Below are 230686 nucleotides of genomic sequence, written 5' to 3'. Positions count from 1 at the left end.
ATAAGCTGACGAAAGTAAACGGTATTAACGGCAGCCTACAAGCGCTGATCATGTTCGTAGCGCCCATCGTCAGCGCGGGATTGCTCACTGTAGCAACGATCGAGGCGATTTTTTTTATCGACGTAGTTACGGCTGCGATCGCGATCTTTACATTGTTTGTCTTTCTCAAAATTCCGCTGCACAAAAAGGCGTCGGACACCCAAAGCACGGGTTATCTGGACGACTTCAAAGAGGGCTTGGTCTACATTAAACAGCATGCTTTTCTCAAGTCGTTTTTTATCTTCTTCGCCTTTTTCTTCGTGCTTATGGCGCCTGCTGCCTTTCTGACTCCGCTGCAGGTTACCCGCAGCTTCGGGGACGATGTATGGCGCTTGACGGCAATCGAGATCGCGTTTTCCGTCGGCATGATGGCTGGAGGGGGGATCATTGCTTCCTGGGGCGGCTTTAAAAATAAAGTGTACACGATGGCTATAGCCAGCTTCGTCATGGCCGTGTCCACGTTTGCGCTCGGCATTGTGCCTGTATTCTGGATTTACTTGGCCATCATGGCTGTATTCGGAGTAGCGATGCCCATATTTAATACGCCAACGACCGTCATGCTGCAGGAGAAGGTGGATGAAAATTATCTGGGCCGTATATTCGGTGTCTTCGGGATGATTTCGACTTCCATGATGCCCATCGGGATGCTGATATTCGGTCCGCTTGCCGACGTGGTCAAAATCGAATGGCTGCTGATCGGTACGGGGCTGTTGATGCTAATACTTACTGTTTTCTTCATGCGCAATAAGCGATTGGTTGAAGCGGGCATGCCGCTGCCGCAGGAAGAAGCCTCACCGAATTAGTTTACCGGATCTCATCTCAGTAACATATAAAGCCGCATGACATATGCGGTTTTTTTGTTCTTTACGCATGATTAAGCCGTTTTGTATACCAGGTAAAGTAGTATATCATAGGGATAACATAGATTAAGATGAAACATGTGTGCAGGGGGGCTTATGAAAAAAGCAAACGCTAACTTAATGAAAGAAATCAATTTAAATATTGTCCGCAAAGCCATGAAGCGAGTAGAAACGGCGACGAAGCCCCAATTGGCCTCATTGACCAAGCTGAGTGTGGTTACGGTGAATTCGTTGGTCAAGGAGCTGTATGAGCTTGGGGAATTGTTTGAAGACGATATCGTTCCGTCCAACGGCGGGAGGCCCGCGCTAACCTATAGATATAATTATAATTTCAGCCTGGCTCTTGTCGTTTATTTGAAGGAGAAACAGGGAGAAGAGCTGATCTCGGCAACCGTCGTGAATTTGGAAAATGATCAGTTGGCCAAAGAAGAATACACCATGCCTGTATTTGATCGACAGCGCTTCTATGAAATCATTGAGCATTACATTGGGCTTTATCCCTCCATCAAGGTGATTGGTATCGGCATTCCGGGACAGGCCGTCAATGGAGAAATTACGGTAAGCAGTCATCGAGAATTAACCGGGTTTCGCATGATTGAAGAGATCGAATCTCAATTTGGGCTGCCCGTAATGGTCGAGAATGATGTGAATGCTGCCATTAGCGGTTATTCGATGAAGGAGGATTTGGAAGGTGACCAGTGCGTGCTAGGCATGTACTTCCCTATGAAATATCCGCCTGGCCTAGCTATTTATCTCGATGGGAGGATCGTTAAAGGGAAGAACGGCATGTCGGGCGAGATCAAATTTCTGCCCATTGGCCTGGATTGGAGTCAAGACATGACAACGGAGAAGTTTGTGCATGCTGTGTGTAAAATCATACATACTGTTAATGCCGTCCTGGCACCTGACAAAATCGTGATATATCAATACCGAATGGAGGCGGAAGCCTGGTCTCAGGCTTGGGAAACTTATCGGCTTCAACATCCCATGCCTTCTTATCCTGAAGTGGTGTTGAAGCAGACGTTTCAAGAGGACTTTGAAGCAGGCATGCGCTGGCTAACCCTGCAAGAATTGGAACCGACCCTTGATCTTGCAGTTGACCGGAACCCTCGGAATTGATATTCCGAGGGTTTTTTGAGTTTTGAATCTTGACAAAAAAAAGATGCTGCTGCATATTAAATAAATACACTTTATAAAGAAGATTTATTTAGTGAAACAAAGATGTATTTACATGGGGAGAAGGTGTACGCTTGGCAACTTGGTTTTTGATTATCATTTATCTGGCTTTTATTAGTTTGGGACTACCCGATTCTTTACTAGGATCCGCCTGGCCGGTGATATGGCCCGACATTGGGTCTTCCGTCGGCTCTGCAGGCATCGTGTCCATGGTTATTGCAGGAGGAACCATTGTTTCGAGTCTGGCAAGCGGCTCTATGATAAAGCGGTTAGGAACAGGGAGAATCACCCTGTTCAGCTGCTTCCTGACTGCAGGAGCTCTGCTTGGTTTCTCCTTGGCTCCCTCTATGGCTTGGCTTGTCGTTTTGGCCATTCCACTGGGTTTAGGGGCGGGTGCTGTGGATGCTGCTTTGAATCATTATGTTGCTGAGAATTATAAGGCGCATCATATGAACTGGTTACATTGCTTTTGGGGTGTCGGGGCAACAATGGGGCCCATTATTATGTCCTCTTACATTGCAGATCATAACTCCTGGAGAAGCGGATATACAACTGTATCCATAATCCAGTTCTCGCTTGTAATCATTTTGCTCATTACGCTCCCGTTATGGAAACGCGTCGCAGCAATGCGGGAGATTGACCGGCCGCAAGCCGAAAGCGTAGTCGATAATGAAAAGCGCCAACAGGAGCAGATCGTAAAAACAGGCATATTTCGAATCAGAGGCGTTAAACCAACACTTACGGCATTTTTATTCTATTGTGGAGTCGAAACCACGGTGGGGTTGTGGGGAGCTAGTTACCTTGTCGGTGCTAAACATATTTCAGCCGATACGGCTGCCATATGGATTTCTTTATATTACGGAGGTATTACGCTAGGAAGACTGATTACCGGCTTTATCACGCTGAAGGTTGCCAATCGTCTGTTGATCCGCTATGGACAGCTCATCACCATTCTAGGTGGGATTATCCTTGTGCTACCTCTTAGTGCTTCCTTTTCTCTGACGGGATTTATGCTGATTGGACTTGGCCTTGCGCCCATTTATCCTGGACTTCTTCATGAAACGCCTTCTCGGTTCGGAAAAGAACATTCGGCCAAGCTGATGGGTTATCAAATGGCCGTCGCCTATACGGGGACCACGCTGCTTCCCCCCATGTTTGGATTGGTCGCTTCGCAGACAAGCATCGGATTGTTCCCATCCGTTGTCCTTGCCTTCCTCATCTTCATGTGGCTGAGCGCCGAGAAAGTGAACCGAATTTTGAGCAGTGAAGCGAAACAAGTGCCGTAATTGTTGGCGTCCTCCACATGATAATTTAAAGTTTACCCAATTAATATTATGTCAACTAATCGAAAAGACAGAAGGCTGCCGAAGAGGCAGCCTTCTGTTCATTGTCGTATGGAAAATAACTTTACGCACCATGATTCGCGAATTTCTGACACTAGCCAGTCTTTGCATTTGGGTTATCCAAAATATTGAGACCTTACCCTAAATATGGAACCTATTCATCAGATTAGGAATTCGATAGAATGAAGACGTCCTCAGCTGTAAGCGTTTTCCTGCAGGTGCTATTGCTGAGAGCACACAATATGAACAAGGGAGGGTATTCATGAAGAGATCTTACACGACGGAAAGGCGGTACTTGCAAAAGGGATTGAGTTTGTTCTTCGCGGTTGTCATGCTGGCTAGTGTCGGATTATGGCCAGCTTCGAAGGTCGAGGCAGCAGATACTTCGGTGACCTCGATGGATTACTTTTCGGCGGCTGACGGACCGGTCATCTCCAAATCAGGAGTCGGACAGGCCAGCTATGGCTTTGTTATGCCCATATTCAACGGAGGCGCAGCTACTTGGAATGATGTAGCCCAAGACGTGGGCGTCAAAGTGAAAGTGGGCGGCAGCTGGGTCGATATCGATAGTGTGAGCAGCTTTATTTATAATCAGAATTGGGGACATTGGAGCGACGGAGGATTTACAGGTTATTGGTTCACGCTTTCTGCAACGACGGAGATTCAGCTGTACTCGAAAGCGAATGGGGTTACCCTGGATTACAGGCTGGTGTTTCAGAACATTAACAAAACCACGATCACGGCCATGACGCCGACCCAAGGGCCGCAGATTACTGCTAGCTTTACGGGGGGCGCCGGTTTTACCTACCCTACGTTCAATAACGATCCGGCCGTGACCTATGCAGCCGTCGCTGATGATTTGAAGGTGTATGTGAAGCCTGTTAACAGCAGTGCTTGGATTGACATCGACAACAACGCTGCAAGCGGCTGGATCTATGACCAAAACTTCGGACAATTCACGGACGGAGGCGGCGGGTATTGGTTTACCGTAACGGAGTCGATCCACGTCAAATTGGAATCGAAAACGTCCGGAGTTAACGTCGTGTATACCATCACTTTTAATGAAGCCGTACGAAATTCGTATGTCATTACGCCTTATGAGGGAACGACCTTTACGGCAGATGCTAACGGTTCTATCGGCATTCCGCTGCCTAAGATTGACGGGGGAGCGCCGATAGGTAAGGAGCTTGATAATTTCGTTTACCAGATTAACGTCAACGGGCAGTGGGTTGAGCTGGGGAATTCCGGCCAGAGCGGATTTACATACGCTGCCAATGGCTACAACAACATGTCCGATGCGAATCAGTGGGGATACTGGGCCGATTATATTTACGGCCTGTGGTTTCAGCCCATCCAAGAAGATATGCAGATCCGGATCGGCTATCCCTTGAACGGGCTAAAGGGAGGCAGCGTGGGCAGCAATTACGTTAACTACACATTGATCGGCAATCCCGATGCTCCTCGTCCGGATGTAAGCGACCAAGAGGATATTGCTATCGGGACACCAAGCGACCCGGCCATCCAAGGCATGAATCTCATTTGGCAGGATGAATTTAACGGCACGACATTGGACACAAGCAAATGGAACTATGAACAAGGTTACTATCTCAATGATGATCCAAACACCTGGGGCTGGGGCAACGCGGAGCTGCAGCATTATACCGATAGTGCGCAAAATGTGTTCGTGCAGGACGGGAAGCTGAACATCCGCGCATTGAACGATCCCAAGTCTTTCCCACAAGATCCAAACCGGTATGCCCAATATTCCTCCGGTAAGATTAACACGAAGAATCATTTTACCCTGAAGTACGGACGAGTCGACTTCCGTGCGAAACTGCCGACTGGCAATGGCGTATGGCCGGCACTATGGATGTTGCCGCAAGACAGCCCTTACGGAACATGGGCAGCATCCGGCGAAATCGACGTGATGGAAGCAAGAGGGAGATTGCCAGGCTCGACGAGCGGTGCCGTGCACTTCGGTGGAACATGGCCGGCGAACCAACATATTTCTGGCGAATATCATTTCCCGGAAGGGCAGAACATCAACAATGATTATCATGTCTATTCCGTCGTATGGGAAGAGGACAACATCAAATGGTATGTGGATGGCAAGTTTTTCTTCAAAGTGACGAATGAACAATGGTACTCCTTGGCCGCGCCAAACAATCCGAACGCACCTTTCGATCAGCCTTTCTACCTCATCATGAATCTGGCGCTCGGCGGAAATTTTGACGGCGGCATTTCCCCGAATCCGTCCGATATTCCTGCTACGATGCAGGTCGATTATGTGCGGGTTTATAAAGAAAACGGCAGCGGTAATCCTGGAAATGTGCCGGTTACCGGCGTCACGCTGAATCCAACCACCGCACAGGTGGAAGTGGGTCAGAGTCTTCAGTTAAACGCCGGCATAGCGCCCTCCAATGCAACGAATAAGCAGGTGACTTGGACCGTTTCGGGTGCGAGTGCTGCCTCTGTGAGCCAGGAAGGCGTCGTGACGGGGCTCGCTCCGGGTACGGCAACCGTTACGGCTACGACCGTCGACGGCCAGAAAACCGCTTCTTCCACGATCACGGTGGTACCGGCGCCATCCACCGTGATTGTCATCGGCGATGAGGTGAGGGGACTGAAAAAAATCGGCAATGACCTGCTGTTCTATATTAACGGCGCTACCTTTGCCGATCTGCATTACAAGATCAATAACGGCGGGCAGCTGAACGTAGCCATGACCCCAACGGGGAACGGCAACTATACTTACCCTGTAAACAATCTGAAGCAAGGGGACACCGTCGAGTACTTTTTCACCTATAACCCGGGACAAGGAGCCTTGGATACCCCTTGGCTCACCTATATCCATGGCGTGACCCAAGGAACGCCGGAGTAAATTGATACTTCGACAGATCATGCTTTTAACTGGAGATACGGTTATTTATTTCGGTTGCAGGAGTGCAATTCACATCCTCTAACAGGCGGGGGCGAAGTCTTACGACTTCCCTCCGTCTGTTATTTTGTTTTTTCTATAAAGCATTGCACTGGTACCGGAACTCGGCATGATGCATCGTGACGAAAAGCACAGGTTCAATAACTGCTTGTCATGAGCCATTTTTTCAGTCGTTTTACCTAACGATAAGCCTTGTATTTTGGTATAGTTATGGAAGAAGCTGCCGTGAACACTCGAAAACATTCTTGAACTTTTATGATCAACCACGAGGGAGGAGATGCGGGTGAGCAAGCGCTTTTGGTATGTCTTTTTGGCAATCTGCGTCCTGCTCCTGCTTAGCGCGACGGTATATTCGGCAAGTCAAAACCGCACCTCGTTCAAGGAGCTGGTTCTTGATCAGTTGAAGGAGTCCGGCGCGATCCGTGAGCTGGACATTGTAAGAAACCGGAACCGCCCGAACGAGCAGCGGCTGAAAATGACGGATCAAGCGGAGATTGACCGCATCGTGAACAGCTTCTCGGATCTCAAACTGCGTAAGAACAGCGTAAGGGATCACAGCGGCGACGAATATGAGATCCTGTTGAGTACCGAAAACGGGCCGACCTTCACGCTAGTCGTTTATAGTCCGGACCATATACGGATTTATAACCATTCGAGCAAGCATAAAAGATACGGCAAGGAGTATAAAATCGTAAGCGATTTCGCTCCAGGTAACCTTGAATCCTTGTTCCGGTGACATTTTATGGATGAAAGCATTCTTCGTAATGAAGAATGCTTTTTTTCAATTTCAGAATAAAAAGTATAATCAATTAACAGTAATAATATAATAAAAAACAATAATAAATTATTGTAAAACGATAAATTATGTGATAAAGTCAACAATGAAAATATCGAAGTGAGGTGCTTTTGATGAAACAAGTTTCAACGCTCTTTTTAAAGGTGGCTGTTATTCTTATCGGTATTCCGATTCTTGCTTTGTGCATCTTTTTGGTGCCGGAGATCGCGAATTTTGCTGCCGAGCTGTATCCGGATATGAGTTATATTAAATATCTCGTATTCATCGATTTTTATGCCGCGGCGATCCCGTTTTACTATGCGCTGTATCAAGCCTTTAAGCTTTTAAGTTATATTGATAAGAACAAGGCGTTCTCGGAATGGTCCGTACGAGCTTTAAAGAGTATAAAATACTGTGCAATCACAATCAGCAGCTTGTTCGTGGTTGGCCTGCCGCTGTTCTATCTTGTCGCGGAGAAAGACGATGCCCCGGGCATCATCTTGATCGGATTGATCTTGATTTTCGCCTCCATGGTGATTGCCGTTTTTGCCGCCGTCCTTCAAAGGCTGTTACAAGAAGCGATCGATATCAAATCGGAAAACGACTTAATAATCTGAGGTGAACGACATGGCCATAATAATCAATATCGATGTGATGCTGGCTAAACGAAAAATGAGCGTTACGGAGCTTTCTGAGAAGGTTGGAATCACGATGGCCAATCTCTCCATATTGAAGAACGGAAAGGCAAAGGCGATACGATTATCGACTTTAGAGGCGATTTGCAAGGCTTTGGAATGTCAGCCCGGAGATATTTTAGAATATCGAATGGACGAAGACCGTCTTGAATAAAAATGGAGCAACCTAGTTTAACGCGAAAAGGCTTAGGACCCGCCATAAAGGCTGTCCTAAGCCAAACTTTTTACCCGGCGAAACACCATTTCCTATCCTCCGCTTAAAGACTCGAACGATACTTATACCCTCTGAATGATTTTTTTGTCCTTGATTTCATATACGGTATCGGCTACATTGTCGATCAAACGGACATCATGCGATACGAATATGATGGTTCCCGCATAGTTCTTCATTAATTGTTCCAGCGCTTCCACCGCAGGAAGATCCAGAAAATTGCTGGGTTCATCCATCAGCAGTATGTTGTACCGTCCTAACAGCATTTTGGCAAGCTGCAATTTCATGATTTCTCCGCCGCTCAACACGGATAAAGCCTTGCGTACATCCTGTTGAGAAAATCCCATCGATGCCAGAACGGCGCGAATGTCCGACACTTCATAATCACTGTCTTCCTTCATGAACTCCATAACCCCTTGATCACGGTCAAGCTTGTAACCCGTTTGGGCAAAATAGCCGATTTCCGCTTTAGGGGATACGGAAATACCATGCTCACGATGGAGTATCATCTTGAAAAGCGTCGTTTTGCCAGATCCATTCGCACCGGTGACCGCGATCTTGGCACCCAATGGAAATTGGAAGGAGGCCTCCTCGAAAATCGCCTTGCCTTCAAACTGTTTGCAAATGTCTATTCCAGTAATTGGAAACGGATGATGAAGCTCCAAGGCTTTGCTTTGCCAGAAACGAATGGATCGCATGGCTTCAGGAGGCTTTACCTCACCAAGTGCCTCGATTCGATGCTCCATATTTTTAGCGGCATTATGGAGCTTTTTCTGTTTGCTGCCCGTCGATTTTTGATGAGCCAGGCGGCCGCCGCCATCGGAGCTGTTTTTTCTTGGAGCGCCTTTAGCCTTTTGATCCACTTTTTGAGCCTGGCTAAGCTTTTCGGTAATGGCTTTCTCCAGCCGCTCCCGTTCCGCAGTAAACTGCTTATATTTTGCAGCCTGACTATGCCGCTCCTCTTCCTTAAGGCGCAGGTAATCGGAATAACCGCCCCAGTACTCCGTGATTTTCCCCTCATTCAACTCCCAGATCTTGTCGACGACCTGGTCAAGGAAATAACGGTCGTGACTGATGATGAGTAAGGCGCCGGAGTAATATTTAAGCTGGTGGACCAGAAAGTCTATGCCATCCCGATCCAGGTGGCTCGTCGGTTCATCGGCAAAAATTCCGTGCACCTCTCCGGAGAGCGCCTGGGCTATTTTTAGCCGTGTTTCTTCACCGCCGCTCATATGTTCCGCGTCACAGTGCTCGATTCCCAGCTTGCCGATTAAAGCGTAATCTTGAATCTCCTGCACAATGACATCATCCAACTGGGGAATATAATGGAAGCTGCCTTCCCGAATAACTTTACCATGGGACAAAGGAATTTCCCCCAGCAGCGCTTTTAGCAGTGTGCTTTTGCCTGCTCCGTTCACGCCAACCAGTCCGATGCGATCATAGCTGTAAAGCTCCAGTTCATCAATGTCCAGAACATCTCGTCCCGAATATTCCACTACCATATCTTTTGCTTTGATCAAGAATTCCATATTGATTTCCTCCTTCAAAAATCGCAGTTTCTGTTCGCAGGATCGCCTGCGATTGAAGAAGAGAGGTTTAAATAAAGAAGTACCAATGCATGGATCTCATAAGATTTGCCTCATTTCATATTGATTTGTCTAAATTTCGGATAGATGGAAGCAGCACGCTTCTTTTTTGGCAATAAAAAATACAGATCCGAGTCCACAATGGGGCTTAAATCTGCATGGATCACGAGAGAAGATGGCGATATAAAGGCATAGCTAAAAAAAGCTAACCGTGTCGCAATCCATGTCTACATACGCAGGAAATAAGCAACTCAAAAAAAGCCCACATTCGTGGTTGGAAAATCCGCTTTTTTATGGCCGGCTTATCTTATACGCATGGAATGTAACATAGATCACGAGCCTCCTCATCAATGATACGTTGAATTCTAGCATTGACGGCTATACCTGTCAATGAAGATCGGCTCAGTCCACCATAAGGAGAAGCGGGGTGTTTTCAAAGAGAAAGGACGATCATGGTTAACTTTGGTTGTAAGGCTGCACAAGCCGACTTATGATATAATTTTTCGTAATTAATATATTTCCATCCTTACCCGGATATCTACGTGATTTATGAATGAATACTGTACAAAAAAGGAAGTGGATTATATTGGAATTCGGCGTGGTTATGCAGGAACTGGAGGCACTCGGCAAGGAACGGATTAAGAAAACCTATATGAGCAATGGTGCACACGAGCCGCTTTTTGGGGTTGCTACTGGTGCCATGAAGCCGTTAGCAAAGAAAATCAAGAAAAATCAACCTTTAGCAGAGCAGCTTTACACCACCGGCAACTATGATGCGATGTATTTTGCCGGCATTATTGCAGACCCCATGATCATGACGGAAGCAGATTTCGATCGTTGGATGGATCGTGCCTATTTTTATATGCTGTCAGATTATGTGGTTGCCGTGACTTTGGCCGAAACGGAAATTGCTCAAACAGTTGCCGATAAGTGGATCGCTAGCGGTGAAGAGCTTAAAATGTCGGCAGGCTGGAGCTGCTACTGCTGGCTTTTGGGTAATCGTGCGGACGCTGCATTTGATACCGTCAAGATCGAGAGCATGCTCGAACAGGTGAAAAACACGATCCACGACTCCCCTGAACGAACGAAATCCGCTATGAACAATTTTGTATACACCGTAGGGGTTTCTTATTTGCCAAGCCATGATAAGGCGGTAGAAATCGCGAAGGCCGTCGGCCCAGTCGAAATCAAAAGGGACAAGAAGAAGAGCAGCATCCTGCTGGCTTCCGACAATATTCAAAAAGAGATCGAGAGAGGGAAGATCGGATTTAAACGCAAATATGTAAGGTGTTAGGCAAGTCTGCAATAAGAAGAATCGTAATCGAATAGGGGCAAAATATAAGCATGCATAAGTCGCGGGAAACGCGGCTTTTTTTGTTTATGGTATCGGCAAGGTTAGCGGCAAGTTATCACCGAATATCCGGAGTGTCCCATTACTTACTATAATTACCAAGAAAATCAATACATCATATTTAATTTGTTAATATTTATGTAACCGCTATCATCCTATAATTTGTTTAGAAAGGAGGTAAAAGTAAAAAACAGAGAATCATTCGACATTCGGTTGTACAGAGCAAACACAAAAGAGGAGGTAGATTATGATTAAGTTTAGTAAAAAGGTAATGACGCTGGTGCTGGCAGCTTCCATGAGTTTTGGTTTGTTTGCAACAACCTCAAACGCAGCGACGGACTACTGGCAGAATTGGACCGATGGCGGCGGAACGGTCAATGCCGTTAACGGCTCCGGAGGCAATTACAGCGTAACGTGGCAAAATACCGGGAATTTCGTTGTCGGCAAAGGCTGGAATACAGGATCGCCGAACCGGACGATTAACTACAATGCCGGCGTCTGGGCGCCGTCCGGCAACGGGTATTTGACGCTCTACGGCTGGACGAGAAACTCGCTGATCGAATATTACGTCGTTGACAGCTGGGGTACTTACCGGCCTACCGGAACGCATAAAGGCACCGTGACCAGCGATGGGGGCACCTATGACATCTATACAACGATGCGATACAACGCGCCCTCGATTGACGGCACACAAACATTTGCCCAGTATTGGAGCGTTCGGCAATCGAAGAGAGCTACAGGCGTAAACTCCAGCATCACGTTCAGCAACCACGTGAACGCATGGGCAAGCAAAGGAATGAATCTGGGAAGCAGCTGGTCTTACCAGGTATTAGCGACAGAGGGCTATCAAAGCAGCGGGAGCTCCAACGTAACGGTGTGGTAACTTCCCAACCATCAATCATAAGTAAGCCGTCATCCTAACCAATCCGTTATCCGGATGCGTTGCAGGCCGTTCTCTGTTTGAGCAGCGGCCTTCGACGTTGCCGGAGGCGAGCTGCAGACCGGGGCATGACTTATCGATTCTTCTATCAGCTTAAAGGAGATCTATCCATGAGAAAGCTATGCTTGTTTCTTTTTATAGCAGCAATGCTTGTGATCGGCGCTTGTTCGCAGGATAAACTTGATAAGAAGGAAGATCTTGTGTTCGTAGAAGGCGGGCCTATTAAGAACAACAAGTCCAACTACGCTGGACAAAGCGTGTCGTTATCAAGCTTCTATATCGGCAAATATGAGGTCACTCAAAAAGAGTGGGAAGAAGTCATGGGGAGCAATCCATCGGAATTCGTTGGAGATCAACTGCCGGTTGAAATGGTGAGTTGGTATGACGTTGTGGAATACTGCAATCGAAGAAGCATACAGGAAGGATTCGAACCGTATTACAACATCCACAAGAATAAGAAAGACGCAAATAATAAGAATGATAATGATCATATAAAATGGACCGTCGCGATCAATGAGGGAGCTGACGGCTATCGGTTGCCTACTGAAGCGGAGTGGGAATATGCTGCTAGCGGAGGGCAGGCGAGCAAAGGCTACGCATACAGCGGAAGCCATAATGCCGACGAGGTTGCATGGTATTGGAGAAACGCCGGAGATCAATACTTATCCGGAGATTGGAACTGGCCCGTCATCGAGAACAACCATAATCAAACCAAACCGATCGGCACCCAGAAGCCCAACGAGTTAGGCATTTACGATATGTCAGGCAACGTTAGGGAGTGGTGCTGGGACTGGTATGGCGACTCGAACAGCCAAAGCGGCACCTTTCGGGTGGTGAAGGGCGGCGGCTGGATCGGCGACGTCAGCAACAACGAGATCTCGTTCCGAGGCAAATTCGATGCCAATGGCTTTGGTCCGGATCAAGGTTTTCGGGTCGTTCGCGGAGCGTAGTCGGGGAGCCAGCCGTTCCGATTTTAATCGTATTGATTCTTTACTCCCCACTCGCATAACCCTTCCAAAACGGGTAATAGCGTTACCGCTTTATCCGTGAGGCTATACTCGACTTTAGGGGGGACTTGAGGGTATTCTTTCCGTTTCACGAGTCCATCCGCCTCCAATTCCTTAAGCTGCGAACTCAATGTTTTGTAAGTAATGGCGCCGATCTGTCTCTTCAGATCATTGAAGCGAACCGTTTGGTTTTCTGCAAGAAGGTAGATAATGACCATTTTCCATTTGCCGCCGATCACGGACACCGTATAACCAAAAGGCGTATCTTGAATATTCTTAACTTTACCTTTAAATTCAGCCATGCTCATATTTACACTATCCTTTCGGGTAGTACCTTTCAAATAAGTGCGTACTACTTTTTTATTTGTGCTCAGTCTATACTAACCTTACTTTGAAGTAAAGGAGACAACAGCATGACTAAAAAAACGAAAACGATACGCCTGTTAATGCCGCAATGGCAAGGGGGGAACAACCCCAACTACTCTTTTGGAGCCGAACTGCTTGCTTGGCTGGCTCCGGATAATGATCAACCCCTTATCCATGTTCCCGTCCAAGCCTATGATGGAACGCCTCTTGAAAACGAGAACGGTATGAATGGCAGAACACAGCTGCTCGAACAGTTAAAGGCGGCTCATCATCTGATCCATGCCCATAAACCGGATCGCATTGTCATGTTTGGCGGCGACTGCTTGGTCGAACAAGCTCCTTTTGCTTATTTGAACGAACGATACGACGGGGAGTTAGGTTTAATCTGGATCGATGCTCACAGTGATTTGGTGAGATATGTAGGCTATGATAACGGGCATACGGTACCCCTGGGGAATCTGTTGGGAGAAGGGGATGAGGAGTTTGCCAAACATGTGAACATCCCTCTAAAACCCGAGAACGTCTTTATTGCAGGATTAGCAGCGCCTACCGAACAAGAAGCCAAGGTGATCTCGGAAGGATTCCAAAAGCTAGGCATCGGTTTTGCGGAGCAGGACACAGACATGATTCAAAGGCTGGGCATTCGAACTGCTGGCACCGAGGAGTTGAAGAACAGTACTGCGCCTATTAAAGCGTGGATTAAAGAACGCGGCATTAAGCACCTGGCGATTCACCTCGATCTGGACGTGCTTGATCCCAAGGCATTCCGGTCTTTGCTGTTCGCGAACCCTGAAGAACCCTTCAATTTATCTCCTCAGGGAACCATGCAATTGCCGCAGCTGCTTCATCTGCTGAAGGAACTGTCTGAAGAGACTGATGTCGTGGGTTTAGGGATCACGGAGCATCTGCCATGGGATTCTATCTATTTGAAGAAACTACTGGCTGAAATGCCTATTTTAAATAACTAAAAGCCACAAACCGTTTTATCATAGATGAATCATACGGGACAGAAGTCGCACTGATCAAAAAAGAGGTTTCCTGCAGCGCTTATTAGGAAACCTCCTGTATCGACATTCAAACCCAATCGCCGAAAATCGCGCGGGCCTTGTTCCAATCGACGCCCAAGCTGCCTTGCCAGCCTGCCCAAGGCATCTCCATGTCGGAACGGCCCTTGGTGTTGTCCAGTTCAAACTCGGCATGGATGATTGTTGCCGTGTCCGTCCAGCGGTCCGGAGAGAGCTCCAGGATGCGGTTGGGGAGCACGCCGACCCTGGCTAGCGCCTGGAGCATGCCACGGCGAATGCCGGCGTGACCCTTCAAGATTTTTTCGCCGGTTAACCGCTTCTCATACTGCCCTGGCGTTTCGCCAGCCTCGGCCCGGTCCAAGCTCTGCAGCAGCTGTCTGAAGGCGTGCTTGTCATTGTCCGTTGCCTCAACGGGCTCTTGCTCCAGCAGTTCGACCATTTCGGCCATATCCACGTATGCGCCGAAGCTTGATCCGCTGTAATTGTTGCCTAAATGCATCGCGTAACGTATGTAAGACAGATTGTCCCAGCCTTCATGGCTGTGGCTGAAGCCACAGACCTTGCAAGCCCGAAGCCATTCGGGTTCCTCGTAAGCGTGGGGGCGTGCATGAATCATGGCGTGATAACTGGCCAGCGTGGATATGCCTCGGGGCCAGCTTCCACCCACCCCTGCAACAAAGGCATTGCCAATGCTGGACCAGGTCAAGCGAACGTTCGAACGCAGCTCGACCAGTCGGCCTATGATTTCGTCATGCCGAATATACTGCAGATCGTTTACGACCCATCCGCTGGCTTGCAGCAGCTCCTGCTCTGCCGCAGTAAGTGTTTCTGTATTATATACGCTTACCTCACGCTCCCGGTCATAGTTGTAATTGGTATGGTGATACAGCTTTTTCAACATGCGCATTTGTTTGTTGTCCATGATTGCTCCTTTCATTCGACGTGGTTGCATCCGCTTTTCCGGTAACGGCGGGTTGTCATTATTACATTATAAACGGATCAAGCAGCGTAGGACATGCGCTTAAAGGACCAAGCAGGAAATGAGCGAGAGATGAGCGATCCAATGAGCTTCTTATTGCCTTGAAGGTCCTGGGTTTCACGCGAGTAGAACGCGTGGTGTTGTGCATCCTATTTTCATGAATGAACCAAGCCGGGGAATGACAATATAAGATGGTAGTATACATCTCTGTTTCCAAAGGAGGATATCTGTCATGGCTCACCAGAAGAGAAGGAAAGAAGCTGCCTGGAAGTCGCGTAAGCAAGAACAGCATCCCCATGGTAAAATCAAATCGCTCAAGGAACTGTCCAGCGAATAGGTTGGAGAGCATACTACTTGGAAATCAAAAGACTGCCCGGTGAAAGGTACCGGCAGTCTTTTTTTATCCTCAACAATCCTATTCGCGACGTTTGTTTGTTCTTCTAATCATGGTGGCACTAGTAGGTCTGAATGAGATATGACATAAGGTAATGGTGATCTCGTAAAAAAGTGACTTGACACTGGAGTTTACTCCAATGTTATTTTGAATGCATGAAACAATTATACTCAATACAAGAAGTTTCGCAGATCCTTGGAATTCCCAAGGATACACTTCGCTACTATGACCGAATTGGAATCGTATCGCCGGCCCGGGAAGACAATCGGTACCGCAGGTATTCGAGGAGTGACCTCATGGATTTAATGAATATTCAAATCCTGCAGTTTGCTGACTTGTCGCTTAACGAAATCAAGGGGAAGTTTGGATTCCACAGAATGGAGGATGTTGACCCAGCAGAATGCCTGAAGGTAGCTTCGTTCCTTGATGCCAAGAATGCGGAAACGCGCGAGAAGATTGCTCATCTGGAAAAGGTCAGTCAATTGCTTGAGTTAGCAGCCGAAACGCTAAGGGACCTTAATCATGAAAGCGACCGGCGGCTGGCATCGTTCGTTCGGGAGATTTACCAAACGATTCGCAGGAAGGAGAATGGAATATCCGAGGAGGGATGTCTTGGACATGAAGATTAAGAATCTATATTATTTAATTGCCGGTATTCTTGCCGTACTTTTTGCCATTACGCATGCTTGGAACGGGCAATCCGCTGTACTGCCGATCCTTCACGCGAGCGAGATCCCCTTGGATTCCGAGATCATATTCACGTATGTCTGGCATATCATCACAGCGGAGAATCTGGTCTTCGGTATCGCGTTCATTTGCATGGCATTCCAAGGCGAACGATCGAAAATCCGGGCCGTTGCATGGATGATCGTATCTCTGTTGATCGTACGACTGATGGTCATTTTAGGCATAACGGCAGTTCAAGATGTTTCGGCATTAACGGACACGGTAGTCGATTCGGTTGCCATCGTAATTTATGTCATCTTCATCCTATTGGGCATTAGAATGAAACCAAAAGGGCTCAAGGATTCAACGCTAATGACAAGTAAGCGATCCCGGCCCTGATTTGGCCCCGAGCATATCGATCTATGTTCGATCAAGAGATGTTACCTTCAGCCCCCAAAATGTGGTTTGGTGTTTTAGGACCGCCGAATAATGCGAAGCGTTTTGTTTCAAAATAGCATAATCTATAAAATTTTTTTCATTATGATGCCTAATGAATGAAACGAGACATTACTTGACAACGTAATAACGACAGGGAGCAGCGGTGCAATCAAAATTCATTAGCTGAAACGTGGAGCTTGAAGCAACAAATGGGTCCTGAACATTCTAAAATAAGAGAGGGGAAGTACCGTTGGAATCACTTTGGTTGGAGTATGCCTGGGCATTACTGATTCTTATCGGTTTGGAAGGTTTGTTATCGGCGGATAATGCCCTTGTGCTGGCGGTTATCGCGAAGCACTTACCGGAGGAACAAAAGAAGAAAGCCATCAATTACGGAATCATCATGGCCTTTGTATTTCGCTTCGCCGCCCTGTTTGCGATATCGTTTATCGCGAACGTCTGGCAAATACAGGCGATTGGAGCGGCTTATCTCCTATACCTCGGATTAAAGCACATCATCAAAGCCCGTTTTGGCAAGGAAAACAAAAATATTCGCGAGGACATAAAGAAAGATGCCGCGGGAAAAGGCTTCTGGCCGACCGTTGGAAAGATTGCGGTTGCGGATCTCGCTTTTGCGATTGATTCCATTCTTGCTGCTGTGGCTCTGGCACTGGGCCTCCCGGATTCGCCGCTACCGGATTTCGGCGGGATGGACGGAGGACAATTCCTGGTTGTCGTGCTTGGCGGGATCGCAGGGCTTGTCCTGATCAAATTCGCGGCCACATGGTTTGTGAAGCTGCTTGCTCAACGGCCGGCACTGGAGACCACGGCATATGCCATCGTGGCATGGGTCGGCGTCAAGCTCGCTGTGATCACCCTGGCCCATGAAGATATTGGCGTGTTGGCTCATCATTTCCCGCACAGCACAGGCTGGACCGTCGTTTTCTACGGGGTCTTGGTCGCGATAGCCCTTCTCGGTTGGTTTGCCCCCTCGAATAAAAGGCACACTCAACCTGATCCGCTTTAGGTTGACCTAAGTAGACGAGGCAGTGGAATCGAATTCCACTGCCTCGTTTTATACTTTTCCGATCATAAAAATCCCGAGCGCGATGGATTGACATGACACCAAATGGTGACCTATAATCGAAATGTCACTAAATGGTGTCCGATTATTGAAAATATCGAAAGAGTAGAAATTCAACACCGAGGACCAGCTTATCAATGATAGGGTTACACTTTGACCAGACGGACACAGCTCCATTTCATGGACGCGTGTCAGGATACGGGGCTTTAGGTTTGCCGTTTATTTGCTGCTTCAATTCGCAAGGAATCGCCCCGCGAACGCTCGTCCGAAGGGCCGCACTCTATAGGGATGGAAAATGAACGGCTGTCCCTCGGCAGTAATATGGAGGAGAGGGTGTTGTGAACGAGAACTACCAGTCTCGCGATGTGTTTAACGCCATTGCAGACCCGACCAGGCGCCAACTGATCCATCTGTTGGCGGAAGCCGATGAGCTGCCGCTGCATGAGTTAACGGCACAGTTTCCAATGGGCCGTACTGCGGTGTCCAAACATTTAACCATACTTAAGGAAGCCGATCTGGTACATGACCGAAAAGTCGGCAGAGAAACGCGTTTCAGGCTTAACGCCTCGCCGCTCCGAGAGGTTCAAGATTGGGTGGCTTTTTACAACAAGTACTGGAATGCCAACATGCTGCGTTTAAGCCAGCTATTAGAGGAGGAAGATGAATGAGCTTAACATTGTCTATGGATTTTCCGTTCAAGACATCGATCGAGAAGCTGTGGTTAGCCATCACTGATTCAAACCAGCTTGCCAAGTGGATCACGGAAAATGATTTTAAACCCGTCGTAGGGCACCGATTTCAGTTTCGCCATGAGCCGTCCGAATGGTGGGATGGGATTGTTGAGGGCGAAGTGCTTATCGTGGATGAGCCGAATCTTCTATCCTATACCTGGGCCACCGGTGAGGAAAGACATACGGTAACCTTGACGCTGCAGGATTTAGGAAGCGGAAAGGTTAACCTTCATCTCGAACAAATCGGATTTTCCAACGTTCACGGGCTTGAGGGGGCTAAGCATGGATGGAGTGCATGGGTCGTCAAGCTTGAAAAGGCATTGGCAGATTAACCACATCCATATTAACGTTCCGCACCCAAGCGCTAAATGAATAGAGGACGTTGATTGAACCTGCCGGCCGCGTCGATATCACCGGCTGCATGCTGCTTGCAGCCGGTTTAAGTCATGGACGATTCATTCGAAAAAATGCTTAAATTACCCATTTCGGAAGGATGTTATGCATGAGCGAAACAAATCAGGAGTATATCGTGCTCTCGGGTGCGAGGGAAAACAATCTTAAGAACGTATCCCTGCGCATTCCCAAGCGGAAGATCACGATTTTCACCGGTGTATCCGGATCCGGCAAATCGTCGATTGTCTTCGATACGATCGCCGCAGAATCCACGCGACTGCTGAATGAGAACTTCAGCATGTTCGTTCGTACGTTCCTGCCCCGCGTTCCCCAGCCGGATACGGACGCAATCGAGAATCTGAGCATGGCCGTTATCGTGGATCAGAAGCGGCTTGGCGGCGGTTCCCATTCCACGATGGGCACCATTACCGATATTTCTCCCATTCTCCGTCTTTTATTCTCCCGAGTGGGTCAGCCCCATATCGGACCCGCGCATCTATTCTCCTTCAACGATCCGCAAGGCATGTGCCCGGAGTGCAACGGAATCGGTCGCAAGCTTGGCGTCGACATGAGCAAGGCGGTGGACATGACCAAGTCGCTAAATGAAGGCGCTCTGATGCTGCCGGACTATTCGGTAAACGGCTGGGAGTGGAACATGATACTGCAATCGGGCGATTTTGATCCGGACAAAAAGCTGAGCGATTATTCCGATGAGGAATTGGAGCATCTCCTGTATGCCAAGGCAAGAAAAGTAAAGATGGATTTCGCCGGTAAGGCAACGAACATTACGGTGGAAGGCGTCATGGAGAAGTTCACCAACAAATACATCAAGCAGGATGTAAAAACGAAGTCCGAACGCACGCAGAAAGCGGTGATGCCATTTATCACGGAGGGTCCGTGCCCCAGCTGCCGCGGCGCAAGACTCAGCCAAGCGACGCTGAGCTGCAAAATCAATGGACTCCACATTGCGGAGATGTCCGCCATGGAAGTGGGCCAGCTGATTCGCGTTATACGCGAGATCGATGATCCGATCGCGGCACCGATCATCAAATCGTTAACGGAACGTCTGCAGCATCTGGTGGATATCGGCTTGGATTACTTGACGCTGGACCGCGAGACGGATACCTTGTCGGGCGGCGAGTCGCAGCGCGTCAAAATGGTCAAGCATCTGAGCGGCAGCCTCGTGGATGTCACTTACATCTTCGATGAGCCCAGCGTTGGCTTGCATCCCCGCGATGTGCACAGGTTAAATGAACTGCTTCAGAAGCTGCGCGACAAGGGCAACACCGTGATTGTCGTTGAGCATGATCCCGATGTGATCAAGGTGGCGGACCATATCGTCGACGTTGGGCCCTACGCCGGCAGCCGCGGCGGTACCATCGTATATGAGGGAAGCTACTCCGGACTTCTGGAGTCTGCTACTTTAACAGGGACCCATATGAAGCGGCCGCTCCAGCTGAAGCACGACTGCAGGCAGCCATCCGGCAAGCTGCCCATCAAGGATGCTACGCTGCACAATCTAATGAACGTGAGCGTTGATATCCCGACCGGAGTGCTGACCGTTGTTACGGGTGTCGCCGGCTCGGGTAAAAGCACCCTGATCAACCAAGTATTTCTCAGCCAGCATCCGGATGCAATCGTCATCGATCAATCGGCGGTAGGCGTATCCACGCGCTCGAATCCAGCCACGTATACGGGCATAATGGATGATGTTCGTAAAGCATTTGCTTCGGCAAACAAGGTGAACCAGGGTTTGTTCAGCTTCAACTCGAAGGGAGCATGCGAGAACTGCCAAGGGCTTGGCGTATTGTATACGGACCTTTCTTTCCTCGACAGCGTAAAGCTGCCATGCGATGTATGCGGAGGAAGACGCTTTAAGGATGAGGTGCTTGAGTACAAACTGAACGGCAAATCGATTGCCGAAGTGCTGGAGATGACGGTCGAGCAGGCTCTGGACTTTTTTGAACTCAAAGAGGTTGTTCGCAAGCTTCAGGCCATGAGCGATGTAGGATTGAACTATATTACGCTCGGCCAGCCGCTCAGCACGCTCTCGGGCGGGGAGTGCCAGCGCATCAAGCTGGCAAGCGAGCTGCATAAGAAAGGCAGCATTTACGTGATGGACGAGCCGACCACCGGTCTGCATATGTCGGATATCGGCCACCTGCTGGAGATCATGAACCGCCTTGTGGATGCCGGCAATACGGTGATTGTCATCGAGCATAACCTCGAGGTGATCAGCCAAGCGGACTGGATCATCGACATGGGACCGGACGGAGGCAGCAAGGGCGGGCAAGTGGTGTTCGAGGGCACGCCGGCGCAGATTGCTCAAGCGGAGCAGTCGATTACGGGAAGATACTTGATGTAACGAGGGGTGAGATCATGGGTTTTATTAAAGATTTTCTATCCATATTCCAAAAGCGGGAATTGATATTTATAGAGAGCAGCAAAGAATCGGAAGATGTGTACACTTTTTCATTCGAAAAAGGACACGATTTAACATGGAAAGCAGGGCAATACGGTTTATTCAGCATTACGCATAAAACCATGAAGAATGCTACAAAGCCATTCAGCATCAGTTCTGTTCCCACAGAGAACGTTGTTAACATAACAACGCGCATCGGGGACAACCCAAGCGATTTCAAAAGGGCGCTGCTGGAATTAAAACCAGGCATGCATTTGAAAATGGGCGGTCCTGTAGGTTCCTTTCATTTGGATCCTGAGAGCCCCTCGCTCCTGATCGCGGCCGGAATCGGAATAACGCCTTTTCGGTCCATCTTAAAGCAGGCGGCAGCCGGGAATGGTGAGTTGAAACCCATCCACCTTCTCTATTTAGATAGCAAGAAGTCCTATCTGTATAAAGATGAACTTGATGCAATCGCCAATCATCCTTCGATCCAGGGATCTTATCTTGATTCAAGAAATGATTTAGATCAGGAAATCGACAAGTTCATCGCCCGGCATAAGGGACATGGCAAATATTTGGTTGCGGGACCGAAGTCCATGGTAGAGTCGGTTACTGCGTACTTGCAAAGTAAGAATGTGTCCAAGCGGAATATCAAAAAGGATGCTTTTTTTGGATATTAGCAATGGAATGTACTGATCGTAGAGAGCGGAATCCATGAATAACAGAGAAATCGTGAGATAGTGAATAGCTTGAGCATGATCGCCACATAAGCTGGCGTCATTTATAGAAGGAGGATACAACATGGAGGTTTTTGCAGATTTTTTAGCGAAAATCGATAACCCGCAGCATCGGGCGAGAACCGAAGAAGTTTTGGGGTGGGTCGCTGAGAAATTTCCGAATCTGATGCCGAAAATTGCGTGGAATCAGCCAATGTTCACTGACCACGACACATTTATCATTGGCTTTAGCGTTGCCAAACCTCACTTGGCGGTTGCCCCTGAAAAGGCAGGGATACATCAATTTTCGGATGAAATCGTCCAGGCCGGCTATGATCACACCAAGGAGCTTGTCCGCATTCGGTGGGATCGTCCGGTTGATTACTCATTGCTAGAGAGAATGATCGAGTTTAATATGCTGGATAAGGCAAACTGTACGACGTTTTGGCGCTGAGAAAAAAGCGTCTGCCCGTAGAAACGGGTAGACGAAACTTTACTGAGCACAAATAGTTGCGCTGCGATGCCATAGCAAAACTATACTTTGGTTGAAAGGAGGGAACCAGATGGATTGGCTTATGAGGATGAATCGGGCATTGGATTACATCGAGATGAATTTATCCGAAGAAATTGAATTGGGTGAAGTGGCTCGTAAAGCTTGCTGTTCGTCACATCAGTTTCAGAGAATGTTCTCGTTCATAACGAATGTGACACTCGCGGAATATATACGGCGAAGACGTCTCACCCTTGCGGCTTTTGAATTGCAGAATAGCGACGCCAAAGTCATTGATATTGCCCTGAAATACGGGTATGAATCACCGGTTTCTTTTGCGCGGGCTTTTCAAATGCTGCATGGTGTCAATCCAGCAATAGCTCGTCAAGAAGGGACCGCTCTAAAGGCGTATCCTCGGATTTCCTTCCTCATTTCAATCAAAGGGGCAGAGGCTATGAATTATCGTATTGAAACGAAGGAAGCCTTACAGATCTTTGGAATCGAAAGAGTGTTTCCAATAAACGGAGATGGCGAAGCGGTGGCTTCGCCCGCAGAATTCTGGAAGGAAAGCCATGCTAATGGCGAGGTTGAAAGACTTGCTGTCCATGCAGGCGACTTGCCTTCTTTTTTAAGCAAGGATTTATATAAAGTACATGCGGTTTGCAGTTACAGAAAAACGGAAAATGACTCTTATCCGTACATGTTGTGCGCATTTAAAAGTGACTCCAGTGATACAAACGGATACACGAACATAACGATACCCGCGCATACTTGGGTTGTTTTTTCATCGGATCCATTCACGTGGGACAGCTTTGATGAGATCATCGAGACGTTATATCGACGATTCTTCTCAGAGTGGCTTCCTACGGCGGGTTATGAACAAGTCGATGGAATGGAATTTGAAATCTACGGCGGTAGAGACGGTCTTAATTACGTTGAACTATGGATCGCTGTAAGGAAGATAGCTTAAATTTAATTTCTAAGCTGTCATTAAGGAAATAATGGATCGAGAAGAGACAACATATTATGACTCAAAAAAAGTCGCGTAATACGCGGCTTTTTCGATTCAAGAACAATAAAGCTATCATTTCATGGCGGCCGGTCTTTGTGATCGACCGCCTTTGCCATGCGATAGGGCAGGTGTAAATTGGATGGCTCTTTATAGCTATTCTTAATATTCGAACACCTTCATACAATTTATGGACGAGCGATCCCATGAACGAGCGCCGGAGGTGAGCGAATATGAAACTGGAGCAATTACAAGTAAGTGGTATGACATGCGCGGCTTGCGCAACCCGAATCGAAAAAGCGCTTCGCAAGGAGAAGGGGGTTCAAGCTGTTCATGTCAGTTTGGCTTTGTCTCGGGCTACCGTTCACTATGAACCGAGGGAAATTGGAATGCAGGCGATCACCGCCAAAATTGCAAAGCTCGGCTATAAAGCAACGGGCAAGCTCTCGCATCCCCAAGCAGGAATAGAAGCCGAAACTCGCGCCTATCGCACCCGGTTCGCGATCGCTGCGTGTTTGTCCATTCCGCTTTTGTGGGCGATGCTGGCCCATATTTTCATGTGGTTTCAACCATGGACGCCGAATTTATTCATGGAGCCCATGTTTCAATTCCTGATTGCGACGTTACTTCAGTTTGGCGTGGGCTATCCATTTTATTACGGCGCTTATCAAGCCTTCATCCATCGCAGCGCTAACATGGATACCTTGGTTGCCATCAGCACGTCCGTTGCTTACTTCTACAGCCACTACGCGATGTTTCATGCCGCACACGATTCCTCTCACCCCACCCTGTATTTCGATACGATTGCCATGATTATGACCGTGGTTTTGTTAGGCAAGTGGCTGGAGACCATGGCCAAGGGAAAAGCGCTGAAACAACTGAGTGCCTTGTATTCGCTTCAGGTGAAGCTGGTTCGGGTGTTGCGACAGCATGGCGAAGAATGGATTACGGCAGATCAGGTACAAACAGGGGACTGCATTGTGGTGAAGAGCGGAGAATGGATATCCGTTGACGGTGTGGTTCATTCGGGAACGGCGGATGCGGATGAATCGATGATGACAGGCGAAAGCAGGGCGGTGACCAAATGCAGCGGAAACCGCGTATATGCCGGAACCCGTTGTTTGGTCGGGAGTCTGCATATCATGGTCGATAAGAAGCATAAGGAAACCCGACTTTCCCAGATGATTACACTGATCGAAGCCGCGCAGCAGAGCAAACCGGCCATTCAAAGAACGGTTGACCGTATTGCGGCGGTTTTTGTACCGGTTATGCTGGGCTGTGCGGCGGTAACATTTGCAGGATGGCTATTGTTTTCCCATGGCCCTGATCTCTCTGAAACCGCAATGCGTCACGCGTTATCTGTTTTACTGGTCGCCTGCCCCTGTGCGCTTGGACTGGCAACCCCGATTTCCATCCTGATTGCAACCGGATCATCTGCCCAAAAGGGCATTCTGTTCAAAGAGGCGCGCTCCCTGGAAAGGTTGCGGCAAATCGATGTCGTATTGCTGGATAAGACGGGAACGCTGACCGAAGGCTTGCCGCAGCTTGTTGCCATCCAAGCGGCCGGACAACGTGACGCCGATGTACTTCGTTTGACCTCGGCTCTAGCTTCTCTGTCCATGCATCCACTGGCGCAAGCCATTGTGAAAGCGGCGAAAGACCAACAGGTCCTCATTCCGGAAGCAGCCTCGTTCCACGAACGGCCGGGAAAGGGAATGGAAGGCGATGTGGAAGGAAACAACGTATGCGTGGGGAACCGGAAATGGCTGGAGGAAATGGGCATTCGCTTTTCGGAGGATAAAAGGTTTGGATTACATCAGGAAGCGGCCTCCGGTCATATAAGACTTTATATAGCCATGAACGGGACATGTATCGGTACGTTTGATATGGCTGACAAACTCAGACGGGATGCGCGAGGCGTCGTGCAAGAGCTGAAGCAAAAAGCCGAAGTGTGGATGGTAACTGGCGATGAGGAGCGAACGGCGCTGACCGTGGCTGCCGCGACAGGCATTGAGCTGGTACGCGCCGGCATGCTTCCTGAACAGAAGCTTGCGTTCATACGCGAGCTCCAGCAGCAAGGTCGTTCCGTGGCCATGGTCGGCGACGGCATCAATGATGCGGCTGCGCTGGCCGCGGCCGATGTCGGCATCGCCATGGGCGGCGGAACGGATGCAGCCAAACAGGCAGGAGACGTCGTCCTGATCGGAAGCAGGCTGTCCCTAATTCCGGAAGCCTACACCTGGAGTCGTTATACGATGCGGAATGTTCATCAGAATCTACTCTTTGCACTATTGTATAACGTCCTGACCGTACCTTTGGCTGCATTCGGATATTTGGACCCGCGCATCGCATGCATTGGAATGGCGGCAAGCTCGCTGCTGGTTGTCGGTAACTCGCTGCGGCTCCAGCTGTGGGGAAAACGGGGGGCGAGAGCATGGCCTTGACCGGAAGCGGATTACCGTTAGTGGCATTGGCAGGATTAATGGGGGCGCCGCATTGTCTGGTCATGTGCGGGGGAATCGTTTCTTCTCTGGCACTTGGAAACCAAAGCTCTCCGCTGAAATCCGTGTTGGCTTACAATGCGGGCAGAGTTATCACCTACATGGCCATTGGCGGTTTTATGGGAGTGGTGGGCTCCTTCCTGGATGTGGCCGGCAGCTTTGTCGGCTTCCAAGGAGCAGCCAGCATCATTGGAGGAATGCTCATTCTGCTGTGGACCTTTCGCCGCTACACATTGCCCATATATAACGCTCATCTGCCGAGACATCCATTTTTTCAGAATAAATTGGCACGGCTTGGTCAGCGTTATGAGATGCTTGCGACTTTTTTAACCGGCATTCTGCTTGGCTTTCTTCCATGCGGCTTAACCTATGCGATGCAGATGAATGCAGCGGCATCCGGATCCGGCCTGGAAGGTATTATGATTATGCTGGTGTTTGGACTTGCGACATTTCCGATCCTGTTCGTGGTGGCGATGTCTGCCGGCAGCCTGACGAAAAAATGGCGCAGGGGCATGCGCAAATTCGGCGGATTTTTAGCTTTCCTGATGGGAATCCTGTCTATTTTAAAAGGACTAAGCGCCAATGGCTGGATACCGGGCATTCACCCGTGGCTATGGTAAGAGGAGCTTAGCGAACTTTGAACAGCGTCCTTACTTTGACATGGCGATCTTCCCAACGCAGAACGGCTTCGGCCTCCCAGAGGCCTTGCATCACAGGGATTGCCGTCGCGCTGTAAACGCCTGGCTTGGATTCGACGATCTCTGCGGGGAACACCCCGCAAAACATATCCGGCATCGCGATGTGGAGTTCAATGTCAGCATCGGTAATCGGCTTCTCGGGAAGCTCGGTCACGAAGAGCTCGAAAACGGTTTCCTGCATGGGTTCAGCAGCAGACGAAACGGTTTGTATTTCCATACGCAGCTGTCCATCGGCATAAAGATCCTCCGTTGGAGTACGATCCTGAACCTGTCGAAACATTAGGATGGCCGCGATCGTGCAGATCAGCAGCAGAGCAATCCCCCATCTGGTCTTCATTCTATCCCTTCCTTCACCTGAAAGCATAAGTTTCCCTCATAGGTATGTAACAAATGCATAGAACATGCAAAGTGGGTATTCATCAATGGAGTGTACAAACTAAAAAAGATTTTGTCCCAATTAGCGGCAAAATCTTTTTTTTATTCGCTGGTTTACTTGATACGTTAACATGATGTGTCCATTCACAGAACAAGCTGGCCAGAGCAGCTTATAGCCCAAAGGAGCCATTTTATTATATTTATAATTAAGCGAAAATGAGAAATGTCATCACGTTCATTTCGATATGATGTCGAAACACCAATAGAAGGGACGAAGTTTGAAACCATGAACAAAACCGGAGTTTGGTTGTTTTTTGCATGGACGGTCGCCACAGTGGCCACTACCGGAAGTTTGTTTCTAAGTGAAGTTTGGCATTTTACGCCTTGCGTCTTATGCTGGTACCAAAGAATTTTCATGTATCCATTAGTCATTGTGCTGGGAATCGCAGCTTACCGGCAAAAAACAGATATCGTGCCGTACGTCCTGCCACTGATTCTCATTGGGGGAGGGATATCGACATACCATATCGTCATCCAAAAACTTCCGCACGATCTGAGCGCGGCAGCATGCGGGCCGGTGTCCTGTATGGACGACTACTTGAATTGGTTCGGTTGGTTGACCATACCGATGCTGGCACTCGCAGCATTTATACTCATAACCTTTGCATTGCTACAGGCTAAGCGCTCACAGAAACAAGAAGCCGTTCAAGGATGAATTTGCAATACCAACAGATGGATGTTTATCCGTCATCTCGAATAAAATTGCACCTGTAAGAACCCGGTTTCTTGACCCGCTCATGTGGGCTAGAAATTGGGTTCTTTTTCGGTTGTATACCACTGCCGCGAATACCATGTATCGTCTGACAATGCAATGGCTCGAACGAGTGGTTTTCTTGTTTTTCACCGAGATGTCAGAAAGATTCGATCCTTTCATGAACGGAGCGCAGTCGTGATTCATTTGTGATCATGCTTCGTTATAATAGCCTTTGAATATCGGGTAAGTATAGGTTAGGGTCTGACCCGATTCGAATGAATTGCGTTTGAAAGGAGACATTCTGGCATGGTCGTAGATACGGTGCTGTGGAGCAGATGGTTAACAGGGTTGACCTTGGCATTTCATGTCATATTCGCCACGGTCGGCGTCGGTGTTCCATTAATGATTGCAATTGCCGAATTCGTCGGCATACGAAAGAAGGATTCACACTACATTCTTATGGCCAAGAGATGGACGAGAGGATTTGTCATTTCCGTGGCCGTCGGCGTCGTAACCGGAACGGCGATTGCCCTGCAGCTGGCATTGGTATGGCCGAACTTTATGCAGTTGGCAGGAAACGTGATCGCTCTTCCGTTATTCATGGAGGTTTTTGCGTTCTTTTTTGAAGCTATTTTCCTCGGCATTTATTTATACACGTGGGACCGCTTCCGCAATCCGTATATTCACTGGCTGCTAACGTTACCCATTGTGGCAGGCGCAAGCATGTCCGCTTTTTTTATCACGTCGGTGAACGGTTTTATGAATCAGCCTGACGGCTTCGTTATGGAAGCCGGTCACTTTACGGCGGTTGATCCGCTGCAGGCGATGTTTAATGCGGCAACGCCCTCCAAGGTGTTCCATGTATTATCCTCGGCCTACCTGACGGGGGCAGCCCTGCTGGCGGGCATTGCGGCTTATATTATCCTCAGAAAAGGCGCGTCGGCGTATTACAAAAAAGCGTTGAAGCTGATGATGGGCGTGGTGCTGGTCTTCAGTTTGCTGACCACTATTGCCGGCGATATGTCCGCAAAGTTTTTGGCGGAGCATCAACCGGAGAAGCTGGCGGCCGCAGAGTGGCATTTTGAAACGGAACGCGGCGCGGATCTGATCCTGTTGGGCTGGCTGAACGCCGAGCAGAAGGTCATGGGGGCTCTTCACATTCCGAAGGCGCTCAGCTTCCTGGCCTTTGGCGACTTTAATGCCGAGGTGAAGGGGCTGGAGGAGTTTCCGCTCGATGAGCGCCCTCCGCTGCTCGTGCACTATTTGTTTGATTTGATGGCCGGCATCGGCTTTGTGATGCTCGGCGTTGCGTTCTTGTATTTCTTGTTCGTGATGTGGAAGAAACGAAACGAGCTCAACAAGTGGCTGCTTCGGGCCATTGTTCTTAGCGCGCCGCTGGCGTTCTTAGGGGTAGAGCTGGGCTGGTTCTATGCCGAAGTCGGTAGACAGCCGTGGATTATCCGCGGATACATGCGGGTTGAGGAAGCTGCCACCTCCTCGCCGAATGTGAGGATTCTCTTTTTCCTTTTCCTCCTTCTGTATATCGTGCTGGGCGTCATGTGTATTTTTGTACTGCGGCGCTTATTCCGTAACAAGCCGGCAGAAGCCGAGCTTGAAGAACTGTCCAAAGAGAAGCAAATTCATTCCATGGAAAAAGGGTGAGCCGTTATGATCAGTTACGAGTTGATAGGCATTTCCGTGCTTTGGCTGTTTTTGTACGGCTATTTGATTGTGGCCTCCATCGATTACGGCGCCGGATTTTTTGCCTTCTATGCCCGCTTGACGAAGCAGGACCATCTGCTCAATCGTTTGATCTCTCGTTATTTGTCCCCGGTTTGGGAGATCACGAATGTGTTCTTTGTCTTTTTCTTCGTTGGCATCGTCGGTTTTTTTCCAGATACGGCCTATTATTATGGTTCCGCGCTGCTTGTGCCGGGAAGCATCGCCGTCATTCTGCTGGCCATCCGCGGGTCCTTCTACGCGTTTGAGAACTACGGCTCTAAAGAAAACATCGTGTATCTGTTTTTATACGGGGCCACGGGATTGCTGATCCCGGCATCGTTGTCGGTGGCACTGACCCTTTCCGAGGGCGGCTTTATCGTGGAGGAAGGCGGGGCCGTTTCTTTAGAGTACTTGTCGCTGATGACAAGCCCGTTGTCGTGGAGCATCGTTGCATTGGCCATTGTATCGGTGCTGTTTATCAGTGGTTCGTTCTTGTCTTATTACGCTTCCCGGGCGGACGACCAGCCTGCGCTCAAGCTGATGCGGACCTATGCCCTGTTCTGGAGCATGCCAACCATCATTGCCGCGCTAACGGCATTCATTTATCTCTCTCAACATAATGAGCGGCATTTTCAAAACATGATGGACTTATGGTGGCTGCTGGCGCTTTCCGTTGGTTTTTTCATGATATCCGTATGGCTTCTATACAGCGGGCGGCGCTACGGACTGGCCTTTATTTGCGTGATGCTTCAGTTTTTCTGTGCCTTTTTTGCTTATGGCATTGGACAATATCCGTATATTCTGGATCCGTATATTACCATTCAAAGCGGTGCCACGCATGAGTCGATGGGCGTTGCGCTGGTGATCGCCTTTATCGGCGGACTGTGTCTGCTGATTCCGTCCCTTATACTGGTCTTCAGGCTATTCCTGTTTGATGCGGATTATGTAAAAGGCAAAAAATAAACCGATGCGTTGTGAAATTATATACAGAGGTCGGCATGAAGGAGGGGCGTCATCATGAAGAAAAAAACGGGACTGATCTCCCAGCAAATGTCCGCGCAAAGAAAACCCCTTGTTCTCCTGGGGGGCGTGTCGCTTGCGCTCGGTGCCGCCATCGTGGGCCAGGCCGTGCTGCTCGCGGAATCGGTGGAGAAGATATTTGTGCAGCGTGCTTCGTTGTCGTCGGTTGCCTTCATTCTTGTTATTCTGCTGGGCGTCATGGCTGCGCGTACGCTGCTGTCGTACGGCAATGGACGAATCGGTATGCAGATGGCTGCCCGGGCCAAAACGGATATGCGGGCGGCCGTGCTGCGAAAGCTGACCAAGGCTTCCATGCCGACGGCGCTTCGCGGGCAAACAGGCGGAAAGGTGAGCGTGGCGCTGGATGCCGTGGATGAGGCGGACAGTTATTTCAGCCAGTATGTGCCGCGAATGATGGAAGCTGCCATCATTCCTATTTTAATCTTAGCCGTTGTATTTACGCAGCATATGAATTCCGGGTTCATTATGCTGGTTACCGCTCCCTTTATCCCGATATTCATGGTATTGGTGGGGCTCAAAACGAAGAACAAATCGGAGGAGAAATTCGCGCAGCTGGCCGAATTTTCCGGCACGTTTCTCGACTCTCTGCAAGGACTCGTTTCGCTGAAGCTCTTCGGCCGTGCTCGTCATCATCAGCAGGACATCGAACGCAGCAGCCTGGGGTACCGGGATGCGACGATGGACATTTTGCGAATTGCGTTCACCAACACCTTCATGCTGGAATCCATCGTCATGCTCGGCATTGGCATCGTTGCGCTTGAGCTGGCGCTTCAGCTCCTGGTCTTCAAATCGCTTTCCTTCCACACCGCCTTTTTGATCCTGCTGCTGGTGCCCGAGTTTTATAGTTTGTTAAAAAACACGGGAACCGCCTTTCACGGGGGCCGCACCAGTATGGGGGCGATCCGTAAGGTGGAAGAGATGCTTGAGGAAACTCAGGATGAAGAAGCGGCAACCTCTCGACGTGAGGGTACTGATCATAGGGAGGGAACAGGCGAGTTAGATTGGACGACTGCAGTGGACAAGCCAGGGACAGCCGGTGGGGGGTTCATTCAAATGCCCCCGACCATCGAGCTGAGGGACATCCGGTTTCAGTATGCGCCGGATTCCTTCGAGCTTGCGGTGGGTTCCGCATCGTTTGGACCAGGGGAGCATATTGCGATTGTCGGTAAAAGCGGATCCGGCAAAACAACCTTGCTGCATCTCGTGGCCGGGCTGCTGAAGCCGGTATCAGGTGAAGTGCTGGTGAACGGAAGGGCGCTTAATTCAGACGATGAGGCTTCATGGTTTGATCATGTCAGCTACATTACCCAGCATCCATATATCTTTGCCGGCACGTTTGGCGAGAATATTGCGATTGGCGCGGGCAGGGATGTCTCTAGAAATGACGTCGAGCAGGCGGCTGAAGCTGCCGGACTTGCTGCGGTTGCAGCCGAGCTCGAGCAGGGCTATGACACCTTCGTTGGCGAAGGGGGCAGGGGGTTGTCAGGCGGCGAGAAGCAGCGGCTTGCGCTGGCGCGCGCTTTTTTGAAGCGGCCAGCCGTCATTTTGTTTGATGAGCCTACGGTGGGATTGGATCTCCACACCGAACGCGTGCTGCAGCTGTCCATTGCCGAGCTTGCAAGCAAAGCGACCATGATTACCGTGGCGCACCGCTTGTATACGATAAAAGATGCCGACAAGATCCTGTTTATGGACAACGGAGCCCTGCTTGGCTGCGGGCGCCATGAAGAGCTTCTTGTTCGGCTGCCGCAATATGCCGAAATGGTGGATGCCCATCGGAAAGGGAGGTTCGCATGAATGAGCTGGCAATTCTAACAAAAGCGATGATTGAGGAACGAAAGGATATTGCCATGGCGATCATCGGCGGATTCATAGCCGGCATCGCAGGAGTATGTCTCTTTTCACTTAGCGGATACCTCATTTCGCAGACGGTTTTTGCCCCGCCGCTCTATACCTTGATTGTGCTGACGTCTCTGGTGAAAATCCTGGGTCTGCTGCGGGCGGGCAGCCGTTATGCAGAACGCTTGTATTCCCATCGGGCGACGTTTTCACTGCTCAGCCGTTTGCGCACATCTTTTTTTGCCAAGCTTGTTCCGTTAACGCCAGGGATACTGGGCAAGAAGCGGAGCGGTGAGCTGCTCGCGCGGATCGTAGGGGATGTGGAAAGCCTGCAGCATTATTTTTTGCGCGTTGCTTATCCGCCTATCATCGTTGTTATGGTGTTTTTGGCGACGGTGTTGTTTACTTCCGCTTTCTCGATCTGGATTGCCTGTTTGTTTGTGGCGGGGATGCTGGCAACGGCTTTTGTGGTTCCAGCGCTGGTATTGCTTGGACAGAGAAGAATTCATGGTCGCGTTCGCCGGCAGCGGGCGGCATTTTCCACGGAAGTGACCGAACTGCTCTACGGGTTCCGTGATTTAAAAGTATATGGGCAGCTGAAGCAGCGAGAGAAGCTGCTGCAGCATGCCTCGGCAGTTTTATCAGCGGAGCAGCAGGCATCTGCCGTGCACCTGCTGCGAGGGCAATCGCTGCATACTTTTGTGACGTATCTCATTTCTTGGGGCGTGCTGATTCTCGGTGCTTATCTGATTATGGACGGCTCCCTTGCCGGCGTGTTTCTCGCCATGCTGGTCATGGCTTCGCTTACGGTGTTCGAAGAGGCGGCGCCAATGGCCACGCTGCCGGCTTATAAGCAGGACAGCGAGCACGCGGCCAAGCGGCTGGCGGAAATCGTTCATGCTGCCGATGTGATGTCGCCGCAGCCGAGCGGCTTTCTATCCGGCAACGAAGCCGTTTCGGTGGAGCTGCGCGGGGTTTCGTTCCAATATGAAGATGAATGGCGTCCTGCACTCCAAAACGTGTCCCTCCATTTTCCCGCTGGTTCCAAAACGGCCATTGTCGGACCGAGCGGGTCAGGGAAAACAACGATCGTCGAATTGCTGCTCAAGCTGCGTACCCCTACAGAAGGCGAGATTCGTTTGCATGATGTTTCGATTCAGGAATTGGATGAAGCGAGCATTTGGCAAGCGTCGAATGTAGTGCTGCAGCACAGTCATTTCTTCCGGGGAACCATTCGAGACAACCTGCTGCTGGATGCCGAACATCACGACGACCATGAGTTGTCCACTATACTGGATAAAGTCCAACTGCCGAATCAATCTCTGGACGCTGCGGTATATGAGAAGGGCGAGAACTTGTCCGACGGAGAAAAGCAACGGCTGGCCTTGGCGCGGGCCATGCTCCGGAAAGGGCGTTTGTGGCTTTTGGACGAACCGACGTCTTCATTGGATTACATCACCGAGCAGCGCGTTTTCAGACAATTGCTGGCGCAAGCGCAGGATGATACGCTTATTCTCATATGCCATCGGCTGACCGGCTTGGAAGAAATGGACCGGATCGTGGTTATGGATCAAGGCAGAATCATGGAAGCAGGCTCGTATTCGGAGCTGATGGAGCAAAAGGGCTACTTCTATGAAATGAAGCAAATTGAGCGGCAAATGATAGGCGAAGCCTGATCTTGCCATTGAAGTGTCGGGGGAATCTCTTCGCGTCACCGACATGTAAGGCTAGCAAAGTAGAACAACGCAAGATCCCTAAGTAAATATCAGAAGCACAGCCGATTTTCCTCCGGAGGAAGATCGGCTGTATAACCTTAACGGAGATATTGATTTCAGACGATTGGTGGAATAGGCGACCGTTTTTTTATATGTGGGCTATGCTCAATTTTTGCCAGCGGCAGTGTGCCAACCGCAGATAGATCAAAAAAAGGGCATTGCATATGGGGAATGAATCATATATTATGGATAACGTAGATCTGTGATTAAAATTTTTGTCAGTATAATGAAACGGGAAGTAATATACTTCACATGCGTGACAATTATGGATATCAAATATCCACAATTGTCATACTATGCACCATAAACCATAACGGAAAGCGAGAGGGATGTCTTGAACGATTTTTTTAATGAAGCCCTATGGGAACAAGCTTGGAAGGAACATGGCGACACCGTCATCAACAAAATGAAAAAAGCTGGAATTGAACCGGCCCGAGCGTTTGATCATAAGGCCCGGATCTTCAATGAGCAATCATTTAATGAAGAAGGGAGAAAAAGGACTTCGCGCATCATGAACTGGCTTGAAGGGCAAGGCATCCGATTCGATAATGCCTCCGTTCTGGATATCGGGGCCGCTTCGGGCGTGTTTTCGGTTCCGTTTGCGGAGCGCGGGGCGGATGTAACGGCCGTGGAGTCTTCGCTGCCATTGATCGATCTGCTGAAAGAGAATATAACAAATTTTCCACAGGATCAGGTGAAGATCGTTCCCGAACGTTTTGAAGATATTGACGTACAGGCCAAAGGATGGAGCCAGGCGTTCGATCTCGTTTTTCTCTCGATGTGCCCGGTCATCGTGGATTGGCAGAGCGTGGAGAAGGTACTGCAATGCGCCCGGGAGTTTTGTTATATCAGTATGCCCGCAGGTTCCACCGAGATCAGTCTAATGAATGAAATCTGGCCGCTCATCACCGATCAGCCTTACCGATCGAAACATATGGAATTCGGGTATTTGCTTCACCTGCTGTATCTCAAAGGGTATTCCTACGAGTCCCTTGTAACGCGGGAAACGAAAACGACGGAAGTCTCAAGCGAAACTGCGCTGCAGGAAATCATGAACTGGCTTCGCGGTCATGGTGAAGCCCTAGATGATCAGAAGCGGAAATTGATCACTGATTATTTGGAGCAAGCGTATCCGTCCGGCAAAGTCACCATCCGGCAGAGTGGGCGTTACGGCAAGGTATTGGTTCGATTGCAGGATGAACGCATGTACTCGGGAGAACGGACTTAAGCATTATCCTGATAAGTATTCCAATGACAATCTTTCCCGGCTCAACCAACCATTCTTGAACCTGCCGGGGATCAGATGATATGGTAGTAGAGCGTGAACCAACGATCCGGGAGAGGCGGGAAGATGTATGAAACTGAAATTTACGCACGTAAAAACGGTGGAAGCAATCGCTGAGGTTGCCCGACTGGCGGCAAAAATTTGGCGCGAATATTACGTATCCATCATTTCAATGGAGCAGATCGAATACATGATCGGCAAATATCAAGCAGTCCCGGCGATTACGGATCAGATCCGGCATCAGGACTACGAATATTACTTGATCCATTCGACTGACTCCTCCACCGTCGGTTATATGTCGGTCAGACAAGAAGAGGACAAGCTCTTCCTGAGCAAGTTTTACATTAGCAAGGAGCACCGCGGACGCGGCTATGCCAGTCAAGCGATGACATTCCTGGAAAAGCTGTGTAAAGACCGAAGCTTGAGCCATATTTGGCTGACGGTTAATCGACATAATGAATCCAGTATCACCGTATATGAGAAAAAAGGCTATCGAACCGTGCGGGAACAAATCGCGGATATCGGGAATGGATTTGTAATGGACGATTACATTATGGAAAAGGAAATTTCGGTTTCATAAGGTGCACGGCTTAAAACCCATGTTGAAATAAACGAAGCAACCCAAGCCCATTCGCTTGGGTTGCTTTTACTTTTATAAAGGGGATGGCTAGCCGGATTTTCAAGATAGCAATCCATAAGAAATCCGTTCTTGGTTGTTTTGCTATGATTGAAAAAAAGGAGTTGAATGAGGATGACAGTCAAACTTACCCCTTATTTAAATATGGAAGGGAATGCAAGGGAAGCTATCCGCTTCTATGAACAAGCATTAGATGCCGAAGTCCTTTCCATCATTACATACGGAGACATGCCGGAAATGCCGAACACATACACGGATGCATTAAATCAGCTAGTCGCACATGCGAAGCTGCGGATTGGCAAAGCTGAACTGATGTTCTCGGATGCACCGATCGGCACCTCGATTCCGAAAGGCAAACAGGTCACCATCTGCATTTCAACGAACAGCGTGGAGACATCCAAACGATTTTTTGAAGCCTTGGAGCAAGAGGGTCAAGTGAATATGCCGTTCGAGGAAGCCCCTTTTAGCCCAGGCTTTGGCGATGTAACCGATAAATTCGGCGTGACCTTTCAGATTTATACTGAGGTTTAATGTCTTTTCATGAACGGCGAAACTGACTTTAAGTACTAAACCTAGTCCGTTACCAAGGCTGGGTTTACTGCTTTTTACAGAGTATCGCTTGAGTGGGAAGACATTCCTCGGCGATAAATTTGATATAATGCTGCGAGGGGTTTTACATGGACAGAATGTGAGGTGTTTGCATGGACAACAAATATTTCGACCGCATCAAGGGTGGACTATACGGGGTGGCCGTGGGCGACGCTTTGGGCGGGACGACGGAGTTTATGAGTACGCGGGAGATCGAAGCAAAGTATGGTTATTTGACGGAAATCATCGGCGGCGGGGTCTGGAATCTGGAACCGGGAGAAGTGACCGACGATACGATGATGACGCTTTGCGTCGCGGCAGGCATTATCGAGAATCCTGCAGAGCCGATGGAAGCGATCGGGCGTTTCTTTATGGAATGGTATCAATCGCGGCCCAAAGACATCGGGAATATCATCCGGCATGTTTTTCAAACCTACGACGGGGATTGGCTCGAAGCGGCTTTTGTTGCGCATATGGATATGGGGCAAAGCGGCGGGAATGGATCCCTCATGCGCTGCCTGCCGGCGGCACTGGCCTATAATGATCTGGCGGATATGGAACGAGTGACGATTCTGCAGTCGAGGATGACGCATTACGATCCAAGGTGCACCGATGCCTGCCTCATGTACAACCGAATCGCGCGGCGCCTTTTACAGGGTGAAAACTTAAGGGCTGCCGTCATGGGCGAGGTGGCGGGAAGCGAATACGAACACAGGATTGAAGCCGAGCCCGATTGTCCGGCGAGCGGTTTTGTGGTGCATACCTTCCGCTGGGTACTGCATATTTTGCTCAACACATCCGATTTTGCAGGAGTCGTACAGAAGGCGGCCAATCTAGGGAATGATTCCGATACGATCGGCGCCATCGCCGGCGGGCTGGCAGGTATTTACTACGGGTATGAAGGCATACCAGCCCGATATGCGGAAGCGATCCTCATTAAAGATCGGCTCGACGGGACGGTTTCGCAGCTGTATACGTTGAAAACGTCTTAATATGTCTGTCTCGAAGCGACGATTGCTGAACAGTTACCGAATGAAGGGCATTCGATATCACGCGCCATGCTTTTTATAATCTCGGATAATGACATCCATCACGTGCTTCCCCCAATTCGAGGCTTCCGAGCCACGCTCATTCCAATCGAAGGTGATGAGTGCTTTCCACAAGGCCCATCCTCGTGCGCGATGAACGGTGTTATCATCAAAATTCATGCGGTTTAGGAAAATCCGGCGACTGTCGTCGTCAAAAAAGTTCCATGCCATCACGAGGTCGCTTGAAGGATCGCCGACACCCATAGTCCCGAAGTCGATAACGCCGCACAGCCGTCCATCCTTTACGAGCAGATTGCCTACAGCAACATCGCCGTGCAGCCACATCGGTGCGGATTGATATTTTGTCGTAAGGGAGAGTTCCCAAATTTCCGTCAAAAGCGCTTGATCGTATTCGTCGGATAGAGTTTCGATTATGGATCTGGTCTCATTGTCATAGACGGCAAGGTTTCCTCCGCGATGAAAATTTTGGGTGCCTGCCGGCACGCCGCCGCTTGCGTCGATCGCCTCCAACTCCTTCAAAAATGCAGCGAGGTCTTCGGCAAATTCGTTAACATCCCGAATGTTGGCATGCGTTACGGTTTCGCCTTCAATCCATCGATTGATCGACCATGGAAGAGGATACTCTTCCGTAGGCTCTCCTTTTGCAACCGGAGCCGGAATGGGCAAGGACAATTGGGGTTTGAAGACCGGGAGCCATGTCAGCTCTTTCTCGACAGCTGAAGCGTAGCGTTCGTGACTTGGCAGACGAACGGTCATATCGTTACCCAGCCGATAGGTACGATTATCGTGTCCGCTTTTTTCCACTGGTTTGATGGTTAAATCCTTCCATTGGGGGAATTGACTATGGATTAACCGGCGTACAAGTTCGGTGGTAATTTCAATCATACGTTCAACGCCTCCTGGGGTGAATTTTTTATAAAAGTCAGCAGTTGGTTTATTCAATACACACCGTTTCAGTTTCTGGATTCCGTTGGCATCCATTCACCGAAACTGCCGGTTGATGCAAGCAAGCTTACGGAGTTTATTCAACGAACTGGCGTGGTACCATCATTATAATTCCCGATTCCGAACAGATACAAGGGAGAGAATGGATATAAAAGAAACTGTAATTGAACGGAATTTAGCGGAACTACATAAGTGAAAATTCAGTCTTAAGTAGGAGGTGAACGATGATGCGGTCCGTATAATTAGATCATGAAAGGAGAGTCATTCCATTACACAAGAAATGCATTTTCATTGACAAATTGGAGGTAGAAAAGATTGACTAGGCACGATAAAAGCACCCAAGCACCAAGCCTGCTTCGCAATCGGTTCCTGCAGACGATTTTATTATCCAGCGTGCTCCTGCAGATCGGGATATGGGTACGTAATTTTGCTATTCTCCTGTACGTTGCGGATCGAACGAATAATGATCCATATGCGATCTCGTTAATCAGCGTAGCAGAATTCGCTCCTATTTTTGTTTTTTCGTTCATCGGGGGTACATTTGCCGACCGCTGGCGGCCTAAGCGAACAATGATCTGGTGCGACTTGTTATCCGCGGTATCGGTATTCGTTGTCCTTCTGACCTTACATTACGGTTCTTGGCATTCCGTCTACCTCGTTGCGTTTATCTCGGCTATCCTTTCACAATTCTCGCAGCCGTCAAGCATGCGTTTATTTAAGTATCATGTGGCTGAAGAACAACTGCAGCAAGGGATGGCGTTATTCCAATCGCTGATGGCCATCTTCATGGTGCTTGGCCCTATGCTTGGTACCTTCGTTTACAGCACGTTCGGCCTTGAAACATCGATTGCGATCATGGGCGCGGTTTTTCTGCTGTCCGCACTCGTCCTTGTTCGTCTGCCCGAGGATAATATGAAGCCGCAGACCATCGCCGCCAAAGGCCAGTTCCGTAAAGATTTCGTTGAGGGCTTCCGCTATGTTTGGCAAAGCCAGGTGCTGCGAATGCTTGGACTCGCGTTTGTTCTCGCAGGACTTGCGGTCGGCGTTGCTCAAGCCCTCAACCTGTTTATCGTAACCGAGCGGCTGGGCAGGAGCGAGGAGTTCCTGCAATACCTGCTGATGGTGAATGGTGCAGCCATGCTGATCGGCGGCGGGATCGTAGCCGTCTTTGCGAAGCGGGTACCGCCGCAATTACTTCTTGCCATAGGCATGCTGTCTGGCGCCGTCTGCACGACAATTGTCGGGTATTCGACGAGCATTCCGTTGACACTGACCGTTCAATTTCTAAATGGGCTTGTGTTCCCTTGCATTCATATCGGGATCAGCACGATGATTCTGAAATGGTCCAATGCTTCCATCGTCGGACGGGTGAACGGGGTTTTGAATCCGATGTTCGTTGGCATGATGGTCATTTCGATGTCTTTCGCCGGCGCGTTAAAGGATGCCTTCACACTGAGCACGATCTATAGCGGGGCAGGACTATTATTCCTTCTTGGCTCACTGGTCATGGTGCCGATCATGAATCAAAAAGCGCCGGATCACGGACATCTTGCACATCAAACCTAAGCCTTAACAGTTTCATGCGGAAGAACCGGCCAGGATTATGGCCGGTTTTTTTTCGACATCTGATGTTCAGAAAATACAAATCAAGCTTATTCCATAATCATGTAATTGTGGAAAACCTATCATGAAGATGTTAAGCTGATAATGACTGCTACTTTTTGAAAGGGGGACCTCATGAATGTTCCTCATGACACTCATGTTGTATGCGATCATCTTCATTTGCGGCTACGTTTGGATCAAAAAAAAGCTGAAGGTCTCCTCCACGTCAGACGGACTGCTATATAAGCATATCAATCGATTTCATTTGATTGGAGAGATCATCCTAGTAGTCGCTTCCCTCATTGCTATCTTCGTTATGAGATATGTATTGGAATGGAGAGTGTGGGCTCATCAGGATGTTATTCTTGTTGTTGCAATTCTGCATGCGTTCCGTTCCCTTGTAGAAAGACACTATATGAAGGACACCAAACAACATTTCCTCAGTGCTTATGCAAGTGTTAGCGGTTTACTGCTCTTTCTTGGCCTGGAGCTATTTGCATAACAAGACAAGAAGAACGGAATCCGATAACCTACTATGGTCGCCCTGTTTGATAGGATAAGATTAAACATGCATAAAAAGCCGTGGAAACCGCGGCTTTTTTTGTTTTAACGATGGACGTTAGCAAATTTGCTTTAACCATATCTATGTATGTTATCATAGTAATAATTAATATAAAGCTGAGTCTGATACTTGGAGGGAATACTCATTAGTAACGTTACCCTGAATGAAGCGATGATCATGTTAAAGAAGACGAGCCGGACTTTTTATATTCCCATAAGTTATTTGGAATTGGGATTAAAGGAGGCTGTTACATCTGCCTATCTATGCATGAGGGCAATTGACGAAATCGAGGACCATAAAGAACTCACGGACGAAGTGAAAGTGAAACTGCTGCTGGGCATTCATGATATATTCAAATCCGAGGATACGATGGTAACCCGAACACAGCATTTGCTTTCACCTTACCAAGAAATACTACCGGCCGTTACGATGCAGATCGATGACTGGGCGCATCTTTGTCCGTCGTCATGTGCCCCAATCGTATATCGCTACATCGCCAAGATGTCGTTGCATATGGCGCAGTGGGTTCAAAGCGGGTGGAATATCCATACGGAAGAGGATTTGGACAGATATACCTATAGCGTGGCTGGGATGGTTGGAGAATTGTTATCCGAGCTTTGGCTCTGGCATGACGGGACGCAGTCTGATTCAACCAAAGCAATTGCCTTCGGAAGAGGACTACAAGCGGTAAATATCCTTCGCAATAGAGAAGAGGATCTTCATCGTGGCGTCGACTTCTATCCGGATGGTTGGGGATTTAAGGAGATGCAGCAATACACACGCCGCAATTTACAAATTGCCGATTCTTATATTGCCGATTTGAAGGATGGTCCAGCATTGAAATTTTGCAAAATTCCATTATCTTTAGCTCATGCCACAGTAAATCTTATATCTGCTGGCGGAAGCAAATTAACGAGGGATGCCGTACTGAAAATCGTGAATCGCGTAACCGGTTAATCGCATTGTTCGAATGTATACCGGGAGTGATAATAACTTAGTGACAGGCAAGTGAATGAACTGCAAGAAATCCGATAGATCCATATTGAGTAGGCAGCCGACACGTAATCGGCTGCTTTTTTGTTAAGTACTAATAAATTCCCTCCATGAAACGGACGGATGGACCGATGGTGAGAAGTGGATACGCGAAGGGACAAGGATTTATGAGGGAGAGCGGAGAAGTTCATCATATGCAGAAATAAAAAAAGCTTGGCCATAAGCCAAGCGACAATAAAAAAATAATTGAACATGAAAAAGACGCTATGTTATAATCAATAGCGCAATTGAAAAAAATCAAGTTAACTGGCATTATCATTACTATTCCTAATTTGATTGTACACCAGTGACCTCTGATTTGTCAATGCTCTTTTTTATCCCCATAAAATGGTAAAGGGAGTGTGTCAGCACATCATGGAAGCAAAAGAATGGCAGACAGAACAAGAACGGCTGGAACAGGTCAGGGAAAAGCTGAAAGCAAGGATTGGCGAGTTGGAACCTGTGGTTACCGGGCTAAGCGACCAGGCCGCTGAGATACGCAGACGATTCTGGGAAGAAGTAACGGTGAACACAAGCACGGATGAAGAATTCGAAGAAACATTCTATACGATCAAACAACAGGCCGCGATATTATCCGAACGGGAACGCCGGCAGCGGCTTCTGACCCAGCAATGGAAGAACTTCAATCAGTTGTTGCCTTCTCCCTATTTCGGGCGCGTCGATTTTCTGGAAGACGGCATGAACCTGAGCGAGCAGATTTATATCGGCGTATCATCCTTCATCGATGAAGATGGAATGAACTTTCTGGTGTATGATTGGCGTACTCCCATCGCAAGTCTTTACTACGACCACTCCCCAGGCGCGGCCTCATACATCACGCCGATGGGGCAGATTTCGGGTAGGATGGAGCTGAAACGGCAGTATCAGATTCACAATGGTCAAATTCGAAATATGTTTGATGCGAACCTGACGATCGGCGACGAGCTGCTCCAGCAAATGCTTGCCAAAGGCGCAGATTCACAGATGAAAAGCATCGTATCCACCATTCAACGGGAGCAAAACGCCATCATCCGAAACGATCGCAGCCGGCTTCTGATCGTACAGGGCGCGGCCGGCAGCGGGAAGACCTCTGCGGCCTTGCAGCGCGTGGCGTACTTGCTGTATAAAAACCGCGATTCGCTGAAGGCTGACCAGATCGTTCTTTTCTCGCCGAATCCGATTTTTAATAGCTATGTATCCTCTGTTCTTCCCGAGCTCGGAGAGGAGAACATGCAGCAGACGACGCTGCAGGAATATCTCGAATACTGGCTGGGTCCATCCTTGCGACTGGAGGATCCCTTTGATCAGATCGAATATGTGCTGACCGCACAATCAACCCCGAATTACGAGACACGTCTTCAGGGAATTCAATACAAGGCATCGGAGTCTTTCATGAAAGCCTTGCAGAATTATGCGCAGTGGCTGGGCCGGGAAGGGATGCTATTCAAAGGCATTCGATTCCGGGAGCGTGATCTGATTACGGCGGAGCAAATGAGGACCCAATTTTACAGCTACGAGCCTTCCTTGAGCTTGGCCAATCGGGTCGAGCAGCTACAGAAATGGCTGATGAAGGAGTTATCACTACTGGAACGCAAGGAGCTTAAGGCGTCCTGGGTAGTCGAGGAGCTGAGTTACCTCGATACGGAGCTCTATGCGGAGGTGTTCGACGAGCTGCACAAGGATCGGGAAGTCTTTGACATTGCCGAGCATTACGCCGTAGTGAACGAGATAAAAAGCAAAAAACGCCGGGGAGATGAAGGCGACTTTGACTTCGCCGGACGGGAAGAGGAATTGCTCAGCCAGCGGATCGTGAAGAAGAGCTTCAAACCGCTGAGGCAAACCGTGAGGAAATTATCGTTTATCGATGCCCATGGCATATACGTCCAGTTGTTCGGCGATGTAGCTGCATATCGGGAAAAAACGAAGGAGTCCGATGTCCCTGCAATGTGGCCTGAAATCTGCAAGCAAACCAAAGAAAAGCTGGATCGGCTCGAATTATTCTATGAGGATGCGACTCCTTATTTGTATTTAAAAGAATTGATCGAAGGCGTTCGGACGAACACCGAGATTCGGCATATCTTCGTCGATGAGGGACAGGATTACTCGCCGTTTCAATACGAGTATCTCAAAAAACTATTCCCTCGTGCCCGCATGACGGTACTCGGCGATTTCGGGCAGGCGATTTTCATGCAGTCCACAAAGCTGCAAGGGGACGATTCGCCTCTGCTTCGGCTTTATGGTGAAGCCGATACAAGCTTGATTCGTCTAGTGCGCAGTTATCGTTCTACACGGGAGATCGTGGAATTCACGAAAGAACTGCTTATCGATGAGTCGGACATCGTACCCTTTGAGAGGAGCGGACCGAAGCCTGTTCTTGCTAGGTTTGAAGGCAGAGAGAGACGTGATGCGCAGTTGCTGAAAGACATCGCGGCACTTAAAGCCGAAGGCATCGACTCTATTGCCATCATTACGAAGACTGCGGCCGAAAGCCGGCAAGCATTGGAATCATTACAGTTGCAGGGATGCGAAGCCTTGCAGCTCATTACGAAGGAGACCGTCACCTATCAAAACGGGGTGATGGTTATCCCCGTATATCTGGCAAAGGGCATCGAGTTCGATGCGGTCTTAGTCTATGATGCTTCGTCTGAAGCCTACGGCAGGGAAAATGAACGCAAGCTTCTTTATACGGCCTGTACGCGGGCCATGCACCGCTTGCATCTTTACGCGACGGGCGAGTGGTCTCCGTTCGTGCAGGCAGTGCCTGAGCGTTTGTATGAGAAAACAACATAATTTGCTCGTATGTCAATAACCTTGGCCATTAAATCGACCAAGGTTATTATTTAGTTGATTTTGTTAGTCTGTCCAATACATCTTTAGACGGGGCGGGACTGTTCCTCCCTGGCTTGGCGCTGAGTGACTTGTCACAGGACAAGCTACGGCTTAAGGAGCTCTCGGTGCATCCTGGGGATTAATTACCTCCGTTGACACGACACTTAACGGTGTCATACAATGAATTCGTCACCGAATGGTGTCGTATAGTAGGAGGCCGTGGCCAGATGCCGTTTTTGAACTACCAAACGCAGAGGAGGCACCTTGATGACAAAAGGTGAAAGGAATACAAAGATTGATCCGTATTTTAATAAGCTTAAAAAGTGGAAGGAAGAGTTCGGGCTATTGAGAGAAATTGCGCTGGACTGCGGGCTGACCGAGGATTTTAAGTGGATGCATCCTTGTTACACGTTCGACGGTAAAAATATCGTGTTGATCCACGGTTTTAAGGATTATTGTGCGCTTCTGTTTCACAAAGGCGCATTGTTAAAAGATCCCCATGGGATCCTGATCCAGCAAACGGAGAACGTTCAGGCCGCGCGCCAGATTCGGTTTACCAATGCTCAAGATATAGATGAAATGCAACTGATCGTGAGAGCCTATATTACGGAAGCCATTGAAGTGGAGAAAGCCGGTCTGCAAGTAAATTTTAAAAAGAATACGGATTACACCATACCTGTAGAGCTGGAGAATAAGTTCGAGGAAATGACTAACCTAAAAGAGGCTTTTGAAGCATTGACGCCAGGTCGGCAGAGAGCGTACATTCTGCATTTCTCTGCACCCAAGCAAGCCAAAACACGAGAGTCAAGGGTTGAAAAATATATCCCGCATATCCTGAATGGTAAGGGATTAAACGATTAGTTATTTTTACATATTGGGGATTAAACACTGCGCTAAGCGCAGAGTTCTTCCAAACAAGAATACACGCCGAGGTAACAGGCTGCTGGTTCATCCAACCGGCAGCCTGTTTTTTTATTATTAGAATATTGACGCAAACCAGAATGCCACTTAAACTATTCAATATATCAATTGAATAGTTTATTGCAGGAGTGTTGAATCCATGAACGAAAGAGAGCTTAAAGACGAATTATACAGGGAATTTACACGAATTGGAAAATGCCTTTCCAGTCCAAAACGTTTAGAAATTCTGGATGTTTTGACACAAGGACCAAAATCCGTAGAAGCTATATCGAAAATTACATCCATGTCTATAGCGAATGTCTCTCAACACTTGCAGACACTCCATTATGCCAAACTAGTCGATTATAAGAAACGAGGGAATTTCGTTATTTATGAAATCGCTGATCCTGCAGTCTTGCACTTTTTAGACTCTCTGTATGGTTTATCTGAAAAACAACTAATTGAAGTCCAGCATATTAAAAACGAATTCCTGGGTCAGCTATCGGATATAGAAGAAGTATCGTTTGAAGAACTCATGAGCCGCATGGAAGCAGGGGAAGTGACGCTGATCGATGTTCGTCCACAGGACGAATATGAAGCTGCTCATATTCCTGGCGCTATCTCGATACCTATAGAAGAGCTGGCCGAACAGCTACATGTATTGCCTGAGAAGGCCAAAGTCGTAGCCTATTGCCGAGGTCCTCACTGTTTAATGTCTGTCAAAGCCATCGAGATACTAAAGTCCAAAGGAATCGATGCGGCTCGCTTAAGCAAGAGGGTTCAGGACTGGGAAGCATTTACGAATAAGCGAAACAGCGAAGAGCAGGCCATTTCGTGAAACAAGCTTCCTTCAATTTATCAATTCACTCAATCATGAAGGTATACGACGACGAATTGGAAAGCTTAAGGTCTGTGGAACCGGCCTCGATTCAAGGTAATCAGAGGGGCAACTTCATATCGCATTTCTACGGAAGGATGTCATTTGAATGTATTCGAAAAAAGACATGACGAAGCTGCCGGCTTCGCTGCAAGGCTATGTGGATTCACCCGAAAAACAACGTAAATTGTACCGGCGGACACTAAACATCGTTGTTGTTTCACAAATTTTCGGGGGCGCTGGTCTTGCGGCAGGCATTACCGTAGGGGCGCTTTTGGCTCAGGATATGCTGGGAACCGACAACTTTACGGGTATACCAACGGCACTGTTTACGTTAGGCTCAGCTGGTGCGGCCTTGCTGGTTGGCCGTCTTTCCCAACGATATGGACGCAGTTTGGGATTGGGACTCGGTTTTCTGACGGGAGGCATAGGAGCGATTGGAGTCGTATTAGCAGCCATGTTGAATAGCCTGACTCTGCTCTTAATCTCATTATTGATATATGGCGCAGGCACCGCAACGAATTTGCAGGCACGTTATGCCGGGACGGACCTGGCTAACTCTAAGCAACGAGCAACCGCAGCTAGTACGGCCATGGTATTCACTACCTTTGGTGCAGTAGCAGGCCCGAATCTAGTGAATGTCACTGGCGATTTCGCCCTGTCGGTGGGGATACCGAGTTTGGCCGGGCCCTTTTTATTGGCAGCTGCAGCATATATCCTTGCGGGCATCGTTTTGCTAATTTTTCTACGTCCCGATCCTTTGTTGGTAGCAAATGCTATAGCACTGCAGGGAAAATCGGATAAGCATGCCGCTTCGGCAAAAGAAATGGGTACTGCAGGATCAGGAAAGCGTGGAATCGCAATCGGCGCTGTGGTTATGATCTTAACGCAAATTATCATGGTAGCAATTATGACTATGACGCCCGTACATATGAGACATCATGGTCATGGACTAAGCGAAGTGGGTCTTGTCATTGGTTTTCATATCGGATCGATGTATCTTCCATCCCTGATTACCGGTATCCTGGTCGATAAAATCGGACGTAAGGCAATGGCTATGGCTTCTGGAGTTACGCTACTGCTTGCAGGGGTCATTGCCGCCATAGCACCGGCTGATTCCATGACCGTATTGATTGTCGCCCTATCTCTTCTAGGGTTGGGATGGAATTTTGGCTTGATCAGCGGAACGGCATTGATCGTAGATGCAACAACCTCAACAAACCGTGCGAAAGTGCAAGGGTCTGTTGACGTATTGATTGCCCTTGCGGGGGCATCAGGTGGTGCCCTTTCAGGTATGGTGGTTGCTCATTCCAGTTATGCCACACTTTCATTTGCCGGGAGCATACTCGCCCTGCTTCTGATCCCGGTTATGCTATGGCAAGGTCAGGATAAAAACGAAAAATCCATCTCTTTCTAACGCGAACCCGACGTTGCAGACTAACCCGTAAGAAGCTCTCCTTGTGAAAAAGGCGGAGCTTCTTTTCGTTGATTCTTCACCTTTTAAATGTCCGCATGTTTCTGACGTAGGGGGCCGTCTTCACAATCCAAAAGGCGAGGAGGCTTCGGATTTTGCCAGTCCTGTCCTCGTTTCGTTATCTACGGTTCAAAGCGATTCGTAAGCTAGCAATACACAATCATGCAAAGGAAACTCCGTGATTAATACGGTGTTTCTTTTGTTTATGTGGTTTAGAGTCAAGGGGAGCATCATGAGCGTTTATTGCGTATTGACTTAGAGTTAACTCCAAGTGATAGACTTAAGTCAGAGGAGGGATAATTATGGAGTATGTGAAACTAGGGAACACCGGTCTCGACGTATCCCGGATCTGTCTTGGATGCATGGGATTTGGCGTAGCCGAGCGCTGGATGCATCAATGGGTGTTGAATGAAGAGAGCAGCCGTCCTATTATTAAAAAGGCACTGGAGCTTGGCATCAATTTCTTTGATACGGCGAATGTCTACTCGGACGGTACAAGCGAGGAAATTGTCGGCCGCGCCTTGAAAGAATATGCGAATCGCGACGAAATCGTCCTGGCGACAAAGGTTCATTTCCGTATGCACGAGGGACCCAATGGGATGGGGCTGTCCCGGAAGGCAATCATGAGCGAAATCGACAAGAGCCTCAAGCGGCTGGGTACCGATTATGTTGATCTGTACCAGATTCATCGATGGGATTATGATACGCCTATCGAAGAAACGATGGAGGCGCTTCATGATGTGGTGAAAGCCGGAAAGGTTCGCTACATCGGAGCTTCAGCCATGTATGCATGGCAGTTTCTCAAGGCCCAGCATACCGCTGAAAAGAATGGCTGGACCCGTTTCGTTTCGATGCAGAACCATTACAACCTCATTTACCGCGAAGAAGAGCGCGAAATGCTGCCGCTGTGCAAATCCGAAAAAATCGGCGTGATCCCGTACAGCCCTCTCGCATCGGGACGATTGACGCGCGATTGGTCAGAGACGACGCATCGCTCCGAAACCGACATGACTCAGAAAGCCAAGTATGATGCCACGGCGGATGCCGATCGGGCCATTGTGGAACGGCTTGCAGGCATTGCGGAAGAGCGTGGCATTCCCCGTGTTCAAGTTGCGCTCGCCTGGCTGCTGCAGAAAGAACCGATCACGGCTCCCATTGTCGGCGCGACCAAAATATCTCACCTGGAGGATGCCGCAGCCGCGCTTACGGTCAAACTCACGCCGGAGGAGATGGCTTCCCTGGAAGAGCCGTACATACCTCACCGGGTTGTGGGTGCCTTATAGCTTTAACAACTGACTAATTCAGGAAAAGGTATTGAACTAAAAGTAGGTGAATCAAGACATGGCGGTGACGATTAAAGAAATCAGCGAAAGGTTCGGGCTTTCCCAGGATACCCTGCGCTATTATGAGCGCATTGGGTTGATTCCTCCTGTAAACCGGAACAAAAACGGTATCAGGGATTACACGGTGGAAGACATCAAGTGGGTCGATTTTGTTAAATGCATGCGTCAAAGCGCGGGGCTTCCGGTCGAGGTGCTGATCGAGTATGTTTCGCTTTTTCAACAAGGGGACGACACACTCGAAACGCGAAAGGGATTGTTGATGGAACAGCGTAATCGACTTGGGGAGAAGATCGAAGAAATGACAAACACACTGACGCGTCTGAACGATAAAATCGCAAGATATGAACAGACCATCATGACAAAAGAAAATGCGCTCAGGAAGCAGGCAGACTAACTTATACAAAACCGGGTTTCGGGAGGGTTCCCGACCCGGTTTTCTTAGCGTTTAGAATACTGTTGACCTGGTTTCTTGATTATAAATAAATGATCGTTTATTATAGTTTCATGAGACATAGAGATGATAACAAAGTGGAAGCCATTTTTGATGCAACAATTCAATTAGTGAATGAGATTGGTTTTGCGGAAACGTCGATTTCCAAAATAGCTAAAAAAGCTAATGTATCGGCTGCAACGATCTATATTTATCATGAGAATAAGGAGGATCTGCTGCTTAAAACTTACTTAAAAGTGAAGGGCAAAATGAGTAAGAGCATGTTACAGGGATTCGATGATACGCGATCCGTTAAAGAACGCTTTGAATCGATCATCCGCAAGTATGTTGAGTTTATACATACGCACAAAGACTATTTTTTATTTTTAGAGCAAATCAAGGCTTCTCCATTACCCCAGAAATGGTGTTTGGACGATACCGCAAGCCTATTCCAGCCTATTTTCGAGATGTTTGAAACGGGAAAGAAGCAGAACATATTGAAAGCGGAAGATGTGGATATGTTGATCGTATATTCGATCTTACCCGTAGCCGAATTGGCGAAATCACATCTGAAGAACGGAGCCCGATTGGGTAATCGGGAATTGGAAGCAGCTATAGTTATGAGCTGGGATGCAGTGAAAGCTTAAACGTAAGAAGTAGCATTAAAATTAATGTAATCCGATTCTTTTCTTACACCGGATTGGACAAATCGAGGTAGAACCTTATGACCATTTTCCTGATATGCGCAGCTTTAATTTTATCCATTGCATTGTTTCTGAGATATTATCTGCCATTCGGCCAAAGAGTATCTAGGGAGAAACGAAACGAATTTCGCAATCTCCCGAATTTTGACCGCAAACGTTTTGTGAATCCAATCCATACCTCCATGAGGATGGGAGCAGCGGACTTCAAGTCACTATTACGCGATTACATGAAACGTAATCCCAATCGGAAGCCGACTTCTCCATTACCGATTAAGCGAGTAGATCCCGCAAGTATACAACAACAAGCCCTAACACGTGTGACGTGGTTTGGACATTCGGCATTCATGCTGGAAATCGAGGGGAAAACGCTGCTGTTCGACCCTATGTTAGGAACGTCGCCATCCCCAATCCCTGTTTTTGGGAATCAACGTTATAGCAGGGATATTCCTATTGATCTGGACAAGCTTCCTCCCATTGACGCCGTCGTTTTGTCTCATGATCATTATGATCATCTGGATTTCAGTTCCATCCAGAAGCTAAAGAAGAAGGTTAAGCATTTTTATGTGCCGCTTGGCCTTGGTGGTCACTTGGAGCGCTGGGGGATCCCAAAATCGAGTATTACCGAACATAATTGGTGGGATGCATCCGGGTTGGACGGTCTACAACTCATCTGCACGCCAGCGAGACACTTTTCAGGGCGAAGCCTGTTTGACCGCGATTCGACCTTGTGGTCGTCTTGGGTCATTATCAGCAACAAGAGCCGAGTGTATTTCAGCGGGGATAGCGGGTATGGTCCTCATTTTCAAGAGATCGGTGAAAAATACGGACCATTTGATGTGACGCTCATGGAATGCGGTCAATATGACAAGCGTTGGGCGAACATTCATATGATGCCTGAAGAGACGGTGCAGGCTCATCTGGACGTGAAAGGGCAATTGTTGATTCCGATCCATTGGGCAGGGTTCACGTTGGCCTTGCATGACTGGAATGAACCAATCGAACGCGTGACTACGGCTGCTAAACAAAAGCACGTGCACATACTTACTCCTCTAATTGGGGAGTCGTTAGTAATAGCTCCATCGGAATATTCAACGGAGCCTGATCATGCTGTCGTTTGGTGGAGATAACAAAAACAGCGGCGATTTATCAACGTACATGCATTATTAATCCGCGGAATCCGCGGATTTTTTTGTTTCACCGATGAAGCCGCACCCGATTGCTGCGAAAGATTTTTCTGTAATTGCCTCATCCATATTGATCACTAGATTATGCCAATTTGTGTTAAAATCGAAAAAACTACTGTTCCGGATCGGAACCGTGGAATGGATCAGAGCATGCTCAGGAGGACATAGGATATGCAAAAACGCATTCTGCTCGTTGAAGACGACAACGACATCAATCAGTTGATTGAAAGCCAGCTGAAACAGGATCATTACAGCGTTGCATCTGCACGCGACGGCGAGGAAGCACTCGCGCTTTTTCAAAAAGAGAAGTTCGATCTGATCTTGCTCGATTTGATGCTCCCTAAGGTAAACGGCATGGAGCTGCTCAAACATATTCGAGAGACCAGCAAAGTTCCTGTTTTAATTATTTCTGCGAAAGGCAGCGACCTCGACAAGGCCATGGGCCTTGGGTTTGGCGCGGATGATTATATAAGCAAGCCTTTCTCCATGATCGAATTAACAGCCAGGGTTCAAGCTGCCATTCGGAGGGCAACGTTATACGCGGAAACGGAAAGCAAACCTGCCGAACCCCCCGTCATTGCATTTAAGGATCTCGTCCTGGACTTGCATTCGTTCTCCGTAAAAGTCAAAGGGAAAAGCGTGCCGCTCACCGCGAAGGAATTCCATATTTTGAAGCTGCTCCTAACCAATCACAGCAGGGTATTCACCAAGGAGCAAATCTATCAGCTCATTTGGGAAGAAGATTATTATGGGAATGAGAACGTGATTAATGTACATATTCGGAGACTCCGGGAAAAAATCGAAGAGGATCCGTCAGGTCCGCAATACATTCGGACGATTTGGGGAATCGGATATAAAATGGGGGATTAGCACATGGTCCTTCTTTTATCCGTCATCATTGCGCTATTGGTTGCAATCATCGCATGGCTATTTGTTTCAAAGAAGAAACAAAATCAAAGCATCCTCGAGACAGCGAATAAAATCTCCGATATTCTGGACCAGGACACAGCAGAGAAAGTGTTGGTGCCCACGGGCGACGATGCCGTCAGGCAGCTGCTCACACAGATTAACCGTCTGCTGGATAACAAACAGAAGGTATTTGCGGATTATGCCAGAACGAAGGACAGCCAAAAGAAAATGATCTCAAACATGTCCCATGATTTGAAGACGCCGCTGACGGTCATTCTCGGCTACACGGAAAAACTGAATCAGAAGAATACGTTGACCGCGCAAGACGAGGAGCAAGTCATTCAACGTTTGAATGAAAAAGTAAACAGTCTGATCGCCTTGCTTAATCAATTCTTCGACCTTGTCAAAATCGAGTCGGAGGATTATGATATTCCGCTTAGCAAAATATCATTGAGCGAGGTTTGCCGGAACAGTGTTCTTGAGTTTTACGACCTGCTGGCTTCGAGAAATCTTCGAGTTGAGATCGACATTCCGGAGCTGCCCTTTTATTTCCTTGGCAACAAGGATGCGCTGCATCGAATATTGAGCAACCTCATATCGAATTCCATCCGCTATGGAAGCGACGGAGGCGTGTTCGGGGTGACGGTTCGGGAAGAAGGAGAATACGTGGCCGTAGACGTGTGGGACCGTGGCAAAGGGATCGCTGAGGTTCATCACGAACGCGTATTCGAAAGGCTCTATACCCTGGACGATGCCCGGAACCCGCAATTTCAAGGAAGCGGGCTGGGACTCAGTATCTCCAAGCGCCTAACGGAAGAAATGAACGGACGAATCAGTCTAAGCAGCTCGGAGGCTGACAAAAAGACCATTTTCACATGCAAATTTAAGCAATTAACCTACTAATCTTAATCCATGAGATGTTGTCCTCTTGTTCAACGTCTCTTTTTTATTTCAGCCGCACGTTTCGATTCATTCTTAAGAAACATGTAAGGAACGGGAAAGGAATAAGTCCATTTTCAGGTCTATGATAAAGATAACAAAGGAAATCAAATTGTGAACACGGTGGTGGTCTTCGTGAATTACGTTATTCAAACTTCGGATCTGAGCAAAACCATAAAAGGGATGTCCATTGTATCGCGTGTCAATCTCAATGTGAGAAAGGATGAGATTTATGGCTTGCTGGGTCCAAACGGCGCGGGTAAAACAACCATCATGAAAATGCTGACGGGACTCATTCTTCCGACCTCCGGCGCGATCATGCTGTTTGGCAAGAATTTTTCAGAAACCTCCAAAGAAGGCCTCAAGCGGGTCGGGAGCATTATTGAATACCCGATATTCTTCGAGCACATGACGGCCATGGAGAATCTCCAAATTCATTGCGAATACTTGGGCTATTATGATAAGAGAGCTATACATCAAGCCCTGGACCTGGTCCAATTGGAAGGAATCGAAGATAAAAAAGTGAAGGATTTCTCGCTCGGCATGAAGCAGCGTCTTGGCATCGCCAGGGCCGCCATCACCAAGCCGGAATTGATCGTGCTGGATGAACCCACGAACGGACTGGATCCGATCGGCATTAAAAACATGAGGGATTTGATCCGAACACTGAACCAGGAATATGGGATTACATTTGTCCTGTCCAGCCATATCTTAGGGGAAATTGAGCAGGTTGCCGATAGGATCGGCGTCATTCAACGCGGTCAATTGGTCGACGAAGTCACGTTGTCCGATATTCGAAAGCAGCGTACCGATTATATTGAACTTATGACCTCGAATGTGCAGAAAGCCGCCTTTTTACTTGAGCATGAGCTTCGTATATCCAATATCAAAATCGTACAAGATCAGCGAATCCGAGTCTATGATAAGGACGTATCGACCAGTCAAATTACCAAACTGCTGATTGCGCATGAAATTGAAATCGAGGAGATCCAAAAATATAACAGTACATTGGAAGACTATTTCTATCATCAAATTCAGGGAAAGGAATGAATCCAATATGTTGAAATTAATCGAGCTGGAATGGAAGAAGCTGGATCGTAAGAAAGTGATCGGTGAAGCGATTACGTATTGGATCATTCTTATGTTCTTGCCGGTATTTTTTCTCAAGGTCGTTTTTGCCGATATGCCGATGATTCGTTTTGGAGAAAGTTATGCTGCCGCTCTGGAACTGATGATACCCATTCAGATGGGGTTTATATTGTTCGGAGCGTCCCTGATCAATCATGTATTCATTGAAGAATATAAGAATAAGACGATGGCTCTTTCATACGGATATCCGCTCAGCCGAAAAAGGCTCGTGATGGCCAAGGTGCTGTTCATTGTGTTGGCGGTTTTCTTCGGTACGCTGGTGTCCTTCGTACTTGGCGGTGTTACGACTTATGCGCTCAACCAAGTGATGGATGTCATCCCGGGAACGCCGACGGCAACTGACCTGGCGAATTATGCGATCCGAATGACCTTACACTCCATCGTTGTCGCGCTTGCCTCATTGATTCCGCTATTTTGGTTCGGGATATGGAAAAGAGCTGTCATCCCTACGGTCATTTGCGCCGTCTTCCTGATGCAGTTCCCTAATTTTCTCGGATTGCTGCGGATTACGCTGCATCCTGACTTTTTATATGCCATTTTCAGCGTATTGGGTGTGGCAAGCGTCATTTTATCGGTTAAATTCGTGAATAAACTAGGGGATTTGTAAGGAGGGGATGGCATCATGACACTTGAAGTGAAAACTGCTTTGTTACCTAATGGAGAAACGCTGAGTTATAGAGAAAGAACAGGTACGGAACCCTGCATGCTGTTGATTCACGGGAATATGGCTTCTTCGGAGCTGTGGGAACCCTTGTTGACGCATGCCGATATGACCCAACGCTTCATCGCTGTAGACTTGCGTGGTTACGGCGAGTCCAGCTATCAGAATCCCATTGGTGACATGAAAGACTTTTCCTCGGATCTGCATCAATTCGTAGAACAGCTTGGTCTGCGCCATGTTATGGTTATGGGCTGGTCGAATGGTGGAGGCATCGCCATGCAGTTTGCGGCAGATTATCCAGATCGCGTAAGAAAGTTGATTCTGCTTGCCTCTATCTCGACTAGAGGATATGCAGCCGTGAATTCCGATGGAGATCGTCTGAAGACTAAAGAGGAAATAGTCAAGGACCCAGGACTTGCCATGACGTTTCAAGCAAATCAGAGGCAGGACCGGGCTTACTTTGCTCAGGCGATGGACTACCTTTTGTTTCATGAACGTGAGTCTGATGCTGCCACCCGTGTGAAGTACATCGATGCCTGCATGAAGCAGCGTAACATGGTGGATGCTGCCGATGCCGCAAACCGATTCAATATCAGTTCCGTATCCAACGGACTCGCGGATGGAACAGGAGAGTTGGAGCGTATTCAATGTCCGGTCCTCGTCATTTGGGGCGTTAAGGATTTGATTACCACGCAGCAGATGACGGAAGAAATCAAAGAAGACTTTGCAAGTCATGGAAAGCCAGTTCAGTATGTATCCTTGGATGCAGGGCACTCCCCGCTAATCGATGATTTACATGGATTGGCCGCTGCCGTCCAAGCATTCATTGCTCAGCCATAGAAGGCTGAGCAATGATCTTGTCATACTGCTCGAAATCTTAAAACAAATACAGGGTCCTGACGATCTATTCGTCAGGACCCTATTACCATATTATGTCCGGTGGCATGAATCTCCAATCTTTATTCTGTATCTCTAAAGTTGTAAGGTAATCAATCAGATGTGACGCAAATTCTTTATTAATTATTCAAGATCTTCATCTTCTCCAATGTTGTCAGCGTTAATTGCTTTGCGAATGTACCGCTGCCGGCTGCATTCGTTGCGAACACCCAGGTCTCTTTCTCCGTTTCGATATATCCGACATACCAGCCAAGCCCCATATCGGACAGCCTCGAACCGGTTTTTCCATGAATTGTATATTCATCCTGTTCATCGTCGATCATCATCCGCTTGACCGTTTTCATCGTTTTCTTCTGAAAGGGCAAATTCTCTTCAACGAGCTTTTCGATAAATTCCGCTTGTTCTACGGCAGAGATCTTCAAACTGCTGTTCAGCCAGAATGTATCGATGCCTCCGGTTATGTCGCGATTACCATAATGGATTCGATTCACGTATTTCTGCATCAGCTCTTGGCCGATATCGCGAGCCATCGCCTGGTAATACCAAATCGCTGATTCCCTCATAGCCGAAGCGAGTGAGTGATCCCGATTCCAAACCGGAAACTCTCTTACGATACCGTCCCATCTTTTGACTTCGTATTCGTCAGCAACAGACTTGACTTCCAAACCGATGAGGGCATTTGCCACTTTAAAGCTGGATTCCGGAGTAAACCGCTGTTTACTTCTTTCAGAATTGAATGTGTATACTTGATCGGTCTTCAAATTCTTGAGGACCAGTGTCGCGTGGGACTTCCGGAAGATTTGTTCCAGTTCAAGCCCATGGGAGCTTGGCTTTGCATCGGCACTTGGCGAGTATGCGAACAAGCAAACGACTGCAAGAAATATAAAGATAAAAGCGGATAGGCGGTTTTTCTTATTCATCTGTAACATGGCTGCATCACTCCTAGAACATCTTATTTCGGGAATGGTCTCGATGGCCATCGAACAGAACAAATTCCCCATATCAAATGCATTTTGATACTATTAGTCTATGGTTACAGGTGCCGCAAGTAAATCTGATTATTTAACGTTTGTACCTATACAGATTGAGGAGAGGAAGAGGAGGCCATATGATCTATGCCGAGGTCATGAAGAGCATCGAGCAGCAAATCGATAATGGAGGGTTGAAACCCGGGAAGAGGCTGCCATCCATACGGGCGTTAGCCAAGCAGTTCGACTGCAGTGTGAATACCATCATCAAAGCATATTCAGAATTGGAAAAAAAACATAAAATCTATTCCGTCTCGAAAAGCGGTTACTATGTTGTAGAGCGGGTGCCTTTCGGACATTCAGGTTCAGCTAACACGGGAGTCATAGATTTTCTGTCAGCTGGCCCCGACAAGAATGCCATGCCTTACCGGGACTTTCAGCACTGCATCAATCAAGCTATCGAAGGTTATAAAGAGGAGATGTTTACCTATTCGGAGATCCAAGGGCTGCCTTCGTTAAGAGAGGAGCTGGCCCGGCATCTGCGAGAACTGCAAGTGTTTACGGTTCCTGACCGAATCTGCGTGGTATCCGGGTCACAGCAAGCGATTCATCTATTGATTTCGCTTCCCTTTCCTAATGGCAAAAAAAATATCTGCGTAGAACAGCCTACTCATGTCAGTATGATCGAGTCGATCAAGGTTCAGCAGGCCACGACTTACGGAATCGAAATAACGGAGAGAGGAATCGACATGGAACGGCTGGAGCATCTGTTCAAATGCAACGACATTAAATGTTTCTACACCGTGACCAGGTTTCATAACCCGACAGGCTGCAGCTATTCCAATAAGGAACGACGAAAAATCGTGGAGCTGGCCCAAAAATACGACGTTTACATTATCGAGGACGATTATCTAGGCGATCTCGATCCTGACAAGAACCAGGATCCGATGTTTGCTTACGATCCATCCGGAAGGGTCATATATATCAAAAGCTTTTCCAAAGTAATGCTGCCCGGCTTAAGATTGGGGCTTGCTGTTATTCCGAACTTCCTGCGTGAATCATTCCTTAGCGCCAAATTCGCTACCGATCTCCATACCCCGGTCCTTATGCAAGGGGCTTTGGAAATTTACTTGAAGAGCGGCATGTTCAAGGCTCATATCCAGCGCATGAGATCCGTCTACAGCAGGAAAGCGGCCTTATTGCAAAAGGCTTATCAAGAGAAGCTGCCGTCAAGCGCCGCATATTCGGTTTCTCAATCGGGATTCTATTCAACGATCCGGTTACCTGGTCTGCTTAAGGCCGGGATGTTGATTGAGGATTTGAAGAAGGAAAACGTATACGTAGACGATGCCCGAAAAATGTATCTTCCCGAGTTTGCCCAGGATTCGGTGATTCGCTTAAGCGTTTCGCAGGTAGAGGAGGAGCACATCGTAATCGGAGTCCAAACCATAGCTCGCGTTATAAAAGAGCAACTTAACAAAATGCCGCAAGTGAAATTTATATGATATGAAGAAACAATGAGATATTCATAGGAATGACATAGCAAATAAAAAGAAATATCAATTCCTTAATTCTATTATGATGAATATGAGTTGATTTGAGTGTGAAGGGGTGTATGTATGAGGTCTTTAGGGTCGTTGAATGTTGATGTAATTACATTGTTTGTGGAGGATTTGCACAATGTGAAGGTGTTCTATCAAGAAGTCTTTGGTTTTTCCGCTGTTTATGAGGACGATGTTTCTGCGGTGTTCAATTTCGGAAATATGAGCATTAACCTCCTGAATATCTCCGAAGCCCACGGTCTGATCCATCCTGGAACAGTCGCGAGCCGAGAATCCGGATCTCGGTTCCAGTTTACTATCCGGTTGGATGATGTAGATGCAGTATGCAGCGAATTGAAAACACGCGGCGTTACCCTGCTTAACGGTCCAATGGATCGGCCATGGGGTGTCCGAACCGCTGCCTTCACAGATCCGGCAGGGCATGTATGGGAGATTGCTCAGCAAATAATTTGAAAAAGTTAGTGAGTTTAATTTTAGGGGCAGCATTTGACACAAAAATGCTGTATTTATTCGTTAAGAAAAGCCTGATAACTCAGGCTTTTTGATTTCTTATCCAGCATATGAACAACTGAAAACGGAAAGATCCCTATCTATGAAGACTTCGAATGACGGATGGCTGCCTCGATGTAAGCCCTCAAATTTTTGATGAATGTGCGCATGGCATATCCCATAAATCTGTCGCTGCGGTAGATCAGACAAATGTCCTGAGAAGGCGTAGGATTCCTTAGATGCACGACTTTGATTTCTGTATTCCGAAGATTATCCAGTAAAAGTCGCGGCAGAACGCACGCGCCAACTCCGCTCTGTACCATCTGGAGGAGGGAGGATAATGTTGTTGTCACCATATGAGGCTGCACTGCAAAGCCGTTGTCCATGCAGAAGCGGTCGATCAGCTTGCGGCATTGATGATCGGGTGGAAACATGACCATATTCATGGAGCGCAGCCTGTTCAAGGGGATGAAGTTCTCCCCGGCAAGAGGATCGTCCCTATGCACAGCCAATGAGAATTCCTCGTGAAACAGGGGAATTGAAGTGAGACGTTCATCGATAACGGGTCCGATGGTTACGCCGATATCGATGCTTCGGTCCAAAACTTGTTCCGTTACCTTCATGGTTTCCAGAAGGGACAGCGAGATGGTGGGATAGGTCTGATGGAAATCCAGCAGCAAGGCATTAAACATGAGATCCGCGTCACCGGGCAAGACCCCAATCGATAGCGATCCACCTTGCATCTGCTTCAGATCGGCAATGGCATCGCCCGCTTGCTGCAGATGCCCGAACACGGCGGCAGCATGTTCATGAAGAATAGCTCCAGCGTCCGTAAGAATAATGGTTTTTCCCACGCGATCAAACAACAGAACCCCTAATTCCTCTTCCAATCTCCTGATCTGTTGGCTTACGTTGGGAGCACTGACTCCCATTTTTTCTGCTGCTCTCGAGAAGTGAAGCTCTTCGCATATAGCCATAAAATATTGCAGTTGTTTTAACTCCATCCTGCACACCTTGCCTTCCCTTGCATCCTTGAATGGATGTTTCACGAATATTGTGGCGTTATCTTCCTGATCTGTCAATTCATTATCGTTAACTTATACTTAACGTTCCGGTAATGTCCACTGCATTGATGTAACGTTCCGTGCGACCTATACTTGGGAGCATAACAAACGTTTTTTATGACAAAGGAGGAAATGAACATGTCCGAAGCGATAATCAATACGGCGAAGATTGGACGTCAAGTGGTGCTGCAGCAGGTGCAGGCTATACCGGAGGAGCGGTTCGACATACAAACTTCAGGATTTAACAACACCATCCGTTGGAATGTCGGCCATATCATTTATTGGATGGATACGTATACTACCCTGAGCTTTGGTTCCCCATCAGCCATACCGGACTCGTATGCTTTACTGTTTAACTCCGGGACCAAGCCCTCGGAATGGAAGGTGGCTCCTCCATCGAAAAAAGAGCTGGTCGAGATGTTAACAGCTCAGCTTTCACGCCTATCTGTGCTGAATTCGGATATGCTGGACGAGAAGCTTTCAACTCCGTACGTCATGGGACCGTTCCAATTCAGTACGGCTGGGGAGCTGTTCAACTTCGCGCTGCTTCACGAAGCCATTCACCTCGGAACGATATCAAGCCAGCTAAAGGTTCAGACGCGCTAATCAAAGCTTGGAAAGCGTAAACAAAGGCGAATGATCGACAGCTCCATGAATGGAGCTGTCATTTAAACCATAAGGAGGAAGCCTACATGAAAAAATCTGTAGAATCCGTATCAACCCGAACAACTGAAAGTTTTGAAGCTTTTAAGCAGGCATTAGAAACAGGGCATACAGCGGATTTTCTTGATAAGGTTACAGATGGTTTTCATTTCTTTGTTCCGCTCCCGCTAGATGGGTGGGATCACAAGCAGCAAGGCAAAGAGCGGTTCGAGGAATTGGTCAGGTTCGAGCGCTCCGTATTTCAGATGCAGCTGATTCCGCTCGTCTTGATTGAGAATGCGGATCACGGGATGGTGGTATTTCGCTCAGAAGGTTTGTTGAATGGCCGGTCTTTTAGTAATGAGCTTGCCATCGTATTCGAGTTCGAGGGAGAGCGGATCGCCTCCTTCCGCGAGTATGTAGGTATGCCGTTAAAAAACTATGAGGCCCCCTAAAACGCATGAAAAGCCGCCAAAATCGCGGCTTTTTTGGGCTAAAGATGATAAATAAAGCGAGTAGACAATTTGCAATATCAGTCACTCAGGTATCATGGGAGATTTACCACCCGATACGGATGATCAGGCCTTTCGGGTCGCCAACTTCAAGGTAAGCGGCCTGGCCGTTGACATCGTCATACGGAAAACCGTAGGCCAAGCGGTTAATGCTGTGGTCGTGCCAGAATTTTGCGTAATAATTGGCCGGGGCGGCTTGATAGTAATTCGAAACGTCATTCCAGTCGTTGGCCGTGTATACATGACGTTGAATGGCGGCACAAGTTGCCGCATCCGTTAAAGCGCCGTCGCACCGGAAAATATCCTGCGTGCTGTATGGAGCGTACCCGCCGAAATAGTTGCCATTCGCGCCACCCTGGGCAAAAGAACCGTGAATCGGCGCGACAATGCGATACGGTGCTTGAATCGTGGCCAACGATATGAAGGCGGCAGGAACTTCCGCCTGGAATTTGGCGAAGATACCGTTTCGGGTTTCGGATTCCAGCTCGCCTACAGTCTGGTCGAAGGAGCCGGATTTATTGACCAGACGATGCTGAAGGGGGAACCCGAATCCATCCGACGCGTGTCGTATTGCCGTGGTAGCCGGCGGCGTCAATCGTGAATTCAACGAAATCAAAATAAATATCGCGGTTTGGGTCGGTCGGATTGTTCAGATCGGGGCCGGCGAATCCATCGTTAAAGGTCTTCAAGTACAGAGGAGTGCCGACGCTAAGGAACATTCGGCCCGATGTGATCTGGGGCAATGTGACCCAAGAAGCATCGCTGACCTTATGATAAATGTTGGCGTAGTTGATGCCGTTCTTGGTTAAATGTCCTGGCGCATCATTCAAGGCGCTGGAGATCGGGATCAGATTGCCGTTAAGGTCCAAATAGCTCCACTGGTTGTTGACGGGATTGATGCCGAGAACGCCCCAGTATATTTGCTGGTCGGTATAAGCGCCATGGGTCCCGTTCAAGATCTTGACCGAGACGGCACCGTTTGGCGGCATGGGGATAGTGGATGGAAGAATGTCATATATGGAGCCGGAAGAAGAGGGAGGCGGCGTGGAACCGGCAGTGTGAGAAAATACACCGGTGTCATAGGCAGGGATCCCGTTATTGTAAGTAAACGAATACGTAATCACGTGGCCGGCGGCAATGCCTGTGATGGCCTGCTCATATCGGGATTTTCCGGCATGGTAAGACATTCTGAAATTTTGCTGTTCGCCGCCGTTCACTCGATAATGGACATCGACCCAGCTAGTGTTGACGGCGGATTTGAACCATACGGTGGCTGCGCCGCCGGATAATTCAACGCCCTGTGTATAGTCCGCAGCTTCGGCTCTCGTACCGAAAACGGACCAACTGGTCAGCAGCAGCGACAGAACCAACAGGTAACGCATTCCCTTCTGCATCATCAAAATTCCTCCTTTGAACTTAGGATTAAAACAACTTCGCAATTGGGACTGAAACGGCATCCCTCCTTTATTTTGGCTGATAGTTGGCTGACTGTAAGTGTCAATCCATGCGATGACAAAAAGATTATAATTCCGTTTTCCAAAATTTAGTAGTAGCGGAATTTCGGGATGGGGTTCGCCATTTCGGAAATGGAAATATGCGCGTGGTAATGACAATGGAAACATACCAAAAAGCAGCTTATCCTATGGATGAGCTGCTTTTTGGTATGCTTCGTTCATGTTTCTAAGATGTATAGGATAGGGTTAACCCAATCCCTCGAAATCGTGCAATCTGCGCACGCGGTAAGCGTTCATGGCGAATTGGCGCAGCTCCTCAAGTATGGTGTAATTCGCCCATGCGCCTGCGAAAGCGCCGATCCCGGGCACCATCTGCAGCATTTTCCGGAAATCCATGGCATCTCGATACTCGATCTGAAAGGTTTCCCAGTCCATATTCCGGGCATATTCGGTATCGGAGCGCCATTGTTCCTTTTCAATATGCCAACGCTTGACGGAATCGAGCAGTCTGGCACGGTTTTCGGGCCCCGAAAACGTCATTTGAAATACCTTGAGGATGAATACCCGCTCGGAGAAGTGTTTGGTGTCATAACCGTAAACATGCGCCAGCTCGAACAAAAATTTCATTTTGATCGCGATTAAAGCCGGAAAGTCTACCATGCTGAACATGATGCCGCCGGCTCCGGTACCCGCTCCTTCGGCAACCGCGATTTTTTGGTACAGAGCAAACAACTCTTTCGCTTCTTGATCGGCAGCTTCCAGTTCCAGAGTACGCTGGACCGACCGGCTAGGCGTATATTCCGCACCGAACAGTGCCGTACGCACGATCGATCGTATGGTGGTCGTGATGATGGTGTGCACCTTCGGGGGAATCCAATGATTAATCCGGCTGCCAATGGTTTTCGATGTTTTTTCCAGCCAACCCGGCGGTTTGAACATCTGGCGTTCCCAGTCGGCTATCTCCCTCTGTACTTTATGCTCGTAATTCATGATCAATCGCTCCTCTAAACGTCTTCGCTATATTGTAACGAATATCTCCGCGATTCGGAACAGACCACGGCAGGTAACAGACCTCGACTAAAGTCCAGTATCGGATTAAGGGTACAAGTCATGTTCACAGCTTTCTAATAACTTATAAATGGTTGTTAAAGCGGTTTTTAAGTCAGAAGTTTTGCATTCGTATCTGCGGTGTATCCATAATTTCAGTATCTTGTGCTCTTACTCGATATTCCCCAGAACATCTCTAAATTTGTGATACATTACCCTAGAAGCTTATTATCGAGGAGAGTGAATCTGTTATGCATAAAGTAATTGAACCCAAAATCCTTTACTTCGGGACTTCGGTTGTGCTCATCAGCACAATGAACGAAGACGGTACGTCCAACCTGTCTCCGATGTCGTCAGCCTGGTGGCTCAACCAATCGTGTATGCTGGGTATGAGCAGAAAATCGAAGACGGTTCAAAATTTGATCCGTGAACGGGAGTGCGTACTTAGTCTTCCGTCGGTTGACTTGATTCCTGCTGTGGATCGGCTGACGCTGTTGACGGGGAGCAACCCAGTCCCTGATTCTAAAGCAAAAAGGGGCTACAGGCATGAGGCGGATAAATTCGGAGTCGCTGGCTTAACACCACTTCCATCCCTAATCGTTCAGGCTCCGCGCGTCAAAGAATGCCCTGTGCAGCTGGAAGCCAAGCTTGTGAAGCTCCATGCATTTGAAGAACCAAGCTCGCTGGTTGCCATAGAAGTTCGAATTGAAAAAATCCATATCGAAGAAGAACTTCTTGTGACTGGTAACCCCAATTATATTGATCCTGCGAAATGGAATCCGATGATTATGAATTTCTGCGAATATTTCGGTCTGAGCGAGCAATTGTCTGCATCAAAATTGGCGCCGGTATTCGGACCGGATCCCGTAAAATAGTTGTTTATGGACAGTATAAGCTGAATCTTTCTTTCAAACCTTCTACGACTTGTTCAGGTATCTCCCTAACCTTGATATCCCCACCTAGAAATAGCAGCCAATTTGTGATTTCGGTCAATTCTTCCACCTTGTTCACATCGATAAAAGCCTTAAGAACGGCTGTGGTTTGGTAAGGATTCGTATATGCAATGGAAAACTTTACGGGATGGTACTTTTTGAACTGGGCTATCGCCTTTGGACCAAGATCAAGGACAAGGTTGATGAACTCTTCCTGCTTACTCAGCTGCTCTAAGATCTTTTTCTTGCCAACCCTTTTTTTCGTATGGAATCGTTTTATGTCAGAGAGATTGTCGACAGGAATAATCCGTCTCTTTTCTTCCGCTAAGTCAAAGCCTTCAATTAACCATAAGCTTTTTTCACGATAAAGGTGCAGGAGATAAATGGGATAAGACTTTATTTCCTTCTCTTCCTGGACGGAAACCAATAAATAGTTGTCCAGCAGAAGGAGTTGGATGAGTTTTTCTAACATCGGATGGGGCAGGTCGGACAGATCAAGCAAGTCGGGATTATGAGGATTGGTTCCTTCAAACAGCAATATTTGATTTAGTAGAACAAGATCGTCTTGCTGGTTCTCCGAGATGAGGCCGAGTAATTTTTCAGCCAAAGAATGGCGACTCTTTAGATAAGGGAGCTGTTGATTTCGAGTGGCCATAAAGGCGATAAACAAGGCTTTGATTTCAGTGTCGGTAAAGCGGACCGTGGGCAGGACGGAGTTGTTCATGACAAAATAACCCCCATCCCTGCCAACTTCAGCGACAAGCGGCATCCCCATGGCTTCGATTTCTCGAATATCTCGAATCGCCGTCGAGCGAGAAATGTTAAATTCGCGCATAATTTCAGAAATGGTAAAGTGGGCGCGGTTGTTGATATACCGCATGATGGTATTAATCCGCTCAACTTTTTTCATCGGACTCTCCTAAACAGTATCATTTTTTGACATGATTTAAGGTTATTATAAACCTATCAAGTGAAAAGACAAATCATTTGAAAAATTTTAAAAAAGGAAGGTTTTGAATATGGGGAATTATACGCTTGAGGAAAAAGACAGCTTTATCGTATTAGGTATTGGAACCGAACTTAAAAGCGATTACACGGATTATGCCGGCATCAACAAGGAAAAAACGGAATTTTGGGAGTCGGTGAAGCAAGACGGAAGACTGGACACCTTAAAGGCCGTAGCTGCTAATGATTACATTTTTGCCGTGAACGAGGCAGTCAATAACAAGATGATGTATTATGCCGGCGTCATGACGGAGGAGTCGTTACCAGAAGCTACTAGGGTAATTCAATTTCCTAAAGGCGAATACCTCGTTGTAAAAGGGGAAGGGAAAACCGCGGATGAGCTGGGCCATAAACTTACCGGCATTGCCTTTGGTCAAGTATTGCCGTCTGCCAAGGATTTTGCCTATGTCGGCGGGCCGAATGCAACGGTGGAGATGGAAGAGCGGGACGGCTTCGTATGTGGCGAATTGTGGATTCCCGTCGTAAGGAAATAAATAAGATCAAAGGAGAAGCGGCATGGCTTATATCGTTGATTTTAAAAATGTATCTACGGTTGGTTTGGAGTCTTCGCCCGCAGCGGAAGCGCTTGCTGGTTTACGAGCGAATGAGGCGCGTTACTTCATGAACAAATATAAGCATGAATTTACGGTTGTACCAGCCGGCGATAGCCAGGAGACTTTGGATTATGTGAACCGGATATTGAAAGAAGAACGAGATCTTGAGTTTGCGGCCAAACCTTTGGAGACGTCGCGTTTTCAAGTGGAAAACATCCAATGGGCTTTCGTCTTTTATGAGGATGGCCTCGCGGTCAATGTCATGTATACGGTTGATGATCCTAAGAAGCGGGCTGTCGGTTTTAAGCTTTCGGAGGGGATGGAGGTACCGCAGGAGTTGGAAGGGAAGTTTAAGTTTGCAAGGCAGAAGTCCAAATTAGCCGGAACCATTCGGGGCTCGTTCTTTGTAATTAAAAAGGAATACTAAGCGGTGAGCAGTCAAATAAATAACGAAAACCCAAAAAAGAACCTGAATCCTCTGATTTCAGGTTCTTTATTATTGCAATTACATAGACACGATGATACAATCGGAATGCGACACATTCGTGTATAAGGGTATAAATATCTCATCTTACAATTTAATTGTACCACGCTAAAAATACCCTTGTCAAATGTTTTTTTTCTCAATTTAATGGTTAGGAGAGATGTTGAATGCGTTCTTTGGTTCTCGATTTTCAAGACATGGAACAAAACCAGCTGTTGCTCGTTGGCGGAAAAGGAATGAATCTAGGGGAATTAGCAAAAATCGAAGGAATACACGTACCGGAAGGATTTTGCGTTACAACCGCGGGATATCAAAAAGCCATCGAACAAAACGAAACCTATCATGATTTGCTGGGACAGCTAGCCATGCTAAAAGCAGAGGATCGGGAGCGAATTGGTGAAGTCAGCAGGAAGATCAGGCAAATCATTATGGACGCAGAGATTCCTGCCGACGTCGTGAAAGCCGTAACTCATTATCTCTCTCGGTATGGCGAGGAACATGCTTATGCCGTTCGTTCCAGTGCGACAGCTGAAGATTTACCTCATGCCTCCTTTGCCGGTCAACAGGACACCTATTTAAATATCATCGGGACAGAGGCCGTCTTGCAGCATATCAGTAAATGCTGGGCATCCCTATTCACGGATCGCGCCGTGATCTACCGGATGCAAAATGGATTTGACCACAGTCAAGTTTATTTATCCGTTATCGTTCAAAGGATGGTTTTCCCGCAGGCTTCAGGGATACTATTCACAGCAGACCCGATGACATCCAATCGAAAGCTGCTCTCCATCGATGCCAGCTTTGGACTTGGAGAAGCGCTGGTCTCCGGTTTGGTATCTGCCGATTGTTACAAAGTACAGGATGAGGTCATCGTCGATAAGAGGATAGCCGCCAAAACATTGGCGATCTATGGACGACAGGAGGGCGGAACGGAGACCCGGTCGATTGCCCCCGATCAGCAAAAGATCCAAACCCTTACCGAACAACAAATTTTACGGCTGGCACGCATCGGAAGACAGATTGAAGCTTATTTCGGCCGGCCGCAAGATATCGAATGGTGCCTGGCCGATGACGTGTTTTATATCGTTCAGAGCCGGCCGATCACGACGTTATACCCGATCCCTGAAGCGAGTGATCAAGAAAATCGCGTCTATATCTCTGTTGGTCATCAACAAATGATGACGGATCCCATGAAACCGCTGGGATTGTCTTTTTTCCTGCTAACGACTCCTGCACCCATGCGCAAAGCTGGCGGAAGATTGTTTGTTGATGTCACACATCATCTGGCATCGCCTAACAGCAGAGAATTTTTATTAAATAGCATGGAACAACACGATCCGCTCATGAAAGACGCACTTATGACCATCATAGATCGAGGAGATTTTATAAAATCGTTACCCGATGATAAAAAAGAAGCGAGCCCCGTTAAAAGCAGTAATGCTATGCCGCCTGCCGGTGCTCCCCCACAATTCGAAAACGAGCCGACAATCGTTAATGATCTGATTCAACGAAGTCAAACATCGATCGAAGAGTTAAAACATAACATCGAGACGAAATCTGGGACGGATTTATTTGATTTCATTGTGGAAGATATCCAGCAATTGAAGAAGATTCTGTTCGACCCGCAAAGTTCGGCTGTCTTTATGGCTGCCATGAATGCTTCATCATGGATCAATGAAAAAATGAACGAGTGGCTAGGTGAAAAAAACGCAGCAGACACGCTTTCTCAGTCTGTACCCCATAATATTACTTCGGAAATGGGTCTGGCGCTGCTCGATGTCGCAGATGCGATTCGTCCTTATCCGGAAGTCATTGATTATTTGCAGCAAGTCAAACACGATGACTTTTTGGATGAGCTGGTTACGTTTGATGGCGGGCGAGAAGCCCGAGACGCGATCCGTGATTTTCTCAGCAAATACGGGATGCGATGTGCCGGAGAAATCGATATCACTAGAACACGTTGGAGCGAGAAACCCACTACGCTCATCCCATTGATTATGGGTAACATCAAAAACTTTGAGCCTAATGCCAGCCATCGAAAGTTTGAGCAAGGGCGACAGGAAGCGCTGAACAAAGAACAAGAACTCCTGGAACGATTAAGCCGATTACCGGATGGTGAACGAAAAGCCGCAGAAACCAAACGAATGATCGACCTTATCCGGAATTTCATTGGTTATCGGGAGTATCCGAAATACGGCATGGTTAATCGCTACTTCGTATATAAGCAGGCTTTACTGAAAGAAGCCGAACAACTTGTAGAAGCGGGCGTTATTCATGACAGAGAAGATATATATTATCTCTCTTTTGAAGAGCTTCACGATGTCGTACGCACAAATAAACTGGATTACCGAATGATCAACAAACGAAAAGACGAATACAAATTATATGAAAAACTGACTCCTCCGCGTGTGATCACATCGGATGGCGAGATCATTGTTGGTGAGTACAAACGGGAAAATATTCCTGCTGAAGCCATTGTAGGGCTGCCAGTTTCTTCGGGCGTTATTGAGGGAAGAGCACGTGTCATCTTAAACATGGAAGACGCTGATCTGGAGGAAGGAGACATCTTAATCACTGCCTTTACGGACCCTAGCTGGACGCCATTGTTTGTATCCATTAAAGGATTGATCACCGAAGTGGGCGGACTGATGACCCACGGGGCCGTTATTGCGCGTGAATATGGATTGCCTGCCGTAGTCGGCGTCGAGAATGCAACCAAAAGGATCAAGGATGGACAGCGCATTCGCGTGAATGGAACAGAGGGGTATGTGGAAATATTATAATAAACACCAACATGAAGCCGCGATTTTCGCGGCTTTTTCAATTATTGAACAACATCTAGGAAGCAGATGCCTTCCATGGATACTAATCGGCTGGGGTGATTGGCGGACTTAGGAAGCATATTATAAGTTACGTTTTATTCATGCAACTCTAAGGTTGCTTATTGACAAGCAACCCTGGGGTTGCTTATAATTGGACTATGAAGTGGGACAAAGACGCAATATTCAAAGCACTTGGTGATCCAACTCGGCGGCTTATGTTAGACGAATTATCCGAACGTAATGAGCTGACGTTGTATGAACTTACGGTACGTCTCATCATGAAGCACAACCTTTCCATTTCGCGGCAAGCGATAGCTAAACATCTTGCTGCATTGGAGGATGCCGGACTGGTCATAACAAAGCGTAAGGGGAAATATCGAGTCATTATCTTTAACAACGAACCACTGAAGAATTTGCTGAAAGGATGGATAGAGTAATTTTTAATTTTATAATGCTGGAGGAGGCCATAAAATCATGAAAATCATTGTAACCAGTATATTCGTGCAGGATCAAGACAGGGCAGTGGAGTTTTATTCAGAGAAGCTCGGATTTGTTATAAAGGAGGATGTTCCTGTCGGAGAATTCAGGTGGATAACGCTTGTTTCGCCCGATGTTCAAGACGGTACTGAGCTTTTGCTCGAACCGAATGAACATCCTGCTGCAAAGGAGTATCAAAAGAAGATCTTTGCCGAAGGCATCCCGGCAACCATGTTTGGCGTTGAAGATATTCGCAAAGAGTACGAGCGGTTAAGGGGAAAAGGCGTGAAGTTTACGATGGAACCGACAAAAATGGGCGAACTCACAATAGCTGTCTTTGACGATACCTGCGGGAACCTTATTCAGATCGTGCAGAAGTAACTTACGGATTTGTTAGATAACCCTGACTCTTCTGAATCGTGTAGGACAACAAGAACATGAAGACGATAAAAGCCGCATCGTATGCGGCTTTTTATTTATTTAGCATGCAAATTGCTGCCGTAACTCCTTGAGAAGAACTTGTCTACTCCCGCGCGGCGAGGTTCCATGAGCGAAGCATGCGGCAAACGAGCTGATCGCTCGGCCCCGGTGGTGACAGCTACGAAACTTTTTCTCGGTAGTCTTAATACCTTGCCAAGAATTCATGCTCAAGTCTCAAACAGGACCTCTCCTGTACGGGATACATCAAACCCCGGAATCGAACGCAGCTCCTTTTGGAAGGTGCCCGATTGCAGAATTTGCAAAAGGGCGGGAATCCAGGTCTGACTCCACGTGGTTTTAAGTATCACAAGATCATAACGCTCCTGAATCAAAGGAATAAAATCAATTTGACCGATTATCGAGGCTGCTTTCTCAATTCCAACGCCAACATCGGCTTCACCGGTAGCAACTTTCGTCGCCACACCGAGATGATTAGTCTGTATATGATCATAGCCGGAAAGCTGCTCCGGATTGATTCCGTGAAGGCGGAGCTGTTCGTCGAGCAATACGCGGGCGCCTGATCCCTTCTCGCGATTCACGAATCGCAGCCCGGAACGGTCTAAATCAGACCACCCTTTAAGACCGAAGGGGTTCCCCGGCTGGACATATAACCCTGCGCTTCTAGAAAGAAGATTGACGACCACATAGGAAGAACCAACGAGCAGCTTTCGAATATACGGAAGATTGTACTCACCGGTATCTCCGTCCAAGAGGTGCGTGCTGACGATATCAGACTCGCCTCTGTACATAGAGATTAAGCTGTCGAGGCTGCCGACAAATGAACGCAAGGGCCGAATGGCGGGGATTGTTTGTTCCATATGTTTGGCCAAGATATCTAGGCTAATGTCATGTCCGGTAATGACGATCGGGCGATTCCCACTGGTGAATGTAGGCGGTTGAATAGGTGAAGGCGAAAGCGCCTCAACAGGTTGGTTGGATACCGGAACCGTTCTCGTCCTTTGTTTGTAGGCCTCCAGGTCAGCAGCATCCACCCGCATTTGTTTGCCGACCCGATAAGAGGGCAGCTCCCCTTTTTTGATCAGATCATACACGGTAAGTTTGGATATTTTTAAGAGCTTGGCAATTTCCTCCGTTGTATAAGACATGTCATTGGACATATCATGTTCCTCCCGGTTAACTGTTTAAGTTGTTTAACATTTGAGGCTAATTATAACACAATTGAATGAATTCAAACGATTCTCCTGATTTCTTCCCTTTCCAGATTATATAGATATCATTAATTAGATATAAATAGATATATTTGGTTTACAAATAATTGCGCCTGAAAGTATAATGTTTATGCTTGATTATAACTAAATATAGTTTTTGGAGGAGGACCCATGATTAAACCGGCAAAGATTAGCGTGGTTTTATCTCTTGTATTAACCATGATATTAGTAATAGCGGGTTGCGGTACGGCAGCAAAAGACCATACCGATTCTCAAGCTGCGGATAAGAGTACGCCAACTTCGGCAGCAGCAAAAACGGTTGAATTGACCGTATCTGCGGCAGCAAGCATGACAGATGCTCTAAAGGAAATCCAGGAGGATTATAAAACAAAGAATCCAAATATCACATTGAATTTTAATTTTGGCGCATCCGGCGCATTGCAGCAGCAGATTGAGCAGGGAGCACCAGCCGACTTGTTCCTGTCAGCCGCAGCCAAGAACATGGAAGTGCTCGTGGATAAACAACTGATAGATGCAAATCAACAAAAAAATGTACTTAACAACGAGTTGGTGGCTGTCGTGTCTGCGGATGGAGAAGTACCGGTTGCAAGCTTTGCCGACTTGTCCAAGTCCGAAATAAAGAATATTGCCATTGGCATTCCTGAAAGTGTGCCTGCGGGAAGTTACGCTAAAGAGGCACTTACAAAAACGAACTTCTGGGATTCGCTCCAATCCAAGATCGTACAAGGTAAAGACGTACGTCAAGTTCTTCAATATGTAGCAACGGGTAATGCAGATGTCGGGTTTGTGTATAAAACGGACGCATTAACCTCTGACAAAGTGAAGATTGCTTTTGCTGTGGATCCCGCAACATACACGCCTGTTGAATATCCGATTGGAATCGTAAAGGCAACGAAACATCGAAAAGAGGCTGAGGATTTCTACACTTATTTGCAGACTCAAGAAGCGCTGGACGTCTTTGTGAAGTACGGATTCTCCGTTCTGAATTGATTAGGGCCAATATGAATTGGAACGAATTCTGGTTACCGATTAAACTGTCACTACAGGTTTCCGTACTGTCCAGCCTAACGGTTGTCCTGATTGGAGTGGCTGCTGCCTGTTGGATGTCACGCAAATCCTTTAAAGGCAAAACGATTCTTGAGACCGCCTTTATGCTCCCGTTAGTTCTTCCGCCAACCGTGGTTGGTTTTGTGCTATTAGTCATACTAGGTCGAAAAAGCTGGTTTGGACAATGGATAGAATGGCTCTTTGCCGCGCCCGTCATTTTTTCTTGGTGGGCTGGCGTGATCGCTTCGGTCGTCGTAGCCTTCCCGCTGGTCTACCAAACGATGAAGGTAGGATTTTCTTCTGTCCATCGGGATGTCGAGGAAGCAGCTCGATCAAACGGAGCTAATGAGTGGCAGGTCTTCAGGTATATAACGCTTCCTTTGACTTATCGCTCGTTGGTAACTGCCTATATTCTTGGATTTGCTCGTGGACTTGGTGAATTCGGAGCAACGTTAATGATAGCAGGCAATATTCCGGGCAAAACGCAGACCATTCCTACGGCCATATTCGTTGCAGTTGATGCGGGCAATACGACGATGGCATGGGCTTGGACAGGATCCATGATCATGATTTCCTTTATAATGTTGCTTCTTACGAGGCGAAGTGATCAATAAAAGTCGCTAAACTGGTCATAACCCTGTCAAGTAGACAGTACAAAAAAGACAAGATTTAAGCTGCGGCCGTTTCCCGGTATTCTACCGGGGAACGGTCGTTTAATTTTTTCTGGAATCGGTTCTGGTTATAGAACAGAATGTATTCACTCACTTGCTGTTCAACCTCAGCTTTGTTTGCTGCCTCATTCAAGTATATTTTCTCGCTCTTCAAATGAGAGAAGAAAGACTCGATACAGGCATTGTCCAGGCAATTTCCTCGCCTAGAGTGACTGCCTAGCATGCCGAGTTGTTTCAGTTTACGGTTAAATGGTTTTGACGTGTATTGAAATCCTTGATCTGAGTGTAGGATTACCCCACTCACATCCACGTGCTGACGGAGTCTATCCAGCGTTTCATGAACCAAAGCGAGGTCATTTCGTTCCGATAAATGCCAAGCTACAATCTCGTTATTGTATAAATCCTGAATCACAGACAGGTACACAAATTGTTCTCCAGCACGAATATAGGTAATATCTGTGACCAGTTTAGTTCGTGGCGTATCCGCCTTAAACTGGCGTTGAAGCCGATTCGGATTCACCACGGAAGCTTGTTTTCCAAAGAATCGACGCTTCTTCCGAATGACAGAACAGATTTCTAATTGTTTCATTAATCGATACACCTTTTTGTGGTTGACCCTAATGCCTTCCCTCCGTAAAGCTACCGTCATTCGAAGATAACCAAAGTAGGGATGAATGCGATGGATGGCAAGCAGATGGGATTCCAATTCATGCTGCTTTTGTCTACGTTCTTTTGCCGCTTGCAAGCTCTTTCTCCACTTGTAATAGCCTGAACGGGAAACCGCGGCTAACTTCAAGAGCCAAACAAGACGATGGCGTACTCGCAAGTCCTCTATGATCTGAAATCTAGCAGCTTTACTCGTCACTCCTTGTGCAGATTTGGATACTGCTTTTTTAAATATTCAATCTCCGCTCGCAAGTATGCCATCTCTTCTTCCATACTGGAAAACTTCGTTCTGGGGCGTCCCCGTTTGGATGTGGCAGGTTCTAGGCTCATTCCACGTTTCGTTTTCGCCGCCCATACTTGTACTTGAGATTTATTTTGAATACCTAAACGTTTTGCTACTTCACGAATACTCATATGTTCTTCATTGACCAGTCGGGCCGCCTCCAATTTTAATTCCAAGGAGTACCGTTGGTAAGTTTGTCCTTTTTTAGCCATGAAAAAATCCCCTTCGTTAGGCAAGATTAAGTCCATCTTAACAGATGTCTTTTTTCTCTTGTCTACTAAAAGGGGATAATACCAAACACAGCGGCTTTTTTTCATGTCTCGGAACTTCATGAATATTGATTTCTTTCAAAAAAAGGGTAATTATTAGTTAAAGCACTTTATTTATCCATCACATCAGGTTAAAAAAGTGCTGAATACGTGCAAAGCGAAAGGAGGATTGTGATTAGCTGTCGTCAGCCATTTATTCCTGTTTCATATCCACCCCGGTGAGTCATCATGCCAAAGGAGGTATCTTAATGTTTCATGAGCGCTTTGCTCTCAGCGGTAGGAATTTGAAGATTTTTACGTCTTTCATTCTCGCCATTCTTTTACTTATCATGCCGGTCCTGCCGGCTGCAGCTGCATCACCAGGCAAAACCGTGAATGCTTCGGCTAAACTCGCCTATAATCTTAAAGGGCTTAAGCACAATGTGGCCGTACAAAAAGCATATATTGCAGACAAGTATGTTTACGTTACGCAGCGGTCTAAGGGTACATGCTATCTTTCCAGGCTCCTTATTAGCGGGAAAGACGCGAAGTACGTAGACCAAATGACCGTCACAAATACCGGCCATTGCCAAACGCTTGATATGTATACGTACAAAGGGGAGAATTATTTCTACTTCAGTTCCAAGGCCGATCCTTCTACTAAGCAATTCTGGTCCCTCCAAGTGGCAAGACTAAAATACAAGGCGGGATCAAAGGTCGATTATACGAAGCTGGACCGGTTCGTCTATATGAATTATGCAAACAAGACCGGCAAACGATTAGGCACAACCTATAGGGTCGACGGGGGCGGCAACAGCAAATATACGTTCTTCCGCGTACAAACCAAGGAAAAGACCGTTACCTGGTCCATTTACAGCACAGCGTCCCTGAACAAGCTTCTGGACAGCAAAAAGCAGGTTCGAATGGACAGTGCCGCCGCGGTAAAAGCGAGCATAGCGAGTTTCACTCAATCCGGCAGCCGTATTATTAGACCGAATGGATCGTTTCAGGGTGCAGATATGCTGGGGAACTCCAAAATTTACACCTCGGGAGGCGCCGAAGGCCAAACCCCGCAGATCGCCATGATGACCAGCTCGGGAGCCTACAAGAGCCTTGTAAAAATTACGAATGTGGGAAAGCATGAAATCGAAGGCGTTCAGACCAAGAACGGGAAGGTTTATTTTACGATCGTGACGGATCCCAAGAACAAGAAAAACACACAGAAAATTTACTATGTGCCGGATACGATTTTTTAAATGTTTTACGAAAAAGTCGCCATGTAATGGCGGCTTTTTTCGAGATTGTAACTAGTATGTCCGGTCCCCAGCAAGTATAAATCGTTTCTTATCACCGTCTTAAAATCAGAGAACAATGTGAGATTGTGTGTTTTTGTGGTATTCTGTACTAGTAATTCAAACACGGTAGTCGTTTATTGGAGGAATATTGAATGCTTGCACATGATCGGCATCAACAAATCATGAAACTGCTTCACGAAATCCAATCGGTCAAGACAACGGATTTAATTGCGCAATTCGGAGTTTCTTTCGAGACGATTCGAAGAGACCTGGAATATCTGGAACAAGAGGGCTTCTTAAAAAGGGTTCATGGCGGGGCAACCTTGCCGGCAACGGACTATCAGAAAGAACTGCCTTTTACCGTGCGGGAAATGAAGAGGCTTCAAGAGAAACGGGAGTTGGCCCAGATTGCCCTCCGCTACGTGGAAGAAGGGCAATCCTTGTTCATGGATGTAAGCACCACCAATACCGAATTCGCCAAGGCATTGATGACCCGCTTTGATCGATTGACGATACTGACCAATTCCTTTCAGATCGCATCGATACTTATGGAGAAACCTCATTTCACGATCATCTTTGTCGGTGGGGTGGTACGTAACTCGGAACATTGCGTGGTCGGCGATTTTGCCGAATCCTTTGTCACTCAGTTTCATGCCGACCTTTTCTTTATGAGCGTGAGCGGCATATCCCTGACCGAAGGCTTGACGGATTATGGGTTAAGCGAGATTCAGTTGAAGAAGAAAATGCTGGCCCGGGCACACAAGGTCATCGTGCTTGCAGACAGCAGTAAGTTTAACGCGGTTTCGCTCACACCGGTCTGCGGATTGGATCAGATTGAACGGATTGTGACGGACTCCGGGCTAGGGCAAGATGTCCTTAAACTATATCAGGAGGCAGGAGTCAACATCGATTTCCAATAAATTCAAAGGAACAAGAAGAGCCTTCCGACGAGGTTCTTTTTTTTTGCTCATCATATCAATTGACAGTAAGAATTCCCCATGATACGATCAATCTCGAATTGTATATATGTGTATTTATAAGCATAATATTGTGTAAAACAGTGTTTTCGAGGGGGTGCAATAATTTCAATTGCAGTTTTATTGGTTATAGGCTCTGGCATGGCGCATGCGGTATGGAATATGTTGGCAAAGTCGAGTGGGAATAAGCAGTTGTTTTTATTTATGATATATATCCCCACCACGCTTATGCTGCTCCCGGGCTTTATGATCGAAATCGTCACAGCGAATCCACCCATGTCAGGTTATCTATTGTTATTCCTATCCGTGCTCATTCAAGGGGGATATGCCTATTTCTTGTCCAAGTCCTTAACCTATGGCGACCTATCCCAGGTCTACCCGATGATGAGAGGCATTTCCACATTCTTGTTGCCTCTTTGCGGAGTCATTCTCCTGAACGAGCGGTTATCCGTCTGGGGATGGCTGGGACTCGGATTGATTGCATTTGGCTTCTTTCTATCAAGCGGCATCTTTATGAGGAAGCAAAGATTTCATGCCCCTCACAGGGTTCTTTTCTATACTGCAGCCGTGGGGTTTTGCACGATGGCATATGTGATGGTAGACAAAGTGAATCTGCAGCATTTTTCGCCAACGCTGCTTTTGGAAATATCCAATATCGGATTTATGCTTGGGCTGGCCCCGTTTATCCGTTTTGGCGAAATCGGCTGGGTAAGAGAGATAAGAGAACATGGAAAATGGCTTGCGGTTGGCGCGATTCTTTCTCCAGGCTCATATTTGTTGTTCTTGTTTGCCATGAGTATGTCCCCATTAATATACATAGCGCCTCTTCGGGAAATTGGAACCGTATTCGGCACTTTGCTGGGCGTATTGCTGCTGAAGGAAGGTCAAGGAGGGCTGCGGCTCATATCGGCCGGCATTATCTTTATCGGAATCTTACTCGTAGGCATGCTGGGCATATGATTAGCAGACGGCATTTACCGTTGCGGTGAACATGGGGATAACGCGTCGGCCATATTCGACATCATTTTGAAGGAGGATTGAGTAGTTTGAACAAGCGGAATCAAGAAGGAGGAAACCGGAACGAGGACGTGCTGCTCCGATTTCAGGTTATCACCGATACGCACGTGAAGGCGGACCCCGGACATACCTACAATTGTAATTTGGCGAGGGCACTAGAAGATATTAAACGAATGGTGCCGGACAGTGACGGCGTTATGCACGCAGGCGATTTAACCGACCAAGGGAGTACGGAGGAATATGCGGAGTTTCACAGAATATGGCGGGAGCATGGCGCAGGATTGCCGGTCAGTTATTTTGCTACAGGCAATCACGATGTCGGTCTGGGGCATTGGCCTTCACGTTTGGGAGCTTATCTGGATGCCACGGGGATGAGCGGACCCTATCACGATCATTGGGTTAACGGGTACCACTTTATCTTCCTCGGAACCGAGGAGGGGCTGGAGCTGTTTGCTTCCTTGTCCGAAGCTCAGCTGACATGGCTCGACACTAAGCTAACGGAGAGCAAGAACCCGGCTCAACCGGCTTTCGTCTTCCTGCATCAGCCGCTTAAAGACACGGTTGCAGGATCTTATGAGTCGCAGCGGTGGTACGGCGTTGCTCAGGACGAAGCGCTCAAGAAAGTTCTGGCTAAGCACCGGCATGCCATTCTGTTCACGGGGCATACTCACTGGGAGCTGGAAGCGCAGCATACGATGTTCGATGGACAGGAACAACTGCCTTATATGTTTAACGGATCCTCTGTCGCTTACCTATGGACGGATAAAGACGAGCATAAAGATGGGAGTCAGGGGCTGTTCGTCGAGGTTTATGCAGATCGTGTAATCGTCAGAGGCCGGGATTTCGCTGCAGGCAAGTGGCTGGAGAATGTCCGGTTTGAATGTAACATCCCTGAGCAATCCGAATAATTGAAAACGCCTACAACAGAACCCTCCATTCAACGACATCGGTTCATTATGATTGAACTCGGCTGTCGGGTAAATGGAGGGTTTTTCCGTCTCCGTTGCAGGATTACCAAATGAATATAATTGTTTTCACAGGAAAAAGATACTACAACTGGATCGAGGCTTACATATCTGTGTTTAGATTTTGCTCTTGTTCAAATTGACAGCTAAGAGAGTAACAGAGGGGGAAACTTGGAATGAAAAACAATGAACTAAAGAGGGGGCTCGAAGCTCGCCACATTCAGATGATTGCTTTGGGCGGCACCATCGGTGTCGGGTTATTTATGGGTTCGGCAAGCACGATCAAATGGACAGGACCATCGGTGATGCTTGCGTATGCTATTGTAGGGATTTTTATATTCTTCATTATGCGCGCAATGGGGGAAATGCAGTACATAGAACCGAGCACGGGATCGTTTGCGACCTTTGGCCATAAGTACATTCATCCCTTGGCGGGCTATGTGACGGCCTGGAGCAACTGGTTCCAATGGGTGATCGTCGGGATGGCGGAGATCATTGCCGTTGGGACCTACATGAAGTACTGGTTTCCGGATTTGCCCGCTTGGATACCAGGGCTCGTCGCCATGGCGATTCTCGGTGCAGCCAACCTGTTCTCCGTGAAATCGTTTGGTGAATTTGAGTTTTGGTTTGCCATGATTAAAATCGTAACCATCGTCTTGATGATTGTTGCCGGGCTCGGTCTGATTTTGTTCGGATTAGGCAATGGCGGAAATGCGATCGGATTTTCCAACTTGTGGCAGCATGGGGGCTTTTTTACCGGCGGATGGTCAGGCTTTTTCTTTGCTCTCTCGTTAGTGATCGGAGCCTATCAAGGCGTCGAGCTGATAGGGATTACGGCAGGTGAGGCCAAGAACCCGCAAAAAACGTTAAAGAGCGCGACGCAAAGCATTATCTGGCGCATTTTGATCTTCTATATCGGCGCGATTTTTGTGATTGTTACGGTCTATCCTTGGAATCAGCTGCAAGCCCTCGGCAGTCCGTTCGTTGCCACGTTTGCGAAAGTCGGCATTACTGCGGCAGCCGGAATCATCAACTTTGTTGTCATCACCGCCGCCATGTCGGGCTGCAACAGCGGGATATTTAGCGCAGGACGCATGCTTTATACATTAGGAGTCAATGGACAGGCACCGATAATATTTACGAAGCTGTCCCGTAACGGCGTGCCCCTGCTGGGAACGATCGGCGTACTCGCGGGGTTGGGCCTTGGCGTGTTATTAAGTTATATCGCACCGGAAAATCTGTTTGTGCATGTGTACAGCGCAAGCGTGCTTCCCGGCATGGTGCCGTGGTTCGTCATTTTGATCAGTCAAATCAATTTCAGAAGAACCAAGGGGAGTGCCTTGGATGATCATCCGTTCAAAATGCCTTTCGCACCGGTGACCAACTATGTGACGATTGCCTTTTTGCTTATGGTGCTGGTCGGTATGTGGATCAACGATGAAACTCGGATTTCCCTGATTACAGGCATTGTTTTCTTGGGTATTGTCGTGATCAGTTATTATGCTTCCGGGGTTAACAAGGCACAAAAAAACCATGAGTCAAGCAACAAATGAATTGGCAAAACATCCAATAATGAAACAAATCAACATCCCATTCTCACCAAAGTGGAAATGGGATGTTTTCATTTTGAGGTACGAGCTCGAGTGATTTTATGTAGGATTCAAACAGGATAACCAATCTATACGTCGAAATTGAAAAGGTAAGTTTGTCTCCCGGTATCGGACCTCATGGATAGGAATACGACGCTGAACAACTCATGATTGATATAAAACGAAGGTGGGATTCTATATGCAATATGGGCCAGACCCTAACGCAATCTACCCGAATGAGGCGATTAAAAGTATTTGCTATATTAAAAACGTAGTGACACGCCCCAATATTATTGTCGGCGACTATACCTATTATGACGATCTAAACGGCGCCGAAAAATTCGAAGAGCATGTCACGCATCACTATGAATTTATTGGAGACAAGCTGATTATCGGGAAGTTTTGCGCTATCGCAAAGGGGATTGAATTCGTCATGAATGGCGCCAACCATAGAATGGGCAGTGTTACTACCTATCCATTTAACATCATGGGCAACGGTTGGGAGAAATCGACTCCGGCACTGGCCGACTTACCCCTTAAAGGCGACACCGTCATTGGCAACGATGTCTGGATTGGTCAAAACGTCACCGTTATGCCCGGTGTACACATCGGCGACGGAGCTATCATAGCAGCCAATTCGGTTGTTGTAAAAGATGTCCCCCCTTATCATATTGCAGGCGGGAACCCTTGCAGGGTTATTAAGAAAAGATTTGATGACGAACTCATTGACCATCTCCTTGCCATCCAATGGTGGGATTGGCCTGCTCGGAAAATTTTTGACCATCTTGAAACGTTATGCAGCGGAGATCTGACTGAAATCAAGGAAATATAAATTGCTCAATATAGCATTTCATGGGTGAACCTACTTATCGAGCGGCTTTGCAGAATACCAGGGCACCGTGAATATGATCCTCTGCATAAAAATTGGAACCTTACATCATAATAATACAGCCTATTTTATTCCAACATCTCAGAGGAGCAGATACGTGTGAAAAACAAATGGTTGCTAGCGTTAACCCTAGCGTTCGTAATTAGCATGACTCAGGCTGTAGCGCCCGTACAAGCCATGGTGGGCGAGAATCCGGATTGCATAAGTCCCAAAGTAGTCCAATTGAAAGGCGAAATGGAGAAGGTTTGGATCGACCATACGATATGGACAAGAAGCTATATCGTGAGTGCCATATCTAATCGTCCTGATCAGAAGGACGTTCTGGACCGGCTTATGCGAAACCAGCAGGACATTGGCAACGTGATCAAACCTTACTATGGGGAAGCCGCCGGGAATAAGCTTGCCGATCTAATGAGAGAACATATTCGGATTGCAGTGAAAATCGTGGCTGCGGCCAAGGCCGGCAATCAGTCGGAAGTGGACAAATTAGAGGCGGATTGGCACAGAAACGCTGACGATATCGCCAAATTCTTAAGCGCAGCGAATCCGAACTGGCAGTTTAAGGAGCTCCAGGATATGTTGTATACGCATCTCCAATTGATTACGGAAATCGTCGTTAGCTGTATCAAGGGAGATTGGAAAGCGGATATTGCTGCAACCGACAAAAACGAGATCCACATGATTCATTTAGCGGATATTCTGACAGAAGGCATTGTCAAGCAATTCCCTGAGAAATTCTAAGGATTACTCGAGTGTGAAAATCACATTAATGAAGATTATACAATTACACTAGCCGCATCCTTGCGGCTTTTTGTAATTGCCAAAGCAGGAGCTTATGATCATTAACGGTAGGATATGATCTATTAGCCGTTTTTCGCTTTCCGCAAGAGGGAACCCAAAACATTATCGTATACATCCCTCTCCCAACGGGTAATAACTAACAGCACAGCAAAAACGTGACGATCAGTGGGAAAGGGGCTTGAAACGAATGAAACGCAAACTATTGATAACCGGAGCGGCAGGCACCATAGGGAACGTAATCTACATGGGGCTGCAAAAAGACAGCCGGTATGACATCATCGGTGCGGATATAGAGGCGGACGATAGGCAGGGTATCGTGCAGCTGGACATCGTGGACGAGGCGCGGCTGGCAGAGCTTACGCAAGGAGTTGATACGGTGCTCCATTTTGCCTGGATTAAGGACAACGGGGATTTCCTCGGTAAGGTACTGGAAGGAAATGTGACCGGCGCGTACAAGTTGTTTGAGGCAGCAGTGCAGAATGGCGTTCGCCGTATGATATTTGCCAGCTCCAATCATGCGACCGGTTATTACAAGGTTTACGAAAAGGTAGAGCCGGACGATCCGTACCGCCCGGATAGCTTTTACGGACTCAGCAAATGCTATATCGAATTGCTGGGGCGGCTTTATTCCGATCAGGGCAAAATCTCTTCCATTAATATTCGAATCGGCAACTTCCCCGGAGACGATCGACCTCATTCAGAGCGTGCGGGGCATATCTGGATATCGGAACGCGATATGCTTCAACTGATCGTTTGCTGCATTGAAGCAGATGACAAACTACCGTATTTGAACTTGTACGGCACCTCCGCCAATACGGATAACTATTATAACATCGATTATCTGGAAGGATTAATCGGATACAAACCTCAGGACGACGCGGCAAAGCTGCTTGAGTTAGCCAAGGCGGCGGGAAGCAAAGTACGTCAGGACGAGACGGTCTATCAGGGAGGCCAGCAACAATAACAGCTTCGATGAAGGGCCTGTAAACCTGCGTTTCCGTAGATTGGTGATGCCTGATAGAGATTTGCATGCGTACAAAGCCATGAGGATAGGATGAACGATGAGAGGCTTGTCTTCTGAAAGTCGCGTTAATAATGCGGCTTTTTTTATTTTTCAGGATTATCGTTCGTGTCATTCCCACTTGACGTACGTTTCGATTACTTGATCAGCTGCCCCGGCGGCACGTACGCCGATTAAAGGCTTCTATCTAACAAAGTACCCACTTGTTTGGCCATGACTTGCGGCGAGTAGGGCATTCCATTTCGGATCCACCATTCAATGACCCCGACATAAGCAGTCCCGGCATATTGCAGCATCACATCTTCGTGTAATTCCGCATTTTTTCCGCTCTGGTTGTCGATCTCACCTTTGAATCCTTCCATGAAAGACGTAAGCAGCCGCGTTCTGAAAGAGGAAGGGGCGCCTTTGGACGCTAACATGGTTGAAAAAAGCACATAATTCTTTTCAAAATATTCGAAATACGGTACGAGAGCATCCGCCCATTCCATTTCACACGCCCATGTATCCATCTCTTTTAATTCCTGAATGTGCGCCTCCATGATTTGATTCAATAAATCATACTTGTCTTGATAATGCAAATAAATCGTGCCGCGATTCAAATTTGCCTGGTCTGCGATGTCTTGAATGGTTATGTCATCGAAGTTTTTTTCGGCCATCAATTCAATGACGGCTTTTCTTAAGGCTTCCTGCGTTTTTAGGATTCTACGATCCACTTTTGCCATCTTGTATTATCCTCCTGACCTTACCAACATAATGAACACTTTTGATGATCTTGTTGATATCTCAACAAATCGCGCTGATTTAACCATTGAACTTCAACTTCTATCTCCTATAATAATAGACATGAGTTGATTAAACAACTTAATTTGTTTATTCGCTTTTCGTGGATTGGGTCGGCTAAGGAATTCCCTATTTTACGCCAACTCGACTATTTTCTAAAAGAGACTAGTTGAGAAAATTGATACTACCTGGAGGTTATACATGATGAATGCTAATGCACGTGCTGTATTCGGTCCGCAAGGTCCGTTCCAACTAACAACAATTGAGCGCAGGGATCTTAAGCCGCATGATGTGCTCATTGAAATCAAATATGCAGGAATTTGCCACTCGGATATCCATACCGCTCGCGGAGATTGGGGGCCGGTCCAATATCCTCTCGTACCGGGACATGAAATCGCCGGCATTGTCGCCCGGGTTGGCTCGGATGTCACAAAGTATACGGTTGGTGACCGAGTAGGCGTCGGCTGCATGGTTGATTCCTGCGGAGAGTGCGAGAGCTGCCGCAGAGGAGAGGAGCAATATTGTCTGAATGGACATACGGGTACTTACGCAGCTACCGACAGATATGGTCAGTATACACAAGGAGGCTATTCCTCCCATATCGTCGTAACGGAGGATTTCGTCGTACGCATTCCTGACGGCATTGCTCTTGATGCCGCTGCACCGCTCTTATGTGCCGGAATCACAACCTACTCGCCGCTTCGCCATTGGGGTGCCGCTCCTGGCAAGAAGATCGCAGTTGTTGGATTTGGCGGGCTCGGCCACATGGCTGTAAAGCTGGCTCATGCCATGGGAGCCGAAGTCACGGTTTTATCACAGACCTTGAAGAAGAAAGAAGACGGTTTGAAGTTAGGCGCAGACCATTATTATGCTACCAACGATCCAGAGACATTTAACAAGTTGGCCGTCACGTTTGATCTCATCGTGAATACGGTGAGCGCGAAGATTGATTTGAATGCTTATCTCTCGCTGCTGGCAGTGGACGGTACCTTGGTCAACGTCGGTGCACCGCCGGAGGCATTGCCTGTTCAAGTATTTTCTCTAATCCCGCATCGTCGGTCGTTTGCTGGATCGGCAATCGGCGGCATTCGAGAAACGCAGGAAATGCTGGATTTCTGCGCTGAACACCACATAACGCCTGAGATCGAGGTCATTTCCGCAAATCGGATTGATGAGGCTTGGGAACGCGTGCTGGCTTCGGACGTCCGGTATCGATTTGTCATTGATATCAGCACGATGGAGAACGAATAAGAATTCATTGCATCCTTTGAATCATGAAGGGCACGCCGAGTGGTGTGCCCTTTAGTTAAATGAGGAACCGGTCGAACGAACGGTTACCTGCGCAATTGTCTTAAGCAGATACGTTATCTTATAAGAAAATATCTCATCAGTCATAGGAGTTAGAGAAATGAAATATAAAGCTCAACAAAGTTCTCTCGGTTTTGCCCTAATCTTGGCGACATTTTCGGCATTGGGGCCGTTTACGGTCGATATGTACCTGGCATCGCTTCCGCAAATCGCTGTATTTTTTGGAACAAGCGCAGCCGCGGTTCAAGCGAGTTTAACCACCAGCCTGTTAGGATTAGGATTGGGACAGTTGATTATGGGGCCTTTAAGCGACATGTATGGAAGACGTCCGCCTTTGCTGACCTCCATGATCTTGTACATCTTTTCCTCGATTGGATGCGCTTTTGCGCCAAGCATTGAGTGGTTCATATGTTTAAGATTCATTCAAGGGGTTGCGGCGTCGGCCGGACTCGTGATTTCGCGAGCTATTGTCCGCGATCGGTTTCGCGGCGTAGAAATGACGAAGTTTATCGCGCTCTTAACGATGATCAGCAATGTGGCACCGTTAATTTCGCCAACGCTCGGAAGCGCGGTCATGTCATACAGCTCATGGGGAAGCGTATTTCTGTTCTTGGGGGCGCTAGGCATAGCACTGACCGCGATAACCTTAGGAGGGTTAAAGGAAAGCTTACCTGTACAGCAGCGAGTTCCAAGCAGTTTCAGCACGTTGATAAAAAATTATAACAGCTTGTTCCGGGAGCGGTCGTTTATGGGATATGCACTAGTTAACGGCATACTGTTCGCAGGCGTCTTCGCTTATGTGGCGGGTACCCCGTTTATTTATCAGAACATGTACGGCGTGTCGCCACAAATGTTCTCGATCCTCTTTGCGTTGAATGGCCTTGCGATCATTGCGGGATCACAATTCGTTAAATTGTTTGCAGGCCGGGTACCGGAAAACCGGCTATTCAGGATCGGATTAATCATTGCATTCATATCTTCTGCAGCGGTCTTGTTCGTCGTATTGGTACATGGAGCATTGTCTGCCATGTTTATCTCGATCTTCTTATTCGCTTTTTCCATTGGGATCATTGGGCCGATCTCCTTTACGTTAGCCATGGAGTCGCAGGGGCATATTGCAGGCAGCGCTTCCGCCGTGCTCGGCTCCTTACAATTCGCATTAGGCGCCGTTACGTCTCCGCTTGTGGGAATGGCGGGCGAAAATTCCGCGATTCCTTTTGGAGTTGTCATCTTTTCCACCAGTGTGTTATCTATTGCCGCCTATCTCATCCTGATTCAAGGGGGACAAAGATTAACCGGCGGTGAAACCAGCTCTGAATCCAGCATGTGAATGATGTGTTGAGCTTGTGGCATTATGGGTTGTTAGCCATGGATTGGCTATTCTTAACGTAACGAGCATAGACGTTATAATAGCAAGCCACATGCACGAGATTGACAAGCGACCATACAACAAGCCAGATGATCGGTGACGATAGGGTAGTCCAAAGACCGGACCATGGCAGCACGCGCCCTCCGCCGATAAACGTCAGCAATGGGGGGAGAGACAAGAGGATGAGGACCGGAATCAGCCTAATGACCGTTATGAGAATGAACATGCCGATCGTAAGGCGTTTTTTCTTCCGACGAATACGAATAGAAGCATAGGCGCCCCATACAAGCGTTGCGAGAATCAACGCCATCATGATCATAGACATGTTTCGATCGTTAAGAAAAGAGATATTGGGCTGTTCTCCCCTCATCATAGCCGCGACCCCATCGATGATTCCCGAGTAATTCACAAATGCGTTCAATCCCGAATTAAACATCACCGCGATCCCCATCTGCTCGTCCAAATAAACCGTTTCTTCCGATTTGTACGTCCAGAAAATGCCGCTGTGGGAGATCGTTCGGCCGCGCGATGGATCATGGTCTGCGAGCCAACCCATGCCGTACGGCGAAGCTTCTCCGGCTGAATGAAATTGATTCATCAGCGCCGGGGGAAGAAGGTTGCCGCTATATTGGGCAATCATCCACCTGGACATGTCTTCCGCGGTTGAAACGATCCCTGCGGGACCGTCAATAAACCACAGCGGCTCCGAGCGACTCACGGAGCGGCCCAGAATCGAGTAATGACCCGGCGGGATAGCTTCATTCTCATTGATTTGATGTGTCGTGCTGACACTGTAGGTATGGTTCATACCCAGGGGTTTAAAAATATGACGATTCAGGTAATCCGAAAATCGCTCTCCACTGATGCTTTCCACGAGGTTCGCCAACAGCACGTAATTGGGATTGTGGTAGCTGTAAGTTGTTCCAGGTTTATGGGCGAGTTCAACCTCGTTTAATAACCGGTTCGCCTCTTGCAGTGCTTGGAATTGCGGAGTCCTCGTCATATCGGGATTGGTTCCATCCGTCAGGCCGCTGGTTTGATTCAATAAATGCCGGACCGTTATGTCATGAACTCGGGGATCCTGTGGCGTCAGTTCGGGAAAATAGGAAAGGTAAGCCTCATCCAGATCAATCCGGCCTTTATCCACCAACTGCAGTACGGCTAATGCGGTAAAGGACTTGCTAAGCGAAGCAATGGGTAGAGGGGTTTCGTCCGTTATGCTTTGGTTTTCACCAAACGTACCATAACCTTTGGCATAGAAGGTCTTATCGTTTAAGGAAATCGACAAGGACGCACCTTCGATATGGTTGGCCTTCATGCTCCGGCTCATGTATTCGTCAATGTCCCGCCAAAGTTCCGTGCGGTCTTGGACCTCCCATGCAGATACGGACTCCGCCATCACGGTCCAAGATAGCAGCAGGCAGGTAATTACGGTAAACATTCTTTGTATTGTTTTCGCCATCATAGCACTCCTTCATTCAAGATAAGGATATGCTATCGGATAATTTTCAACTATTTATCAACTATGATCCAAAACTTGCGGTAACGCACCCGCCGCCTTGAGGTCCGTTTTCGACCTGCAAGCTCCCGCCATGTATTTCGCAAAGCACCTTGCAAACATACAATCCTAGTCCGCGATGTTCGGTTGCATCCCACATATCCCCGCGGTAAAAAGGAAGAGCTGCCTTGTCTAGGGCTTCGTTCGAGAAACCGGGTCCGTCGTCCGTGACGGCAATATCCATAGAGGCTTCCCGAATGATAAAACGAGCGTTCACCTGACTGGTTGCGTAACGCGCCGCATTGGCTACCAGGTTCTCGAATACCTGCATGACGACATTAGCATCCAGGCTGATTTCACAATCAGCGTTATCAATGGAAGAGGCAAAGTTAATGCCGAATTGACTAGCTATTTGTTTGGCGCTGTCGTTCAACAAAGCCGTGAAAGGGATGATATTCACGGGATCGCGATGCACCGGGGTATCCTCCAGCTTCTGAATCGAGCTCATGGCCTCCGCATAGTTCTCCAAGCGAACGATGTGAAGGTTCATGGTATGGATCAGATCCAGAATCTTCTCTTCCGACAATTTCTTCTCGGGAACATAGGTGGCGAGAAACTCGGCGTATCCTTTCAGCACAGACAGTGGCGTCCTCAGATCATGGGCAAAAATTGCATTGAGCTGCTTGCGCTCCTCGACCGAACGCCAGAGCGACTTTAAATTGATTTCCAATTGTGAGCGCATGTTTTCAAATACGGCGATCAGCTCGCCCATCTCGTCCCGGCTGCCATAGGAGATACTGAAGCTTAGATCGTTGGCCGAGATCTTCTTGGATGCTTGCATTAGAATCGTCAGCGGTCGTTTTAGCTTCCAACTGTAAAATAGAACGGCCATGGCGACAATTCCTGCGGCTACCGTCAACAGCACCGCCGCGACGAGGGAGGGCAGCAACCAATCGGGCTCTCCAAAACGCTCCCGCAGGATCTCCGCCCAGGCAAATTCCAAGGTGATCATGGCCAGTACGGCCAAGAGCGTGAGAATGCATAACAGGATGAACGATTGCAGCAAATTAAGTCTTTCTAGCAGCAGCCTATTTACGAGTTTAGCCATTTGTATCCTACTCCCCACACCGTCTCGATTCGATCGGTGCTGCCTTATTCCTTGAATTTGTTGCGAATTCGCCGAATATGCTCCGCGATGACGCTGCTATCGCCTTCTTCGTCCAGGCCCCAAATTTTCTCGTACATTCGCTCCTTCTCGAATACCATGCCGGGATTCATGGACAGCAATTCGATAATGTCGAACTCTTTTTTGGCCAAAGGGATTCGTATATCCTGGAAATAAAGCTCCCGGGCCGTATAATTAATGACCAAATCAAGGTTAAACCTCACCGAGGCTTTGGTTAGGATTCGCTGTTCCCTTCGCAAATGCGCTTCCACCCTGGCGCCAAGCTCGCGAATACTGAAAGGTTTCAGGATATAGTCATCGCCTCCTGCCCGAAAGCCGGCTATTTTATCGGCATCTTCGATTCGAGCGGTCAAAAATAAGATAGGGCACGAAACAAAACCTCTAATTCTTTCGCATATTTCAAGGCCGTTCTCCTCAGGCATGTTGATATCGAGCAACACGATATCGGGTCCTTGTTCCACTTTTTGCATAGCTTCCCGGCTGTTCTTGGCCGTCATGACAAAATATCCATTAATTTCAAAGTAATCAGTCAGCAGCTTTCGAAGATCCGCCTCATCGTCCACGATTAGTATCTTATGCATACATGCTTCATCTCCAGTTTCATGTGTTTAATTTCAGCATATCAAAGAAATTTTCGCATACCAATCGGATTTTAATTGAACGGCATGAAAAGTCTAAGGCAGAGTAGACGAGGTTCACCAATCGTGGTATGAATAGTATTGGCTGAGTCGGTGGCGCTTCGACACCACCACCGTTAGAGAAGGGATGAACAAGGAAAGTAATCGATGGTACACGTTATTTTATTTTGGAGGATCAATCATGAATCAACGTTTTCGGATCACGAGATCCATGCAACCCAACGCTGGCGATCAGGAGATTTCATTGGAAGAATGCCAACTATATTTTTCAACCAAAGCTGATTTTATTTATCAGACGGAGCTCACTGTGAGAGGGGAAGAGAGCACCATGTCGGTAGAGGGCGATTTCTTTATGTGGAAACATGGGGAAGCCTTGATTCCATTCAGGCACTACATGGGAGAGCTGTATGTCGCCGTTTCCCATCAAGACCTTGTGCCTCTCATGATCGAAATTGCAACTGATTTGCGGGCGGATATCGTAGAAGGGTAACCGAATGGATCCTGTAAGAGCTTCGTAAGATCTTATTATTAGATATGTTAGGCTGTCGGGATTAGAAAGCAAAATAAAAAGCGCTGATGAGCTTGGTTAGAGATCTTACCGAGCCCATCGGCGCTTTTTTTGCGAAGTCCATTTTAAATGGGTGCAGGATGGTTTGGTGTAGGATGCGATGCCTGCGGACTATCCGCGAATTTTTGCCCCAATCCACCAAGTAGATGGCGGCCGTTAAAGCAAACGCAAGCGGGCAACGGCGATGCCCAAGCGGATAGGGAAGGGCTGAAAGAGAGGGGCGGTAAGAGAATGCAGTGGAGGAAGGGTGGCTTGCTTCATATCATGGACTCTGCACGCCGTCCCTCATTTTTTGTGGAACTTTTTTACCAGGAGATCTACTTTTTGGTGTAAGTGCCGCAGTTCTTTATTGTAATGTCTGTAAGTTAATACACCGAGAATGGATTTGATGCCCAAAAAGACGATGGCAGCAATGACAATCAGCAAATAATTGTGAGCCAGTTGTCCAAGCCAGCTGTTGATGTTAACCATGATGACCCTCCTTCATGAATAGTATTTGTTTTTCGACCAGGAAGTTATGCCAGAACATGTAAAGTAACGGCAACCCGATGATTTCTGACGGCCGGTCATTACAGGAGAATATAACCATATGATCGTTCCATTTGTTTGCCTTATCTTTGGTTGATGGTTATCCCGTAGGGCTTGATGTTTGATGAGGATCTACGAGCGCTTATTATTGTTGTAAATGCAACAAAAATAGTGTACTATTTTCTTACTGCTTCATTAGAATAAATTCGAGAAGAGTGGAGTTGCAGATATGAAGGACGTTCTCCGTGAGATTGGTATGATCGCCAGGTCATTGGATTCGATAAGCAATATTGAGTTTAAGCAATACGACCTGACAAAAGGACAGTATTTGTACCTCGTGCGAATATGTGAACACCCAGGAATTATTCAAGAAAAGTTATCTGAAATGATAAAGGTCGACCGAACAACAACGGCTCGGGCTATAAAGAAGCTTGAGATGAATGGGTTTATTGATAGAAGAGAAGATCAATATAACAAAAAAATCAAAAAACTGTTTCCAACGGAGAAAGGGAGCAATGTGTATCCTTTAATAAAAAGGGAGAACGATTATTCCAATTTGGTTGCACTATCCGGATTCTCTGCAAGTGAAGTAGAAGTCATGTTTGAGTTTATCCAAAGAGTCCGACACAATGTGGAAAAAGACTGGGAGTTTGTTAAAAAGGGTAACAAGCGACACTATTGATGTATTCAAAGGAGGACGAAGCAAAGTGACCACAACTATAGAAAAGTGCACGATTGAAGATCTGGGCTTGCTTCAAGAAATAAGCATTAAAACATTTAACGAGACTTTTAAGGATCAAAATTCGCCTGAAAATATGAAAGCCTACTTAGATAGAGCTTTCCATTTGAATCAATTGGAAAAAGAATTATCGAATATCTTTTCGGATTTCTATTTTATTTACGCTAATGGGGAAATTGCAGGATATTTAAAAATAAACACCCATCATGCTCAGTCCGAAGCAATGGGCGATGATTGCCTAGAGATCGAGCGGATCTATATCAAGCAAAGCTTTCATAAACAGGGGCTTGGCAAATATCTAATGAATAAAGCCGTAGAGATCGCGTTGGAACGGAATCTAAGGAAGATCTGGCTAGGGGTTTGGGAAAAAAATGAGAATGCCATTACCTTTTATAATAAAATGGGGTTTGTTCAGACGGGGACCCATACTTTCTATATGGGGGATGAAGAGCAAATCGATCTTATCATGACCCAAGCACTCAAATAATAGGAAGCACAGCGGATCGAACTTAGGACTCATGGGCAGGGCGAGGGTCAGTGTTCTTATAATCAGGACTACAATGTGACTGAGTGGAATCGATCGCCTCCAACGAATAGATCATCCTTCGTCTAACGCTTCTCTGCCCGCCGCTGTTCTTGAAGTTTTCATGCGTGGGGTTGCCAATGGTCATGCCGACGATAGCTTCACCAGCTTAATTGAAATGTTTAAAAAGCCTTCATAATCGCATAGTCCGACCGCATTCCATTCGTGGTATGCGGTTTTTTGTTTATGCCCAAGAGTAACGAAACGGTTTTTTCAGTATTGAGCCGAGAGTTGACAGAATTGATTTTATATTTTAATATTCATCCATGACGTTAATCGTAAGGATTACGAATAAAAATAATACAGAGTCGATTGGCTCGGAAAGAAGAGAACATTACCATGCAAAAAGGGATACATCCAACATTTCAAAAAGTCATATTCCTAGACGCGAGCGTTGGCTTTTCATTTCTTAGTGCCTCCACGAAGACTTCGACAGAAACGATGGAGTGGGAAGACGGTCATACCTATCCCGTGATTCGCGTAGATTCCAGTTCGGCTTCACACCCTTTCTTCACGGGCAAGCAGAAAAATACCGAAATCGGCGGGCGTGTCGATAAGTTCAAGAAACGATTAAGTTATAAACGGTAGAGAGGATAACGTACCGAATCAGAAAAAGAACGGTCACGCCATGATACTCGATTTATGCAGTGAAGGAGCAGCAGTTGATCATGAGCAAAAGCAATGCAAGCCAGCGTATTCCGCGTGCCAAAGGGATCGATATGGCAACCGTGTATTCACCTAAGGAGTGCGGCAAAAAAGCGAGGCACCTGATATTGCCGGATTTCAATCAGAGAATTGTGGATGAGTTTATAGCCATTTTAGGGATGAGGGAGGAATTCGAGGAGCATCACGTACCGATTCCTAACAAGATCGTCATGTACGGTCCTCCGGGAACAGGAAAAACCTTAACGGCCTTTTATATGGCCAGCCTACTGGAGCTTCCACTCGTCCTGGCTCGTCTGGATGCTATCATTCATAGTCATCTGGGCGAAACGGGGAGCAATATTCGCAAAATCTTCGATTATGCAGACACATTTCCCTGCGTTCTTTTCCTTGATGAGTTCGATGCCATTGCCAGGACGAGGGACAGCAACGATGAAGTGAAGGAGATGGCCCGTGCTGTTAATACATTGCTGCAGTGTTTGGATGATTTTGGGGACAAGAGCATCATGATGGCGGCCACCAATTTGGAGAAGGAATTGGACCAGGCAATATGGCGCAGGTTCGATACTAAGATGACGTATTCCCTGCCGGACTTTGGCAGAAGGCAGCATTATATCGAAATTCTTCTCGGAGATTTCCGGTGTGAGGCGTCAGCGTTGACGGGGGCATGTGACCTGCTTGCAGGGTGCAGCTTTGCCGACATGGAGCAAATAGTATTGAAAGCAAAGCGAAAAGCCATTATTGAACGGCAACCGCTGCTGAAAAGCCATATAAAAGATTCCTATGATGAATATAAACCTGATCTGGCGAAGCTTTAAGGGGGATGGCTGTCCTGCTGCCGGGTTGGAAAAGGGATTGCAATAGGATACACCGGGTTTCATGCTGAATAAAACAGTTTTTCTGTCACAAGGAAGGAAGAGATGGGGAAATGTTATTGTCTTCCATGCGCGACGTTATGTTTGGATACGGGGATCAAGCTGTCGTTGAGAATTTGTCGCTCGACATTCATAGCGGACAATTCATCGGTATATCCGGTCCAAATGGCGCCGCAAAATCAACTTTGCTGAAATTGATGCTTGGTTTGATAAAGCCCTGGAGCGGGTCCATCGTTTTCAAGCGAGTATTGGAGGACGGATCCAGGATATCTGTCGGATATGTTCCGCAGCAAGTGACCTCGTTCAACGCAGGCTTTCCCAGTAAAGTGATTGAGCTTGTACGATCGGGCCGTTACGGACGACTCGGATTGTTCAAGCGTTTCACATCCGTAGATTATGAGATCGTTGAGCGAAGCCTGAAGGAAGTGGGGATGTGGGAATATCGTCATCGGAGGATCGGCGAGTTATCGGGAGGGCAGAAGCAGCGAATATGCGTTGCCAGAGCATTGGCCCAGCAGCCGCAGGTATTGATCCTTGACGAGCCTACGACAGGGATGGATGTGTCGAGTCGTACGGATCTGTACCGACTATTAAACGATTATGTCAAGGACAAAGGCAACACGGTCATTATGGTTACCCATTCGCTTGATGAAATCGGTCCATATCTGGACCAGGTCGTCCAGTTGGAGCGAAAGGAGAATGAGGGATGGCGATGCTCGGTTACGAATTCATGCAGCGCGCGTTTTGGGCAGGAGGCCTGATCGGCGTGATCGGTCCCGTTCTGGGCGTGTTTTTAATGCTCAGGCGCCAGGTTCTCATGGCGGACACACTCTCTCATGTATCCTTGGCGGGAGTCGCATTGGGTTCTTTTTTGAAACTGAATCCCGCACTCAGCGGTTTTGCAATGGCTATTGTCGGGGCACTTGTGATTGAACAGCTTAGGAGAGCGTATCGTACATACACCGAGGTTCCGGTTGCCATAATTATGACGTCCGGGCTTGCTCTGTCGGTGGTCCTGATGAGCTTGAATCAAAATCTGAGCAAGAGCTTCAGCTCCTATTTGTTCGGGTCGATTGTTGCGGTTAGCGATACGCAGCTTCGGCTTATTGCGGTGGTAGCAGCAGTAGGGATCATCTTTTTTGTTGGTTTGCGCCGGCCGCTTTATAACTTTGCTTTTGATGAGGAGACCGCTGCGGTATCCGGTATGCGTGTCTCTCTCCTGTCTTTTTTATTCGCCGTGTTTACGGGAATGACGGTTGCCGCCGCAATGCCGGTAGTCGGCGTGTTGTTGGTTTCGGCGTTAATTGTGCTGCCGGCCTCGATCGCACTGCGGATGGCAACAGGTTTTTTAGCAGCCATGGGGATCGCCGTCGTTGTTGGGCTGAGCGGTGTTTTTTCGGGCCTTGCTGCTTCATACTATCTCAATACGCCGCCAGGAGGTACCATTGCCCTGATTCTATTAGGATTTCTAATCATGGCCGTAATCTTTCAAAAATTGCTTCGGTTACAAAATCGAAGATTGATACAAAAAATAAATAGAAATAGGAGTCATAAGAATTATGAAGAGATTTAAGCGAGTATTAACCCTACTATCCCTATCCGCAGTATTGGCTATTGCAGGCTGCGGCTCGGGTAAACCGACGGTTTCTCATGATGGAAACGGGTCTTCCGCCAGTAACCAGACGTCTGATGCTTCCACAACGGAAGCTACAAAGCTGAAAGTTAAAACCAGCTTCTATCCCATGTATGAATTTACTAGACAGGTAGCGGGCGATCTGGCAGATGTGGAGAATTTAGTTCCTCCAGGAATTGAAGCGCATGATTGGGAGCCGACACCCCAGGACATGGCGGGGATTTCCGATGCCGATGTGCTGGTGTATAATGGCGCCGGCATGGAAGGCTGGGTCGATCAGGTTCTGGAGAGCACCGGGGTATCGGCAATTGAGGCCAGTAAGGGAATAGAGATCATGGAAGGTACCGGTCATTCTCATGATCATGGTGAAGAGGGGGATCACGGCCACGATGATCATGCCCATGATCATGCTGAAGAGGGCGATCACAGCCACGATGATCATGCCCATGATCATGCTGAAGAGGGCGATCACAGCCATGATGAGCATGCCCATGATCAAGAGGAAGAGGGGCATCACCATGACCACGGTGGACTGGATCCGCATGTATGGCTCTCGCCGGCCATGGCTGTCAAACAAGTGCGCAACATCGAGGCAGGTTTGGCCGAAGCAGCTCCGGAACATCAAGAGGCATTCAAAGCAAACGCAGATGCTTATGTTAGTAAACTGGAGGCATTGGACAAGGAGTTTCGAGACGGACTGAAAAATGCCAAACGAAAAGACTTCATTACGCAGCATGCTGCGTTCGGGTATCTAGCCAGAGAATACGGTTTGACTCAAGTGCCGATTGCAGGCTTATCTCCGGACCAAGAGCCCTCGGCTGCTCAAATGGCTGAAGTGATCGAATTTGCCAAGGAGCACAATGTAAAAACGATATTCTTTGAAACGCTTGTGTCGTCAAACGTTGCAGAGACGATAGCCTCTGAGATCGGCGCTTCGACTTCCGTACTTAATCCAATCGAAGGATTAACCGAGGAAGATATCGCGGATAACCTTGATTACATTGCCATTATGCGTCAAAACCTCGACGCTTTAACAAAGGCATTGAATGAATAATCGCGAATAGGAAAGGGAGGTGTGTTCCAAGTGGCGAAAAAATCGAAAGTCTTGAAAGAACTGAAAAGACAACAGATGGTTGCTAAATACGCGCAGAGGCGTAAGGAACTGAAAGAGAAGAGGGACTACGGAGCTCTCCAAAAACTGCCCCGCGACTCCTCCGCGACCAGGCTTCATCATCGCTGCGCGGTCAGCGGCAGGCCAAGAGGTTATATCAGTAAATTTGGCGTTTCTCGCATTGTTTTTCGGGAGTTGGCCCATAAGGGGCAAATTCCTGGTATAACGAAGTCCAGCTGGTAACTACCTTGTCAACTGCTATTGTTGGACGACAAGAACAGATAAACATGGATAAGCCGCATAAACTGCGGCTTTTTTCATATATTCGCAGCTTGGATTTCATTTGATTGACACGCGTATTGCTTCAATGTTACTTTTTAATAATACCCATTTTATGGGTCATCATTTAAGGAGTGTTTTGTATGAGGTTACCCGTACATGAACGATTCATTGAACAGGCAATAGCGTATTTTCGCCAAGATCAACGATTTGCTGGTTTGCTCGCAGGCGGTTCTATGGTGTACGGCGCGATGGATGAGTACAGTGATTTAGATTTAATTGTGGTTTATCGTAATGAATTCCGAAGTGAGATCATGGAACAACGGCTTCAAATTGCTGAAGGGCTGGGTAACCTGCTGTCGGCATTCACGGGGGAGCATGTTGGTGAGCCTCGTTTGGTTATTTGCCTATACGGCCCCGATCCGCTTCATGTCGACCTCAAATTTGTACACCCGCAAGAACTCGAATCTCGAATCGAAGATCCGAGAATTCTATGGGAGAGAGGTTCTGACATTACAACGATACTGAACAAAACGACGATGTCTTTTCCTAACCCTGATCCGCAATGGATTGAAGACCGCTTTTGGGTATGGGTTCATTACGGTGCAACTAAATTAGGGAGAGGCGAATGGTTTGAAGTAATAGATCTTTTAACATTTATGCGAAGCGCCGTCTTGGGGCCGCTCATTCTCATGCGTAACGGCCAGCAACCGCGAGGGGTTCGAAAATTAGAGAAATACGGTGTCCAGGAATTAGAGGAGCTGAAAGGAACGATTTCCCTCCACAACTTTGATAGCTGCTACCAGGCTTTAAAGAATACGATAGCGTTGTACCAAAGCTTACGCCAGGCATCGGAAATTGTAACCAAAACGGAAGCAGAACGTATCTCTATCAAGTTTCTTGACCATGTCTATTCAGCCAAATCTCAATAAAAAAGGTCGGACGACAATAAAGGTAAATTCATTTTACTAGGAGTACTATATATAAAATTTAACAGATGGGATATGGTGTAATGTCGAACTCCGTTGAGTTGGTGAAACCTACAGCTGCATATAAGAGGGAGTATCTGTCTTTTTACGAAGATTGGATGTCGGATGAACAGGATATTACCCCGTGGGTAGTGAGGAAAGATCCTTCTGATTTTGATACCATGATCGAATTTTTATATGCGGAAGATACAGAAGAGAAGCTACAGAACAAGAGCTTTGTCCCTCATTCTACGTACTGGCTTATCGACAGCTATTCAAAAAAAGTAATGGGTGCAGTCAATATTAGACACAGACTTAATGAAAAACTCTTGAATAGCGGCGGGCATATCGGTTACGGAATACGTCCGTCGGAAAGAAGAAAGGGCTATGCTTCCGTACTCTTAGCATTAACCCTTGAAATCACGAGAGATATGGGACTAAACAAAGTGCTGCTGGTTTGTGATAAAGGAAATTTGGCATCGGAAAAAACGATTTTGAAGAATGGTGGTCAGTTTGAGTCGGAGTATGTGGAGGAGAATGGGAACGTTGTAAGACGATTTTGGATATTCTTATAGACTTTATGCATTGAGGATTTTACCCATCATATCCGGACTCCAGGGCGATGGATAAAAAGAGGTCGACCAGCAAGCTCTGGTGACCTCAGCTATTGATGTTCTATTCGTTAGTACGAAGCGCTAACAAGCGTTTTAAGTTATCATCTATAAATTGATTATCGGCGCTGTTGATTCCGCGTCCGGCAAAATGACCCCAGATCGACTCAATGGGCTTAAATAGAGCATGAGGTATAAGATTAGCCTCGTATTCATTGTCGTCCGCCGGGCAGAAGAGATCCGTGCTACCCGGCATGATGCAGGCAAGCGCCGAAATGCTTTTGAGCGCTTTATCGAAATCTCCGTCATAGGAGGGGTTCGCACTTATGTCTGCATGTTGACCTGTCCATAACATGGCCAGGACATTGTGCGGATCCATCTTCATAAAGCTGTCTTCCCAGACGCCTGCCATAAAATCTGCCAAAGAGTCAAAACCCATCTCACGATAAAGTTCCTCCCTATAAAACGCCTGCGATACGCCCCACCCAGCATAGACGCGACCGACGGCGCGCATGTCTTCTGTAGTCAACTTGTTTAGTTTGCTCGAATCGAAGCCGACTGCAGCCATGAGCGGAGCTTTCATTCCTTCCAGGACCACGTATGTTTGGGGCCAAGTCTTGGCAACGCCGGCAAAAGGGGCGATTCGCTCCACCATGTCGGGATAACTTGCACCCCATTGGAATGCTTGAATGCCTCCCATGGACCACCCAACGACAAGAGCGATCTTGTGAATGCCGAATTTTTCGGTCACCAGCCGATGCTGAAATATAACGTTATCATAGATGGTTACCTGCGGAAATTGAGCCCGGTCGAATGGGGGAGGCGTGTTGCTGGGGGAGGAAGATAATCCGTTACCCAACAGGTTTGGAACGATGATGAAATATTCTCGCGGATCCAATGCCATTCCGTCTCCAATCAACCATTCATTCTGTATATGCTGGTCTCCAAAAGCAGTTGGATAGACGATGACATTATCTTTCTTCTCATTTAATCGTCCATATGTCTTATAAGCAAGAAAAGCATCCGGTAACGTCACTCCGGATTGCAAGGTTACGTCACCCAAATCAAAAATTTCATAATCCATCCTATCGTTTGCTCCCTTCAAAATGAATCCATATATTTAGATTGTCGTTCTTGTACTCAGTATAGGGTCATGGTACTCTCAATAAAAGTGAATAGAATTCAAAACAGTATTCAATAAAATTGAAAGTAAGAGGGGCATCGTATATGGAATTACGCCAACTGATTACGTTCCGCACGGTGGCGTCCACATTAAATTTCAGTCGTGCTGCGGAAGTGCTGAGCTACGTCCCTTCCAACGTCACGATGCAAATGAAGGCATTGGAGGATGAGCTGGGGGTTCGCCTGTTTGACCGTTTGGGCAAGCAGCTCGTACTCACAACGGCGGGTAAACGCTTTTTAACACATGTCCAGAGTGTTCTTGACCAATTGGAAGAAGCTAAAACCGTCGTTCATGACAACGAAGTTCTAAGCGGCACCCTAACGATAAGTGCCAATGAGGTGATTTGCGCCTATCGGCTTCCGGCTGTGTTTCAGTTATTTCGTTCGCGCCATCCGGGCGTGCGTCTCATCTTCCGCTCCGTTCCCAATCAAGAGCTCAAACAAACACTCTTTGAAGGAAGCGCGGACGTCGTCTTTATGCTGGACGAACCCATTCGCTCAAGCGGACTTGCCGTGGAACCCTTGCTGGAAGAAACGTTCCGCTTATTCGCCGCTCCAGACCACCCGCTCGCAAAACGGACTGTGCTGCGGCTCGAAGATTTTCACGAAGAAGTGTTCTTGACGAATGAAAAGGGTTGTCCCTATCGAACCATGTTTGACCGGTCCTTTGAAAAAGAGGGCATTGACAGTATTACGTATTTAGAGTTTCAAAGTGCCGAAGCCATTAAACAATGTGCCATTTCGGGAATCGGCATTGCCTTTCTTCCTGAAATCGTAGCGGAAGCCGAAGTTGAACGAGGCGAACTGGTTGCCCTTCCATGGCAAATTCCGGATTTGCACGTGTATACACAAATGCTGTGGCATAAGGACAAGTGGCTTTCACCCATCATGATGTCGTTCATAGAAGCGGCAAGGGAACTTCTTGCTTCAGAGGAGGATAATAGGTCATAGGAAAAAGGTGAGGAATGTCCTCTGCGCCGGTAGGAGGCCACTCTTCACCTTTAATTGTACCCACCCACTTTATTACAAAAAAATCCCAACATGTTGAGTTGGGATTTCTTTTAATTAAGAATGTAATGGGAGCTGCACCGGAATTTGAAAAGAAACCGTAGTGCCTTGATTCATCGTGCTCTTGATGACCAGCCCGCTGCCAAAGGTTTGGAGCAGACGACGATTCGTGTTGTAGAGACCGATGCCGCCTGTTCGATGGTCGGGTGCATTCAGGAGTTGGGCAACCTGGTCGGGTTCCATCCCAAGCCCGTTATCCGTCACTTCAACGACGATAATGTCCTCTTGCATCGCAATTCTGATCCGTATCGTGCCGCCACTGGCCCTCTTCATAATGCCGTGCCGAACCGCATTCTCCAATAATGGCTGGATCGCCAGCGGCGGGATGAGGACGTTGAGATCCCAATCAACTTCCCAGATTACGTTCAGGCGTTCCCCGTACCGTTCCTTCTCTACGTATAAATAGGCTTGGATAAGCTCAAGCTCCTGCTGCAGCGGTACCAGCCGATCCTGATTCCGATAATGGAAGCTGATCTGCAGATAGGAGCTGAAAGCCTCGCCAAGGCTTCGCATGCGATCGATGTCCAATTCGCTAAGCGCCATAATCGAATTCAAGGTGTTGAACAAAAAGTGAGGGTGGATCTGTGCCTGCAAATAGGCTGCTTCCATGCGCAGACGATCATCCACCGTATGCTTCAGCGTGATCAGGGAATGGATGCGGTATCTCAATTCTACAGGATCAACCGGCTTCGTCACATAATCATTTGCGCCGGATTGGAAGCCGGCATACACATCGGCCGATTCGCCTCGAGCCGTCAGCAGCAGTACGGGCAGCTCCGAGGAGTTAAAGCGCTCCCTTACGGTGCGGGTGAGCTCGTAGCCGGACATCTCCGGCATCATGACATCCGCTATGAGGAGATCCCACGGCTGCGAGCCGAGAAGCTCAAGCGCTTCGGCAGCCGAGGCAACGACATTCAGGTTGTACGGCTCTGCCGAAAGAATGCCGGCAAGGATGCGCAGGTTTACAGGATCGTCATCCACGGCCAGGATACGGACGGGATGCTCTTTCGACCATAACTTCGTTGGTACCTGCATAGGGGTACCTTCTGTTGCGACGTCCCAGCTGGCCGCGATTTCATTGTATACAGCTGTGTCTACAACGGGTACGGGAACCTGCTGCGAAGCAGAATACTCTGCGTTTGTGTCCGCAAGCGGGAGTGTGAATGCAAAAGTCGTTCCTTTCCCTAATTCCGATTCGACCGTCAGCTGGCCGTCATGCAGCTCAACGAGCTCCTTGCTGATGCTAAGCCCTAGGCCGATCCCCTTCGCGTCATTTAACCCTTGATTCCCCTGTTCGTACGGAAGAAAAATACGGTTTAGCGTTTGAGGGTCCATCCCGATCCCGGTATCCGTTACCGTGATCGTCATTTTACTGCCCTTGGTAGAGGCGGAGACGGTAACGGAGCCCTTCTCCGTGTATTTGATGGCGTTGTGAATCAGATTGAGCAAAATTTGAACGAGTCGTTTTTCATCCGCCTGTACGGCAGGAAGGGTTTCGGGGATATTCATCTTGAACTGAACGGGCGCGCCGTCCGTCATAAATTTTACGATATCGAATACCCCGTTCACGACGGAAACCAGGGAAACCCGGCTCGGCTGCAGCTGAATTTGCTTCTCCTGAAGACGGACGGCATCCAGCAGATCATTTAATAAATGCGACATTCGACGGCTGACCGTAATCAACAGGTTCAAATCCTCGCTGCTCTGTTTGCCGAGGGTTTCTTTCTCCCGTTCAGCAAGGCTTATGGCGATATTCAAGATTCCGTGCAGCGGCGTGCGCAGCTCGTGAGACGTGTTGGCCAAGAACCGGTCCTTCATTTGATCCGCGTGCTTCAACTTATCGTTGAGTTTGCTGATTTGATGAAGGTTGCGGAAGTATCGCTTAAACCAATAGGCCGAAAATCCGATGATGGCCGCGAGCACGTCAACCGGATAATACACGGCTGGGAGCTCCCAATATTTATTAAGCGCTCCCCATAGGGCGCTTGCCAGCACGCCGCTGGCCGACAGCAACAGGAATATGGAATCATCCTGGCTGTTAAAGACCATTCGGGTAAACAGGAACAGCGACAGCAGCATCGGCAGCAGGTAAAAGGCGCCGAACACCCGGTATTCTACGAGCCAGTGAACCCAAGACACAGGAGCGGCAAAGACCACGACCGTATATAGAGCCAGAAGCGTGCTGAATGTGATAAACCATACGTTACGTTTCCGGTCGGTAAAGGTGCGGCTCAGCTTCCATATGAAATACGACAGCCACGAATAGGAGAGAAAGGTTGCTTTGACCTCCCATTCATAGTTTAAAGGCACCCATTTCAACAGGAGACTGTCGTGGGATGTTACGACGGTTAAAGCGGCCGATACTAGCAGCAGGAAAAAATCGAGCAGCGACCTTTCCCGCGGATTGAATATGTATAGAATGAAGGCGTACAGTCCGTGCAGCATCAGGACGACAAACATAATCAGCTGAAGATCAACGGAAACGCCGTGCTCATCCTGGATTGCCTGGTGCGATCCCAGCTTGATCGGCTTTGCGATTCCGCCTAGGTAAGGATGCTCATAATTCGCCACGCGTATGATCAGATCGAGCTCTCTAGCGTCCCGGTCGGGAACATAATCGACAACGAAAGAGGTACGGTTCGGCAGATAGGAGGCTTGGCCGGGCTCGCCCGTCCTTCCCATGGAAGCTACCGTTTCGCCGTTGATGTCCACGGTAGCCGCGGATTGAATCTCCTGGATCCAGAACGAAATAGGGGCCGAAAGCGGGCGATCCAGCAATATGCGAAGCCGGTACGTTCCGCTGCCAAACGAAGTGTTTGCCTTATTCGTACGATCATTATTCCAGTCCCCAGGTACATTTACGTAGGAAAACTCATGAGAAGGCTCCATTTCCTGCTCTTTAGCCAGGATGTCGGCGTAGAACTGCCACTCTCCGTCCAAGTTGATGGATTTTGAGCCCAACAGATCCCAGCCTCTCAAATCGAGTATGCCATTGGAGACTTTCGGTTGATCTGCAGGAGGGGCATAGGTTTCAAGCCAGAGCCAACGGATCCCCAGCAGCATGCTCAAAAAAACGACAAATGCCGCAAAATGCGGGAGTATTTTGATAATTTGAAATCGTTTGTGGTTCTTAGCGGGTATGGTTGTCACCGTTCACGTTCCTTTTTAAAAGTCTTACCTTTCAATATACGCAAAAATAGGATAGCCGTACAGCACTTAATGTTAGGTTGATAAGGACTTGGACTTATATCCTTTGCCGAAAATGATTGGTGTGAATGAACTCGGAAGAGCTCTCGCGGCTAGCAATGTCTCAATCATGCTAATCCATGACAGAATAATCAAGGTCCGGTCATTTCGATCTCCTTATAATTGTAGATTGGACAGTTCATAACATCATGGAATGTGAGGAGTTTGATCATGCAAGCAAGAGGAGATTTGGGGAACGGCACTTATAGAAACCCGATTTTGGCCGGTGATTATGCGGATCCTAGCGTGGTCAGAGTCGGAAACGATTATTATATGACGCACTCCAGCTTTAAGTTTGCGCCGGGATTATTGATTTGGCACTCTGAAGACTTGGTGAACTGGGAACCCATCGCCAAAGCGTTAACCGATTATGCCGGCGATATTTGGGCGCCTGATTTGACGTACTACAAAGACCGGTTTTATATCTATGCTCCCATCAATGAAGAGATCATGGTGCTGACGGCGATGCATCCACACGGACCTTGGAGCGATCCGCAAAAGGTGGGGGTGCAAGGAATTGACCCGGGACATGTCGCGGATTCCAATGGAAACCGGTATTTGTTTTTTAGCGATGGTTATATGGTAGAACTGGCTGAGGACGGTTTGTCGGCTGTGGGCACTCCGCGCAAAGTGTACGACGGCTGGGCGTTTCCGAAGGAATGGGTCGTGGAAGGAAACTTTATGGAGTCTCCCAAGCTAACGTTTCATAACGGATATTTCTATCTTACCGTGGCGCAAGGAGGTACCTCGGGGCCTTCGACCAGCCATATGGTCGCTTCTGCGCGATCCAAGGAGCCATGGGGGCCATATGAACACTCCCCCCACAATCCGATTATCCGAACGCAAAGCCGGAATGAACGATGGTGCTCCAAAGGGCACGGTTCCTTGGTTGACACCCCGGACGGCGGCTGGTGGATCGTTTATCATGCGTACGAAAAAGGATACTACACACTCGGCAGGCAAACGCTGCTCGAACCGCTGGAATGGACGGAGGACGGATGGTTCCGCGTCCCGCTTCATTGCAAGACAGATGAGCCTATTCCAAAACCGCCGGGAGATGCCGTTCCGCATGGCATGACTTACGGTGAATTTCAAGAAGCGTCCGGCGGGCTGGGGTATCCGTGGAGCTGGTATCAATCCAGCAATGATATTCAATATACTCTGCAGAAGCAAGCGATAACGATCCAAGCTGCTCCCGAGGTGGCGCCCCTGGTTATGATGCCGGAAGACCATTCTTATGCGGCGCAGGTGGAGATTGAGCTCTCCGAAGAATCGGAAGCCCAGTTATTATTGTTCTATAATGGATCGACGTATAGCGGATTCGGCATATCCCAAGAGGGGCTTTATGGGATTATTCGCGGCTGGGAGACGCCATCAAAGCCTTTTCCGCATCGGCGTGTCATCGTTCGGCTTGAAAATAACGAGCATGAAGTCGTCTTCTATTACAGTGCGGATGGATCGGTATGGAATAAATTTGAGCATTCATTCGAAACCTCAGGCTGGCATCATAACACATTGGGCGGATTTCTTGCATTGCGAATCGCTCTTTGGGCGAAAGGTTCCGGCGAGGTTACGTTTAGAAACTTTATCTATCAGAAGCTGTAAATATGAAGCGACGTGCCTTTAATCCATAGGTGCGTCGCTTCTTCCATTGGCGAGGCGGCGCGTGTGGAGAAAGAACCTGTATGCCGCGCGTGGGAAGCACTTTACCTATTTGTTCGGTATGCTTTTGGAGACTGCCCAAAGATCTTCGAGAACTGACGGGTAAAATAATTGCTGTCATTGAATCCGCTCTGATAAGAAATGTCCGATATCGGCAGGTTAGTCGTCTTTAACAGCCTGCATGCATGCTCCAAGCGGAGCTGCAGGAGATAGGCGAAAGGCGTTGTCTGGTAATAGGATTGGAATATCCGATTCAAATGCCTGACGGATATATTGGATTTGGCCGCAATTTCGTCACGGGAAATGGGCTGCAAATAGTGATCCTCCATAAAGGAAATGGCTTTGGCCAAATGCATCAAATTACTTTGGGCTCCTTGACGCTCTTGCTTTTCATACTGCCGTGACAGCTGGACGACGAGCTCCATAAATCGCGACCGCAGGATGGTCTGGTAGCCCTGCAGCTTGTTCGCGTATTCCTCAATCATGAAGTCAACAACGGAGGATACGTAATCCAGACTTGAGATCGGCAGGCTCATCTTGCTCAAGGCATGGTTGATACTGCGGTAATACGGTTCAAGAACGAAAAGCGCCTGATACCCGTTCGATCTTTTGAACTCAGGACCTGCCGATTCCAGCATTTCGGGCCTATACATGATGTTGCAAATCCGAAACTCATGCGGATCCTTATATCCATGGGAGGTTGTGCCGTTAATGACAAAGACGTCCCCTTTCTTAATAAACGATTCCTCTGTGTTGACGATATGGGTGGCATTCCCGTGCAAAACGATAACGAGTTCGGAGAAATCGGCATGGCGATGCACATACATATCCTCCTCATGTCGGCCGTATTGAATAAAGAACTTAAATTGCTCATCGTTCGTAAACCAATTCAAATGAAACCTTCTCATTCGGACTCCCTCCAAAAGCATGGCTTGCAGTGACCTGATTGTCCTTATCATGCTATTTAAAGTATTTAAAATCAAGGTTGGAGGACTAGTGTGAATAATTGGGGAAGCGTCAGGTTGATCCTGCTTTACAAGGAAAAAGCCAATCAAGTTGATAAACCAGCTACTTTGTGTTACGATATACCGGTAATATGTCACACTAATTACCGAGCCGCGGAATGTGGAGAATAATTTTAGTAAAACAGTTGACACTCCATCTACTCTGTAATACAATGTACCTGTAGTAAGTAATACTAAATAGTTCGATTTATAAAAGCTGTTAGGTAAAACATCCCTTAGTACTATGTTGTACTGAATATTGGTCAGACTAAATAGAGGAGGGACGAAAAAGAGGAGGCTTTGAACATGGAAAATTTAACTGAAATGCTGAAGGGTTCGCTGGAGGGCTGCGTGCTTGAAATCATCAGCCGCCATGAAACCTATGGCTATGAGATTACCCGCCGATTGAACGATCTTGGATTTACCGAAGTCGTGGAAGGGACGGTCTACACCATTCTCGTGCGATTAGAGAAGAAGAAACTGGTGAACATCGAAAAAAAACCGTCAGACATGGGACCGCCCCGCAAGTTTTACACGCTTAATGAAGCGGGCCGCCAGGAACTTGAGTTGTTTTGGGAAAAGTGGGATTTTGTATCATCAAAAATCAACGTCTTGAAGTCGACGTAGCTTCATAAGATATTCCGTCCGATAAATGGAGTGTCGGGTTCGGCTTTATAAAAAAGGAGGAACAATAACATGATGGAAATATTCAAAAAAATGATCGGCGATAAAAAAGAGTACAAGATGATGATGGCACGCGTTGAAGCCCTGCCGGAAGACTACCAGTATGTATTTAAGAAGATTCAAAATTACATGTGGAATTTCTCCTCAGGCAACGGGATGGATATGCTGCATATGCAGTATGAATTAATCGAATTGTTCGAAGCCGGTGCGGCGGAAGGCAGACCAGTGCTGGAGATCACTGGGGATGACGTGGCATCCTTTGCCGACGAGCTGGTTGCTAACGCTAAAACCTATGTCGCGAAGTATCGTGAAGATTTGAATCAGAGCATCATGAAACGATTGGGTAAGAAATAAATTCATTACAATAATACCGACTGATTAGCTGGTTACACGTGTGAATTGCCACCTTCGCTATTCAGTTATATTTTTAGCCCAGTAGTAAGTGATACAGATTATCAGTCAGACTAACTAGTTGCGTTGTAGCACTCAAGGCACTTAACCGTAATTTTCGGAATTCTCAAGCGCGGCCTAATCGGGCTAATTATAAGGAGGAAAAAAATATGAGCAATGCGGCGATTTCTGTAAAAGGATTGAAAAAATCCTTTAAAGACAAGGAAGTCTTAAAAGGGGTGGATTTTGAAGTGCGGCGCGGCGAAATTTTCGCGCTGCTGGGCTCCAATGGAGCCGGCAAGACGACGACGGTCAACATCCTCTCGACGCTGATGAAGCCCGATGGCGGCACAGCTAGTATTTGCGGCTCTGACGTCCAGCGTCAACCGGATCATGTTCGTCAGAGCATCAGCCTGACTGGGCAGTTTGCAGCTATTGACGGCATGAACACAGGAAGGGAAAACCTGATGATGATCGCCAAGCTCAGGGGAGTTTCCAATACTGCACAAGTCGCCGACAATCTGCTTGCAAAATTCAGCCTGACCGATGCGGCGGGCCGCCGGGCGGACCAATATTCCGGCGGGATGAAGCGCCGGCTTGACATCGCCATGAGCCTGATCGGGAGTCCAGCCGTCATTTTTCTTGACGAACCGACCACAGGACTTGACCCTGAAGCACGCATTGAAGTCTGGAATACCGTCAAGGAGCTTGCCGGCAGCGGCACAACCATCTTGCTGACGACCCAGTACCTGGAGGAAGCCGAACAACTGGCGGACCGTATCGCCATCCTGCATGGCGGAAAAATCATCACGACCGGCACCCTTGCCGAACTCAAAGAGATGTTCCCACCGGCAAAAGTAGAGTATATCGAGAAGCAGCCGACATTGGAGGAAATTTTCCTCGCAATCATCGGCAAAAAGGAGGAAATGTAAATGAAAAGCAAAACAGGGGTATTATTGGGGCGTTTAATGCGCAACATCATGAGAAGCCCGGATACGATTATCACGGTGGCGATTACGCCGATAATGATGATGCTGTTGTTTGTCTACGTATTTGGCGGCGCCATAGAGACAGGTACGGCCAACTACGTCAATTATTTATTGCCGGGAATTTTGCTGATGGCTATCGCATCCGGCGTCTCTTATACTGCCTTCCGGCTGTTCGGAGATGTAAAGAGCGGGCTGATGGCGCGTTTCATTACCATGCCGATCAAGCGCTCGTCGGTATTGTGGGCTCATGTGTTGACATCGCTTGTTTCCAATGCGCTAACGGTCGTGGTGGTTTTCCTCGTCGCTCTATTGATGGGTTTCCGTTCCGGCGCTAATATCCTGGATTGGCTCGCGGTAACAGGGATACTCGGGTTGTTTACGCTGGCGCTGACATGGCTGGCGGTCATTCCCGGCTTGACAGCAAAGACGATGGAAGGGGCGACGGCCTTCTCGTACCCGCTGATATTCTTGCCGTTTATCAGTTCGGCCTTTGTCCCTACCGAAACCATGCCTAAAATTGTCCGTGCGTTCGCTGAGAACCAGCCCGTGACTTCCATCGTGAATGCGATTCGTGCCCTCTTGCATGAAGGATCTGTCGGCAACGATATCTGGATCGCGCTTGCCTGGTGCGTCGGCATCATGGTCATCGCTTACTTTTTCGCCAATAAAGCCTTTAAGCGCCAGTTAGGATAAGTACACCGAGCCTCCTCAAGTGATCGGAGAACACGTAACATCTTTCATCGAACAGAATGGCCATGGATACTTTAAAAGCCGCATGAAATGCGGCTTTTTTTCGTTTGAAGAATATACGTTTTACTTGAAAAATTGTATGTATCTCATCATTTCGGATATGCCATTCATTTGCTTTTCCAGTTGCTCATTCAGCTTCTGAAGAGCCACTTTGAAGGAGCGTTCAATCGTAGTTAGATCATGTGTCTCTAAAGCTTCAAGCAGCTGTTTCATGCTTTCAATGAAAAAGACGGTTTTCCTTAAACTGCTTAGCACAATAATCTTTTTTAATTCCTGAGACGTAAAGACTCGATATCCGTTTTCCGCGTTTCGCTTAGCGCGAATAAGCCCCTCCTTTTCCCAATGTCGAATAGCGGAGGGGTTAACGCCAGCAATCATGGCGACCTCCCCGATTTTCATTTCATCCGTGACCTGAATATTTCTATACTTGGAGAAATCGGTTTGATGGATGAGCCCCATAATCTCCTCGACTCGTTGCTTCTCTACCTGAATGTTGTACTGTTGCACATTGATCATCCAAAGTGCTTGTTCAACATGCCCCTTCTTTAATAAACTCATGACCTCGTAGGCGATAGGCAGATCGAATCCTTGAACCAAGGATCGTAAAGCAAGGAATGCTTGATCATGGAGCGGCGTGTAATATCTTCTGTTGCTTGAAGTCCGAGGTACGTCAGGCACCAGGCCGAGATTTTCATATCTTCGCAAGGTAGTGGTGCTGACATTAAGTTTCTTGGCCATCTGTTTCGGAGTAAAGGTTCTGTCCATTTGCGTGCACCTTCCTTAAAGTCAAACTCTAAAGTACGGCAACAATATTATAAGAGACAAAGAGCCTCCAGACAAGGATTCCCGGTATATCAAGCGAAATCTTGCATGAATGTTATATGATCGAAGCAGGAACAAAAATCGAGGAGGTAAAGGCGTCATGGAGAAAGGGGATTATGCTTTAGCATCCTATCGTAACCTACAGCCCGGCGAATTCATTACGTTCGGCACGTATCCGCAGTCCGTGGACGGCAAAGAACAGGCGATTACTTGGCGTGTTCTTCAAAACTCAGGAAGCCAGCTGTTGGTAATGAGCGAGTATATTTTGGACTGCAAGAGGTATCACGGCAAGAGTGCGGATCTGACGTGGCGTGATTGCATGGATATATCGTGGCAGGACTGCGACTTGCGCGAGTGGCTGAATCATGAATTCTATAACGTCGCATTCAATGCTTCGGAGAAAGAACTCATCAAGACGACGCATTGCACGGACAATGGAAAGGGCTGCCCGGATACGGAGGACAAGGTTTTTCTGCTCAGCGTTGCCGAAATAAACGATGTATCTGAGACTCACGGCAAGGATTGGAGACGCGCTGTCGGAACCGATTATGCCAAAGCGAAAAAGCCCGATGGATGCAGCTTATATGTATATGATAAAACGAACAAAGACAACTATGTCATCATAGACGGCAAAGAAGCCGGCTGCTCCTGGTGGTGGTTGCGAACGCAAGGAAACAAGCCTTCACGTGCGTTTTTTGTAGGGACAGGCTGCAGTGCTCGCAGCTATGGAAATAACAGTATAGACGGTTATGGCATACGCCCTGCTTTAAATTTGGATCTATCCGAGATGGAATAGGATAACTTTCCGGATGAAATATCGGAACTCATACTTTTCGAGGAGGTAAGACATGGATTACACTTCCCAGGCAGAAGCGGCTTTCGAAGTAAAACGGTGGCCCAAACATACCCTAGCGGCGGGTCGACGCCATTCCGTGGCTCTTCAATCGGACGGCACGGTCACGGCCGCAGGAGATAATCATTACGGCCAATGCGATGTCAGCAGCTGGCGCGATATCGTAGCGGTCGCGGCCGGGAATGTTCATATGGCAACGAACACGGGGAATGCTCATACCATCGGTCTTAGATCGGACGGTACGGTGGCGGCTGTAGGTTGGAATAAGCATAATCAATGCGATGTCAGCGGGTGGCGCGATATGGTTGCGGTTGCGGCGGGCTGGCGCCGCACCGTCGGTCTTCAATCGGACGGCGCAGTGGTGGCTGCGGGACGAAATAATGAAGGTCAATGCAGTGTAGGCGGCTGGCTTGACATAGCGGCGGTCGCCGCAGGTGACTGGCATACGGTCGGTCTAAAAACGGACGGCACGGTAACGATCGCGGGGAATAATCGGTACGGCCAATGCAATGTAAGCAGCTGGCGCAACATCGTGGAGGCATCGGCGGGCTACCTTCATACCGTCGGGCTTCAATCGGACAGCACGGTGGCCGCTGTAGGTTTAAATAAGCACGGACAGTGCGATGTAATCGGTTGGAGCGGCATAGTGGCGGTCGCGGCGGGGAGTTATCATACCATCGGTCTTAAATCCGACGGTACGGTCATTGCCGCGGGCTGGAATAAGCATGGACAATGCAATGTAAGCGGCTGGCGCGACATTGTAGCGGTAGCGGCGGGATGTGCTCATACGCTCGGCCTTCAATCGGACGGCACGGTCGTAGCCGTGGGTGATAATGAATATGGCCAATGCGATGTGAGCGAATGGCGCGGCATCCAGCTGCCCGGCAGGTATTAATGTTAATTGCTTAACTTTTAGGAATTGATCACAGGCTTTTGGCAAAAATTCGAATCAACAAGACGTCGGAATGTGTAGTCAAGATTAAATAGCAAGGCAAAAAGAGGCGGCACCAAATGGAATGTTTGGTGCCGCTTTACATTTGGGTTTCGCCTTACCGGACGCCGCAAGTCAAGGATTGAGATTAACAACAAGGATTTAAAGTTGGAAATAAATATGGTTGCAGTCTAACGCTTTTGAAGGGCAAGTTTCCTTATAGCAGGCCATATGAGGGGGATTTCCTTCCGATTGATCATGTTGCAGTTGGACGAATACAACAAAAATTTGAATTGACAGATCATTAAAAATACAAGTAATATACATGTATATAAAAAGAGAATACAGTTGAAGCATGCAACCAGAAGTTATGTAACGGCGGATGGCTTCGATTGGCGCTTTGTTGCAGAAACTTATGACAGCGTTTTCTTGATCGATTGCAAAGAAAGAAACTCACTTATTAAAGGAGGAGCTTGCGATTGTTGCTGCGGATGGAATTTATTAAGCCCTCGCTGCTGGAGCCCGGGGAGGAACATCGGCTTAACTTCATGCTTATGCACCCCTGCGGAAGAATGGAGCCGCAATCGGATACGGCCTTTAGCATGACTTGCAGCGACCCGGAGATCGTTGAGGTGAACGGCAGCGTGATCACCGGGTTAAAGCCGGGCGAGACCGAAATTGCCGTAGACTTTCTGGACGATAGATTTTCAGAGTTTAAATGGAAGGTTCTTGTAAGGCCGGCTGGTCAACCTTCGAAATTGAAGCTGAAGGACCGTCCGAGGATTTTGTTTTCGATCGATGAGCTCGCGGATTTTCGGGATCGGGTTAAGCGGGATGAAGGCAGTTCTGCGAGGGAAATCGATGCATCCGGGCTATGGGCCGGATACTTGGCAAAAGCGGACGACTATGTGGAGGAAGATAGCTTCGAGGTGCTGTATCCGTCCATAACGGATCAGTGGAAGGTTGCGATGCCCCTAACGGAGCCTAATCGAGTACCAGAACCGCAAGGCCATACCTTCTTCCCGTTCTGGACGATGTATGCCAGAGCGATAGAGGATCGGCTGGTCGTCATGTCCACGGCCTTCCTGGTGACGGAAGAGAGAAAGTATGCGGTTCGAGTGAAGCAGCATCTGTTGTCCTTGGCCTCATTCGGAAAATGGTATGAGTTCGACGAGCGGGGCGCGGAAGGAAATCTGAGCAACGCCCATCTGCTGCTAGGCGCTTCGTGCGCCTACGATGCCATTCACAGCTTGCTGACGGAAGAAGAGCGGCGATCGATTCGCCAAGCCATTCTGGAAAAAGGGCTGCATCCGCTGGCCATCGATATCGGAAGCTGTGATATGCACAACATCGTGGCAGCTAAGCAGGTGGCGATGGTGTACGGCGCGGCGGCCATTATGGATGAGAACCCGTTTGCGGCCAAGTATCTACAAGCAGGACTTACTTATCTTCAAAGCTATCTGGACCGAAAAGGGGTGTCCGGAGAAACAGAGGGGCTGCTGTACGACAATGTGGCTGCGCGCCATGCCTGGATGGCGGCGGATCTTTATCGGAGAATCAGCGGCGATGACAGGCTGGTTCAGCATCCGTATTTGCGGGAAGAGCTTCCTGAACGTTTTTTTCGGCTGCTGGCACCGGGAAAAGAAAGCTCGTTCCCGAATCTGTCGGATTCGTTTTACAAGCTCGATATCGCTTTCCTCATGGCCATGACAGCTACCCATTACGACCATCCGGCAGCGGCTTGGTACCTGCACAAGCATGCTGCAACGCATCATGCATCGCTTCTTTATTTACGGAAAGAGACCTCACCTGCAAGTCCTACGGAGCTGTACGGCAAGCGCGCTTCCGCGGTATTCCGGAGCGTAGGCTGGGCCGCCCTGCGGTCGGGATGGGGCGATGAGGATCATCTGCTGTGCTTTACCTCAAGCAGCTCGGCGAAGGACCATAATCACAAGGACCATAATCACAAGGACCAGAACAATCTGGTGATCAATGTCGGCGGAGAGTGGCTGTTGACCAATCCCGGCTACCAGGATTATGTACCTGGTCCGAAGGCGGATTACACTACCGGCACGGTGGGTCATAATTCGCTGCTCGTCAATGGTCAGGGGCAGATCCGCCTGGGTGGAGGGGGTCTCCGGGAGGAGTTGTTGCTCCCGTCATTTGAGGCGGTTGTCGGGGACGCTGCCGAAAGCTATGGCGGGCTGCTGAAACGCTACCGGCGATCTGTTCTACATATCGATTCGTCATATTACTTCATCGTGGATGACGTGGAGCTTCATCAGGAATCGGATGAGGCCGAGCTGCTGTTTCATACGACTTCGGCGGTTCTCGATGGAGAAGAGCCCAAGGCTCCGGGCGAGAATCTGGGAAGTGAATCCGTTGTATTCCAGGGACAAAGCGCCGCACTGCAGCTCATGTTTCCTTTTCCTAAGGAGAAGGTGCTCACCCTCCGCGAGTACCCCGGTGCTGAAACTTATGGTCCTTATGTAGCTGTCGGTGGCACGCGAGGGAAGAGACGGCGGTTCATCACGCTGATCAATCCACGGGTCTATTACGACGAGAGGTTGACCATCCATCAGAAGGAGCAGGAAAGCGGAAGCCTGACTGCCGGGTTAACGGTGGAAAGGCCGGGCGGGGGGGAGGATATCTGGCTGTTCTGCGCTGACGCTGTGGAAGCCCGCTACCGGGGCATGTCCTTTCTGGGAGAAGCCGCCCGCATATCGGGTAGCGGCCTGCTTAATTTGTGGAAGGCTGAACGGTTGTGCGGCGGGGACATCGATTTTGAAGCGGAGCTGCCTCTGAGTCTATACAGGGATGCCCGCCGTTCAACCTGCATTGTGCATAATCCCCACCCAGTGGAGGTCTCCTTCAAGCTGAAGCAGGTAACTGCTGGCGTGGAAGTCGAACAAACCGCACCGCCCGGCTATTATGAATGGAATCTTATGGATATCGACAGAGGTGGTCGGGCCGAAGGGAGAGAGGCTGTATGGAAACCGTGATATCGGAGGTCAATCCATCCGCTCCCGCCAAAAAGAGCGCTTGGAAGCGAATCCGGACCCGAATGTGGAGGGACCGTTATCTGTACCTGCTGCTGCTGCCGGGCCTGCTTTACTTTATCGTGTACCGGTATCTGCCCATGCTGGGCATATCGCTTGCCTTTAAAGAATACAGCCCGTTCCGGGGGTTCGCGGAGAGTCCTTGGGTCGGATTCGCAAACTTTGCCCGGATTTTCGAAAGCCCGGAGGTTATCCAGGTTATATGGAATACGCTGACCATTTCCTTTTTGCAAATCGCGTTCGCATTTCCGGCGCCGATCATTCTGGCCATCATGCTGAACGAGGTGGCAAATCCGCTCTTGAAAAGAGGGCTGCAGTCCATCGTTTACCTGCCGCATTTTCTGTCTTGGGTCGTGGTGGTCGGCATCGTGACGATCTTTTTCCGCAACGAGGGCTTGATCAACGACGTGCTGCGCGAATGGTTCGGCTTGCAGCAGACGATCCCTTTTCTCACCGAGCCCGATTATTTCCGAGCTTTTCTGATTTTGGAGGTCATCTGGAAGGAAGCCGGCTGGGGAACGATTATTTTCCTCGCGGCGCTGGCAGGCGTCAACCCGGCTCTTTACGAGGCGGCCGTCATGGACGGCGCAGGGCGCTTCCGCCAAATCTGGCATATTACGCTGCCCGCTATCCGCAGCACGATCATTATCATGCTGATCATACGTCTGGGCGACGTGCTGGAGGTCGGCTTCGAGCAGGTGTTCCTTCAGCTGAACGCCTTTAACATGCACATCGGCAATACGCTCGACACCTTCGTGTATTACAAGGGGATCCAGCAGTCGGACTACAGCTTCTCCACCGCGGTCGGCGTATTCAAGGGTCTGGTCGGTCTTGTGCTGGTTATGGCCGCCAACAAGCTGTCCAAGCGGTTCGGCGAGCAGGGCGTATATTAGGGGCTTCGATTCTTTCCGGGAGGAGATCTGACATATGAAGCAAAAATCCATCGCGGACCGCTTGTTCGGCGGCGTGAATATCACTCTGCTGCTTGTCATATCCGCAGTCATGCTGTTTCCGTTTGTATATTTGTTCTCGGTTTCATTTTCCTCGTTCGAGGATTTTCTGGGCAGCAAACTGCTGCTCTGGCCGTCCAAATGGACGACCGACGCCTATGAATATATCTGGGCCTCCAGGACGTTCCGGCAGGCGCTGCTGAACACGTCGCTGGTTACCGTGCTCGGTACCATCGTCAATCTGTTGTTTACGGCGACGATGGCATACGCCTTGTCAAGACCGATCGTCGGCCAGCGTACCGTCATGTTTATGGTCGTATTTGCGCTCTTGTTCTCGGCCGGCATGATTCCGACCTATCTGGTCGTCCAGGAAACGGGGCTGCTTGATTCCATCTGGTCGCTTATTTTGCCGGTGGCCATCGCGCCCTTCAACCTGATTGTCATCCGCCAATTTTTCATGAACATACCAAGCGATATGATCGAGGCGGGCATCGTGGACGGCGCGAATGACCTGCAGATTTTCGGGCGCATCATCCTGCCGCTCTCGAAGCCTGCGCTGGCGGCTTTCAGCCTGTTTTATGCGGTCACGCACTGGAACAACTATTTTGCGCCGATTCTGTACATCAATGATCCGGCCAAATGGACGATACAGGTCGTGTTGAGACAGATTGTGGTGGTGGGGGAAACGACGGGCACGCTCGGGGGAGATAACATGTTCCTCGATAATCCGCCGCCTCCCGAAACGATTCAGATGGCCGCCATTCTGATGGCGACCCTGCCGATCCTGATCGTGTATCCGTTCCTGCAAAAGCACTTTGCCAAGGGCGTCATGCTGGGCGCCGTCAAGGGTTGATGATTTCGAACGGGCGGATCATGGAGCTGTCCGAATCAATCATAAACGGAGGTCACACTCCAACATTGATAAGAATGGGGGAAAGTTCATGTTAAAGAAACGCAGACTTACCGCAGTGATGGCGGCCTTGCTCTCCATCAGCGTGGCAGCATGCGGCGGCCAGCAGAAAGCGGAGGAGAAACCTGGAACGACCACTCGGGGTGAGGAAAAACCGGCACAGACAGAGCAGACGTATGAGATCACAACGATTGATTTTCGCTACGGTGATCCGCCACCGACTTCAAGTCCGGGGCTTGACATGATCAATGAGAAATTTAAAGTCGACTACAAGCCGGTTTTTGTGCCGAATACCGCCTTTGATGAGAAGATCAACGCTGTGTTCGCCTCAGGTAAAATACCCGATGCGATCGGACTTATGTCGGCTGACATCAAGAACCGCTACAATAAATTTGCGAAGCAAGGGGCTTTCCTGGACATCGAGCCTTATATCCAGGAGTATCCGTCGCTTAAAGTGGTGCCTGATTTCATCTGGGATGCCATGCGGGTGAACGGCAAGATTTACGCCATCCCGCAGTATTCTCCGAAGTATCAGGTGGTGACGGTCATCCGTAAGGACTGGCTCGACAAGCTGAACCTGAAAACACCAACGAACTATGAGGAACTGAAAGAAGTGGCGCTGGCATTCACGAACGGAGATCCGGACGGCAACAGCAAGAAGGACACCTACGGGATCGCCATCGGCCAGGACGTTAACCCGAACTTCAACCAGGGACCGTATTGGGACCCGGATGCCTGGTACCACCAGGATGCGCAGGGCAACTACATCCCAGGCATTATCGGTGAAGGCCGCCAGGAGTTCATTACGATGCTGTCTGAGCTCTACAAGCAGGGAGCGATGACGAAGGACTACGCCATCCTGAACTGGGGAGACACCAACAAGGAGTTCTATTCCGGTAAAGCAGGCATCTTTATTGGAACGCCGCGCGGCATGTCGCAGGATTACATGAACGGCCTGCTCAGTATTCATCCGGATGCCCAGTTTATCAGTCTTGGCCCTTTCGAGGACAAATACGGCAACAAAGGGCTTACGTCCGGGGCGGGCTACAACGGAATTACCGTGCTGAGCGCCAAACTTGCCGATGAGCCGGAAAAGCTGAAGAAGATTTTTGAAATGATTGATTTCGGCCGCCAGTTCTATCCGCAGGATCAGCGGAATGATAAAAACGCCGATTTTGATTGGTGGTCGGGCAAAGTCGGTGTAGGTTATGACATGAAGGACGGCGTGCAGGTCAACAAGGAGAATTTCGCATCCGACGGACTTGCGCCTTCCACTTATTTTGTTGATAACACTTCGTGGGCGCCTCAGGATTTCGATAATGATTACTCCATTACGTATCAGACCAAGCAGCTGGTCGATCTGGTGGAGGAGATCGAATCCATGTATAGGGAAATCAAGCTTTATGCTAACCCAATCAATGGCCTGGAGTCGCCGACCGACAACTCGAAGGGCGCCGAGCTGAGAAAGTATGTCATGGATGAGCAGGTAAAAATGATTGCAGGCACCCGTCCGGTTTCGGACTGGGATAAACTGGTCCAGGAGTATCTGGACAAAGGCGGTGCCCAGGTCATCCAGGAATACAACGCGAATATCAAAGAGAAGGATCCGAAGGCACTGTTTAAGTGAGACTTTTGAAATGACGCTTTTATACATGATCCGTAGGACGGCGGGGCAAATCTTTTTGCCCCTGTTCTGCATTGGAATAACTAGCGCCTATGGGAATGCGAGCTGTGGAGGAGGGAGACCTGTATCATGGAAAAAACAGCGAAAATCGGTCTGTGGTTTAACAGGCAGTCGGCGGAATACTTCTGGGGACACGGCCAGGACCTGTTTCAGCTTTATGTGGAGGAGGTGCTTGGTCATGCGGGCATTCCTTATGTAAGGTTTGATGATGCCGAAACGCTCGAGTCATATGAACCCGATATCATCGTCGTACTGCACCCGGGGGAGAAGGAAGAGGACCTGAACCGATTGGAGCAGTGGGCCCGCCGAGGAGCGACGCTCATCAGTTACGGCGGATTGAACCGTATGGCCGGACAGATGGGCTGTACCCGGTCTGTCATCCGGGATGCGGTGTATGGGGACCTGACAGGGCTAAGCTATGCGCAAGGCATACCGGTTCTAAGGGCGGTAAGCAGCGATCCGTGGATGGTGTCGGAGAAGTCCGTCATCCCGGTTCAAGCGGATGGCGTTCTGCGCCGGCTCCGTAAAGCTGGTGCTGAGGCAGCCGCAGCCGTTCTGGAGTTTTCGCTAGGTGTCGGCCGGCTGATCCGCTGGAATGTGGACATCCCCGCGAATATCGTTCTGCTTCAGCAGGGCGGCGGCCCGGTCGTCCAGGACGGCATCCCCGCACCGGACGGTACGGGAGCGGTGGACGAAGGCATTTTGAAGGCCGATGACCGGTGTGAGTTGGACTGGAATGAAGACCGCTCGGTGACGGAGACCGGGATGCCGTACTTTGATACGCCGTATGCAGACTGGTGGCGCGAGGTGATTGTCCGTCAGCTGATGGAGGAAGCAGTTGCGCTGGGAATGACGCTTCCGTTTCTGGACTATTGGCCGGAAGGCGTCAATCAGGTGGCCATGATCTCGCACGACAGCGACTTCAACATAGAGGAGGCGGCCCAAACGACTCTGAGCGTGCTTCAGGAAAACGGCGTCCGCTCGACCTGGTGCATGATCGAACCGGGCTACTCCCCGTCGCTCTACAAAGAAATTCAGGCTGCCGGGCATGAGCTGGCATTTCACTACAATGCTTTGGAGCAGGAGAAGGGGATATGGAGCGCCGAGGAATTTGCCCGTCAACTGAACGTAATCCGGAGCACCAGCGGCGCGCCGATCATTTCGAACAAGAACCACTATACCCGCTTTGAGGGCTGGGGAGAGCTCTATGTATGGTGCGAGCAGAACGGCATCGAAGCGGATCAAACTAGAGGGCCGAGCAAAAAAGGAAATGTCGGCTTTCCGTTCGGTACCAGCCATCCGTATTACCCGATCGCTCGTTCGGATGACCGCAACCGGCTATACCGTGTGCTGCAGATCGGCTTTCTTACCCAGGACCTGGAGCATCCCACGCTTTCGGATGCGTCGGTGATTGCCCCGTTTCTCGAAAAGGTGGCGGAAGTCCGCGGCGTCGCCCATTTTCTGTTTCACCAGCAGCACATCCATCATCTAGGGAACGTTCGGCATGCGTTTTCGCAAGCGGTCGAAACCGCGAAGCGGCTCGGTTATGCGTTCTGGACGAGCGAGGAGATCACCCGCTGGGAGCAGGCCAGACGAGCTGCGGTGCTCCGGGTAGGCGCAGACGGTACCCTCATCACCGAGAATCTTCCGCAGGGAGCGGTAGTGAGCCAGCCGTTGGATGCGGTGGCGGACCCGTCAGCTACGCAAGCGGTCATTCGCTTTGGGCGGCCGTGTACAGGAGCGGCGAGCATTATGAAAGCAGCAGCCGAATAACGGCAATGAGGAGGAATCAGACAGTGGCAGCGTTAGCGATCCATGGAGGGGCGCCGGTCAAGACCGGTCCTTTTGGCACAGGCAAAAGATTCGGGGAAGAGGAGGCCGCGCATCTGCTCGAAGCGCTGGAGCAGAACACGCTGTTTTATCATTTCGGCACCAAGGTTAAACGGTTTTTGACCGATTTCAATGCGATGTACGGCCGGGAATACAGTGTAGCGACATCCTCCGGCACCGCGGCGATTCATGTGGCGCTGGGCGCGGCTGGCGTCTCCGTAGGGGACGAGGTCATTACAAGCCCGATTACGGACCAGGGAACGCTGATCGGCATTCTGTACCAGAATGCGATTCCCGTGTTTGCCGATCTGGAGCCTTACACTTACAATCTGGATCCGGCCTCGATCGAAGCCTGCGTTACGCCGAGAACGAAAGCGATCCTTGTCGTCCATCTGGCGGGATATCCGTGCGATATGGACCCGATCATGGAGATCGCGAGAAAGCATGGCATCAAGGTCATTGAGGATTGCGCACAGGCTTATCTGACCCGGTATAAGGGGAGGCTGACCGGCACCATTGGCGATTATGGCTGTTTCAGCACGAACGATTTTAAGCATATCTCCACCGGGGACGGAGGCATGGTGCTGATCAATTCGGGAAAGCGCGAGGATTACGAAACCGCTCACGCTTTTGCGGACAAAAACTACCGCCGTCTCGGCACCACGGTTGACCGGGGAACCAGCTATATTGCGCCGAATTACCGGATGACCGAGCTGCAGGGAGCCGTCGGAATCGCCCAGCTCAAGAAGCTGCCCTGGATATGCGGGCGGCGTCAGCAATATGGCGACCGGCTCAATGAAGGATTGCAAGGAATCCAGGGCGTCATTCCGCCGCAGGTCGACCCGGAGCATGACTGTACATACTGGTTCTACATGCTGCGACTTGACTTGAATAAGCTGACCTGCAGCCGTGAAGAGTTCTGCAGGGCGCTGGAGGCAGAGGGAATCCCCAACCGTGCCGGCTATATCCCGCAGGTATGCTATTTGCAGCCGCTGTTCCAGAACCGGCAGGCTTATCAGGGGAGCCATTTTCCGTTTGACGGCAGCAGCGTCTCTTATGAGCCTGGCCGTTGTCCTGTCGCGGAGGCGATATTAGACACGACGGTGCAGATTCCGATGAACGAATTCTACACGCCCGAGGATATTGAGCATATCATTCAGGCGGTTGCCAAGGTAGGCGCTTATTATGCGAAAAGCGATGAATAATACGGAAGAAGTGAACGACAGCAAGGCAACGGGGACGATGGGGGTTTTTGAGCGGATCGGCGTACCCGTTGATGTCGACGAGAGCAGATCCGCGGCGGTGTGCCGGAGAGCCGACGGGACCGAGCGCATCGTAATCGCAGCCCGGGGATATGTGCTGATCGCGGATCCGGGAACAGGAAACAGCACCCAGCTTTATTTTCCAGGGGGCGAGGGCCAGTACCCGTTTGCGTCGATCAGTGATTCCCGAGGATGGTTCTATACGGGAGCAGGCCGCTATTTTTACGTTATCGATCCGTTCACCCCGGCTTTTGTCGGGCAGCACCGGGTACCTGAAGGGGAAGAGGGAGCCGGCTTTGCATTTGCCGTGGATGGAGATGGTCGGGTCTACGCTACAACTTACCCGGGAAGCTATCTGATGGAGCTCGATGCTTCGTCAAACTCCTCGCGAACCTTATGCAGGCTGGATGCCGAGAGGAAGTATGCCATGACGCTCGCCTGCGGAAGCGGGGGAAAGGTCTATGCCGGACTGGGCACGACGTCGCCGGCCATCGCCTGCTTTCATAAGGAAACCGGAGTGTTGGAGATCGTTCTGGAGGGGTCGCCGGATACGACGGGCAGCGGTGCCGTTCACCAAGGCTGCGACGGCGCCGTTTACGGCTGGCTGCCATCCGGAGAGAACGGAGACGGCATATGGTACCAGCTGGGCGAGCGGGGGGCAGAGCAAGTAGCGGCGGCGGAGGTCAACCTGTCCCTGTATAAGGGGGCAGGTTACAACAAGCTGCACCGGGACCTTGATGCCGGTCGAGTGCTGCTGAAATGGCAGCTGTCCGACAGGCAGATCGAAATCATGGAAGCGGACGGAAGCCTGAGCCGGATTCCGCTTGCCTATAAGGGAGGCGGAACGTCACTCTCTCCGCTGTTCGGAGGTCCGGACGGCATTCTTTACGGCACTTCCAATCACCCGCTTCATCTGTTCACGTACGATACCGAAGCCGGGCATCTGACCGATTGGGGCGGCGATATCGTGGAGCGGGGAGGCGGCGGCAATATTGCCGCTTACTCGGCTCAAGGCAGCATCCTCGTGGGTGCGGCTTATGCCGGCGGCATGGTCCATCTATTGGATACGGCGAAAGAATGGTGTACGGAACCTGGACCTCATCGGAATCCCCGGCTGATTTATGATAATGCCGCTGTCCACAGGCCGAGATGCGCAGCCGCGCATCCGGACGGCCGCCATGTGTTGTACGGCGGCTTTCCCGGTTATGGTGCGGCCGGCGGCGGGCTCGGCATCGTGGATGTGCTGGCAGGTCGGGTGGAGATGCTGGAGAACCGGGAAATCGTCAGCGGGCAGAGTACGATTTCGCTTGCCGTGCTGCCGGATGGCAGGGTATTCGGCGGCACCAGCATCGAGACGCCCGGCGGCGGGATCAGCACGGCCGAGGAAGCGGTGATGTATGAGTTGAATTGGCCTGACCGACAAGTGATTCGGCGCTGGGTGCCGGTTCCGGGCGCCAGGGAAATCGCTCAGCTGATTTCCGGGCCAAACGGGCTTCTCTATGGCTTGACCTCGGAATCGGTGTTCTTTGTTTACGATGCAGGACTGCAAAAGATCATTCATTGCCGCGGTCTTTCTTCCTGGGGAGGTATTGTCCGGCAGGGACTGCTCATGATAGAGCGAAAGGGGCATCCATTCCTTCTGGGTCTGCTGAGCGGGGCTTTGTTCACCGTAAATACGGTGAATATGCAGCCGGAACTGCTGGAAGTGCTTCCGGTCGAAGCGACCAGCGGAATCGCCTGCCTGAATGGATACGTGTATTTCGGTTCCGGTGCTGAGCTGTGGCGGTATCGGATGGAAGAGGAGGGTGATTACTTTTATGACTCGCTTTAATGGGGAAATTGTGCCGCTGTTAGAGGGAATCCATACCCTTGAGGCCTGGATGGAGAAGGAGTCCAGGCTGAAGGCACGCTGGCTGCAGCTGCTGGGAGAGCCCCCGGAGCCGGTTGATTATAAGCCGAGAGCCGTCGCAGACAGCGGGGGCTTCCGGGTGCTTTCCGTGCATGAGGAAGAAGATCACACAAGACAGGCGATCATGTACGAATCACCGGACGGGGATTCGATCCCGGCTTATCTGTTGCTCCCTTCAGGAACGCCTGCTGTAGGAGGATTCCCCGCTGTACTTGCCTTTCACCCGACAACCGAGAATGGAAAAGACGATGTATGTCTGGCTTCCGGACGGGTAAACCGGCAGTATGGTCTAGAGCTGGTACAGCGCGGCTTTGCCGTGCTGGCTCCGGACTCCATTACGTTCGGTGACCGAATCTATGAAGGGGAAGCGCCGTTTCAAACGGCTCCATTCTATCAACGGCACCCTGCGTGGACCGCAGTCGGTAAAATGATCTCCGATCACATGGTAGGGGTCGACGTGTTGTCCTCGCTGCCACAGGTGAATCCACGCCGCATCGGCGTCATCGGCCACTCGCTGGGCGGCTATAACGGCTGGTTTCTGGCCGGAATGGATAAACGCATCAAGGCCGTCGTCTCGAGCTGCGGATTTACGATGTTCCGCGGCGATCCGGAGCCGAACCGCTGGGGCCTTCGGGAATGGTTTTCCCATATCCCATCCATTACAGACAGTTTGAGCAGCGGCTCCCTGCCGTTTGAGTGGCATGAAATCGCGGCGCTTGCAGCTCCGGTGCCGATGTTGATGTGGTCCGGAACGCGAGACCCGATTTTTCCGAACTGGAGAGAGATTGTCACGGGATTAGGGGAACTGGATGGTTTGTATGATTTTTTGGGTGCTTCATCTGCTTTCGAGTGCTGGTTCGGTCATGAAGGGCACGACTTTCCGCCGGATATCCGGCAGCGAGCCTATGCTTTTCTTGAAAAACAGCTTGCGGAGTAAAATATATACGCGTTCTTAATCCGGAGTGCATGGAATCCTGATGTCCCTCATGATATACTGATTGTTATAGACATGTATAGGAGCGGTATATATTGTTGCGTAGAAGAAATGAATTTCATGAGCGTTATGAACGCTTTGTCCAGGAATTAAGGAATGAAATCGTTGCCGGTGTTCTTCAGCCGGGTGAATTTATTTTGCCGGAAAACACGCTTAGCCAGAAATATGAAATGAGCCGGGTATCGATCCGGAAGGCGCTGGATGAGCTGGTGAACGAAGGATTGATCGAGAAAATCGCGGGCAAGGGCAACCGGGTGAAGGTGCCGGATGAGGACAGAACGCCTGTCGTGCTGAGACTCGCCTGGTTCTCTTCTTCTTATGAGATTCCGATTATCGAAAAAATGATCGAGGCGTTCGAGCGGAAGCATCCGTTCGTTCAGGTGGAGATGGTGCTGTATTCCGAGGATTTCTACACCGAAACCATCATCCGGTCCATTGAGGACGGTCAAGGGCCTGATCTGTTTATCATGTCGGATCAGCATTTCCGGGAATGGACCGAAAGCGGGCGCACGAATCTGCTGACAGGGTATGTTCCACCCCGTCTGATGGAGGAAGGGGTCAGCTATCCGCGGGTCTTCGAGCTGTTCAATCATGAAGGCGGCATGCTCGCGGCGCCGTTTGTGTTCTCACCGGTAGTCATCTGTTATAACCGATCGATCTTCCGTCAGCACGGCCTGTCTCACCCCGTCAGTCTTGGCGACTGGCAGCAGCTGCTGGAGGTGGCCAAAGCCAGCACCTCGGCCCCGAACGAAGACGGAATGACCGATCATTACGGCTTCTGCTTCTCTTCGTCCCCCAACCGCTGGCCGGTCTTCCTGCTTCAAAATGACGGCAGCATCATGGCTGCAGACCGCAGCCGGAGCACGATGGCGGACGAACGGAACATCGAAGCGCTGGAGTTTTGCGTCTCGCTGATGTACAAGGAGCATGTGTCGCCGATCTTTTCCCATGGCAGCAGCCATTTAGCCGAAAGCCTGTTTATGAAGGAACGGGTTGCGATGATCATGTCCACTTATTATTTCATGAATGAATTCCGCGACCATTCCATCGACTGGGATGTGATGACCTTGCCGAAAGGGACCAAACCCGCCACTATACTGCTAGGCGGGGGGCTGTCGATCAACGCTGCGAGCAGTCATCGGAATATCGCCGAAAAACTCGTGGATTTTATGACGGGCGAGGAAGCACAGAAACTGCTAAAACAGTACGGATGCACCATTCCGGTGTTGCGGTCTGTTGCCGAAGATGACAGCCTGCTGAATCCGGACATTCATCCGCAGCACTATAACCGTTATCTCGAGGTGCTGCCGCATGCTTATCCGCTGCATATCCTTAACATGAACCAATCTGAAATATTGACGCTGCTGGATGAACTGAATCTGCTGTGGGCCGGCATGGAAACCCCGGCGGATACCTGCACCCGGATCGAGCAGCTCTTCAACTCCCGGCTGGGCTCTTGAAGGCGCCGGTACCGGGATGGAGAAGTGAAGAATCGGTAAAGAAGAGCACCTTCAGGAGAACGAAGCCATGTCGTAAGATATGGAGTCGTCTTGAAGGTGTTTTTGTGTTGGCAGCAAATATGCATCTATCTGTTAGAAGTTGCCGACATGTTCATTTGAAAGGATCTTTTAAGAATATTTATCGACCATTTTAAGCAAATAATTGCGAAACTCCTCTACGTATGATTTCGGTTCTACGATTTCTAGATTTGTACCGAAACTTGCTAAAAACTGAAATCCAATAGGGTTCCGAGGAATTTGGATGGTAGCCAGGAAATATTCAGAACTATGACTTTCAATACTCTTTCGACCGTACCTTTCAATAAACTGATCTTTTATGCCGGGCGCAATCAACGCTTTAATGGCGACTAATTGCGGCTGATAACTGGCTGCGTCTTGTTCTAATGCATAATCTCTCGGGTTAAAGGTTTCTTCATTCATATTGAGATTATCGATCCTGGATAATTTAAATGTTCTATAGCTCTGGCGATGTAAACAGAATCCCTTCAAATACCAACTGATTTCGCTAAAATGAAGCTGATACGGCTCGACGATTCGATTCGTTATCATGCCATTTTTATCTATATAATCAAATGAAATTAACTTTTTCCCTATGATCGATTCTTGGCATGTCTTCAAGGTTTGAAGAATATCGGACCGACCCTCCCAATCATAAAATGATAGACGGACTGAACCTTTCAGTGACATGGGGTGAACCATGGCCTCCATTTTTTTAATCGTGATTTCAACTTCCTCGCTAATTAGAATTTGTTCCAATCCGCCGAGCGCAGTCAATATATTTTCTAAGTCGGAGCTGTTTAGAAGTCGCTTATCCACCTTGTATTCATCCATAATACCGTATCCGCCATGAATTCCATGAACAGAATAGATGGGGATATTGGATAAGCTCAGTGTTTCCATATCGCGAAGAATCGTTCTTTTGGAAACGTTGAATAATTGTGCGAATTCTTTTGTTGAAACGATATCTTTTTTCAGCAATATCATGATAATGGATATTAATCTCTCAACCTTCTCCATAACGGCCCCTCTTTTGGTACAAATTTTTAAATGGTGACATGCGTCTGTCACCACTAATAAATTATACTTCATCTATCAAAAGAAGGAGGTACAACTTTATGTCAGCTATTGCCTATTTGAACTTTGATGGAATCGCCGGAGAAGCGATTGAATTTTATTCGGAGGCTTTACAGGCGAACGAGGTAAAAAAAGTGAAATTTAAGGATTTTCCGCAGGATCCAAACTATCCATTGCCAGAAAATGAACTCAATATGATCATGGAGTCCTCGGTACAATTTGCAGGCGGGAAAATCATGATGTCGGATATTTTGCCCTCCATGAAGGCGGTAACGGGTGAGTTGGTGAAAGGAAACAACATGCTTATTAGTCTAATCATGGAGGATAAACAAGCATTGGAAGAATACTTTAACCAATTGTCTGTTGGCGGCCATGTTGTGATGCCATTATCCAATACTCCTTGGTCTTCGTGCTTTGGAATGCTGGTTGATAAATTCGGAGTTGCCTGGAAATTTAATCGTGACGCAGACCGCTTCCTGGATAAAGTCATTTCAAACAAACAGTAACGCATTCAAAACATGGCCTATCAATGAAAGGCCATGTTTTGATATTCTCATTAGAAAGGAGGAGGATGGGTTTTAGCTATGAAAATCGAGCATGTCGTTCCAGCAAAATCGAGAGAGGATCTAAGGATTTGGCTGCTGAACCATGGCACGACCGAGAAGTCTTGCTGGGTCCTAGTTAGTATGACGCCAACCCCTGATATGTTGTTATATTTGGACGTCGTTGAGGAAGCTTTATGCTTTGGATGGATTGATGGCATGAAAAAGAAAATATACCAAACCGAGCTGGCCCAGAGACTGTCTCCTAGAAGTAAAAAAAGCTCCTGGACCGAATTGAATAAAGAACGTGTCCGCCGCCTCGAAAAGTTGGGCTTCATGAGTGACGAAGGCAGGAGGGTTCTTCCTGACATGGATCCCGGTTCTTTCAGAATAGATGGAGTGATAGAACAAAGGCTAAAGGAGGAAAAACAAGTATTTGAGAATTTCATGGCATTTCCGGATCTTTATAAAAGAGTTCGGATTGACACGATACAAAGCTATAAGAATCAGCCGGAATTATTTAAGGGCAGATTAGACAAATTCATAACCAACACAAGAGAAAACAAAATGTACGGTCAATGGAACGATCATGGCCGTCTGCTGGATTATTAACATTCCCTGGGCCGAAGGCCAACAACCTTAGTATGGTTGAGTACCGAACTAAGGTTGTATGCATTGCCTTTTTATCACTGGAACTCTATTGAGTTCGACATAATCAATTCCAAAAACTCTTCAAGATTATGTGCCGCTTGTTCAACTTCTTCAAATTCAGGTTCATATCCGCGCACGATAGCACCAATGTCATTGGTTAAATCAATCGCATAGAAGGAATACCCTCCATCAACTGACATCACGATCGGCAGGTAGGAATCCCACCACGCAGTTATTTCTGATTTCCATAGTTCATCGTCCCTTGCTGCCTCCAAACTGAGCATTTCAAATTCATTCCATTTAAATTCAGCCTCGGAGCGATTATTGTATTCATCCTCGCATAGAAACCAGGTCTTCTCATCAGGTGTGATGCATCGTTTTACAACACTTAAAAATTCCAAATAATCATTAGGGATTTCCTTATATCTTGATAACAAGCTGCCAGCTAAATGTAATTGATGATCCTCATTCTTAGTTATCGTCCAACCGTTTTCTTCAGCCCAAATCATAAATTCATTTATTTTGTCATTCATGGTCTATCTTCTCCCACCGTATTCAATCCAATTTCTTATAGGCTCTGATTATTATTCTAGTCAGACAGTTCCATATCCTTCTGGAACTCAATGTGCATTTCATATTTCGATAGGTATCGAATAGTATTCGGTTTATACTATATACAAAAGTACGCCAGTCGATAATAGATGGGGAGAGGTATAGTATGGACATGATAAAACAGCTTGAAAAGCTTACCGCCTTTAAAAAGCTTCACTCTAATTTCTTTATTTTGCCCAATGCATGGGATGCTGCAAGCGCGAAAACTTTCGAGAAGTGCGGCTTCAAGGCCATTGGCACGACAAGTGCCGGCATAGCGGATTCCCATGGGTATGCGGATCGGAATATGCCCTTCGATCGGATGCTGGATACGGTCCGCAGGATCGTGCAAACCGTGGATATCCCGGTTACCGTGGATATGGAAGACGGGTATGGACAGACGCCTGATGAAGTCGCAGAATCGGTTAAGCAGGTGATCAAGGCAGGCGCGACTGGGATTAACATAGAAGACAGCAGCATGGATCGACAAGCGCCGCTGCATGATATTTTGCTCCAGCAAAACAAATTAGCCGTGATCCGAGGGCTGGGGAATGCCATGGGGTATCCTCTCTTCATCAATGCACGGATCGATGCTTACTGGATCAAGTCTATGCCGTCTGCTGGGAGGCTTGAAGAGACGATCAAGCGGGCCCATGCCTACCAGGAAGCCGGGGCAGATTGTATTTTTGTCCCCGGAATCCAGGAAATCTCCGACATCCAAACACTGCGCCATGAAATAAGCTGTCCGATCAATGTATTGGCCGGGCCGGGAATGCCTTCCGCAAAAGAACTTGAAGCGCTGGGGATTCAGCGTATCAGCACCGGCTCAGGACCTTTTCGCGCCGCAATATCGCTTCTGCATCGCATGGGCCATGAAATTTTGGAGGAGGGAACTTTTGAGCACATGACTTTGGGAGTCCTTTCTTACGACGATTTATCGGAAAAGCAGCCTTGGTAGCAATCAACGGAGATAGCGCCTGCGTAGATCTTCATTTCCGCAACGCTATGGCTGCCGGCGAATCGGTAGCGATGGAGAACAGTTAAAATGTATCCCTGGAGAGTGGGCTTGCCCCACTCCTTTTTTTATGGGCAGGGATTATAATCCATCGTGACAGTGAGAAGTTTGGATGGAGGGGGGAGTGAACGTCAGAAAGCGGGCTGCTTGCTTCCGATAAAATGTTAGCGCCTTCACAAAAAAACAAGCAAGAATACAACCGGGAGAACAGAAGCTGCGGTGCCTTATTATCGTGTGGCAGATGAATAATCTTGAGGAGGTATTTATGCTTACCATTACAAGAAAAACAGTTAGTCTGTTGGTCGTGCTTGCCGTAATGATCACAGGATTCTCACCCCGAACAGCGGATGCAGTAGAAATCGATAGCTATTCAATTTCTTCAATGGATATGACGGATGCCGCTGATCCGGCATCTTTGGCACAGACCGCCGCTGATCCGGCCACGATACAAAATTACCCGATGCCATCCATCTATACCGCATCCAGCGTGTTTTCGTTGAAAGCGAATAACGAAGCGATTCCTGTAATCAGTTATCTGGCTGATTATGATTATGCTCAATTTTCTTTTTCCGGCACGGTCCGTATCGAAGTTACCAATAATGTGCCGATTACATCATACTCCATCAGTCCTCAGGCTAAAAATATCGAAGGCACGGTCAACGGGAACAAGCTAACGTTCTATCTTTCATCCTCAACCTATGTCATCGTGAAAATCAATGACCAGAGGAAGAAGATTGTGATCGCAGCAGATCCCTTGGAGACGGATATTCCCCCGTCCACAGGTGCCGGGATTTATAATGTGACGCAGTCGCCATACCATGCGGATAACACGGGTACAACGCTGGCATCGGGTCCGATTCAGCAGGCGATCGATGACGCCCATCAAGCCGGCGGCGGCGTTGTATTCATACCGGCCGGTGTTTATAAGAGCGGGAACCTGACATTAAAAAGCAACGTAACCTTTTACCTGGCCGGCGGCGCCGTCATTGTCGGCACGGGCAAAGGGGAAGACTACGTGATTGATTTTCGCAAGGATTCACGAAACGCGGATGGAACGTATTTTATTCGTACTGCCGTAGATTCCACCAATATTACGATACGGGGACGGGGAACCATTGATGGAAAAGGCATTGCGATGCGAGAGCGAAAGATGCCGGCGCCGAATAAGAATGAAGGGTTCCTCAATAACCTGCTCGTTCCGATCGCAACATCCAATTTTACTTTTGACGGACTAATATTGCGGGATGGCGGTTTCTGGTCGTTTATGGTGGTTCGTTCCGACAATGTGACCATAAACAATCTTAAGGGATTCCAGGATTTATACAAAATCGAGAATGACGTTATCGATATCAATGAGAGTCAGAACGTGCTTGTTCAGCATTCGATTGCCATATCAGATGATGACACGTATTCCACTAAAACCTGGCTGCAGACGGGGATGTCCAAAGACTGGCCGGGCGAGCTTGAACATTTGGAGAATGTGGTCTTTGATGACGCTTTTGCATGGACAAGATGCGCGGCTTTCAAGATTGGCATGGGTGTAGCCCAGCCGCAAATCGGCGTAACCATCCGAAATTCGTATGTGTATCAAAGCGCCCGAGCATTGCTTATTGATCATGGATACCAACTGAATACCCTCCCGGAGGAAGGTTATGCCCAAAATATTACGTTTGAAAATATCGACATCGAACGCGTCGGCATCAATCAATTCGGGAACTATTGGCTTGGAGTGTCCACCAGCACTTCCGGCGATGTAAGCAATGTTGTAGTCAAGAACATCAATGTTCGCGAGACCGGCACCCAGAAATCCAGAATTTCCGGGAATGCCACGAAAGGCGGAAGGGTTAACGGCGTCACGTTCACGGATGTTTATGTTGGAGGCAAACTTGCAACAACCCTGGACGACTTGAATGTTACCGTTAATAACAATGTATATGGTATCGTTTTTGCCAATTCCAAACCGCCGCTATTCAGCGACAATTTCGAAGATGGAAATACGGCGGGGTGGACGTCGATGTCCGGCGGCTGGACCGTCCCGACAGTCGGCACGAATCACGTGCTGTCCAGCGGAAATCAGACAACCACCTCCCTGATTACCGCTAATAGCGGGGGTTCATGGACGGATTACGTTTATGAAGCCAGATTAAGAATGCCCATCACCAATGCCAACGCGGGCATGGTCTTCAGGGTGCAGGATGCAAACAATTATTATATGTATCGCATTCATTCATCGAATCAACAGCTGGAGTTGTTCAAATCCGTGAATGGACAGCTGACGCTTGTAAACAGTATGCCGTTCACGGCCATTGAGAAACAGTGGTATAAGGTTAAGGCGGTTATACAAGGGAACACGATTTCCTGTTACGTGGATGGAGAATTAAAGATGGAATGGACCAATCCTGCAACCGAATTGACGGCTGGGGGGATCGGATTCCGGACCACCTCGGCCGGCGTCCATTTTGACGATGCCGTGGTTAGTCTCCTCAATAAAGCGCCTGAGGAGATTGCCCTTTCACACAACAGTGTTGTTGAAAACACGACGGCGGGAGGCATGGTCGGAACCTTTTCCACCAGCGACCCTGATGCGGAAGAAACATTTTCTTATATGCTGATAGCAGGGGCAGGGGATGTGGACAACGGCAGCTTCACCATTTCGGACAATAAGTTGTTCCTAGCCGTAACGCCTGATTACGAAGCCAAGGATAGCTACAGCATCCGGGTGAGGAGTACAGACTCAGGCGGACTGTATGTTGAGAAGACCTTTACGATCCATGTCACGGACGTGAATGAACCTCCCGTGAATCCGGATCCTATGGTCATTGTATTCAGCGACGATTTCGAAGATGGAAATGCCGGAGGATGGACGTCTGCTTCAGGTTCCTGGGATGTAACAACGGACGGCACAAAAGCCTTGATTCAGAATCAAGCTGCCACTGCAGTCATTGCTGCCGGCGATTCGTGGACGGATTATACGTATGAGGCCAAAGCGAAAATGCCCATCACCAATTCCAACGCAGGCATTCTCTTCAGGGTACAGGATGCGGGTAATTTCTATATGTTCCGAATCCATTCCGCAGCCCAAAAGCTGGAGTTGTACAAATCCGTGGACAACGTCATGACCCTTGTATCCAGTACCCCGTTTACAGCTCAGGCGAACCAGTGGTATACGATGAAGGCTTCTATTGAAGGGAACGCAATAAAAGGTTATGTGGATGGAGAATTAAAAGTGGAATGGACCAATCCCGAGACGGAACTGACAGCAGGAAAAATAGGATTTCGGACCACTTCGGCAGGCGTAGCTTTTGATGATGCTGTGGTACTGGCACCTGATTCGATCTAACTTGAAGGCATCCCGTACCGTGTCAATAAAAGCCGATCCACAGGTCGGTCAGCGTTAAGAGGATCATACGAAGGAGCTGCCCCTAACGCCATGATTGGCTGCCAGGGACAGCTTCGTTTTTTTGCATTGTCGTACAGGGGATGCAGTGACATAATCAAAGAATAGAATTTAACGGAAGGCGTGAAAAGCTTGGAGTATCTCCGCAGGCAATCGTTCCGCAACAAACTCAAGGTCGCTTTTCTGGCTGTCATCGTGCTTTCTGTCCTGATGACCGGAGGGTTGTCTTATTATATCTCGGCTGCCACGCTGGAAAAGAATGCGCTGAAGCTCACGCAGGATACGGTGGTCAGATCCGCGCAGATCGTGGATGAGAAGCTGAACAAACTGATGCTGATTATGATGACGTTTATGATCAGCCAGCCTTTTTACGACATGCTGAAGGATGCCGCCTCCGGGGATGCCAGCAGATATTACACGCATCTGAACGATCTTGATAACGTTTTCTCGCAGGCGCGGATCGCCGAGCCGCTTATCCAATCGATCTACGTATTTACGCCGATTGGCGAATTTTATCCTTCGTCCATGAACCGCAATCGGCTCACCGAATTCGAGGATACCGTTCTGTATGCGCGCATCGAACAGGAGAAAAAGAACCTGTGGGTGGAGGGTCATGAGGATATGCTCTTCTCCGGCAAGGAACGCGTCATTTCGCTTATTCTGGAGCCGATCTTTGACACCCCGGTCAGCGGTGTTTATATTGTCGTGAATATCCGTGAGGACGGTTTCCGCAAGCTGGTCCAGGGGAACACCGCGGAAGGGGCGTCCAGCTTCTTGCTGAACGCTGATGGAGAGGCGGTTTACCCCGTGAAGGAACCGCTGGTCAGGCAGGCGGTGGAGACGGGTAATTTGAGTGGCATGATGAGCCGCTCGGAGGGAAGTCAGCCCTTTGAAATGGAAGGCCAGACCTATCTGCTTAATTATGCCCGTCTCGGCATTGCGGATTGGACCATGACCACCATCCGTTCCCGGGCCGACGTGCTCCAGGACATGGTGTATGTCAAATGGCTGATCGCCGGGGTTACGCTGGCTGCTTTTACTGTCACCACGTTGATTTCGGGTGCATTTTCACGCTATTTGCTAAAACCGCTGCAAGGGCTGCTGAAGGTGATGAAGCGGGTCGAGAACAACGATCTGACCGCCCGTTTTGAGAGCGGCAGCGGAGATGAGCTGGCTCAGGTGGGATTTCGGTTTAACCGGATGCTGGAACAGATTGTGGTGTTGATTGATGAGGTAACGGAAGCCCAGACGCATAAGCGAACTGCAGAGATCAAGGCGCTGTCGGCGCAGATGGACCCGCATTTTCTGTACAACACGCTCAACACCATCTACTGGAAATTGAAATTGAAGCAGATCGAGCCGTCGCAGCAAATGGTCATGTCGCTCTCACGCCTGTTCCAACTCGGATTGAACAATGGCCAGGAAATTACGACACTGTCGAAAGAACTGGAGCATGTTCGCCAGTATTTGGAACTGCAGTTAAGCTGCTATGAAGGCTTATTCTCTTATGAGATCCATGTACGCGAACCGGAGGCGTCATCGCTTTCGATTCCGCGCATCATTTTGCAGCCGCTGGTGGAGAACAGCATTTTGCACGGTTTTCGCGATCTGCAGAACGGCGGCCTAATCGAAATCGAGATTAGCGGGGATGAGAAACGCTGGACGATAGCCGTACGTGATAACGGAAAGGGAATGGACCAGACCCAAGTGCGCGAACTCTTTTTGCAGGAGTCAAAGAAGGGATATGCGGTGTCCAATCTGATCCGGCGGCTCCGGCTCTATTATGGGGACGGTGCGGAATTTCGCGTAGACAGTGCGCCGGAGCGCGGAACCGAAATACGGATTTCATTGCCCAAGAAAGGGGAGCATTTGGATGAGCAATCCTGAGGCGATCAGTCTCTGCATTATCGACGATATTAAGAGCGTGGTGGACGGACTGACCGCGATGAACTGGGAAGAGCAGGGGATTCGGGTCGCAGGTGTATCGAGCAATGGGGAAGAGGGGCTTACGCTGATTGGCGGGCTGCGTCCGGATCTGGTTATTACCGATATCCGGATGCCGATTATGGACGGGTTGAGCATGCTGCGTTTGGTGCTGGAAGAGAACCCCAGCTGCAAGGTCATTCTGATCAGCGGCTATGCCGATTTTGAATATGCGCAGCAGGCGGTGCAGCTGGGGGCGTTTGATTTTGTGGTGAAGCCCTTCACAGAAGAAGATATGATGTCGGCTGTGCTGCGAGCCAAAGCAGAGGTTATGGAAGAGAGGTCCAAACGGATAAGTTTGAGGGAAATGGAGAACAAGCTTCGCGAGAGCATGCCGGCGCTGCGACAGGAATACTTTGCGCTGCTCATAAGCCACCGCACTTCATGGGAAGAGGCCTCGGAACGGTGGGAGTTTCTGAATATTGAGCTGGAGCCGCGCGGCTTCGTCGTGATGCTGATTGAAATTGATCGTTTCCGGGAGCAGGTTGCCGAGCAGTCCGTGAAGGAGATGGAGCTGATCCGGTTCTCGCTGTTGAATATTATGCAGGAGACGCTTGCCCAGTATGCGCACAGCGTTCTTTTCCGTGCCCGTCATGATCAGTACCTGGCCGTACTGAACGATTCAGGACCGTCCAGTCCGATCGAAATTGCCGAGCAATGCTGCCGGAATATTGAACGGTACACCAAGTTTACGGTCTCGGTCGGGGTCGGCGGCAGGGTGGAGGAGATCAGCGGGCTCCCGGATTCCTATCGCCAAGCTCATCGGGCGCTCTCCCATCACCTGTTCACCGAAGGCAATGCCGCCATTGAGTATGACGATATCCACCAGAGCGGAAGCCAGGAGCCGCTGGCACTGGAACACAAGGACGAGCTGCTGCTGGCCCTTCGTTCCGGAAATGCTGTCCGGACGGACGCGTTTCTGACCGCGATTTCGGAAGCGCTGCAGAAACGGATTTCCCGGCAAAATCCGGATTATCTCCTCAGCCTGTACGATGAGCTGGCTGCTTCAGCGATCCGCACGCTTTACGAAATGGTTCCCTATTCGGAGATACAGCCGATGATTCAGAAATTCAGATCGGTACAAGGGACGGCGGGGCTACCGCTGGCCTCTTTGCAGCGTCATCTGCATGCCTTGTGCACGGAGGGAGCCGAGCTGGTTCGCCGGAACAGCTTATCCGAAGGGCAGAAGGTTATTTATAATGCCATAGGCTACATCAAGGGCCGCTTGTCCGAGGATATTACCGTTGGCGAATGTGCCGCGCATGTGCATCTAAGCGCCAGCTACTTTTCCAGCTTATTCAAGCAAGTAACCGGAATGACGGTCACGCAGTATATCACCTCGGAACGCATTCAAAAAGCGAGACTGCTTCTGGTGGAGGGGGCGCAGGTGCAGGAGGTGGCTGCGGCGGTAGGTTATGAGGAGCGCAGATATTTTAGCGAGATGTTCAAGAAGATCACCGGCCAGACACCGTCGGAATTCAGGGCGGGCTATCACATGGAGTCGCCGGAGGCTTGAGGTGCCTGCTGCAGGAGACCATAGAATTCTATCCCTTGAGAGTGAATTTGCCTCACTCCTTTTCCGAGAACGGGATTCTATAATAAAAAACGAGCTCACAATACAAACGTTAATCAAAGGGGTAGAATGTATGCGAAAAAAATGGTTAAGTCTCGGCTTGAGCCTCATTCTGGCAGCCGGAATCGCAGGCTGCGGCGGGAACGACAACAGCAGCAATGGCGGCACGACGAATGGCAAGTCTGACGGTGGAACGGCAGCACCATCAACCGAGACGGGCCAACCCGTACAGCTTAAATACTGGACTGACGACCGTCATGACCAGGAGTATATCAAGGAATTGATCAACAAGTTCAATGAAACTAACGAAGATAACATCCAGGTGGAACTTACGGTCATGTCCGAGAATTACGCGCAAAGCGTCGACATTGCCTTCTCCAGCAACCAGGCGCCGGATGTGCTGCGTCTCAAGAGCGCCAATACGTCCGGATTCGTCAAAAAAGGGTATCTCGCCCCAATTGACGAGTATCTGACCGATGACTTGAAAGCGAAGTTCGGCAGCCTGCTGATCGACGATGTTAACCGTTTTGACGGCAAGGTGTACTCGCTCGCCAATACCGGCCTCACCATGCGCCTGGTCTACAACAAGGATCTCTTTACCAAAGCGGGCATCGAGAATCCTCCGAAGTCGCTGCAGGAAATGGTGGAGGATGCCAAGAAAATTACCGAAGTCGGCAAAGCCGAGGGCATCTATGGTTTTGCGCTGAACTTCAAAAATCCGAAGCAAGCATTTGACCGTTCCGTCCGGGAGATTCTTTCCTTGAGCGGTTATCAGGGACTTGGCTTTGATCTGAAAACAGGCCAATTCAATTTCGAGCCTTACTCGCAGGTCATTGAATATTTCAAGCAAATGCATAAAGACGGAAGCATTCTGCCTGGCGCGGAAGCGCTGGACATCGACCCGCTGCGCGCCCAATTCGCCGCAGGCAAAATCGGGATGTATCTATCCTTCTCGACGGAGCCCGGCGTGTACATGGATCAATTCCCGACCGAAATCAACTGGGGGGGCGCATTGGCTCCAACGCTGGACGGTCAGATCAAGGGAACTTCCGAAATCGTGTCCGCCGGAACGTGGCTCGGCATCAGCGCCCAATCGGCCAATAAGGAAGCGGCTTGGACATTCATGCAGTATATGTACGGCGATGAGGTTCTGAAGACCTATCATGAAAAAGGCTTCGGTATTGCCATAGTGCCAAGCATTGTAGAACAGGCTAAAGATCCGGAGATGGGTGGCATGGAAGGCTTCCTGGTCGGGGAACACGACTCGCTCTGGCCAGCTTCGCCAAACGTTACTCCGGAGGGTACCACCTATGCGGACGCTTTCTTCAAATATATCCTTACCGATGAAGACCTGAAAGCGATTACGGAGGATTTAAACACAAGATACAACGCCGCATTGTCCAAGGCGGTGGAGAAAGGCGAGGTCACTGTAACGCCGAACCCTGCCTTTGATCCAACCAAACCGCAGGGAGAATAACAGGCAAGGATGGGGCTGCCGCACACAATTTGGCGGATGCCCCTTTTCTTTCCCCGAAGGAGGAACGAATCGTGAGTATGAAATGGAAACGGCTGGGGGAGAATGCTCTGTTTCTGTCCCCCAGCATCATTTTGACGTTGGCTCTGGGCATCTATCCCTTGTTATGGATGCTGCGTTATATGTTTTATGACTATGCGGGATATGGCGATGCGCTGTTCGTTGGTCTGGACAATTTCCGTCGCCTGATGCGCGATGCGATGTTCTGGGAATCGGTTGGCAATACCTTTATCTATGCCGGGGGCAAGCTGCTGCTGACGCTGCCGTTGTCCCTGCTGCTCGCGGTCATCCTGAACGGCAAGATGCGGGGCGGAAATCTGCTGCGCGGGATCTATTTTATGCCGACGATCATCAGCACCGCGGTTATCTCCGTGGTGTTCTATACGATCTTCAATTCCTATAACGGGATGGTAAACACCGTATTGATGAAGCTGCATCTTGTCTCGCAGCCCATCGACTGGCTCGGCCCAAAGCATGCGATGCTTACGGTCATTCTTGTGGCGGTATGGGGCGCGGTCGGTAACTATATGCTGCTGTTTCTGGCCGGATTGCAGAGCATTCCGCAGGATTTGTACGAAAGTGCGGCCATGGACGGCGCGAATGCCGGAAGACGGTTCTGGAGCATTACGCTTCCGATGCTGGCTCCGGTTGCCCAGTTGGTCATTATGCTCGCGATTATCGCATCCCTGAAAGGCTATGAGAGTATTATGCTCATCACGGAAGGCGGACCGATCGGCAAAACGGAGGTCATGTATCTCTATCTGTACAAACTGTTGTTCCCGGTATCCACGGGTTCTCCTGTCGAGCAGCAGCTAGGATACGGCAGCGCCGTAGGCTTCGCCACCGCTGTTATTGTGGGAGCGATCACGGGCTTGTATTTCTTATTAAGCCGTAAAATGAATAAGTTGTATTAGAGTTTCTTTTAAAAAGCCCACTTAACATGATTTTTGAACATGTACTATAAGCGACATTAGACGTCAATTTAGCGAAGGCCCTTACGATTTGACAACAACGCCGCAGATCGGTTGATCATGAACGGCTGCAGGCGTGCAGGAGGATCAGCAGATGAACGAACAGGTATTCCCCCAACAGCCGGATGCGCGCGGCAAAAACGCCGCCCGCCCGCCTTCCGGTCACACAGGCAGAATTGTGGGCCGTACGGTGATGTGGCTGTTCTTATTGATAACGGCGATACTGACATTGTTTCCCCTGTTGATGACATTGTCCGGTTCGCTCAAGACCGGCGCCGAAATGATGACCGGTGGCAGCCTGCTGCCGGCCAAGCTGCAGTTCGTCAACTATGCCGAAGCCTGGAAGCAGGCTAATTTTGCCCGCTATACCTGGAACAGCGCTTTTGTCAGCATTATGGTTACCGCAGGCACCCTGCTGGTAGCTGCCATGGCGGCTTATGTGGTGGACCGTCGCCATTTTCCCGGCAAATCCCTGTATGTGACGACGCAGGCGTCGATGATGTTTATATCCGTCGGTGCCATTGTGCTGCGCCCGCAATTCGATTTGATGGTCGCGCTGAACCTGAATACCACGCTGTGGGGCGTGATCCTGATTCTCATCAGCGCCCATTCCAGCACCTTTTTTATGCTGCTGGGTTTCTTCAAAGCGATTCCCCGCGAGCTTGACGAAGCGGCCATGGTGGACGGCTCCGGGTTCGTCCGAACCTTCTTCCGGATTATTCTCCCGCTCCTGACACCAGGGCTTGGCGTGGCCGGGCTGTTTGCTTTCCGCCATGCCTGGAACGAATACATTCTGCCGCTGGTGTTCACGATGACGAATCCGCAGCTGCAGACGCTCACCGTCGGGCTGGCGAATCTTCGTTACGGTTCTTCCGCGGCCATGCAGATCCATTTGATGATGGCGGGAGCATGCCTGTCGATCCTGCCGATGCTTCTCGCTTATATTGTGGCGAACAAATCCTTTATTCAAGTGACGGCGGGTTCAGTCAAAGGTTAATTTCATAATTCCATATACAAGGAGTTTGATGCAAATGAGAGATTCAATCGTGGGACCTTTGTTTTCCAGCCCGATCATGACCCGGCATGCCGCGAATCCGATTCTGACTCCGGGTGATGTGCCCTACGGTCCGGCGATGGTCTTTAATGCCGGAGTTGCCAAATTCAAAGGCAAATATGTGATGGTTTTTCGCAATGACTACGGTGATGAACTTAAAGGGATTGTTGCTCCTCATCATACGACGAATCTTGGTCTGGCCTTCAGCGATGACGGCATAAGGTGGGATGTGCAGCCTAAGCCGTGCTGGTCTTGGCATGATGAAGAGATCATCCGCGTGTATGACCCGCGTCTAACGGTAATCGGCGAACAATGTTATATGTGCTTTGCGGTCGATACCAAGCACGGGCTGCGCGGCGGCATCGCCGTCACCGAGGATTTCCGATCCTTCGAGGTGCTGAGCCTGTCGCTGCCGGACAACCGCAACATGGTATTGTTCCCGGAACGGATCGGGGGCAAGTACGTCCGGCTGGAGCGTCCGATGCCTGTATACAGCCGGGGCGGGATAGACCGCTTCGACATGTGGATGAGCGACTCGCCTGACCTGAAATACTGGGGAAACTCCAAGCTGCTGCTGGCGGTTGAAGATGTAGCTTATGCCAATGACAAGGTTGGCCCCGGCGCTCCGCCCGTCAAAACGGACAAAGGCTGGCTGACCCTGTTCCATGCCGTGGACATCGATCCCAGCAGGGGCAAGAACGGCTGGGAGGACAGCTGGAAGAAGCGCTATACGACCGGTATTTTACTGCTGGATCTTGCCGATCCCAGCCGGATCATCGGCAGGGCGGAGACGCCGCTGCTTGCCCCGGAAGCCGATTACGAGACCGATGGGGGCTTCCGCAATCATGTTATTTTTCCGGGAGGCATGATTCTGGAAGAAACCGGGGAAGTCAAAATCTACTACGGCGCCGCCGATACCGTAGAATGCCTGGCAACTGCGCATGTAGACGATTTGCTGGATCTCTGTCTGAAAGGCACAGTCCATAAGTAATTTTGACAGGTTAAAGCTATACAAAATGGGGAGGTTTCTATGAAAGGACATATTACGTTGCCATCCGCCAGCATTCCGGTTGCCCGCGAGGTGGATGTGCTTGTCATCGGCGGAGGTGCTTCCGGCATCGCCGCCGCCATTGCCGCTGCGAAAGGGGGGGCGCAAACGATGCTGGTGGAGCAGCGAGGGTTCCTTGGCGGCATGGGCACGGTTGCGCTCGTTCCGGCTTTTTGTCCCTTTACGGATAAGCGGAAGCCGATTATCCGCGGTCTCGGCCTTCAATTGATGGAACGGATGAAGCAGGCATGCGATCCTCAGTACCGCGAGGAATATCAAGAGATGCTGGATTGGGTGCCGATCGATCCCGAAGTGCTGAAGCGGGTTTATGATGATGCCATTCTGGAAAGCGGTGTGACGCCGCTGTATCACACCTTTGTTTACGATGTTGTCCGGTCTGAGGACCGCCGGAAGGTTGAAGGTGTCGTTGTCGTTAACAAAACCGGACGGTCTTTCATCCCCTGCAGGTATATTATCGATTGCTCGGGAGATGGGGATATTGCCGCACTGGCGGGAGCTCCTTTTCAGAAGGGCGGGGAAGCGGGCGAGCTTCAGCCCGGCAGCATGTGCTATTTGCTTGCGAATGTAGACCGTCCAAGGTTCAAACAGTACTTGGAGGAGAGCGGGGATACGGGCCAACTGCACAAGACGGTGGAGCTGGCGATCGAGGACGGCGCGCTGCCGGAGGGCCGCAAGTCGATCTCCGGCCTTGCTTGGGTCAGCGACTATTTGGTTGGCGTCAACTTCGGCCATGTATTCGGCGTTGATGGCACCCTTGCCGAGGATTTGACGCGGGGGGCGATTGAAGGGCGCCGCACGGCGGAACGCCAGCTGCAGTTCTTCCGCCGCTACGTGCCGGGCTTTGAGCACGCCCATATGGTAGCGAGCGGGGAGCAGCTCGGGATCCGGGAGACGCGACGGATCGAAGGGGACTATATCCTGACGGTCGATGACTTCCTGGCTGCGCGCTCCTTCCCGGATGACATTGCCCGCAACGCGTACTACATCGATATTCATCTCGCCAACAGCAAAAGCGAGATGACCTTTAATCACCTTCCGCCAGGGGTTTCACACGGCGTACCGTACCGGATCATGCTGCCGGTTGGCATCGACAACCTTTGGGTTGCCGGACGCTGCGTATCCTCGGACCGAGCAGTGCAAGGCTCCCTTCGGGTGATGCCGAACTGCTTCTCCATGGGTCAGGCCTCGGGAACGGCGGCTGCATTGGCGCTGCGGGACGGTACCGGCTCGCGCGGCATTTCCGTAGCCGAGCTTCAGCAGCGGCTGCTGGAGCAGGATGTATGGCTGGGAGAAGATTTCATTCCGGCTGATAAGCAGAAGGAAGGGAATGCGCCGTGAAGCAGCTTCCATTAACGGACGAGTGGTTTCACGGTGCCGTGTCGCTCGAACACCGGGAGGATGGTATCAAGCCATGGCGGATTCCTTACATGGATTACGAGCTGTACCCGCCTGCGGGAATCGATGGCAAAGCCGAGATATGTGCCGGTATTCGCCTGCGGCTGCGGACGGATTCCACCGAGGTGGCAGTCTCTTTTGCCTCGCTTGCGGACGCCGCCGCCATGGATTGCGTTGTAGGAGGTAGACTATGCCAGACGCTCAGCCTGCCCGGCGGAGCAGTAGAAGCCTTGTTCAGCGGACTTGAGGACGGGATCAAGGATGTGGAAATTTGGCTCCCTCAAAATATAGGAATGACCTTAACCGGCCTGCGGATTGGGGCTCAAGCTATCGGAGTCCCGCTGCCGGACACCCGGCCCCGCTGGATTACGTACGGGAGCTCCATTACACAGTGCGTCGGGGCTTCCAGCCCTTCCCGCGCTTGGCCTGCCATTGCCGCCGAAGCCTGCGGCTTCAGCTTGACCAATCTCGGCTTCTCGGGCAACTGCCACATGGAACCGATGATCGGGCGTCTGATTCGCGACTTGCCGGCCGATTTTATCTCGATATGTGCAGGCGTGAACATCTATGGCGGGGGCACCATAAGTCCACGTATGTTCAAGCCGCTGCTGATTGGACTGCTGGAGACGATACGCGACAAACACAGGGATATCCCGCTGCTTGTCATTTCTCCGATTTATGGCACCGTCCGCGAAACGCAGCTCAATTCGTTGGGTTTCACCCTGCCCATCATGCGGGAATTCATCCGCGAGACCGTGGAGCTGCTAAGGGCTCGAGGCGATCGCCAGTTGTTCTATCAGGATGGCTTGAACTGGTTCGGTCCGGAGGATGAAGCCTTTCTGACGGATGGTCTGCACCCTGGAGCCGAGGGGTATGAGCTGCTGGGCCGGCGTTTCCGTGATCTTCATGAAATTGCGTTACGGGCTGTACATCGAAACGCGGAGTGAGGAGTTTCTATTATATTCGGGATAACCAATGGGAATCATGGCAGATCATTTTTGAACTTTATTTTGGTTGGACGAAAAGAACTTTAAGACCTTAAAGCCGCCTCATGTGCGGCTTTTTTGGTTTGTAGTATATAAATTCATCACTTGACCGATTAGATTAACTACTGTCAGATGCATTTACTGCTTATTTAGCTAGCGGGAACTTTTATGGAATATATTATCCATTTATGGTTGATGAATGGGTATGCTAAACTAATTTTTCGACTGCCTTATGAACTAACATGTGCAGAAATAAACTAGCGACTTCATATGCAGCTATTGAATAATCCTAATCATAATGTGAATGTATCAGAAAGGAAGTACAGCTTTGCCTAAGCACATAAAGATCTACGCACCAATACTTATTATTATCATCTTTATAAACGTTGCGGTGTACAGGCATTTGGAAAACCAGGCATCTGTTAGATACAACAGCCTCCATTCCCTGTATCAGCTGAAGAACGACTCGGCATTTGCCTATTTAGTGAAGCACGCTTCTGAAACGATTCCGCTTGCTGATACGCTGATGGCGATTTGCGAGTCGAAGGAAAATGAAGATCCTGCCAAGATACGGCAATGGATCGATAAGGCGAAGATCCAAGCGGAGGAAATCGATGAGCAGCTATTAATGATCATTGAATTTAGCGATACCTTCCCAAACAACGCGGTTCCCAAGCTTTCAGTTAATAATACGGCAATGACAACGGATACCCAGGAGGACCTGTTTATTCTCGCTTTTCAGGCAAGGACATGGCGACCGTTATAACAAATAAGCTATTCGTATTGGAAGTCTAATCCTAAAACAATTGACGCCAAGACCAGAGAAACCTTGCGCTCGCTGGCGACTGAGCTCCGTGCGTTAAACCAAACGATTATGTCGTTTAAGGATGCCGCGCATCGCATGTTTTTCGAGGATCAAATAGAGTCCTATAAAGCGGAAATGCTGCGGCAGTTGAAACCACATCTTGAACGATTGAAAAAGATCCAAGATGACTTTACAGGTCAAAAATAAGACGAATGAATGGAATGGGCAGCATGTTACGCCTTAATATAATGAAGATAATGGGTTTTATAGAAAAATAAACCTCAGCCTGGTAAACTACCAATATAAAGTTTGAGGAGGAACCAGGCTTGAAGAGTTTTGTGAAAAATTCTGGCCGCATCACTATGATGTTGTTCATTGCATGTAGTGTCGGTTGCAGCGCAAGTGAACAAAGCAATCCACGCACCCCAGAAGAGATAGCAACAAAGGAAGCTGTTGAGTCCATGAATATGAACCCCCAGGCTGATTCAGGAACCGAAGAATTAAGCCAAGCTGGAGAACGGTATGGGTCTAATATTATGTACTCCATTAAGATGTATCTCGAAAGACCGGAAGTTTCTCAAGCATTTCGCAATCAACTTGCCGAAACGATAGAGCTTGGATATGACTTGTATCGAAAGAAGGACATTCCGGAGTTCGAATCTTTGGTAGTCCATATAAAAAATGATAATCGATCAGAGGTAAAGGAGATATATGAGAAACTTATAACGATTTACCCTCTACCCACCAGAACAATCAAAGGCGCAAGCTTCAACAGCACTAACGATGAAACAGTAAAGGCCGTTGAATCCTATTTTTGAGCCTGCCTTGACCGAAATATAGATCTTGTGTTAAATTTTTTCATGTAATAACGATGATGAACAATGGGAGGGATAAAGTGATGACTGCTTCTGAGATTGTAGATGTAAACGTGAACCTGTCATGTAAAGCGATGTTTGACAAGGTTCACAAAATAACAAATCAGATACCGGAACTTTATCCTTCTATGCATATATGCAGTTCGTGACTTATTTATAGTTAGTCTCTTATTTTTGTATAGGTATAGTTAGGTTAATGTACGCAAAAAAGCACCGGTAAGCTGGTGCTTTTTTGCGTTTTCTCCGTTTAAAGGGAGATAGAAATGAAGCATTTATCTAAGTATGAAAAAATACGTAAGATCTTATCGGCTCTAAATCAACCGAATTATAGATATTCGCAAATAACAGAGTCAATCTTCAAGAACAAGATCGGAAATTTCGAAGCAATGAACAATTTGCCTAAGCCTTTAAGAAATGAATTAATCAAAGAGCTTGGAAACAATGTGTTAAGCATCACACCAAAAATGGAGCAGAAATCCAACCAAGTAAGCAAAATTCTGTTTGCTGTCCCAGGCGATGAATACATTGAATCCGTAAGGTTAAGTTATCAAACGGGCTGGGAATCCTATTGTATCTCTTCGCAGTGCGGTTGCGGATTTGGTTGTACATTTTGCGCTACGGGAACACTCGGTTTGAAGAGGAATCTCACAACGGATGAAATAACGGATCAACTGCTTTATTTTACTTTGAATAACCATCCCTTGGACAGTGTGTCTTTTATGGGGATGGGTGAGGCACTTGCAAATCCGTATGTATTTGATGCTTTGCATGTGCTGACGGATCCTAAACTTTTCGGTTTAGGACATCGAAGAATTACGGTTTCTACCATAGGTTTAATACCTGGAGTAAAAAAGTTGACGAAGGAATTTCCACAGATTAATTTAACGTTCTCGCTTCATTCACCATTTCATGATCAGAGAAGCGAGTTAATGCCCATTAACAATCATTTTCCATTAGAAGAAGTTATGACCGTGTTGGACGAGCATATTCAGCAAACAAAACGAAAGGTTTACATTGCTTATATCCTGCTAAGGGGTATCAACGATTCAACTAAACATGCTGAAGCCGTTGCTGATTTGTTGCGTGGAAGAGGGCCATGGGAACATTTATATCACGTCAATCTAATTCCATACAATTCCACTGATGCCACATCACAAAGTTTTGTAGAGTCGGATCAGAACAGCATCAATATGTTCCTTAGAATCTTGAAGTCAAAGGGAATCCATGTCACCGTGAGGACCCAATTCGGATCGGACATCAACGCAGCATGCGGCCAACTATATGGATCAAACGGTAACATTTAATAAGTCGATCAACTAACCAGGAGGAATACAATGTTCTTAAAAAATACATCTATAACACATGTGATTCTCCATGCAGAGCCGGTTTTGAGTATTTGCATGGAGCAGCTAACACAATAGAAACTGGCTTTGCTGCTTGAACAATAATTTCAAGGAGTGAGTCGTTCGTGAGATATATTAATGCTTCTGTCGTCTTGCCGGAAGAACTAGTTGAACAATTACAGGAATATGTCCAAGGCGAATACCTCTATATACCAGCCGGAAAAAATGAATTTAAAGTCTGGGGAGAGCTGTCGGGCGCACGAAAAGAGATTAACCAAAGAAATGATGCTATTGTGGATGCGTATTTATCTGGCGCTTCAGTCGAGGAACTGTCAGAATCATTCTTTTTATCCACCTATGCTATCAGAAAAATAATTTATCAGAAATAATTACCTACGAATCCCTTCAAGCGTGCTAAAATCCAGCACTGTTACTTGAAGGGATTCTTTAACGCAAAGAAGAAACCGGGCATGAGAGCAGCCACTTACATGTGATGCAGCTTGCAATGGGCGGGCTACGGAAAATATACGATATCGAATTTACGGCCGCTTGCCTGCAGTCAAAGCTTGATGATAAAGACCACGGGAAGGGACGAATGAAACGGGTAACAATCGGTATTGGATTTATGATCATTGTAGTTTTATCCGTATTGCTGGCTGTGGGCCTACCTGGAGGGGGAATTGGATTTGCAGTTATTTCGCAGCTTTTCACTGGGTTTGGCATCGGTCTGGCACATCCAACCACCGGAGACATTGCGCTGCAGCACGCAAAAGCAGGGGAAGAGGGGGAAATATCCGCCAGTCTTCAATTTACAGATGCCTTTAGTCCTGGCTTGAGTATTGGAATCGGCGGAGCCCTCGTTGCGATTAGTCAGTCGCTGAATTTGGGTATATTAACGGGGATCTTATTGGCTTTGTCCCACCAATTTATCTTCGTGCTCTTGAGTTTTACGATATCCTTCCGCATCAAAGATACTTAAGAGGATTTTAACCATTGGATAATTATAACATTGACAACTGCAGGCTTTTCCAAAATAATAGAATGTAATTGAATACTGGTACCTTTAATTCAGTCCAGAGAGGCTGGCAAGGGCAGCGGATTTTTATAATCACGCGTGATTCAGTGCATATCCCGTCAGGGATGCCCTGTGTCTTTGCGCGGGTTATGATGTGATAAAAGAGGCTACTTGTCAGTGAAGATTTGACGAGTAGCCTCTTTTTTCTGCTTCTTTGGTATCAGAACACTTTAACCTGGAGGTATTCTGATGAGCAAACAAGATCAAGAGTTTTCGTGGCAAGCGGTACCGAAAACGCAAAGAAACCATTTTTGGAAGACGTTATCCGTCATGTTAGGGTTTACTTTCTTTTCGGCAAGCATGCTGGCAGGGGGGACATTGGGCGTCGGCTTGACGTTCATGGAGTTTATTGGAATCGTCCTTGCGGGTAATTTGGCACTCGGTATCTACACAGGAGCGCTGGCACATATCGCTGCAAAAACGGGCCTTTCCACGCATTTGCTGGCAAAATACGCGTTCGGTGAGAAAGGGTCGTACCTGCCATCATTCCTGCTTGGCTTCACGCAGGTCGGATGGTTCGGCGTCGGCGTGGCCATGTTCGCAATTCCGGTTGCCAAAGCGATGGATTGGAACGTGTATCTGTTGATCTTCCTGTTTGGTCTCGCCATGACGGCATCGGCCATCTTCGGCATGAAGTCCCTGGTCATTCTGGGTTATATCGCGGTTCCGGCCATTACCATTCTCGGCAGTTACTCCATGTTCAAAGGCGCGGATATGCTGGGCGGTCTGCAAGGCTTGCTCGATTACACGCCTGAACAGACGCTCACCGCGGCAGCGGCACTGACCATTTGTATCGGCTCATTCATTAGCGGTGGAACCTTGACGCCCGATTTTGCACGGTTCTCCCGGACATCGAGGCAGGCGGTTACCGCCACGGTCATTGCGTTCTTCCTGGGGAATTCGCTCATGTTCCTGTTCGGTGCGGTTGGCGCCATGGCTTATAACCTGGCAGATATCTCGGAGGTCATGTTCCTGCAAGGACTGATCATTCCCGCGATCATCGTACTGGGGCTGAATATTTGGACGACCAATGATAACGCTCTTTACGCTTCCGGACTGGGATTTGCCAATATCACCAAAATATCGAAAAAATTCTTCGTAATCGTAAACGGCATCGTGGGTACCGTATTGGCCATGTGGATGTACAACAATTTCGTCGGTTTCCTTAATGTGCTGGGCGCGGCGGTACCGTCCATCGGAGCCATCATCATCGCGGACTACTTTTTTGTGAAGCGCAGAAACTATAAGCCGTTTGCCGACATGACTTTCAAGAAGGTAAACTGGATAGCGATGCTGGCTTGGGCTATTGGCGTGGCGTTCGCCCAGCTTGCTCCAGGCATAACGCCATTGAACGCACTAATCGGTACGGCGGTGGCCTACATTGTGTTGATGCTGATCGCTTCTGCGAAAGAATCCAAAGAAAAGGGGAAAAACAATGATTATACAGAACGCAAAATTGCGGGGTAAAGAAGGTTTGTGGAATATCGTCGTGAAAGACGGTAAGTTTGAGCTAATCACGCAGTCGCTGGAAGCAACGGCGAATGAGGAAGTCATTGACGTGGGCGGCTCGCTTGTGCTGCCGCCGTTCATTGAACCTCATATTCATCTGGATACAACGTTAACGGCAGGCGAGCCGGAATGGAATTTAAGCGGAACGCTGTTCGAAGGCATTCAGCGTTGGTCTGAACGCAAGGCATTCCTTACGCATGAAGACGTCAAAACGCGCTCCAAAACGGCACTGAAGTGGCAGATGGCACAAGGCATCCAGCATGTTCGGACGCATGTGGATGTCACAGATCCAAGCTTGACTGCGGTAAAAGCGATGCTTGAAGTGAAAGAAGAAATGGCACCCTACATCGATATTCAGCTTGTCGCTTTTCCGCAGGAAGGCATTCACTCCTACCCGAACGGCGCGGAATTGCTGGAGGAGTCGCTGAAAATGGGCGTTGACGTGGTTGGGGGCATTCCGCACTTCGAATTCACGAGGGAATATGGCGTTGAATCGATGAAGGTTGCGTTTGACCTCGCTGAAAAATACGACCGTCTCATCGACATCCATTGCGACGAGATTGATGACGAGCAATCCCGTTTCGTGGAAGTCGTCGCCAAAGAAGCCTACGAACGCGGGCTGGGCTCTCGCACCACGGCAAGCCACACGACGGCGATGGGCTCGTACAATGATGCATATACCTACAAATTGTTCAGATTGCTGAAGATGGCGGACCTTAATTTCGTCTCCAATCCTTTGGTCAACATTCACCTGCAGGGACGATTTGACACGTATCCGAAAAGAAGAGGCCTGACTCGCGTGAAAGAGCTGCAGGAAGCTGGTCTTAATGTGTGCTTCGGTCACGATGATATCTTTGATCCATGGTATCCGCTAGGCACGGGCAACATGCTGCAGGTGCTGCACATGGGCATCCATGCTTCCCAGTTGCTCGGTTACGATCAAATCGTGAATTCGATCGATCTCATTACGAAAAACAGTGCAAGAACGCTGCATATCGAGGACGTGTACGGTATTGAAGAAGGCAAGCCTGCGAACTTCATCGTTCTTGAAGCCGAGAACGAATATGAGGCTATACGCAAACAGGCCGGGGTGCTCTACTCGTTCAGAGGCGGCCGCAAAATCGCCGAAACGAAACCGCGGGACACGTCAATCATTCTTGAGGGCGGTTCGGAGAAGGTCACTTTTAATAAATGATGGATTGAAGACAGGTTCTGAATGAATCGTTGATATTCCATTTAAATTATAAATAGGTTACTTGGCAATTTAAAGCCATCGCGTACTTAGCGATGGCTTTCTTTATATTGAGGATTCGTTTACGAAACACGCGATTACATTTGATACTCGCTTGACCCTTGTGCTTTAGGATTTTAGAGGAATAAAGCATAGAGGAGGAGCACATGAAGCGAAAATGGATCGCTGGTTTATTGTCCGGCATATTGATTGGCAGCAGCTTGTTTGAGCTTGCGCTTGCAAGCACCCCGGTTTATGCGGCCCCTTCGGGAGCAATGCCGGTGTTGATCTCGGAAGTTTATCCCGATGACCGGTCGAATCAGCAGATGATCGAAGGCGCGGGCGGGGCCGACCTGTTCGAATATGTGGAGGTTTACAATCATTCGGGAGCGCCGATCTCGTTTAATGACGAATTCAACATGCGTTACGACTACAATACGGGCGTGAAGACGTTAACGGTAACGGACACCGTTTACGGCAAGCCGGATGGGGTGGTCATCCCGGCGAACAGCCCGGCCGTGCTCTGGGTGGAACGGACAAGCTCATCCATTACCGGAGCAGCCGCTGCTTTGACGGAATCCGATTTCCGCCGGTATCATTCGGTTCCCGACCATGTACCGGTATTTAAGCTAAGGGGACAGGATGGTCTCAACAATACGGACCGAGGCTTATACATAACCCGAAAAGGCGACGATGCCGCCGTGATCAGCGGCTTCTACTATACTGCCGACGATGTCGGCGACGGCAAGAGCGTGCATCTTCAGCTGCCTCCCGGCGGTTCAGCGATGATTCCTTACGCCAGGGAAGCTGCGCCTTCCGCCGGAATGGTCGACTCGGGTCAGCTATCACCTCTCGACAACCGCGCGCCGGAAATCAATCACATTCCGGTCGGCTCTGCCGAAAGGACACAGCCGCTGACCGTCAGCGCAAGCGTCTATGATGCGGACGGAGATGCGATGGTAGTTAAGCTGTACTACAAAACGGCAGTCAATAGTCCCTACAGCCAGATCGACATGATTGATCGCGGCGGTGATCAATTCGATGCGGTCATTCCGGCCGATCAGTTGACCGGGGATAAGCTGCAGTATTATATCGAGGCAGCGGATGGGCTTCAGCAGTCAAGATCTGTCGATTATGAAACGGCTTTAACTGGAGCCGGTGCAGGCGGGGACGTACCGCGTATTCTGATCACCGAAATTCTTCCGAACCCGGCCGGGGATTACCGGTGGGGAAGCGGCAACCAGTACGAATACGTTGAAATCTACAATAACTCGGATCAGGTTTTGGACCTCAAGGATTACACCCTCTGGTATCTATATCCGGGCACAACTGCGCCTAAGAGCTGGAAGGTACCGGATCATACCTCAATCGAGCCGTACAGCGCAGCCGTTATCTGGTTCGCGAAGGAGGCCGTGGCAAACGGCAAGGGATTTACCACGACGGCGGACTTCAATCTTCATTTTAACAGCACGCTGAACGACAACGATATTATTTTCTACGATAATTCGAAAGCTTCGGATTTCAATCTTCCGAATTCGCTGCATCGCGGGATTGCCTTGTCCGCGCCGGGACAGGCCAATTCGTACATCGTACAGGCCTGGTACGATCCCAGCACTCCGGACAGCCCGGACAGGCTGGTCAACGACGTCCGCAATGCGGTCGTTCGATATGCCTATCCGGATACAGGAACGACCATGAAACGTCTGGATAATCGGATGTACGCCAATCCTGGCAGCATTGATCCCGTCCAGGTGCCGTCTGTTGCAGGCGTCGACATGATTGCCCCGTCGCTGCAGCATGAGCAGACCGCCTATAATTTGGGCCAGGGACAGGCTTATCCGGTTTCCGTGATCAGCGATGAGTCTCTTGCTTCCATCGAAGTGCTGATTGGAGCGGCTACCGAGGAGCCGACAGCGTTTACGGACAAGCATGCGCTGACGCTTGCATCCCAGGAAAACGGCCTTTACGTCTACCAAGGCTCGATTACGCTAAAAGAGATCGGTGTCTATCGGTATATCATTGAAGCTGCCGACGGCAGCGGCAACCGCACTCGGGTTCCATATAACTCCCGGGGCGGCTTGCTAACGGTTAACGAAGAGAATACGGGAACGGAGCTGCCGGAGCCGGGGGTGTCCTTATCAAACGGCAGCATGATTAGCGGAAAGTTTTCCTTCTATGCTTACGGCTCCCGGGCTGAAGACGACATCGAAGTTCGCTTTGACGCCAATCCGTTGCCGCTTCGCAAGGCACTTCCGGATAAGGTACAGCTGGGTATGCAGACCCGGGGGATCGATCAGATTTACCAAGCGTCGGCAAGCGCGCTGGATGCAAGCGCGGAGACGGTATTTTTCAGCCGCATCCTGCCCAAATACATCGACGGCGCCTGGTCGATGTTCGATATGGCTCCTGACCTCTTCGTCACCGGGACAACGGTTTCCGTGCATACCGGAAATGAGAATGCGCCATATCAAGTCAAAGACCATGACAAGGTATTCGGCAAGAACAACCATGATGATTTTGAAGTGATGAATCTACATCTTGTGCTGCCGGACGGTTCGGTGGTCAAACCGGATAAGGTACTGAACTACCTAGGCAACCTTGGGCAATCGACCGTGGATTACCGGGAGGATACGTACTACGGATTCGGCGATGCGGATTACGGCAGCAACCCGAACAAGCCGATGATCAGCGACTTCCACTTTCCGATTCCGGAGGACAAGTTCACGGCAAGATATGCCGAACTCGACACCGCTTCGGTAAAGGACGGGGTATATCCTCTGAACATGTCGATGAACGGTCAAGTCTTCAAGACCATCGACGTGACTGTGGACAACACCGCACCCGAGATTGAAGGGATATCGTATGGGGAAGGGCAATTATTGACTGACGCCCTGCAGCTCAAAGGGCCGTTCATGCTGGATGTGGTCGCTTCAGACAATTTAACAGGCGTAACGGGCATTGCGGCGGAGCTTGATGGCGAGCCAATCACGCTACCTTATGAAACATCTTCCACGCTGCTTGCGCCGGGCGAGCATACTCTGAATGTGACCGTACTCGACGGGGCCGGCAATTCGGCGGAGATCTATCGCACCTTCATGATCGAAGAGGAGAAACCTCTTCTTCCGGGCGAGGTTTCCCCAGCCGATTTCGCGGAGAATGTGGGTTTGAATCCGAGCCTAAGAGCACGACTCAGCGATCCGAGCGGAGATTCGATGGACGTTCGCTTCTTGGAAGGGGATAAATACGACTTTGCCCGAGAAGACGGGATCGAAGGCCATTTCAACGTTGCAGACCGGGAGCCTCCGCTCGTGCTGGCTCCGGACGGAGAGAAAGGGATCGGCAAGGAGGAGGCCGAGAAAATGGCTTACCCGGACGGAGAGTATCTTATCACGGATACGGATTCCGGGTTCCCTTATCATCGATTCGAAATCGAGCTGGACGAAGCATGGTCGGAACAGGATACCGTAGAGATGCACTGGCAAGGGCGCACGCTTCCGGGCCGTATCGTGACACTGTATGCTTGGGATTATGAGACCGGCAAGTGGACGGCACTGAAGTCGGCCACCGGTGACGAAGCCGAATCCGACATCGTCTTGACAGCGGAAGTGGATCCTAGCCGTTACGTGCGAAACGGCAAAATCCAGGCCATGGTCCAAGATGAAGTGAAGAGCGCGAATGCGCCGTTCAACATTTTATGGTTTACGGACACGCAGTATTACGCGGAATCGTACCCGGACATTTTCGATAAGCTGGGCGATTGGATCACGGAAGAATATAAGAAGGGCTTGTTCAGTTATGTCATCCATACCGGCGACATCGTGAACGTGGCCGACGACGAAAAGCAGTGGGCCGTAGCCGACCGCAACTTGAAGAAGCTGGACGAAGCGGGCGTACCGTATGGCGTGCTGGCGGGCAATCACGACGTCATCATTGACGGCGTGGATTACTCCTTCTACGGAAAGTATGTCGGGGCCGACCGGTACAAGAACAACCCATGGTATGGCGGTGAAATGGATAACAACCGCAACCATTACGACCTCGTATCGTTCGGAGGCCACGACTTTATTTTCCTCTATATCGGTTTTGGACTGGAGGATACGCCGGAAACGATCGCTTGGGCCAACGAGGTGCTGAAGAAGCATGCGGACCGCATCGCCATCGTGGGCATGCACGCATATCTGGAAAGCAACGGCACCCTATCCAATATGGCGCAGCGCGTTTTTGACCAGGTCATTGCGCCGAACAAAAACGTGCAGCTGGTGCTAAGCGGACATTATCATGCTGCCAACCGGGTCGTGAAAACGGTGACGCATCCGGACGGATCTACAAGACAGGTCATCGAAATGCTGGCGGATTATCAGGGAGGGCCGAACGGAGGAAACGGTTATCTTCGTCTGTTGAAATTCGATCCAACCTCCGGCACGCTGGACGTGGATACGTATTCGCCTTACTTGGACGATTATAATTTCTTTGACGAAGCCATTGAGGATTTTACGGAGCCGTTTGCGTTCAGGGATATTCAAAAACGGGTGGCAACCGATTATTTTGCGGTCAACGTGTACAAAGATACGCTGATCGGCGAGCAAAAAGACGTGAAGTCCGGAGAAATTGCTTCTGCCGTATGGAATGGACGAGAAGCCGATGAGACGTATTATTGGTATATGGATATTACCGATGAATTCGGCGCAAGGCAGCTTAGTCCAATCTATCGTTTTACGACCTCAAAGAAATCCTCTCCTCCAGGTGGCGGCAATAACGGCGGCGGAAACAATGGGGGTGGCGGCCATAACGGAAACAACGGAAACAACGGCAATAACGGAGGCGGCAGCAATCAAACGGGCCCTAGCAAGCCAGGCGGCACACCGCCGACCACTGGAGCTTCCAGACCGGGAACGATTACGGCGGAAGTCGCGATAAACGGTCAGAAGGCTCAGGCAGCCATCAGCGAAATGGAGCTCAGCGAAGCCTTCGAAAGCGTAACAGCAGATGGGCGGGGAATTAAGACGGTCACGATTCAACTGGACGAAAGCGCACGAACGTTCAACGGCGAAATCGTCATCCAGGTACCGTCAGCGTACTTGAACCGGAACCACGCGCGGGAACGGATCGAAATCGTTACCCCGCAGGCAACCGTGACGGTGCCTTCCAATATGCTGAACAATCTGAAGGAAGCAGGGCAGTTCACGGGCCTCGTGATTCGTCCGGGCAATCAAGGCGGGCTTTCCGGGGACCGACTTACCGGAATTGGGAACAGACCGATCGTCGAGCTGCTACTGCAGATCGATGGCAAGACGGTAAAGTGGCCGGGAAGCAGCACACCTGTAAAGGTATCGCTCCATTATGAGGCCAAGGCTGAGGAACGATTGGATCAGCTAGTCGCGTGGGAACTGGATACAATGGGATCCGTATCAACTATCCTAAACGGTTATTACAATGCAGAGCTTCGCACCCTGAATTTCGATACAAGCAAACTTGGCATGTATGCGATCGCATATAAGCAAGTATCTTACCGGGACGTGGACCCCAGCAGCTGGTATGCAGACGCCGTTCATTACCTCTCTGCCAGAGACGTTGTAAAAGGTGCAGGCGGAGGGCGATATCTTCCGCAGGAGAAGATCAGCCGGGCCGATTTCCTGGTCATGGCCATGAATGCCTTCGGCTTCAAACCAGGGAAAACGGATGATGCCATGAATTTTGCCGATGCGGGGAGCAGGTATTATACGCCGTATTTGTCCGCTGCGAAGCAGCTGGGACTGGTCCGTGGAACGGGAGATAACCGGTTTAGACCGGAGGACTCGATCACGCGTCAGGATATGGTCGTCATGCTCCATGCGATGATGGAAGCGGCCGGAAGCGAGTTGCCGGGCGGAGGAGACGGCACGGATCGTTATTCCGATGCGAAGGACGTATCCGGTTATGCGCGAGAAGCGATGGACTTCATGCTTGAAGCCGCATTGATTCAAGGCACAGGCAGCGGCAAGCTGTCTCCAAAGGCCGTTACCAATCGGGCAATGGCAGCCGAGCTGATGTACAATTATCTGGCCAAAAGCCGGGAAGCCTCATAAACATAAAAATGATGAGAATCAGGCAAAAGGACATGAATTAGATGTGCTCACAAAGCAAGAACGGGAGAAACCTCCCGTTCTTTTTTTGTTGCGCGTATTCTTGTAAGCACATGATTACAAGAACACATATGCATAAGAGATGCGAGAATCGAGGCTATCTTGTCTCATTGCTGCAAGCTCTTGACCGGAGTTGAGGATAAGAAACCATGTGATGGATTTCATCCGATTTAACTTTTTTCATAAGCCCTCTAAACAGTATCATTTTTTGACATGATTAAAAGTTATGATTAACCCATCGAACGAAATGAAAATTCAAAGAAAAGGAAGGGATTGAAAATGACAAATTACATCCTCGAGGAAAAAGACAGCTTTATCGTTTTAGGGATTGGAACTGAGCTTCAGAGCGACTACACCGACTATGCGGGCATTAACAAGGAGAAGGCCGACTTTTGGAAAGCCGTGAAGCAAGACGGAAGGTTGGACACATTAAAGGCCATCGCCGCAAATGACTACATTTTTGCCGTAAACGAAGCGGTGAACAACAAAATGATGTACTACGCCGGCGTCATGACAGAGGAATCGGTGCCCGAAGCAACCCGCGTTATCCAATTTCCTAAAGGGGAATACCTCGTTGTAAAAGGGGAGGGGCAGTCGGCTGATGAATTGAGTCAATTGCTTGCTGGCATCGCCTTTGGTCAAGTATTGCCGGAAGCCAACAATTTCGCGTATGTCGGCGGTCCAAATGCCATGGTGGATATGGGACAGCGAAACGGCCAAATATTAGGCGAAATGTGGATTCCTGTTGTTCGGAAATAAAGAGCCGTGAATGCTTTCGATGCGAGCTTTGCCCATAGTAGAAGTAAAGCTCGCAAAATCATTAGGAGGGATGATCGTGTCCAATATCGTTGATTTTAAAAATGTATCTTCAACTGGTTTAGAGTCTTCGCCCGTAGCAGAAGCGCTTGCTGGTTTACGAGCGAATGAAGCCCGTTACTTTATGAACAAGTATAAGCATGCATTTACGGTTGTACCAGCTAGCGAGAGCCAGGAGACCCTGAATTATGTGAACCGAATATTGAAAGAAGAGCGTGATCTTGAGTTTGCGGCCAAACCCTTGGAAACGTCACGTTTTCAAGTGGAAAACATTCAATTTGCCTATGTTTTTTACGAGAATGGTCTTGGGTTAAACGTAATGTATACAGTGGATGATCCTAAGAAGCGAGCCGTTGGTTTTAAGCTTTCGGAGGGGATGGAGGTGCCCGAAGAGTTAGAAGGGAGGTTTAAGTTCGCTAGGCAGAAGTCGAAACTGGCAGGAACGATTCGAGGCTCGTTTTTTGTAATCAAGAGAGATTATGATGAAGAGGTGGAAACCAATGAATAAGGTGATCGGTGTAGAAACAAGCATGAAAATAAATACCCGCCCGCTAGGGAAAACGGTTGCTTATTGGTCAGTCACAGGACTGCTCGCAGCAGCTATTATGTTAAGTGGTATCGGACAGTTGATGCAATTTGGGGGAAACCTCGAATTAGTGACGAATCTGGGCTATCCATTATACGTATTGACCATTCTCGGAATATGGAAAGTGCTTGGAGCCATCGCTCTCCTCGTCCCAGGTTTACCTCGACTTAAAGAATGGGTTCACGCCGGCATCTTCTTTTTAATGACGGGCGCGGCATTATCTCATGCATTTGCTAACGATTATGGGGATTACGGGTTTAATCTTATCCTACCGCTTTCTTATGCGGCACTTAATATCGTTTCGTGGGCGCTTCGGCCACCGAAGAACCGCTTATCTTAAGAAAAGGGTGAAGTCACGGATATCTGAACGGGGTTATTGGACAAATACGACGGGGTGGACTTCACATCCAGCGATCTGGGTAGGTCCACCCCGCTTATATCATCATAGATGCGTCAGGTTAAGGAGCGGGGGAGGAGACGGTTCCGATTGCAACGATCGATCGTTTTCTCCTAGCTCCAGCACTGCTACAACCCGCTCCTCCGGCTGAATGCCGAACCCTTTGTACTGATCCTGGTCATAAATCCATTCCGGTATCGATCGGCGTACGTTCCACGGCTTGGATTTAACCAATAGTTGTACGTTCTGGATCAAACAGCATATCGCCGCATAATCCTCCTCCTGCTTGTGGGGATCCTCTTCATGCTCTGCGACCATCAGGAGAAAAGCCGATGATGTATATCCTTCCGAATTCGAGAGCTTTGCGGCCGCTTCGCTGCCCGTCACATAGATAAAGCGCCACGGTTCTCTTAGTCCGTCATTCGGGGCCCAGACAGCGTCATTCAGCACTTCCAGAATGCTTTGCGCTGAAATCCGGCCGCTTTCCGACCGAAGCCCTTCCGCTTGTCGGCCTTCGCCGATGGCGGTCCATTTCTGCTCGGCCGGCGTTCTTCTTCGAGCTCTCGGCGCTTTATCGAAATATCCAATGTGCAAAATCCCGGCAAACCTTTCACCTTCCTGCAAACCGATTTCCGCAAGAAATGACTCGCTTTGAAACATGGGGTCTGTGTCCCATAGCGCCCCCAATCCTCGTTCCCAGCCAAGCAGCTGAAAATTTTGCATCACACTGCAAACTGCAGCGAAGTTTTCGTCGCTCTGTCGCCGATCGGAGGCGGATTCCGCGATGAAAATCAGGTGTGCGGGAATATCCGTTACTCGTTTGATGAAAAAATCAATCATTTTAGGGGGCATGAGCTTAACGAATCGGTTTTCCTTCATCTTGGTCATCATGCTCTCCACCAATCTATCACGCGACTTCGGCGTACCTGCGAAAAGACAGCGCCAGCGGGGCGTACCTTTGTCTTCGTACAGGTTGACCGCATCGTTCAACAAGGATACGACCAGTTCAGGCGCTACCGTCGTTGTGTTGAATCTCCGGATGGTTCTGCGTTCTCTTATCGTTTGGGGAATATTCAATTTGATTCCTCCTAATTTAACATTGTTTACTGGTAAACAATAATACCAAAAAAATTTACTTATCTCTCGCTTATATACCGGGCCATCCCTTGAAAAAACTTCAATATCGTCTGCAGCTCGCTTTCGGAGTAATCGTCCAAAAATCGCATAAAGCGCCGCTCCTCTGCTTCGTGCAAAGCCCGATGCAATTCGAACAGCTGCTTTCCTAGGGGCGTTAGACGAAAATAGACCTCTTTGCGATTGTCGTTAAGCTGGGTCCGATGAATAAGGTCAAGCGCAAGCAGCTTCTTGGTGATCTTGGTAATGCTTGCCTTCGACAATTTTAATTTTTCGGCAATCGCAGAATGATTGATCGGTTCATGTTGGCCGATGCAATCCAGGACATGGATGGTCGATAAATTTCCAGGTACGCCTTTCAGTTGATGAAGCTGGACCATCTCTTTGATTTCTTTAAGTTCCAGCTCCATTCGCTGTTCATGCAAATGAGAGAAGTGAAGCAGCTGTTCATAAATGATGGACTTGATACGATCAGGGTAATCCATAGATCCGGTTTCACACTCCATATTGTTTACTTGGAAATTAAAATATCACAGTTTGTCGGATTCAGCAAGTGCCGCATGCATCTTGCATGTGATGTCCGACAATCAGCTACTGAGCATTTTGAGCGTAGGGGATAAGCGAAGTGCGTTATTGACGATCTGAATGCAAGAGTTGGAAGAAACGCATTGTGCAATGGCGCCGCTCACTGTAATATACAGGTGATAAGATCGTTAAGGGCGCGTTAGCCGCGATTGCCAACATCCATCCGCTGCTGTCTTGAGGCTTTCATTTGCGGCCGCGAAAATGGCGATGAGCGGTGTGTGATCCAAGGGCTGGAAGCGCTGATTTGCTTCCGCGAAGCAAAGGGGCAAAGGAGAGGATGGCATGAAAAAGCATATTAAAGGCATGGCACACCGGGGGTATCCAAGTAAATACCCTGAAAATACGTTAATATCTTTTCAAGCAGCTTGCGATTTGAATTTCACTCACCTGGAGCTAGATGTTCAATTAAGCAAGGATGGCGTTCCGGTGGTCATCCATGATCCTTCTGTCGATCGTATGACTGACAACGGTGTGGGGCAAGTGAAGGACTTGACGCTGGCCGAGCTGAAGCAGCTGACGATTAACGGGACGGAGCGCATTCCAACCTTCGAAGAAGCGCTCGATTTATTAAAGGACCGGATCATCGTTGATATTGAATTGAAGCAGATGGGAGATCTATACCCGGGGATGGAACAGCTTGTGCTGGATATGGTCAAGAAAAAAGGAATGCAGGAGCAGGTCTTCATCACATCTTTCGACCACTATTGCCTCGAAAGAGTGAGACAGCTTGACGATACAATCGGCCTTGGCTTGATCAACATTGGGGCTTCGCCGGCATTTTTTCCATTTGCCAAAGAAATCCATTGCGGCTACATGTCGATTGAACATCAACATATTACGGAGCCTTTCATCCAACGCTGTGCAGAAGAAGGCATTCAGCTCATCTCCTGGACAGTTAATCAAGAAAGCGACATGAAATTGGCAGCCCAATATCCTTCCTTGCTTATCTGCACGAACGAGCTGGAACTCTGGGCGAAGGTATCCGGCCAGAACGGGTAAGTCCTGGGGTATGGCCGTGGACCGATACAACATATATGCTTAAAAGTCGCGTAGTTGCGGCTTTTTTTGTTTTCCGTAAATGAGGACGATTTCCAACTTTCCGAGCACGCGGCAGCCCTGAACAAGGAGGGCATGAACAGCACGGACTTTACCGCCGAAATTTTTCATGGGAGTTAACTCATCGTCTTTACCCCCACAGGTCTTTTCGAATTATATAAGCGCAGGCTTGGGTTCGCGGATGCTCCGAATGGCCTCCATTAACAATAAAGCTGCCTTTCCTAGGACTTTTTTGTTTTTATAAGCGATGCCTATCGCAATGACAGGATTCAAATCGGCTATAGGTCGTATAACCAAGGAGCCTTCCTGTTCCAGACCGCTGTATATCGGAACAATCCCGATACCGAGCTCGGCCTTGACCATATGTTGAATGACAAAGAAGCTTCCAACCTCCATACAAGAGAACAGGTTCTCCCCAGCCTCATAAATCGCCGTTTCCCAAAGCTCCCGATAGATACAAGTCGGTTCTTTCACTAGAATGGTATGCCCTGCGAGGTCGCTCGCCGTGATGCTATCTCGATCGGCTAATGGGTGATTCATATTTAACATGACGCCTAATCTTTCTTCGAACAACGGCTCAAACTCCAGCATGAGCTTCGAAGGTGGGGCCGAGCAGACACCAAAATCGAGCTCGCCGGCTCGAACCCTCTCCGCAATGGATCTGCTGCCGCCTACTTCCATGGTTAACTCCACTTTCGGCCGAGTCTTGCAGAAACGGGCTATCACGGCCGCTAGCTGCTGGCTTGCGACTGGCTCGATAGAGGAAAAACGCACCGAGCCGTTATCTCCCGTTGCAATTTCCGAGACGGTCTGCCTCATGGTTCCGACCGATTTCAGTAAAGCCGAGGCCTCATGATAGAGCCATCGGCCGGCTTCGGTCACAATCACGCGTTTTCCGTCGCGCACGAACAAAGAAACGCCAAGATCCGCTTCGAGACGCTGTATCTGAAGGGTTACCGTAGAAGGAGCATATTGGAGTTCCTCGGCGGCTTTCAAAAAATGTCCAAGACGCACGCAAGCCTCAAAGGTCTTTAAAGCTCGAAGATCCATCCTTGTCATCACCTTTATTTAATATTCATGAATCATTCATTCATATTATTCAATTTTACAAAACATTTCCGGGATTTTACAATAGGGTCACCGGTATTTTGAATGAAAAGATATTACAGAAGGGGGATTTACGATGTCTAATTTGGTCATTACTCGCGGCAATCCGGCGCTTTCTCACTGTGCCTTTACGTTTGATGACGGACCGATGCGGCTTCCTGTTGACGCATGGCTGGATGCTTTGGAGCAGGGAGGCGCGTGCGGAACGTTTTTTTTAACGGGCGAATGGTTTGATCGGTATCCGGCGAAAGCAAGAGAAATGATAGCCAGGGGCCATGAGCTTACCACGCATACCTACCATCACCGCAGAATGGCAGACGTGACCAAAGCCGTATTCTTCGAAGAGTTGAAACGGGCTGAGCTTGCTTATCAAGAAGCAACGGGAAGGCCGGTTCCGACTTTCATGCGGTTTCCTTACGCCTCCTATCGGGATGAGAATTTGGAATGGCTTCGGGAGTGGAACTATCTGGTCATCGAGGGGGTGGATACGGTTGACTGGTCGGGACCGCCAAGCGCGCAGCTTATGGAGCGGGTGATACCTAAGCTGGATAATGGGACGATTTTGATGTTTCATGCCAATGAAATCGCCAAAGAAACGCCGCAGGCCGTAAAATCGCTTGTACACCATGCTCACGCCAAAGGACTTGATATGATCACCGTATCCGATCTGCTTCGTGCCAATGGCATCAGGGCAGGCGAACGCAGCTGGCAAGTCCGCTTCAAACCGACTCTCCCGAACTCTTTCCAAAGTGAGCAATGGAAGAGCGTCGCCGACGAGGATGAATTGCGGAAGCTGGCCGCCGATTCACTTGAATGGGGGAACCCGAAAGCTCCGAGGGGGTCAGGCGCTTACGGCAAATGGCTGCAAGCGCTCTCCATGCAGTCTCCGTCGGACGGTGAAACTCGTTTTGTCGCCCGCAGCTTTGCCGGCCGGCACTGGGCATACGTGCGTGCTTCGACCCGCGGCGGCGCGCTGATACTGGAGGACTTCGCCACGAAGGAAGCGCATGCGGATGCTATAGTCTATATTCTGCAATGGGCGGCTCACGAGGCATCAACCCTAGGCTGCGAATGGATCACCAGCACACAGGACATGCGCCGGATTCACAAGCTGTGCGAACAGATGGGCGTCGAAGCCGAGATTGTATTGCTGGAAGGGTAGCGGTTCATGGTCCGCCTTATTATTTGGGGGGAAGATAGGGAATATGGGTACAAAATCGGCATGGAATTGGATTACGCTATGGGCATCGTTATTATTTGTCGTGATACTCGGCTTTTCCCGGCTCTCCTACGGCATGTTTTTGCCCGGGATCCAGAGGGTCATCGGGGGGAGCTATGGACAGTTGGGTATTCTCGGCACCGTCAACTTTATCGGCTATCTAGTCGGGACATTGTGTCTTTCCCCGTTGATTTCGCGGTTTCCAGACCACAAGCATGTCATTAATCGGATGACGTGCTTATTGCTCGGATTGACTTTAATCGGCTCGGCATTTAGTGATCATTTTACCCAGCTTGGACTTTGGCGGTTCGTCATAGGCTTGTTATCAGCTTTCGCTACCGTGTTAGTCCTGTCCATTGCAATGGATGCCGTTCGACCCGAGGAACGGGGAGTGGCATCGGGTCTTATATGGCTGGGCGGATCTGCCGGCATTCTAGTGTCAGGTTTATTCGCCCCCTTTACCATAGATCCTTCACACTTGCAGGGTTGGCGGTATGCTTGGGTGATCATGGGCGTATTCGGTGTAATTGCCGCGCTTGGTTTCGAGTGCGTTGTTACCAGAGAGAGGGGAGTCGTAAAAATACCCGCGCAGACCGAATCGGAGTCACGGGACCAAGAAGACGATCATGTGTATCGTCTCCTGTTGAACTCCAATAAGCTCTTGTTCCTAATCGCTTCTTATTTCTTCTTCGGCTGGGGATACATCATCTATTTCACGTATTTGATTCCCTATCTGGTGAACCAAGGCATTCCATCCCTCTATGCCGGGCTGGTATGGTCCGGTATCGGATTCGCGGGTATGTTTAACGGATGGATCGGAGGCAAAGCTATTGACCGCTGGCCGAGCGGGTATACGCTGGCTTCGGGATTAACCTTAGGAACGATCGGAGCGTGTGGGGTAATCACTAATAATATGTTCTTTACTGTACTTGGAGCCACCACGATTGGGCTGGTTTCCTTTATTACTCCGCCGCTGATGACAACTGCGCTTCTTCGTCGTCATGTCCCTCACCACGCGTATGCGCCAAGCCTCAGCATAGCCACTGCCTTTTTTGCCTCTGGGCAGATCATCGGTCCCATCGTTGGAGGCTTGATCGTCGAACAATACGGCTTGCCATTCGGCGTGGCATCCAGCGCCATCTTTATGGCGATTGCCGCTGCGTTGGCTGCATGGTATGGACTACAGCAACGAAAGCTTGAGATTCGTCATTTGCCTGTCCGTGGTTGAAGTCGAAGCATCATATTGAGGCAGCTGGTCAAACGATCAGCTGCCTCATTCATTGTGGTAACGGCTTTTATTTTTCCTATTGCGTTGGTACACTATCAGAATGAAGATGGGTCATAAATTCAATCATAACGTTAGGATGATCTTTTTGGATATGAAATTCTTGTTAGTGGAAGATGATAAAACGATTGCGTCCGGTCTGGAATATTCGCTGCAGCAAGAGCGCTATTCAACCGTTATTTGCCATGATGTCGCATCTGCAAAACAGGTGCTCGCCGAAGACATCGACCAGTTCGCTTTATGCTTGTTCGATTTACAGCTTCCGGACGGAAGCGGCTATGAATTGTGCAAGATGGTGAAGGAGCGGCGTGACATTCCGGTCATCTTCTTAACGGTGATCGACGATGAGGTTAATGTCGTGATGGGGCTTGATATGGGAGCCGATGATTATATTACGAAACCTTTTCGGGTTCGCGAACTTCTTTCGCGGATCAAGTCCGTCTTGCGAAGATATCAAAAGCCGTCCCAAGTTAACAGCATCATGGATATTGATGATATCCGCATCAATACGCTGGAAGGGAAAGTGTTCAAGAACGGAGCCGAGATTGCGTTGACCGCTTTGGAATATCGCTTATTGCTCATCTTTGGCAATCATATCGGACAGGTTCTCTCAAGAAATCAGCTTTTGGAGCAAATTTGGGATGTGGCCGGCGATTTCGTGAACGACAATACGTTAACCGTTTATATTAAAAGGCTGCGGGAAAAGCTGGAAGATGATCCTGGACATCCGACATTGATCAAAACCGTACGCGGACTGGGATATAAGGTTGGTGATTAGATGCTGCGCAATCGAGAAATTAAGATGTTATTGTTCGTCATGGGTTCAGTCAGCCTAGCGGCGATTGTTGCAGCTCTTATGATTTCTCCTGCCGCCGCGGTGCTCGTTTTCTTTCTATCGATTTTGCTCATTGGCGGCAGCTTGTTATTTACGAAATGGAGATACCGCGAAATTGAAAAGCTGTCCGTCTATTTGCGGGAGATTAGCAGCGGCAATGATACCCTGGACGTACGGGACAATCAAGAAGGCGAGCTTAGCATCCTAAAGAATGATATTTACAAAGTGACGCGCATGCTGTCGGAGCACCGGTCGCTATTGCAGCGGGACAAACTTCAACTGACGGATGCCATCTCCGATATTTCGCATCAGCTCAAAACGCCGCTCACCTCCATGACCGTCATGGCGGATCTTCTAAGTGCCCCTGACCTGCCTCCGGCCAAAAGAACGGAGTTCACCCACCATATTCGCATCCAGCTTGAACGGATCGACTGGCTTGTTTCTTCTTTATTAAAGCTATCGAAAATGGACGCGAAGACCATCCCATTCAAAAAAGATCGAATACCCATGAAAAGCCTTATCCAAAAAGCATTAGAGCCGGTAATGATTCCGATGGATATTAAGGGACAGACGGTTTCCATCGAGGGGGATGACAACGTCTCTTTTGTCGGCGATTTCAATTGGACTGCTGAAGCGGTTATCAATATTTTGAAAAACGGAGTGGAGCATACGCCTGAAGGCGGTGCAATCGCCATCTCATTTTCCGAAAACGCGTTATATACGGAAATCGTCATTGTCGACAACGGAAAAGGCATTCCGAAAGAAGATTTGCCGTATATTTTCAAACGTTTCTACAAAGGAAAGAATGCTAGCGAAGGGAGCATCGGCATAGGGCTTGCGATGGCACAGAGCATCATTGCCAGTCAGAACGGCGTGATCGATGTGACAAGCGACGCCGAGAAGGGTACGCGGTTTCGGATTAAATTTTATAAGCACGTGATTTAGCGGCACACCGTAAGTGACTGAATTGTCACCTCCATCGTCACTGAAAAGTCATTTTGGACAGATACAATGAGATCCATCAGATGAACGATGGAGGTACGACAATGCAATCGAAGCAACAGCGTAAGCTTATTTTTGCCATCACGATATTTTACACCCTGTTTATTCTTTATTTTTTGTTTTTCGCTTTCGGCAGGGTAGGTAAGGCAGATCAAATCAAGGGGTACACCTTTATTTTTTTACCGGACGATTTTTTTAGGCTGCCAGGTCTATCCGACCTTCTACATCCGACCTTGATGGATTTAGTGGGTTTCGGGAACGTCGCCGCTTTCATTCCTTTTGGCATATTGATTCCGTTGTTATATCGGACTAGCTTTGTCCGCTTTATGACATTGTTTATCCTATCCATCCTCCTGCTGGAGACGATTCAGGCACTAACTTTCCTCGGCAGCTTCGACATGAATGATGTTATACAGAACTCATTGGGCGCAGCCGTCGGCTTCGGGGCGTACAAACTTGGATTTCGCACAAAAAACTACTGGAGAAATATTGTTTATATGGGTTTATCAAGTTTAGTCCTCATGCTCGGGGTGTGGGGGGTCTTCGGGATCTTTGACCAAGCGTTCACCAAAGAAATGGGTCCCTTTGTAGCGATAAACGATTTAAGGGATAGTACGGGGAATCCTTCAACAGGAAACAAAACGGCCAGTTTTGAGATTGGCGGTCAAGACGTGGAACCCCAATATAATGTGTACAGTTTCGAAGGCAAAAACAAGGAAACGTACAGGTACACGCTAGGCAATAAGAAGGAGGTGTACCTCTTCTTGAATTATGGAATTCCCGATCAGGAGGATTCCCGAGGCAGCATTAGGGTTACCACCGATGGACATGAGTTCCTGACCGTATCTGTAGAAGCCGGACGCCATGAGCCGGAGATGAGCTCCATTTATTTCCCTCAGGCCAATGAGCTTACGATAACCATTGATGGAAATGTAACCCTGTGGGATGTTGGATATAAAGAGATGGTATATAGCTGGAATTGAGCATGAAGGGAGGTAGGTACGGCAATGGAAATTTTAAAAATCGAGCATCTGTCTAAAATATACGGCACAGGCGAATCGGCGGTAAAGGCGCTTGACGACATTTCTTTTTCGGTTCAAAAAGGCGAATTCGTCGCGATTATCGGCCCGTCCGGATCGGGAAAATCAACCCTTCTTCATCTGCTGGGAGGCGTCGATCGACCGACGAGCGGCAAGGTTTTCGTTGAAAATACGGACATCTATGCATTGGATGAAACGCGTCTGGCCATCTTCCGGCGGCGGCAAATCGGACTGATCTACCAGTTTTTCAATCTGATTCCCACCTTAACGGTGAAAGAGAACATGACGCTGCCGCTCTTGCTGGACAACCAACAGGAAGATAAGAAGCAGTTCGATGGGCTCGTAAAGACGCTAAATTTGGAGCGTCGTTTAAACCACCTGCCTAATCAGTTATCCGGCGGACAGCAGCAGCGGGTTTCGATCGGCAGAGCGATCATCAGTAACCCTGCCATCATGCTGGCAGACGAGCCCACCGGGAATTTGGACAGCAAAAATAGCAGCGAGATCGTCGATTTGTTGAAAATGTTGAATAAAACCTATCATCAGACGCTGATTGTCATCACTCACGACGAACGAATCGCTTTACAGGCCGACAGGATCATTTCAATTGTAGACGGGAAGGTTGCCAAAGACGAGGTGATCCGTCGATGAATATTGTCTACAAACTTGCCATCCGGAATTTAAAGCAAAACAAGAGACGAACACTCGTGACCATCATCGGCGTCATCATTTCGGTTGCCATGGTGACCGCTGTCGCTACGCTTGTGTTCTCCTTCTCGGATTTAATGATCAGGCAAACCATCGCGGATAGCGGGGAGTGGCATGTTCAATATCAGGATGTTACCAAAGAACAGCTTGCGGCGATACAAGCCGATGAGGCAACCCAAACCGTTGCGATTACAAGGGATCTTGGATATGCCCCATTAGAAGGGGGACAAAATCCCAACAAACCATACTTGTTCATCAAGGAATATGATGCGCAAGGTTTCACACAATTTCAGGTTGAACTAAGCAAGGGGCGTCTACCCCGTACGGACAAGGAAGTCGTTATCTCCGAGCCCGTTGCAACGAACGCCAAAGTGAAGTACGAAATCGGCGATCGTCTAGCCCTTCGCATCGGCGAACGATTCGAACAAGGGGGCGATCATCCCTTGGATCAGACCGAACCGCTGCGTAGGGAAGACGGCACGTTGACTGAAACGTTGCAGCATATCGAGACAAAGGTTTATACGGTGGTCGGCTACATCAAGCGTCCCGTATGGGAAACGGCTTGGGCGCCGGGTTATACGATTATCAGCTATGTCGATGAAAACTTTATCGGGTCAACCGATCAAGTGAATGCGGCGGTGGTCTTGCAGAAAATCAAACCGTCCTTGTTCGCTGATGCGGAAAATGTGGCAAAGAGGAACGACATCGAATCGGTCCAATACAATAACGACTTGCTGCATTATTACGGCTTGTCCAAAAACAAAGAATCGTACAGCATGATGTACACTTTATCGGCGATCCTGATGGCGGTCATTATGATCGGCTCGGTTTCGCTCATCTATAATGCTTTTGCGATATCCGTCTCGGAACGTTCCCGTCATTTAGGGATGCTCGCGAGCGTCGGGGCTACGAGAAGGCAGAAGCGAAATTCAGTGCTTTTTGAAGGTGTCATTATTGGCTTGATCAGCATTCCGATTGGCATTCTATGCGGTCTTGCCGGGATCGGAATCACCTTTTGGTTCATGAACCCGATGATTGAGGGGGCATTATGGAGCAGTGAAAAGCTGACGGTCATCGTCACGCCGTTATCACTCTTGATTGCCTGTGTTGTTTCGATGCTGACGATTTTCATCTCGACGTATCTTCCGGCGTTCAAAGCATCCAAGGTTTCCGCCATGGACGCGATTCGCCAAACGTCCGATGTTAAGCTTACGGCGAAAGCCGTGAAAACGTCGAGGCTCATTCGCAAGCTCTTCGGCATCGAAGCGGAAATCGGATTGAAAAACTTAAAAAGAAACAAACGGAGATATCATGCCATTGTATTTTCACTTGTCATCAGCATTGTTTTGTTTTTGACGGTATCGTTTTTTACCGCCGGCATGAAACAATCCCTGGAACTGTCGCAGGAAGGCGTCAATTATGATATTCAAGTGTCGTACAGCAACGGAAAAAGAATAGACGACCGGTTGCTGCAATCGATTGTATCCTTAGATGGTGTAACGGAATACAACCTGATTCAAGAGTTCTATAAGCAGGCTTGGGTCGATGAAGCGTACATCGCCGAAGAATTGCAAGAGATGGTTAAGAAGGATAAGAGTTTACTGCAGGACGGAAAATACCCTTACGAGATTAAGATCCATGCATTGGACGATTTGAGTCTGCAAGCCTATGCCGATGCCGTCGGCGCAAAATACGAACAGCTTAGGGATCCGGATCATCCTGCCGCGATCGTGATGGATACAATCCGCTACCAAGATATGGATGCCGGGAAATATGTCCAAACGAAGGCCGTGTATACGAATGTCGGTCAAAATTTCGAACTAACGAATAGCTATAAAGATAATGCGGAAGAAACGAAGGTAAGCCGGGTGACCGTTGCCGCGCTGACGGATCAAGCTCCTATGGGGATGAGCGGGGCAGGCGTAGGTGGGTTAAATATGATCGTGTCGGAACGCATCATGGATCAATTGGCAGACGACGAGGAACTGGCTAACGTTCAGACATACCTCTATTTGAAAAGTACGGAGCCGATGAGAACACAGCAGGAAATCGAAGAGATGTTTGAGACCAATCTGAATGTCTACAATGTATATCAATCCAGAAAAAGCGAAGAACAACAGATTCTATTGACGGCCGTCTTTTCTTACGGTTTTATCGTATTAATCTCCGCGATTTCCATTGCGAATATTTTTAATACCATCTCAACGGGCTTATCCCTTCGTAAGCGAGAAATTGCGATGTTAAAATCCGTTGGCATGACGCCAAAGGGCTTTGCGAAAATGATGAATTATGAGAGTGTTTTTTATGGAGTCAAGTCGCTGCTGTTCGGGCTTCCCGTCAGTTTCGTCGTGATGATTCTAATGTATAGGTCATTTGCGAACAGATTCAGCTACGGATTCACCGTTCCCTGGCTAAGTGTGCTTTCTGTTGTCGTCGCCGTATTTGTTATTGTCGTTTCTGCGATTATTTTTTCCAGCAGGAAATTAAAAAAGGAAAACATTATTGATGCTTTAAAGCAGGAGAATATATAGGCAGATCGAAATTGACTATTAGGAAAGCCGCATAAGTTGCGGCTTTTTTGCTTGAAGTATAGAAGTTCTCGTTATAACGCTCACCGTATTTCCTTCCTGTGTTAGACTAACCTTATACCACTTGTTAGGAGTCTGTGTGAAGATGAAGACATTCACGATCTTGTACATGGAAAACGATCAGGAAATTAGCACCTGGTCCAGAAACCTTCTATGCGGACAAGACTATGAGGTAATCTGGAGAACAGGGCTGGACTCCCGGTCCCCTCAAATGATGAAGACGATTCGCCGCGTCGGATACCGAGTGAGAACATGAGGATGCGCACCTCGTTAATGAGCAAATACCTGGCTCTGATGATGACCGCATTGCTGCTGTGGCCGGTCATTCCAGCGATGTTTTATTTACCGGGTTACCTATTCAGCGAGCATTCGATGTATCGTCCGGAAGAGATCACTCGTAGGTGGCAAGAGGAGGCCATCAAGCTGAAAGGTGCAGGAACTGGGAAGATTCGAGCCCAACTGGGCGAGTTGAGCATGGAATATCCGGAAGCAGAGATGTTCTGGGTCGACTCGTCGGGTAGAACGAATGCGATCAAGGTCACCTCGAACGATATCCCGGCGCAATGGAGTTATGAGGATATGCTCTCGCTTCAAACACAGGATAGCAACCAGGAAGCGTTTACCTTGACGGCCCTCATCGGAAACGATCCAAAACAAGGCTTTATGGTGATGAGGCTTCCCGAATCTCATATTATATCTGCGGAAATGTCGTTTCCAGAAAACATGCCGTTAGCCATTATGTTCTTCACCGTCTGTCTATGCTTCTTGGTACTGTCATTTCTGTTCTTCGTGAATCTTCGAAAAAGATTGATTAAACTTCGATCAGCGATGAACTTAAGCGGGAAGAGCGGCTTCCCGAATGAAGTCGTTATTAGCAAGGAAGACGAGATTGGAGAACTTGAAGGCGCCTTTAACCGGATGGTCTGCGAGCTTAAAGAAAGTCAGCAGCGGGAGCGGGAGGAGGAGGAACTGCGTAAGCAATTCATTTCGAATATATCCCACGATCTTCGCACTCCGTTAACTATCATTCGGCAGCATGTTCATTCCGTTCGAAGTAATCCTGCTGCTTCCCAGGAACAGACGTCGCTTTCTATCATTGATCACAAGCTGGATGAAGTCGACAAGTTGATGGATAACCTGCTGTCATACTCACTGCTATCGGCGGGGAAGTATCCCATTAACATCCAATCGATCGATATCACTGAAGAAGTTCGTAACCGCGTGGCCGAATGGTATCCGATCTTCGAGGCAAAGGACTTTAATGTTGTTGCCGAGCTGCCTGATTGCCCGATCCTATGGAATGTAGACCCCGTGTGGCTTCATCGGATCATGGACAATGTGTTCCAGAACGTGGTGCGTCATGCTGGGGCAGGCCGATACATCGGCATTCACATCACGGATTATCCAAATCAGGCTATTATCGTACAAGACAAGGGTTCCGGCACTTGTAACGAGTCTCCTGAAAAGGGAGCTGGAATTGGATTGTCCATTGTATCCATGATGACTAGGGAGATGGGTTTGCATTGGGAGTTGAAGTCCGACGCAAACGGAAGCTCGTTTTATCTTTGGAAGGATAGCGGCTTGAGCGTATAGATTACAGTGAAGATTACATCTTGTAAGCCCTGAAACCAACGAACCTGATTATGCAATCATGTTGCATGCAGTTTCTTTATGATCAACTACCTCGCGCAAGGCTGCTTTTGCAGAAATTTAACCCATTCTTAAACTTAAGGTCGCTTTACTTTTCGAATCAGAAGATAGAATGGGATATGCAAGCAGCGTTATTTAAGGAGGTAAGTAATCCAACATGAGGTATGATAACATGGCAATATCGAAAGAGCTGCAGACGCCGTTATGGATGAAAATGCGTCGTATATGCGGCTATGGAGCAGCCATATCGGTGTTGCCGTATCTACTGATCAAAATCGCTTGGACTTTAGGTTTCTTCATGCCGACCGAACAAATGGGCGATGTTAGCTGGCGTGCGATCAACGCAGCTACCGTAGTGCTCGCAATGATCGGAATCCTGCTGGCGCTGGCGTTCAGCATGCCATGGGGCGAACGTCTTCCTGCTTGGCTGGTTGCCATCCCCATTTGGATGGGTACGGGTCTGCTGGTTCCTATGCTGCTCTTGGCACCGGTACTAGGACCGGCAGCCATGACTCGGGATAAGGAGGCAGGCGCCGCCGATGTTTGGGTTTATGAACAGCTCTTCGTCATGATATCGCTGGTTGGTGTCGGCATTTGTTTGCCTCTTGCCCTAGCAGGTTACGCCCGAACACGCTGGCCGGAGGCCTTCGGCACATTCATTGATTATCGTGATTTATCCGGGAACACTTTGAAGCTGCAGCAAACATTGGCCAAGTTTGTTGGAGTTGGCTGTATTCTGCTCGGCACCATCAAGGTGTATTGGGCTGCGGGAGGGACCTTTGGCATTGACCCGGCAAGAGTGGATGAACGCGATGTGTGGTGGCACCTGCTGACGTTTAGTACCGGAGCATGGTCTATCGCTGGAGCGTGGGGAGCTCGGGTTCTAACTTCGAATAACGGATCGCGAAGGTTCCTCCCCCCGATGGCAACGGTATGGATTTCGTCGGGAATGTTATTCTCATACAATCTCTTTTCCGCCATACGCACGGACTCCCAATTTTCGCCGGAGTACCCGTTGCTGCGGACGTTGACCACGGAAGCGGGGATTATTTTGGGGATCATAATGGTAATGATCATTCTTCTAGTGCTGAACGATCGGCGGCGAGTCTTGTAAACTACCCGTACCGCTAGTTTTTGTCAAACGACAAGAGCATGAATACACTGAAAAGCCGCATGTATGCGGCTTTTTTGTTTGAAGAATCGGCAGCATTCGGACCGACTCAAGTGCACGCCTTTGGAATATCCTCTAATATGATCTTTTCAGCATAATGGTGATGAATCCAATTCAGCATTATGGTTCGTTTCTTAGCTTTGAATAGAGACGCTTCATCCAACAATACATGATATGTTAGAGGTAAACTCGGATCAGGAATCTTCATAGAGGGAGGATAATATGATTAGATCGCGAATCATGAGTAGAAGCAAAAGTTTATGATTACAGGAGGCTATGACATGTTGAAGCTATTCGAGTATAACTGGCAAGTTCGCCAAGATTGGTTTGACTGGTGCGATACAGTGAGCGAGGATGAGTTGTTGAAACAACGCACCGGTGGCATAGGAAGCATTCTCTACACACTGCATCACATCGTGACCGTTGAATATGCTTGGCTGTGCATGGATTTGCAAGGAAAAGAGCTGGATATCCCTTCGTTCGAGGATTGTGCCAGCGTCCAAGGATTAAGAGATTATTCGGCCCGAGCCCACGCGGAAATTGCACCCTTCGTCTACGATTGGAATGATAGCTTGGAAGATCGCATCATGGTCGACACGAACCAGGACGGGGAACAGGAAAGATTTACATTCGGTGAAGTGATGCGTCACGTGATCGCCCATGAAATTCATCATATCGGTCAATTGTCTATCTGGTCACGAGAAATCGGAAAGCAGCCGGTTACTGCAAACTTGATTCATAGAGGGTTATTCGATATTAAATGCTGATGTATTCTATTGAACGATAAACATGCCAGGGTCAGCATATGGACGAGGTCACAGCTATGCAATCGGCAAAGATGCCGAACAGCGTATCCCCAACGAATGGCGTAAAGAGCAAAAAATCCTTCAGTTCTAGTATGGAACCGAAGGATTTATCTTTTTCTTCTTACTCCATCTACTTGATATCGAGCCATATCCTATTGGGTTTAGCGGTTTTTTTCTCACATGTTTTTAGCTTACACAGTGGTTGTCAAAGCTTCTCTGTTCCGAGTACGTAATCGAATATTACTATAAAAAATTCCGCCCAGAATGATGATCACACCAATCCACTGAGACCAGCTTATGGTTTCTCCTAGAACTAATGAGGACATGGCGATGACAACCGGCAATTCGGATGACGTAAGAATGGTTCCCAATCCCGAACCGACATGCGGCATTCCAATCGAATACAGAAGAGGGGGGAGGACGCCTCCGAATATACCCAGTGCCAATCCGTAAGGAATGATCCCCACAAATACATCCAAGTCCAATAAAAACGTTGGCGGAAAAACGATAAATACGGTCAATACGCCTCCCGTGGAAAGTAGGGCGCTTTTTAAAATGGGAGGCGTTTCCTTTTCGACCGACCCACTCAAAAATACGAATGCGGAAAAGGACGATGCCGCAAGCATTCCCCAGAGGCATCCCTGCCATGATAACACTATGGGTTCTTGGAATAGGATATTGGCTGCCAACACGGAACCCGCCAGAAGCAAGGCGATGGAAATGAGTTTCGTCTTGGTTGGCTTTTTCTTGTGGAATACCCACTCCAACAAGGCTCCGATCCAAACAAATTGGAACAAAATAACGATTGCTAGAGAGGCGCTTAACGTTTGTAGGGCTTGATAATAAAATATGCCCGTTAACCCGAAGGGAATTCCAGAAAGGATAAGCTTTGAAGCTTGGATTCGAGTCAGTTTTTTCTTTTTGATAAATAACACGGCAAGCCAACAGAGCACAACGCCGAACAGATACTGTCCTCCGGTTACTGCGGACACGGTGAAACCTGCTGCATAGGCCAATTTAACAAAGGTGGACAAAACCCCATAACTGCAGCCTCCTAAAAAAACGATCAATGCATAGTGCCATAATTTCATCAAATCCTTATCCTCCTTAGTTAAACGCAAAAAAGCCACACAAACGACCGTACGGCCTTTGCGTGGCGAAAATGGAGAGATAACTCTCCAGAAAAGTCCACATCATCCCAAATAGGTTTTAGGTAAGATATTAAGTTTCATTTAACAGTATAAAAGCATACTTTGATCCATGTCAATTGCTATGTATAAAAATATTAGGGCTGCGCAACAGCCCAAAGTAAATGTCGATCAAGAAGCTTCCATAAGTTTAATGTCTACAAGTATGGACTTCAAATCCTCTCTGGCTGAAGGATTCAGTGGTTGTAACGGAAGAGGCAGGCTGGGACTTGAAATCAAGTTATCCATTTCTGCTGCTGCAGCTACAACGCGAAGACTACCATATTGGCGAAATAACGTCCAAATCGGTTCGAGCTGTTTAGAAAGGCGATTGGCTTCGTCAGCAAAGCCTTCCAAAGCCAATCGAGTCATCCTCATGCATGTCTTTGGAAATAAGCCTCCCAGCACCGAGTACCAAGCTTCACAACCTGCATTCAAGCCGGTGGCTGCAAACGGATCATTGCTTACTCCGATGGTTACGCTGGAAGGAATGAGCTCGCGAAGATGGCTTACTCGTGTCTTGGCTGCTTCAGGTTCAGACGGCACTCCAGGGATCTTGATTGAACGTACACTGGGGAGCTCAGCAATTCGGCCATGCAGTTCATCGCTAAAATGAAAATGCGTAGTCCCCGGATTATCATAAACGCAAAGCGGGATAGAGAGTGAGCATGTCACATGTTTATATAAGGAGTATACTTCTTCATCCGTTAATGCTTGGTAAGAAACAGGAGCCAACAGCACCGCGCTTGCTCCTGCTCTTTGTGCGTCTTCTGCCAAACGAAGCACATCAATCGTGCGCAATGCGCTTATGCTTGTCATCACGGGAATGCCCTCAGCGTAACCGACCGCAAGCTGCAAAACCCGAAAACGTTCCTCCCGGCTTAGATAGGCATAGTTACCTGTCGAACCCAGTGCCCCGATGGAGTCTACGCCTGCTGCTGCCAATCGCTCAATTAGCTTCACAAATTCATTTTCGTTAATTCCTGTTTCATTCATTGGGGTCAGTGGAAATGCTGATAATCCATGGAACATGAAGCTACACTCCTCCAAATGTTAACTTTCATAAATAACACAAATTATATAAATCAACTGGACTCACTTAAAGATCCAATTTCAAAACATTCAATAAGGCCAATTTAATTAAGACATCATTAACGTTAGCGGTTATTCGCTAAGATGTTGGCGGATAAGAACGACTCTATTCATTAGGTATTGACTATCTCGCAAGGTTAAGAATTATGATTTTAGAAAAGAGGGGGTTATGAGCTGTAAGGAGGGAAGTTTGTGTCGAGTACTTGTAATAAATGCGGAGCCCGTCTCCCAACGGGGAATACATGTCAATCGATTTTCAACGAATTTATGGCACTTGAATTCACTGATCCTAGCTATGGACGGGTTCATTTTCTCACGGTTGCATCTTACATGGTTCAGCATGAAGGTTATAGCGATGAGATGTATGTCTGGATCCAAACCGCATTAAGGAAGCATCTGGAAGAGGGCTACCCTACGGAATTGATTCGCCAAGACATGAACAGAGGACCAGGGAGCACCAAGGGGATTCGAAGGCCAGTGAATGCGCCGCCTCTCCCCAAGGTGGCTTGGACCATGACGATTGCCGACGTGGCTGCACAGATGAATGATGCCGAAAGCTATTGTAAGCTCATTGAGCAATGGGGACGTACGACGCTTAAAGAGATGGGACCGCTTGTTTTATGATGAATGCAGCGAATCAGAATCAAATCTCACGGCGTACGGTTATGATGAGCATAACCAATGTGCCGAATGTGGGGTAATTAAAGAGTCTTTAATGAGAATATCTTACTTGGACAACTAGAGATCACTTGAAGTTAAGTGTAGAACCCCTTGAGCCTATGTAATGGCTTTTGTTGAGTCTTACGATAGATTGGAAATTAGAAAATGTAGAAAATGAGACCTTTGCTATCGGCTGCAGTTTGGCTGTAAAAACGCCGGATTTCGTTAAAATGCTGCAGCATGAAGTCAAAGAACGCGTCGCCATCCTCGTTTGAAACCATGCCAGGCTCAAGCGGATAAACCTCCTCTTTGATCATGGTCGGGAAATCATAACGCAAGCGGAGCTGTTCTTCATCCAGCTCAGACATAGCCTGAAGCGCTTCTGCAACTTGCTCGGCGCGCAAGAAAAATGCCCCGAATGAGCCAAATTCGATGCCTTTGTCTGATGTTATCGGAACAACATAGCCAAGAGGGGGCTCTCCATCGGCGATATCTCCACATAGCAAGTAGTGAATCGCCTCCCAGGTTCTATCGATGTCCAGCCCGGGATAATCGTCTAATTTCAAATTCGCCAATTCAATTTCGCCTGCAGCGATTTGCTGCACAAGTTTATCATCCATAGCAACGTAATATCCGTACATTCCCATATTGTCATCTTCCTTTCTCTTATAGGGTAGTTACTAAATTGCACGATCTAAATGTAACATCCTGGAATTGTGTGTTTCAAAGAACATTGGATAAAAGCCTCAAAACTAGGTATAAAGACTGCATTAATTTTATTTTTGTTCTCGCTAAACGGAACTTGTCTCCAGCATATAGTAGTCTAAAAAGCTATCATTGATAATCATTCTCACTATTCATATAATTAGGCTAGACAAAGCTTTGGAGGCGGGAGGGGAACATGATATGAGGATGAAAGATCAGATGATGCTTTGGGACAGCGCTTCCTTCCAAATTTCAGATATTCGCCGCAGGCGCCTGCAGCCGAAAGAGCGGCTGGAATACCGTGCACCGGCGGAGCTGTTTCTTGTATCAACTGCGGGGAAGGCTCGAATTGAAACGGAAGGCTTCAACCTTTGGTCGGTGGATGCGTCGATCGTACATCTTGGCAAAGGGGCCGAGTTTCGGATCGCTGAAGCGACGGACAATTATGAATACTTTCTGATATTATACAAGGCATTGTTGCCGGATGGCCTGCCGAAGAGCCTTGATCAACCTCAGCTAGCCGTCAGGCAGTTCCATTCCAGTTATGCGATTCCGGTCGTAATGAATGCTGCATACCGCAAATTGGTTCGCGAGATGGAGCAAATTTGGGGGCAGGAACAGGCGCTGACCCGTTTGGAGGCAAAACAGCAATTTTATGCGTTCGTACATTTATTCTTGTCGGAGATGGAGCAGCTGGAAGCGGGGAGAGCAGTGCACGATGAAGATCCGGTCGAATCGACCGTGCAATATATGGAAGCCCACTACGCCGAGCCGTGGACGCTCGCTTCGCTGGCAGAGCGGCTTGGGACCAATACACGCAGGTTGCAGCGTGGCTTCAATGCCCGCTTTGGACATAGCCCGCTCGAGCATCTGATCGAAATCCGTTTGAAACGGGCAAAAAAGCTTCTTGAAAATAGCGAGCTTCCGATTTCGAATATCGCGGACGAGGTCGGTTATCCGGACAGCTATTATTTTAGCAGGCTATTCAAAAAGTACGTCGGCTTGCCTCCAAGCGATTATAGGGTGAATCGTAAAAATGAACAACGTATGACGGACATGAACTGTCGGATTTCTCCAGCATTGCCGTCGCATACGATCATTGTCCCGACGGACTGGGCTAGGTATGATCAGAGGGGGAGCGTGTTACAGGATTTTCAAACGCTCCTGACCATGACCTTAATGTGCACCGGAGGGCTAGCCCATGTCGAAGGGAAAGTTCGTGTGCCCCATTTGCGCGGCGTGCTTGAATTAGAAAGGATACCCGAGCGTATCGCCGTGCTTGATTACCAGTATGTCGACCAGCTTCTCGCTCTTGGCGTTCAGCCGATCGGCAGCGTGGTTTGCAGTGTCGAGGTGCTCGGCCTTCCGATTGACTTGGCCAGACCATTGAAACGCATGGCCCATTTAGGATCGAAGGAAGTACCCGATCTGTCCGCGATTACGGCAATCGAGCCGGACTTGATTATATGCACGGGGTTTCAGGAGCATCGCTTCGAGGAGTTGTCCGTCATCGCCCCGACGATCATGCTCGATCGCAATGAAGATTGGCGGCAGTCGCTGCTTCGACTCGGCGCTTTGTTAGATCGCCAGGTTCGGGCGTTGAGCGAAATCGATGCTTATGGGGCCAAGCTGAATACCATTCGAACCCGCCTGCAAGCGGCGGGGGATGCGCAAACGGTCGCGCTCATCCGGCCGCGGGACGGCAAAATCCGGCTGCACAGCGAAAAACATCGCACGGCGCGCCTGCTGTACGATGACCTTGGACTGTCGGTGCCGCAGCTTCCCGGTATGAGTCAAGGAACCAGCTCGATGATTCCCTTGGAGACGCTGCCGGAATTGAAAGCGGACCGATTGTTCGTGCTGACGGACGACACGAATCGGGAGCAGACCCGCATGTACTTGCGGAGCGAAGCCTGGAATAGCACCCGCGCCGTTCGCAGCGGCCAGGTCCGCCATGTTCACACGGCCCTATGGATCGGCTATTACGGCCCGCTCGGAATGAATAGGGTTGTGGACGAAATTGCAGCGGCAATATTGCCGAATTAGCTGAATCATCCCAATAATCCTATCCGGATAATGAGGGGCCTATGCCTGTGATAGAGATTAGAGAAGACCCTGGTAATATGTTTTAGCTATTTTATTGATAATGATTATCATTACAGATTAGGAGAAAAGCCTATGAAAATATCGATATACAACCCCGCTCGGGACGGCCGGTCATGAATTACCTGGTTCCGTTAGGAATGGAGGAACTTGCAGTCCTTCAACAAAAATACGGATTTAGGGTAGCTGCTTCGTCATATAGCGAAGATGAAAGCGAAAGCATCCCGGGCAACGAGGGTATGATTCCATTGAACGCATTGTTGGATCCGGGCGGTTGCACCGCTTACCTTGACGGGTTGGCCGCCCGTCTCGGCACGGATTCCCGGCCGATCGCTGCCTCCATGTTCGCCAAGCGGTATGCCGCGATTGCGGTTATGCCTTATTTCCATGCGCTTACTTGTTATGACAAGGCGTTGGAGCTGACTTTTCAGAGCATGCGACTGCGCAGCGGCAAGCACTGGCTGGACGGGATTACGTTCGATCTTCCACTTCGGGCAGTTCCGTGCACGGAGCGGAGAGAGGCATGGCGTTCTCACGCCGCCGAAAGTTTGATCCGGCACCATTTGAGTTCGCTGTGGCAGTCTCTGTCCAGCTGCTCGGGATTGCCGATGGCGATCATTTGGGAGAACATGGCGGTCCGAATTTATTCGCTGTACGAGAAAAAGCTGCGGAACTGCGGCGAAGTTTCGGCAGCTAGGATCGAAGAAGATTTTTGGTTTTTGCTCCATGAGCTTCCTGCCGAGGCTTTCATGCAGCGCAGGCAGCCTTTCGCGCGTTTTTACGGCGACGGTGCGCCACCCGAGGAGGCGCGGAATCATGGATCAGGGGGGACACGCACTAGATTGACCTGCTGTCTATATTATCGGGTTTCGAAGGGCGGCGAATATTGCGACGCTTGTCCAAAGCATGCCCGTTAACGAGTTATCCAACGATCATCGCGAATGGAAGACTAAGGAGATGAGGAATTAATAGAGAGAAATGGAATGATTGTTAAAGATCTTGTCGCAAATATCCAGATCGGCTGACGCAATCGTTCATTTTCATGCCAATCTCTTCATGTAATAATGAGAATCAATATCAATTAGTTGCTGATAGAAAGAGGGAGGTTCTTGTTCATGTTTTTCAATGTTCACTTTACGCTTCGAAGAAGCTTCGGAATCATCATGCTTACAACTTGCTTGGTCGCGATGGCCGTACTGGCCGGATGCGGCCAAACCGACGGCGGAGGCGCATCCTCACCGCCCAACGCCCAGAGTGCGTCCGCGGGGGAAGGGGCCTCCCGGACCGGTACGGCAGAGGCTGAACGGAATATTCAGCATGCCATGGGGGACACGGTTGTGGCGGGAACGCCGATAAAGGTCGTCACGCTGTTCCAAGGAGCGACCGATGCCGCGCTGGCGCTTGGCGTGAAGCCGACCGGTGCCGTCGAAGCTTGGATCGAGCAACCGTGGTACAACTATATTCGGGAACAGATGGAAGGCGTCGTTAATCTTGGCTCGGAGAACCAACCCAATCTGGAAGAAATCGCTGCCCTCAAGCCCGACGTGATCATCGCGTCCAAAACGAGACATGAAGAGATCTACAGCCAGCTTAGCGGCATCGCGCCGACCGTCATGACCGAAGAAGTACATATCTGGAAGGAGTCGCTTGCGCTGACTGCCGAAGCCTTGAACAAGAAAAAGGAAGAACAGGCGTTTTTGCAGCGCTGGGAAGGCGAAGTCGCCGACTTCAAAGAAAAAATGGGAGACAAGCTGAAGATGGAAGTCGGCATCCTGGATTTCCGCGCAGACCATGCGCGCATCGTTCACACCGGTTTCTCCGCCTTGGTTCTGGATGAGCTCGGCATCACGCGTCCGATGGAACAAAAGGGAGAAGAATGGGGCGTCAAATTGGTGTCAAAGGAAAACATACCGCAGATGGACGCCGACATCCTGTTCGATCAAACGAGCACTTCCCGCGACGATGGGCGGCTGGATCTGCGCAAGGAGTGGACGGAGCATCCACTGTGGAAGAATTTGCGCGCGGTTCAAAACAATCGCGTGTACGAAGTGGACACCGCGGTTTGGAATAACGGCTCTGGTCCGCTAGCGGCAGAGCAAATGCTGATCGATCTCAAAGAAATTTACGAATTGGAATAATCAGACAACTAGAGGAGGGTACGGGTTGAAGCCGCTTTTTCAACGAAATGGCAGTAAACTGCTGGGCCTCGCCGCCGCCATGCTGCTATTGGCCGTCGCCTTCATCGCCAGCATCGCGTTCGGGACAACGCCGATCAAACCGTCCACGACGCTCGAGTCCTTACTTCGTTATGACTCCGCCGACAACGAGCACGTCATCATCGTGACGACGCGGGCACCGCGTGCCGCCTATGCGCTTGCCGTCGGAGCTTCGTTGGCAGTCGCGGGGGCCTTGATGCAGGCATTGACTCGAAATCCGCTGGCTTCGCCCGGATTGTTCGGGATCAATGCCGGGGCCGTGCTTGCGGTTGTGCTGGCTCTGACGCTGCTGCCGTTGACGGCCCTTTCCCAGCTTGTCTGGGCCGCTTTTGCGGGTGCGGCCGCGGCAGCGCTGCTCGTTTACTGGTTAGCTTCGCTAGCGGGAGGCGGACTGACGCCGATTCGGCTGGTTCTGGCCGGTTCGGCGCTGAGTGCGCTTTTTGGCGCGCTGACGCAGGGCGTGCTGGCCCTGGATGAGTCCGGACTGCAAAACGTGCTTTTCTGGTTGGCCGGTTCGGTCGCCGGAAAAGAGATGACGATGCTGCAGCAAGTGTTGCCTTATATGACGGTTGGCGGAATTACGGCATTGGCGTTGTCCTATCCCTTAACCATTCTTGGGTCAGGGGACGACGTGGCGAAGGGGTTGGGACAGCGAACGGGATTCGTTAAAATGCTTACTGCGGCGGCCGTCGTGCTCCTGGCCGGAAGCGCAGTGGCTGCAGCAGGAGCTATTGGATTCGTCGGTTTGGTCATGCCGCATTTCGCGCGTTATTTGGCCGGAACGGATTATCGTTGGGTCGTGCCATACTCTGCGGTACTAGGGGCAATCCTGCTGCTCTTGGCCGACCTGGCCGCCCGGTTTCCGGTGCAACCCGGGGAGCTGCCGCTGGGAGTCGTCACAGGTCTCATCGGTATGCCGTTCTTCATCTACATTGCTCGCAGCGGACTACATGCGAGGGAGGGCACCGGATGAATCGTTTATCTTTGTTCCAACGTTCCAGGCAAGGCAGCTACAAGCTGACCAGCCAGCGTCCCTTGCTGACGCTATCGCTCCTATTAACCGTGCTGCTTACCGTATTTATATTGGGCGCTTGTCTCGGTAATACTTGGGAGTCGCCGCTCCAAGTGCTGCAAACCATCATCGGCATAAATGGGGATTCCGCCTTCGTGATTGGCACGCTGCGTTTGCCTCGCCTAGTGCTCGCGGGTTTGGCGGGGGCGGGTCTCAGTATGGCAGGTGCCATCTTACAAGGACTCATACGCAATCCGCTCGCCGCACCGGACGTGCTGGGAATGACGGGAGGAGCTTCCGTTGCCGCGGTTGCCTTTATTGCGTTGACGGGAGGAGCCATCGGAATCGGATGGCTACCGGTCGCCGCTATGTTCGGAGCGCTACTATGTTCCGGATTGGTTTACGTGCTGGCCTGGAAAAAGGGTGTTGCCCCCACACGGTTGGTGCTGATCGGGGTAGGCATGTCGGCAGGTGCCAGCTCACTGACCATGCTGCTTCTAGCATTTAGTTCCATCACTTCGGCCAGCAAAGCCTATATATGGCTCACCGGCAGCGTATATGGAGCTACTTGGAACCAAGTGCTAACGCTATTGCCGTGGACGGTGCTCTGCGGCGGGATCGCCTGGTTGAATGCTCGCCATTTGAACATTCACACGCTTGGGGAAGGGATCGCAACCGGCATCGGCGCGGCTGTGCAGCGACAACGCCTATGGCTGCTTCTCATTGCCGTGGGACTTGCCGGATCATCGGTCGCTCTGGTCGGAGCCGTGGGGTTTATCGGCCTGATTGGACCGCATATCGCTCGAAGAATGGTCGGAACTTCTTATGGCGTCTTACTGCCGGCTTCTGCTGTTATTGGCGCACTTTTGCTGTTGTTGGCCGATGTGGCAGGCCGTACTTTGTTTCAGCCGCTCGATGTTCCGGCAGGCGTATTCACGGCGGCTATCGGTGCTCCTTTTTTCATCATGCTGCTTGCGCGTCAACGACGTATGTGATCGGGATGCCTATCGTTTCTGATAAGTCGTCGAAAGGCAGATTAGTGGGTAGACTGAAATAGCTAAAAGGATAAGCCGTCACGATACGATTCGTTGGCGGCTTATTCGTGTGAATAACAAAGTTCAACTCACAGTATAATTCTATGATATGGTATTCTACTTACGAATCAAATCCGGACAAGAAACCGTTCGAGTCGGTTAAGGAGGATCGTATGAACATTACCGGTATACAATCTGACTGGAAAGTGGAAAAAATCGAATTCGCCAAGTTAACGGGTGAACGAGCCAGAAGCGCGGGGGCAAATGGCAGAATCGGCGTCCATGGCAAAAGCTGCACTGTGGATATCGCCAGAATTACGATCGATGGACAAACAGGTTACGGCAGCTCGATTCATATGACACCGGAATGGGCCGAAGACATAATAGGCCGCCGATTGCTTGATTTATTCGATGACCGGGGCAGACTGCGCGAAGCGTATCGATTGCAATTGGAATATCCTGTGCTCGATTGGTTAGGACAGAGACAAGGCAAACCAGTGTATGACTTAGTGTCCGGTGCCCACTTGGAAAGGGGAGCCCCATTGGCTGTCCCTTGCTATGATACCTCTCTGTACTTCGACGATTTGCATTTGCCGGATGAGAGGACCGCGGTCGCGCTGATGCAAGAAGAAGCAATGCAAGGTTATGCGAAGGGCCAACGTCATTTTAAGATTAAGGTTGGCCGAGGCGGACGCCATATGCCGCTCTGGGAAGGGACGAAACGAGATATCGCGATCGTGCGCGGGATCTCGGAAGTGGCAGGTCCCGCAGGCAAGATCATGATCGATGCGAATAATGCCTATAATTTGAACTTAACCAAAGAGGTCTTGGCGGCTTTATCGGATGTGAATCTATATTGGCTGGAAGAAGCGTTTCATGAGGATGAAGCCTTGTACGAGGACCTGAAGGAATGGCTCCTGCAACGTGGGCAGAATGTGCTTATCGCGGATGGGGAAGGGCTTGCCTCACCTCATCTTATTGAATGGGCGACTCGCGGCCACGTGGATGTACTGCAGTACGATATCATCTGGCCCGGTTTCACGCATTGGATGGAATTAGGCGAGAAGTTGGATGCCCATGGTTTACGGTCTGCGCCTCATTGTTACGGCAATGCTTATGGTATTTACGCGTCAGGACATTTGTCAGCCGCAGTGCGGAACTTCGAATTTGTGGAATATGACGACATTACAATTGAAGGAATGGATGTATCAGGCTATCGTATCGAAAACGGAGAGATTCATATTCCGGCAACGCCTGGTTTCGGAATCGTCTTCGACGATGAACTTGTAACAAACCTTGTAAAGCGATCCGGCTGGTCCTAAGAAGCCGTTAATAAGCCAGAGAATATAATGATGCTGGACTACAAATTTCTATTATATTATGGATAAGCGCTGTTGCGATGCAAAAGCGCTTATTCGTGTGGCTGCATATGTCGGACACAAGAACATGCACACTCTATAAGTCGCATTATGATGAGTAACGAATAAGGAGGAATATAATGAACCTGAAGAAGGACAACAAGATATTGCGCAAGTCATTTGAGCAATCCGCGAGCTATTATCAAAGGGCGCGTCCGGATTACCCGGAAGAATTGTTCGATGAATTAATTCAGGCGGCCAATTTGCATGCAGGTGATCATTTGTTGGAAGTGGGCTGTGCTACAGGTAAGGCTACTCTTCCGTTAGCCAGGCGTGGATTTAAAATCACGTGTGTAGAACTTGGTGCTGAGCTCGCTATAGTTGCCCGTCAAAACCTTGTCGGCATGGACGTCGACATAATCACGGGAAGTTTCGAAGATTGGCAGCCAGAGATGGAGAGAGAGTTTGATTTGGTATTCGCTGCAACGGCTTGGAAATGGGTTGATCCCGAAGTTCGATACATCAAGGCATGGCAAGCCCTTCGTCCAGGCGGACATCTGGCATTTTGGAACGCAGATCACGTTTTTCCAGAGGGTGGGGACCCATTCTTCCGTGAAATTCAAACCGTGTACTATGAAATCGGCGAGGGTAAATCAGTAGACCATAACGAATGGCCGCGACCAGGAGAACTACACGAGCAAAGATATGAGATAGAGAAAAGTGGGCTGTTTGAGGTTGTTCATGTTAGACACTTCGACTGGGAGCGCATTTATCATGTTGATGAGTACATTAAACTCCTCGAAACTTTTTCCGGACACATCCTTATGGAGGAATGGAAACGCGACAAGCTCTTCAATGAAATCCGAATTCGCCTTAAAAGCCGTCCAGAAAAGTCGGTTCGTCGCCATTGGGGCGTTGTTCTCCATGTAGCCCTTCGAAAGGATTGACACGCTATTGGCCTCTTTAGCCGTCGAGGGACAAGATTATAGTCGCATTAGAAGTCGCCTAGATGGTGGCTTTCGTATTATTAGGTCAGCCAGAGATTTCTGGTTGGCCTATTTTTGTAGGCATTATACGATGGTGGTAGCCGGGAGAACGAAGGTGGCTTAGGGACACAGATCCCGTCAAAAAAACGGTTCTCTCACTACCGTCCAACGACTATGTTTGAGCTGGTAGAGGCTTTAGACCTCGCATCACAAGCGAAGCTATGGGGTTGGAGACCATGTGGGAAGGCCGGTAAATCGAATCAAGGAGGTTATTATGCAGCCAGTAGTAGGAATAGACGTGGCCAAAGGGGTTAGCGTTATCCAAGCCTTTATCGGTCGCGAAAAACCCTTCGGGAGGATGGAGAAGCTTCATCATGGGCCGGAAGGTTTTGAACAGCTAGGGGAACTGTTAGGAACACTCAAACATAAAAGTGGCGTTGAGCCCGTTGTTGTCCTCGAGGCGACCGGACATTACCATCGAAGTCTGGTAGGGTATCTTAAACGCAGTGGATGGACTCATTACATCGTCAACCCTCTGCAAGCCAAACGATCGAAAGGCGCGCAACTTCGCAAGGTGAAAACAGATGCAGCAGATGCATGGCATTTGGCTGAGATGTACTACCGAGGGGACGTTAAAGCGCATCGAGAGTGGGAGGAAACCTACACCGAACTTCAACACTTAACGAGGCAACATGAGTTTGTAACCGCGATGTACGTACAAGCCAAGTTAAACAGCAGAGCTTTGCTTGAGCAGGTGTTTCCGGACTTCATCGGATTATTTCATAATTTGTATGCGACCACATCATTAAAAGTGCTAAAGCGATGTTTGGAGAATAAGGTCGAAGATGTGGGTGATCTCATCCTTGAATGTGTAGGTAAATCCCACTCCAAAGGATGGATTACGGAGAAAACAAAACGGTTGAAAGAACTCTTGTTGGGCTGGAAAACACAAGAGAGGAGTCAATCTCAGAGCATAGCGTTGACTAGCATGGTCTCCCTGCTGTTGGAATTCGATAAGCAGTTAAATTATTTGGAAAAGCAGATGGAAGAACTGGCTAAGGAGTTGCCTGAAGTGGAATTGATCAAAAGTATCCCGGGTGTAGGGAACAAACTTGCGGCAGCCATCGTAGCAGAGCTTGGCGATGCAAGTCAGTTCAAGGATGCGAAGCAACTTGTAGCCTACGCAGGATTAGATCCGGGGATCTACAGCTCAGGAAAATTCACGGCTACAAGCAACCGGATCACGAAACGAGGCTCAAAAAGACTACGGCGAGCACTCTATCTTGCCGTACAGTGCGGAATTCGCAGACATGCAAACCGCAGGATAAGTGATTACTACGACAAAAAAAGAAAAGAGGGCAAGCCCTACAAGGTGGTCGTGATCGCTTGCGCCAACAAGCTTCTCCATCACATTTATGCCATCCTAAGTAAAAGCGAACCCTACAAAGCCTAAAAACCATATTTTCCCATAACCTTCACGCCAATGAAGGTTATTTGTGCTGTTTAGAAAAGTATATCAGTATTCTATTATTTAACCAAGTTGTAATGCTTGACAAGTATTAGCTGGTTTTTTTGTTCCTTTTGCCGAAAAGGGCGAAAGCAATTAAAAAGTTTACTGGATACATGGCGGTTGTGGTGCAGGCAAGCTTATAATGACAAAGAAATTTGTTGATAACATCCCAGGTCTCCTCTTTTCGGGGGAGGTAGTGTAATAAAGGGCCCAAGGGTATAATAAAACATACCTTGTTTCTATAACTAGCGAAATATGAAAAAGGATGCCGATGATCATGCCGATTAATTCGTTTGAAAACTATCCAATGAGCTGGAAACCAACGATTGATAAAAATCAAAAACCCATTTATAAAGCACTCGCAAGGCAATTGTATCAGGATATTGTAAACGGAGTTTTATTACCAGGAACAAGATAGCATATGAAGTCGCCATCAGGCGGCTTTTTTGTTTTAGTTATAAGAGCTTTCCGAGCTGAGGACAAGACTAAAATGCCACAGCGGGAATATCAACTGCTCGAAGAGGAGCCGATGTTCGAAGCACGGTTGACCCAAACGGACGCAAACCAACATTTTTTTAGCCCGCTATCCACGTCTTACCACTCGTTTGCCGACTTTGCACTTTCTTTAAAAATGCCGAATATCAAGGCTTTTTTACTCTTCAAAAATGTCTCATTGCCGGAAAAGAAAGCGCTGCTGCATAATTAGGCCACACCGCTCGCGAGGCGATGAACGACATATGGAGGTGGAGACTGATGAAGCAAGCTACGGCTCGAAGGGATTTCCCGCAACCGTTCAAGCGGGCGGATCACCGCACAAGCTTCGCGGCAAGGCTTCGCAGGGACAAATGGCTATACCTGTTGCTGCTCCCCGGCTTGCTTTATTTTTTGGTTTTTAAATACGTGCCGATGTGGGGGGTCATGCTGGCATTTCAAAACTATCAGCCGTTTACCGGATTTTTGAAAAGCGAATGGGTGGGCTTTGAGCATTTTCGCCTGTTTTTTAACAATCCCGAGTTTATGATGCTGCTGCGCAATACGCTGTTGTTATCATTTTATAATCTCATCTTCTTTTTTCCCGCTCCGATTATATTGGCACTCCTGTTAAACGAGGTAAGGCTTTCCTTCTTCAAGCGCACGATTCAAACGATGATTTACGTTCCGCATTTTATTTCGATGGTAATCGTGGCAAGCCTAACGTACGTGTTCCTAACCACGGAAGGCGGCACCGTCAACGAGCTGCTTTTCCAATATACGGGGAACAAAATCCAATTTCTGTCCGATCCGTCATGGTTCCGCCCCGTTATTATTTTGCAGACGATCTGGAAGGAATGCGGCTGGGGAACGATTATATTCCTGGCGGCGCTGGCGGCCGTTGACGTGGAGCAGTACGAGGCGGCGACGATTGACGGGGCAAACCGCTGGAGGCAAATCTGGCATATAACACTGCCGGCGATCCGCAGCACCATCGTGATTCTTTTGATTTTGCGGATGGGCAGCGTGCTGGACAATGGCTTCGAACAAATATATTTGATGCTGAATCCGCTCAACCGCTCGGTAGGCGAAGTGTTCGACACCTACGTATACGCGATGGGCATCACGCAAGGCGCTTTTAGCTACAGCACGGCTGTCGGACTGTTTAAATCGGTTGTCGGCGTCACGCTTGTGCTCGGTACGAACTGGCTGGCGAAAAAGTTCGGCGAATCCGGGCTGTACTAATAAGCAAGAAAGGGGAATCAATCTATGGCCAAGCATTACAGAACTGCGGCCGGTGTCACGTTCGACGCTGCCAATTATATCGTGCTAACGTTGTTCGGGCTGGCTGCCGTGCTCCCTTTCATTTACGTGATTGCGGGCTCCTTTGCATCGGACGCGGAGTTAACGTCAAGAGCGGTATTTTTCATACCCAAAACCTTTACTTTGAATGCTTACGAGTTTATTTTTTCGACGGATACGATCATGAAAAGCATCGGCGTTTCCGTCTACATAACGGTCATCGGCACGCTCGTCAACTTGTTTTTCACGGTCACGATGGCCTATTCCTTGGCCAAGAGAGGATTGTACGGCCGGAATCTGGTGTTGAATCTCGTCATCTTCTCTATGCTGTTCGGTGGGGGGATGATACCGACTTATCTGGTCGTCAAGGAGCTGCACCTGCTTGATTCGCTTTGGGCACTCATGCTGCCTGGCGCGATCAGCGCATTTAACCTGATCATCGTCAAAAACTTTTTCCAGGAAATTCCGAAGGAGATCGAGGAGGCCGGCCGGATCGACGGCTGCTCCGAGCTTGGCCTCTTAGGGCGGATCGTGCTGCCGCTTTCAATGCCTGTCCTCGCTACATTTACGTTGTTTTACGCCGTCGGGCATTGGAACGACTTCTTTGCGGCACTGCTGTATATTAACGATCCGGAAAAATGGCCGCTGCAGGTCATGCTGCGCCAGATCGTTCTGCTGTCGCAAGCGGCCGCAGGCGATTTGAACTCGATGGACCCTAATTTTGTGAAGCCGCCGGATCAATCGATCAAAATGGCCGTGATCGTCGTCGGCACGATTCCGATCTTGTGTGTGTATCCGTTCCTGCAAAAGCATTTCGCCAAAGGCGTCCTGCTTGGCTCGGTGAAAGGCTAACGTTTGTTTTTCCAAGTGTGTGATTCCAGCTGGCTCTGCTGTTTATACCGAGACCCACGGGTTGTTTTGCTTGGAGCTCGCGCGGTTTTGCAATATGATTCTAATAATAAAGGGAGGCTATTTAATGAAGAAAAAGACAATGAAGGCGAAGCGTGCTTCCACATTCCTAATTCTAGGCACGGTTTGCATCGTATTGCTGGCAAGCTGCTCGTCCGGCAAAAACAACGGGGGCGCAGACTCTTCCAACAATTCGACGGCAGCTCCTCCTGCAAGCGCTTCCACAGAAGCGCAAGAAGCGTTTAAGCTGAACATCATGCTCCCTATTTTTAAAACGAACTATCCGAAGGACGACAGTCCCGTAGCGGCCGAGCTCGAGAAGCTGACGGGTACGGACATTCATTTCGAATGGGTGCCTAACGCTTCGTATGCCGACAAATTCAACATTACGCTCGCATCCGGCAATTTGCCGAAAATCATTTACGTACCCGACTCGAAGGGTCCCAGCTTCGTGAGCGCAGTGAAATCGGGGGCGTTCTGGGATTTGACCGACAAGCTCAAAAATTATCCAAACCTCGGCCAGGCCAGTGAAGTCATCCTGAACAACTCCTCGATTAACGGCAGAACGTACGGCGTATATCGCGGACGCGAGCTTGGCCGCAACGGCGTTTATTACCGTCAGGATTGGCTGGAGAACGTCGGCCTTGAGCAGCCGAAAACGATCGATGATTTTTACAACATGCTGAAAGCGTTCAAAGAGAAGGATCCGGACGGCAACGGCAAGGACGACACCTACGGACTGGTTATGGTGAAATGGACGGCCGGCTGGGGAGCGGGCTTCGACCAGATCAAACTGTGGTTCGGTGCACCTAATGTATGGGGTGAGAGGGACGGCCAGCTCGTACCGGAGTTTGAATACGACGAATATCTCGAAGCGCTCAAGTTTATGAAAAAGCTGTATGACGAAAAACTCGTCAACCAAGATTTTGCCGTCATGGACTCGGCGAAGTGGACGGATCCGCTCGTTAACGGGCAAGCCGGCGTGATTATCGACGTCGTGGACGGAGCGGCTCGAGTTGATGACAAAATCAAGGCGGCGAACGTGGCAGCAGGTACAGACTCAAGAGAGCATTACATGGACGTGTTCGGCGCCGTAACCGGTAGGGATGGACAAATTCGTACGCTGCCTACCTCCGGTTTTGCTGGCCTATTGGCCATTCCGAAGTCGAGTGTAAAGACCGAGGAGGAGGTCGACCGCATTTTGAAATTTCTAGACCAGCTGAACGAGCCTGACCTGCAGACACTGACCAGCTTCGGGCTTGAAGGCGTGCATTATACAAAAATCGATGATACAACACTGGAAAGAAGCACGGATTCGGTGCTCCTCGAGTCGGAAGTCGAAGGACTAAACCAAATGGTACCTTACATTCCGGAAGGCAAAGGACTGCAGGTGGCTCAGACGCCACTTCGATTAAAGCAAACAGAGGTCCAAATGAAAAACCGGGAAACGATCGTCACCAATCCGGCGGAGCCGTTTATTTCTGAGGTGTACTCGCAAAAAGGACAACAGCTAGGCAATATTATTAACGATGCCCGCATTAAATTCATCGTCGGCCAAATCGATGAGCAAGGCTGGCGCGATGCAATTGAATTGTGGAAAAAATCAGGCGGGGACGATTACGTTAAGGAAATCAACGAGCTGTACGCAGCATCCAAATCCTAGGTGAAGTCATTCTAAGCAGTTTCGTTCAGAGGAAAAAGAGGCCTGGTGCCTCTTTTTTCTCTATAAAAAATTATCTTTCCAGGGCCCCAGCAAAGTGAATGTATCCGATAAGCAGCCAAGACACACCTTATGGTTTTGATTTGGATTCCTCTGTTTTTTGAACAATGTACTCTGAAAATATGCAGGTTTTATGGATAGGACCGCGTTATCCTTATTAAGGAAGTCGTTTTTTCTTTAGTTTTGAATACGCTTACATATCTGAAAGGGCAAAGAACCGCCTGACGAGGAAGGCAAACTAATTTTAGATATGGTTGGTGAGCAGACGATGAATGGATGGAAGACGTTAATGGCCCGCTTATCCGGCAGATCGAGCAGCTTCTATAGGAAAAGCTTCATCATGTTCTTGTTCGTTGCCGGTATTCCCGGCATCATAACGGGGGTTCTCGTTTATTCGATGGCGGGTGGTAAGCTGGAAAAGGAGCTGTTGAAGCTCCATAATAACCAGATTGAGCAGCGGTCGCAGAACCTGAATAAACAGCTGTCCAATCTCGAAATGATGCTGGCGCATTGGGCATTCGATACGAGCTTCGATTATTCGCTCAGCGATCGAGACTTCGTGCGCGATTTCGAGAAGACCCGCGATATTACGAATACGCTGCTCGTCATGCAGGGCTCCAATACGATGATTCGTAACGTCAGCCTCTATTTGCACGGAAGCCAGCCAGTATTGTTTTATCCGGAATATTCCGCTTTGAATGACGCAAGTGTCATATCGCTATACGACCGTCTGCTCGACGAGGGAAAAACGACTTATTGGACACAGTTAACGCTTGATCCCGATCAGCCGGGAAAACGGGAATTGACGTTTGTACATCTTGTTCCCGGCGGCAGCCAAAAACCGATGGGGGCTTTGATCGTTCGCTTGGACAACGAACAAGTTTCGGAGGCGCTGCAGACCATTACACCTTATGCCGACGGCGAAAACTTTCTCATGGAGCCGGGCGGAGATATATACGTATCCGCGAACGGGAGCTCGATCGACTCGACGTTTGTAAAGGCAGTCAGAAGCGAGGTCGAGTCAAACGGGAACAAGGAAGGTTCGTTTCTTTATGAATGGAACGACAAAACCTATGCGGTCACGTACGGTTATTTCGCACGAATTATGGATAACTGGCTGTACGTGTCGGCTTCGCCGATCACCAATATTACGGCCCCGGTCGTTTTTATCTCCAAAGTCATTTTGACGGTTAGCTTGAGCGCTCTCTTGCTGGCAATGCTGCTTGCTTGGCTTGCATCGATCCGCATGTACTTGCCCGTCAAACGGTTGATGATGAATTTGCTGCCGACTGCCTCCTTGGCGGGAGGAGGCCGGGAGGACGAGTTCACGCTAATTGAGCGGCAATGGCAGCATTTAAACAGGGAGAGTCGAGAGCTGAACGCAAAGCTGCTCGAGCAGCTGCCGCACGTGAAGGAAAGCTTTCTCCATCAACTGCTGCAGGGCTATTTGTACGCCTATACGGAGGAGGATCTGCGGTCAAGGATGGAGCGTTATAAATGGCAGGTATGCGGCAAGCAGTTTATCGTGCTGTACGTACAGCTTACCGGAATTGCGAGCATGGAAGGGAAATTCAAGTTTGGCGACGAGGGACTGGTCACCTTTGCGTCCGTCAACATGATCGAAGAGCTGGCGGATTCGTATTTCGAGCAAAGCAGCACGATCAACTTCCATGATCTTGGATCGGGAGTGCTGCTGATCTTGCCGGAAGGGGAGCCATATGCGGAAGCAATCAAATCGTTCAGCGAAGAGCTGGCACAGACGGTTAATCGTTTGCTGAACATGGTGGTGACGGTGGCGATCAGCAGGGGTACCACTCGTGTGAGCGACATCCCGCTCGCATTTGAGGGTGTGAAGCACGCAGCCAGCTTCCGCAAATTCGATAACGACAACCAGATCATCGAAATGGAAGAGCTGAATTTTGAGGATTCGTCCGAATCGCAGTATCCGTTTACGTTGGAAAGAGAAATTCTTCAGGCGCTTCGGACCGGGCAGGAAGCGGACGCCCATGCCTTGCTCGTCGAGTTCCAGAAAGCGCTGTCCGCTAAAGGTGCTAAAGCGATAGACGTTCAGCAGGGAATGCTTCATTTGCTAGGTTCCGTTCAGCATGCGATTCTAGTATCCGGCATTCAGCCGAATCGCCTGTTCAAGGGTGCCAATCTGTATGAGCAGCTTTCCCAGATCAAAGAGCCTGCAGGTGCAAGGGAATGGTTTCAAGTGAAGGTGATCGCACCCTTCATGAAGGAGCTGACGAGCAGGACGGATGGCCAGGTAAAACGGCTGATCGAGCAAGCCATGATTTATTTGCAGCAAAACTATATGCGTGACATTTCGCTCGACAATTGCGCTGAACACATCGGCACGAACCCGTTTTTCCTGAGCAAATCATTCAAACAGGTAACGGGCAAAAACTTTATCGATTATTTGACCGAGCTGCGCATGGATAAAGCGAAGGAGCTTCTTCGGGAATCGGAGATGAAAATTAACACGGTCGCCGAACAAGTCGGATATCGGCACAGCTATTTTAATCGGATCTTTAAAAAGCTCGAGGGCATGACGCCCACCCGTTACCGTGAACTAAGCCGGGCGGAGTAGGAAGTGTATTGCAGAAATAAAATCGTAGGAGCAGCCGGCAGCAGGTTCTTGATACGACCGCTGCCGGCTTTGTTGTAATGAGTAAGGCCGCGAAGCACCAGGGCACTAGAAGAACCCTATCGTGCAATAAAGTGCAATTCTCGCGAAAACATGCAATATAGGCTGGCGGATGTCATCAAGAAAGTGCCATTGCCGGGAAAGCCGCAGCTCTCTACAATGAGGGCGTTGCAGCAAGACGGAAACCAACAAAACGTTTAGGAGATGATTCCATGAACGACACGCGAGTCACACTGCGTTGGTTAAAGGCAGCCGCAGATATTCCGGCTGGGGTGACATGGGGAATGCCGTGGAAGGAGGGAGAGCATTCGCGGGACGATCGGTTGTCGCTGCACATGGAGGACGGCACCGCCCCCGCACTTCAAAGCTGGCCGACTGCTTATTGGCCGGACGGCAGCGTCAAATGGACGGCGCATGCAGCCGCTTTTCAGGCTGGTGCACCACGGGCATACTCCATCGTGAAGGGAGATCCCGAAATTTTCAAGGCAGCGGCTTCGTTATCCGTACGTGAGACGGAGGATGGCTTTACCATCGACACGGGCGTTCTTTCCTTTCGGGTACCGAAAAAGGGCAACCAAATGATCGCGGATGTTCACCGTAATGGCGTCAGCATCAGCTCCTGCGGCGAGTTGATTGCCATCAAGGAAAGCATAAGCGAGCTGACCGGCAGCCGAACGATCCGGGAAGAACGATATCATTCCCAAATCTACGAGGCGAAGGTGGAGCAGGCAGGTCCGGTACGAGCGGTCGTCAAGCTGACAGGCCGACACCGGGCCGTAAACGGAACCGGTGAATGGCTTCCTTTTTCGCTTCGCCTGTACGCTTACGCCGGTCTGGAGTCGATCCGGATCGTGCATACGTTTTTTTATGACGGCAATCCGAATCAGGATTTCGTGAAGGGACTCGGTATCCGTTTCAGGCTGCCGATGCGTGGGCCGCTGTACAACCGCCACATTCGGTTCGCAGGTGATACCGGTTTTTTAAGCGAATCGCCGAAAACGCTCCATTCGCGGCGCACAAAAGGCAAATATTTGGAGCTGTTCAAGCGTCAGCTCAACGGGGAAACGCTGACCGACGAAGACATGGACGACGAATACTTCATGAGCCTGCTTGGCGACTCCGCATGCTGGGACGGCTTTAAGGCGACACAGTTCTCAGCCGACCATTACTTGATGGCCAAGCGGACCAAGGCAGGCTGCAGCTGGCTCAAAGCCGCCGAAGGCCGCAGATCACGCGGGGTCGCGTACGTCGGCGGACCACGCGGTGGTTTGGCTCTTGCGATCCGTAATTTCTGGCAAAAGCATCCTTCCGGCTTGGAGGCACACGGCCTTACAGAGGACGAGGCGCAGCTGACCGCCTGGTTCTGGTCGCCGGAAGCGCAGGCCATGGACATGCGCCATTACGATACGGATACGCATGTTGAGTCTTCTTACGAAGGCGCAGAAGAATTGCGCGCAACACCTTACGGCGTCGGCAATACGAGCGAGCTGACGATCTGGTGCCGGACGTCGACGCCGTCGCCGTTTGAGTTAGAGGCATATGCGAGCTATAACGAATCGCCGCCGCAGCTTGTATGCGAGCCTACTTATTTACGAAGCCAGGGCGCATTCGGCATCTGGAGCTTGCCGGACCGGGGAACGCCCGCCAAGGCCCGCCTTGAAGAGAAGCTGGACGGCATCATCGCCTTCTATCAACGGGAGGTCGAGCAGCGGCGCTGGTACGGGTTCTGGGATTACGGCGATTTCATGCACAGCTACGATCCGGCCCGTCACGTCTGGAATTACGACCTCGGCGGCTGTGCGTGGCAGAATACCGAGCTGGTTCCGAACATGTGGCTGTGGCTGATGTTTTTGCGCTCCGGACGCGAAGATATTTTCCGGATGGCGGAGGCGATGACACGCCATACGAGCGAAGTCGACGTCTATCATTTCGGTGAATACGCCGGGCTCGGCTCCCGGCATAACGTCGTCCATTGGGGCTGCGGCTGCAAGGAAGCCCGGATCGGCATGGCCGGCCTGCACCGATACTATTATTATTTGACGGGAGACGAGCGGATCGGTGACATGATGGACGAGGCGAAGGACGCTGATTATACGACCGTTCATATCGACCCGATGCGCGCCTATTTTCCGAAGGACGAGCATAAGACACATATCCGGGTCGGTCCGGATTGGGCGGCATTCAGCTCCAACTGGATGACCCGCTGGGAGCGCAAAGAGGATACGTTTTACCGCGACAAACTGCTTGCCGGCATTCAATGCATTAAACAGGCGAATTTCGGTCTGATCTCCGGTCCGACTTACGGTTATGACCCGAATACCGGCTTGCTCACGTCGATGGGCGACGACAATTGGGGCCGCCATCTGGCGTTATGCATGGGCGCGCCGCAGGTGTGGTTCGAGCTGTCCGGCATGCTGAAGGATAAGCAGTGGGATGAAATGATGGCCGATTTCGGTGTTTTCTATAATCTCTCGCAGGAAGAAAAGGATCGGATTACGGGCGGTGCGATCAACACGAAACGGTTTGAGCATCCCGTCCTGACGCTGGCCCTCGTCGCTTACGGCGCTTGGTACCGTAAGGATAAACGTACAGCCGATTTTGCCTGGTCGACGCTGCTGAAGCATCCTTTTGCCACGACCGACCTCAAGAAAGACGGAGCTGATGTTACGTACGTTGACGAGCTGAAGGAGATTGAATGGATGAACACGAACGAGGCGTCGCAATGGTCGCTGAACACGATCATTAGCCTGGAATTGATCCCCGATGCATTGCCTGACCATACAGCCTCCGCCCGCCAGGAAGCTAATGCCTAACGCAGCGCGGTTACCGCTGGTCGCTGGATTGCGATTACCCAGACCTGGGAAGAAAGGAGCATGAATACGATGACAACGGGTCAACCAACCGAAACAGGGGCCATGCATGCTGCTAAAAGCCCGCTTATTCCCGAAAGTTGGCGCGCGATATATGCAAACCCGCTCGCCAAGCCCGAGCATGTCGCGGATTTTCGGATGGAGGGAGAAGCAGCCGTTACGTTTCCTTTAGGACGGATGCGGCTCGAAAGCGTCCGCGACGAGGCGGAGGGACAGCGCGCCAATTTCGTGCTGTGGTGCCCGGAGGATTTTCCGGCGGACGCTGCTATCTCATGGGATTTTTGGCCGGTCCGCGAGCCGGGCCTGGCGATTATGTTTTTTAGCGCAAGCGGCACGGAAGGCAGGGATTTGTTCGATTCTTCAATCAAGCCACGGACAGGAGAATACGACCAGTATCATCACGGCGAAATGAATGCCCTTCATGTTTCTTACTTTCGGAGGAAGTGGGCGGAGGAGCGGAAGTTTCAAACATGCAATTTGCGTAAAAGCTACGGTTTCCAGCTGGTCGCGCAAGGTGCCGACCCGATTCCAAGCGTCATGGACGCTGTCGGACCATACAAGATGCTCATCGTCAAGGACGGCCATCGCATTACGTTTGCCATTAACAGCCTTCCGGTTTTCTCGTGGGAAGACGACGGCGAGACGTACGGGCTTCCGATCGCTGGCGGAAAGCTTGGTTTCCGCCAGATGGCGCCTATGATTGGAGAATATGCGAATTTAACCGTTTATGCCGAAAGCAAACCGTAATTTTCACAGCGATCTCCATCATTGCTGCCAAAGCCACTTGCATCTCAGCAGGGTCTTGGCCAATATTTCCGATCGTGGACGGGTGCTTAATGGATCCGGTGGAACCGCCGTCGTGAACGAGATCGGGGGTTATCTCGGCGTGGATAGGAAATGGGCCCGGAGCTGGGGGTAGGGTCTTGCGCCTTGCCTTACTTTCCGCAGTAATCGAAAAGACCAACACGGAAGAACAGGAAAACGGATACAGGTTCACATTAGGAGGGGTGTCTATTTATGAAAACCGTCCATGAGCAGCACGAATATGAAGCAAAGAAGTTATACGGGGTGCAGCTGGAATATCTGAACCGGGGGTTGGTTGCAGCTGCGACAACGGAAGGAATATTTCTCAGCTGGAGATTGCTCGGGAATGAAGTGACCGGCTATAGCTGTAACGGAATGATCGGCACCCATTTTAACCTGTATCGCAATGGCGCCTGTATCGCAGCTATCCACGACAGTACCAACTATTTGGACCCCGGCGGGACGCTAACATCGGTTTATTATGTTTGTGCGGTTGTGGATGGACGGGAAGTTGACCGTTGTGCCGACGTCACTCCCTGGGTGGGTCCATACTATGATTTACCTTTGCGAAAACCGGCTGACGGAGTCACGCCGACTGGCCAAATCTATACCTACGCGGCAAATGATATGAGCGTCGGGGATGTAGATGGCGACGGTGAATATGAGTACTTTGTGAAATGGGACCCGTCCAATGCAAAGGATGTATCGCATTCCGGCTACACCGGTCCGGTATACATCGACTGCTATAAGCTGGACGGAACGCTGCTCTACCGGATTGAGCTTGGTGTGAACATTCGGGCGGGTGCTCACTATACACAGTTTCTGGTCTATGATTTTGACGGAGACGGGAAAGCCGAGCTGATGTTTAAGACAGCACCCGGTACAAAGGTCATAAGGTACGATCAGGAAGGAAGAGTATCCTCTGAAACCTATATAACCATGCCTCGGGAGGATATAGCTGCCGGGTACAGTCATCAGGACGACTATCGAATGAGCAGTATGGACTACTATAAGCATATTGTCCATATGTTCATGCGCTGGCACTCGCATGAGGAGGTCGTGGCGAAGCGATGGCCCTCCACGCTTGAAGAGTGCTTCGGGATCGAGCGTCGTTACACTTATCCATTGTCAAGGGAGGATGCGGAGCAGCTTGCCGATTACTTCCTCGACGTGTATGCTCCCCGTCGGAGCGGGCGCAACAACTTGAGGTCATTTGAGGGATTCATTCTTGATGGGCCAGAGTATTTAACCGTGTTTCTTGGACAAACAGGCGAAGAATTGGAGACGATCCACTATAAACCGGGACGGCATGACGATGGCCTGATGTGGGGGGATTACTCGTGGAATCGCATTGAGCCAGGCAATCGTGTGGATCGATTTCTAGCAGGGGTAGCCTATTTGGACGGTAAACAACCGTTTGCGATCTTTGCTCGCGGCTATTATACTCGAGCTGCTGTTGCAGCCTACGCTTGGGATGGAACACGCTTGAAGGAGAGCTGGTTCGTTGACAGCGGCTGGGTTTCGATGAATAATCCTTTTCATGATACGCTTCGTCAGGAAGACGGCCGAAATGAGAATTTTGGCAGCCTAGCTAAACAAGGGGCGCATTCCTTAAGCATTGCAGATGTGGATGGAGACGGCTGCCACGAAATTATTTACGGAGCCGCTACCATTGACCATGACGGATCCATTTTATACAGCTCCCGGGGCATAATGCCACCGGAAAGCAAGGCACCTGGTAAAATCGCCAAGCTTGGTCATGGCGACGCCCTTCATGTAGCGAACGTTGATCCAGACCGGCAGGGATTGGAGATTTTCATGGTGCATGAAAGCGGCGACTCGGGACCTTACGGATACACGCTGCGTGATGCGGCTACCGGCGAGGTATTTTACGGCGGCTTCGCAATCGATGACGTGGGGCGCGGGATGATCGGACAGGTTGATCCGACCCATAGGGGACTTCAAATATGGTGCAGCGAGGGTTATGAAAGCGATGAAGCCTTCGGTTTGAGGACATGTAAAGGAGACCAAATTGCAAAACAGATTCCGGGCACGAACATGAGTATCAAGTGGTCGGCCAACATGACAACCCAGATCATTAACGGCAGCTTTGACGAGCCTGTTACGATCGACGATTGGAAACAAGGCAGGCTGCTTACAGCAGAAGGTACGGTTTCCAATAACGGAACGAAGGGAAATCCTTGCCTTGTCGCTGACGTTTTCGGAGATTGGAGAGAAGAGCTGCTGGTCCGAACAACGGATAGCTTGGCGATTCGGATCTACCTGAGCACCGAGGTAACAGACCGCAAATTGTATACGTTAATGCATGATGCGCAGTACAGAACCGGTATCGCATGGCAGAATGTCGTATATAACCAGCCCTGCTACGCAAGCTTTTATTTTGCATCCGACATCGATTGGGCGAAGGTTCCAATCCCAAGTCTATATCTACCCCGTGTATGCGAACGTAATTGCAACTAACGACCCGTGAGGTCATCCATGTTTCTTGATGTAAATGCTTTAGGTCGTATAGCTAGAGGGTAGATGATTCGATTTCGGGCCGTTTCTCACTGAAACCAGGTTATCGTCTGCTGGCTCCGCTCATTAACAAATACGGAAAGTTGCAGAAGTATGCCTGCAGTGGAGCTTATACGTAAAGGAGGAAAGAGGATGTCGAACATTTTGTTGTGCTTTCCGGAAGGGCGGCACAAAGCGTTAACGATGAGTTACGACGACGGCCGCTTCGCCGATCGGCGGCTGGTAGACATATTTAACCGGTATGGGCTTAAAGGATCTTTTCATATCAATTCCGGACTACTCGGAACGCCGGATAGGGTGGGTGCAGATGAGGTCAAAACGCTCTATGATGGTCATGAGGTGTCGGCGCATACGCTGACCCATCCGACGATCGCTCGCTGCCCGAACGAGCAAATCGTGCACGAAATCATGGAAGATCGGCGTCATCTGGAACGTATCGTGGGCTATGCGGTGCGAGGGATGTCGTATCCGAACGGCTCTTACAATCGCAGAATCAAAGAGATGCTGCCGGGTCTCGGCATAGAATATGCAAGAGTCGTTGCCGGTTCAGGGCAATTCGGAATGCCGGACGATTTTCTGGAATGGCAGCCGACATGCCATCATAATCGTGAGCTGATGAAGCATGCGGAAACCTTCGTCAGCTTGCACAAAAAACAATACCTATATCTGATGTACGTATGGGGCCACAGCTACGAATTCGATAATGATAACAATTGGGAGCTTATGGAACAGTTCGGCACCTATATGGGAGGCCATCCGGATATTTGGTATTGTACAAACATTGAGTTTGTTGATTACGCCAAGGCATTCGAAGGACTGAAGTTTGCAGCTGACTTGGATTTCGTCTACAACCCTTCAGCGTTAAGCGTTTGGTTGAACGTGGACGGAGAGATCGTCGAAGTGAAAGGCGGCAAGCAAATCAAGTTGTAATGAGAAGAGAGGAATGGAGGGATATCGGATGAACCAAGTGATGACAAAAGAACCTTTGCTCATCGGCATGCTGGATATACGGGCGGCAGGTCCACGCTGTAAAATGCTGCTCGGCGACTTAAACGGAGATGGCCGGATGGAGATGCTGCTCGTGCAGCCCGACAACCGCCAGGACGTTCGTTATATTCCCCATCAAGTGCAGTGCCTCACTGCGTTCGATCTGGAGGGGAATCTGCTCTGGCAGACGGGAAAGCCGGATCCAGGAGCAGGCAGTCATGGCTCGGATTATCCCGCACAAATTGTCGATATCGACGGAGACGGCCGTTTGGAGGTGCTGTGTGTTATGGACAGCCGGCTCATCGTCATCAACGGGCACGACGGAAGCGTTAGGTCTTCCCATGAGCTCCCGGACCCTGAGGCGCACGACTGCATAATCATTGCAAATTTGACGGGCGGCCCGCATGGACGAGATTTCATTCTAAAGGATCGTTATCACCGCATGTGGGCAATGGACCGGAACTTCAATTTGCTCTGGACGCACGAGGGCAACCCTGGCCACTTCCCTTGGGCATATGATCTGGACGGTGATGGATACGATGAAGTGATGGCCGGTTATACGCTGCTGGACCATGACGGCACGCCGTTATGGAGCTGCCGTGAATTGGATGATCACGCCGATTGCATTTGGATCGGTGATGTAAATGGCGACGGAGAGCCGGAGCTTGTAATCGGAGGCAGCGTAACGGTCATGTATGACCGTTACGGCAAGGAATTATGGCGCTACGAAGGCTCAATCGAGTCACAGCATTTAGCTCTAGGGCGCTTCCGAAGCGACTTGCCGGGAATGCAAATTGCCGGACTGGATCGACTCGTGAGAGAGGACGACGGTAAGGGCTTAATTGGCAAGGACGCCTTGTTCCTGCTGGACAGCAGCGGACAAGGGGTGTGGAAAGAAGACCGTAAGACACCCGGCTGGCTTACGATCATCGAGCCCTTGAGCGGGTGGGCAGAAGGCGCCCCAGACTATATTTTGGCATACCGTCGCGGTGGGGGCATCTTCCCAACATTGTATGACGGTCATATGAACGCCGTCGTGGAGTTTCCTTCCGAGGGTTATGCCGTCCATGCCGACCTATGGGGCAGCGGTACGGAGCAAGTCATTATTTACAACAGCGAAACAGCGTCCATATTTTCGAGCAAACCTGCTGATCTGAGCGAGCTCCCTTCGGGTATTCCGCAGCCGCAGCCGAAACGCTTGTCCAACTCGACATTGTATCCGGGCGGGGAAGTTCCTCTGTTCTAATTTGCAAGCTATTTACCTGAGCGAATAGAGCGGACCTACATGATATGACTCCTGATCGAAAACATGATGGAAAATCCTTCGCAACGTCGACGGCGAAGAGACCAGCAAGGGAAAAACAGTATGTGACAGATCACAAATATTCAGAACGGTGGCGATAAGGGCAAGGAGAACTTGTGTCGGACGATAAAAACTTGATTACTTTGAAATGAAGTCGCATCATATGCGGCTTTTTTGTTATACGTGTATAAGTTTCTTGTCATTGAGTTACGGCAAGGCCCTAAATATCATGTCCGACATTGCGATGACAGGGGAGAGTGGGGAAATTATACCGTTTCCGAGCCGCCCCCATTTTCCAGAAGAGTGCGAACAGAGTCGTGATGATGGTATGCGAGAAGCCTATTTCTAAACGGGCAGGATCTTTGAAATTGTAATATCCGTGTCAGAGGAAATGGAATTGACAAACCATCTACTACGTGTTACTTTATAGACGTAATAAGTAATACTTCATACCTGTGATACAGAATAGTAAAGGCAGCTTGAGGGCTGTGTATTTGAATTTATAAGCCGCTAGAATAAATAAATTGGTGAAGTATCACCAAGAAGACGGCCAATAAGGGAACGCCGCGAAAGTTTTTCGCGATTAACGCGTGGGGAGCGAGGTGCTGCGTGGGTTCTGGGAACAATGGAGTCCGTATCATCAAAAAATAACGAGTTAAAGGAGAAAAATAATGAATTTTTGGGAAAAAATCACCGGCAGCGACATGACTAAACAATTTAAAACTTTTGAATCACGAGCCAAAAAGCTGCCAGCTGATTATCAAGCGGCATGGAAAGAAATTAATGCCAATCTTTGGCCGCACTCCGATTTCACCGGTCGCAACCTCATGCCGATTCTTGACGGTGTGCTTGGCCTGCTCGAAGAATCGGCTGCGGAAGGTCAGAATGTCCAAGAGGTTTTGGGTAACGATATCAAAGGCTTCTGTTCAGCGTTGGCCGGCGAAGAAGGTGCAAAATCTTTTCGCGACAAGTGGCGCGAGCAGCTCAACAATAATATCGCTAAAAAATTAGGTGAATAGGAGGATAAAATGAGAATACAAGATATCATCGAAGGCAAAAAAGAGTGGCGAGCGCACGTGGCGCGTGTCAAAGCGCTCCCGCAAGATTATCAGATTGTTTATAAGGAGATTCAAAAATATCTCTTTAAGGTCGGCCCTGTCGAACTAACCGACGGGACGGGGATACTCTCGGGGATTATCGATCTTTTTGAAGAGGGCGCGGCCGTGGGAAAAGGCGTTCTCGAAGTAACGGGCAGTGACGTAGCGGCTTTCTGCGACGATCTTATTAAAGATTCAAAAACTTACGCTGATATCTATCAAGAATCATTAGACCAAAAAGGTAACAAGGCATGAAAAGGGTTACGGATAAAACGAAGTAAAAGTGGGATACAGGTGACTTTGAGATTCGAATGATAGTCGGCTTTATTTGTTAGAAGTATACAAGTGCTCAAATAACGAAGGGAGCTGGCCAATGCTAGCTCCTCTCGCTTTTTGTCCCTTCTTGAGTCCATGTCGTCATACTGGCAAAAAGATCGTCCATATGATTCTCGGCAGGGAGGTGTACCCGTAGGGACGCGGTCTGGAAACTTGCCTGACTAAGTGATTGCGGGGAATCTGACACCCTTTGAGTTCATGGTTTTCTAGTCTTCTTGAGTAGAGGCATGGTTTGTCACTTTCCAAGACAAGGCATGGTAAGATGAAGGGAGTGGGATTTAAGATGACTAGAACATTAGGATACACAGAATTTGTACCGCTAAATTTGAAAGCTGTATTTACGAGTGTAGATTTAAGCGTAAAGAAAGTAACTACTAATATCATCTATCAAGATCAGACAATTGCCACCTTCATTTTTAGCTTACCTGCAAATATAATTTTAGAAAGCGGAGATATTAATAGCATGAGAGGCTTACAAGAAGTTGATATTGATGAAGAGTATGTGGTTTGGAGACTTAAACCAATATGGCACTCGATATTGGAACATGAGATTTCCGAGCCCGATGATTTTCTTGTTTAGTTATCAAGTTCAATAAAACACGAAGCAGCTGAGCCTTCTATTGTTTGAAACAAAATAATTCATTGTAAGTCGCTATATTAGCGGCTTTTTTGTTTGATCGTTACAAGTTCTTGTCCCGATCGCCGATAAGGGAGTTCCTTTTTACCGATTAGAGAAATATATTCTACGACAGTTACTTCCTTACTCTTACGAGTTAAGTGGTATAGCATATAATTGAAACCATTTCAAATGGAACTTATAACTTGTGCCCTGCGTCATATTATTTAGAACAAACGGAAGGATTGGAGGTTATACATTGTCGCTAACGCTGCCCGCGCTTCATGTCATGGGGGATATCACCGTCAACAAGGGATCCGTTCTGGGGGTGCGAACGATTGATGATTTCGAATTGGTATTCTTTCCGACGGGTTCCCGAACCGTTTACGAAAACGACCGGGGCGAATTTCTGCTGGATCGGCCCGGCATTGTATTCACCTGTCCCGGAGAGCCGCATAGGTACCGGTTTGATCCGCTCGTTCCCACCAGGCATTTATATGTCCACTTCGAATATGCAGCGTTCCGGGAAACCTTCTGCAGACAAGACGATAGCCGAGGGGAATGCCAGGACTGGTCGGTGATTGCCGGGGGAAGTCTTGTTCCCTCCCTGTTGAAACAAATGCTCAAAATTGTGCATGTAAAACCCCGCGGCTGGCAAAGAAGAGGAGCCATTTTGCTGCTGAGCGTTCTGGAGGAATGGCAGGCGATCGATGAAGACGATTCGCGCTCTTCGATGAACCTGCCTGCCCCGATTATCAAGGCATTGGATTATATGGAACAACATCTTCATCACCAGATTACCATTGAAGAGATTGCCGGCAGTTCCGGCTGGACTCATGAGCACTTTACCCGAATGTTTGTCCGCTGGATTGGGATCCCTCCCCAGAAGGCCTTGATGGAACGCCGTCTACGGAGAGCGGAACAGCTATTAATCCAAGCGGAGCGAACGATCAAACAAATCGCTTACGATGTCGGGTTTGCCGATGAGCACTATTTCTCACGCATGTTCAAACGGACACGTGGCGTCACTGCCGTGGAATTCCGCGATCGATTTGCGGATCCGTTATTTCGTCATTTGGCCATGACCGAAGAGGAGGAGTCCGCTTATCCCTTGAACCGGCATTTTGTCGCTCTGAATCAGGAGCGGACATGATAACGGATATCAAATCAGTCCACCGTTTTCCGTGTCCTCTCCATTGAGAACGCTTTCGGAATCCTTCACACTTAAGATAATCAATTCATGTGGAGGGATCAGCATGGGACAGACTTATGTACCTAAGGCCAAACTAAGAGAAGGCCGTTTTTATGTAACGGTAGAGCAATACAAGCACTATCACAGGGATGGTTACCTTATTGTTGAAGGACTGTTGGATGCGAAAGAAATAGAACAATACGCAGCGTGGGCAGAGAGACTGCGGATTGAACATGAGGGGAAACGTGAAGAGGCATCTAAGGAAGATAAGGATCCTCTCAAATCGGAGTTTGCCGAGAAAACGAGGGTTCATATGTTCTCTCGCGTCCATCCGGAAGGGGAGCAGCTGATGCTTCATCCCCGGATTTTGGATGTGCTTGAGGCGCTTATTGGGCCCGATGTCTATGCTCTGCAATCGATGATGTTCTTTAACCCGCCGGGAAAAGGGGGGCAAGGTTGGCATCAGGATGCTTATTACATCAAGACCCACCCCGACACATTAATCGGAGCCTGGATTGCCCTGGAGGATGCCGATGAAGAGAATGGGTGCTTGTGGGTCGTTCCCGGTTCCAATCACGAACCGATCTACCCACCACCAGGGGATAACGGCGGCAGTGTTCATGCTAAAGAAGCATTCACCGATCTCCATTCCGTGGAGAATGTCAGTCATCTCGACGATGAGGTCAACACGTTATCCAAAGTGGTGTCCAATTATCCGGCTCCCATTCCAGTGCGAATGAAGCCTGGAGATGTGCTATTCTTTGATTCCCATTTATTCCATCGTTCATATCGGAACCGAACGAAGGACCGTTATCGCCGCTCCTATGTGTGCCATTATTGTAACGCTCGGTCGTTCGTTCCGTGGGACCATGACGGTTATGAAGGCGAAAGCGGGAATTACCGCCAGATATTGGCCCGCGGCCGGACGCATCTTGCTTATGCGGAACCGATATTTGATACCCCGGTAGATATTACGCAGCACGATGAGATACCCGAATCATCCAGCGTGACGTTGATGGGTATGGATGACGGCATGATGCTGCCGGTCGTACAAGAGAAAAGAGAATAGGACTAGCGTTGGAAATTGCATAAGAGGAAGAGTCCCTCCGTTCAATCATTGAGCGGAGGGACTCATTTTTTGCAGACAGAAACGGACTAGCGTTAGACCATACGCTAGTCCGTTTCTGTCTGCATCGAGTCACAATACGCGCAGGTTGATTACTTTTCTGAAGTAATGAGGAGAGAAAATAGAATTATTGCCTACCATCAGCCCTTCCTCTGTATTCACTCGGAGTTAGTCCTACGTATTTTTTGAATTGCCGCATAAAATGTACATCGTTCTCATAACCGCATATTCCAGAAATATGGCTGATCGCATACGATGTGTTTTTCAGTAAATAGGAGGCGTATCCTAGTCTGTTAAGGATGATATCGTTAATTACCGATATGCCAAAGATTTGTTTGTACATATGCTGGAAATACGACCGACTCATATTCATCTTGTCCGCCAAAAACTCGACGGTAAACCAAGTAGAAGGAGAACTGAAAACTTCATTTCTGAGGTTCAGGAACTGATCATAGTATTTACTAATCTGATGGTGTGGACGATCATGCGGAATCTTCAGGAATTAAGCGAGTTGGGCGTTCCTTTATACTCGGAATTCGGACCTCAAGGCGGTTTTCACGTATTGGGGGAGGCGAATCTGCCATCCATTTCATTTACCGATGACGAAGCTGCAGCCATTTTCTTTGCCGTTTACGCCTTGCGCCATAATATTGATTTTCAATATAAAACAGAGTTTTTTACGGCGTTGAACAAGTTTTATAACATGATGCCAGAAGATGTCCGAAATTTATGCCGCAAGATGTCCCAAGAGGCAGAACATTCTGCTAATGGGAAAAACAATTACTGAATAAACCAATGTAGCGGCTGGTCGAAACGATGGGCTGTTTTTCATTGTAGTGATGGGCAAGTCCGAGGCATTTAAGCTAAAGATGAATCGGCGATTAGAATGGTTTCTGATTGACTTGATAGCATCCCTATTGTAAAATTTTGTTATATTAATATCGGTTAATACATGTACTCAAAAGTAAGGGGGATGATTGATCCATGATTCATCAGCGTGAATGTCCAGTCGAAACACTCCTGCATGTTTTAGGCGGCAAATGGAAGCCCTTGATTTTATGGCATTTGATTGAATCCAAAAAGCGCTTCAACGATCTGGAAAAGCTTATACCTGATGTTTCACAGAAAATGCTTTCCCAACATCTCCGAGATTTAGAACATGAAGGCATAGTTGATCGAACGGTCTACCCTGCTATCCCTCCAAAAGTAGAATATTCCCTTAGTGAATACGGCAGAACATTGATTCCTGTAGCGGAAGTCATGTGTGCTTGGGGAGAAAATCATAATAAGCGTAAATATGAAGAGCCAGCGTCATAAAGCTGATTTATTGAAATTGAATCTAATTCAGTCAACCCATAACAAAAGCTGCCACGGAATTCCGGGCAGCTTTTGTTCGTCTACAGTCGCACAATCTGCCACAAGAATTTTCCTTTCCTCCCAACCTCTGCGCACAATATGTTATCCCTTTCTGTAAAGCTTACTTTTAAGTAAGTACCCTACTTTAAAGTGGGTTCTTAACATCATTTTGAAGCGATGCTAAGCTTGAGTTAACCCAATATTGGAGCTGTTAAAGAGGAGGAAAGAACAATGAACATTATTGTTTTTGGAGCGACGGGGAATACGGGGAAAAGAGTGCTGGCACAAGGAATAAAATTGGGACACAAAATGACCGCGTTTGTGAGGAATTCTGAGAAGCTATATGATCAACTAGGTCAGCATTCCGCAAAGCATGTGAAGGTGATCGTGGACGATATGTTGAACCCAGTGAGCGTCAGTGAGGCGCTTGCGCATCAAGACGCCGCTATTATTGCGGCTGGTCATGCGGGCCAGGGGGAAGAGTTTGTTGGTATCGTCGATAACATTATAAGCCAATGTGAATTGGAGCCTAGTTTCTCTGGGCGGGTATGGGTCATGGGAGGAGCCGGTCTGCTGGATATTCCATATACCAATCTGATCGGCAACCATTTACCCGGCTTCCCGCCCGAGTATATAAATCACAACCTGAATTTCGAAAGGCTGCAACGGACTGGGCTCGATTGGTCCATGATGTGTCCGGGAACCATGATGGATTCAAGAGAGCATCCCGAACCGGTTCATCTACATGTAACAACGGAAACCTTGCCCGTTCCGATGTCGGAGACGATCAAGGAATATTCCGAGGCAGAAATAGCCGGTCATTTGTTCAGCCGATTTCAAGAGCTCAATGTTGCTTATGACGATGTTGTAATGTGTATGCTCAACCATCTTGAGCTCGGAGGAGCATTTAAAAGGAAAAGGGTCGGGCTAGCCTATCAAAGCAAGATTTCGGTGCGCTGAGGAGAAGGGGGAGCATGGGTTTGTTTGGATTACTGCTCGTTTTGCATATATTGGCTTCGATCGCCATCATTGGCCCAGCTTTCGTGATGCCCATCATTCGAAGATCCGCTAGAACCGTTGGCCAGCTGCACTTTACTTTTGGTATAACGACCAAACTTGCCATCATACCTAAAATGGGCGGAATTCTACTTATTATAACCGGTGTTTGGCTTATGATCATAACCAAGATGGGGATATCCCAAATGTGGCTGAATGCGTCCATCCTTTTATCGCTCCTCATGATCGTCCTCATCGACGGATGGATCGAGCCGCGTTTGAAAAAGATCATCAAGCTCATATCTGAAAATCAAGGCCAGAGTAATGAAATACCCGCCGAGTTCGGACTGCTGATCAAAAAGATCGTACCCATCGAGACGGCAGCACAGCTCATGATGATTGCCATATTGGTGCTTATGGTCGTAAAGCCTTTTTAAAAAGCCGATGGAGCGTCTACTTTTATAGCCGCATGATTTTGGTGATATAATTAGGAAAATGCTGGGCTAAGAGAAAAGGCGGTGATTGGAATAGGGAGTTTAAAGGTGATGGTGCGTTCTCAGATTTGGACGACACGACTTCACGAGCAGTCTGATGTCTTTCTTCACCACTTCCCAGAAAAAGAAGCAATCATTCGCACGCTGCTACATTGGATAGATGAACCGCCTAAGGACCGTGAGGTTGTGTATGAGTCGTTTAAGTTTGAGGGGGAGTGGGCGGGTGCCAACTTTTTAAATGAAGCCAAAACTCACTGATAGTCTGAACTAAAGAACACCTTGTTCCGTTAACGAGCGGCGCCAGGGGAGATAGCAAATGATTTTGGAGGTCTTTATGGGAGAAGCGAAGGTTCTAACAAAAGCGAAGAATAAGGCAAGAGAAATTAAACGGAATGTTTTTGTTTTGTTCCTGGCCTATAAAGATCCAAGAGTACCTTGGTACGCAAAGTTGTTTGCGGTGTTAGTGGTTGCCTATGCTTTCAGTCCGATCGATTTGATACCGGATTTCATACCCGTTTTAGGTTATCTTGATGATTTGATTATCGTGCCTTTAGGAATTACGATCGCCCTTAAAATGATTCCACAATCGGTTATTGATGAATGTAGAGCTAAAGCGGAGGAGATCAGGAAGCAGGGAAAACCGAAAAACTGGGTGACCGGCGCGTTATTCATTTTGAAATGGGTATTAATCGCCGTATGGGTCGGAAGCATCTGCTATAAATTTTTCACTTACGGTAGGTTATAACTGCTCTCAATTGCTTTTTTTCTCCTTTGATCGGCTCGCTGTTTACGGATTACTGCCAAGTGCTCACTTGCTATTTATCATGCCTGCGAGATACCGATAAAAGTCGCTATAATAGCGGCTTTTTTTGTTTTGTCCATACAAGATCTAGTCCCTAGCTGAGGACAAAAGCGGGTGTCGATTACCAAAAAGCTTTGTTCATGCTCCGTTCATATTGCATTCATTGAGAGGACATCTTGGTTGGCTAGACTTGCATTAGCGGACCCCATGGCCAGTGTACAGATAGACAAGAAGGAGCTGAAGAGTTTGACGCAACCAGCAGGAAAGGAAGTAAGGAATAGTACAAAAACAAAGAGAGTACTACATATTTTGCTTAAAATAATCGTCGCAGTAGTTATAGCCATCCTGCTTTTTATCGCCACCGTGTATTCCGTAAATAAAATCAGCAGTCATGCAGAACTAAAAAGATTGGAGCCATACGGTCAGCATGTAGCTGTAGATGGAAAACAGATGAATGTTTTCATTCAAGGTCAAGGTGAAGAAACCATTGTGATTCTTCCCGGTTATGGAACAGCGGCACCTGCACTTGATTTTAAGCCGCTCATATCAGAGTTAACCCCTTATTATAAAGTCGTCGTGATTGAACCATTTGGTTACGGTTTGAGCGATCAAACCCAGAAGGAGCGCAGTACTGCAAATATCGTAAGTGAAATTCACGAAGCGTTACAAAGTCTCCAAATCAATCGTTATATCCTCATGGCTCATTCCATTTCGGGGCTCTATAGTCTGGATTATGTGAACCAATATCCAGATGAAGTGCGTGCGTTTATCGGGCTGGATAGCAGCGTTCCGTCACTGAGCGAACAGAAGATTGATTCGTCAGACACAGAACCGGTTAAATGGTTCCGCAACTTGGGCTTCGCCCGGTTACAATTGAAACTAAGCACTGGCCCTTATGAAGGACGGCCGTATGATCAACAAACCAAAGAACAATTGAACATTATGATACGCAAAAACATGTATAACAACACGCAATTAAATGAGGCAGTGAGCATGTATTCCAACTTTAAAGCAGCAGAACAGATGAATTTTCCTCCCGATTTACCTATTCTTTTCTTTGTTCAAGCGAATCACCCTGTGACGGACCAATGGATCCCCGAGCATGAGAAGCAATTAGAGGAATCTGTACATGGCGAAATGGTTTTATTGGACGCGGGACATTATTTATATCGTTCTCATCCAAAAGAAATCTCGGACAAAATAAGGGATTTTACAGGCGGGATAAAATAATTAGATCACATCTTGGTGTAGATCGATTGCATTACCAAAAATGAACTTGAACGAGTTGAATGAAAGGGAGCAGATTGCGCCAGCAGCTGCTCCCTTTTTCAAATGAAGAAACGGGCAGGAAGAGGTAATAAATGAATATATCTATAATCGGCATATCCTCGTTGTCTTCTATTCAAATATGATGTTTATGTATTACGGTTAGAAATCGATCGTAGCCCGTGCATAAGTCTCTCTATGAATACATAACTAGGAGTGATAGAAATGAACATAAGAACATTGCGTTCAGACCATATTTATCAAAAAGTTGCCCAAGCTTCGCCCGAGGAAAAGCTTGAATTATTCAGAAACGAAATGATGGCTCCCTTTATGAAACAATGGCAAATTCAACAGATCCCTTTTCGAGCGGAAGAAGCGAACGGTTTTGACGTTATTACGTTTAATAGCATAATGCATCGATCTCCTGATCAGATTACCCCGCAGATTTCACATGAGGTAGAGCTGATTTCGTCAGATTCTTTTTGGTTAGAGTGTGAGCACGCCGTAAGGAAAAGCCTCCAACAATTTATGGAACATGAAATAAACCTTCCTGTTTCCGAATATTTATTTACCATTCAACTAGGGAATCCGGAAAGCCGTGCCTTAACCATAAACGAAGGTTATAGCGGCTTTGGGGGCATTCCCGGGTATATCTGGGGTACAATCTTGCCCAATGCCTACACGATTCCTCGAATGAAGGCTGCGCTCGCGCACGAGTGCAACCATAATGTGCGATATCAATTTATTCAGTGGGATCACACCGTTCATTTGGGCGAGCTCATTGTAAGTGAAGGATTAGCCGAAAACTACGCTACGTTCATGTTTGGAGAAGAATTGCTCGGCCCTTGGGTAACGAAAACAGACGCAGAAACACTGAACAGGCGCATAAAGCCTGTGCTTAAAGAGCAATTGCATTTAACGGGTTTTGATAATATCGCTACGTATCTTTATGGTGACGAGATCGCCAAACTTCAAAAGTTTAAACCGGTCAACATGCCTTATAGTGCCGGATACGCGTGCGGATATTATCTAATCCAATATTATTTAAGGAAAACAGGTAGAACGATTTTCGAGGCCACCATAACGCCTGCCGCTGAAATATTAGACGAAGTAAAAGAATTTTGGAATGAAGACACGGTGATCAGCTCTTAAGATCGCGTTCAAATAACAGATACCATTTGGAACTTACATTGCCCACGTGTGGGGCAGAGGGACAACGACATGCTCCCATTAAAAGCCGCTATTTTAGCGGCTTTTTTGCTTTAACTGGTACAAGTTGGTATCCAGAGTCGCCTGAAAAAACGACTTTGTTCTGCTCGTGATTATCTATTTTCGTCGAGGTTGCTAGTTAAGACCGTTAACAAGGAGAACTTTTCTTTACTGCTCAACACGCCAATCAACCTTTTTCAAGATCAATACGATGGAGATCAGCGAGAAAAACAAGAGAACAAGTGTGTTCCAGGCGACAGAGCCGGACCAGCCCGATATCAATACCTCCCGCATGGCCTCAGCGGCGTAAGTGGTTGGGAAGATGTAAGAGAACCATTGCAAGATCATAGGCAATTGATCCATATCCACCATGACAGGCGTCAAAAACGAGATGAACATCATGAGCGCCTGGACCAGCATGTTGGTCAATTGATGGCTAGGTGACCAGAAGCCGATCAGTACACCCGCGCCAACCACGCTAAAGACGGTGAGCAGCAATACAGGTACAAGTCCCCAGCTGTAGTGAAATTGAATGCCGTAAGCAAGTTGACCAATCATCGCCAGGATAATAAAAGACGGTACGCACATGATCAAGCCGCGCAGCAGATTAGCGAAGATGAAGTTTACCTTGGCGATCGGCAGAGACGAATAGTACGTGAAATGGCCTTGATGCTTCTGCCAGGATATCTCTTGAGCCATGGAATTGAGTCCCATGACGATTAAGCCGAATAGCATATTCCCCGTAATAATACGTGTCATGACAGCCGGCGTTGGGTCGACCGTAAAGAATTTGAGAAACAACAGCGTCGTTAACGGAAACATGCATGCCATGATGAAAATCCAAACCCATGCCTCGCGGATGATCGTAAATTGAATGCGGGCTAAGATCAGCCATTCCGTGATTCTGCGCTGGATTATGCTCTGCTGTTCGTGCCCTTGGAGAAAGACGGCTTCTTGCAGCTGCAAGTCATGGCTTTGCATGGATGGTTTTATCTTTTCCATGGTTAGACCACCTCCGCTTGGGCAGGCTTATCCTGATCGTCATCAATATGAAAATAGACATCTTCCAGATTCGGAGGGACCAACGAGTATTCTTCAATCGGTAATTGCAGCTCAGTGAGGCAGTCGATCGCGTAGCTGGCGTTTTGCTTCTCGATCAGTGTCCGGATTCGATTTTCTCCCGTTTTGGTCCACTGCCCCAGAGCGCTTAAGCTTCGGCAAACATAATCGCTTTCGCCAAAGGAAGTCGTAATTTCCAGCTTCATCCGTTGATCGACCCTTTGTTTTAAGACACCGACATGATCGATGGCCAATAGCTTGCCGTGGTTTACGACAGCAACTCTATCCACGACCTGTTCGGCCTCCAGCACGTTGTGTGTTACCAAGATTACGGTTACTCCTTGGCGATTGCGTTCCTGAATCAGATCCCATACGAGCCTTCTCTTTTTAGGATCTAGTTCATTTGTCGGTTCATCCAGGATCATGACGGGGGAAAAGCCGATCAAGCAAGTACCGATCCCGATTAAACGCTTTTGTCCGCCGGAAACGTTTTTCAACAGCTTGTGACGGAGGTCTTGCATACTAAAGCGTTCCAACAATTCCTCTGTTTGCTTTAAGGCGGACTCCTTCGTCAACCCACGCAATCTTCCTGTAAAATACAGAGCTTCCCAGGTTTTCAAACTGGTCAGGGCGTGAGGCTCTTGTGAGTAGTAGGCGACCTCCTGGGCAACTCGCTTTGTTTGCGTCTGCACGATGGTTTCTTTATAGCGTACCGTACCTGAGGTGGGAGCAAGGTGGCCTACCATCTGCTTAATTAGCGTGGATTTGCCCGCTCCATTCGGACCGAGCAAACCGAGAATTTCCCCTTGTTGAACGTCGAAGCTTATGTTTTGATTGGCGACAACCTTTCCTTTTTTGTATGTTTTATTCACATGCTCTAATTGATAGATCAGCTTCATCATGCTTGCCCCTTTCAGTTCGAACTATGTTTTTGCTGCTGCGTGTTTAAATTCAAAGAGAATTTGTTGACTGTGTAACGGTATATCAACAGGCGTTAATATAACGATAACTTATTGCTCTGAGAAGAAGTGAGGGACGGCAGAATGGTTTTCGTCTCCGTCTCAGGACGGAGATTGCATGCCGAGGACAGATGGCAGGCAAAACAAGAGGTGTGTCGACGGACAAGAACATGGCCCCATTGAAAAGTCGCTAATTTAGCGGCTTTTTTGTTTATCGGTAAAAATTTTATTTACATGTATTTTACTTGTATACGAATGAAGGGATATGTTAAGATGAGAGCGTAATGAAAGCGTTTACTATCCGTTTAAAAATTTATTCGCAAAGGGGAGAGTTTAGTGAGAAGCAAGTGGAGGAGCCGGATTGCCGCTGCCCTAACAGTCATCATGATGTTCGCAAGTATCGAGTGGGCAAAGTCGATCACGTATGCAGCAGACGAAGGATTGACAAACGTTATGATCAACGGCGGCTTCGAGGATTCTGAAGAAGATGGACGCTTGCCGGGCTGGCAGCCCGATGAAGACGCTGCTGTCATTACAGTAAGTGAGTCCGTGTACACAGACGGGGAACGAAGTCTTCAAGTGGAACGCCTGTCGCTCGGCGCAGGCTACGGAGTTGTGAGCGATGCATATGCCGCCCAACCATTCGGCAATGTCATCATGACAGCAAGCGTGCTATCGGATGAAGGACAAGGCGGCAAAGCAGACCTCAGGTTTTATGATGCAGGCGGTAAGCTTGTCTCCGTAGTGAGTGGCCTGGTCGGTGAACCATCGGGCAAATGGCAGAGTTTAAGAGTGGCTGCTTCTGCTCCGAAAAATGCAGCGGAGGTCAGGGTAGCCTTTGATTTTAATGGTGACCGAACCGGCAGATATTTCGTGGACAGCGTCACATTGGAGTCGCAGGCTTCCTTCCCGTACTTAACGAATTTAGGACCGCAATCTTCAAGTTTAACCTTAATGACGGCTGCATTCGGTAAAGATAGGAATGGTCAGGATGCTTTGTTTACGGTCGCACAGGGTGATCCGGCACAACTCATCGTGATGGATGTTGCTTCGAAAGAAGTGAAATCCACTCATCCACTTGTTGCGCTTGACGGGAGCAACGTTTCGGCAGCTTGGGCGATTGTGACAGCCTCCGACGGAAAGGTATACATCGGAAGTACGCCGAACGGAACGTTGTTTCAATATGATCCGGCAGAGGATAAGCTGCGTGCCATCGGGAAACCTGTTCCTACCGATACCGTCATCTGGACGCTTGTAGCCGGGGAAGATGGCAAAGTGTATGGAGGAACAGGATATTCCCAATCGCTGTTTGAATATGATCCCGTTACCGACCAGACTCGAATCCTTAAATCCTTCAAGACTTCATCGAAAGAGGCTCATATCCGCAGCCTTGCTTACGATTCCGATCGTCAAATGATCTATGTGGGGGGAGCCGACGTCGCTAAGCTTTATCAATACGATCTTGCTAGCGGCACGTCGATTGCGCTTCATCATCCTGAATTTAACGGTAAGACTTCGGTTTACGATCTCCAGTATGCAGGAGGTAAATTATTCGTGCGCGTGGATCCCGGACCGGTAATGTTCGTGTATGATCCCGATACCGCTAGCTGGCTCGTTAACAATAATACAGCCTATAATGCACGAGGATTTTCACCGTTATCGCCTGACGGCGGAGAGGTATTCTACACCTATTACGAAACCCTTCCAGGTGGCACGCAGCAATGGTCTCTCTATTCATACGACTTGAGAACGGGAGTTTACGGCTCGCTGGGTGTCGATGTCAAAGGAGCAGGCGTAGCTTTTGGTTATGTACAGCTGGACGAGGCAAAGTATCCGGGCTGGACATTAGTCGGATTGGCCGGAAATGGCGGAAGAGCATTTTATTACAATCTGGAAACCGGTTTGATTGAAACGCCAGAGCTTCCATTTCCGGCACAGTTTGTGGAATTGTTTAACATCGGGAAAAGCACAGACGGGCAGATACTGTCCTCTGGCTTCATTTCAGGAGGGGGAATGGGAATTTACTCGCCAACCCGTAACGAGACCGAGCATTATCCTCAAATCGGCCAAGTCGAAGGATTCGGTTCCTTGAACGGGAAAATGTATCTCGGCGTTTATCCTAGAGCGACTATCTTTGAATACGATCCAGCCAAACCATGGAATCGAACGGACCCATCAGAACCGAATAATCCGCTGCGGCTTGGTCAGCTGGGTTCAGAGCAGGACCGGCCCGTTGCCATGCTCGGGGTCGAGGAAGAAAACCTGTTATATATCGGTTCTTATCCAATCGCAGGCAAAACAGGCGGGGCTCTTACCGTCTACAATCCCGTTACCGGAACGTTTGATGTGAAACGTGACATTATATCCGGACATTCGATCAATTCGTTGCTTTACAAAAATGGAAAGTTGTTTATGGCCACCGGCTCGATGACAGGTGGAGAGGGGAAGCTTGCCATTTACGATACAGCATCCGGCCGAGTAGAGATGGAACAGATACCTGTTGCGGGCAAAAAAGCAGTAACCTCTTTGATATGGGGCCCGGACGGTAACATTTGGGGAATGGCGCTAGGGTCTCTGTTTATCTATGATCCGGAGCGCCAAGAGATTATTTACAGCGAAGATATGTTCCCTGCAGCAGATTATGCACACAGCAATCCCCGCTTAACCGTTGGAACCGACGGCAATGTGTATGGTACCATTTATACGGGATATGTTGCTGACCATACGTACACTAGCAAAATGTTTAAGATTGACGCTGCAAGCAAATCGCTGTCCATCTTGTTGGAGAGCAATGCGGAAAAACTGGCCCAGGACGATTTTGGCAACTTATATTTCAAATACGGTAGCGAGCTGATGAAGTATAGCGATCCGAATCTGGTCGTGCAGCTAGACAAAGTACAGCTTGAGGCTGAATCGCTCCAGCTTCACCCGGGAGATGAAGTCGGTTATTCCTACAAAGTATCCCTTGATAAAGGAAGAACGACTAAGGAGTTATCCGGCGCAGCCATTGAGTATTTGAGCAGCCGTCCGGACAAGGCGGAGATCGACCCGAAAGGAAAGATTATCGCCAAGCATCCGGGGCAAGCCGAGTTGTCGATTCGAATTACATTGAACGGGGTAACGGTTGAATCCAATAAAATCAAGGTGAAAATAACCGGCCCTTTTTAAAACGTGTATGTTATAGCAAAATGAGATGTTATCACGAGCTAGCTGCCGGGGACGATCAAATGGGAATTTAATGAAAGAAACTCCGAAAACCCACTATATTCAAGGGTTTTCGGAGTTCTTTTTTTTAGAGTCAACCCAGTACAGGGGTGGTCTTCATTTCATAGATTTTTTGGAGCGTATGGAAATGCTTCGTCTTTTCGTCATCGTCCTCTGTGTGGAGATACCACTCCACAAGCCTGTATCCGAAGCCGAGAAGGATCAGCTCGTAGACGCAATGTTCGGTGATAGGGGGAACATCCGCATATTCTGAAAAGCCTTTGTAATACGCGGGGACACATCGCTGGTAGTTTTCGACCATGTGATCGATATCCGCTTCATCCGCAATCAGGCTTGCGAGATCCTCGCCCAGGTAGCCCCATCCGGATGTATCCCAGTCAATGAGTGCGATTTTCTCGTCGGCATAGATCAGGTTGGTCACCCAGAAGTCCCGGTGGCATAGCACGAGAGGCAATTTTTCGATGCGATCGAGAATCTCGTCTGCATGCTCATCGATGTCGATGATCATTTGCCGCACGTGCTGCGGGAAATCGCAGTTCTCCGAGCGTATATAATCGTAGACGACCGGCCAAGACCGGTAATGGAGATACGTATTCTTCATGAGATCCGCATGGCTCAGGTTGGTCAGGCTCTGCAGCACAGCGGGCTGCTCCGCATACAGCTTGCCTTGATAGCGTCCTAACTCCAGCGCAGCCTGTTCATACATGTCAACGGTCAAATCTAAACCGGTTACGCCATCGATATATTCCAGCCACAGCTGGAATTCATTTTCCTCGGCATTGATCTCGGCGTGATAACATGTCGGCCAGCGGAAGGCATCCGAGAACGTCGCTCCCAAGTCAGACGCATAAAGATCATATTCCCGGCGCCATGAACCGGGATCGCCGTAACGCTCCCATTTCTGCTGGATTTTGAGCACGATACGGTACGGCCATTTTTCGCCATCCGCGGTATCGGCGATCCCCGTTACCAGGTACACATTTCCCACAGTTCCGCCCTGTAACGGCTTGGTTTGGCAGTCGGCCGAGATGATATCCTTCTTGAACTGTCGGCTCAAGGCATTGATCAGCGTTTCGAATTGAATATTCATATCTTCCATCCTCCATCCTCCGTTTTTTTTCGTTTGCTTGCTCCACATGGCGTTCGTTTTGTTTCGAGCTCTCTTGTCGATGAGGTAGCTGGTTTTATCCTGGACATGCTTGTTCTCATGCTGCCGGGCCACATAATGCTCCCACCGTTCACGCGGCAATGAACCGTCGGCAAGCGCGGCAAGAACAGCACAGCCCGGCTCGGCCTGATGGCGGCAATCCGTAAATCGGCACTGCGGGAACCATGCCTCCACATCGGTAAAGCTTGCGTGTAGGCCTTCGTCTGCATCAATCCCAAGCTCACGCATACCCGGCGTATCAATGAATGACCATCGTACCGGAGGGCAGCATGAACAGCTGACGGTGCGTTGTCGTATGCCGTCCCCGGCTGTCGACCTCCCGGATTGCCTGAACCTTCATTACGTCCTGTTCTATCAACGCATTGAACAAAGACGATTTACCAACGCCGGACATGCCGAGAAAGACGACCGTTTTATCAGGCATCAAGTAGGGATCGAGTTCGTTCATCCCCAGGCCTGTATGATTGCAGATCGCGTGAACCGGTACATCGGGGATGATTTGTGTGACTTCTGCGAGCAGGAGATTATAATCTGGGGCGAGATCAGCCTTGGTCAGAATGATGACCGGCTGGCCGCCGCTCTGCCTGGTTTGTGTCAGATACCGCATGATACGGGTAGGGTAACATTGAAATCCCAATTCAGAGAAGAAAGGATAAATACATAGTCAATAAGCCGCCTTGAATTGCTTCTATTTCTGTGTAGCCATAAGTTTTCAAATCCATCATGGTTTTTTGATAGCTCCTTTAATGTTTTTTTTGGACGCAAAAATGCCACGGACAAGCAGCCTCTAAAGAAGCTGCTGTCGCGCGGCATCAGGACGCAAAAAAGATACGACCTTCATCGTATCTCGCAAACAGCAATATTCACGAAAGGTTACTTTGAATGGCATACCAAATAATACGGGCGTTGTCCCGCTTTATTCCCGTATGCCTGCTATTCAGTTTTAAGACCAAACCACCATATAAGTAGTCGCCATTAGAACACATCTCCCTTCGTGATAGGAACTAGCTTATCGCTAAGCTTTCTATAAAATAACCTATTTTGGAAAAATAATCAATGACTAACAGCGCAGAATGTGCCAGCTTGCTCCATCGGGTCTGCGAACGAACGGAAAACGATGGCTCAGTATACAACTAGAATCGAACAAGAGCGTGACTGTCTGCTATCGGACACGAATTATTTGCTTTACTTAAGCGAGGATCGAGGCGTATAATCCGTTAAGACATCGGAGCTAGAAGAGGAGAAATCATAATGAACAATGGGTTGGTTAACGCTATTATCGCGTATATCATGTGGGGGGTTCTCCCGCTTTATTGGAAGTTGTTTGAAAATGTGCCGGCAGGCGAAATTCTGTCGCATCGGGTTGTCTGGTCGTTCGTCTTCATGGGTATTCTCGTCGCCGTCCAGCGACGCTGGGGAGACATGAAGCGGGTTGCGGCTAGCCGCTCGCTCCTGCTGTCGCTCGCCGCCAGCGGACTGCTGATCGCTGCGAATTGGCTCATTTTCATCTGGGCGGTCAACAACGGCCATGTTGTCGAGACAAGTCTCGGCTATTATTTGAATCCGTTGCTGAACGTACTGTTAGCGGTCGTCTTCCTTCGTGAAAAGCCTAACCGCGGCCAATGGCTCGGGATTGCCATCGCTGGTGCCGCGGTGCTCATCATCGCCATCGACTACGGGCGGTTCCCGTGGGTCGCGATCTCGTTGGCCGTATCGTTTGGCTTGTACGGCCTCGCGAAGAAAAAGATCGTGCAGGACGCTTCTGTAGGCTTGTTGTCGGAGACGGCTGTAATCCTGCCCGTTGCGCTCGGTTACTGGATCTATTTGGCTGCCGTGGGCAAGACGACGGCATGGACGCTGCCTGCGCCGGTGTTCGTCGAGCTGCTTCTTTCCGGCGTGGTAACGGCGCTGCCGCTGCTCTTCTTTGCGCGGGCGGCGGCCCGGATGGCGCTATCCACGCTCGGCTTCGTACAATACATCGGGCCGACGATCATGCTGTTACTGAGCATATTCGTGTTCAAGGAATCGGTCTCGCCGGTTCTGCTTATCGGCTTCGCGCTCATCTGGACAGCGCTCGTTGTATACGCTGTGGCATCGGTTCGCAGCACGAAACTCGCGAAGGCGAGCTGACGGTAAGGGCGCCAAGGTACAGACATAACGGCCATTTTCGTCCGATAGGGGCGGAGATGGCCGTTTTCCGTTACATATTCCGTTTCTCTGAAGTTGCTGACGTCTGCGCCGATGATAATTACATTGTCAAGGATTCGAGAGATGGCGGGAAGAGATATCAGTTATATCAGACGTTAACGACGAAGTGTTTTGGCAATGAATCCAACGATGAATCCCCAAATCGCATTTATAGCAAAGACACTTACAAGAGCAAACGGATTAGTTAATGGACCTTGTAATTTTCCATCAAGAAGCGGAGAGACTATGCCGCTAAGGATGACGGCATATAAGGCATAACTCATACCCGCAAAAATAAGAATGACCACTGGAGAAGCGGGTTTCTTAATTAATACGATAACCAGCCAAGCTAAGGAGATAAGGATCGTCATGAGAATGCTGCCGAATTGTTGTCCGATCAGATCCATGATCCCCGTCATCTTCATTATGGGTCTCACTAGAGCTAATGCGCCAAGTCCAAGAATAAACATCAAATTTTCTTTCATGATATCGATCGTTTTCATTATAAACAATTCCTTTCTGGTGTGATGGAACGATGTGAGGACCAAAATTCTTGATTTTCTCGAAAGCGGATGGGGCGGCCTAATGTTCATTTCTGAATTTCTAATCCGTAGCGTTCTTGTTTACCGTTATAAAATAACAAATTCATGTTGTGAACTTATGACGATACATTGTGTTTTACGTGAAATTTCGTCTGTTTGAAATCTTTATGAAAAACTACCATTCGAAGGTCAGCCATTAAGGGGATATTTGTAGAATTAAAAAAAGACAACCAATTAATGAGGTTGTCTATACATAGGATAAACAATGCACATGCGATGGGAGGAAGGATTCGTACTCCCTGCGCCTGTTTTCAGTATATTTTTATATTAATGTAAAGAAAATGGCACGGATCTCTGAAAGCTGTTTCATGGGTGGGGGAGCTACTCTTTAACCGAACCCAGCGTAATTCCGTGAATGAAGAAGCGCTGGAGGAACGGATAGACGATGAGGACAGGCAGCATGGCGATGAAGATCTTGGCGGCATCGAGTGTCCGGTTGGATAACTCAGACAAGCGACGGTACTGATCCTCGGACATCGTCGATGGATCGACCGAGACGACAAGCTGCTGGATATACGTTTGGAGTGGATAGAACTGCTCACGGGACATGAAGATCAGACCGTACAAGAATTCATTCCAGTGATACACGATACTGAACAGCGAGACGGTCGCCAGCACCGGCACGGCCAGCGGGATATAGATCTTGTACAGGATGTACCATGGTCCCGCGCCGTCGACAAGGGCGGCTTCGTCCAGCTCTTTGGGCAGGTTGCGGAAGAAGTTCATCGTGAGGATGACGTTGAAGACGAGTGTCTGCGCACCGCCGACCAGGACAAGTGCCCAGATGCTGTTCAGCATGTTGAGCTCTTTGACCGTCAGATACAGCGGGATCAGACCGCCGTTGAACAACATCGTGAAAATGAGAATCCACATGAACACATTGCGTCCCTTGAACTCTCTCGCTGTCCGCGAGAGCGGGTAAGACATGAGCACAACCATGATAAAATTGAGCATAACCCCCAACAGCACTCGCTGGGTCGAGATCCAGAAGGACCGGAAGAACTGTTGGTCATTAAGAATCTGGGCGTATGCGTTGAGATTGAAATCGACCGGCCATAGCCAGACCTTACCGGCCGCAGCGGCAGAGTTGGAGCTAAGCGAAAGGGAGAGGGTGTACCAGATCGGCAGGATGCATGACAAAGTAATGCCTATCAGGACAACAATTAGTATAATATCCGTCACACGGTTGCCGAACGTCCGGTCTCTGACCACGGTCAGCACCTCCTACTCTAGTTGGAATGGGATGGGTTTATATAGCTTTGCAACAGGATGAATCCTTAGAATATGCGATAGTTAACAAAACGGTAAGCCAGATAATACGAGACGGATATCAGCAGGAAACCCACAACGGACTTCAGCAGGCCGACGGCGGTCGCAAGTTCATATTGCAGGTTAAGCAAACCTGTTCGATAGACCCAGGTATCAATAATATCACCTGTAGAATAGACGAGCGGGTTGTACAGATTGAAGATCTGGTCAAAGCCCGCGTTAAGCACATTACCCAAGCTGAGAACCGTGAGCAATACTGCTGTCGTGCGGATCCCGGGCAGCGTGATATGCCAGAGACTTCTCCAGCGTCCTGCTCCATCGATGTTGGCAGCTTCGTACAGTGCCGGGTTGATCCCGGTAAGCGCGGCAAGATAGATAATGGTGCCAAAACCGAATTCCTTCCAGACGTCACTGCCGACAACGAGGAACGGAAACAGCTGGGAATCGGCAAAGAACAGTTTGGGCTGGAATCCGAACAATGCAGTCAGTTGATTGACGGGTCCGTTATAGGAGAACAGATCGAGTACAATGCCCCCCAGAATAACCCAAGACAAAAAGTGGGGCAGATAGACGATAGTCTGAATCCAGCGTCTAAGAATCATCAGACGCAGTTCATTGAGCATGAGTGCAAACAACAGTGGCGCAATCAGATTGGCGACAATCTTCATGGACGCGATGACAAGCGTATTGCTGAAGACTTCCTGTGTATCCTTCAGCAATAACATATATTTGAAGTGCTCAAGCCCTGCCCAATCCGAGCCCAGGATACCTTTGCCTGGATTAAAATATTGGAACGAAATGATGATGCCGAACATTGGAACGATGCTGAAGACGAACAGCCATAGAAATCCCGGGATCAGCATCAGATAATAATGTTTGGCGAAGCCTTTCATACGCATGACAGCACTCCCTTCCCCCGAATCTTGCATCGAGTGTTCCAGAGCTCCTGACGGGTGCCGGGAGCTCTGGCTATGTGGTTCTTAGTATGCCTTAAGATCACTGCGCAAGCGCGTCCTTAACCTCCTGGGTAATCTGGTCGCCGCCTTGACGTTTCCAGTTCTCGACGAAGGAGTCGAATGTCTCCAGTGGAGCAGCACCCATGATGATGCGCAGGAAAGTTTCGTCCTCTAACTTGCGCAGATTCACCCAACGGCTCTCCATTAACGGTGTCTGCTCATACAGAAGACTGGGCACCTCCTCAAACTCGGTATCAACCAGCGGCCTGCCGCCCACCATGATGGAGTACGATCGAGTCCATGCTCCCCAGTTCGCTTCAGGGTTCCATGTTGAAAGATCCATAGAATCGTAAGGCTCGTTTTTGATCGTCTTGATGCTTGCGATGTCCGAAGGCAGCAGTTTGTAGGCCTTGTCATTTGCAAAATCCTCGGCGGTTTTATTGCCTGCCAGCACATCACGGAGGGCTTTGACTGTAAATTCAATTTCGTCGGATGGTGCGTATACCACGCGGAGCGGGTAGTAACCAGGACCGCCTTTGCTCGGGTCAAAGGTGTTCTCTTGCTCGTTTTTAAACAGATTGTTTAGCAATTTCATAGGAACTTCCGGATGCTCGTAATCTTTCCGAACCACCACAAACTCAGTAGAAGGTGTAGCAGCATGTGGTCTAAATTCGCCATTTTGATTCAAAGGCAGAGCATAAGCCTGCCAATTGGCTTCGGCATCATTTTTTACGGCATTGGTTAGCGGGCCGTAAGCCATCCACCATGGCGCAAAGAACATTCCGGATTTTCCGGCGATAATGGGCTCATCTGCTTTGTTACGAACCCCCATCTCTGGATCAATAAGTCCCTTGGAATACAAATCTCTTAAACTAGCTAACGCCTCACGAGTCTCCGGCAGGATTGAGCCGTATACAGGGCTGCCATCCTCGCCCTCGAGCCAGTATCCAGGGAAGGAGTCATGCGCGGAGAAGATTGCGTCAAAACCGTATAAATTGTTCTTCGACTCAAGGAAGTTCGCATACAGCTTGCCACCACTTTCAGGTCCGGTGATCCCAATCGTATCGCGCTGACCGTTACCATCAGGATCTTTTTCGACGAAAGCACGGGCGACTTCCTCAAGTTCTGCCATCGTGGTTGGCGGTTCAAGGTTCAGCTTATCCAGCCAGTCCTGCCGGATCCACAAGAGGTGAATGCCATCGGCATTGGCTTGCACACCCGGAAGGGCCATCATTTTGCCATCGAATGTTACCGCATCTAAGGCAGCACCGTTGGTGTTTTCAATGATTGTCTTTATATCCGGGGATGCATATTGTTCATACACCTCCGTTAAATCGGCAATTTGGTCGGCTTCGACCAATTGGCGCAGCTCAACGGCATTGACGACCATAGCATCCGGCAAATCGTTACTTGCAATAGCGAGACTAATTCTCTGACGAAGATTCTGCCCAGAGGCAGCAAATTGATGATCGACGTCCACATTAAGCGCTTCCTTAATCTGACGAGTGTATTGATTGTTGAGCGGCGTGTCGCCAGGAGGCAATTCATTATCGGTGGGATCGATTTCAATACTGATGCTGATCTGGACAGGTTCTTCGTAGCGGCCAAATGGATCGGCGGGTTCGCTTGACTCCGCGCTTTTCTCCGGTGCAGCCGGCGTGTTATTCGTTGTATTGCTGCAAGCTGCTAGAACGAGAAAACAGGCCAGTAACAGCGCTAACGTTTTTGACATGTTTTTCATAATTACACCCCTTCTTTCAGATTAATGGAATAACTATTCGTATGGACCATTTAACTGTAACACAATGAAACCGCCTTCAAGGATAGAAGGTGGTTTCTTAATGAGGGGGTCATATGTACAAAAATTTACGGCTGTTGCGGGTGGTTGGACATTTCACACACTAAGGAGAAGACATTTGTCTACCCGTGATTTTTTCAATTGAAAGATAACGGCTTTGGCACCTGATTTATTGAAATCTCTGCTCAATAATCATTTTAATTTGTGTTATATTCTAGAAAGATTTTCCCGCCTATTTCTGATTATGCACGTCATAGACCATATGATTCAAAGAGAGGAGGAGCCAATAATCGATGGGGATGAAACGATGAAACCGGAAAAGGATTGGAAGTCCCGCCTGAAGCGATTGACCTTGAAAAATCGAATTCTTTTACTGTTTGCCGCAGCAACATTGATCCCTTTCATCTGCACCTGTTATCTGTCATACAACACCATTACATCCATTCTGAATACGAAGCTGCAATCCGGCATTCAAAGCAATTTAAAGCAGGTCCGATTGTCGCTTGAGAACACGCTGGACAACCTGAATCACGTTTCCCAACAACTGACCTTTAAGGGGAACGTCGGTAGGCAGCTTGAGAAGTTTTTGATGGCGAAGCAGCCGTATGATCGGAGTTATCTGACGGATGAAATCAAAAACCAGCTGAATCTAATCACGTTCACCAATCCCAATGTCGGATTAACGCTGTATTATCTACGCGACGATCAGACCACTCTTTTTGAGAATACAGGCATGAAACAGCCATTCGATATCGATGACCTTCCCATCCTAGCAGCGTATTATGGCATCACCTATTTTGGACCGCATATCAGTAAAGATCGATTCAACAATCAGTATGTGCTTTCCGCCTTGAGAAAGGTTGATTTGCCGGAGAGGGAGGATGCCTATGTCTACATTGAGTCCGGTTTCAAGCTGACGCAGAGCATTCTTGATTTGGATGAAGTCAGCAAGCATACCAATCATTTAATACTGGACAACAACGGAAGAATTTCATACAGCGAGCTTCAAGATATCTTTCCTGAAAATTCATTTTTTTCGGACTCTCTAGCGCCTTCCCTGGTGACAGGTATTACGTCCGACTATTATTGGTATCGACAAGTCAGCAATCAGGGCTGGAGTGTGGTCTCGCTTATTGCTAAATCCGACTACAACCGCGAGAAAAATCGCTGGATGATACAGATGCTGGGGCTGGCGCTGCTGTTCGCTGTAGTTAGTCTGTCGATTGGCTGGCTTCTATGGAAAATGGTGTACCGGCCGCTGTCGCGCTTTAATAAGGAGATCAAATCGATTGCGGGCAGCAATTTTAATGCGGCTGCCACGCAATCGCGCATCCCGGAATTTGAGATGGTGTTAAACCAATTTCAACATATGAAGGTTCAGATTACGCAGCTGTATTCTGAAGTCAAGGCCAAGGAGAAGCGCAGAGCGGATCTGGAGATCGAGAAGCTGCAGTATCAGATTAATCCGCATTTTCTGATGAATACGCTAGATACCGCGCACTGGCTAGCCGTTATGAACGGTCAGGAGGAGATCGACAGGCTTGTCACTTCGTTAAACAAACTGCTTTACTACAATCTCCGCAAAGGCAACAGTGTCGCGACCATCAGAGATGAGATTGATTCACTGAAGCAATATCTCATTCTCCAGCAGATTCGATACAATTTTCAGTTCGATGTCAATATTCACGTGGACGACGCATTACTCGAAGTGACGGTTCCTAGATTCATTCTGCAGCCGTTGGTTGAAAATTCGCTGTATCACGGGCTCGATGATAACGGCAGAATCGAGGTGGTGGTTAGAAAGAATGACAGACTTGAGATCGAAATTCGAGATAACGGTGGGGGGATCTCTGAGGAAAAGATTGAGGCATTGCTTGAGCAGGAACAGACTGAGCGCCATCGAGTGGGGATGGGAATCGGACTGAATTATGTCAAACGAATGTTAGAATTTCATTACGAAGGGAAAGCGAGTCTTACGGTAACAAGCGAGCTTGGCAAAGGTACCCGCATCATCATTTCGATACAAATCGAGGAGGAGAATTTAACGAAATGATCCATGTTCTCATCGTAGACGACGACAAGCTTGTACGTAAGGGACTGATGTCTTTTTTGCCATGGGAATCGTTCGGAATGAGAGTTGTAGGCGAAGCTGCCAACGGGGAGAAGGCGCTCGATTTTCTGAAGGCGAATCGGGTAGATCTGTTAATGACCGATCTGGCCATGCCGGTGATGTCGGGCATCGAATTAATTCGGGTTGTGCGCAAGCAATATC

The 230686-nt window shown here is 48.8% G+C and carries 205 protein-coding genes and 5 pseudogenes (2 of these 210 only partly in view); 171 read left to right on the top strand and 39 right to left on the bottom strand.

Features of this window, described 5'->3' with window-relative positions; genetic code table 11:
* The 7 genes from M1D70_RS17290 to M1D70_RS17260 form a co-directional block, all read left to right on the top strand.
* Positions 1–842, top strand: the 3' portion of a protein-coding gene (locus M1D70_RS17290) for an MFS transporter (RefSeq protein ID WP_456287450.1). The gene continues 415 nt to the left of window position 1, outside the view; only the last 842 of its 1257 coding nucleotides appear in the window; its start codon lies beyond the left edge, outside the window; it ends in the stop codon at positions 840–842.
* A 153-nt stretch (positions 843–995) separates the two neighbouring features.
* Positions 996–2018: an ROK family protein gene (locus tag M1D70_RS17285; RefSeq protein ID WP_009592551.1), complete on the top strand. Its 1023-nt coding sequence runs from the start codon at positions 996–998 to the stop codon at positions 2016–2018.
* A 131-nt stretch (positions 2019–2149) separates the two neighbouring features.
* Entirely contained in the window at positions 2150–3361 is a 1212-nt protein-coding gene (locus M1D70_RS17280) for an MFS transporter (RefSeq protein WP_456287449.1), read from the top strand.
* Positions 3362–3680: 319 nt separating this feature from the next.
* Positions 3681–6299, top strand: coding sequence for a family 16 glycosylhydrolase (locus M1D70_RS17275; RefSeq protein ID WP_456287448.1), 2619 nt, complete (start codon positions 3681–3683; stop codon positions 6297–6299).
* Between the two features lie 340 nt (positions 6300–6639).
* Positions 6640–7092, top strand: coding sequence for a hypothetical protein (locus tag M1D70_RS17270; RefSeq protein WP_456287447.1), 453 nt, complete (start codon positions 6640–6642; stop codon positions 7090–7092).
* A 173-nt stretch (positions 7093–7265) separates the two neighbouring features.
* Positions 7266–7748: a DUF2975 domain-containing protein gene (locus tag M1D70_RS17265; RefSeq protein ID WP_009592519.1), complete on the top strand. Its 483-nt coding sequence runs from the start codon at positions 7266–7268 to the stop codon at positions 7746–7748.
* Between the two features lie 10 nt (positions 7749–7758).
* Positions 7759–7980 carry a helix-turn-helix domain-containing protein gene (locus M1D70_RS17260; RefSeq protein ID WP_036672361.1) on the top strand — a complete coding sequence of 74 codons (222 nt, stop codon included), beginning with the start codon at positions 7759–7761 and terminating at the stop codon, positions 7978–7980.
* A gap of 122 nt (positions 7981–8102) precedes the next feature.
* Here the strand turns inward: M1D70_RS17260 and M1D70_RS17255 are convergent, their stop codons facing one another.
* Positions 8103–9566, bottom strand: coding sequence for an Msr family ABC-F type ribosomal protection protein (locus M1D70_RS17255; protein WP_456287446.1), 1464 nt, complete (start codon positions 9564–9566; stop codon positions 8103–8105).
* 643 nt (positions 9567–10209) lie between these two features.
* Between M1D70_RS17255 and M1D70_RS17250 the strand changes: the two genes are divergently transcribed.
* The 3 genes from M1D70_RS17250 (at position 10210) to M1D70_RS17240 (ending at position 12864) form a co-directional block, all read left to right on the top strand.
* Entirely contained in the window at positions 10210–10917 is a 708-nt protein-coding gene (locus M1D70_RS17250; protein WP_456287445.1) for a DNA alkylation repair protein, read from the top strand.
* Positions 10918–11221: 304 nt separating this feature from the next.
* Positions 11222–11857 (top strand): glycoside hydrolase family 11 protein, encoded by a 636-nt coding sequence (locus M1D70_RS17245; RefSeq protein WP_009592475.1) that lies wholly within the window; start codon positions 11222–11224, stop codon positions 11855–11857.
* 167 nt (positions 11858–12024) lie between these two features.
* Positions 12025–12864 (top strand): formylglycine-generating enzyme family protein, encoded by an 840-nt coding sequence (locus M1D70_RS17240; protein ID WP_456287444.1) that lies wholly within the window; start codon positions 12025–12027, stop codon positions 12862–12864.
* Between the two features lie 23 nt (positions 12865–12887).
* Here M1D70_RS17240 and M1D70_RS17235 read toward each other — a convergent pair whose 3' ends face one another.
* Positions 12888–13229: a winged helix-turn-helix transcriptional regulator gene (locus M1D70_RS17235; RefSeq protein ID WP_015735746.1), complete on the bottom strand. Its 342-nt coding sequence runs from the start codon at positions 13227–13229 to the stop codon at positions 12888–12890.
* A gap of 105 nt (positions 13230–13334) precedes the next feature.
* Between M1D70_RS17235 and M1D70_RS17230 the strand changes: the two genes are divergently transcribed.
* The gene (locus tag M1D70_RS17230; protein ID WP_009592540.1) at positions 13335–14255 is read left to right on the top strand and encodes an arginase family protein; all 921 of its coding nucleotides are present in this window, start codon (positions 13335–13337) and stop codon (positions 14253–14255) included.
* 106 nt (positions 14256–14361) lie between these two features.
* Here M1D70_RS17230 and M1D70_RS17225 read toward each other — a convergent pair whose 3' ends face one another.
* Entirely contained in the window at positions 14362–15234 is an 873-nt protein-coding gene (locus tag M1D70_RS17225) for a hypothetical protein (protein WP_456287443.1), read from the bottom strand.
* Between the two features lie 289 nt (positions 15235–15523).
* Between M1D70_RS17225 and M1D70_RS17220 the strand changes: the two genes are divergently transcribed.
* The 12 genes from M1D70_RS17220 (at position 15524) to M1D70_RS17165 (ending at position 26737) form a co-directional block, all read left to right on the top strand.
* A complete protein-coding gene (locus tag M1D70_RS17220; RefSeq protein ID WP_015735743.1) occupies positions 15524–15628 on the top strand; it encodes a DUF6254 family protein in 105 nt (34 codons plus the stop codon).
* A gap of 212 nt (positions 15629–15840) precedes the next feature.
* Positions 15841–16314: a MerR family transcriptional regulator gene (locus M1D70_RS17215; RefSeq protein ID WP_036672355.1), complete on the top strand. Its 474-nt coding sequence runs from the start codon at positions 15841–15843 to the stop codon at positions 16312–16314.
* On the top strand, positions 16304–16750 hold the full coding sequence (locus tag M1D70_RS17210; protein ID WP_009592474.1) for a hypothetical protein: 447 nt from the start codon (positions 16304–16306) through the stop codon (positions 16748–16750). Before M1D70_RS17215 ends, M1D70_RS17210 begins: the two co-directional genes overlap by 11 nt.
* Before the next feature lie 289 nt (positions 16751–17039).
* Positions 17040–17816 (top strand): TerC family protein, encoded by a 777-nt coding sequence (locus tag M1D70_RS17205; RefSeq protein ID WP_009592465.1) that lies wholly within the window; start codon positions 17040–17042, stop codon positions 17814–17816.
* A 395-nt stretch (positions 17817–18211) separates the two neighbouring features.
* Positions 18212–18541 carry an ArsR/SmtB family transcription factor gene (locus M1D70_RS17200; protein ID WP_009592507.1) on the top strand — a complete coding sequence of 110 codons (330 nt, stop codon included), beginning with the start codon at positions 18212–18214 and terminating at the stop codon, positions 18539–18541.
* Entirely contained in the window at positions 18538–18936 is a 399-nt protein-coding gene (locus tag M1D70_RS17195) for an SRPBCC family protein (protein WP_009592535.1), read from the top strand. The genes M1D70_RS17200 and M1D70_RS17195 overlap by 4 nt, the downstream gene beginning before the upstream one ends.
* Positions 18937–19106: 170 nt before the next feature.
* Positions 19107–21362, top strand: coding sequence for an ATP-binding cassette domain-containing protein (locus M1D70_RS17190; RefSeq protein WP_009592445.1), 2256 nt, complete (start codon positions 19107–19109; stop codon positions 21360–21362).
* Positions 21363–21376: 14 nt separating this feature from the next.
* Complete coding sequence (locus M1D70_RS17185) at positions 21377–22081, top strand: FAD-dependent oxidoreductase (RefSeq protein WP_456287442.1); 705 nt, start codon at positions 21377–21379, stop codon at positions 22079–22081.
* Between the two features lie 121 nt (positions 22082–22202).
* A complete protein-coding gene (locus M1D70_RS17180) occupies positions 22203–22571 on the top strand; it encodes an iron chaperone (protein ID WP_009592517.1) in 369 nt (122 codons plus the stop codon).
* Positions 22572–22680: 109 nt separating this feature from the next.
* On the top strand, positions 22681–23577 hold the full coding sequence (locus M1D70_RS17175) for an AraC family transcriptional regulator (protein WP_456287441.1): 897 nt from the start codon (positions 22681–22683) through the stop codon (positions 23575–23577).
* Between the two features lie 272 nt (positions 23578–23849).
* Entirely contained in the window at positions 23850–26060 is a 2211-nt protein-coding gene (locus M1D70_RS17170) for a heavy metal translocating P-type ATPase (protein WP_456287440.1), read from the top strand.
* On the top strand, positions 26051–26737 hold the full coding sequence (locus tag M1D70_RS17165; protein ID WP_009592514.1) for a sulfite exporter TauE/SafE family protein: 687 nt from the start codon (positions 26051–26053) through the stop codon (positions 26735–26737). The genes M1D70_RS17170 and M1D70_RS17165 overlap by 10 nt, the downstream gene beginning before the upstream one ends.
* A 7-nt stretch (positions 26738–26744) precedes the next feature.
* Here M1D70_RS17165 and M1D70_RS17160 read toward each other — a convergent pair whose 3' ends face one another.
* A complete protein-coding gene (locus M1D70_RS17160) occupies positions 26745–27152 on the bottom strand; it encodes a FixH family protein (protein WP_009592503.1) in 408 nt (135 codons plus the stop codon).
* A gap of 324 nt (positions 27153–27476) precedes the next feature.
* On the opposite strand from M1D70_RS17160, the gene M1D70_RS17155 reads away from it, so the two are divergent.
* The 9 genes from M1D70_RS17155 to M1D70_RS17115 all read left to right on the top strand — a co-directional run bounded on the left by M1D70_RS17155 (position 27477) and on the right by M1D70_RS17115 (position 37823).
* Positions 27477–27905, top strand: a complete 429-nt coding sequence (locus M1D70_RS17155) for a disulfide oxidoreductase (protein ID WP_456287439.1) — start codon at positions 27477–27479, stop codon at positions 27903–27905.
* A 345-nt stretch (positions 27906–28250) separates the two neighbouring features.
* On the top strand, positions 28251–29606 hold the full coding sequence (locus M1D70_RS17150; RefSeq protein WP_009592508.1) for a cytochrome ubiquinol oxidase subunit I: 1356 nt from the start codon (positions 28251–28253) through the stop codon (positions 29604–29606).
* Positions 29607–29612: 6 nt separating this feature from the next.
* Positions 29613–30629, top strand: coding sequence for a cytochrome d ubiquinol oxidase subunit II (locus M1D70_RS17145; RefSeq protein WP_009592515.1), 1017 nt, complete (start codon positions 29613–29615; stop codon positions 30627–30629).
* Positions 30630–30683: 54 nt separating this feature from the next.
* Positions 30684–32504: a thiol reductant ABC exporter subunit CydD gene (gene cydD / locus M1D70_RS17140; protein ID WP_456287438.1), complete on the top strand. Its 1821-nt coding sequence runs from the start codon at positions 30684–30686 to the stop codon at positions 32502–32504.
* On the top strand, positions 32501–34222 hold the full coding sequence (gene cydC, locus M1D70_RS17135) for a thiol reductant ABC exporter subunit CydC (protein WP_456287437.1): 1722 nt from the start codon (positions 32501–32503) through the stop codon (positions 34220–34222). Before cydD ends, cydC begins: the two co-directional genes overlap by 4 nt.
* A 433-nt stretch (positions 34223–34655) precedes the next feature.
* Complete coding sequence (locus tag M1D70_RS17130) at positions 34656–35549, top strand: class I SAM-dependent methyltransferase (protein ID WP_456287436.1); 894 nt, start codon at positions 34656–34658, stop codon at positions 35547–35549.
* A gap of 127 nt (positions 35550–35676) precedes the next feature.
* Positions 35677–36186: a GNAT family N-acetyltransferase gene (locus tag M1D70_RS17125; protein ID WP_456287435.1), complete on the top strand. Its 510-nt coding sequence runs from the start codon at positions 35677–35679 to the stop codon at positions 36184–36186.
* A 171-nt stretch (positions 36187–36357) separates the two neighbouring features.
* Entirely contained in the window at positions 36358–36774 is a 417-nt protein-coding gene (locus M1D70_RS17120; RefSeq protein ID WP_456287434.1) for a VOC family protein, read from the top strand.
* Between the two features lie 170 nt (positions 36775–36944).
* Entirely contained in the window at positions 36945–37823 is an 879-nt protein-coding gene (locus tag M1D70_RS17115) for an ADP-ribosylglycohydrolase family protein (protein ID WP_456287433.1), read from the top strand.
* 57 nt (positions 37824–37880) lie between these two features.
* Here the strand turns inward: M1D70_RS17115 and M1D70_RS17110 are convergent, their stop codons facing one another.
* Positions 37881–38765, bottom strand: a complete 885-nt coding sequence (locus M1D70_RS17110) for an aminoglycoside phosphotransferase family protein (RefSeq protein WP_456287432.1) — start codon at positions 38763–38765, stop codon at positions 37881–37883.
* Between the two features lie 375 nt (positions 38766–39140).
* Between M1D70_RS17110 and M1D70_RS17105 the strand changes: the two genes are divergently transcribed.
* From M1D70_RS17105 to phaZ, 16 genes are all read left to right on the top strand, one after another.
* Positions 39141–40391, top strand: coding sequence for an MFS transporter (locus M1D70_RS17105; protein ID WP_456287431.1), 1251 nt, complete (start codon positions 39141–39143; stop codon positions 40389–40391).
* Between the two features lie 175 nt (positions 40392–40566).
* Complete coding sequence (locus M1D70_RS17100; RefSeq protein WP_456287430.1) at positions 40567–40929, top strand: DUF4181 domain-containing protein; 363 nt, start codon at positions 40567–40569, stop codon at positions 40927–40929.
* 231 nt (positions 40930–41160) lie between these two features.
* Entirely contained in the window at positions 41161–41946 is a 786-nt protein-coding gene (locus M1D70_RS17095) for a squalene/phytoene synthase family protein (protein ID WP_456287429.1), read from the top strand.
* A 450-nt stretch (positions 41947–42396) separates the two neighbouring features.
* Positions 42397–44811, top strand: a complete 2415-nt coding sequence (gene helD, locus M1D70_RS17090; protein WP_456287428.1) for an RNA polymerase recycling motor HelD — start codon at positions 42397–42399, stop codon at positions 44809–44811.
* 306 nt (positions 44812–45117) lie between these two features.
* A complete protein-coding gene (locus M1D70_RS17085; protein ID WP_456287427.1) occupies positions 45118–45711 on the top strand; it encodes a YdeI/OmpD-associated family protein in 594 nt (197 codons plus the stop codon).
* 199 nt (positions 45712–45910) lie between these two features.
* Positions 45911–46588: an ArsR/SmtB family transcription factor gene (locus M1D70_RS17080; protein WP_456287426.1), complete on the top strand. Its 678-nt coding sequence runs from the start codon at positions 45911–45913 to the stop codon at positions 46586–46588.
* A gap of 148 nt (positions 46589–46736) precedes the next feature.
* Positions 46737–48044: an MFS transporter gene (locus tag M1D70_RS17075; protein WP_456287425.1), complete on the top strand. Its 1308-nt coding sequence runs from the start codon at positions 46737–46739 to the stop codon at positions 48042–48044.
* Positions 48045–48403: 359 nt separating this feature from the next.
* Positions 48404–49384 carry an aldo/keto reductase gene (locus tag M1D70_RS17070; RefSeq protein WP_456287424.1) on the top strand — a complete coding sequence of 327 codons (981 nt, stop codon included), beginning with the start codon at positions 48404–48406 and terminating at the stop codon, positions 49382–49384.
* A gap of 58 nt (positions 49385–49442) precedes the next feature.
* Entirely contained in the window at positions 49443–49838 is a 396-nt protein-coding gene (locus M1D70_RS17065) for a MerR family transcriptional regulator (protein WP_009592451.1), read from the top strand.
* 110 nt (positions 49839–49948) lie between these two features.
* Positions 49949–50521 (top strand): TetR/AcrR family transcriptional regulator, encoded by a 573-nt coding sequence (locus M1D70_RS17060; RefSeq protein ID WP_456287423.1) that lies wholly within the window; start codon positions 49949–49951, stop codon positions 50519–50521.
* Between the two features lie 77 nt (positions 50522–50598).
* On the top strand, positions 50599–51705 hold the full coding sequence (locus tag M1D70_RS17055; RefSeq protein WP_456287422.1) for an MBL fold metallo-hydrolase: 1107 nt from the start codon (positions 50599–50601) through the stop codon (positions 51703–51705).
* A 228-nt stretch (positions 51706–51933) separates the two neighbouring features.
* A complete protein-coding gene (locus M1D70_RS17050) occupies positions 51934–52632 on the top strand; it encodes a response regulator transcription factor (RefSeq protein ID WP_009592452.1) in 699 nt (232 codons plus the stop codon).
* Between the two features lie 3 nt (positions 52633–52635).
* Complete coding sequence (locus M1D70_RS17045; protein ID WP_456287421.1) at positions 52636–53574, top strand: sensor histidine kinase; 939 nt, start codon at positions 52636–52638, stop codon at positions 53572–53574.
* A gap of 171 nt (positions 53575–53745) precedes the next feature.
* The gene (locus tag M1D70_RS17040) at positions 53746–54660 is read left to right on the top strand and encodes an ABC transporter ATP-binding protein (protein ID WP_456290455.1); all 915 of its coding nucleotides are present in this window, start codon (positions 53746–53748) and stop codon (positions 54658–54660) included.
* A gap of 7 nt (positions 54661–54667) precedes the next feature.
* On the top strand, positions 54668–55366 hold the full coding sequence (locus M1D70_RS17035) for an ABC transporter permease (RefSeq protein WP_456287420.1): 699 nt from the start codon (positions 54668–54670) through the stop codon (positions 55364–55366).
* 15 nt (positions 55367–55381) lie between these two features.
* Complete coding sequence (gene phaZ, locus M1D70_RS17030; RefSeq protein WP_456287419.1) at positions 55382–56260, top strand: intracellular short-chain-length polyhydroxyalkanoate depolymerase; 879 nt, start codon at positions 55382–55384, stop codon at positions 56258–56260.
* A 176-nt stretch (positions 56261–56436) separates the two neighbouring features.
* Here phaZ and blaOXA read toward each other — a convergent pair whose 3' ends face one another.
* Positions 56437–57246 (bottom strand): class D beta-lactamase, encoded by an 810-nt coding sequence (gene blaOXA / locus M1D70_RS17025; RefSeq protein WP_456287418.1) that lies wholly within the window; start codon positions 57244–57246, stop codon positions 56437–56439.
* Between the two features lie 179 nt (positions 57247–57425).
* Between blaOXA and M1D70_RS17020 the strand changes: the two genes are divergently transcribed.
* Both M1D70_RS17020 and M1D70_RS17015 read left to right on the top strand, forming a co-directional pair.
* Positions 57426–58790: an aminotransferase-like domain-containing protein gene (locus M1D70_RS17020; protein ID WP_456287417.1), complete on the top strand. Its 1365-nt coding sequence runs from the start codon at positions 57426–57428 to the stop codon at positions 58788–58790.
* 114 nt (positions 58791–58904) lie between these two features.
* Positions 58905–59300, top strand: a complete 396-nt coding sequence (locus tag M1D70_RS17015) for a VOC family protein (RefSeq protein WP_036672347.1) — start codon at positions 58905–58907, stop codon at positions 59298–59300.
* Between the two features lie 137 nt (positions 59301–59437).
* On the opposite strand, the gene M1D70_RS17010 is transcribed toward M1D70_RS17015, so the two are convergent.
* A complete protein-coding gene (locus M1D70_RS17010; protein WP_456287416.1) occupies positions 59438–60340 on the bottom strand; it encodes a LysR family transcriptional regulator in 903 nt (300 codons plus the stop codon).
* A gap of 198 nt (positions 60341–60538) precedes the next feature.
* Between M1D70_RS17010 and M1D70_RS17005 the strand changes: the two genes are divergently transcribed.
* Together M1D70_RS17005 and M1D70_RS17000 are read left to right on the top strand one after the other, a co-directional pair.
* The gene (locus M1D70_RS17005; RefSeq protein WP_009592499.1) at positions 60539–61006 is read left to right on the top strand and encodes a DinB family protein; all 468 of its coding nucleotides are present in this window, start codon (positions 60539–60541) and stop codon (positions 61004–61006) included.
* An 86-nt stretch (positions 61007–61092) separates the two neighbouring features.
* Positions 61093–61497 carry a nuclear transport factor 2 family protein gene (locus tag M1D70_RS17000; RefSeq protein ID WP_009592550.1) on the top strand — a complete coding sequence of 135 codons (405 nt, stop codon included), beginning with the start codon at positions 61093–61095 and terminating at the stop codon, positions 61495–61497.
* A 103-nt stretch (positions 61498–61600) separates the two neighbouring features.
* Here M1D70_RS17000 and M1D70_RS16995 read toward each other — a convergent pair.
* Positions 61601–62951: pseudogene (locus M1D70_RS16995) on the bottom strand (glycoside hydrolase family 64 protein).
* 303 nt (positions 62952–63254) lie between these two features.
* Positions 63255–63998, bottom strand: a complete 744-nt coding sequence (locus tag M1D70_RS16990; RefSeq protein WP_456287415.1) for an EcsC family protein — start codon at positions 63996–63998, stop codon at positions 63255–63257.
* 308 nt (positions 63999–64306) lie between these two features.
* On the opposite strand from M1D70_RS16990, the gene M1D70_RS16985 reads away from it, so the two are divergent.
* Positions 64307–64930, top strand: coding sequence for a flavin reductase family protein (locus M1D70_RS16985; RefSeq protein WP_456287414.1), 624 nt, complete (start codon positions 64307–64309; stop codon positions 64928–64930).
* Between the two features lie 4 nt (positions 64931–64934).
* Here the strand turns inward: M1D70_RS16985 and M1D70_RS16980 are convergent, their stop codons facing one another.
* Positions 64935–65897, bottom strand: coding sequence for a helix-turn-helix transcriptional regulator (locus M1D70_RS16980; protein WP_456287413.1), 963 nt, complete (start codon positions 65895–65897; stop codon positions 64935–64937).
* A gap of 109 nt (positions 65898–66006) precedes the next feature.
* Between M1D70_RS16980 and M1D70_RS16975 the strand changes: the two genes are divergently transcribed.
* The 5 genes from M1D70_RS16975 (at position 66007) to M1D70_RS16955 (ending at position 70710) form a co-directional block, all read left to right on the top strand.
* Positions 66007–66486, top strand: coding sequence for a GyrI-like domain-containing protein (locus M1D70_RS16975; RefSeq protein WP_456287412.1), 480 nt, complete (start codon positions 66007–66009; stop codon positions 66484–66486).
* Positions 66487–66508: 22 nt separating this feature from the next.
* Positions 66509–66973: a hypothetical protein gene (locus M1D70_RS16970; RefSeq protein ID WP_009592531.1), complete on the top strand. Its 465-nt coding sequence runs from the start codon at positions 66509–66511 to the stop codon at positions 66971–66973.
* Positions 66974–67197: 224 nt separating this feature from the next.
* On the top strand, positions 67198–69813 hold the full coding sequence (gene ppsA, locus M1D70_RS16965) for a phosphoenolpyruvate synthase (protein ID WP_456287411.1): 2616 nt from the start codon (positions 67198–67200) through the stop codon (positions 69811–69813).
* 197 nt (positions 69814–70010) lie between these two features.
* Positions 70011–70289 (top strand): ArsR/SmtB family transcription factor, encoded by a 279-nt coding sequence (locus M1D70_RS16960; RefSeq protein WP_036661013.1) that lies wholly within the window; start codon positions 70011–70013, stop codon positions 70287–70289.
* 37 nt (positions 70290–70326) lie between these two features.
* Positions 70327–70710: a VOC family protein gene (locus tag M1D70_RS16955; protein ID WP_009591311.1), complete on the top strand. Its 384-nt coding sequence runs from the start codon at positions 70327–70329 to the stop codon at positions 70708–70710.
* A gap of 266 nt (positions 70711–70976) precedes the next feature.
* Here M1D70_RS16955 and M1D70_RS16950 read toward each other — a convergent pair whose 3' ends face one another.
* A complete protein-coding gene (locus M1D70_RS16950) occupies positions 70977–71927 on the bottom strand; it encodes a substrate-binding domain-containing protein (RefSeq protein ID WP_456287410.1) in 951 nt (316 codons plus the stop codon).
* Between the two features lie 222 nt (positions 71928–72149).
* Here M1D70_RS16950 and modA point away from each other — a divergent pair, with 222 nt between their 5' ends.
* Positions 72150–72989: a molybdate ABC transporter substrate-binding protein gene (modA, locus tag M1D70_RS16945; protein WP_456287409.1), complete on the top strand. Its 840-nt coding sequence runs from the start codon at positions 72150–72152 to the stop codon at positions 72987–72989.
* Positions 72990–73000: 11 nt separating this feature from the next.
* Positions 73001–73660, top strand: a complete 660-nt coding sequence (gene modB, locus M1D70_RS16940) for a molybdate ABC transporter permease subunit (protein WP_456287408.1) — start codon at positions 73001–73003, stop codon at positions 73658–73660.
* Positions 73661–73715: 55 nt separating this feature from the next.
* Here modB and M1D70_RS16935 read toward each other — a convergent pair.
* Positions 73716–74878 (bottom strand): IS3 family transposase gene (locus M1D70_RS16935; protein ID WP_456287407.1). Its coding sequence is split into 2 segments (ribosomal slippage): positions 73716–74614 and positions 74614–74878, totalling 1164 coding nucleotides; the frame shifts between segments, so codons are not numbered across the junction.
* A gap of 305 nt (positions 74879–75183) precedes the next feature.
* On the opposite strand from M1D70_RS16935, the gene M1D70_RS16930 reads away from it, so the two are divergent.
* The 8 genes from M1D70_RS16930 (at position 75184) to M1D70_RS16895 (ending at position 83411) form a co-directional block, all read left to right on the top strand.
* The gene (locus M1D70_RS16930; RefSeq protein ID WP_009591314.1) at positions 75184–76170 is read left to right on the top strand and encodes a phage baseplate protein; all 987 of its coding nucleotides are present in this window, start codon (positions 75184–75186) and stop codon (positions 76168–76170) included.
* Positions 76171–76361: 191 nt separating this feature from the next.
* Positions 76362–77129 (top strand): DeoR/GlpR family DNA-binding transcription regulator, encoded by a 768-nt coding sequence (locus tag M1D70_RS16925; RefSeq protein WP_009591308.1) that lies wholly within the window; start codon positions 76362–76364, stop codon positions 77127–77129.
* Between the two features lie 198 nt (positions 77130–77327).
* Complete coding sequence (locus M1D70_RS16920) at positions 77328–78146, top strand: DMT family transporter (RefSeq protein WP_050802806.1); 819 nt, start codon at positions 77328–77330, stop codon at positions 78144–78146.
* A gap of 86 nt (positions 78147–78232) precedes the next feature.
* Positions 78233–79111: a metallophosphoesterase family protein gene (locus M1D70_RS16915; protein ID WP_456287406.1), complete on the top strand. Its 879-nt coding sequence runs from the start codon at positions 78233–78235 to the stop codon at positions 79109–79111.
* A 233-nt stretch (positions 79112–79344) separates the two neighbouring features.
* Positions 79345–80721, top strand: coding sequence for an amino acid permease (locus M1D70_RS16910; protein ID WP_456287405.1), 1377 nt, complete (start codon positions 79345–79347; stop codon positions 80719–80721).
* A 235-nt stretch (positions 80722–80956) separates the two neighbouring features.
* A complete protein-coding gene (locus M1D70_RS16905) occupies positions 80957–81589 on the top strand; it encodes a Vat family streptogramin A O-acetyltransferase (protein WP_456287404.1) in 633 nt (210 codons plus the stop codon).
* 156 nt (positions 81590–81745) lie between these two features.
* The gene (locus tag M1D70_RS16900; RefSeq protein ID WP_456287403.1) at positions 81746–82387 is read left to right on the top strand and encodes a glycosyltransferase; all 642 of its coding nucleotides are present in this window, start codon (positions 81746–81748) and stop codon (positions 82385–82387) included.
* Positions 82388–82634: 247 nt separating this feature from the next.
* Positions 82635–83411, top strand: a complete 777-nt coding sequence (locus M1D70_RS16895) for an NAD-dependent epimerase/dehydratase family protein (RefSeq protein ID WP_456287402.1) — start codon at positions 82635–82637, stop codon at positions 83409–83411.
* 230 nt (positions 83412–83641) lie between these two features.
* On the opposite strand, the gene M1D70_RS16890 is transcribed toward M1D70_RS16895, so the two are convergent.
* Positions 83642–84190, bottom strand: coding sequence for a TetR/AcrR family transcriptional regulator (locus M1D70_RS16890; protein WP_456287401.1), 549 nt, complete (start codon positions 84188–84190; stop codon positions 83642–83644).
* A 259-nt stretch (positions 84191–84449) separates the two neighbouring features.
* Between M1D70_RS16890 and M1D70_RS16885 the strand changes: the two genes are divergently transcribed.
* Both M1D70_RS16885 and M1D70_RS16880 read left to right on the top strand, forming a co-directional pair.
* Positions 84450–85499, top strand: coding sequence for an NAD(P)-dependent alcohol dehydrogenase (locus M1D70_RS16885; RefSeq protein ID WP_456287400.1), 1050 nt, complete (start codon positions 84450–84452; stop codon positions 85497–85499).
* 157 nt (positions 85500–85656) lie between these two features.
* Complete coding sequence (locus M1D70_RS16880; RefSeq protein WP_456287399.1) at positions 85657–86886, top strand: multidrug effflux MFS transporter; 1230 nt, start codon at positions 85657–85659, stop codon at positions 86884–86886.
* A 22-nt stretch (positions 86887–86908) separates the two neighbouring features.
* Here M1D70_RS16880 and M1D70_RS16875 read toward each other — a convergent pair whose 3' ends face one another.
* The 3 genes from M1D70_RS16875 to M1D70_RS16865 form a co-directional block, all read right to left on the bottom strand.
* Entirely contained in the window at positions 86909–88366 is a 1458-nt protein-coding gene (locus M1D70_RS16875; protein ID WP_456287397.1) for a serine hydrolase domain-containing protein, read from the bottom strand.
* An 82-nt stretch (positions 88367–88448) separates the two neighbouring features.
* Positions 88449–89531, bottom strand: coding sequence for a HAMP domain-containing sensor histidine kinase (locus M1D70_RS16870; protein ID WP_456287396.1), 1083 nt, complete (start codon positions 89529–89531; stop codon positions 88449–88451).
* Between the two features lie 44 nt (positions 89532–89575).
* A complete protein-coding gene (locus M1D70_RS16865; protein WP_456287395.1) occupies positions 89576–90190 on the bottom strand; it encodes a response regulator transcription factor in 615 nt (204 codons plus the stop codon).
* 238 nt (positions 90191–90428) lie between these two features.
* Between M1D70_RS16865 and M1D70_RS16860 the strand changes: the two genes are divergently transcribed.
* Positions 90429–90737 (top strand): hypothetical protein, encoded by a 309-nt coding sequence (locus tag M1D70_RS16860; protein WP_009591330.1) that lies wholly within the window; start codon positions 90429–90431, stop codon positions 90735–90737.
* A gap of 363 nt (positions 90738–91100) precedes the next feature.
* On the opposite strand, the gene M1D70_RS16855 is transcribed toward M1D70_RS16860, so the two are convergent.
* Complete coding sequence (locus M1D70_RS16855) at positions 91101–91286, bottom strand: hypothetical protein (RefSeq protein ID WP_456287394.1); 186 nt, start codon at positions 91284–91286, stop codon at positions 91101–91103.
* A 286-nt stretch (positions 91287–91572) separates the two neighbouring features.
* Here M1D70_RS16855 and M1D70_RS16850 point away from each other — a divergent pair, with 286 nt between their 5' ends.
* From M1D70_RS16850 to M1D70_RS16800, 11 genes and pseudogenes are all read left to right on the top strand, one after another.
* Positions 91573–92025 (top strand): MarR family winged helix-turn-helix transcriptional regulator, encoded by a 453-nt coding sequence (locus M1D70_RS16850; RefSeq protein ID WP_456287393.1) that lies wholly within the window; start codon positions 91573–91575, stop codon positions 92023–92025.
* Positions 92026–92050: 25 nt separating this feature from the next.
* Entirely contained in the window at positions 92051–92569 is a 519-nt protein-coding gene (locus M1D70_RS16845; protein ID WP_456287392.1) for a GNAT family N-acetyltransferase, read from the top strand.
* 130 nt (positions 92570–92699) lie between these two features.
* A pseudogene (locus tag M1D70_RS16840) lies at positions 92700–92804 on the top strand (imine reductase family protein); the annotation flags it as partial.
* A 200-nt stretch (positions 92805–93004) separates the two neighbouring features.
* Positions 93005–93253: a type B 50S ribosomal protein L31 gene (locus M1D70_RS16835; protein ID WP_036671819.1), complete on the top strand. Its 249-nt coding sequence runs from the start codon at positions 93005–93007 to the stop codon at positions 93251–93253.
* Between the two features lie 80 nt (positions 93254–93333).
* Positions 93334–94146, top strand: coding sequence for an AAA family ATPase (locus tag M1D70_RS16830; protein WP_456287391.1), 813 nt, complete (start codon positions 93334–93336; stop codon positions 94144–94146).
* A 110-nt stretch (positions 94147–94256) separates the two neighbouring features.
* Positions 94257–94964, top strand: a complete 708-nt coding sequence (locus tag M1D70_RS16825; protein ID WP_456287390.1) for a metal ABC transporter ATP-binding protein — start codon at positions 94257–94259, stop codon at positions 94962–94964.
* The gene (locus tag M1D70_RS16820) at positions 94910–95776 is read left to right on the top strand and encodes a metal ABC transporter permease (protein ID WP_456287389.1); all 867 of its coding nucleotides are present in this window, start codon (positions 94910–94912) and stop codon (positions 95774–95776) included. The genes M1D70_RS16825 and M1D70_RS16820 overlap by 55 nt, the downstream gene beginning before the upstream one ends.
* Positions 95763–96890 carry a metal ABC transporter substrate-binding protein gene (locus tag M1D70_RS16815; protein ID WP_456287388.1) on the top strand — a complete coding sequence of 376 codons (1128 nt, stop codon included), beginning with the start codon at positions 95763–95765 and terminating at the stop codon, positions 96888–96890. The genes M1D70_RS16820 and M1D70_RS16815 overlap by 14 nt, the downstream gene beginning before the upstream one ends.
* A gap of 30 nt (positions 96891–96920) precedes the next feature.
* Positions 96921–97190 (top strand): 30S ribosomal protein S14, encoded by a 270-nt coding sequence (rpsN, locus tag M1D70_RS16810; RefSeq protein WP_456287387.1) that lies wholly within the window; start codon positions 96921–96923, stop codon positions 97188–97190.
* 179 nt (positions 97191–97369) lie between these two features.
* A complete protein-coding gene (locus tag M1D70_RS16805; protein WP_009592400.1) occupies positions 97370–98158 on the top strand; it encodes a nucleotidyltransferase domain-containing protein in 789 nt (262 codons plus the stop codon).
* An 80-nt stretch (positions 98159–98238) separates the two neighbouring features.
* Positions 98239–98769: a GNAT family N-acetyltransferase gene (locus M1D70_RS16800; RefSeq protein ID WP_456287386.1), complete on the top strand. Its 531-nt coding sequence runs from the start codon at positions 98239–98241 to the stop codon at positions 98767–98769.
* Positions 98770–98869: 100 nt separating this feature from the next.
* On the opposite strand, the gene M1D70_RS16795 is transcribed toward M1D70_RS16800, so the two are convergent.
* Positions 98870–99889, bottom strand: coding sequence for an alpha/beta fold hydrolase (locus M1D70_RS16795; RefSeq protein ID WP_456287385.1), 1020 nt, complete (start codon positions 99887–99889; stop codon positions 98870–98872).
* 143 nt (positions 99890–100032) lie between these two features.
* On the opposite strand from M1D70_RS16795, the gene M1D70_RS16790 reads away from it, so the two are divergent.
* A complete protein-coding gene (locus tag M1D70_RS16790) occupies positions 100033–100938 on the top strand; it encodes a LysR family transcriptional regulator (RefSeq protein WP_090914512.1) in 906 nt (301 codons plus the stop codon).
* A gap of 114 nt (positions 100939–101052) precedes the next feature.
* On the opposite strand, the gene M1D70_RS16785 is transcribed toward M1D70_RS16790, so the two are convergent.
* The gene (locus M1D70_RS16785; protein WP_456287384.1) at positions 101053–104205 is read right to left on the bottom strand and encodes an ATP-binding protein; all 3153 of its coding nucleotides are present in this window, start codon (positions 104203–104205) and stop codon (positions 101053–101055) included.
* Between the two features lie 267 nt (positions 104206–104472).
* Between M1D70_RS16785 and M1D70_RS16780 the strand changes: the two genes are divergently transcribed.
* Positions 104473–105906 carry a family 43 glycosylhydrolase gene (locus M1D70_RS16780; RefSeq protein ID WP_456287383.1) on the top strand — a complete coding sequence of 478 codons (1434 nt, stop codon included), beginning with the start codon at positions 104473–104475 and terminating at the stop codon, positions 105904–105906.
* Between the two features lie 101 nt (positions 105907–106007).
* On the opposite strand, the gene M1D70_RS16775 is transcribed toward M1D70_RS16780, so the two are convergent.
* A complete protein-coding gene (locus M1D70_RS16775; RefSeq protein ID WP_456287382.1) occupies positions 106008–106871 on the bottom strand; it encodes a helix-turn-helix domain-containing protein in 864 nt (287 codons plus the stop codon).
* A 402-nt stretch (positions 106872–107273) separates the two neighbouring features.
* Between M1D70_RS16775 and M1D70_RS16770 the strand changes: the two genes are divergently transcribed.
* The 4 genes from M1D70_RS16770 (at position 107274) to M1D70_RS16755 (ending at position 109723) form a co-directional block, all read left to right on the top strand.
* The gene (locus tag M1D70_RS16770) at positions 107274–107594 is read left to right on the top strand and encodes a PadR family transcriptional regulator (protein ID WP_009592394.1); all 321 of its coding nucleotides are present in this window, start codon (positions 107274–107276) and stop codon (positions 107592–107594) included.
* A 69-nt stretch (positions 107595–107663) separates the two neighbouring features.
* The gene (locus M1D70_RS16765; RefSeq protein WP_009592398.1) at positions 107664–108005 is read left to right on the top strand and encodes a DUF1048 domain-containing protein; all 342 of its coding nucleotides are present in this window, start codon (positions 107664–107666) and stop codon (positions 108003–108005) included.
* Positions 108006–108211: 206 nt separating this feature from the next.
* Entirely contained in the window at positions 108212–108973 is a 762-nt protein-coding gene (locus M1D70_RS16760; protein ID WP_456287381.1) for an ABC transporter ATP-binding protein, read from the top strand.
* Positions 108974–109723, top strand: coding sequence for an ABC transporter permease (locus M1D70_RS16755; protein WP_009592402.1), 750 nt, complete (start codon positions 108974–108976; stop codon positions 109721–109723).
* 120 nt (positions 109724–109843) lie between these two features.
* Here M1D70_RS16755 and M1D70_RS16750 read toward each other — a convergent pair whose 3' ends face one another.
* Positions 109844–110545, bottom strand: coding sequence for a MerR family DNA-binding transcriptional regulator (locus M1D70_RS16750; RefSeq protein ID WP_456287380.1), 702 nt, complete (start codon positions 110543–110545; stop codon positions 109844–109846).
* 157 nt (positions 110546–110702) lie between these two features.
* Here M1D70_RS16750 and M1D70_RS16745 point away from each other — a divergent pair, with 157 nt between their 5' ends.
* From M1D70_RS16745 to M1D70_RS16695, 11 genes are all read left to right on the top strand, one after another.
* Entirely contained in the window at positions 110703–111398 is a 696-nt protein-coding gene (locus M1D70_RS16745; protein WP_456287379.1) for a DUF6273 domain-containing protein, read from the top strand.
* Between the two features lie 52 nt (positions 111399–111450).
* On the top strand, positions 111451–112350 hold the full coding sequence (locus tag M1D70_RS16740; protein WP_456287378.1) for an RCC1 domain-containing protein: 900 nt from the start codon (positions 111451–111453) through the stop codon (positions 112348–112350).
* Between the two features lie 515 nt (positions 112351–112865).
* Positions 112866–115388 (top strand): heparinase II/III domain-containing protein, encoded by a 2523-nt coding sequence (locus M1D70_RS16735; RefSeq protein WP_456287377.1) that lies wholly within the window; start codon positions 112866–112868, stop codon positions 115386–115388.
* Positions 115376–116338: an ABC transporter permease gene (locus M1D70_RS16730; protein ID WP_456287376.1), complete on the top strand. Its 963-nt coding sequence runs from the start codon at positions 115376–115378 to the stop codon at positions 116336–116338. The genes M1D70_RS16735 and M1D70_RS16730 overlap by 13 nt, the downstream gene beginning before the upstream one ends.
* A 34-nt stretch (positions 116339–116372) precedes the next feature.
* Positions 116373–117248 (top strand): carbohydrate ABC transporter permease, encoded by an 876-nt coding sequence (locus M1D70_RS16725; protein ID WP_009595444.1) that lies wholly within the window; start codon positions 116373–116375, stop codon positions 117246–117248.
* Between the two features lie 88 nt (positions 117249–117336).
* The gene (locus M1D70_RS16720) at positions 117337–118932 is read left to right on the top strand and encodes an extracellular solute-binding protein (protein ID WP_456287375.1); all 1596 of its coding nucleotides are present in this window, start codon (positions 117337–117339) and stop codon (positions 118930–118932) included.
* Between the two features lie 126 nt (positions 118933–119058).
* The gene (locus M1D70_RS16715; RefSeq protein WP_456287374.1) at positions 119059–120762 is read left to right on the top strand and encodes a hypothetical protein; all 1704 of its coding nucleotides are present in this window, start codon (positions 119059–119061) and stop codon (positions 120760–120762) included.
* A gap of 23 nt (positions 120763–120785) precedes the next feature.
* The gene (locus M1D70_RS16710; RefSeq protein WP_456287373.1) at positions 120786–122024 is read left to right on the top strand and encodes a DegT/DnrJ/EryC1/StrS family aminotransferase; all 1239 of its coding nucleotides are present in this window, start codon (positions 120786–120788) and stop codon (positions 122022–122024) included.
* The gene (locus M1D70_RS16705; RefSeq protein ID WP_456287372.1) at positions 122017–123912 is read left to right on the top strand and encodes a hypothetical protein; all 1896 of its coding nucleotides are present in this window, start codon (positions 122017–122019) and stop codon (positions 123910–123912) included. The genes M1D70_RS16710 and M1D70_RS16705 overlap by 8 nt, the downstream gene beginning before the upstream one ends.
* Positions 123899–124927: an alpha/beta hydrolase family protein gene (locus tag M1D70_RS16700; RefSeq protein WP_456287371.1), complete on the top strand. Its 1029-nt coding sequence runs from the start codon at positions 123899–123901 to the stop codon at positions 124925–124927. The genes M1D70_RS16705 and M1D70_RS16700 overlap by 14 nt, the downstream gene beginning before the upstream one ends.
* Positions 124928–125019: 92 nt before the next feature.
* Positions 125020–126444, top strand: a complete 1425-nt coding sequence (locus tag M1D70_RS16695) for an extracellular solute-binding protein (RefSeq protein ID WP_456287370.1) — start codon at positions 125020–125022, stop codon at positions 126442–126444.
* Positions 126445–126612: 168 nt separating this feature from the next.
* Here M1D70_RS16695 and M1D70_RS16690 read toward each other — a convergent pair whose 3' ends face one another.
* A complete protein-coding gene (locus tag M1D70_RS16690; protein WP_456287369.1) occupies positions 126613–127521 on the bottom strand; it encodes a helix-turn-helix transcriptional regulator in 909 nt (302 codons plus the stop codon).
* 98 nt (positions 127522–127619) lie between these two features.
* On the opposite strand from M1D70_RS16690, the gene M1D70_RS16685 reads away from it, so the two are divergent.
* On the top strand, positions 127620–128084 hold the full coding sequence (locus M1D70_RS16685) for a VOC family protein (RefSeq protein ID WP_456287368.1): 465 nt from the start codon (positions 127620–127622) through the stop codon (positions 128082–128084).
* Positions 128085–128162: 78 nt separating this feature from the next.
* Complete coding sequence (locus M1D70_RS16680) at positions 128163–128732, top strand: YdeI/OmpD-associated family protein (protein WP_456287367.1); 570 nt, start codon at positions 128163–128165, stop codon at positions 128730–128732.
* Positions 128733–128806: 74 nt separating this feature from the next.
* Here the strand turns inward: M1D70_RS16680 and M1D70_RS16675 are convergent, their stop codons facing one another.
* Positions 128807–129304: an SMI1/KNR4 family protein gene (locus M1D70_RS16675; protein WP_036660999.1), complete on the bottom strand. Its 498-nt coding sequence runs from the start codon at positions 129302–129304 to the stop codon at positions 128807–128809.
* Positions 129305–129489: 185 nt separating this feature from the next.
* Here M1D70_RS16675 and M1D70_RS16670 point away from each other — a divergent pair, with 185 nt between their 5' ends.
* From M1D70_RS16670 to M1D70_RS16570, 21 genes and pseudogenes are all read left to right on the top strand, one after another.
* Positions 129490–130320 carry an isocitrate lyase/PEP mutase family protein gene (locus M1D70_RS16670; RefSeq protein WP_456287366.1) on the top strand — a complete coding sequence of 277 codons (831 nt, stop codon included), beginning with the start codon at positions 129490–129492 and terminating at the stop codon, positions 130318–130320.
* A gap of 439 nt (positions 130321–130759) precedes the next feature.
* Positions 130760–133717, top strand: a complete 2958-nt coding sequence (locus M1D70_RS16665) for a family 16 glycoside hydrolase (RefSeq protein WP_456287365.1) — start codon at positions 130760–130762, stop codon at positions 133715–133717.
* Between the two features lie 180 nt (positions 133718–133897).
* On the top strand, positions 133898–135661 hold the full coding sequence (locus M1D70_RS16660) for a cache domain-containing sensor histidine kinase (RefSeq protein WP_456287364.1): 1764 nt from the start codon (positions 133898–133900) through the stop codon (positions 135659–135661).
* Complete coding sequence (locus M1D70_RS16655) at positions 135648–137273, top strand: response regulator (RefSeq protein WP_456287363.1); 1626 nt, start codon at positions 135648–135650, stop codon at positions 137271–137273. The genes M1D70_RS16660 and M1D70_RS16655 overlap by 14 nt, the downstream gene beginning before the upstream one ends.
* A 130-nt stretch (positions 137274–137403) precedes the next feature.
* The gene (locus M1D70_RS16650; RefSeq protein ID WP_456287362.1) at positions 137404–138807 is read left to right on the top strand and encodes an ABC transporter substrate-binding protein; all 1404 of its coding nucleotides are present in this window, start codon (positions 137404–137406) and stop codon (positions 138805–138807) included.
* 71 nt (positions 138808–138878) lie between these two features.
* Positions 138879–139778, top strand: coding sequence for a carbohydrate ABC transporter permease (locus M1D70_RS16645; RefSeq protein WP_456287361.1), 900 nt, complete (start codon positions 138879–138881; stop codon positions 139776–139778).
* 151 nt (positions 139779–139929) lie between these two features.
* The gene (locus M1D70_RS16640; RefSeq protein ID WP_009595440.1) at positions 139930–140832 is read left to right on the top strand and encodes a carbohydrate ABC transporter permease; all 903 of its coding nucleotides are present in this window, start codon (positions 139930–139932) and stop codon (positions 140830–140832) included.
* A gap of 34 nt (positions 140833–140866) precedes the next feature.
* On the top strand, positions 140867–141880 hold the full coding sequence (locus M1D70_RS16635) for a glycoside hydrolase family 130 protein (RefSeq protein WP_456287360.1): 1014 nt from the start codon (positions 140867–140869) through the stop codon (positions 141878–141880).
* Positions 141881–141919: 39 nt separating this feature from the next.
* Positions 141920–143296: an FAD-dependent oxidoreductase gene (locus M1D70_RS16630; RefSeq protein ID WP_456287359.1), complete on the top strand. Its 1377-nt coding sequence runs from the start codon at positions 141920–141922 to the stop codon at positions 143294–143296.
* On the top strand, positions 143293–144300 hold the full coding sequence (locus M1D70_RS16625) for an SGNH/GDSL hydrolase family protein (RefSeq protein WP_456287358.1): 1008 nt from the start codon (positions 143293–143295) through the stop codon (positions 144298–144300). Before M1D70_RS16630 ends, M1D70_RS16625 begins: the two co-directional genes overlap by 4 nt.
* A 343-nt stretch (positions 144301–144643) precedes the next feature.
* Positions 144644–145105 (top strand): hypothetical protein, encoded by a 462-nt coding sequence (locus M1D70_RS16620; protein WP_456287357.1) that lies wholly within the window; start codon positions 144644–144646, stop codon positions 145103–145105.
* Positions 145106–145470: 365 nt separating this feature from the next.
* Complete coding sequence (locus tag M1D70_RS16615; RefSeq protein WP_456287356.1) at positions 145471–145962, top strand: hypothetical protein; 492 nt, start codon at positions 145471–145473, stop codon at positions 145960–145962.
* A 320-nt stretch (positions 145963–146282) separates the two neighbouring features.
* Positions 146283–147323 carry a Cfr family 23S rRNA (adenine(2503)-C(8))-methyltransferase gene (locus tag M1D70_RS16610; RefSeq protein WP_009595405.1) on the top strand — a complete coding sequence of 347 codons (1041 nt, stop codon included), beginning with the start codon at positions 146283–146285 and terminating at the stop codon, positions 147321–147323.
* 164 nt (positions 147324–147487) lie between these two features.
* A complete protein-coding gene (locus M1D70_RS16605; protein ID WP_009595418.1) occupies positions 147488–147751 on the top strand; it encodes a CD3324 family protein in 264 nt (87 codons plus the stop codon).
* A gap of 155 nt (positions 147752–147906) precedes the next feature.
* A pseudogene (locus M1D70_RS16600) lies at positions 147907–148341 on the top strand (hypothetical protein); the annotation flags it as partial.
* 285 nt (positions 148342–148626) lie between these two features.
* A complete protein-coding gene (gene codB / locus M1D70_RS16595; RefSeq protein ID WP_456287355.1) occupies positions 148627–149904 on the top strand; it encodes a cytosine permease in 1278 nt (425 codons plus the stop codon).
* A complete protein-coding gene (locus M1D70_RS16590) occupies positions 149873–151141 on the top strand; it encodes a cytosine deaminase (RefSeq protein WP_036673980.1) in 1269 nt (422 codons plus the stop codon). The genes codB and M1D70_RS16590 overlap by 32 nt, the downstream gene beginning before the upstream one ends.
* Positions 151142–151344: 203 nt before the next feature.
* On the top strand, positions 151345–157242 hold the full coding sequence (locus M1D70_RS16585; protein ID WP_456287354.1) for an S-layer homology domain-containing protein: 5898 nt from the start codon (positions 151345–151347) through the stop codon (positions 157240–157242).
* 336 nt (positions 157243–157578) lie between these two features.
* Positions 157579–158058: a GyrI-like domain-containing protein gene (locus M1D70_RS16580; RefSeq protein ID WP_456287353.1), complete on the top strand. Its 480-nt coding sequence runs from the start codon at positions 157579–157581 to the stop codon at positions 158056–158058.
* Positions 158059–158134: 76 nt separating this feature from the next.
* On the top strand, positions 158135–158623 hold the full coding sequence (locus tag M1D70_RS16575; RefSeq protein WP_456287352.1) for a phage tail protein: 489 nt from the start codon (positions 158135–158137) through the stop codon (positions 158621–158623).
* Positions 158616–159041: a DoxX family protein gene (locus M1D70_RS16570; protein WP_036673976.1), complete on the top strand. Its 426-nt coding sequence runs from the start codon at positions 158616–158618 to the stop codon at positions 159039–159041. The genes M1D70_RS16575 and M1D70_RS16570 overlap by 8 nt, the downstream gene beginning before the upstream one ends.
* Before the next feature lie 102 nt (positions 159042–159143).
* Here M1D70_RS16570 and M1D70_RS16565 read toward each other — a convergent pair whose 3' ends face one another.
* Both M1D70_RS16565 and M1D70_RS16560 read right to left on the bottom strand, forming a co-directional pair.
* A complete protein-coding gene (locus M1D70_RS16565) occupies positions 159144–160175 on the bottom strand; it encodes a nitroreductase family protein (RefSeq protein WP_456287351.1) in 1032 nt (343 codons plus the stop codon).
* A gap of 59 nt (positions 160176–160234) precedes the next feature.
* Positions 160235–160717, bottom strand: coding sequence for a MarR family transcriptional regulator (locus M1D70_RS16560; RefSeq protein ID WP_009595446.1), 483 nt, complete (start codon positions 160715–160717; stop codon positions 160235–160237).
* 382 nt (positions 160718–161099) lie between these two features.
* Here M1D70_RS16560 and M1D70_RS16555 point away from each other — a divergent pair, with 382 nt between their 5' ends.
* On the top strand, positions 161100–161816 hold the full coding sequence (locus M1D70_RS16555) for a glycerophosphodiester phosphodiesterase (protein ID WP_456287350.1): 717 nt from the start codon (positions 161100–161102) through the stop codon (positions 161814–161816).
* A 210-nt stretch (positions 161817–162026) separates the two neighbouring features.
* On the opposite strand, the gene M1D70_RS16550 is transcribed toward M1D70_RS16555, so the two are convergent.
* Positions 162027–162923: a LysR family transcriptional regulator gene (locus M1D70_RS16550; protein WP_456287349.1), complete on the bottom strand. Its 897-nt coding sequence runs from the start codon at positions 162921–162923 to the stop codon at positions 162027–162029.
* 133 nt (positions 162924–163056) lie between these two features.
* On the opposite strand from M1D70_RS16550, the gene M1D70_RS16545 reads away from it, so the two are divergent.
* The 10 genes from M1D70_RS16545 (at position 163057) to M1D70_RS16500 (ending at position 174421) form a co-directional block, all read left to right on the top strand.
* Positions 163057–164142, top strand: coding sequence for a polysaccharide deacetylase family protein (locus M1D70_RS16545; protein ID WP_456287348.1), 1086 nt, complete (start codon positions 163057–163059; stop codon positions 164140–164142).
* Between the two features lie 43 nt (positions 164143–164185).
* Entirely contained in the window at positions 164186–165427 is a 1242-nt protein-coding gene (locus tag M1D70_RS16540; protein WP_456287347.1) for a YbfB/YjiJ family MFS transporter, read from the top strand.
* Positions 165428–165578: 151 nt separating this feature from the next.
* Positions 165579–166262, top strand: a complete 684-nt coding sequence (locus M1D70_RS16535; RefSeq protein WP_015735612.1) for a response regulator transcription factor — start codon at positions 165579–165581, stop codon at positions 166260–166262.
* Positions 166263–167264, top strand: a complete 1002-nt coding sequence (locus M1D70_RS16530; RefSeq protein ID WP_456287346.1) for a sensor histidine kinase — start codon at positions 166263–166265, stop codon at positions 167262–167264.
* A gap of 101 nt (positions 167265–167365) precedes the next feature.
* Entirely contained in the window at positions 167366–168304 is a 939-nt protein-coding gene (locus M1D70_RS16525; RefSeq protein ID WP_456287345.1) for a VanZ family protein, read from the top strand.
* Between the two features lie 24 nt (positions 168305–168328).
* On the top strand, positions 168329–169012 hold the full coding sequence (locus M1D70_RS16520) for an ABC transporter ATP-binding protein (RefSeq protein WP_009595414.1): 684 nt from the start codon (positions 168329–168331) through the stop codon (positions 169010–169012).
* Positions 169009–171600 carry an FtsX-like permease family protein gene (locus M1D70_RS16515; protein ID WP_456287344.1) on the top strand — a complete coding sequence of 864 codons (2592 nt, stop codon included), beginning with the start codon at positions 169009–169011 and terminating at the stop codon, positions 171598–171600. Before M1D70_RS16520 ends, M1D70_RS16515 begins: the two co-directional genes overlap by 4 nt.
* Before the next feature lie 142 nt (positions 171601–171742).
* Positions 171743–171913, top strand: a complete 171-nt coding sequence (locus M1D70_RS16510; RefSeq protein ID WP_456287343.1) for a hypothetical protein — start codon at positions 171743–171745, stop codon at positions 171911–171913.
* Positions 171914–171930: 17 nt separating this feature from the next.
* On the top strand, positions 171931–173250 hold the full coding sequence (locus M1D70_RS16505; protein ID WP_456287342.1) for a HAMP domain-containing sensor histidine kinase: 1320 nt from the start codon (positions 171931–171933) through the stop codon (positions 173248–173250).
* 229 nt (positions 173251–173479) lie between these two features.
* Positions 173480–174421, top strand: a complete 942-nt coding sequence (locus M1D70_RS16500; RefSeq protein WP_456287341.1) for a hypothetical protein — start codon at positions 173480–173482, stop codon at positions 174419–174421.
* A 74-nt stretch (positions 174422–174495) separates the two neighbouring features.
* Here the strand turns inward: M1D70_RS16500 and M1D70_RS16495 are convergent.
* Positions 174496–174602 (bottom strand): annotated as a pseudogene (locus M1D70_RS16495) (AraC family transcriptional regulator); the annotation flags it as partial.
* Between the two features lie 157 nt (positions 174603–174759).
* On the opposite strand from M1D70_RS16495, the gene M1D70_RS16490 reads away from it, so the two are divergent.
* Complete coding sequence (locus tag M1D70_RS16490) at positions 174760–175245, top strand: DinB family protein (RefSeq protein ID WP_009595438.1); 486 nt, start codon at positions 174760–174762, stop codon at positions 175243–175245.
* Between the two features lie 230 nt (positions 175246–175475).
* Here the strand turns inward: M1D70_RS16490 and M1D70_RS16485 are convergent, their stop codons facing one another.
* Both M1D70_RS16485 and M1D70_RS16480 read right to left on the bottom strand, forming a co-directional pair.
* Positions 175476–176375, bottom strand: coding sequence for an EamA family transporter (locus tag M1D70_RS16485; RefSeq protein WP_456290454.1), 900 nt, complete (start codon positions 176373–176375; stop codon positions 175476–175478).
* Positions 176376–176603: 228 nt separating this feature from the next.
* Positions 176604–177503 carry a dihydrodipicolinate synthase family protein gene (locus M1D70_RS16480; protein WP_456287340.1) on the bottom strand — a complete coding sequence of 300 codons (900 nt, stop codon included), beginning with the start codon at positions 177501–177503 and terminating at the stop codon, positions 176604–176606.
* 252 nt (positions 177504–177755) lie between these two features.
* Here M1D70_RS16480 and M1D70_RS16475 point away from each other — a divergent pair, with 252 nt between their 5' ends.
* Positions 177756–178187 (top strand): DUF5946 family protein, encoded by a 432-nt coding sequence (locus M1D70_RS16475; protein ID WP_036673968.1) that lies wholly within the window; start codon positions 177756–177758, stop codon positions 178185–178187.
* 194 nt (positions 178188–178381) lie between these two features.
* Here the strand turns inward: M1D70_RS16475 and M1D70_RS16470 are convergent, their stop codons facing one another.
* Positions 178382–178870 (bottom strand): YfbM family protein, encoded by a 489-nt coding sequence (locus tag M1D70_RS16470; RefSeq protein WP_009595456.1) that lies wholly within the window; start codon positions 178868–178870, stop codon positions 178382–178384.
* Positions 178871–179129: 259 nt separating this feature from the next.
* Here M1D70_RS16470 and M1D70_RS16465 point away from each other — a divergent pair, with 259 nt between their 5' ends.
* The 25 genes and pseudogenes from M1D70_RS16465 (at position 179130) to M1D70_RS16345 (ending at position 209011) form a co-directional block, all read left to right on the top strand.
* Positions 179130–180974: a helix-turn-helix domain-containing protein gene (locus tag M1D70_RS16465; protein ID WP_456287339.1), complete on the top strand. Its 1845-nt coding sequence runs from the start codon at positions 179130–179132 to the stop codon at positions 180972–180974.
* 173 nt (positions 180975–181147) lie between these two features.
* Positions 181148–181948, top strand: a complete 801-nt coding sequence (locus tag M1D70_RS16460; protein ID WP_456287338.1) for an IucA/IucC family C-terminal-domain containing protein — start codon at positions 181148–181150, stop codon at positions 181946–181948.
* Positions 181949–182146: 198 nt separating this feature from the next.
* Complete coding sequence (locus M1D70_RS16455; RefSeq protein WP_456287337.1) at positions 182147–183169, top strand: ABC transporter substrate-binding protein; 1023 nt, start codon at positions 182147–182149, stop codon at positions 183167–183169.
* A gap of 25 nt (positions 183170–183194) precedes the next feature.
* Positions 183195–184220: a FecCD family ABC transporter permease gene (locus M1D70_RS16450; protein ID WP_009595447.1), complete on the top strand. Its 1026-nt coding sequence runs from the start codon at positions 183195–183197 to the stop codon at positions 184218–184220.
* On the top strand, positions 184217–185254 hold the full coding sequence (locus tag M1D70_RS16445) for a FecCD family ABC transporter permease (protein WP_456287336.1): 1038 nt from the start codon (positions 184217–184219) through the stop codon (positions 185252–185254). Before M1D70_RS16450 ends, M1D70_RS16445 begins: the two co-directional genes overlap by 4 nt.
* A gap of 212 nt (positions 185255–185466) precedes the next feature.
* Positions 185467–186615: an enolase C-terminal domain-like protein gene (locus M1D70_RS16440; RefSeq protein ID WP_456287335.1), complete on the top strand. Its 1149-nt coding sequence runs from the start codon at positions 185467–185469 to the stop codon at positions 186613–186615.
* Between the two features lie 176 nt (positions 186616–186791).
* Positions 186792–187598: a class I SAM-dependent methyltransferase gene (locus M1D70_RS16435; protein WP_456287334.1), complete on the top strand. Its 807-nt coding sequence runs from the start codon at positions 186792–186794 to the stop codon at positions 187596–187598.
* 313 nt (positions 187599–187911) lie between these two features.
* The gene (locus M1D70_RS16430) at positions 187912–189090 is read left to right on the top strand and encodes an IS110 family RNA-guided transposase (protein WP_456287333.1); all 1179 of its coding nucleotides are present in this window, start codon (positions 187912–187914) and stop codon (positions 189088–189090) included.
* A 334-nt stretch (positions 189091–189424) separates the two neighbouring features.
* Positions 189425–189562: pseudogene (locus M1D70_RS16425) on the top strand (hypothetical protein); the annotation flags it as partial.
* A 6-nt stretch (positions 189563–189568) separates the two neighbouring features.
* Positions 189569–189853 (top strand): hypothetical protein, encoded by a 285-nt coding sequence (locus M1D70_RS16420; RefSeq protein WP_456287332.1) that lies wholly within the window; start codon positions 189569–189571, stop codon positions 189851–189853.
* Between the two features lie 47 nt (positions 189854–189900).
* A complete protein-coding gene (locus M1D70_RS16415) occupies positions 189901–190863 on the top strand; it encodes an ABC transporter permease (RefSeq protein ID WP_456287331.1) in 963 nt (320 codons plus the stop codon).
* Between the two features lie 24 nt (positions 190864–190887).
* Positions 190888–191772: a carbohydrate ABC transporter permease gene (locus M1D70_RS16410; RefSeq protein ID WP_009595429.1), complete on the top strand. Its 885-nt coding sequence runs from the start codon at positions 190888–190890 to the stop codon at positions 191770–191772.
* 124 nt (positions 191773–191896) lie between these two features.
* Positions 191897–193492, top strand: a complete 1596-nt coding sequence (locus M1D70_RS16405) for an extracellular solute-binding protein (protein ID WP_456287330.1) — start codon at positions 191897–191899, stop codon at positions 193490–193492.
* Positions 193493–193817: 325 nt separating this feature from the next.
* On the top strand, positions 193818–196142 hold the full coding sequence (locus tag M1D70_RS16400) for an AraC family transcriptional regulator (RefSeq protein WP_456287329.1): 2325 nt from the start codon (positions 193818–193820) through the stop codon (positions 196140–196142).
* 269 nt (positions 196143–196411) lie between these two features.
* Positions 196412–199012 (top strand): exo-rhamnogalacturonan lyase family protein, encoded by a 2601-nt coding sequence (locus M1D70_RS16395; RefSeq protein ID WP_456287328.1) that lies wholly within the window; start codon positions 196412–196414, stop codon positions 199010–199012.
* 69 nt (positions 199013–199081) lie between these two features.
* On the top strand, positions 199082–199816 hold the full coding sequence (locus M1D70_RS16390) for a DUF1961 family protein (RefSeq protein ID WP_009590467.1): 735 nt from the start codon (positions 199082–199084) through the stop codon (positions 199814–199816).
* A complete protein-coding gene (locus tag M1D70_RS16385; protein WP_456287327.1) occupies positions 199797–199988 on the top strand; it encodes a hypothetical protein in 192 nt (63 codons plus the stop codon). The genes M1D70_RS16390 and M1D70_RS16385 overlap by 20 nt, the downstream gene beginning before the upstream one ends.
* A gap of 98 nt (positions 199989–200086) precedes the next feature.
* Positions 200087–202354 carry a rhamnogalacturonan lyase gene (locus M1D70_RS16380; protein WP_456287326.1) on the top strand — a complete coding sequence of 756 codons (2268 nt, stop codon included), beginning with the start codon at positions 200087–200089 and terminating at the stop codon, positions 202352–202354.
* Positions 202355–202543: 189 nt separating this feature from the next.
* Positions 202544–203341 carry a polysaccharide deacetylase family protein gene (locus M1D70_RS16375; RefSeq protein WP_456287325.1) on the top strand — a complete coding sequence of 266 codons (798 nt, stop codon included), beginning with the start codon at positions 202544–202546 and terminating at the stop codon, positions 203339–203341.
* Between the two features lie 40 nt (positions 203342–203381).
* Positions 203382–204644 (top strand): FG-GAP-like repeat-containing protein, encoded by a 1263-nt coding sequence (locus M1D70_RS16370; RefSeq protein ID WP_456287324.1) that lies wholly within the window; start codon positions 203382–203384, stop codon positions 204642–204644.
* Positions 204645–205372: 728 nt separating this feature from the next.
* The gene (locus M1D70_RS16365) at positions 205373–205720 is read left to right on the top strand and encodes a DUF1048 domain-containing protein (RefSeq protein ID WP_456287323.1); all 348 of its coding nucleotides are present in this window, start codon (positions 205373–205375) and stop codon (positions 205718–205720) included.
* Between the two features lie 9 nt (positions 205721–205729).
* Entirely contained in the window at positions 205730–206053 is a 324-nt protein-coding gene (locus M1D70_RS16360; protein WP_009590495.1) for a DUF1048 domain-containing protein, read from the top strand.
* Between the two features lie 364 nt (positions 206054–206417).
* On the top strand, positions 206418–206714 hold the full coding sequence (locus M1D70_RS16355; RefSeq protein WP_139083887.1) for a hypothetical protein: 297 nt from the start codon (positions 206418–206420) through the stop codon (positions 206712–206714).
* Between the two features lie 295 nt (positions 206715–207009).
* Positions 207010–207903: a helix-turn-helix domain-containing protein gene (locus tag M1D70_RS16350; RefSeq protein WP_009590500.1), complete on the top strand. Its 894-nt coding sequence runs from the start codon at positions 207010–207012 to the stop codon at positions 207901–207903.
* A gap of 103 nt (positions 207904–208006) precedes the next feature.
* Positions 208007–209011: a phytanoyl-CoA dioxygenase family protein gene (locus tag M1D70_RS16345; RefSeq protein ID WP_456287322.1), complete on the top strand. Its 1005-nt coding sequence runs from the start codon at positions 208007–208009 to the stop codon at positions 209009–209011.
* A 184-nt stretch (positions 209012–209195) separates the two neighbouring features.
* Here the strand turns inward: M1D70_RS16345 and M1D70_RS16340 are convergent, their stop codons facing one another.
* Positions 209196–209411 (bottom strand): helix-turn-helix domain-containing protein, encoded by a 216-nt coding sequence (locus M1D70_RS16340; protein WP_456287321.1) that lies wholly within the window; start codon positions 209409–209411, stop codon positions 209196–209198.
* Between the two features lie 126 nt (positions 209412–209537).
* On the opposite strand from M1D70_RS16340, the gene M1D70_RS16335 reads away from it, so the two are divergent.
* From M1D70_RS16335 to M1D70_RS16305, 7 genes are all read left to right on the top strand, one after another.
* Positions 209538–209855, top strand: a complete 318-nt coding sequence (locus M1D70_RS16335) for a helix-turn-helix transcriptional regulator (protein ID WP_456287320.1) — start codon at positions 209538–209540, stop codon at positions 209853–209855.
* Between the two features lie 197 nt (positions 209856–210052).
* On the top strand, positions 210053–210385 hold the full coding sequence (locus tag M1D70_RS16330; protein WP_036671427.1) for a winged helix-turn-helix transcriptional regulator: 333 nt from the start codon (positions 210053–210055) through the stop codon (positions 210383–210385).
* A 270-nt stretch (positions 210386–210655) separates the two neighbouring features.
* Positions 210656–211384, top strand: coding sequence for an NAD(P)-dependent oxidoreductase (locus M1D70_RS16325; RefSeq protein ID WP_456287319.1), 729 nt, complete (start codon positions 210656–210658; stop codon positions 211382–211384).
* Positions 211385–211398: 14 nt separating this feature from the next.
* Positions 211399–211857: a DUF2269 family protein gene (locus M1D70_RS16320; RefSeq protein WP_456287318.1), complete on the top strand. Its 459-nt coding sequence runs from the start codon at positions 211399–211401 to the stop codon at positions 211855–211857.
* Between the two features lie 391 nt (positions 211858–212248).
* Complete coding sequence (locus M1D70_RS16315; protein WP_456290453.1) at positions 212249–212659, top strand: YkvA family protein; 411 nt, start codon at positions 212249–212251, stop codon at positions 212657–212659.
* A gap of 264 nt (positions 212660–212923) precedes the next feature.
* A complete protein-coding gene (locus M1D70_RS16310) occupies positions 212924–213946 on the top strand; it encodes an alpha/beta fold hydrolase (RefSeq protein WP_456287317.1) in 1023 nt (340 codons plus the stop codon).
* A gap of 261 nt (positions 213947–214207) precedes the next feature.
* Positions 214208–215134, top strand: coding sequence for a DUF2268 domain-containing protein (locus tag M1D70_RS16305; RefSeq protein ID WP_456287316.1), 927 nt, complete (start codon positions 214208–214210; stop codon positions 215132–215134).
* 225 nt (positions 215135–215359) lie between these two features.
* On the opposite strand, the gene M1D70_RS16300 is transcribed toward M1D70_RS16305, so the two are convergent.
* Together M1D70_RS16300 and M1D70_RS16295 are read right to left on the bottom strand one after the other, a co-directional pair.
* On the bottom strand, positions 215360–216193 hold the full coding sequence (locus M1D70_RS16300; RefSeq protein WP_009590473.1) for an ABC transporter permease: 834 nt from the start codon (positions 216191–216193) through the stop codon (positions 215360–215362).
* Positions 216194–216195: 2 nt separating this feature from the next.
* Positions 216196–217152: an ABC transporter ATP-binding protein gene (locus M1D70_RS16295; protein ID WP_009590486.1), complete on the bottom strand. Its 957-nt coding sequence runs from the start codon at positions 217150–217152 to the stop codon at positions 216196–216198.
* A gap of 393 nt (positions 217153–217545) precedes the next feature.
* Here M1D70_RS16295 and M1D70_RS16290 point away from each other — a divergent pair, with 393 nt between their 5' ends.
* Entirely contained in the window at positions 217546–220377 is a 2832-nt protein-coding gene (locus M1D70_RS16290; RefSeq protein WP_456287315.1) for a hypothetical protein, read from the top strand.
* 130 nt (positions 220378–220507) lie between these two features.
* On the opposite strand, the gene M1D70_RS16285 is transcribed toward M1D70_RS16290, so the two are convergent.
* Together M1D70_RS16285 and rsgA are read right to left on the bottom strand one after the other, a co-directional pair.
* Entirely contained in the window at positions 220508–221524 is a 1017-nt protein-coding gene (locus tag M1D70_RS16285; protein WP_036671446.1) for a phosphotransferase, read from the bottom strand.
* A gap of 316 nt (positions 221525–221840) precedes the next feature.
* Positions 221841–222209 carry a GTPase RsgA gene (gene rsgA / locus M1D70_RS16280; RefSeq protein ID WP_456287314.1) on the bottom strand — a complete coding sequence of 123 codons (369 nt, stop codon included), beginning with the start codon at positions 222207–222209 and terminating at the stop codon, positions 221841–221843.
* 644 nt (positions 222210–222853) lie between these two features.
* On the opposite strand from rsgA, the gene rarD reads away from it, so the two are divergent.
* The gene (gene rarD / locus M1D70_RS16275; RefSeq protein WP_009590489.1) at positions 222854–223732 is read left to right on the top strand and encodes an EamA family transporter RarD; all 879 of its coding nucleotides are present in this window, start codon (positions 222854–222856) and stop codon (positions 223730–223732) included.
* A gap of 173 nt (positions 223733–223905) precedes the next feature.
* On the opposite strand, the gene M1D70_RS16270 is transcribed toward rarD, so the two are convergent.
* From M1D70_RS16270 to M1D70_RS16255, 4 genes are all read right to left on the bottom strand, one after another.
* On the bottom strand, positions 223906–224292 hold the full coding sequence (locus M1D70_RS16270; RefSeq protein WP_009590498.1) for a hypothetical protein: 387 nt from the start codon (positions 224290–224292) through the stop codon (positions 223906–223908).
* 420 nt (positions 224293–224712) lie between these two features.
* Positions 224713–225603, bottom strand: coding sequence for a carbohydrate ABC transporter permease (locus M1D70_RS16265; protein WP_009590485.1), 891 nt, complete (start codon positions 225601–225603; stop codon positions 224713–224715).
* Between the two features lie 65 nt (positions 225604–225668).
* Entirely contained in the window at positions 225669–226559 is an 891-nt protein-coding gene (locus M1D70_RS16260; RefSeq protein ID WP_009590468.1) for an ABC transporter permease, read from the bottom strand.
* Between the two features lie 97 nt (positions 226560–226656).
* Positions 226657–228357: an extracellular solute-binding protein gene (locus M1D70_RS16255; RefSeq protein ID WP_009590499.1), complete on the bottom strand. Its 1701-nt coding sequence runs from the start codon at positions 228355–228357 to the stop codon at positions 226657–226659.
* 364 nt (positions 228358–228721) lie between these two features.
* Between M1D70_RS16255 and M1D70_RS16250 the strand changes: the two genes are divergently transcribed.
* Positions 228722–230467, top strand: coding sequence for a sensor histidine kinase (locus M1D70_RS16250; protein ID WP_009590491.1), 1746 nt, complete (start codon positions 228722–228724; stop codon positions 230465–230467).
* Positions 230464–230686: the 5' portion of a response regulator transcription factor gene (locus tag M1D70_RS16245; RefSeq protein WP_009590474.1), read on the top strand. It continues 1202 nt past the right edge of the window; only the first 223 of its 1425 coding nucleotides appear in the window; it begins with the start codon at positions 230464–230466; the stop codon falls past the right edge of the window. Before M1D70_RS16250 ends, M1D70_RS16245 begins: the two co-directional genes overlap by 4 nt.

The organism is Paenibacillus sp. AK002, from assembly GCF_053903045.1.
Note: the sequence above shows the minus strand (reverse complement) of the source record. Positions and strands in the feature narration are given on the sequence as shown.

What these genes read in the sequence shown, in the direction of transcription:
- M1D70_RS17165 (WP_009592514.1), top strand. Translation starts at nt 26,051, where the DNA reads ATGGCCTTGACCGGAAGCGGATTACCGTTAGTGGCATTGGCAGGATTA.
- M1D70_RS16620 (WP_456287357.1), top strand. Translation starts at nt 144,644, where the DNA reads ATGTATCAGAAAGGAAGTACAGCTTTGCCTAAGCACATAAAGATCTAC.
- M1D70_RS16555 (WP_456287350.1), top strand. Translation starts at nt 161,100, where the DNA reads ATGAAAAAGCATATTAAAGGCATGGCACACCGGGGGTATCCAAGTAAA.
- M1D70_RS16725 (WP_009595444.1), top strand. Translation starts at nt 116,373, where the DNA reads ATGAAGCAAAAATCCATCGCGGACCGCTTGTTCGGCGGCGTGAATATC.
- M1D70_RS16585 (WP_456287354.1), top strand. Translation starts at nt 151,345, where the DNA reads ATGAAGCGAAAATGGATCGCTGGTTTATTGTCCGGCATATTGATTGGC.
- M1D70_RS16975 (WP_456287412.1), top strand. Translation starts at nt 66,007, where the DNA reads ATGGGGAATTATACGCTTGAGGAAAAAGACAGCTTTATCGTATTAGGT.
- M1D70_RS16525 (WP_456287345.1), top strand. Translation starts at nt 167,366, where the DNA reads ATGCAATCGAAGCAACAGCGTAAGCTTATTTTTGCCATCACGATATTT.
- M1D70_RS16480 (WP_456287340.1), bottom strand. Translation starts at nt 177,503, where the DNA reads ATGTTCCATGGATTATCAGCATTTCCACTGACCCCAATGAATGAAACA.
- M1D70_RS16760 (WP_456287381.1), top strand. Translation starts at nt 108,212, where the DNA reads ATGAGCAATGCGGCGATTTCTGTAAAAGGATTGAAAAAATCCTTTAAA.
- helD (WP_456287428.1), top strand. Translation starts at nt 42,397, where the DNA reads ATGGAAGCAAAAGAATGGCAGACAGAACAAGAACGGCTGGAACAGGTC.
- M1D70_RS16355 (WP_139083887.1), top strand. Translation starts at nt 206,418, where the DNA reads ATGACTAGAACATTAGGATACACAGAATTTGTACCGCTAAATTTGAAA.
- M1D70_RS16890 (WP_456287401.1), bottom strand. Translation starts at nt 84,190, where the DNA reads ATGGCAAAAGTGGATCGTAGAATCCTAAAAACGCAGGAAGCCTTAAGA.
- M1D70_RS16365 (WP_456287323.1), top strand. Translation starts at nt 205,373, where the DNA reads ATGAATTTTTGGGAAAAAATCACCGGCAGCGACATGACTAAACAATTT.
- M1D70_RS16650 (WP_456287362.1), top strand. Translation starts at nt 137,404, where the DNA reads ATGCGAAAAAAATGGTTAAGTCTCGGCTTGAGCCTCATTCTGGCAGCC.
- M1D70_RS16680 (WP_456287367.1), top strand. Translation starts at nt 128,163, where the DNA reads ATGAAAATCGAGCATGTCGTTCCAGCAAAATCGAGAGAGGATCTAAGG.
- M1D70_RS16720 (WP_456287375.1), top strand. Translation starts at nt 117,337, where the DNA reads ATGTTAAAGAAACGCAGACTTACCGCAGTGATGGCGGCCTTGCTCTCC.
- M1D70_RS16550 (WP_456287349.1), bottom strand. Translation starts at nt 162,923, where the DNA reads ATGGATCTTCGAGCTTTAAAGACCTTTGAGGCTTGCGTGCGTCTTGGA.
- M1D70_RS16950 (WP_456287410.1), bottom strand. Translation starts at nt 71,927, where the DNA reads ATGTCCAATGACATGTCTTATACAACGGAGGAAATTGCCAAGCTCTTA.
- M1D70_RS17150 (WP_009592508.1), top strand. Translation starts at nt 28,251, where the DNA reads ATGGTCGTAGATACGGTGCTGTGGAGCAGATGGTTAACAGGGTTGACC.
- M1D70_RS17195 (WP_009592535.1), top strand. Translation starts at nt 18,538, where the DNA reads ATGAGCTTAACATTGTCTATGGATTTTCCGTTCAAGACATCGATCGAG.
- M1D70_RS17170 (WP_456287440.1), top strand. Translation starts at nt 23,850, where the DNA reads ATGAAACTGGAGCAATTACAAGTAAGTGGTATGACATGCGCGGCTTGC.
- M1D70_RS17070 (WP_456287424.1), top strand. Translation starts at nt 48,404, where the DNA reads ATGGAGTATGTGAAACTAGGGAACACCGGTCTCGACGTATCCCGGATC.
- phaZ (WP_456287419.1), top strand. Translation starts at nt 55,382, where the DNA reads ATGACACTTGAAGTGAAAACTGCTTTGTTACCTAATGGAGAAACGCTG.
- M1D70_RS16540 (WP_456287347.1), top strand. Translation starts at nt 164,186, where the DNA reads ATGGGTACAAAATCGGCATGGAATTGGATTACGCTATGGGCATCGTTA.
- M1D70_RS17075 (WP_456287425.1), top strand. Translation starts at nt 46,737, where the DNA reads ATGTATTCGAAAAAAGACATGACGAAGCTGCCGGCTTCGCTGCAAGGC.
- M1D70_RS16910 (WP_456287405.1), top strand. Translation starts at nt 79,345, where the DNA reads ATGAAAAACAATGAACTAAAGAGGGGGCTCGAAGCTCGCCACATTCAG.
- M1D70_RS16505 (WP_456287342.1), top strand. Translation starts at nt 171,931, where the DNA reads ATGAGCAAATACCTGGCTCTGATGATGACCGCATTGCTGCTGTGGCCG.
- M1D70_RS16990 (WP_456287415.1), bottom strand. Translation starts at nt 63,998, where the DNA reads ATGAATTACGAGCATAAAGTACAGAGGGAGATAGCCGACTGGGAACGC.
- M1D70_RS16520 (WP_009595414.1), top strand. Translation starts at nt 168,329, where the DNA reads ATGGAAATTTTAAAAATCGAGCATCTGTCTAAAATATACGGCACAGGC.
- M1D70_RS16325 (WP_456287319.1), top strand. Translation starts at nt 210,656, where the DNA reads ATGAACATTATTGTTTTTGGAGCGACGGGGAATACGGGGAAAAGAGTG.
- M1D70_RS16850 (WP_456287393.1), top strand. Translation starts at nt 91,573, where the DNA reads ATGAAGGACGTTCTCCGTGAGATTGGTATGATCGCCAGGTCATTGGAT.
- M1D70_RS16865 (WP_456287395.1), bottom strand. Translation starts at nt 90,190, where the DNA reads ATGCATAAGATACTAATCGTGGACGATGAGGCGGATCTTCGAAAGCTG.
- M1D70_RS17220 (WP_015735743.1), top strand. Translation starts at nt 15,524, where the DNA reads ATGGCTCACCAGAAGAGAAGGAAAGAAGCTGCCTGGAAGTCGCGTAAG.
- M1D70_RS16335 (WP_456287320.1), top strand. Translation starts at nt 209,538, where the DNA reads ATGGTGTGGACGATCATGCGGAATCTTCAGGAATTAAGCGAGTTGGGC.
- M1D70_RS16825 (WP_456287390.1), top strand. Translation starts at nt 94,257, where the DNA reads ATGTTATTGTCTTCCATGCGCGACGTTATGTTTGGATACGGGGATCAA.
- M1D70_RS16640 (WP_009595440.1), top strand. Translation starts at nt 139,930, where the DNA reads ATGAACGAACAGGTATTCCCCCAACAGCCGGATGCGCGCGGCAAAAAC.
- M1D70_RS16610 (WP_009595405.1), top strand. Translation starts at nt 146,283, where the DNA reads ATGAAGCATTTATCTAAGTATGAAAAAATACGTAAGATCTTATCGGCT.
- rarD (WP_009590489.1), top strand. Translation starts at nt 222,854, where the DNA reads ATGAACAATGGGTTGGTTAACGCTATTATCGCGTATATCATGTGGGGG.
- M1D70_RS16750 (WP_456287380.1), bottom strand. Translation starts at nt 110,545, where the DNA reads ATGGACAGAACCTTTACTCCGAAACAGATGGCCAAGAAACTTAATGTC.
- M1D70_RS16685 (WP_456287368.1), top strand. Translation starts at nt 127,620, where the DNA reads ATGTCAGCTATTGCCTATTTGAACTTTGATGGAATCGCCGGAGAAGCG.
- M1D70_RS16270 (WP_009590498.1), bottom strand. Translation starts at nt 224,292, where the DNA reads ATGAAAACGATCGATATCATGAAAGAAAATTTGATGTTTATTCTTGGA.
- M1D70_RS17225 (WP_456287443.1), bottom strand. Translation starts at nt 15,234, where the DNA reads ATGGACAACAAACAAATGCGCATGTTGAAAAAGCTGTATCACCATACC.
- M1D70_RS17065 (WP_009592451.1), top strand. Translation starts at nt 49,443, where the DNA reads ATGGCGGTGACGATTAAAGAAATCAGCGAAAGGTTCGGGCTTTCCCAG.
- M1D70_RS16715 (WP_456287374.1), top strand. Translation starts at nt 119,059, where the DNA reads ATGGAAAAAACAGCGAAAATCGGTCTGTGGTTTAACAGGCAGTCGGCG.
- M1D70_RS16800 (WP_456287386.1), top strand. Translation starts at nt 98,239, where the DNA reads ATGTCGAACTCCGTTGAGTTGGTGAAACCTACAGCTGCATATAAGAGG.
- M1D70_RS17260 (WP_036672361.1), top strand. Translation starts at nt 7,759, where the DNA reads ATGGCCATAATAATCAATATCGATGTGATGCTGGCTAAACGAAAAATG.
- M1D70_RS17190 (WP_009592445.1), top strand. Translation starts at nt 19,107, where the DNA reads ATGAGCGAAACAAATCAGGAGTATATCGTGCTCTCGGGTGCGAGGGAA.
- M1D70_RS16570 (WP_036673976.1), top strand. Translation starts at nt 158,616, where the DNA reads ATGAATAAGGTGATCGGTGTAGAAACAAGCATGAAAATAAATACCCGC.
- M1D70_RS17095 (WP_456287429.1), top strand. Translation starts at nt 41,161, where the DNA reads ATGATCATGTTAAAGAAGACGAGCCGGACTTTTTATATTCCCATAAGT.
- M1D70_RS16870 (WP_456287396.1), bottom strand. Translation starts at nt 89,531, where the DNA reads ATGGCTAAACTCGTAAATAGGCTGCTGCTAGAAAGACTTAATTTGCTG.
- M1D70_RS16970 (WP_009592531.1), top strand. Translation starts at nt 66,509, where the DNA reads ATGGCTTATATCGTTGATTTTAAAAATGTATCTACGGTTGGTTTGGAG.
- M1D70_RS16430 (WP_456287333.1), top strand. Translation starts at nt 187,912, where the DNA reads ATGCAGCCAGTAGTAGGAATAGACGTGGCCAAAGGGGTTAGCGTTATC.
- M1D70_RS16655 (WP_456287363.1), top strand. Translation starts at nt 135,648, where the DNA reads ATGAGCAATCCTGAGGCGATCAGTCTCTGCATTATCGACGATATTAAG.
- M1D70_RS17110 (WP_456287432.1), bottom strand. Translation starts at nt 38,765, where the DNA reads ATGATTGAAATTACCACCGAACTTGTACGCCGGTTAATCCATAGTCAA.
- M1D70_RS17245 (WP_009592475.1), top strand. Translation starts at nt 11,222, where the DNA reads ATGATTAAGTTTAGTAAAAAGGTAATGACGCTGGTGCTGGCAGCTTCC.
- M1D70_RS17215 (WP_036672355.1), top strand. Translation starts at nt 15,841, where the DNA reads ATGAAACAATTATACTCAATACAAGAAGTTTCGCAGATCCTTGGAATT.
- modA (WP_456287409.1), top strand. Translation starts at nt 72,150, where the DNA reads ATGATTAAACCGGCAAAGATTAGCGTGGTTTTATCTCTTGTATTAACC.
- M1D70_RS16980 (WP_456287413.1), bottom strand. Translation starts at nt 65,897, where the DNA reads ATGAAAAAAGTTGAGCGGATTAATACCATCATGCGGTATATCAACAAC.
- blaOXA (WP_456287418.1), bottom strand. Translation starts at nt 57,246, where the DNA reads ATGTTACAGATGAATAAGAAAAACCGCCTATCCGCTTTTATCTTTATA.
- M1D70_RS16985 (WP_456287414.1), top strand. Translation starts at nt 64,307, where the DNA reads ATGCATAAAGTAATTGAACCCAAAATCCTTTACTTCGGGACTTCGGTT.
- M1D70_RS16340 (WP_456287321.1), bottom strand. Translation starts at nt 209,411, where the DNA reads ATGTACAAACAAATCTTTGGCATATCGGTAATTAACGATATCATCCTT.
- codB (WP_456287355.1), top strand. Translation starts at nt 148,627, where the DNA reads ATGAGCAAACAAGATCAAGAGTTTTCGTGGCAAGCGGTACCGAAAACG.
- M1D70_RS17100 (WP_456287430.1), top strand. Translation starts at nt 40,567, where the DNA reads ATGTTCCTCATGACACTCATGTTGTATGCGATCATCTTCATTTGCGGC.
- M1D70_RS17255 (WP_456287446.1), bottom strand. Translation starts at nt 9,566, where the DNA reads ATGGAATTCTTGATCAAAGCAAAAGATATGGTAGTGGAATATTCGGGA.
- M1D70_RS16780 (WP_456287383.1), top strand. Translation starts at nt 104,473, where the DNA reads ATGCAAGCAAGAGGAGATTTGGGGAACGGCACTTATAGAAACCCGATT.
- M1D70_RS16405 (WP_456287330.1), top strand. Translation starts at nt 191,897, where the DNA reads ATGAAGAAAAAGACAATGAAGGCGAAGCGTGCTTCCACATTCCTAATT.
- M1D70_RS17045 (WP_456287421.1), top strand. Translation starts at nt 52,636, where the DNA reads ATGGTCCTTCTTTTATCCGTCATCATTGCGCTATTGGTTGCAATCATC.
- M1D70_RS16700 (WP_456287371.1), top strand. Translation starts at nt 123,899, where the DNA reads ATGACTCGCTTTAATGGGGAAATTGTGCCGCTGTTAGAGGGAATCCAT.
- M1D70_RS16860 (WP_009591330.1), top strand. Translation starts at nt 90,429, where the DNA reads ATGAATCAACGTTTTCGGATCACGAGATCCATGCAACCCAACGCTGGC.
- M1D70_RS16500 (WP_456287341.1), top strand. Translation starts at nt 173,480, where the DNA reads ATGGCAATATCGAAAGAGCTGCAGACGCCGTTATGGATGAAAATGCGT.
- M1D70_RS16305 (WP_456287316.1), top strand. Translation starts at nt 214,208, where the DNA reads ATGAACATAAGAACATTGCGTTCAGACCATATTTATCAAAAAGTTGCC.
- M1D70_RS17275 (WP_456287448.1), top strand. Translation starts at nt 3,681, where the DNA reads ATGAAGAGATCTTACACGACGGAAAGGCGGTACTTGCAAAAGGGATTG.
- M1D70_RS16775 (WP_456287382.1), bottom strand. Translation starts at nt 106,871, where the DNA reads ATGAGAAGGTTTCATTTGAATTGGTTTACGAACGATGAGCAATTTAAG.
- M1D70_RS16690 (WP_456287369.1), bottom strand. Translation starts at nt 127,521, where the DNA reads ATGGAGAAGGTTGAGAGATTAATATCCATTATCATGATATTGCTGAAA.
- M1D70_RS16790 (WP_090914512.1), top strand. Translation starts at nt 100,033, where the DNA reads ATGGAATTACGCCAACTGATTACGTTCCGCACGGTGGCGTCCACATTA.
- M1D70_RS16295 (WP_009590486.1), bottom strand. Translation starts at nt 217,152, where the DNA reads ATGATGAAGCTGATCTATCAATTAGAGCATGTGAATAAAACATACAAA.
- M1D70_RS17120 (WP_456287434.1), top strand. Translation starts at nt 36,358, where the DNA reads ATGACAGTCAAACTTACCCCTTATTTAAATATGGAAGGGAATGCAAGG.
- M1D70_RS16545 (WP_456287348.1), top strand. Translation starts at nt 163,057, where the DNA reads ATGTCTAATTTGGTCATTACTCGCGGCAATCCGGCGCTTTCTCACTGT.
- M1D70_RS16670 (WP_456287366.1), top strand. Translation starts at nt 129,490, where the DNA reads ATGGACATGATAAAACAGCTTGAAAAGCTTACCGCCTTTAAAAAGCTT.
- M1D70_RS16745 (WP_456287379.1), top strand. Translation starts at nt 110,703, where the DNA reads ATGGAGAAAGGGGATTATGCTTTAGCATCCTATCGTAACCTACAGCCC.
- M1D70_RS17230 (WP_009592540.1), top strand. Translation starts at nt 13,335, where the DNA reads ATGACTAAAAAAACGAAAACGATACGCCTGTTAATGCCGCAATGGCAA.
- M1D70_RS16770 (WP_009592394.1), top strand. Translation starts at nt 107,274, where the DNA reads ATGGAAAATTTAACTGAAATGCTGAAGGGTTCGCTGGAGGGCTGCGTG.
- M1D70_RS16375 (WP_456287325.1), top strand. Translation starts at nt 202,544, where the DNA reads ATGTCGAACATTTTGTTGTGCTTTCCGGAAGGGCGGCACAAAGCGTTA.
- M1D70_RS17265 (WP_009592519.1), top strand. Translation starts at nt 7,266, where the DNA reads ATGAAACAAGTTTCAACGCTCTTTTTAAAGGTGGCTGTTATTCTTATC.
- rsgA (WP_456287314.1), bottom strand. Translation starts at nt 222,209, where the DNA reads ATGCGGTATCTGACACAAACCAGGCAGAGCGGCGGCCAGCCGGTCATC.
- M1D70_RS17115 (WP_456287433.1), top strand. Translation starts at nt 36,945, where the DNA reads ATGGACAACAAATATTTCGACCGCATCAAGGGTGGACTATACGGGGTG.
- modB (WP_456287408.1), top strand. Translation starts at nt 73,001, where the DNA reads ATGAATTGGAACGAATTCTGGTTACCGATTAAACTGTCACTACAGGTT.
- M1D70_RS16630 (WP_456287359.1), top strand. Translation starts at nt 141,920, where the DNA reads ATGAAAGGACATATTACGTTGCCATCCGCCAGCATTCCGGTTGCCCGC.
- cydC (WP_456287437.1), top strand. Translation starts at nt 32,501, where the DNA reads ATGAATGAGCTGGCAATTCTAACAAAAGCGATGATTGAGGAACGAAAG.
- M1D70_RS17015 (WP_036672347.1), top strand. Translation starts at nt 58,905, where the DNA reads ATGAGGTCTTTAGGGTCGTTGAATGTTGATGTAATTACATTGTTTGTG.
- M1D70_RS16560 (WP_009595446.1), bottom strand. Translation starts at nt 160,717, where the DNA reads ATGGATTACCCTGATCGTATCAAGTCCATCATTTATGAACAGCTGCTT.
- M1D70_RS16250 (WP_009590491.1), top strand. Translation starts at nt 228,722, where the DNA reads ATGAAACCGGAAAAGGATTGGAAGTCCCGCCTGAAGCGATTGACCTTG.
- M1D70_RS16440 (WP_456287335.1), top strand. Translation starts at nt 185,467, where the DNA reads ATGAACATTACCGGTATACAATCTGACTGGAAAGTGGAAAAAATCGAA.
- M1D70_RS16830 (WP_456287391.1), top strand. Translation starts at nt 93,334, where the DNA reads ATGAGCAAAAGCAATGCAAGCCAGCGTATTCCGCGTGCCAAAGGGATC.
- M1D70_RS17005 (WP_009592499.1), top strand. Translation starts at nt 60,539, where the DNA reads ATGTCCGAAGCGATAATCAATACGGCGAAGATTGGACGTCAAGTGGTG.
- M1D70_RS16880 (WP_456287399.1), top strand. Translation starts at nt 85,657, where the DNA reads ATGAAATATAAAGCTCAACAAAGTTCTCTCGGTTTTGCCCTAATCTTG.
- M1D70_RS16510 (WP_456287343.1), top strand. Translation starts at nt 171,743, where the DNA reads ATGAAGACATTCACGATCTTGTACATGGAAAACGATCAGGAAATTAGC.
- M1D70_RS16260 (WP_009590468.1), bottom strand. Translation starts at nt 226,559, where the DNA reads ATGCGTATGAAAGGCTTCGCCAAACATTATTATCTGATGCTGATCCCG.
- M1D70_RS16300 (WP_009590473.1), bottom strand. Translation starts at nt 216,193, where the DNA reads ATGGAAAAGATAAAACCATCCATGCAAAGCCATGACTTGCAGCTGCAA.
- M1D70_RS16960 (WP_036661013.1), top strand. Translation starts at nt 70,011, where the DNA reads ATGAAGTGGGACAAAGACGCAATATTCAAAGCACTTGGTGATCCAACT.
- M1D70_RS16815 (WP_456287388.1), top strand. Translation starts at nt 95,763, where the DNA reads ATGAAGAGATTTAAGCGAGTATTAACCCTACTATCCCTATCCGCAGTA.
- M1D70_RS16415 (WP_456287331.1), top strand. Translation starts at nt 189,901, where the DNA reads ATGAAGCAAGCTACGGCTCGAAGGGATTTCCCGCAACCGTTCAAGCGG.
- M1D70_RS16490 (WP_009595438.1), top strand. Translation starts at nt 174,760, where the DNA reads ATGTTGAAGCTATTCGAGTATAACTGGCAAGTTCGCCAAGATTGGTTT.
- M1D70_RS16400 (WP_456287329.1), top strand. Translation starts at nt 193,818, where the DNA reads ATGAATGGATGGAAGACGTTAATGGCCCGCTTATCCGGCAGATCGAGC.
- M1D70_RS16930 (WP_009591314.1), top strand. Translation starts at nt 75,184, where the DNA reads ATGTTTCATGAGCGCTTTGCTCTCAGCGGTAGGAATTTGAAGATTTTT.
- M1D70_RS16420 (WP_456287332.1), top strand. Translation starts at nt 189,569, where the DNA reads ATGAAGTCGCCATCAGGCGGCTTTTTTGTTTTAGTTATAAGAGCTTTC.
- M1D70_RS16330 (WP_036671427.1), top strand. Translation starts at nt 210,053, where the DNA reads ATGATTCATCAGCGTGAATGTCCAGTCGAAACACTCCTGCATGTTTTA.
- M1D70_RS17125 (WP_456287435.1), top strand. Translation starts at nt 35,677, where the DNA reads ATGAAACTGAAATTTACGCACGTAAAAACGGTGGAAGCAATCGCTGAG.
- M1D70_RS16875 (WP_456287397.1), bottom strand. Translation starts at nt 88,366, where the DNA reads ATGTTTACCGTAATTACCTGCCTGCTGCTATCTTGGACCGTGATGGCG.
- M1D70_RS17050 (WP_009592452.1), top strand. Translation starts at nt 51,934, where the DNA reads ATGCAAAAACGCATTCTGCTCGTTGAAGACGACAACGACATCAATCAG.
- M1D70_RS17240 (WP_456287444.1), top strand. Translation starts at nt 12,025, where the DNA reads ATGAGAAAGCTATGCTTGTTTCTTTTTATAGCAGCAATGCTTGTGATC.
- M1D70_RS16765 (WP_009592398.1), top strand. Translation starts at nt 107,664, where the DNA reads ATGATGGAAATATTCAAAAAAATGATCGGCGATAAAAAAGAGTACAAG.
- M1D70_RS16435 (WP_456287334.1), top strand. Translation starts at nt 186,792, where the DNA reads ATGAACCTGAAGAAGGACAACAAGATATTGCGCAAGTCATTTGAGCAA.
- M1D70_RS16370 (WP_456287324.1), top strand. Translation starts at nt 203,382, where the DNA reads ATGACAAAAGAACCTTTGCTCATCGGCATGCTGGATATACGGGCGGCA.
- M1D70_RS17235 (WP_015735746.1), bottom strand. Translation starts at nt 13,229, where the DNA reads ATGAGCATGGCTGAATTTAAAGGTAAAGTTAAGAATATTCAAGATACG.
- M1D70_RS16955 (WP_009591311.1), top strand. Translation starts at nt 70,327, where the DNA reads ATGAAAATCATTGTAACCAGTATATTCGTGCAGGATCAAGACAGGGCA.
- M1D70_RS16795 (WP_456287385.1), bottom strand. Translation starts at nt 99,889, where the DNA reads ATGGATTATGAAATTTTTGATTTGGGTGACGTAACCTTGCAATCCGGA.
- cydD (WP_456287438.1), top strand. Translation starts at nt 30,684, where the DNA reads ATGAAGAAAAAAACGGGACTGATCTCCCAGCAAATGTCCGCGCAAAGA.
- M1D70_RS16380 (WP_456287326.1), top strand. Translation starts at nt 200,087, where the DNA reads ATGAAAACCGTCCATGAGCAGCACGAATATGAAGCAAAGAAGTTATAC.
- M1D70_RS17285 (WP_009592551.1), top strand. Translation starts at nt 996, where the DNA reads ATGAAAAAAGCAAACGCTAACTTAATGAAAGAAATCAATTTAAATATT.
- M1D70_RS16730 (WP_456287376.1), top strand. Translation starts at nt 115,376, where the DNA reads ATGGAAACCGTGATATCGGAGGTCAATCCATCCGCTCCCGCCAAAAAG.
- M1D70_RS16530 (WP_456287346.1), top strand. Translation starts at nt 166,263, where the DNA reads ATGCTGCGCAATCGAGAAATTAAGATGTTATTGTTCGTCATGGGTTCA.
- M1D70_RS16385 (WP_456287327.1), top strand. Translation starts at nt 199,797, where the DNA reads ATGCCGAAAGCAAACCGTAATTTTCACAGCGATCTCCATCATTGCTGC.
- M1D70_RS17035 (WP_456287420.1), top strand. Translation starts at nt 54,668, where the DNA reads ATGTTGAAATTAATCGAGCTGGAATGGAAGAAGCTGGATCGTAAGAAA.
- M1D70_RS17145 (WP_009592515.1), top strand. Translation starts at nt 29,613, where the DNA reads ATGATCAGTTACGAGTTGATAGGCATTTCCGTGCTTTGGCTGTTTTTG.
- M1D70_RS17080 (WP_456287426.1), top strand. Translation starts at nt 45,911, where the DNA reads ATGAACGAAAGAGAGCTTAAAGACGAATTATACAGGGAATTTACACGA.
- M1D70_RS17180 (WP_009592517.1), top strand. Translation starts at nt 22,203, where the DNA reads ATGGAGGTTTTTGCAGATTTTTTAGCGAAAATCGATAACCCGCAGCAT.
- M1D70_RS16345 (WP_456287322.1), top strand. Translation starts at nt 208,007, where the DNA reads ATGGGACAGACTTATGTACCTAAGGCCAAACTAAGAGAAGGCCGTTTT.
- M1D70_RS16390 (WP_009590467.1), top strand. Translation starts at nt 199,082, where the DNA reads ATGACAACGGGTCAACCAACCGAAACAGGGGCCATGCATGCTGCTAAA.
- M1D70_RS16895 (WP_456287402.1), top strand. Translation starts at nt 82,635, where the DNA reads ATGAAACGCAAACTATTGATAACCGGAGCGGCAGGCACCATAGGGAAC.
- M1D70_RS16395 (WP_456287328.1), top strand. Translation starts at nt 196,412, where the DNA reads ATGAACGACACGCGAGTCACACTGCGTTGGTTAAAGGCAGCCGCAGAT.
- M1D70_RS16925 (WP_009591308.1), top strand. Translation starts at nt 76,362, where the DNA reads ATGCTTGCACATGATCGGCATCAACAAATCATGAAACTGCTTCACGAA.
- M1D70_RS16665 (WP_456287365.1), top strand. Translation starts at nt 130,760, where the DNA reads ATGGATATGACGGATGCCGCTGATCCGGCATCTTTGGCACAGACCGCC.
- M1D70_RS17055 (WP_456287422.1), top strand. Translation starts at nt 50,599, where the DNA reads ATGACCATTTTCCTGATATGCGCAGCTTTAATTTTATCCATTGCATTG.
- M1D70_RS16675 (WP_036660999.1), bottom strand. Translation starts at nt 129,304, where the DNA reads ATGAATGACAAAATAAATGAATTTATGATTTGGGCTGAAGAAAACGGT.
- M1D70_RS16470 (WP_009595456.1), bottom strand. Translation starts at nt 178,870, where the DNA reads ATGGGAATGTACGGATATTACGTTGCTATGGATGATAAACTTGTGCAG.
- M1D70_RS16740 (WP_456287378.1), top strand. Translation starts at nt 111,451, where the DNA reads ATGGATTACACTTCCCAGGCAGAAGCGGCTTTCGAAGTAAAACGGTGG.
- M1D70_RS16580 (WP_456287353.1), top strand. Translation starts at nt 157,579, where the DNA reads ATGACAAATTACATCCTCGAGGAAAAAGACAGCTTTATCGTTTTAGGG.
- M1D70_RS17085 (WP_456287427.1), top strand. Translation starts at nt 45,118, where the DNA reads ATGACAAAAGGTGAAAGGAATACAAAGATTGATCCGTATTTTAATAAG.
- M1D70_RS16820 (WP_456287389.1), top strand. Translation starts at nt 94,910, where the DNA reads ATGGCGATGCTCGGTTACGAATTCATGCAGCGCGCGTTTTGGGCAGGA.
- M1D70_RS16905 (WP_456287404.1), top strand. Translation starts at nt 80,957, where the DNA reads ATGCAATATGGGCCAGACCCTAACGCAATCTACCCGAATGAGGCGATT.
- M1D70_RS16460 (WP_456287338.1), top strand. Translation starts at nt 181,148, where the DNA reads ATGAATTACCTGGTTCCGTTAGGAATGGAGGAACTTGCAGTCCTTCAA.
- M1D70_RS16315 (WP_456290453.1), top strand. Translation starts at nt 212,249, where the DNA reads ATGGGAGAAGCGAAGGTTCTAACAAAAGCGAAGAATAAGGCAAGAGAA.
- M1D70_RS17020 (WP_456287417.1), top strand. Translation starts at nt 57,426, where the DNA reads ATGATCTATGCCGAGGTCATGAAGAGCATCGAGCAGCAAATCGATAAT.
- M1D70_RS16885 (WP_456287400.1), top strand. Translation starts at nt 84,450, where the DNA reads ATGATGAATGCTAATGCACGTGCTGTATTCGGTCCGCAAGGTCCGTTC.
- M1D70_RS16805 (WP_009592400.1), top strand. Translation starts at nt 97,370, where the DNA reads ATGAGGTTACCCGTACATGAACGATTCATTGAACAGGCAATAGCGTAT.
- M1D70_RS16255 (WP_009590499.1), bottom strand. Translation starts at nt 228,357, where the DNA reads ATGAAAAACATGTCAAAAACGTTAGCGCTGTTACTGGCCTGTTTTCTC.
- M1D70_RS16445 (WP_456287336.1), top strand. Translation starts at nt 184,217, where the DNA reads ATGAATCGTTTATCTTTGTTCCAACGTTCCAGGCAAGGCAGCTACAAG.
- M1D70_RS16455 (WP_456287337.1), top strand. Translation starts at nt 182,147, where the DNA reads ATGTTTTTCAATGTTCACTTTACGCTTCGAAGAAGCTTCGGAATCATC.
- M1D70_RS17060 (WP_456287423.1), top strand. Translation starts at nt 49,949, where the DNA reads ATGAGACATAGAGATGATAACAAAGTGGAAGCCATTTTTGATGCAACA.
- M1D70_RS16310 (WP_456287317.1), top strand. Translation starts at nt 212,924, where the DNA reads ATGGCCAGTGTACAGATAGACAAGAAGGAGCTGAAGAGTTTGACGCAA.
- M1D70_RS16465 (WP_456287339.1), top strand. Translation starts at nt 179,130, where the DNA reads ATGAGGATGAAAGATCAGATGATGCTTTGGGACAGCGCTTCCTTCCAA.
- M1D70_RS16320 (WP_456287318.1), top strand. Translation starts at nt 211,399, where the DNA reads ATGGGTTTGTTTGGATTACTGCTCGTTTTGCATATATTGGCTTCGATC.
- M1D70_RS16635 (WP_456287360.1), top strand. Translation starts at nt 140,867, where the DNA reads ATGAGAGATTCAATCGTGGGACCTTTGTTTTCCAGCCCGATCATGACC.
- M1D70_RS16835 (WP_036671819.1), top strand. Translation starts at nt 93,005, where the DNA reads ATGCAAAAAGGGATACATCCAACATTTCAAAAAGTCATATTCCTAGAC.
- M1D70_RS16590 (WP_036673980.1), top strand. Translation starts at nt 149,873, where the DNA reads ATGATTATACAGAACGCAAAATTGCGGGGTAAAGAAGGTTTGTGGAAT.
- M1D70_RS16705 (WP_456287372.1), top strand. Translation starts at nt 122,017, where the DNA reads ATGAATAATACGGAAGAAGTGAACGACAGCAAGGCAACGGGGACGATG.
- M1D70_RS17000 (WP_009592550.1), top strand. Translation starts at nt 61,093, where the DNA reads ATGAAAAAATCTGTAGAATCCGTATCAACCCGAACAACTGAAAGTTTT.
- ppsA (WP_456287411.1), top strand. Translation starts at nt 67,198, where the DNA reads ATGCGTTCTTTGGTTCTCGATTTTCAAGACATGGAACAAAACCAGCTG.
- M1D70_RS16920 (WP_050802806.1), top strand. Translation starts at nt 77,328, where the DNA reads ATGGCGCATGCGGTATGGAATATGTTGGCAAAGTCGAGTGGGAATAAG.
- M1D70_RS16515 (WP_456287344.1), top strand. Translation starts at nt 169,009, where the DNA reads ATGAATATTGTCTACAAACTTGCCATCCGGAATTTAAAGCAAAACAAG.
- M1D70_RS17160 (WP_009592503.1), bottom strand. Translation starts at nt 27,152, where the DNA reads ATGAAGACCAGATGGGGGATTGCTCTGCTGCTGATCTGCACGATCGCG.
- M1D70_RS16855 (WP_456287394.1), bottom strand. Translation starts at nt 91,286, where the DNA reads ATGGTTAACATCAACAGCTGGCTTGGACAACTGGCTCACAATTATTTG.
- M1D70_RS17155 (WP_456287439.1), top strand. Translation starts at nt 27,477, where the DNA reads ATGAACAAAACCGGAGTTTGGTTGTTTTTTGCATGGACGGTCGCCACA.
- M1D70_RS17210 (WP_009592474.1), top strand. Translation starts at nt 16,304, where the DNA reads ATGAAGATTAAGAATCTATATTATTTAATTGCCGGTATTCTTGCCGTA.
- M1D70_RS16535 (WP_015735612.1), top strand. Translation starts at nt 165,579, where the DNA reads ATGAAATTCTTGTTAGTGGAAGATGATAAAACGATTGCGTCCGGTCTG.
- M1D70_RS16410 (WP_009595429.1), top strand. Translation starts at nt 190,888, where the DNA reads ATGGCCAAGCATTACAGAACTGCGGCCGGTGTCACGTTCGACGCTGCC.
- M1D70_RS17185 (WP_456287442.1), top strand. Translation starts at nt 21,377, where the DNA reads ATGGGTTTTATTAAAGATTTTCTATCCATATTCCAAAAGCGGGAATTG.
- M1D70_RS16485 (WP_456290454.1), bottom strand. Translation starts at nt 176,375, where the DNA reads ATGAAATTATGGCACTATGCATTGATCGTTTTTTTAGGAGGCTGCAGT.
- M1D70_RS16285 (WP_036671446.1), bottom strand. Translation starts at nt 221,524, where the DNA reads ATGAATATTCAATTCGAAACGCTGATCAATGCCTTGAGCCGACAGTTC.
- M1D70_RS17010 (WP_456287416.1), bottom strand. Translation starts at nt 60,340, where the DNA reads ATGGAGTTAAAACAACTGCAATATTTTATGGCTATATGCGAAGAGCTT.
- M1D70_RS17175 (WP_456287441.1), top strand. Translation starts at nt 22,681, where the DNA reads ATGGATTGGCTTATGAGGATGAATCGGGCATTGGATTACATCGAGATG.
- M1D70_RS16755 (WP_009592402.1), top strand. Translation starts at nt 108,974, where the DNA reads ATGAAAAGCAAAACAGGGGTATTATTGGGGCGTTTAATGCGCAACATC.
- M1D70_RS16360 (WP_009590495.1), top strand. Translation starts at nt 205,730, where the DNA reads ATGAGAATACAAGATATCATCGAAGGCAAAAAAGAGTGGCGAGCGCAC.